The sequence below is a fragment of the Dietzia sp. JS16-p6b genome, assembly GCF_003052165.1.
Taxonomy (GTDB): Bacteria; Actinomycetota; Actinomycetes; order Mycobacteriales; family Mycobacteriaceae; genus Dietzia.
In genome coordinates this window covers 2,046,972-2,277,657 of record NZ_CP024869.1, presented here as the reverse complement: position 1 = coordinate 2,277,657, position 230,686 = coordinate 2,046,972, and the positions used below count along the sequence as shown (strand labels likewise).

The 230,686-nt window shown below is 70.3% G+C and carries 207 protein-coding genes, 3 tRNA genes and 6 pseudogenes (2 of these 216 only partly in view); 149 read left to right on the top strand and 67 right to left on the bottom strand.

Annotated features, from left to right (window positions below):
* A protein-coding gene (locus CT688_RS10410) for a hypothetical protein (protein WP_107756840.1) crosses the window boundary here: on the bottom strand, positions 1-26 show its start. It extends 343 nt beyond the left edge of the window; only the first 26 of its 369 coding nucleotides appear in the window; it begins with the start codon at positions 24-26; its stop codon lies off the left edge, out of view.
* A gap of 41 nt (positions 27-67) precedes the next feature.
* Positions 68-463 carry a nuclear transport factor 2 family protein gene (locus CT688_RS10405; protein ID WP_107756839.1) on the bottom strand — a complete coding sequence of 132 codons (396 nt, stop codon included), beginning with the start codon at positions 461-463 and terminating at the stop codon, positions 68-70.
* A 141-nt stretch (positions 464-604) separates the two neighbouring features.
* Here CT688_RS10405 and CT688_RS10400 point away from each other — a divergent pair, with 141 nt between their 5' ends.
* The 27 genes from CT688_RS10400 to CT688_RS10270 all read left to right on the top strand — a co-directional run bounded on the left by CT688_RS10400 (position 605) and on the right by CT688_RS10270 (position 31,085).
* A complete protein-coding gene (locus CT688_RS10400) occupies positions 605-1,744 on the top strand; it encodes an acyl-CoA dehydrogenase family protein (RefSeq protein ID WP_197431404.1) in 1,140 nt (379 codons plus the stop codon).
* Positions 1,745-1,752: 8 nt separating this feature from the next.
* Complete coding sequence (locus CT688_RS10395) at positions 1,753-2,430, top strand: nitroreductase family protein (RefSeq protein ID WP_107758146.1); 678 nt, start codon at positions 1,753-1,755, stop codon at positions 2,428-2,430.
* Positions 2,427-4,040, top strand: a complete 1,614-nt coding sequence (locus CT688_RS10390) for an MFS transporter (RefSeq protein ID WP_159078004.1) — start codon at positions 2,427-2,429, stop codon at positions 4,038-4,040. The genes CT688_RS10395 and CT688_RS10390 overlap by 4 nt, the downstream gene beginning before the upstream one ends.
* A 73-nt stretch (positions 4,041-4,113) precedes the next feature.
* On the top strand, positions 4,114-5,430 hold the full coding sequence (locus tag CT688_RS10385) for an FAD-dependent oxidoreductase (protein ID WP_107756836.1): 1,317 nt from the start codon (positions 4,114-4,116) through the stop codon (positions 5,428-5,430).
* A 44-nt stretch (positions 5,431-5,474) separates the two neighbouring features.
* Positions 5,475-7,415 (top strand): FAD-dependent oxidoreductase, encoded by a 1,941-nt coding sequence (locus tag CT688_RS10380; RefSeq protein ID WP_231750289.1) that lies wholly within the window; start codon positions 5,475-5,477, stop codon positions 7,413-7,415.
* A 59-nt stretch (positions 7,416-7,474) separates the two neighbouring features.
* Positions 7,475-8,443, top strand: coding sequence for a zinc-binding dehydrogenase (locus tag CT688_RS10375; RefSeq protein ID WP_159078003.1), 969 nt, complete (start codon positions 7,475-7,477; stop codon positions 8,441-8,443).
* Between the two features lie 61 nt (positions 8,444-8,504).
* Positions 8,505-9,299 carry an SDR family NAD(P)-dependent oxidoreductase gene (locus CT688_RS10370; protein ID WP_107756833.1) on the top strand — a complete coding sequence of 265 codons (795 nt, stop codon included), beginning with the start codon at positions 8,505-8,507 and terminating at the stop codon, positions 9,297-9,299.
* Positions 9,300-9,408: 109 nt separating this feature from the next.
* A complete protein-coding gene (locus CT688_RS10365; protein ID WP_107756832.1) occupies positions 9,409-10,794 on the top strand; it encodes a DUF1254 domain-containing protein in 1,386 nt (461 codons plus the stop codon).
* Positions 10,791-12,161, top strand: coding sequence for a DUF1254 domain-containing protein (locus tag CT688_RS10360; RefSeq protein ID WP_159078002.1), 1,371 nt, complete (start codon positions 10,791-10,793; stop codon positions 12,159-12,161). The genes CT688_RS10365 and CT688_RS10360 overlap by 4 nt, the downstream gene beginning before the upstream one ends.
* A 75-nt stretch (positions 12,162-12,236) precedes the next feature.
* Positions 12,237-13,289, top strand: a complete 1,053-nt coding sequence (locus CT688_RS10355) for an ABC transporter substrate-binding protein (RefSeq protein ID WP_107756830.1) — start codon at positions 12,237-12,239, stop codon at positions 13,287-13,289.
* 238 nt (positions 13,290-13,527) lie between these two features.
* Complete coding sequence (locus tag CT688_RS10350) at positions 13,528-14,580, top strand: ABC transporter substrate-binding protein (RefSeq protein ID WP_107756829.1); 1,053 nt, start codon at positions 13,528-13,530, stop codon at positions 14,578-14,580.
* Positions 14,581-14,712: 132 nt separating this feature from the next.
* Positions 14,713-15,765 carry an ABC transporter substrate-binding protein gene (locus CT688_RS10345; protein ID WP_107756828.1) on the top strand — a complete coding sequence of 351 codons (1,053 nt, stop codon included), beginning with the start codon at positions 14,713-14,715 and terminating at the stop codon, positions 15,763-15,765.
* 143 nt (positions 15,766-15,908) lie between these two features.
* Complete coding sequence (locus tag CT688_RS10340; RefSeq protein ID WP_107756827.1) at positions 15,909-17,540, top strand: iron ABC transporter permease; 1,632 nt, start codon at positions 15,909-15,911, stop codon at positions 17,538-17,540.
* An 82-nt stretch (positions 17,541-17,622) separates the two neighbouring features.
* Entirely contained in the window at positions 17,623-18,723 is a 1,101-nt protein-coding gene (locus CT688_RS10335) for an ABC transporter ATP-binding protein (RefSeq protein WP_107756826.1), read from the top strand.
* Between the two features lie 134 nt (positions 18,724-18,857).
* A complete protein-coding gene (locus tag CT688_RS10330; RefSeq protein WP_107756825.1) occupies positions 18,858-19,646 on the top strand; it encodes an enoyl-CoA hydratase/isomerase family protein in 789 nt (262 codons plus the stop codon).
* Between the two features lie 50 nt (positions 19,647-19,696).
* Positions 19,697-20,122, top strand: coding sequence for a Zn-ribbon domain-containing OB-fold protein (locus tag CT688_RS10325; protein ID WP_107756824.1), 426 nt, complete (start codon positions 19,697-19,699; stop codon positions 20,120-20,122).
* Positions 20,122-21,279: a thiolase family protein gene (locus CT688_RS10320; RefSeq protein ID WP_107756823.1), complete on the top strand. Its 1,158-nt coding sequence runs from the start codon at positions 20,122-20,124 to the stop codon at positions 21,277-21,279. The genes CT688_RS10325 and CT688_RS10320 overlap by 1 nt, the downstream gene beginning before the upstream one ends.
* The gene (locus tag CT688_RS10315) at positions 21,276-22,505 is read left to right on the top strand and encodes an acyl-CoA dehydrogenase family protein (protein WP_107756822.1); all 1,230 of its coding nucleotides are present in this window, start codon (positions 21,276-21,278) and stop codon (positions 22,503-22,505) included. The genes CT688_RS10320 and CT688_RS10315 overlap by 4 nt, the downstream gene beginning before the upstream one ends.
* Complete coding sequence (locus CT688_RS10310) at positions 22,502-23,509, top strand: phosphotransferase family protein (protein WP_107756821.1); 1,008 nt, start codon at positions 22,502-22,504, stop codon at positions 23,507-23,509. Before CT688_RS10315 ends, CT688_RS10310 begins: the two co-directional genes overlap by 4 nt.
* 31 nt (positions 23,510-23,540) lie before the next feature.
* Positions 23,541-24,767 carry an acyl-CoA dehydrogenase family protein gene (locus CT688_RS10305; RefSeq protein ID WP_107756820.1) on the top strand — a complete coding sequence of 409 codons (1,227 nt, stop codon included), beginning with the start codon at positions 23,541-23,543 and terminating at the stop codon, positions 24,765-24,767.
* Entirely contained in the window at positions 24,764-25,528 is a 765-nt protein-coding gene (locus CT688_RS10300; protein WP_107756819.1) for an SDR family NAD(P)-dependent oxidoreductase, read from the top strand. Before CT688_RS10305 ends, CT688_RS10300 begins: the two co-directional genes overlap by 4 nt.
* Complete coding sequence (locus CT688_RS10295; RefSeq protein WP_107756818.1) at positions 25,528-26,292, top strand: SDR family NAD(P)-dependent oxidoreductase; 765 nt, start codon at positions 25,528-25,530, stop codon at positions 26,290-26,292. Before CT688_RS10300 ends, CT688_RS10295 begins: the two co-directional genes overlap by 1 nt.
* A complete protein-coding gene (locus CT688_RS10290; protein ID WP_234414832.1) occupies positions 26,289-27,395 on the top strand; it encodes an alcohol dehydrogenase catalytic domain-containing protein in 1,107 nt (368 codons plus the stop codon). Before CT688_RS10295 ends, CT688_RS10290 begins: the two co-directional genes overlap by 4 nt.
* An 18-nt stretch (positions 27,396-27,413) precedes the next feature.
* Positions 27,414-28,907 carry a class I adenylate-forming enzyme family protein gene (locus tag CT688_RS10285; protein ID WP_107756817.1) on the top strand — a complete coding sequence of 498 codons (1,494 nt, stop codon included), beginning with the start codon at positions 27,414-27,416 and terminating at the stop codon, positions 28,905-28,907.
* 95 nt (positions 28,908-29,002) lie between these two features.
* Positions 29,003-29,629 carry a TetR/AcrR family transcriptional regulator gene (locus CT688_RS10280; RefSeq protein ID WP_228549465.1) on the top strand — a complete coding sequence of 209 codons (627 nt, stop codon included), beginning with the start codon at positions 29,003-29,005 and terminating at the stop codon, positions 29,627-29,629.
* 101 nt (positions 29,630-29,730) lie between these two features.
* Entirely contained in the window at positions 29,731-30,057 is a 327-nt protein-coding gene (locus CT688_RS10275) for an EthD domain-containing protein (RefSeq protein WP_107756815.1), read from the top strand.
* On the top strand, positions 30,054-31,085 hold the full coding sequence (locus CT688_RS10270; RefSeq protein ID WP_231750287.1) for an MBL fold metallo-hydrolase: 1,032 nt from the start codon (positions 30,054-30,056) through the stop codon (positions 31,083-31,085). The genes CT688_RS10275 and CT688_RS10270 overlap by 4 nt, the downstream gene beginning before the upstream one ends.
* A gap of 17 nt (positions 31,086-31,102) precedes the next feature.
* Here the strand turns inward: CT688_RS10270 and CT688_RS10265 are convergent, their stop codons facing one another.
* Together CT688_RS10265 and CT688_RS10260 are read right to left on the bottom strand one after the other, a co-directional pair.
* Positions 31,103-31,852 carry an SDR family NAD(P)-dependent oxidoreductase gene (locus CT688_RS10265; protein WP_107756813.1) on the bottom strand — a complete coding sequence of 250 codons (750 nt, stop codon included), beginning with the start codon at positions 31,850-31,852 and terminating at the stop codon, positions 31,103-31,105.
* 101 nt (positions 31,853-31,953) lie between these two features.
* Complete coding sequence (locus CT688_RS10260) at positions 31,954-32,421, bottom strand: MaoC family dehydratase (RefSeq protein ID WP_107756812.1); 468 nt, start codon at positions 32,419-32,421, stop codon at positions 31,954-31,956.
* A gap of 178 nt (positions 32,422-32,599) precedes the next feature.
* Here CT688_RS10260 and CT688_RS17745 point away from each other — a divergent pair, with 178 nt between their 5' ends.
* Both CT688_RS17745 and CT688_RS17740 read left to right on the top strand, forming a co-directional pair.
* Entirely contained in the window at positions 32,600-32,998 is a 399-nt protein-coding gene (locus tag CT688_RS17745; protein ID WP_234414831.1) for a hypothetical protein, read from the top strand.
* Positions 32,968-33,291 (top strand): hypothetical protein, encoded by a 324-nt coding sequence (locus tag CT688_RS17740; protein WP_370446302.1) that lies wholly within the window; start codon positions 32,968-32,970, stop codon positions 33,289-33,291. Before CT688_RS17745 ends, CT688_RS17740 begins: the two co-directional genes overlap by 31 nt.
* A 25-nt stretch (positions 33,292-33,316) precedes the next feature.
* Here the strand turns inward: CT688_RS17740 and CT688_RS10250 are convergent, their stop codons facing one another.
* Complete coding sequence (locus CT688_RS10250) at positions 33,317-33,928, bottom strand: TetR/AcrR family transcriptional regulator (protein ID WP_107756811.1); 612 nt, start codon at positions 33,926-33,928, stop codon at positions 33,317-33,319.
* Positions 33,929-34,034: 106 nt separating this feature from the next.
* Here CT688_RS10250 and CT688_RS10245 point away from each other — a divergent pair, with 106 nt between their 5' ends.
* The 6 genes from CT688_RS10245 (at position 34,035) to CT688_RS10220 (ending at position 41,516) form a co-directional block, all read left to right on the top strand.
* The gene (locus CT688_RS10245; RefSeq protein ID WP_107756810.1) at positions 34,035-35,663 is read left to right on the top strand and encodes a class I adenylate-forming enzyme family protein; all 1,629 of its coding nucleotides are present in this window, start codon (positions 34,035-34,037) and stop codon (positions 35,661-35,663) included.
* A 36-nt stretch (positions 35,664-35,699) separates the two neighbouring features.
* Positions 35,700-37,043 carry an MFS transporter gene (locus CT688_RS10240; RefSeq protein ID WP_107756809.1) on the top strand — a complete coding sequence of 448 codons (1,344 nt, stop codon included), beginning with the start codon at positions 35,700-35,702 and terminating at the stop codon, positions 37,041-37,043.
* 51 nt (positions 37,044-37,094) lie between these two features.
* Positions 37,095-38,168: a phosphotransferase family protein gene (locus tag CT688_RS10235; protein ID WP_107758145.1), complete on the top strand. Its 1,074-nt coding sequence runs from the start codon at positions 37,095-37,097 to the stop codon at positions 38,166-38,168.
* Complete coding sequence (locus tag CT688_RS10230) at positions 38,168-39,052, top strand: SDR family NAD(P)-dependent oxidoreductase (protein ID WP_231750285.1); 885 nt, start codon at positions 38,168-38,170, stop codon at positions 39,050-39,052. Before CT688_RS10235 ends, CT688_RS10230 begins: the two co-directional genes overlap by 1 nt.
* Before the next feature lie 63 nt (positions 39,053-39,115).
* Positions 39,116-40,321, top strand: a complete 1,206-nt coding sequence (locus CT688_RS10225; protein ID WP_107756808.1) for an acyl-CoA dehydrogenase family protein — start codon at positions 39,116-39,118, stop codon at positions 40,319-40,321.
* 52 nt (positions 40,322-40,373) lie between these two features.
* Positions 40,374-41,516, top strand: coding sequence for a thiolase family protein (locus CT688_RS10220; protein ID WP_107756807.1), 1,143 nt, complete (start codon positions 40,374-40,376; stop codon positions 41,514-41,516).
* 400 nt (positions 41,517-41,916) lie between these two features.
* Here CT688_RS10220 and CT688_RS10215 read toward each other — a convergent pair whose 3' ends face one another.
* Complete coding sequence (locus CT688_RS10215) at positions 41,917-43,020, bottom strand: zinc-binding dehydrogenase (protein WP_107756806.1); 1,104 nt, start codon at positions 43,018-43,020, stop codon at positions 41,917-41,919.
* A 30-nt stretch (positions 43,021-43,050) separates the two neighbouring features.
* Complete coding sequence (locus CT688_RS10210) at positions 43,051-44,235, bottom strand: CoA transferase (protein WP_107756805.1); 1,185 nt, start codon at positions 44,233-44,235, stop codon at positions 43,051-43,053.
* A gap of 116 nt (positions 44,236-44,351) precedes the next feature.
* On the opposite strand from CT688_RS10210, the gene CT688_RS10205 reads away from it, so the two are divergent.
* Genes CT688_RS10205 through fabG form a run of 3 tightly spaced genes read left to right on the top strand, consistent with a single transcriptional unit; the run spans position 44,352 to position 47,540 of the window.
* Positions 44,352-45,584: an acyl-CoA dehydrogenase family protein gene (locus CT688_RS10205; protein ID WP_231750284.1), complete on the top strand. Its 1,233-nt coding sequence runs from the start codon at positions 44,352-44,354 to the stop codon at positions 45,582-45,584.
* Entirely contained in the window at positions 45,581-46,819 is a 1,239-nt protein-coding gene (locus CT688_RS10200) for a CaiB/BaiF CoA-transferase family protein (RefSeq protein ID WP_231750283.1), read from the top strand. The genes CT688_RS10205 and CT688_RS10200 overlap by 4 nt, the downstream gene beginning before the upstream one ends.
* Positions 46,800-47,540: a 3-oxoacyl-ACP reductase FabG gene (gene fabG / locus CT688_RS10195; protein WP_107756804.1), complete on the top strand. Its 741-nt coding sequence runs from the start codon at positions 46,800-46,802 to the stop codon at positions 47,538-47,540. The genes CT688_RS10200 and fabG overlap by 20 nt, the downstream gene beginning before the upstream one ends.
* Positions 47,541-47,554: 14 nt before the next feature.
* Here fabG and CT688_RS10190 read toward each other — a convergent pair whose 3' ends face one another.
* Positions 47,555-48,313: a FadR/GntR family transcriptional regulator gene (locus CT688_RS10190; protein WP_231750282.1), complete on the bottom strand. Its 759-nt coding sequence runs from the start codon at positions 48,311-48,313 to the stop codon at positions 47,555-47,557.
* 26 nt (positions 48,314-48,339) lie between these two features.
* Complete coding sequence (locus CT688_RS10185; protein WP_107758142.1) at positions 48,340-49,341, bottom strand: MaoC family dehydratase; 1,002 nt, start codon at positions 49,339-49,341, stop codon at positions 48,340-48,342.
* Between the two features lie 120 nt (positions 49,342-49,461).
* Between CT688_RS10185 and CT688_RS10180 the strand changes: the two genes are divergently transcribed.
* From CT688_RS10180 to CT688_RS10170, 3 genes are all read left to right on the top strand, one after another.
* Complete coding sequence (locus CT688_RS10180) at positions 49,462-50,616, top strand: acyl-CoA dehydrogenase family protein (protein WP_107756802.1); 1,155 nt, start codon at positions 49,462-49,464, stop codon at positions 50,614-50,616.
* A complete protein-coding gene (locus CT688_RS10175; RefSeq protein WP_095719204.1) occupies positions 50,613-51,065 on the top strand; it encodes a MaoC family dehydratase in 453 nt (150 codons plus the stop codon). The genes CT688_RS10180 and CT688_RS10175 overlap by 4 nt, the downstream gene beginning before the upstream one ends.
* A 276-nt stretch (positions 51,066-51,341) precedes the next feature.
* Entirely contained in the window at positions 51,342-52,697 is a 1,356-nt protein-coding gene (locus CT688_RS10170; RefSeq protein WP_107756801.1) for a PhoH family protein, read from the top strand.
* 6 nt (positions 52,698-52,703) lie between these two features.
* Here the strand turns inward: CT688_RS10170 and CT688_RS10165 are convergent, their stop codons facing one another.
* Both CT688_RS10165 and glpX read right to left on the bottom strand, forming a co-directional pair.
* On the bottom strand, positions 52,704-54,107 hold the full coding sequence (locus CT688_RS10165) for a class II fumarate hydratase (RefSeq protein ID WP_107756800.1): 1,404 nt from the start codon (positions 54,105-54,107) through the stop codon (positions 52,704-52,706).
* A 93-nt stretch (positions 54,108-54,200) separates the two neighbouring features.
* On the bottom strand, positions 54,201-55,211 hold the full coding sequence (gene glpX, locus CT688_RS10160) for a class II fructose-bisphosphatase (protein WP_107756799.1): 1,011 nt from the start codon (positions 55,209-55,211) through the stop codon (positions 54,201-54,203).
* A 40-nt stretch (positions 55,212-55,251) separates the two neighbouring features.
* Here glpX and CT688_RS10155 point away from each other — a divergent pair, with 40 nt between their 5' ends.
* Positions 55,252-55,923, top strand: a complete 672-nt coding sequence (locus CT688_RS10155) for a DUF4245 domain-containing protein (protein ID WP_234414829.1) — start codon at positions 55,252-55,254, stop codon at positions 55,921-55,923.
* Between the two features lie 60 nt (positions 55,924-55,983).
* Here the strand turns inward: CT688_RS10155 and CT688_RS10150 are convergent, their stop codons facing one another.
* Genes CT688_RS10150 through CT688_RS10140 form a run of 3 tightly spaced genes read right to left on the bottom strand, consistent with a single transcriptional unit; the run spans position 55,984 to position 57,907 of the window.
* Positions 55,984-56,211, bottom strand: a complete 228-nt coding sequence (locus CT688_RS10150; RefSeq protein ID WP_107756798.1) for an exodeoxyribonuclease VII small subunit — start codon at positions 56,209-56,211, stop codon at positions 55,984-55,986.
* A complete protein-coding gene (xseA, locus tag CT688_RS10145) occupies positions 56,211-57,527 on the bottom strand; it encodes an exodeoxyribonuclease VII large subunit (RefSeq protein WP_107756797.1) in 1,317 nt (438 codons plus the stop codon). The genes CT688_RS10150 and xseA overlap by 1 nt, the downstream gene beginning before the upstream one ends.
* Complete coding sequence (locus tag CT688_RS10140) at positions 57,524-57,907, bottom strand: hypothetical protein (RefSeq protein WP_107756796.1); 384 nt, start codon at positions 57,905-57,907, stop codon at positions 57,524-57,526. Before CT688_RS10140 ends, xseA begins: the two co-directional genes overlap by 4 nt.
* Before the next feature lie 72 nt (positions 57,908-57,979).
* Between CT688_RS10140 and CT688_RS10135 the strand changes: the two genes are divergently transcribed.
* Positions 57,980-58,960, top strand: a complete 981-nt coding sequence (locus CT688_RS10135) for a 4-hydroxy-3-methylbut-2-enyl diphosphate reductase (RefSeq protein ID WP_107758140.1) — start codon at positions 57,980-57,982, stop codon at positions 58,958-58,960.
* 13 nt (positions 58,961-58,973) lie between these two features.
* Here the strand turns inward: CT688_RS10135 and CT688_RS10130 are convergent, their stop codons facing one another.
* Together CT688_RS10130 and CT688_RS10125 are read right to left on the bottom strand one after the other, a co-directional pair.
* Positions 58,974-59,465 carry a DUF6542 domain-containing protein gene (locus tag CT688_RS10130; RefSeq protein ID WP_107756795.1) on the bottom strand — a complete coding sequence of 164 codons (492 nt, stop codon included), beginning with the start codon at positions 59,463-59,465 and terminating at the stop codon, positions 58,974-58,976.
* A gap of 11 nt (positions 59,466-59,476) precedes the next feature.
* Positions 59,477-60,988, bottom strand: coding sequence for an AI-2E family transporter (locus CT688_RS10125; RefSeq protein ID WP_107756794.1), 1,512 nt, complete (start codon positions 60,986-60,988; stop codon positions 59,477-59,479).
* Positions 60,989-61,087: 99 nt separating this feature from the next.
* Between CT688_RS10125 and ychF the strand changes: the two genes are divergently transcribed.
* Complete coding sequence (ychF, locus tag CT688_RS10120) at positions 61,088-62,167, top strand: redox-regulated ATPase YchF (protein WP_107756793.1); 1,080 nt, start codon at positions 61,088-61,090, stop codon at positions 62,165-62,167.
* A gap of 58 nt (positions 62,168-62,225) precedes the next feature.
* On the opposite strand, the gene CT688_RS10115 is transcribed toward ychF, so the two are convergent.
* Positions 62,226-62,762, bottom strand: coding sequence for a TetR/AcrR family transcriptional regulator (locus tag CT688_RS10115; protein ID WP_107756792.1), 537 nt, complete (start codon positions 62,760-62,762; stop codon positions 62,226-62,228).
* Between the two features lie 84 nt (positions 62,763-62,846).
* Here CT688_RS10115 and CT688_RS10110 point away from each other — a divergent pair, with 84 nt between their 5' ends.
* Positions 62,847-63,767, top strand: coding sequence for an SDR family NAD(P)-dependent oxidoreductase (locus CT688_RS10110; RefSeq protein ID WP_107756791.1), 921 nt, complete (start codon positions 62,847-62,849; stop codon positions 63,765-63,767).
* Between the two features lie 142 nt (positions 63,768-63,909).
* Here CT688_RS10110 and CT688_RS10105 read toward each other — a convergent pair whose 3' ends face one another.
* Complete coding sequence (locus tag CT688_RS10105; protein WP_107756790.1) at positions 63,910-64,497, bottom strand: YdeI family protein; 588 nt, start codon at positions 64,495-64,497, stop codon at positions 63,910-63,912.
* A gap of 107 nt (positions 64,498-64,604) precedes the next feature.
* Between CT688_RS10105 and CT688_RS10100 the strand changes: the two genes are divergently transcribed.
* On the top strand, positions 64,605-65,273 hold the full coding sequence (locus CT688_RS10100) for a mismatch-specific DNA-glycosylase (protein ID WP_107756789.1): 669 nt from the start codon (positions 64,605-64,607) through the stop codon (positions 65,271-65,273).
* A 49-nt stretch (positions 65,274-65,322) separates the two neighbouring features.
* On the opposite strand, the pseudogene CT688_RS10095 reads toward CT688_RS10100, so the two are convergent.
* The 3 genes and pseudogenes from CT688_RS10095 to CT688_RS10085 all read right to left on the bottom strand — a co-directional run.
* Positions 65,323-65,817 (bottom strand): annotated as a pseudogene (locus CT688_RS10095) (nucleoside deaminase); the annotation flags it as partial.
* A gap of 84 nt (positions 65,818-65,901) precedes the next feature.
* Positions 65,902-66,108 (bottom strand): dodecin, encoded by a 207-nt coding sequence (locus CT688_RS10090; protein WP_095719345.1) that lies wholly within the window; start codon positions 66,106-66,108, stop codon positions 65,902-65,904.
* Between the two features lie 151 nt (positions 66,109-66,259).
* Positions 66,260-68,494, bottom strand: a complete 2,235-nt coding sequence (locus CT688_RS10085; RefSeq protein WP_107756788.1) for an NADP-dependent isocitrate dehydrogenase — start codon at positions 68,492-68,494, stop codon at positions 66,260-66,262.
* Between the two features lie 293 nt (positions 68,495-68,787).
* Here CT688_RS10085 and CT688_RS10080 point away from each other — a divergent pair, with 293 nt between their 5' ends.
* On the top strand, positions 68,788-69,564 hold the full coding sequence (locus CT688_RS10080) for an isocitrate lyase/phosphoenolpyruvate mutase family protein (RefSeq protein ID WP_107756787.1): 777 nt from the start codon (positions 68,788-68,790) through the stop codon (positions 69,562-69,564).
* A 25-nt stretch (positions 69,565-69,589) separates the two neighbouring features.
* On the opposite strand, the gene arfB is transcribed toward CT688_RS10080, so the two are convergent.
* Entirely contained in the window at positions 69,590-70,033 is a 444-nt protein-coding gene (gene arfB, locus CT688_RS10075; RefSeq protein ID WP_107756786.1) for an alternative ribosome rescue aminoacyl-tRNA hydrolase ArfB, read from the bottom strand.
* A gap of 32 nt (positions 70,034-70,065) precedes the next feature.
* Between arfB and CT688_RS10070 the strand changes: the two genes are divergently transcribed.
* From CT688_RS10070 to CT688_RS10045, 6 genes and pseudogenes are all read left to right on the top strand, one after another.
* Positions 70,066-71,922 carry a lipase family protein gene (locus CT688_RS10070; RefSeq protein ID WP_231750281.1) on the top strand — a complete coding sequence of 619 codons (1,857 nt, stop codon included), beginning with the start codon at positions 70,066-70,068 and terminating at the stop codon, positions 71,920-71,922.
* Between the two features lie 69 nt (positions 71,923-71,991).
* A complete protein-coding gene (locus CT688_RS10065) occupies positions 71,992-72,330 on the top strand; it encodes a helix-turn-helix transcriptional regulator (protein WP_107758138.1) in 339 nt (112 codons plus the stop codon).
* A 3-nt stretch (positions 72,331-72,333) separates the two neighbouring features.
* A pseudogene (locus tag CT688_RS10060) lies at positions 72,334-72,795 on the top strand (SRPBCC family protein); the annotation flags it as partial.
* Between the two features lie 57 nt (positions 72,796-72,852).
* Positions 72,853-73,530: a dihydrofolate reductase family protein gene (locus CT688_RS10055; RefSeq protein WP_107758137.1), complete on the top strand. Its 678-nt coding sequence runs from the start codon at positions 72,853-72,855 to the stop codon at positions 73,528-73,530.
* Between the two features lie 159 nt (positions 73,531-73,689).
* On the top strand, positions 73,690-74,568 hold the full coding sequence (locus tag CT688_RS10050) for an endonuclease/exonuclease/phosphatase family protein (protein ID WP_107756785.1): 879 nt from the start codon (positions 73,690-73,692) through the stop codon (positions 74,566-74,568).
* Complete coding sequence (locus tag CT688_RS10045) at positions 74,565-75,185, top strand: hypothetical protein (RefSeq protein ID WP_107756784.1); 621 nt, start codon at positions 74,565-74,567, stop codon at positions 75,183-75,185. The genes CT688_RS10050 and CT688_RS10045 overlap by 4 nt, the downstream gene beginning before the upstream one ends.
* Here CT688_RS10045 and CT688_RS10040 read toward each other — a convergent pair.
* Positions 75,182-76,432: a cation:proton antiporter gene (locus CT688_RS10040; RefSeq protein ID WP_107756783.1), complete on the bottom strand. Its 1,251-nt coding sequence runs from the start codon at positions 76,430-76,432 to the stop codon at positions 75,182-75,184. The two genes, CT688_RS10045 and CT688_RS10040, sit on opposite strands and share 4 nt — an antisense overlap.
* A gap of 99 nt (positions 76,433-76,531) precedes the next feature.
* Between CT688_RS10040 and CT688_RS10035 the strand changes: the two genes are divergently transcribed.
* The 5 genes from CT688_RS10035 to ilvD (CT688_RS10015) all read left to right on the top strand — a co-directional run bounded on the left by CT688_RS10035 (position 76,532) and on the right by ilvD (CT688_RS10015) (position 82,719).
* Positions 76,532-77,542, top strand: a complete 1,011-nt coding sequence (locus CT688_RS10035; protein ID WP_107756782.1) for an LLM class oxidoreductase — start codon at positions 76,532-76,534, stop codon at positions 77,540-77,542.
* 34 nt (positions 77,543-77,576) lie between these two features.
* Positions 77,577-78,278: an oxygenase MpaB family protein gene (locus CT688_RS10030; RefSeq protein WP_107756781.1), complete on the top strand. Its 702-nt coding sequence runs from the start codon at positions 77,577-77,579 to the stop codon at positions 78,276-78,278.
* 90 nt (positions 78,279-78,368) lie between these two features.
* Complete coding sequence (locus CT688_RS10025) at positions 78,369-79,739, top strand: deoxyribodipyrimidine photo-lyase (RefSeq protein ID WP_197431516.1); 1,371 nt, start codon at positions 78,369-78,371, stop codon at positions 79,737-79,739.
* 57 nt (positions 79,740-79,796) lie between these two features.
* Positions 79,797-80,918, top strand: coding sequence for a PQQ-dependent sugar dehydrogenase (locus CT688_RS10020; protein ID WP_107756779.1), 1,122 nt, complete (start codon positions 79,797-79,799; stop codon positions 80,916-80,918).
* A gap of 52 nt (positions 80,919-80,970) precedes the next feature.
* Complete coding sequence (gene ilvD, locus CT688_RS10015; RefSeq protein WP_194305701.1) at positions 80,971-82,719, top strand: dihydroxy-acid dehydratase; 1,749 nt, start codon at positions 80,971-80,973, stop codon at positions 82,717-82,719.
* An 86-nt stretch (positions 82,720-82,805) separates the two neighbouring features.
* Here ilvD (CT688_RS10015) and CT688_RS10010 read toward each other — a convergent pair whose 3' ends face one another.
* From CT688_RS10010 to CT688_RS09980, 7 genes are all read right to left on the bottom strand, one after another.
* On the bottom strand, positions 82,806-83,201 hold the full coding sequence (locus CT688_RS10010; RefSeq protein WP_107756778.1) for a VOC family protein: 396 nt from the start codon (positions 83,199-83,201) through the stop codon (positions 82,806-82,808).
* A gap of 32 nt (positions 83,202-83,233) precedes the next feature.
* Positions 83,234-83,920, bottom strand: coding sequence for a PhoU domain-containing protein (locus tag CT688_RS10005; protein ID WP_107756777.1), 687 nt, complete (start codon positions 83,918-83,920; stop codon positions 83,234-83,236).
* Positions 83,921-83,992: 72 nt separating this feature from the next.
* Positions 83,993-84,271 carry a Rho termination factor N-terminal domain-containing protein gene (locus CT688_RS10000; protein WP_107756776.1) on the bottom strand — a complete coding sequence of 93 codons (279 nt, stop codon included), beginning with the start codon at positions 84,269-84,271 and terminating at the stop codon, positions 83,993-83,995.
* 132 nt (positions 84,272-84,403) lie between these two features.
* A complete protein-coding gene (locus CT688_RS09995) occupies positions 84,404-84,880 on the bottom strand; it encodes an FABP family protein (RefSeq protein WP_197431402.1) in 477 nt (158 codons plus the stop codon).
* 43 nt (positions 84,881-84,923) lie between these two features.
* Positions 84,924-85,859, bottom strand: a complete 936-nt coding sequence (locus CT688_RS09990) for a DUF808 domain-containing protein (RefSeq protein ID WP_107758135.1) — start codon at positions 85,857-85,859, stop codon at positions 84,924-84,926.
* A gap of 90 nt (positions 85,860-85,949) precedes the next feature.
* The gene (locus CT688_RS09985; RefSeq protein WP_107756774.1) at positions 85,950-86,828 is read right to left on the bottom strand and encodes an oxygenase MpaB family protein; all 879 of its coding nucleotides are present in this window, start codon (positions 86,826-86,828) and stop codon (positions 85,950-85,952) included.
* Positions 86,829-86,894: 66 nt separating this feature from the next.
* On the bottom strand, positions 86,895-87,404 hold the full coding sequence (locus tag CT688_RS09980; protein WP_107756773.1) for an LGFP repeat-containing protein: 510 nt from the start codon (positions 87,402-87,404) through the stop codon (positions 86,895-86,897).
* A 137-nt stretch (positions 87,405-87,541) separates the two neighbouring features.
* On the opposite strand from CT688_RS09980, the gene CT688_RS09975 reads away from it, so the two are divergent.
* The gene (locus tag CT688_RS09975) at positions 87,542-88,021 is read left to right on the top strand and encodes a VOC family protein (protein WP_107756772.1); all 480 of its coding nucleotides are present in this window, start codon (positions 87,542-87,544) and stop codon (positions 88,019-88,021) included.
* A 34-nt stretch (positions 88,022-88,055) separates the two neighbouring features.
* Here CT688_RS09975 and CT688_RS09970 read toward each other — a convergent pair whose 3' ends face one another.
* Both CT688_RS09970 and CT688_RS09965 read right to left on the bottom strand, forming a co-directional pair.
* Positions 88,056-89,753, bottom strand: a complete 1,698-nt coding sequence (locus tag CT688_RS09970; RefSeq protein WP_107756771.1) for a fumarate hydratase — start codon at positions 89,751-89,753, stop codon at positions 88,056-88,058.
* Positions 89,754-89,779: 26 nt separating this feature from the next.
* Entirely contained in the window at positions 89,780-90,385 is a 606-nt protein-coding gene (locus CT688_RS09965; protein ID WP_107756770.1) for a protein-L-isoaspartate O-methyltransferase, read from the bottom strand.
* Between the two features lie 130 nt (positions 90,386-90,515).
* Here CT688_RS09965 and CT688_RS09960 point away from each other — a divergent pair, with 130 nt between their 5' ends.
* The 3 genes from CT688_RS09960 (at position 90,516) to CT688_RS09950 (ending at position 93,617) form a co-directional block, all read left to right on the top strand.
* Positions 90,516-91,502, top strand: a complete 987-nt coding sequence (locus CT688_RS09960) for an LLM class F420-dependent oxidoreductase (RefSeq protein ID WP_107756769.1) — start codon at positions 90,516-90,518, stop codon at positions 91,500-91,502.
* Between the two features lie 55 nt (positions 91,503-91,557).
* Positions 91,558-92,850, top strand: coding sequence for an acetyl-CoA hydrolase/transferase family protein (locus tag CT688_RS09955; RefSeq protein ID WP_107756768.1), 1,293 nt, complete (start codon positions 91,558-91,560; stop codon positions 92,848-92,850).
* A 104-nt stretch (positions 92,851-92,954) separates the two neighbouring features.
* On the top strand, positions 92,955-93,617 hold the full coding sequence (locus CT688_RS09950; RefSeq protein WP_107756767.1) for a hypothetical protein: 663 nt from the start codon (positions 92,955-92,957) through the stop codon (positions 93,615-93,617).
* Between the two features lie 85 nt (positions 93,618-93,702).
* Here CT688_RS09950 and aqpZ read toward each other — a convergent pair whose 3' ends face one another.
* The 3 genes from aqpZ to CT688_RS09935 all read right to left on the bottom strand — a co-directional run bounded on the left by aqpZ (position 93,703) and on the right by CT688_RS09935 (position 96,117).
* A complete protein-coding gene (aqpZ, locus tag CT688_RS09945) occupies positions 93,703-94,503 on the bottom strand; it encodes an aquaporin Z (RefSeq protein WP_370446299.1) in 801 nt (266 codons plus the stop codon).
* Positions 94,504-94,649: 146 nt separating this feature from the next.
* Positions 94,650-95,387 (bottom strand): NAD-dependent deacylase, encoded by a 738-nt coding sequence (locus CT688_RS09940; protein WP_107758133.1) that lies wholly within the window; start codon positions 95,385-95,387, stop codon positions 94,650-94,652.
* A gap of 37 nt (positions 95,388-95,424) precedes the next feature.
* A complete protein-coding gene (locus CT688_RS09935) occupies positions 95,425-96,117 on the bottom strand; it encodes a hypothetical protein (RefSeq protein ID WP_194305641.1) in 693 nt (230 codons plus the stop codon).
* Between the two features lie 340 nt (positions 96,118-96,457).
* On the opposite strand from CT688_RS09935, the gene typA reads away from it, so the two are divergent.
* The 4 genes from typA to CT688_RS09915 are packed head-to-tail and all read left to right on the top strand — an operon-like array spanning position 96,458 to position 101,527.
* Complete coding sequence (gene typA, locus CT688_RS09930) at positions 96,458-98,380, top strand: translational GTPase TypA (protein WP_107756765.1); 1,923 nt, start codon at positions 96,458-96,460, stop codon at positions 98,378-98,380.
* Positions 98,381-98,397: 17 nt separating this feature from the next.
* Complete coding sequence (locus CT688_RS09925) at positions 98,398-100,236, top strand: ABC transporter family substrate-binding protein (protein WP_231750596.1); 1,839 nt, start codon at positions 98,398-98,400, stop codon at positions 100,234-100,236.
* The gene (gene mshB / locus CT688_RS09920) at positions 100,233-101,129 is read left to right on the top strand and encodes an N-acetyl-1-D-myo-inositol-2-amino-2-deoxy-alpha-D-glucopyranoside deacetylase (RefSeq protein ID WP_107756763.1); all 897 of its coding nucleotides are present in this window, start codon (positions 100,233-100,235) and stop codon (positions 101,127-101,129) included. Before CT688_RS09925 ends, mshB begins: the two co-directional genes overlap by 4 nt.
* Entirely contained in the window at positions 101,126-101,527 is a 402-nt protein-coding gene (locus CT688_RS09915) for a hypothetical protein (protein WP_107756762.1), read from the top strand. The genes mshB and CT688_RS09915 overlap by 4 nt, the downstream gene beginning before the upstream one ends.
* On the opposite strand, the gene CT688_RS09910 is transcribed toward CT688_RS09915, so the two are convergent.
* Positions 101,498-103,201 carry a PH domain-containing protein gene (locus CT688_RS09910; protein WP_107756761.1) on the bottom strand — a complete coding sequence of 568 codons (1,704 nt, stop codon included), beginning with the start codon at positions 103,199-103,201 and terminating at the stop codon, positions 101,498-101,500. The genes CT688_RS09915 and CT688_RS09910 overlap by 30 nt on opposite strands.
* Positions 103,198-103,842, bottom strand: coding sequence for a PH domain-containing protein (locus tag CT688_RS09905; RefSeq protein WP_107756760.1), 645 nt, complete (start codon positions 103,840-103,842; stop codon positions 103,198-103,200). The genes CT688_RS09910 and CT688_RS09905 overlap by 4 nt, the downstream gene beginning before the upstream one ends.
* A 99-nt stretch (positions 103,843-103,941) precedes the next feature.
* Here CT688_RS09905 and CT688_RS09900 point away from each other — a divergent pair, with 99 nt between their 5' ends.
* The 3 genes from CT688_RS09900 (at position 103,942) to dapC (ending at position 108,060) form a co-directional block, all read left to right on the top strand.
* The gene (locus tag CT688_RS09900; protein WP_107756759.1) at positions 103,942-106,533 is read left to right on the top strand and encodes a bifunctional FO biosynthesis protein CofGH; all 2,592 of its coding nucleotides are present in this window, start codon (positions 103,942-103,944) and stop codon (positions 106,531-106,533) included.
* Between the two features lie 85 nt (positions 106,534-106,618).
* Positions 106,619-106,942 carry a ferredoxin gene (fdxA, locus tag CT688_RS09895; protein ID WP_107758132.1) on the top strand — a complete coding sequence of 108 codons (324 nt, stop codon included), beginning with the start codon at positions 106,619-106,621 and terminating at the stop codon, positions 106,940-106,942.
* A gap of 8 nt (positions 106,943-106,950) precedes the next feature.
* Complete coding sequence (gene dapC, locus CT688_RS09890) at positions 106,951-108,060, top strand: succinyldiaminopimelate transaminase (RefSeq protein ID WP_197431401.1); 1,110 nt, start codon at positions 106,951-106,953, stop codon at positions 108,058-108,060.
* A gap of 64 nt (positions 108,061-108,124) precedes the next feature.
* Here dapC and dapD read toward each other — a convergent pair whose 3' ends face one another.
* Positions 108,125-109,093, bottom strand: coding sequence for a 2,3,4,5-tetrahydropyridine-2,6-dicarboxylate N-succinyltransferase (gene dapD / locus CT688_RS09885; protein ID WP_107756757.1), 969 nt, complete (start codon positions 109,091-109,093; stop codon positions 108,125-108,127).
* 60 nt (positions 109,094-109,153) lie between these two features.
* On the opposite strand from dapD, the gene dapE reads away from it, so the two are divergent.
* The 8 genes from dapE (at position 109,154) to CT688_RS09845 (ending at position 115,827) form a co-directional block, all read left to right on the top strand.
* The gene (gene dapE / locus CT688_RS09880; protein WP_107756756.1) at positions 109,154-110,323 is read left to right on the top strand and encodes a succinyl-diaminopimelate desuccinylase; all 1,170 of its coding nucleotides are present in this window, start codon (positions 109,154-109,156) and stop codon (positions 110,321-110,323) included.
* Positions 110,324-110,422: 99 nt separating this feature from the next.
* Positions 110,423-111,223: a TIGR00730 family Rossman fold protein gene (locus tag CT688_RS09875; RefSeq protein WP_107758131.1), complete on the top strand. Its 801-nt coding sequence runs from the start codon at positions 110,423-110,425 to the stop codon at positions 111,221-111,223.
* Entirely contained in the window at positions 111,220-111,777 is a 558-nt protein-coding gene (locus CT688_RS09870; RefSeq protein WP_107756755.1) for a TIGR00730 family Rossman fold protein, read from the top strand. Before CT688_RS09875 ends, CT688_RS09870 begins: the two co-directional genes overlap by 4 nt.
* A complete protein-coding gene (folP, locus tag CT688_RS09865; RefSeq protein WP_107756754.1) occupies positions 111,774-112,673 on the top strand; it encodes a dihydropteroate synthase in 900 nt (299 codons plus the stop codon). Before CT688_RS09870 ends, folP begins: the two co-directional genes overlap by 4 nt.
* Positions 112,674-112,755: 82 nt before the next feature.
* Positions 112,756-113,106, top strand: coding sequence for a DivIVA domain-containing protein (locus CT688_RS09860; RefSeq protein ID WP_107756753.1), 351 nt, complete (start codon positions 112,756-112,758; stop codon positions 113,104-113,106).
* A gap of 90 nt (positions 113,107-113,196) precedes the next feature.
* Positions 113,197-113,364, top strand: coding sequence for a DUF3117 domain-containing protein (locus CT688_RS09855; protein ID WP_081615186.1), 168 nt, complete (start codon positions 113,197-113,199; stop codon positions 113,362-113,364).
* 79 nt (positions 113,365-113,443) lie between these two features.
* A complete protein-coding gene (locus CT688_RS09850) occupies positions 113,444-114,913 on the top strand; it encodes a M17 family metallopeptidase (protein ID WP_107756752.1) in 1,470 nt (489 codons plus the stop codon).
* Positions 114,910-115,827 carry a putative RNA methyltransferase gene (locus tag CT688_RS09845; RefSeq protein WP_231750280.1) on the top strand — a complete coding sequence of 306 codons (918 nt, stop codon included), beginning with the start codon at positions 114,910-114,912 and terminating at the stop codon, positions 115,825-115,827. The genes CT688_RS09850 and CT688_RS09845 overlap by 4 nt, the downstream gene beginning before the upstream one ends.
* Here CT688_RS09845 and glgA read toward each other — a convergent pair.
* A complete protein-coding gene (glgA, locus tag CT688_RS09840) occupies positions 115,816-116,982 on the bottom strand; it encodes a glycogen synthase (protein ID WP_107756751.1) in 1,167 nt (388 codons plus the stop codon). The two genes, CT688_RS09845 and glgA, sit on opposite strands and share 12 nt — an antisense overlap.
* 143 nt (positions 116,983-117,125) lie before the next feature.
* Here glgA and glgC point away from each other — a divergent pair, with 143 nt between their 5' ends.
* The gene (glgC, locus tag CT688_RS09835; protein WP_107756750.1) at positions 117,126-118,352 is read left to right on the top strand and encodes a glucose-1-phosphate adenylyltransferase; all 1,227 of its coding nucleotides are present in this window, start codon (positions 117,126-117,128) and stop codon (positions 118,350-118,352) included.
* Positions 118,353-118,398: 46 nt separating this feature from the next.
* On the opposite strand, the gene CT688_RS09830 is transcribed toward glgC, so the two are convergent.
* Complete coding sequence (locus CT688_RS09830; RefSeq protein ID WP_107756749.1) at positions 118,399-119,007, bottom strand: O-methyltransferase; 609 nt, start codon at positions 119,005-119,007, stop codon at positions 118,399-118,401.
* Positions 119,008-119,213: 206 nt separating this feature from the next.
* Here CT688_RS09830 and sigE point away from each other — a divergent pair, with 206 nt between their 5' ends.
* The 4 genes and pseudogenes from sigE to tatB form a co-directional block, all read left to right on the top strand.
* The gene (gene sigE, locus CT688_RS09825; protein ID WP_107756748.1) at positions 119,214-119,837 is read left to right on the top strand and encodes an RNA polymerase sigma factor SigE; all 624 of its coding nucleotides are present in this window, start codon (positions 119,214-119,216) and stop codon (positions 119,835-119,837) included.
* Positions 119,838-119,955: 118 nt separating this feature from the next.
* Positions 119,956-120,375: an anti-sigma factor gene (locus CT688_RS09820; protein WP_107756747.1), complete on the top strand. Its 420-nt coding sequence runs from the start codon at positions 119,956-119,958 to the stop codon at positions 120,373-120,375.
* Positions 120,376-120,385: 10 nt separating this feature from the next.
* Positions 120,386-121,924 (top strand): S1C family serine protease, encoded by a 1,539-nt coding sequence (locus tag CT688_RS09815; RefSeq protein WP_231750279.1) that lies wholly within the window; start codon positions 120,386-120,388, stop codon positions 121,922-121,924.
* A 60-nt stretch (positions 121,925-121,984) separates the two neighbouring features.
* Positions 121,985-122,376 (top strand): annotated as a pseudogene (gene tatB / locus CT688_RS18070) (Sec-independent protein translocase protein TatB); the annotation flags it as partial.
* A 154-nt stretch (positions 122,377-122,530) separates the two neighbouring features.
* Here the strand turns inward: tatB and CT688_RS09805 are convergent.
* From CT688_RS09805 to CT688_RS09790, 5 genes are all read right to left on the bottom strand, one after another.
* Positions 122,531-123,670, bottom strand: coding sequence for an Mrp/NBP35 family ATP-binding protein (locus tag CT688_RS09805; RefSeq protein WP_107756745.1), 1,140 nt, complete (start codon positions 123,668-123,670; stop codon positions 122,531-122,533).
* A gap of 40 nt (positions 123,671-123,710) precedes the next feature.
* Positions 123,711-124,487 carry a lytic transglycosylase domain-containing protein gene (locus CT688_RS09800; protein ID WP_234414827.1) on the bottom strand — a complete coding sequence of 259 codons (777 nt, stop codon included), beginning with the start codon at positions 124,485-124,487 and terminating at the stop codon, positions 123,711-123,713.
* 23 nt (positions 124,488-124,510) lie between these two features.
* Positions 124,511-124,837 (bottom strand): hypothetical protein, encoded by a 327-nt coding sequence (locus tag CT688_RS17730; RefSeq protein WP_234414826.1) that lies wholly within the window; start codon positions 124,835-124,837, stop codon positions 124,511-124,513.
* Between the two features lie 72 nt (positions 124,838-124,909).
* A complete protein-coding gene (locus CT688_RS09795) occupies positions 124,910-125,461 on the bottom strand; it encodes a DUF1003 domain-containing protein (protein ID WP_107756744.1) in 552 nt (183 codons plus the stop codon).
* A complete protein-coding gene (locus tag CT688_RS09790) occupies positions 125,458-126,792 on the bottom strand; it encodes a magnesium transporter MgtE N-terminal domain-containing protein (protein ID WP_107758129.1) in 1,335 nt (444 codons plus the stop codon). The genes CT688_RS09795 and CT688_RS09790 overlap by 4 nt, the downstream gene beginning before the upstream one ends.
* Before the next feature lie 70 nt (positions 126,793-126,862).
* Here CT688_RS09790 and CT688_RS09785 point away from each other — a divergent pair, with 70 nt between their 5' ends.
* From CT688_RS09785 to CT688_RS09775, 3 genes are read left to right on the top strand one after another with little or no spacing between them, the layout of a single operon-like run.
* Entirely contained in the window at positions 126,863-127,900 is a 1,038-nt protein-coding gene (locus CT688_RS09785) for a CoA ester lyase (protein WP_107756743.1), read from the top strand.
* On the top strand, positions 127,900-128,406 hold the full coding sequence (locus CT688_RS09780) for a general stress protein (RefSeq protein ID WP_107756742.1): 507 nt from the start codon (positions 127,900-127,902) through the stop codon (positions 128,404-128,406). The genes CT688_RS09785 and CT688_RS09780 overlap by 1 nt, the downstream gene beginning before the upstream one ends.
* Positions 128,403-129,011, top strand: coding sequence for a suppressor of fused domain protein (locus CT688_RS09775; protein WP_194861126.1), 609 nt, complete (start codon positions 128,403-128,405; stop codon positions 129,009-129,011). The genes CT688_RS09780 and CT688_RS09775 overlap by 4 nt, the downstream gene beginning before the upstream one ends.
* Here the strand turns inward: CT688_RS09775 and CT688_RS09770 are convergent, their stop codons facing one another.
* A complete protein-coding gene (locus CT688_RS09770; protein WP_234414825.1) occupies positions 129,012-130,079 on the bottom strand; it encodes a magnesium and cobalt transport protein CorA in 1,068 nt (355 codons plus the stop codon).
* A 177-nt stretch (positions 130,080-130,256) separates the two neighbouring features.
* On the opposite strand from CT688_RS09770, the gene CT688_RS09765 reads away from it, so the two are divergent.
* A complete protein-coding gene (locus CT688_RS09765; RefSeq protein ID WP_107756741.1) occupies positions 130,257-131,171 on the top strand; it encodes a glycine betaine ABC transporter substrate-binding protein in 915 nt (304 codons plus the stop codon).
* Positions 131,172-131,264: 93 nt separating this feature from the next.
* Here CT688_RS09765 and CT688_RS09760 read toward each other — a convergent pair whose 3' ends face one another.
* The 3 genes from CT688_RS09760 to CT688_RS09750 form a co-directional block, all read right to left on the bottom strand.
* Positions 131,265-135,140: a multifunctional oxoglutarate decarboxylase/oxoglutarate dehydrogenase thiamine pyrophosphate-binding subunit/dihydrolipoyllysine-residue succinyltransferase subunit gene (locus tag CT688_RS09760; RefSeq protein WP_231750278.1), complete on the bottom strand. Its 3,876-nt coding sequence runs from the start codon at positions 135,138-135,140 to the stop codon at positions 131,265-131,267.
* Positions 135,141-135,266: 126 nt separating this feature from the next.
* Positions 135,267-135,962 (bottom strand): hypothetical protein, encoded by a 696-nt coding sequence (locus CT688_RS09755; RefSeq protein ID WP_107756739.1) that lies wholly within the window; start codon positions 135,960-135,962, stop codon positions 135,267-135,269.
* 84 nt (positions 135,963-136,046) lie between these two features.
* The gene (locus CT688_RS09750) at positions 136,047-137,381 is read right to left on the bottom strand and encodes a D-arabinono-1,4-lactone oxidase (protein ID WP_107756738.1); all 1,335 of its coding nucleotides are present in this window, start codon (positions 137,379-137,381) and stop codon (positions 136,047-136,049) included.
* A 130-nt stretch (positions 137,382-137,511) separates the two neighbouring features.
* On the opposite strand from CT688_RS09750, the gene CT688_RS09745 reads away from it, so the two are divergent.
* From CT688_RS09745 to CT688_RS09725, 5 genes are read left to right on the top strand one after another with little or no spacing between them, the layout of a single operon-like run.
* On the top strand, positions 137,512-138,150 hold the full coding sequence (locus tag CT688_RS09745) for a TetR/AcrR family transcriptional regulator (protein ID WP_107756737.1): 639 nt from the start codon (positions 137,512-137,514) through the stop codon (positions 138,148-138,150).
* Between the two features lie 36 nt (positions 138,151-138,186).
* Positions 138,187-139,371, top strand: a complete 1,185-nt coding sequence (locus CT688_RS09740; protein WP_107758126.1) for an alanine racemase — start codon at positions 138,187-138,189, stop codon at positions 139,369-139,371.
* Positions 139,368-140,702 (top strand): M20/M25/M40 family metallo-hydrolase, encoded by a 1,335-nt coding sequence (locus CT688_RS09735; protein ID WP_107756736.1) that lies wholly within the window; start codon positions 139,368-139,370, stop codon positions 140,700-140,702. The genes CT688_RS09740 and CT688_RS09735 overlap by 4 nt, the downstream gene beginning before the upstream one ends.
* Positions 140,699-141,979 (top strand): MFS transporter, encoded by a 1,281-nt coding sequence (locus tag CT688_RS09730; RefSeq protein ID WP_231750277.1) that lies wholly within the window; start codon positions 140,699-140,701, stop codon positions 141,977-141,979. Before CT688_RS09735 ends, CT688_RS09730 begins: the two co-directional genes overlap by 4 nt.
* 13 nt (positions 141,980-141,992) lie before the next feature.
* Entirely contained in the window at positions 141,993-144,026 is a 2,034-nt protein-coding gene (locus tag CT688_RS09725) for a DEAD/DEAH box helicase (protein WP_197431400.1), read from the top strand.
* Between the two features lie 46 nt (positions 144,027-144,072).
* Here the strand turns inward: CT688_RS09725 and CT688_RS09720 are convergent, their stop codons facing one another.
* Positions 144,073-144,834, bottom strand: coding sequence for an HNH endonuclease family protein (locus CT688_RS09720; RefSeq protein ID WP_107756734.1), 762 nt, complete (start codon positions 144,832-144,834; stop codon positions 144,073-144,075).
* Between the two features lie 183 nt (positions 144,835-145,017).
* Between CT688_RS09720 and CT688_RS09715 the strand changes: the two genes are divergently transcribed.
* The 5 genes from CT688_RS09715 to CT688_RS09695 all read left to right on the top strand — a co-directional run bounded on the left by CT688_RS09715 (position 145,018) and on the right by CT688_RS09695 (position 153,164).
* Positions 145,018-147,948, top strand: a complete 2,931-nt coding sequence (locus CT688_RS09715) for a DEAD/DEAH box helicase (RefSeq protein ID WP_107756733.1) — start codon at positions 145,018-145,020, stop codon at positions 147,946-147,948.
* Positions 147,945-148,721 (top strand): hypothetical protein, encoded by a 777-nt coding sequence (locus tag CT688_RS09710; protein ID WP_231750276.1) that lies wholly within the window; start codon positions 147,945-147,947, stop codon positions 148,719-148,721. The genes CT688_RS09715 and CT688_RS09710 overlap by 4 nt, the downstream gene beginning before the upstream one ends.
* Positions 148,722-148,782: 61 nt before the next feature.
* Positions 148,783-149,970, top strand: coding sequence for a metallophosphoesterase (locus CT688_RS09705; RefSeq protein ID WP_107756732.1), 1,188 nt, complete (start codon positions 148,783-148,785; stop codon positions 149,968-149,970).
* Complete coding sequence (locus CT688_RS18010) at positions 149,967-152,609, top strand: ATP-binding protein (protein ID WP_107756731.1); 2,643 nt, start codon at positions 149,967-149,969, stop codon at positions 152,607-152,609. Before CT688_RS09705 ends, CT688_RS18010 begins: the two co-directional genes overlap by 4 nt.
* Positions 152,610-152,684: 75 nt before the next feature.
* The gene (locus tag CT688_RS09695; RefSeq protein WP_107756730.1) at positions 152,685-153,164 is read left to right on the top strand and encodes a MarR family winged helix-turn-helix transcriptional regulator; all 480 of its coding nucleotides are present in this window, start codon (positions 152,685-152,687) and stop codon (positions 153,162-153,164) included.
* A 94-nt stretch (positions 153,165-153,258) separates the two neighbouring features.
* Here the strand turns inward: CT688_RS09695 and CT688_RS09690 are convergent.
* Positions 153,259-153,334 (bottom strand) — tRNA-Arg (locus CT688_RS09690).
* Positions 153,335-153,535: 201 nt separating this feature from the next.
* Between CT688_RS09690 and argS the strand changes: the two genes are divergently transcribed.
* From argS to thrB, 5 genes are read left to right on the top strand one after another with little or no spacing between them, the layout of a single operon-like run.
* Positions 153,536-155,188, top strand: coding sequence for an arginine--tRNA ligase (gene argS / locus CT688_RS09685; protein WP_107756729.1), 1,653 nt, complete (start codon positions 153,536-153,538; stop codon positions 155,186-155,188).
* Positions 155,185-156,603, top strand: a complete 1,419-nt coding sequence (gene lysA / locus CT688_RS09680; protein ID WP_107756728.1) for a diaminopimelate decarboxylase — start codon at positions 155,185-155,187, stop codon at positions 156,601-156,603. The genes argS and lysA overlap by 4 nt, the downstream gene beginning before the upstream one ends.
* Positions 156,600-157,952 (top strand): homoserine dehydrogenase, encoded by a 1,353-nt coding sequence (locus tag CT688_RS09675; RefSeq protein WP_107756727.1) that lies wholly within the window; start codon positions 156,600-156,602, stop codon positions 157,950-157,952. Before lysA ends, CT688_RS09675 begins: the two co-directional genes overlap by 4 nt.
* Positions 157,949-159,031 carry a threonine synthase gene (gene thrC / locus CT688_RS09670; RefSeq protein ID WP_107756726.1) on the top strand — a complete coding sequence of 361 codons (1,083 nt, stop codon included), beginning with the start codon at positions 157,949-157,951 and terminating at the stop codon, positions 159,029-159,031. The genes CT688_RS09675 and thrC overlap by 4 nt, the downstream gene beginning before the upstream one ends.
* Positions 159,028-159,990 carry a homoserine kinase gene (thrB, locus tag CT688_RS09665; RefSeq protein ID WP_107756725.1) on the top strand — a complete coding sequence of 321 codons (963 nt, stop codon included), beginning with the start codon at positions 159,028-159,030 and terminating at the stop codon, positions 159,988-159,990. Before thrC ends, thrB begins: the two co-directional genes overlap by 4 nt.
* A gap of 17 nt (positions 159,991-160,007) precedes the next feature.
* Here thrB and CT688_RS09660 read toward each other — a convergent pair whose 3' ends face one another.
* The gene (locus tag CT688_RS09660) at positions 160,008-161,678 is read right to left on the bottom strand and encodes an AMP-binding protein (RefSeq protein WP_107756724.1); all 1,671 of its coding nucleotides are present in this window, start codon (positions 161,676-161,678) and stop codon (positions 160,008-160,010) included.
* Positions 161,679-162,151: 473 nt separating this feature from the next.
* Between CT688_RS09660 and rho the strand changes: the two genes are divergently transcribed.
* From rho to CT688_RS17715, 17 genes are all read left to right on the top strand, one after another.
* Positions 162,152-164,254: a transcription termination factor Rho gene (rho, locus tag CT688_RS09655; protein ID WP_107756723.1), complete on the top strand. Its 2,103-nt coding sequence runs from the start codon at positions 162,152-162,154 to the stop codon at positions 164,252-164,254.
* A complete protein-coding gene (gene prfA / locus CT688_RS09650; protein ID WP_107756722.1) occupies positions 164,251-165,336 on the top strand; it encodes a peptide chain release factor 1 in 1,086 nt (361 codons plus the stop codon). Before rho ends, prfA begins: the two co-directional genes overlap by 4 nt.
* A 3-nt stretch (positions 165,337-165,339) precedes the next feature.
* Positions 165,340-166,278: a peptide chain release factor N(5)-glutamine methyltransferase gene (gene prmC, locus CT688_RS09645; RefSeq protein ID WP_231750274.1), complete on the top strand. Its 939-nt coding sequence runs from the start codon at positions 165,340-165,342 to the stop codon at positions 166,276-166,278.
* Positions 166,275-166,928, top strand: a complete 654-nt coding sequence (locus tag CT688_RS09640) for an L-threonylcarbamoyladenylate synthase (RefSeq protein WP_107756721.1) — start codon at positions 166,275-166,277, stop codon at positions 166,926-166,928. The genes prmC and CT688_RS09640 overlap by 4 nt, the downstream gene beginning before the upstream one ends.
* Before the next feature lie 16 nt (positions 166,929-166,944).
* Positions 166,945-168,105 carry a glycosyltransferase family 4 protein gene (locus CT688_RS09635; protein ID WP_107756720.1) on the top strand — a complete coding sequence of 387 codons (1,161 nt, stop codon included), beginning with the start codon at positions 166,945-166,947 and terminating at the stop codon, positions 168,103-168,105.
* A 10-nt stretch (positions 168,106-168,115) separates the two neighbouring features.
* The gene (locus CT688_RS09630; RefSeq protein ID WP_107758122.1) at positions 168,116-168,562 is read left to right on the top strand and encodes a hypothetical protein; all 447 of its coding nucleotides are present in this window, start codon (positions 168,116-168,118) and stop codon (positions 168,560-168,562) included.
* A 268-nt stretch (positions 168,563-168,830) separates the two neighbouring features.
* Positions 168,831-169,556 (top strand): F0F1 ATP synthase subunit A, encoded by a 726-nt coding sequence (atpB, locus tag CT688_RS09625; protein WP_228549202.1) that lies wholly within the window; start codon positions 168,831-168,833, stop codon positions 169,554-169,556.
* Between the two features lie 101 nt (positions 169,557-169,657).
* Positions 169,658-169,897, top strand: a complete 240-nt coding sequence (locus CT688_RS09620; protein ID WP_107756718.1) for an ATP synthase F0 subunit C — start codon at positions 169,658-169,660, stop codon at positions 169,895-169,897.
* A gap of 31 nt (positions 169,898-169,928) precedes the next feature.
* On the top strand, positions 169,929-170,504 hold the full coding sequence (locus CT688_RS09615; protein ID WP_107756717.1) for a F0F1 ATP synthase subunit B: 576 nt from the start codon (positions 169,929-169,931) through the stop codon (positions 170,502-170,504).
* 14 nt (positions 170,505-170,518) lie between these two features.
* Positions 170,519-171,337 (top strand): F0F1 ATP synthase subunit delta, encoded by an 819-nt coding sequence (locus CT688_RS09610; RefSeq protein WP_107758121.1) that lies wholly within the window; start codon positions 170,519-170,521, stop codon positions 171,335-171,337.
* 105 nt (positions 171,338-171,442) lie between these two features.
* Positions 171,443-173,083, top strand: coding sequence for a F0F1 ATP synthase subunit alpha (atpA, locus tag CT688_RS09605; protein WP_107756716.1), 1,641 nt, complete (start codon positions 171,443-171,445; stop codon positions 173,081-173,083).
* 55 nt (positions 173,084-173,138) lie between these two features.
* The gene (locus CT688_RS09600; RefSeq protein WP_095718300.1) at positions 173,139-174,125 is read left to right on the top strand and encodes a F0F1 ATP synthase subunit gamma; all 987 of its coding nucleotides are present in this window, start codon (positions 173,139-173,141) and stop codon (positions 174,123-174,125) included.
* Positions 174,126-174,128: 3 nt separating this feature from the next.
* On the top strand, positions 174,129-175,577 hold the full coding sequence (gene atpD, locus CT688_RS09595) for a F0F1 ATP synthase subunit beta (protein ID WP_017837067.1): 1,449 nt from the start codon (positions 174,129-174,131) through the stop codon (positions 175,575-175,577).
* A gap of 9 nt (positions 175,578-175,586) precedes the next feature.
* Complete coding sequence (locus tag CT688_RS09590; RefSeq protein ID WP_095718299.1) at positions 175,587-175,958, top strand: F0F1 ATP synthase subunit epsilon; 372 nt, start codon at positions 175,587-175,589, stop codon at positions 175,956-175,958.
* A 59-nt stretch (positions 175,959-176,017) separates the two neighbouring features.
* Positions 176,018-176,467 (top strand): DUF2550 family protein, encoded by a 450-nt coding sequence (locus CT688_RS09585; protein ID WP_107756715.1) that lies wholly within the window; start codon positions 176,018-176,020, stop codon positions 176,465-176,467.
* A 73-nt stretch (positions 176,468-176,540) separates the two neighbouring features.
* Positions 176,541-177,221 carry an endonuclease NucS gene (gene nucS, locus CT688_RS09580; protein WP_107756714.1) on the top strand — a complete coding sequence of 227 codons (681 nt, stop codon included), beginning with the start codon at positions 176,541-176,543 and terminating at the stop codon, positions 177,219-177,221.
* Positions 177,222-177,235: 14 nt separating this feature from the next.
* The gene (locus tag CT688_RS17715) at positions 177,236-177,538 is read left to right on the top strand and encodes an ATP/GTP-binding protein (protein ID WP_370446298.1); all 303 of its coding nucleotides are present in this window, start codon (positions 177,236-177,238) and stop codon (positions 177,536-177,538) included.
* On the opposite strand, the gene CT688_RS09570 is transcribed toward CT688_RS17715, so the two are convergent.
* Positions 177,519-178,457 carry a hypothetical protein gene (locus tag CT688_RS09570; protein ID WP_107756713.1) on the bottom strand — a complete coding sequence of 313 codons (939 nt, stop codon included), beginning with the start codon at positions 178,455-178,457 and terminating at the stop codon, positions 177,519-177,521. The genes CT688_RS17715 and CT688_RS09570 overlap by 20 nt on opposite strands.
* A gap of 34 nt (positions 178,458-178,491) precedes the next feature.
* Positions 178,492-178,962, bottom strand: a complete 471-nt coding sequence (gene mce / locus CT688_RS09565; protein ID WP_107758119.1) for a methylmalonyl-CoA epimerase — start codon at positions 178,960-178,962, stop codon at positions 178,492-178,494.
* Between the two features lie 76 nt (positions 178,963-179,038).
* On the opposite strand from mce, the gene CT688_RS09560 reads away from it, so the two are divergent.
* Together CT688_RS09560 and CT688_RS09555 are read left to right on the top strand one after the other, a co-directional pair.
* Positions 179,039-180,238 carry an acetyl-CoA C-acetyltransferase gene (locus tag CT688_RS09560; protein ID WP_107756712.1) on the top strand — a complete coding sequence of 400 codons (1,200 nt, stop codon included), beginning with the start codon at positions 179,039-179,041 and terminating at the stop codon, positions 180,236-180,238.
* 35 nt (positions 180,239-180,273) lie between these two features.
* Positions 180,274-181,203, top strand: coding sequence for a tetratricopeptide repeat protein (locus CT688_RS09555; protein ID WP_107756711.1), 930 nt, complete (start codon positions 180,274-180,276; stop codon positions 181,201-181,203).
* Between the two features lie 16 nt (positions 181,204-181,219).
* Here the strand turns inward: CT688_RS09555 and glgB are convergent.
* A pseudogene (glgB, locus tag CT688_RS09550) lies at positions 181,220-183,573 on the bottom strand (1,4-alpha-glucan branching protein GlgB).
* Positions 183,574-183,584: 11 nt separating this feature from the next.
* Positions 183,585-185,603 carry a maltotransferase domain-containing protein gene (locus CT688_RS09545; RefSeq protein ID WP_107756710.1) on the bottom strand — a complete coding sequence of 673 codons (2,019 nt, stop codon included), beginning with the start codon at positions 185,601-185,603 and terminating at the stop codon, positions 183,585-183,587.
* A gap of 152 nt (positions 185,604-185,755) precedes the next feature.
* Here CT688_RS09545 and CT688_RS09540 point away from each other — a divergent pair, with 152 nt between their 5' ends.
* From CT688_RS09540 to CT688_RS09530, 3 genes are read left to right on the top strand one after another with little or no spacing between them, the layout of a single operon-like run.
* Positions 185,756-186,598 carry an ABC transporter ATP-binding protein gene (locus tag CT688_RS09540; protein ID WP_107756709.1) on the top strand — a complete coding sequence of 281 codons (843 nt, stop codon included), beginning with the start codon at positions 185,756-185,758 and terminating at the stop codon, positions 186,596-186,598.
* Between the two features lie 17 nt (positions 186,599-186,615).
* A complete protein-coding gene (locus CT688_RS09535; RefSeq protein WP_231750272.1) occupies positions 186,616-187,395 on the top strand; it encodes an NUDIX hydrolase in 780 nt (259 codons plus the stop codon).
* 11 nt (positions 187,396-187,406) lie between these two features.
* Complete coding sequence (locus CT688_RS09530) at positions 187,407-188,633, top strand: SAM-dependent methyltransferase (RefSeq protein WP_107756707.1); 1,227 nt, start codon at positions 187,407-187,409, stop codon at positions 188,631-188,633.
* On the opposite strand, the gene CT688_RS09525 is transcribed toward CT688_RS09530, so the two are convergent.
* Complete coding sequence (locus CT688_RS09525) at positions 188,624-189,994, bottom strand: PQQ-binding-like beta-propeller repeat protein (protein WP_107756706.1); 1,371 nt, start codon at positions 189,992-189,994, stop codon at positions 188,624-188,626. The two genes, CT688_RS09530 and CT688_RS09525, sit on opposite strands and share 10 nt — an antisense overlap.
* 169 nt (positions 189,995-190,163) lie before the next feature.
* Here CT688_RS09525 and CT688_RS09520 point away from each other — a divergent pair, with 169 nt between their 5' ends.
* The 6 genes and pseudogenes from CT688_RS09520 (at position 190,164) to CT688_RS09495 (ending at position 197,222) form a co-directional block, all read left to right on the top strand.
* On the top strand, positions 190,164-191,795 hold the full coding sequence (locus CT688_RS09520) for an AMP-binding protein (RefSeq protein ID WP_107756705.1): 1,632 nt from the start codon (positions 190,164-190,166) through the stop codon (positions 191,793-191,795).
* A 145-nt stretch (positions 191,796-191,940) separates the two neighbouring features.
* A pseudogene (locus tag CT688_RS09515) lies at positions 191,941-192,725 on the top strand (electron transfer flavoprotein subunit beta).
* A 51-nt stretch (positions 192,726-192,776) separates the two neighbouring features.
* The gene (locus tag CT688_RS09510) at positions 192,777-193,727 is read left to right on the top strand and encodes an electron transfer flavoprotein subunit alpha/FixB family protein (protein ID WP_107756704.1); all 951 of its coding nucleotides are present in this window, start codon (positions 192,777-192,779) and stop codon (positions 193,725-193,727) included.
* A 93-nt stretch (positions 193,728-193,820) separates the two neighbouring features.
* Positions 193,821-195,017: a cysteine desulfurase family protein gene (locus CT688_RS09505; RefSeq protein WP_107756703.1), complete on the top strand. Its 1,197-nt coding sequence runs from the start codon at positions 193,821-193,823 to the stop codon at positions 195,015-195,017.
* Positions 195,014-196,143 (top strand): annotated as a pseudogene (gene mnmA, locus CT688_RS09500) (tRNA 2-thiouridine(34) synthase MnmA). Before CT688_RS09505 ends, mnmA begins: the two are co-directional and overlap by 4 nt.
* The gene (locus tag CT688_RS09495) at positions 196,140-197,222 is read left to right on the top strand and encodes a cobalamin-independent methionine synthase (RefSeq protein WP_107756702.1); all 1,083 of its coding nucleotides are present in this window, start codon (positions 196,140-196,142) and stop codon (positions 197,220-197,222) included. Before mnmA ends, CT688_RS09495 begins: the two are co-directional and overlap by 4 nt.
* On the opposite strand, the gene CT688_RS09490 is transcribed toward CT688_RS09495, so the two are convergent.
* Entirely contained in the window at positions 197,155-197,949 is a 795-nt protein-coding gene (locus CT688_RS09490) for an exonuclease domain-containing protein (RefSeq protein ID WP_107756701.1), read from the bottom strand. The two genes, CT688_RS09495 and CT688_RS09490, sit on opposite strands and share 68 nt — an antisense overlap.
* Positions 197,950-198,008: 59 nt before the next feature.
* Here CT688_RS09490 and ligA point away from each other — a divergent pair, with 59 nt between their 5' ends.
* On the top strand, positions 198,009-200,168 hold the full coding sequence (ligA, locus tag CT688_RS09485) for an NAD-dependent DNA ligase LigA (protein WP_107758118.1): 2,160 nt from the start codon (positions 198,009-198,011) through the stop codon (positions 200,166-200,168).
* 119 nt (positions 200,169-200,287) lie between these two features.
* Here the strand turns inward: ligA and CT688_RS09480 are convergent, their stop codons facing one another.
* Positions 200,288-200,932, bottom strand: a complete 645-nt coding sequence (locus CT688_RS09480; protein WP_107758117.1) for an amino acid-binding protein — start codon at positions 200,930-200,932, stop codon at positions 200,288-200,290.
* Between the two features lie 78 nt (positions 200,933-201,010).
* Here CT688_RS09480 and gatC point away from each other — a divergent pair, with 78 nt between their 5' ends.
* Genes gatC through gatB form a run of 5 tightly spaced genes read left to right on the top strand, consistent with a single transcriptional unit; the run spans position 201,011 to position 206,716 of the window.
* The gene (gatC, locus tag CT688_RS09475; RefSeq protein ID WP_107756700.1) at positions 201,011-201,310 is read left to right on the top strand and encodes an Asp-tRNA(Asn)/Glu-tRNA(Gln) amidotransferase subunit GatC; all 300 of its coding nucleotides are present in this window, start codon (positions 201,011-201,013) and stop codon (positions 201,308-201,310) included.
* Complete coding sequence (gatA, locus tag CT688_RS09470; RefSeq protein WP_107756699.1) at positions 201,307-202,761, top strand: Asp-tRNA(Asn)/Glu-tRNA(Gln) amidotransferase subunit GatA; 1,455 nt, start codon at positions 201,307-201,309, stop codon at positions 202,759-202,761. The genes gatC and gatA overlap by 4 nt, the downstream gene beginning before the upstream one ends.
* Entirely contained in the window at positions 202,758-204,161 is a 1,404-nt protein-coding gene (locus CT688_RS09465; protein ID WP_107756698.1) for a DHA2 family efflux MFS transporter permease subunit, read from the top strand. Before gatA ends, CT688_RS09465 begins: the two co-directional genes overlap by 4 nt.
* Before the next feature lie 28 nt (positions 204,162-204,189).
* Positions 204,190-205,224, top strand: coding sequence for an ATP-dependent 6-phosphofructokinase (locus CT688_RS09460; protein WP_107756697.1), 1,035 nt, complete (start codon positions 204,190-204,192; stop codon positions 205,222-205,224).
* A gap of 10 nt (positions 205,225-205,234) precedes the next feature.
* Complete coding sequence (gatB, locus tag CT688_RS09455) at positions 205,235-206,716, top strand: Asp-tRNA(Asn)/Glu-tRNA(Gln) amidotransferase subunit GatB (protein ID WP_107758116.1); 1,482 nt, start codon at positions 205,235-205,237, stop codon at positions 206,714-206,716.
* Positions 206,717-206,737: 21 nt separating this feature from the next.
* Here gatB and CT688_RS09450 read toward each other — a convergent pair whose 3' ends face one another.
* A complete protein-coding gene (locus CT688_RS09450; RefSeq protein ID WP_107756696.1) occupies positions 206,738-207,766 on the bottom strand; it encodes an oxidoreductase in 1,029 nt (342 codons plus the stop codon).
* Between the two features lie 66 nt (positions 207,767-207,832).
* Here CT688_RS09450 and CT688_RS09445 point away from each other — a divergent pair, with 66 nt between their 5' ends.
* On the top strand, positions 207,833-208,642 hold the full coding sequence (locus CT688_RS09445) for a DoxX family protein (RefSeq protein ID WP_231750271.1): 810 nt from the start codon (positions 207,833-207,835) through the stop codon (positions 208,640-208,642).
* Between the two features lie 30 nt (positions 208,643-208,672).
* On the opposite strand, the gene ilvD (CT688_RS09440) is transcribed toward CT688_RS09445, so the two are convergent.
* Positions 208,673-210,511, bottom strand: coding sequence for a dihydroxy-acid dehydratase (ilvD, locus tag CT688_RS09440; RefSeq protein WP_107756694.1), 1,839 nt, complete (start codon positions 210,509-210,511; stop codon positions 208,673-208,675).
* A 218-nt stretch (positions 210,512-210,729) separates the two neighbouring features.
* On the opposite strand from ilvD (CT688_RS09440), the gene CT688_RS09435 reads away from it, so the two are divergent.
* A complete protein-coding gene (locus CT688_RS09435; protein WP_228549287.1) occupies positions 210,730-212,187 on the top strand; it encodes a DUF3533 domain-containing protein in 1,458 nt (485 codons plus the stop codon).
* Here CT688_RS09435 and CT688_RS09430 read toward each other — a convergent pair.
* Complete coding sequence (locus CT688_RS09430; protein WP_156607188.1) at positions 212,077-212,514, bottom strand: PH domain-containing protein; 438 nt, start codon at positions 212,512-212,514, stop codon at positions 212,077-212,079. The two genes, CT688_RS09435 and CT688_RS09430, sit on opposite strands and share 111 nt — an antisense overlap.
* Before the next feature lie 279 nt (positions 212,515-212,793).
* On the opposite strand from CT688_RS09430, the gene CT688_RS09425 reads away from it, so the two are divergent.
* Genes CT688_RS09425 through CT688_RS09410 form a run of 4 tightly spaced genes read left to right on the top strand, consistent with a single transcriptional unit; the run spans position 212,794 to position 217,928 of the window.
* A complete protein-coding gene (locus CT688_RS09425; RefSeq protein WP_107756691.1) occupies positions 212,794-214,689 on the top strand; it encodes an acetolactate synthase large subunit in 1,896 nt (631 codons plus the stop codon).
* Complete coding sequence (gene ilvN, locus CT688_RS09420) at positions 214,686-215,192, top strand: acetolactate synthase small subunit (RefSeq protein ID WP_017837033.1); 507 nt, start codon at positions 214,686-214,688, stop codon at positions 215,190-215,192. The genes CT688_RS09425 and ilvN overlap by 4 nt, the downstream gene beginning before the upstream one ends.
* Positions 215,193-215,246: 54 nt before the next feature.
* Positions 215,247-216,260 (top strand): ketol-acid reductoisomerase, encoded by a 1,014-nt coding sequence (ilvC, locus tag CT688_RS09415; protein WP_107756690.1) that lies wholly within the window; start codon positions 215,247-215,249, stop codon positions 216,258-216,260.
* 51 nt (positions 216,261-216,311) lie between these two features.
* Entirely contained in the window at positions 216,312-217,928 is a 1,617-nt protein-coding gene (locus CT688_RS09410; RefSeq protein WP_107756689.1) for a hypothetical protein, read from the top strand.
* Between the two features lie 49 nt (positions 217,929-217,977).
* Here CT688_RS09410 and CT688_RS09405 read toward each other — a convergent pair whose 3' ends face one another.
* Both CT688_RS09405 and CT688_RS09400 read right to left on the bottom strand, forming a co-directional pair.
* On the bottom strand, positions 217,978-219,450 hold the full coding sequence (locus tag CT688_RS09405; RefSeq protein ID WP_107756688.1) for an NAD(P)/FAD-dependent oxidoreductase: 1,473 nt from the start codon (positions 219,448-219,450) through the stop codon (positions 217,978-217,980).
* Positions 219,447-220,028, bottom strand: a complete 582-nt coding sequence (locus tag CT688_RS09400; RefSeq protein WP_107756687.1) for a hypothetical protein — start codon at positions 220,026-220,028, stop codon at positions 219,447-219,449. Before CT688_RS09400 ends, CT688_RS09405 begins: the two co-directional genes overlap by 4 nt.
* Before the next feature lie 166 nt (positions 220,029-220,194).
* Between CT688_RS09400 and serA the strand changes: the two genes are divergently transcribed.
* From serA to CT688_RS09375, 5 genes are all read left to right on the top strand, one after another.
* A complete protein-coding gene (serA, locus tag CT688_RS09395; RefSeq protein WP_107756686.1) occupies positions 220,195-221,787 on the top strand; it encodes a phosphoglycerate dehydrogenase in 1,593 nt (530 codons plus the stop codon).
* Between the two features lie 35 nt (positions 221,788-221,822).
* Positions 221,823-222,842, top strand: a complete 1,020-nt coding sequence (locus CT688_RS09390) for a 3-isopropylmalate dehydrogenase (protein ID WP_107756685.1) — start codon at positions 221,823-221,825, stop codon at positions 222,840-222,842.
* Positions 222,843-222,926: 84 nt separating this feature from the next.
* Entirely contained in the window at positions 222,927-224,789 is a 1,863-nt protein-coding gene (locus CT688_RS09385; protein ID WP_107756684.1) for a putative nucleotidyltransferase substrate binding domain-containing protein, read from the top strand.
* The gene (locus CT688_RS09380) at positions 224,789-225,502 is read left to right on the top strand and encodes an exonuclease domain-containing protein (RefSeq protein WP_107756683.1); all 714 of its coding nucleotides are present in this window, start codon (positions 224,789-224,791) and stop codon (positions 225,500-225,502) included. Before CT688_RS09385 ends, CT688_RS09380 begins: the two co-directional genes overlap by 1 nt.
* 10 nt (positions 225,503-225,512) lie before the next feature.
* Positions 225,513-226,307, top strand: coding sequence for a fumarylacetoacetate hydrolase family protein (locus CT688_RS09375; RefSeq protein ID WP_107756682.1), 795 nt, complete (start codon positions 225,513-225,515; stop codon positions 226,305-226,307).
* Positions 226,308-226,313: 6 nt separating this feature from the next.
* Here the strand turns inward: CT688_RS09375 and CT688_RS09370 are convergent, their stop codons facing one another.
* Positions 226,314-227,444 carry an isochorismate synthase MenF gene (locus CT688_RS09370; RefSeq protein ID WP_107756681.1) on the bottom strand — a complete coding sequence of 377 codons (1,131 nt, stop codon included), beginning with the start codon at positions 227,442-227,444 and terminating at the stop codon, positions 226,314-226,316.
* Positions 227,445-227,568: 124 nt separating this feature from the next.
* On the opposite strand from CT688_RS09370, the gene gltX reads away from it, so the two are divergent.
* From gltX to CT688_RS09355, 3 genes are all read left to right on the top strand, one after another.
* The gene (gltX, locus tag CT688_RS09365) at positions 227,569-229,053 is read left to right on the top strand and encodes a glutamate--tRNA ligase (RefSeq protein ID WP_107758115.1); all 1,485 of its coding nucleotides are present in this window, start codon (positions 227,569-227,571) and stop codon (positions 229,051-229,053) included.
* A 79-nt stretch (positions 229,054-229,132) separates the two neighbouring features.
* Positions 229,133-229,204: transfer RNA gene (locus CT688_RS09360), tRNA-Gln, on the top strand.
* Between the two features lie 54 nt (positions 229,205-229,258).
* Positions 229,259-229,331, top strand: a tRNA-Glu gene (locus CT688_RS09355).
* Between the two features lie 81 nt (positions 229,332-229,412).
* Here the strand turns inward: CT688_RS09355 and CT688_RS09350 are convergent.
* Positions 229,413-230,351, bottom strand: a complete 939-nt coding sequence (locus CT688_RS09350) for an acyl-CoA thioesterase (RefSeq protein WP_107756680.1) — start codon at positions 230,349-230,351, stop codon at positions 229,413-229,415.
* A gap of 129 nt (positions 230,352-230,480) precedes the next feature.
* Positions 230,481-230,686, bottom strand: partial view of an MDR family MFS transporter gene (locus tag CT688_RS09345; RefSeq protein WP_107756679.1) — the 3' portion only. It continues 1,372 nt past the right edge of the window; the window shows 206 of its 1,578 coding nt (coding positions 1,373-1,578); the start codon falls outside the window, past its right edge; its stop codon occupies positions 230,481-230,483.

Here is a 230,686-nt window from a genome sequence, read left to right as displayed (position 1 = left end):
TGCAGCAGGGGGGTGTCGGTGGACATGGTGGTTCTCCGTTCGGGGGGTCGGTGTGGGCGGGGTCGGATCAGGAGCGGTCGAGGGTGGGGGAGACGAGCCCGAGCTCCGGGTCGAAGGCCACCTGGTACCCGGAGATGAGCCCGTCCTCGTCGATTCGGGCGGATGCGAGGAAATGGCCGGTGATCGTGACGCCGTCCTCGACCACGGCGCCGTAGACGAACTCGAGCTCACCGGTGCGGGTGGCGTGGGTGGGGACGTGACGCCGGTCGATGGGACCGCGCCCCTCGAGGTACCGGCGGACGCCGTCGCGGTCCGTGCCGCGCACGGCAGTGCCCGGGAGGAGGATGGCGAAGGAGACGTCCGGCGACAGGAGGGCGAGACCGGACTCAAGGTCTCCCGAGTCCACGTGGGCGTAGTAGGTGACGAGGGTGGAATCGGGCAGGGCGGAATCGGGCGAGGTCATGAATCGAACTTAGTTTAGGATCGGGCCCGACCTCAAGAGCTTGCGTGATGCGCCTCACTATGTTGTCATGGGTTGAAGTGAACTCAACTCAATTACACGACGCGGGGCACCCCACCTCCACGGCGTAGGAGAGGACTTCCCGTGACACAAGTGACACGAACGGCGCGACCCGAGGCCGACCCGTCGATCATCCTTCCGACCCCGGAGCGTGACGAGTTGCGCGCGGTGGTGGCCCGGTTCGTGGCCCGGCACGGCACCCACGAGGCGGTCCGCGAGTCGATCGACTCCGACTCGGGCTACTCGGAATCCCGGTGGCGCAGACTCAACGATGAACTGCAGGTCGCCGCCCTCGCCGTGCCCGAGGAACTCGGTGGGCACGGTTTCGGTTTCGCGGACCTGGGCGTGGTCCTCGAGGAGACCGGAGCCGCGCTGCTCCCGGAGCCGCTCCTGGTCAGTGCCGTAATTGCCGGGCAGGCGCTGGTCCGAGCGGATGACCCGGCATCGCTGGACGATCTCCTCGGAGCGGTCATGGAGGGACGCCGCACGATCGGGGTGTCGCTCGACGGCGAGGTCACCCTCTCGGCGGGTGCCGGGGCGACGGGCGAGGCGGGTTCCGTCGTCAACGGGCTCGTCCCGGGCGTGCTCTGGGGGGAGGCGGTCGACTCGCTCGTGGTCGTGGCGTCCTCCGGAGCGGAGAAGGCGCTCGTGGTGGTGGACCTCACCGGAGCAGAACGTCGCCCGCGAGAGGTCGTCGACCTGACCAGGCGCCGCGCCGACGTGCAGTTGGTGGACGCGCCCACGAGGATCCTCGTCGGTGCCGCACGGTTCCTGGACGTGGTCCGTGAGTTGACGCTCATCACCGGTGCGGCGCTCGCCGCCGAACACGCGGGGATCGCCGCCCGGCTGTTGGATGACACGGTCGCCTACGTCCAACAGCGTCATCAGTTCGGACGTGCGATCGGGTCTTTCCAGGCCATCAAGCATCGCCTGGCCGATATGCTGGTCGACCGCGAGCGGGCCCGGTCCGCCGCGATGTACGCCCTCGCGGTTCTCGACGAGGACGACGCCCGCGACGCCGAGCTGGCCGTGGCGGTCGCATCGGCGGTGTGTGCGGATGCCGCCACGAGGAGCGCCTACGAGGCGATCCAATTGCACGGTGGGATCGGCTTCACGTGGGAGCACTCCGCCCACTTCTACCTTCGTCGCGCTCTCGGGGACGAGGGTGCCTTCGGGGGCGGCCGGAAAGCCCGCCGGTCGATCGCGGATCTCGTCGGGGTGTAGGGGTGACCATGACTGATCCCGCGGCCGTGACCCCGCCCGAGCCCCTCGGTGCGCACGATCTGATCACCACCACCCGCGCGGTGCGCCGGCGACTCGATCTGGGGCGCGAGGTGGACCCGCGAACGCTGGAGGAGTGCGTGGCCGACGCCCTCCAGGCGCCCCAGGGCTCCAATCTCATGCGCACCGAGTTCGTGATCGTCCGCGATCCCGCGCGCATCGACCGCCTCGGCCGGATCTACCGGGAGGAGTTCGACGGGTTCTATCGCGCGAGCGACGTGGGGCTGTTCCACCGTGTCGACGCCGACCCCACGCACGCGGCCCAGAGCAGACGCACCAGGGACTCGGCCGAGCACCTCGCGGCGGTGATGTCCCGGGTGCCGGTGATCGTCATCCCGTGTCTGACGCCCCGGCTGGCCGAGGGTGATGTGCTGGCGGCCAAACACAGGCTCGCGACGGTGTATCCGACCGTGTGGAACTTCATGCTCGCCGCGCGGCTTCGCGGACTGGGCACCTGTTGGACGGGGATGACCCTCGGCCGCGAGGACGAGGTCGCCGAGATCGTGGGGATCGATCCCGCCGAGGTGGAACAGGTCTGCATGATCCCGGTCGCCCACTACACCGGTACCACCTTCCGCCCCGCCTGGCGGCCACCGGCGGAGGAGTTCATCCACTGGGACCAGTGGTGAGCGACGGGGCGGGCGCCCACCGATCGACGGCGCGCCCGCTCCGGCACGAGCGCGCGTTCCGGGCCCTCGAGGCCGTCCAACTCACCAACGCGGTGGCCGTGTGGATCCACGTCGTCTCGGTGCAGTGGGTCCTCACCGAGCGAGGTGAGCCCGCGTCGGTGATCTCTCTCGCGCCGGCGGCCATGGCCGTGCCGTTCCTGGTGCTCGCGCTACCGGTCGGGGTGATCGCCGGGTATGCCTCGCGCAAGAAGATGATGGCGCTGGCCACCGTGGCGTCGGCGGGGTCCGCGGTGGCGGCGACCGTGCTCACGGTGACGGGGGCCGACACGGCACTCCCGATGATCTGCTCCGTTCTCCTCGTCGGCACCGCGCTAGTGGTGGTAGGGGTCTCCTGGCAATCGCTTCTTCCGGAGACCGTGGACCGCGGGATGATCCCCACCGCGGCACTGGTCGACGGAGCGGTGTTCAATCTCGCCCGCTCGCTCGGGCCGCTCCTGGCGGGCCTGGGACTGGGACTCGCCGGCGCGGAATGGGCGTTCGCGGTGGTCGCCGTCCTCTCCGTGGGCTGTGCGCTCGCGCTGTGGCGGATGGAGCGGCGGTCGCCCGACCGGACCGCTCCGCGTCGGGCGATCATGCCGGAGATCTCCGGCGCGGTCCGGTTCGTGGTCAACTCGGCGTGGACCACACGGCTATTGTGCCAGCTCTTCCTCTTCGGGATCCCGTCCAGCGCACTCTGGGCGCTCATCTCCCTCGCCGTCTACGACGGTCTCGGGATGGGCGCGGACGGATTCGGGGTGCTCATGGCGCTGATCGGCGCCGGCGCCGTCGTGGCGGTCATGGGGTTCGGTGGGCTGCGGAGGCGGTTGAGGGTCACGGTGTTCGCCGCGTGTGGCGCCCTCGTCTACGCCGCGGCCCTGGCGGTGCTGGCGGTCTCGACGTCGCCGGTCGTGGTCGGGATCGCCATGCTCTTCGCCGGCGCGGCCTGGGTGAGTGTGCAGAGTTCGTGGATGTCGATGGGGCACCAGTTCTTCCCGGACTGGATCCGGCCCAGGCTGATCGCGGTCATCCTGCTGATGGTCCAGGGGACGCAGGCGGCGGGATCGCTCCTGTGGGGGGTCGTGGCCGACGCCGCCGGACTGCAGGCCGCCCTCCTCGTGGCAGCCGGGTTGATGGTGATCAGCTGCGTGTCGCTCCTGCTCGTCGGGTTGGGCGCCGAGAAGGGGATCGAACCGGTCCTCGTCTCCGAACTCGGTGGGCCGGCGGGGCCGTCCGGTGAGGTCACCGACCCGGGCACGCCTCGGGGCGACCGATCGGGACCGGTGGTGGTCCGCTACGTGTACCGGGTGCCGGAGGGTCGCACGCGGGAATTCCTCACCGCGATGCGCGATCTGCGTCGCTCCCGGCTCCGGTTGGGGGGCCGGCGCTGGCGGCTCGAGCGCCCGACCGCGGAGCCCGGCCTGTTCGTCGAGACATACCGGGTGGGCAGCGCCGAGGAGTTCGTCGAACAGGAACACCGGCGCCTCACCGTCCCGGAGACCCGGCTGCGGCACCGGGTGGAGTCGCTGGTGGCCGGGGCGGTCGAGGGGCCGAAGGTGAGCGACCGGCCCTAATAGATGAACTGAGTTCAATTAAGATGCTAGGGTGGTCCACATCACAGCAGCACTACCTTTCCGGGAGACCCGAATGCAGAACGCCGTCGACCTACTCGTCATCGGTGCCGGCATGGCCGGCCTCACCGCCGCCGCCCGCGCCACCGAACGCGGGGCAACCGTCATGGTGGTGGAGAAGGCCGACGACGTCGGAGGCTCCGCGAGGTTCGCAGGATATGCCTGGACCGCACCCACGCGGCAGATCATGGCGGAGATCAACCCCCATGGGGATGAGGAGCTCCGCAACGCGGTCGTCGACGACTTCGCCGCCGGGCTCGACTGGATCCGAGGCCGGGGCGTCGACTGCGCCGAGGGAGTCCCCGTGCTGCGCTACGGTGTCGGTCACGCGTTCGACACCAACCAGTATCTCGACGCCTGCGCCCGCGAGATCAGGGCCGCCGGGAACGCGATCCACACTGCCGCCCACGTGCAGGGACTCATCACCGAGGGCGACGGCGTGGCAGGGGCGACGGTCCGGTTGGCCGACGGCGAGGTCCACGAGATCCGGGCGCGACGAGTTCTCCTGGCCACCGGGGGGTTCCAGGCCGACGCGGAGCTGGTGGAGCGCCACCTGCACCCGCTGGCCTCACGATTCCCGCTCCGGTCCAACCCGCACAGCGACGGCGGGGGACTGAGGCTGGCGGAATCGGTGGAGGCCGGCATCGGCTTCGACGACGCGGGCTTCTACGGCCACCTGATCCCCGCGGGTCTGCCCTTCCGGGACTCCGGCGACTTCGTGGGACTCTCCCTCTACTACTCCGAGCACGCGCTGCTGTTCAACCTCCACGGCGAGCGCTTCGTGGACGAGACCCAGGGGGATCACCTCACGGCGATGGCGCTCATGGAGCAACCCGAGGCCCGCGGCCTGGTGGTCGCGGACGAACGGGTCTACCGCGACTGGATCTGCGGTTCCTACGTCGAGGGTGCGGTCGCGATCGACAAGTACACCGAGGCCTCCAGGCGCGGCGGCCGGTGCGGTCTGGCGGAGACGCTCGAGGAGTTCGAGTACCTGCCCGAGGAGTGGGGTTACGACGGGGCGAGGATCGCCGAGGGGATCCGCCGGGTCAACGAGTCGGGCCAGAAGGTCGTGCCGCCGCGGGAGTACGACTTCGCCCCGCTCGACCGCGGGCCGTATTACATCGTCGAGACGACCCCGGCCGTGACGTTCCCGTTCGTGGGGATCAGGATCGGGGCCGACACGTCGGTCCTGCGCGCCGACGGCACGGTGATCCCGGGCCTGCTCGCCGCCGGGTCGGACACAGGCGGGGTGTACCGCCGCGCCTACGCGGGCGGCCTGGCCACCGCGCTGGTGTTCGGGCTGCGGGCCGGCGACGCGGCCACCGTGGTCTGACACCGCCCCGTCCCCGCCCGATGCCCGCCCCGGAAGGACCCCAGGTGATCACAGAGTTCCCCCACGCTTTCTCCCCGTTCACGCTCGGCGCACTCACCCTGCGGAACCGTCTGGTCGCCCTGCCGGCCGGAACGAGCATGGCCACCGACGGTGTGCCCACCCACGGCGACCAGGAGCACTTCGAGCGCCTGGCCGCCGGCGGTGTCGGGTTGATCATCGGGGGCGCGACCGTGGTGCACCCCTCGACTACCCTGCGGTCCCGCAAGCTGGTCGAGGCCTACAACGACGAGGTGCTCCCCGCCCTCACGGACAAGGCGGCGGCTGTTCACCGGCACGGCGCCAAGATCATCGGTCAGCTGGTCCACCTGGGGCGTGAGTTCATCGGGGGCGAATCGGACTCGCCGCCCTCCGCGCCCTCGGCCGTCAAGACGGCCCGCGACGCCTACCCTCCCCACGAGCTGACGGTCGAGGAGATCGCGGACATCGTCGAGGGGTGGCGGGTCTCCGCCGCGAATCTGGCCCGCGCGGGGTACGACGGCGCCGAGATCCACGCCGCCCACGGCTACCTGCCGGCCCAGTTCATGTCCGCGCTCACCAACAGGCGGACCGACGGGTACGGCGGTGACCTCGTCGGCCGCATGAGATTCCTCGACGAGGTGGTCGCCGCCATGCGGGAGGCGATGCCCGAGAAAATGGTCCTGGGCGTGCGGCTCAGTGGGGAGGAGGATATCCCCGGCGGGATGGGGATGGAGAACTGCGTGAGGATCGCGCGGCACCTCGCCGACTCGGGGGCGGTCGACTACTTCAGCATCACGCACGGCACCCGCGGCACGTACGTCAAGGACGCCACGCATCCCGACGCCGTCGCCGTCGACTCCGCCGCGCGCATCCGCGCCGAGACCGGGATCCCCGTCCTCGTGGGTCAACGCATCCGCGACGCCGCGACCGCCGACCACATCATCAAGACCGGCAAGGCCGACCTGGTGGGCATGGCCCGGGCACTGTTGGCCGACCCGGACCTGCCGGCCAAGTCCGCTCAGGGGCGACTGGGCGAGATCCGCGGCTGCCTGGGTATCAACCAGGACTGCCGCGCCTTCGACCCGCACCTGCACTGCGCGGTCAACGCCGAGATCGGTCGGGGCCGCCACCGGAATGTGGGCGTCCGTGCGGCGGAGACGAAGGACATCTACGTGATCGGCGCAGGTCCGGCCGGACTCGAGGCCGCGCGCGTCGCCGCCGGCCGCGGCCACCGCGTGACCGTGTTCGAGACCGCAACTGAGCTGGGGGGCGCCCTCCGCGTGGCCGCCCGGTCACCGCACCGGGCCACCCTCATCGACGTGATCGACTACCTCTCCGCGGAGATGCGCCGCCTGCGGGTGGACGTCAACCTCGGCGCGGAGATCTCGCAGGACGATCTCGCCGAGCTCGTGGAGGCGGCCGACCACGTCGTCGTCGCCACCGGCTCCCGGCCCGGACCCGTGCCGTCCACCGGTCGAGGCCCCGCCGTCGTCACGGTCGACGACGTCCTCGCCGGCCGGATCCCCGCCGCGGCGGGCCGGGCGGTCGTCTACGACGAGAGCGACGGCTTCTGGCCGGCCTACAGCGCCGCCGAGGCCCTCGTGGGGCGTGGGTGGGACACGCGCGTCGTCACGCCGCTCACGGCGCTGGCCTCGCGGGTACCTGCCGAGAGCGTGGGGCCGCTCCTCGGCCGACTGGGCTCCGGGGGCGCGCGGTTCCACGTGGCCACGGGGCTGGACCTGCCCGGGTCCGACGACGAGGTGGGCCGCCTCGTGCCCGTGTTCGGCGGCGGGGACCTGCCGCTCGACGCGGATCTCGTGGTGTGGCACCGGCCCCGCACCGCCGTCGACGGGATCGCCCGCGCCCTCGGCCGGCGCGACGACGTCAGCGTGATCGGGGACGCCCTGGCCCCGCGGCGGATCAGCCACGCGATCGCCGAGGGCTACCGGGTCGGCGCGGAGATCTGACACCCGCGGCGACGACCGTCGGCAAACCAGCACACGGTGGTCATATGAACGGAGGACACATGAACATCAACACCATCCCCGCCGAGATGCGGGCCTGGCAGTGGACCGGGACGGGCAACCCCCTGACCCTGGCGGTGGTCCCGGTCCCCGAGCCGGGCCCAGGGGAGGTCCTCATCCGGGTCCGTGCGGCCGGGATGTGCCACTCGGATGTGGGTGAGCTCGACGAGCCGTCCTGGGCGGAGAACATCCACCGGTGCCCGATCACCCTCGGGCACGAGATTGCCGGCGAGGTGGTGGCGCTCGGTGAGGGAGTGCACGACGTCGTCGTCGGCACCCGCTGCGGTGTCCACCCGCTCGGCGCCACCGTGCCCGGATACGGGCGAGACGGCGGTTACGCGGCGTACCACGTGGCGCCCGCGGCTGATCTGGTCCCACTGCCGGAGGGGCTCTCCTACGAACTCGGCGCCCTGGGAACAGACGCGGGCATGACCTCACACCAGGCTGTGGTCGGCGTCGCGGGGGTCGGTCCCGGAGACCGGGTCGGGATCATCGGTCTTGGTGGTCTCGGGCAGATCGGCGCGCGCATCGCGGTGCTCCTGGGTGCCGAGGTGCACGCCGCCGACCCCAGCGCCGACGCACGGCGGCTGGGAGAGCACCTGGGCGTCACCGCCGTGGTCGCCGACGCCGCCGAGCTGGCCGGGGCGGGTCTGGACTCCGTCATCGACTTCGCCGGCTTCGCCACGACCGCCCAGGCCGCGGTGCGGGCGATCCGCGTGGGCGGGACCATCGTGATGATCGGCATGGGGGCACACACCTCGGAACTCGTCACCGCGGACGTCATCCACCAGAAGGCCGTCATCCGGGGATCCTCGGGGGGCACCACATCCGACATCGAGTCCGTCTACCGCTACCTGCGCGCCGGCGACATCGCCCCGGTCGTCGAGCACCTGGACTTCGAGCAGGTGCCCGACGGGATCGACAGGCTCCGCGACGGCAGGGTCACCGGCCGTCTCGTGGTGACCATGTGACCCCCGCGCAACGCGGTGACCTGCTCCACCACACCACACCGACGAGAAGAGGACGGACATCATGACGGCGCCACAGAACACCCGGTTCGAGGGCAGGGTCGCACTGGTCACCGGGGCGGCCTCGGGGATCGGGGCGGCCGTGGCGAGGCAGCTCGCCGCGGAGGGCGCGCGCCGGATCCACCTGGTGGACCTGGCGCGGGAGTCAGCGCAGCGCGTCGCCTCGGAGATCGGCGGCGTCGCACACGGGGTGGACGTGGCCGACCCGGACGCGGTCCGCGCGCTCTTCGAGGAGATCTCGGCCGAAGACGGACGGGTGGACGTGGTCGTCCACGCGGCCGGCATCGATGACCCCGTGGCCAAAGCCCACATCTACGAGGCGGCCGAGACCGGCGAACCGGTCGACGTCCTGAGCCGGCTCGACGACTCGACGTGGCGCCGGATCCACGCCGTCAATCTGGACGGCACCTTCCACGTCCTGCGCGAATCCGTGCGGGCGATGCGCCCCGGCGGGGGAGGGGCGATCGTCACCGTGGGGTCCTCGGCGGCGTTCGACACCCTCGTGGGTTACCCGCACTACGCCTCCTCCAAGGCGGCCGTCCACGCACTGAGTCAGTCCGTGGCCAAAGAGGCCGTCCACTTCGGCATCCGGGTCAACACCGTCGCCCCCGGCCCGGTGGACACCGCCATGGCCGCGCGAACCCCCGAGTCGGTCCGCGCGCGGATGAACGAGGGCAGCGCCTTCGGCTACGCCACCGCGGAGCAGCTCTCCGAGAGCATCTGTTACCTGGCCTCCGATCAGGCGTCGAACGTCGTCGGCGCGGTGCTGCTGAGCAACGGGGGTCGCTTCACGGTCTGACGACCCGACAGCGCTCGCACCGCGCGCACGGCGCGACCCGGCAGCAGGGACCCGAGAACAACAGTAGGACCCGAGACCAGCAACAGGACCCGAGACCAGGAGGACAACTGTGGACCGCCGATCGTATGACTTCGCCGATGTCAGCCAATACCAGGAGTCGGCGTCGCCCGACCTGTTCCCGGACGACCGACACCAGGCGGAGAAGCTGGTGGAACACCTCGCTTTCGACGCCACGGTGTGGGGTCTGACCGCGGTCCTGCAGTACGCGCAGTTCAGCGACTTCGTGTGGAAGCGCCCGGCCGGGGACGACGAGCGACTCAACGTCTTCGACCACCGACGGGGCCTGGCCGGGCCCGATTTCGCGGAATTCCGCGTCCCCAATGTGGACACCCTGTACTCGAACGGGTGGATCTCGGTGGAGCAGGGACCGGTGGAGCTGGAGGTCCCGGCGGTCGGCGACAGCTACTACACCGTGAACCTGTTCGACGCTCACGGGAACGCGTCGAACATCAGCAACCGGACCCACGGGGGCGGCCCGGTGACGATGGTCCTGTGCACGTCCGAACAGGCCGCGGAGGCGAGGGGGACCGGCAAGGACGTGATGGTGGTGGCCACGCCTGTCGTCTGGGCGCTGCTGCGGGTGCAGGTGACCGCGACCGGTGGCACCGGCGAGGCCGACGCGATGAGAAAACGGTTCCGAATCCGCACCCCGCATCCGCAGGCCAGTCTCCAGCGGTACACCGAGGTGGACAGTTCTCTGGTGGAGAGCAGGTGGACGGAGTTCGCCACGGCCCTCACAGCGGTCATCGGGTTGTGTGGTGTCCCGGCCCGCGAAGAAGTGATGGTCGCGCGCTACCGGGCGATCGGGATCGGTGCCGGCCCGGGGGAGGTGTCCCCGTCGGGGTGCGACTGGGTGCCCGATGTCGCGCAGCGAGGGTTCGACTCCGCAATGGACATGATCCGCGCAAGCCGGTCCCAGCTCGGGGAACCGCTGGGCAGCGGCTGGACCCGGGTGCGGGACAAAGGTCGGCACGGGACCAACTTCCTCGCCAGGGCCGTGATGAACAACGTCGGCCTGGGCGCCAACGTGGTCGAGGAGAACACCTCGTTCAACACCTACGTGTCGTCGAACGGAGTCCCACTGGACGGCAGCAACGGTGCGTACTGCCTGGTCATGGACACGGCCCCGCCGGTCGACTACTTCTGGTCGGTCACCTTGTACCTGGCTGACAGCGGTCGCGTGTACGGCAACCCGTGGGATCGCTACTCCGTGGGCAGCGCCTCGGGCCTGACGCCGGACGGCTCCGGTCGGGTGCGGATCAGGATCGACCCGGGGGCCGCCGAGCGTGACCCTAACCCCGGTGTGTTGCCGGCACCCCGGTCCCCGTTCTTCCTCGTCCTGCGTACCTACGGGCCGACGGAGGAGCTGCTGGAGGGTCGATGGTCCCCGGGGCCGGTGGACACCCTCGAACACTGCGAGGAGACAGGCCGTTGAGTTCCGACTCGATCGACAGGTACGAGCAGCTGTATGTGTGGGGATATCCGCTCGTGCGGTCGCTCCAGTTGAGGGAGACGATGACGCGGTCGGAACCGGGCCGCGAGCGGGACTCCGGCCGGTCGGCAGCCGCGCCCCTCGGCGAGTTCGGGCACCAGAAGCTTCTGTCCGACCCCGGCTACCGGGTAGGTGTGGCTCCCAACGTGGACACCCTCTACAGCGTGGCCTGGGTTGACCTGCTCGAGGGAGACCTCCGGCTGGACCTGCCCGATTTCGGCGAACGGTACTACGCGTTCCAGTTCGGTTACGCCGACACCACCTGCCACACCGTCGGAAAGCGAACGCACGGCGGCGTCCTCGGGCCCGTGACGATCCGTTGGGCGCCATCGCTCGCGGAACCGGCCCTGACCTCCGGCCAGCTCGGGATGGAACTCGACTGCACCTGCAGGTTCCTCATGATCGCCGGGCGGATCATGGTCGACTCATCGAACCCGCGGGATCTCCACGAGGTGCATGCGCTCCAGGAGGAGATCCGCCTGAGCTCACCGGGGACGCACGCTCGGGTACCGGACGCCGAGCCCGATGCGTCCCAGTCCCCCGTCGCGAGCGAGTCAGGCCCGGGACGGCACTTCTTCGAGCAGCTGTCGCGGGTCATGGACGATCTGAGCGTCGAGGCGGTGGACCCCGACGTGAGAGACCTCCTCGCCGAGGTGGGCTGGCGGCCTGGCGAACGCCTCGGGGCCGAGATGCCCCGGTTCGCACTTGACGACGCGGTGGCGCGCGGGTTCGCGATGGTGAGACGAGGCGTCGCCGATGCGGGGCAGGTCCGCAACGGGTGGATGATCAATTACGCGGGAGTCGAGTTCGGCCGAGACTGGCTCCTCCGCGCTTCGGTCGCGATGGCGCAGATCTACATCAATCCCGCGGAAGAGGCCCTCTACCCGGTGCTCGAGGTGGACAGTGCCGGCCGCGGGCTGGTGGGCGACCACCGTTATCGACTGCGGTTCACCCCGGGCCAGCTGCCACCCGTGACGTACTTCTGGTCGTTGACCATGTATCACGCGGAAGGTCTCCTGGTTGCCAACCCCCTGTCGCGCTACTCGGTGGGGGACAGGAGTCCGCACCTGCGCTACGAGCCCGACGGGTCCCTCGAGCTGGTCGTCTCGCACGAACGGCCCGTGGAGGGCGAGGACAACTGGCTCCCCGCCCCGGAGGGTGGGTTCAGGCTGATGTTGCGGCTGTACGGCCCGAGCCCCGGCTGTCTGAGCGGGAAATGGAGCCCCCCGGCCCTCGTGCGCGACGGCGTTCATGACGGCGGCGCAGAGAAACCGGATCCGAATCAGACGAAAGCCGGGCTTGCAACGTGACCCATGCCATAGAGTGAGGTGAAGCTAGTTCACTTCGGGAGTATACCCCGGAGCCTGACCCCCAGGAGATCGCAGATGAGAACAGCAAGGATCAGGTCAATCGTGGCAGGTGGGATGGCGCTCGCCCTCGTGCTCGCGGGGTGCGGCACGGGAGGGGGCTCGGGCTCCGAACTCGCCGGATCGTGGGATGAGATCGTCGAGGCCGCCAATCAGGAGGGGGAAGTCACCCTCTACTCGAGCCACTCGCCGACGAACCTCGAAGCGCTCAAGGTGGCGTTCGAGGCGCAGTATCCCGACATCACGCTGGTGTACGTTCGCGGGACCGATGCGGACATCCTTCCCAAGATCGAGGTCGAGAATCAGACCGGGACGGGAGTCGCGGACGTCCACATGACCACGGACGCCGGGTGGATCCACCGCAGCCTCGACACGGACTACTCGACCGAGGTCGTGGCCCCCAATCTGGAGCAGCCCGGGTACCAGTCCGAGAACAGCGTGATCGAGGACAAGTTCTTCGTCACGAGCGCGACTGTCTTCGGGCTCGGCTGGAACACGGACAACGTCCCCGAAGGGCTGTCGGAGCCGGACGATGTCCTGGATCCGCGGCTCGACGGCAAGGTCGGTATCCAGAATCCGAACGGTATGCCCACCTATGTGGACATGTACCAGAAGATCGACGTCGACTACGGGGACGGTTTCGTCGACCGGCTCGCGACGGTCAACCCGCAGATCTACGCCAGCAACGTGGCCGTCACCCAGGCGTTGGCCTCCGGTGAGGTCTGGGCTGCCCCGATGGCGGGCAGCACCGTCCTCACGGAGAAGAAGAAGGGGGCGCCGGTCGACTTCGTCCTGCCGGAGAACCCGTTCGGCGTGCCCTGGTACTCCCACGTCCTGGCCTCCGCGCCCAGCCCCAACGCCGCACAGGTACTGGCCGACTTCCTCATCTCGCCCGAGGGGCAGGAGGCCATCTCCGCCGACTTCGTCGCCGCGCTTCCGGACATCCCCGGGACGGGTATCGAGGGATCATCGGTGATCGCCCAGGATATCGGTCTCGCGGACCACGAGGACCTCGATCCCGAGACTGTCACCGCCTACCAGGCCGAATGGGAGCGCAAGTTCGTCGGCTGAGTCGCCGCTGCCGTCTCCAGTCGGGGCCGGAAATGGATCGGCCCGTCGCGCCCGGTATCCCGGGCCGGCGGGCCGATCGCTGTGCCCGTCCCCCTGCTGCCGGATCCGCACTCGGGGCCGCCGTCGCAGGGATGGACGCCGGTCGTCCCGAACGGCTGACGCGGTGTGATCTCGACCCTATTCTGCAATGAAGTGAGTTCAACTCAATGAGCTCCTCGTCTCCGGAAAGGGGAAGCATATGAGGTTCACAGGCACCGTGGCCGCGATCGCGGTGCTCGTCACGACCGCCGCCGTCGCCTCGGCATGCGGATCGGACGACACCGGTTCGGAACTGGCCGGCTCGTGGGGCGAGATCGTCGCCGCCGCCACCGACGAGGGGAGCGTGACCATCTACTCCAACCACGCCCCGGCCAACCTGGAGTCGCTCAAGACCGCATTCGAGTCGGAGTATCCCGGGATCTCGTTGAACTACGTCCGCGGGACGGATTCCGATCTGATCCCCCGGGTCGAGGTCGAGAACCAGACGGGCAGCGGGGTCGCCGATGTCCACATGACCACCGACGCCGGGTGGATCCAGCGCAGCCTCGATTCGGGTGGCTACTCGGTGGAAGTGGTCGCGCCGGCGATCGACGACCCCGCGTACCGCGCGGAGGACGGGGTGCTGGACGACACCTTCTTCGTCACCAGTGCGACCTCGATCGGCCTGGCGTGGAACACGGAGAACGTGCCCGCTGGGCTCGCGTCCCCCGAGGACCTGCTCGACCCGCGGTTCGACGGCAAGGTCGGCGTCGTCAATCCCGCCGGCTTCCCTGCCGTCGTGCACATCTACCGCCGGATGGACATCGACTACGGGGAGGGGTTCGTCGACAGGCTCGCCGGCGTCAATCCCCGCATCTACGGCAGTGCGCCCGCGATCACCCAGGCGCTCGCGTCGGGTGAGATCTGGGCTGCCCCCGGGGCGTCCATGGACGTCCTGGCGGAACGGGACAAGGGCGCGCCCGTCGATTTCGCCCTGCCCGCGAACCCCATCGGTATCCCGTTCTACTCGCACGTCCTGGCGGCCGCGCCCCACCCGAACGCGGGACAGGTGCTCGCGGACTTCATGCTCACCCCGGCCGGGCAGGCCGCGCTCTCGGAGAACTACATCGCCGCACTGCCGGATGTCCCGGGCACGGGGGTCGAGGGCTCGGACGTCGTCGCGCAGGACATCGATCTCGCGGATCCGGAGACGCTCGAGGCGGCGGCGGTGGAGGAGTACGTCGCCGCCTGGGAGCGCAGGTTCCTCGGCTGACGGCCCGAGATCAGGATCCCGGCGAAGTTAACGGGCGCTTCCCCTTGCGCTCACGTGACCTGGGTCATACAGTTCACTGAAGTTAGTTCAATTCGGCTCCGGCTCCCGGTGGCCGTCACAGGAAGGGAAGCAATGCGCTTTTCCAGATTCAAGGCCGCTGTCGCCAGCGGGGCAGCGCTCGCGTTGGTGCTCGCGGGGTGCGGGTCGGACTCCGGATCGGGTTCGGAGCTCGCGGGATCATGGGACGAGATCGTCGCCGCCGCCCAGGAGGAGGGCAGCGTGACGATCTACTCCACCCACTCCCCGGACAACCTCGAGGCCCTCAAGCAGGCGTTCGAGGCGGAGTATCCCGGCATCACCCTCACCTACGTCCGCGGGACGGACGCGGACATCCTGCCGAAGATCGAGGTGGAGAACTCCACCGGGTCCGGCGTCGCGGACGTCCACATGACCACGGACGCCGGGTGGATCAACCGCAGCTTCGACACCGACTACTCGGCCGAGGTCGTGGCGCCCTCGCTGGACAACCCCGACTACGACCGCGCGGAGAGCGTGCTCGAGGACAAGTTCTTCCTCACCAGTGCGACGGTGTTCGGCCTCGGGTGGAACACCGCGCAGGTCCCCGAGGGGTTGGCGACGCCGGACGACGCACTCGACCCCCGGTTCGACGGCAAGGTCGGCATCCAGAACCCGAACGGCATCCCGACCTACGTCGACATGTACCGCAAGATCGACGTGGACTACGGCGAGAACTACCTCGAACGGCTCGCCGAGACGAACCCGCGGATCTACTCGAGCGCGGTCGCGATCACCCAGGCCCTGGCCTCCGGTGAGGTGTGGGTGGCGCCGATGGCGGCGAGCAACGTCCTGACCGAGAAGGACAAGGGCGCTCCGGTCGACTTCGCGCTCCCCGAGAACCCGTGGGGCGTGCCCTGGTACTCCCACGTCCTCGCCTCGGCGCCCAATCCGAACGCGGCGCAGCTGCTCGCGGACTTCCTCATCACGGACAAGGGTCAGGAAGCCATCTCGGCCGACTACCTCTCGGTGCTCCCGGACGTCCCGGGCACGGGCGTGCCGGGCTCGACGGTCACGGCTCAGGACGTCGAGCTGGGTGATCCGGACACCCTGGATCCCGAGACGGTCCAGGAGTACCAGGCTCAGTGGGAACAGCTCTTCCTGGGCTGAGCCCCGACCCGGCCCGCGGTGAGGTGTTCGCCCACCGCGGGCCGGATCCCCGCACGCCGCCGATCCCGCACCGCACTACCCCGAGCTGAGGACAGATCGAAGTGAAAAGTTCAGGTCCGCTGTCGATATGGCGACATCGGTTGATGTACGCGGCACTGATACTCGTGCTCGCGTACCTGGTGGTCTGGCCGCTGTTCAAACTCCAGTCGCTGGCGTTCGAGAACGGTGCGGCCGGCTACCGCTCGCAGTACGGACGCGCAGACATCGTCACCACCCTGCAGACCACGGCCGCGCTCGCGTTCTTCTCGCTGGTGATCGCCATGGTGTGCGGAACCGTCCTCGCCTTCGCGACCACCCGGTTGCCGCGCCGCATGGGTTTCCTGCGTCTGGTCCCGATCCTGCCGATCGTCATCCCGTCGGTCGCGAACGTCGTGGGATTCGCGTTCCTGCTCTCCCCGGGCCCCGGCTACATCAACATCCTGCTCCGGATGCTGCCCTGGTGGAGTGATCTGAACTCCGGCCCGGTCAACGTGTACAGCCCGACCTGGATCATCATCATCACCGGGTTCAGCCTCACCTCGTTCGTGTACCTCTTCGTCAGCGCCGGGATGCAGAACATCAGCGGCGAGCACCTCGAGGCCGCCCAGATCGCCGGTTCCACGACCATCGGGACGTTCTTCAAGGTGGTCCTCCCACTGCTGCGCCCGTCGCTCGTCTACGGCGCCGGTGTGGCCCTGCTGCTGGGCCTCGGCCAGTTCACCGCGCCCCTGCTGTTGGGTCAGAACGAGGGCGTCAAGGTCCTGGCCACCGAGATGTACCTCCGGGCCTCGGAGTCACCCATCAACTTCGCCGCCGCCGCGGCCGCGGGATCCCCCCTGGTCATCATGGGCATCCTCGTGGTGTTCGGCCAGCGGGCGCTCCTGGGCAACCAGACCCGGTTCGTCACCCATGGGGGCAAGTCCTTCTCCCCGGTCGGAGGGTCCTCGCACTGGGCCACGGCGATCGTCGCCGTCTACGGTCTGGTCGCGCTCATCCTCCCGCTGGCAGGGGTGATCATCGTGTCCCTGACCCCGTTCTGGTCGGGGACCCTGTCCTGGGACCTGTTCACCCTGAGCAACTACCGGGCGCTGGTCACCACCCCGGGCATAGTGGACTCGGTCGTCACGAGTGTCGTGACGTCGATCGTCGCCGTGCTGATCTGTGTGCCCATCGGGTTCGGTGTCGCGAACCTCATGGTCCGGAGGCAGGACCTGCGCATCCTGCGTACCGTCGCCGACCTCATCACGGCGCTGCCGATGGGTATCCCGGCCGTCATCTTCGGCGTCGGGTTCCTGCTCACCTACACCGAACCGCCGCTCATCCTCTACGGCACCAAGGCCGTCATCATCCTGGTCTACGTGGTCCTCATGATCCCGTTCGCGACCCGTATGCAGCTGACGGCGCTCATCTCGATGGGTGACAAGTACGAGGAGGCCTCGGCGGTCTCGGGAGCCGGCCCGGTGGCGACGATGGCGAGGATCACGCTGCCGATGCTCCGGCCGACCATCCTCAGCTCGATCGCGCTGATGTTCATCCTCCTGACCCACGAGTTCGCGGCCTCGCTGATGGTCCGCTCCGCGACGACGCAGGTGATGGGCACCCTGCTCTACGACCACTGGAGCAACGGTTCGTACACCCTCGTCGCCGCGATGGCGATTCTCATGTCCGCGGTCACGGGTGCCGGTGTCGCGGTCGCGATGCTGATCGGCGGACGCAACGTCCTGGAGAAGCTGTGATGTCGTCCCGCGGGTGCGCGCCCGCCCTGTTACCAGGTGACCGAGCCGAGCCTTTCCGCCGGCGTGAATGTGAGGAAGACCAATGACCGCGAAAATCGAGATCTCCGGTCTCACCAAGCAATACGGAAGCAACGTCGTCGTCGACGAGCTCGATCTGGAGATCGGAGCGGGCGAGTTCCTCGTCCTCCTCGGTCCGAGCGGGTGCGGCAAGACCACCACGCTGCGGTGTCTCGCCGGCCTCGAGACCCCCGAGGCGGGGTCGATCGCCTTCGACGGCGCACCGATGTTCGACGCGGCCAACCGCGTGAACGTGCCTCCCAACAAGCGGAGCATCGGGATGGTGTTCCAGTCCTATGCCCTGTGGCCCAACATGACGGTGCGGAAGAACATCGCGTACCCGTTGAAGGCGCGCAAGCTCAAGGACGCGCTCAACTCCGGGAGGGTCGAAGAGGCCGCGGAGATGGTCGACTGCGGCCACCTGCTCGACCGCTATCCCTCGCAGTTGAGCGGCGGTCAGCAGCAGCGGATCGCCGTCGCCCGGGGGATGGCGTCGAGGCCCGATCTCGTCCTCTTCGACGAACCGCTCAGCAACCTGGACGCGCTCCTGCGCGACCAGGTGCGCACGGAGATCCGCCGGCTGCACGACGAGCTGGGGTTCGGCGCGGTCTTCGTCACCCACGACCACTCCGAGGCGTTCGCGCTCGGGGATCGTCTCGCGATCATGAAGCAGGGGAAGATCGAGCAGCTCGCGACCCCGCAGGACGTGTTCGATCACCCCGTGAGCGAATACGTGGCCGACTTCATCGGCATGTCCAACCGGCTCGAGTTGCACCGCACCGGATTGGAATGGACCACGGCGGCGGGCACCGAACTACCGCTGCGCTGCGAGACGGGCGACAGTCGTGCCGTGTCCGCCCGTCTGTGGCCTGACGACATCACGCTGCACCGGCCGGAGGAGGACGTCTCGCACCGGGAGATCACCCTCGAGGCGACTCTGCTGTCCGCCGAGTTCGGTGGTCGCTACTACGACGTCCAGGTGGGTGCGGGGCCGGAGGAGTACCGACTCCGGGCCTCCGCCGCGGTCCATGGCGACTGGCTGCGGCGAGCGAAGAGGGGCGAGCCCGTCGTCATCAGTTTCCGCTCGGAGAGCCTCAAGATCTACCCGCTCTCTCCAGAGCTCTGACCAGGCCGGATCCGCCTCTCGGCGGGTCCGGCCGGGCCGAGGAAAACCTCACGACGACAGAGGTTGACGAGGCCTGCATCACAGTGTAGACATGAACTGAATCCAGTTCAGAATGACTTACGAAAGGAAAGACCATGGTTCAGACCGACCACGTTCTGTTGGAGAAGGACGGCGACGTCGCCCGCGTGTGGCTCAACCGCCCCCACAAGAAGAACGCCGTCACCGTGGAGCTGCTCCACCGCCTCGACGAGATCATCAAGGAGGTCGACGCGGATCCCGACCTCAAGGTGCTCGTGCTCCGTGGCGTGCAGAACCAGTTCTGCTCGGGCTTCGACCTCGACGAGCTGCTGGGTGACTTCGTCGGCACCACCAACGCCATGGACGTCGGCGTCCTCTCGGCCCAGGTGTGCGACCGCCTCTACTCGATGAACACGCCGTCGGTGGCCGTGCTCGAGGGCTACGTCACCGCCGGTGGCTTCGAGCTCATGATCTCGTGTGACTTCGCGATCGCTGCGGACGACGCCAAGATCGGCGACTTCCACATCCGTCGCGCCCTCTTCGGTGGCGCCGGCCCCATCTACCGCCTCCCGCGGATGATCGGCCTGCGCAAGACCAAGGAGCTCATGCTCACGGGCAAGCTGCTCTCGGGCCAGGAGGCCAAGGACTTCGACCTCATCAACGACTCGGCCCCCGCCGACAAGCTCGACCAGTGCGTCGAGGAGTTCATCGGGACCCTGACCGACAAGAGCCCGTTCATGATGAAGCTCACCAAGATGGCCGTGAACCAGGGCCTGGACGCCGACATCAAGTCGCTCATGATCATGGAGCACTTCGCGGTGGGTAACTCGCTCCAGTCGGAGGACGGCAAGGAGGGCATCCAGGCATTCCTCGAGAAGCGTGAGCCCAAGTGGGTCGGCCGCTGATCTGACCGATCACGGAGCGGGAAACGTCTACGGAACCAGGAGTGCACACGATGAACGAGAACCAGACCCTCCCACCGCTGTTGCGGGGGAGCCGGTGCGCGCACTGCACGACCGTGGCGTTTCCCGCCTCCGTGAGCTGTCAGCGCTGCGGTGGGTCCGAGACCGCCGAGACGGACCTGTCCACCACCGGCACGGTATGGACCGCGACCATCCAGCGGTTCGCCCCGAAGTCGCCGCCGTACGTGGCGCCGCCCGGGGGCTTCCGCCCCTACGCCGTCGGTTACGTCGAACTGCCCGAGGGCGTCAAGGTCGAGGCGCTGCTCGAGGGCACGTCGCCGATCGATCTGATCGGCCGCGAGGTCGTTCTGGTGGGGGCCGATCCGGTACCGAGGTTCGCCCTCGCCCTCGCCACCGCCCCCGCCGTCAACGCGGATGCCGCGCCCCCCGCCGAATCCACCAGTAAGAAGGAGGTCTGATGTCCGACGTGCACATCGTCGGCGCCGGTCTGTCGAAGTTCGGACGCCAGGACGGGGTCAGCGGACGTCAGATGGCCGTCACCGCCATCCGGGCCGCCCTGGCCGACGCCGGGCTGCAGTGGTCCGACGTCCAGATCGCGTTCGGTGGCAGCGACGGGTCCGGCCTCGCGGACACGCTCGTCACCGACCTGGGCCTGACCGGGATCCCCTTCACCAACGTCAAGAACGGGTGCGCGACCGGGGGCAGCGCCCTCGTCTCCGCGATCAACGCCATCCGCTCCGGAGCGGCCGAGGTGGCGCTGGCCGTCGGGTTCGACAAACACCCCCGGGGTGCATTCGACCCCAAGCCGGAGGAGTGGGGCCTGACCGAGGGGTACGGCACCCACGGCCTCATGGTCACCACACAGTTCTTCGCCATGAAGATCACGCGGTACATGGCCCGGCACGGGATCTCGGAGACCACGCTCGCCCGGGTGGCGGAGAAGGCCTACCGCAACGGCAGTATCAACCCGAACGCCTGGCGCCGCGATCCGAAGACCCTGGAGGAGATCGCCGCCTCGCCGATGGTCAACGACCCGCTCACCCAGTTCATGTTCTGCAACCCGGGGGAGGGTGGCGCCGCGATCCTCCTGGCGTCGGAGTCGGTCGCGGCCAGGATGGGTGGCCGCGCGGTGGCCGTCCGCGCGGTCTCCACCGGCACCCGGCCGTTCGGGTCCTTCGAGGTGTTCGCCCCGTCCGTCCAGGGCGAGGGCGAACCCAGCAGCGTGAGCACCGTCGTGGCGCGGCGCGCGTTCGAGACCGCAGGAGTGTCCCCGTCCGACATCGACGTGGCCCAACTCCAGGACACGGAGTCGGGCGCCGAGATCATGCATCTCGCCGAGTGCGGCTTCTGCGAGGACGGCGAGCAGGAAGGGATGCTCGAGCGCGGCGAGACCGAAATCGGCGGCTCGCTCCCCGTCAACACCGACGGCGGGTGTCTGGCCAACGGTGAGCCGATCGGCGCGTCCGGACTGCGCCAGGTTCACGAGGTCGTCACCCAGCTCCGGGGGGAGGCCGGCGAGCGGCAGGTCCCGGGCGCCCCGAGGCTCGGCTTCACCCACGTGTACGGCGCACCGGGAATCAGCGCGTGCACCGTTCTGGAAGGAGGCCGGCGATGAGCGGCACCACCACCGAGCAGCACGGCACCGACCAGGACGATGGACTCCGGGGATTCCTCGACTCCGCCCGTCGATGGCTGGAGTCGATCGCGAGCCCCCGGCAAGCGCGACCCTGGGGCGAGGGCCCGGACTCCGTCGTGGTGTTCGAGAACTGGTCCGCCGAGCAGGAACGCGAGGAGACCGACCGACGCCGCGGATACGAGCAGGCGAAGTTCGACGCCGGATACGGGGCCGTCACCTGGGGGCCCGAGTACGGCGGCCGGGATCTGCCGATCGCCTACGATCTGGCGTTCCGCCGGCTGGAGGCGGACTTCGACCTCCCCCAGCGCACCGAGATGTTCCCGGTGACCCAGCAGCTCATCGCCCCGACAGTCGCGCAGTGGGGGACCCAGGACCAGCGCGCGGAATACGTCCGCGCGATGCTCCGGACCGACCTCATCGCCTGTCAGCTCTTCTCCGAGACGGAGGCCGGTTCCGACCTGGCCGCCGTGCGTACCCGCGCCGTGGAGAAGGACGGACGGTGGGTGCTCAACGGTTCCAAGGTGTGGACCTCCGGCGCGAGGGTGGCGGACTACGGGGTCGCGGTGTGCCGCACGGACCCGGACGCGCCCAAGCACCGGGGCCTCACGATGTTCATCGTCCCCATGGACGCCCCCGGTATCACCGTCCGACCCATCCGCCAGATGACCGGTGGGACCTCCTTCAACGAGGTGCTGATCGACGACGTCGAGGTGGACGACCGCTACCGGCTGGGCCCGGTCGGCCAGGGCTGGAAGGTCGCCCTCACCGTCCTGGCGGCCGAACGGCTCGACTCGGGCAACCTCGGGCTCGACAACGCCGATCAGGCGGTCGAGCTGGCCCGCAACGCCGGTCGTGAACTGGACGCCCTGGAGCGGGACGCCGTCGCCGACCTGGTCACCCGCAGCTTCGTCCAGCGACTGGTGGGGATGCGGGTCGCCGCCGCGGTGGGCGCCGGTCGCGAGCCCGGCCCCGAGGCGTCGGTGGGCAAGCTGCTCGCCACCGACACGATGGCCCGTACGTCCGAGACCGTCCGGATGCTCCTCGGCCAGGAGCTGAGCCTCCGCAGCGAGAAGTGGGGGACCTGGGCGTGGACCGAGCACGTCCTCGGCGCTCCCGGCTACCGCATCGCCGGTGGCACCGACGAGATCCAACACAACATCCTCGCCGAGCGCGTGCTCGGTCTTCCCCGGGAGCCACGGCCATGACGACCTCCGACACCGCCGACGGCGCGACCACGAACGACGCGAGCACGACCGAGTCGCTGCTGCGTGACCGGGTGATCGCCGGGCTCGTCGAGAAGGGGGTCCGGGGCCCGTTCGGGCCGCTCGATCCCATGCTGGGAGGACATTCCGGGTTGACGTACCGGATCGCGGGCGCCACCGAGGAGTTCGTGATCAAGTCGGTGCCCCCGGGACAGAAGGCCGTCGGGCGGCACGACATGCTCCGCCAGGCGCGCATCATGTCCGCGCTCGCCGACACCGCCGTGCCGGTCCCCGGCATCCGGGCCACCGATGACCGGTCCCCGGCCTGGTTTGCCATGGACCTGGTGCGCGGGGAGTCCCTCGAGCCGGTCCTCGACGACCCGGCAGTCGAACCGGCGCTCGCGGCCGCCCGGATGCGGCGGGCCGCGCAGATCCTTCCCGCGCTGCACGCGGTGCCGCTGGACTCACTTCCCATCGACGGGCAGGTGCTCACCCCGGCGGACGAACTCGCCCGCTGGGTCCGCACGATGGGTGCGGTCCCGCCCGAGCTCGTCCCCGATGCCGACCGGTTCGAGGCACTGCTCACCGCATCGATCCCGGAGCCGGTGGCCCCGGTGCTGGTCCACGGCGACTACCGACTGGGCAACATCCTCTCCGACGGGGCCGAGCCCGCGGCGCTGATCGACTGGGAGATCTGGAGCCCGGGCGACCCGCGGGTCGAACTCGGGTGGTTCCTCGTCTTCGCCGACGGCACCAACTTCCCCGGCGTGGGCCGGGAAGTCGCCGGTCTGCCCGAACCCGGCGAGCTGATCGACCTCTACTGCGCCGCCGCCGGCGCGCTGTCGGACTTCTCCTGGTTCGATGCGCTCGGCAGGTTCAAGATGGCGGCCATCATGGGGCACAACCTGCGGCGGCACCGCGAGGGTCGGCACCACGACCCGGCGCAGGAGCTGCTACCCGAGACCATCCGCCGGCTCATCGTCACCGGTATCGACCGGCTGGCCTGACGCGGCACCACCCGAGAAACGAGAGAGCACGATGGATTTCGCCTATTCCGACCGTACGGCGGAGCTCGCCGAGAAGCTGTACGCGTTCATGGACGAGCACGTGTACCCCGCCGAGAAGGTGTACGACCAGCAGATCGCGGAGAACGACAACCCGCATGAGCAGCCACAGGTCATGCGGGACCTCCAGGCCATCGCCCGCGAACAGGGACTGTGGAACCTCTTCATGGCCCACGACGGGCTCGGCGCGGGTCTGACGAACCTCGAGTACGCCCCGCTGGCCGAGATCGTCGGACGGTCCCTCATCGGCAACGAGGCCATCAACTGCTCGGCCCCGGACACGGGCAACATGGAGATCCTCGCCATGTACGGCACCGAGGCGCAGAAGGAGAAGTGGCTGAGGCCCCTGCTCGACTGCGACATCCGCTCGGCGTTCGCGATGACCGAACCGGACGTCGCGAGCTCGGACGCCCGGAACATCGGTACGACCATCCTGCGCGACGGCGACGAGTACGTGATCAACGGTCACAAGTGGTACTCCTCGGGAGTGCTCGACCCCGACTGCGCGCTCCTGATCGTCATGGGCAAGTCCGACCCGGAGGGGCCCGCCTACCGGCAGCAGTCGATGATCCTCGTCCCGACCGACTCGCCGGGGATCGAGATCGTCCGCGATCTGCCGATGCTCGGGTACCACGACCGACTCGGCCACGGAGAGGTCACCTTCACCGACGTGCGGGTGCCGGCCGAGAACATGCTCGGTGAGGAGGGTGACGGTTTCGCCATCGCCCAGGGGCGCCTGGGGCCCGGCCGTATGCACTACGCAATGCGCGCTATCGGGATCGCCGAGCGGGCGCTCGAGCTGATGTGCCAGCGCGCGCAGGACCGCGTCGCGTTCGGCGAACCGCTCGCCAAGCGCGGGGTGGTCCGCGAATGGATCGCCCGCAGCCGGATCGAGATCGACCAGATCCGCCTGCTCACCTTCCAGGCGGCGTGGCTGATGGACACCCGGGGCAACGCCGCGGCTCGGATGCAGGTCGCCGCGATCAAGGTCTCCGCGATGGAGACCGCGCACAAGGTCGTGGACCGCGCGGTGCAGACCTTCGGCGCCGCCGGCGTGAGCGACGACAACGTGCTGGGCCGGTTCTACGCCCTGACCCGTGCACTGCAGATCGCGGACGGACCCACCGAGGTCCACCTGCGCACCATGGCGCGACTCGAACTCACGAAGTACACCCCCACCACCACGGAGGCCCGATCATGAGCGCCACGTCCACCCTCCTGGCCGGCAAGGTCGCGCTCGTCACCGGCGCGACCCGGGGCCTCGGCAAGGCCATGGCGCTCGCCCTGTCCGAGGCCGGCGCCACCGTGATCGTCTCGAGCCGCAAGGCCGACCAGTGCGAGGCGGTGGCCGCCGAGATCTCCGCCGCGACCGGCAATGCGGCGCACCCGTTGGCGCTGCACGTCGGCGACTGGGACGCCATCGAACCGGCCGTGGACCAGATCGTCCGCGACCACGGGTCGATCGACGTGGTGGTCAACAACGCCGGCATCGCACCGCTCGCGCCGTCGGCCCTGGAGGTCTCCGAGGCGCTGTTCACCAAGACCATCGACGTCAACCTCAAGGGCCCGTTCCGTCTGATGGCGGTGGCGGGGGACCGGATGGTCGCGGCCGGCGGCGGGTCGATCATCAACATCTCCAGCATCGGGGCCGAGCGCCCCAGCCCGCCCGAGGCCACGTACGCGGCCTCGAAGAACGGTCTCAACGCCCTGACTCGTGCCTTCGCCCAGGAATACGCGCCGACCGTGCGCGTCAACTGCATCATGCCCGGAGCCTTCGCCTCCGACATGGCGGCGGACTGGGACGACGAGTTCCTCGGCCTGGTGGTCAACCGGCTCCCGGCCGGCCGGCTGGGTGAGCCCGCGGAGCTCGCGGGTCTGGTCGTCCACCTGGCTTCTGACCAGGCCGGATACACCACGGGAGCGCTGATCCCCGTGGACGGCGGCCGGACGGCGGTCTACTGATGTCCACTCCGACCGAGCTCTTCGATCTCACGGGGCGGGTCGCCGTGGTGACGGGCGCGTCCTCGGGACTCGGGGAGGGCTTCGCGCGCACCCTGGCCGCCGCGGGCGCGACGGTGGTCGCCGCCGCCCGCCGCGCCGAGCGACTGGCCGGCCTGGCCGCCGAGGTGCCCGGGTTGGTGCCGGTCGAGTGTGACATCACGGATCCGCAGGACCGCGCCCGGCTCGTGGCCACGGCGTCGGAGGTGGGCGGCGGGGTCGACATCCTGGTCAACAACGCCGGTCGGCCCGGCCCGCCCGACGCCCTCTCCGAGAGCGCGGAGGAGTTCGACGACATCCTGCGCGTCAACCTCACCTCGGGATTCCACCTGTCCGCCGCGGCCGTCAACGCCCTGCCCGAGGGGAGGGGGTGTTCGATCATCAACATCTCGTCGGTGATCGGACTGGTCTCCACGGCGCCGATCGGGGGCGCGGGCTACGCGGCGTCCAAGTCCGCGGTCATCGGCGTCACCCGCGAGCTCGCCGGCCAGTGGGGCCGACGCGGCGTGCGGGTCAACGCGGTGGTGCCCGGGTGGTTCGACACCGAGATGACCGACGGGCTGTTCGCCAACGAGAAATCCGCGACCTGGGTGCGCCGCAACACCATGCTCAACCGCGGTGGCCGCGCGGGTGAGGTCGACGGCGCGGTGCTGTTCCTCGCCTCCGACGCCGCGAGCTACGTCACCGGACACGTCCTCACCGTCGACGGCGGGTGGACGGCGCGATGACACCTCCGACGTCGGGAGTCGCGCTGCCCGCGACCATGCGGGCGTGGCGTCTGCACGAGTGGGGGTCGGGCCCCAGGCTCGACCGCATCCCCGTGCCACGCCCCGGGCCCGGTGAACTGCTCCTCAAGGTGGACGCCGCCGGGTTGTGCCACTCCGATCTGCACATCATGGACTCGCCCGAGGGGCGATTGCCGTACACGCTCCCGTTCACCCTCGGCCACGAGGTCGTGGGCACGGTGGTCGCCGTCGGCGACCGCGCCGACGAGAACCGGGTCGGGTTGACCTACGCCGTGCACGGAGTGTGGTCGTGCGGTGAGTGCCGGAAGTGCCGGAGCGGGCGGGACAACTACTGCGTCCGCCTCGAGGGCGCGATCGGCGGCGGGATCGGGCGCGACGGGGGACTGGCCGACTACATGCTCGTCCCCGCGGCGCGACACCTCGTCTCCGTCGACCCCACCACGGGATCGGCCCTCGCCCCGTTGACCGACGCCGGACTCACCGCCTACCACGCGGTCCAGTCGCAGCCCGCCACCGTGAGGGGATCGGTGGTCGTGGTGATCGGGATCGGCGGGCTCGGCCACCTCGCACTGCAGGTGTTGAGGTCCCGCTCGCCCGAGGTGGTGGTGGCGGTCGACCCCCGCGAGAGCGCCCGGGCGCTGGCCACCGAGCTCGGTGCCGACCACGCTGTCGCCTCGGTCGGCGAGGCCGCCGAGGTGGTCGACCGGCTGGCCGCGGGCACGGGCGCCGACCTGGTCTTCGATTTCGTCGGCGCGCAGGAGACGGTGGCGCAGGGCGCCCGCATGCTGGGCACCGGAGGAGGACTCACCGTGGTCGGTTCCGCGGGCGGGGCCCTGACGGTGGACAAGCAGGGCGCGGTCCCTCGCGGGTGGCGGGTATCCGCACCCTTCTGGGGCCCGCACGCCGACCTCGCCGCCGTCCTCGCCCTCGCGGCCGAGGGGAGATCGTCTCGGTCGTCGAGGAGCGCACGATGGACGAGGTGCCCGCGGCCTACGAGGATCTGCGACACGGTCGGGCATCCGGTCGCCTCGTCGTCGTCCCCGGAACCGACCCGTCCGCGGCGTGACATGCCGTCGGACCACTGATCGCTTAGGAGAAGCCCAATGAAGCAGCTCGCCCAGGACGTCATCGACCGCGCGGCCCGCACGCCCGGTGACGTCGCCGTGGTGGACGGGGACGGTGCCCACGACCTCGGGGAGATCCTCGCCGGGGCGCGGGCGCTCGCCGGGGTGATCGAGGCCGCGGTGGACGGCCCGCCGACCGTCCTCATCCGTGCGGACAACTCGTGGCGGACGGTGTCGGCCGCAGTGGCCGTGGGACTGGCCGGCGGAATGCTCGCGGTGATGAGCGGACACGCGACGCGCTCGGAGTTCGATCTCGCCGCAGAGGATCTGCGGCCGGACGTCGTGGTGGCCGCCACCGACACCGCCGAGGTGTGGGGGCTGGCCGAGCACGGGTTCGTCGAGGTCGGCCGGGCACTGGACGGCTGGGTCGTCGCGGGGCCGGCGGACGGTCGTTCGAACGGGGTCGACCGCTGGAACGGGGGAGCGGTGGCGGCCATGACCTCCGGGTCGACCGGCCGCCCGAAGTGTGTGATCCAGACCGAGGACGCCCTGCGCTACGCATGCCGCTCGACGATCGAGGCCGTGGGCCTTCGGCCCGGTGACCCGGTGGGTGCGCTGGTGCCGCTGTCCTCCGCGGCCGCGATCTGCTTCGGGATGTACCTGCCGACCATGCTCGGCGGCGCGATGGTGGCCTTGGACAGGTGGAAGCCGGAGACGGCGGTCGCGCTCCTGCGCGAGCACCGCGTGGCCTGGACGATGCTGGTCCCCACCATGGCTCTGCAACTCACGTTGGTCGACGGTGCCGAGGGTGCGCTGTCGGCGATGCGGGCCATGACCGTCGGCGGCGGCCCGATGAACCAGAAGGCGCTGCACGACGCCGAGGTCACCCTGGGTACGACCCTGCTCCGGGTGTTCGGGATGTCCGAATGCCTGGGTCACACCACCCCGTCCCCCTCGGACGAGGTGGAGGTGCGCCTGGGACGGGATGGACGCCCGTTCCCCGGGACCGAGGTGCGGGTGGTGGACGCCGCCGGTGCCGTGCTCGAACCGGGTGAGCTCGGGTCCCTGCAGGTACGCGGGCCCTCGCTGTTCGTGGGGTACGCCCGCGAGGGCGCCCCGGTCGCGCCCGACGTCAATGCCGACGGCTTCCTGTCCACCGGCGACAGGGCGGTGATCCACGACGACGGCAGCGTGAGCATCCGAGGGCGCGAGAAGGACCTCATCATCCGCGGTGGACGCAACATCGACATCAACGAGGTGGAGAGCGCGCTCGCCGCCATCCCGGGGATCCACCAGGTGTGCGTGGTCCCGGTGCCCGACCCGGTACTCGGAGAGCGGACGGCGGCACTCGTCGTGTCGGAAGGTGAACCGCTCGGACTCGAGCAGATCCGTGGGCACCTGGAGGCGGCGGACTTCCCGAAGTTCAAGTGGCCCGAGTTCGTACGGTCGGTCTCCGTGCTCCCGCAGTCCAGGGTGGGCAAGTTGGACCGCAAGGGAGCGGCGACCCTCGCGGCGGAGATGTTCGCGGACTGATCGGTTCGGCGGGACGGCGAGGTCACCTGTGGTGTGGATCGATACCACTGTGACCTGAACTCACTTTCGCTTAACCTGGACGGATCATCACTCACATGGGGGTAAAGGCGATGGCGCCAACAAAGACCGAGGGCCCGAGATCCAAAAGGAACGTCATCCTCGAGGCGGCCGTGGCGAACTTCGGCAGCGTCGGTTACGAGCACACGAAGTGGGCGACCATCGCCGGCGAGGTGGGGATCGGGCAGACCGCGCTTTACCACTACTTCGAGTCCAAGGCGCACTGCCTGCTCACCATCATGAGCGCCGAACTCACCAGGTATCACGAGCGCTTCACGGTGGCGGTCGAGGGAGTGGGCGACGCCGAGACCGCGCTGCGGGCGGCGATCTCCAGTGCCTACGACATCACCGAGACCGAGGCGCTCCAGGCGCGGATCCTTCTCCACCACATCGACATGCTCGCCACCCCTCGCTCCTCCGAGCGGGAGGAGGAGGAGCGGGTCAGGGCACGTGAACTCGTCCGGGTGGTCGAGCGCGACTGGACCGGCCTCCTCGAGCGCGGGATGGACTCGGGGGAGTTCCCCCGGCGCGACCCGGTCGAACTCGGGAGGTTCGTCCTGGGCCTGATCAACTCCGTGTGGAACTGGTACCGCCCCGGCGGCAGTCGAACCCTCCCCGAGGTCTCGGACTCGGTCATGGGGGCGTGTTTCCGGCTGGTGCACTGAGGCGCTCCGGTCCGCGCGGGGGCCGCGCAATAGGGGTTTTCGGCATCCCGTGGTGGTACTGTGACACCAATTTCTGAAGTGAATTCAACTATGGAGGTATCGTGTACAACCTCATCGTCATGGCGTCGAAGCCCAGCGACTGGACTCACGAGGAGTTCATCACCTGGTGGCGCGGGGAGCACGCCGAGGTGACCTATCCGCTGCCCGGTCTGCGCCGGTGGTCGCACACCGCGGTCAAGGAGACCGGTCCCAACAGGCACTCCCTGGGATGGGACGGTGTGTCGGTTCTCAGCTTCGACTCGAAGGAGGCCTACGACGCCATGCTCGAGAGCCCGGAATGGGCGAAGGCCGCGGAGCACGTCGGCTCCATGGGAGGTCGCGCCATCATGGTGATGGGCGAGGAGCAGGTCATGGTCGGCGACTCGTGACCGCCTCGGGAGCGGACTGGGCCGAACTCGGGTGCCATCCGGTGGCCGAAGGTGTCCACCGGATCCCGCTCCCGATGCCGCAGGACGGCCTGCGTGCGATCAACGTCTACGTGGTCGAGGGCCCGCACGGGGTCTCGCTGATCGACGCCGGGTGGAACGTTTCGGGCAACCTCGAGATCCTGCGCGGCGGTCTGAACTCGGTCGACATCGGGCTCGACGAGGTGACCGACGTCCACGTGACGCACATTCACCGCGACCACTACACGATGGGGCCGGAGCTCCGCAGGCGCGTCGGGAGCCGCATCCACCTGGGGGGTGGTGAGCGCCCCGGACTGACCGAGCTCCTCGAACTGCGCACCAGCGTCCCCACGGACTCGCTCGATCAGCTCCGACGGGCGGGAGCCGCGGAGATCGCCGAGGCGTCCCGTGTCGAGGCGCTCGCCGAGCCCTGGGTGGCCGAGGACTGGGAGTTGCCGGACACGTGGACCGAGGACGGCCCGGTGTCGGTGGCGGGACGGCCGATGCAGGCGCGGCGGACCGCCGGCCACACCAAGGGGCACCTCGTGTTCGACGATGCCGCCCTCGGCGTGACGTTCACAGGCGACCACGTGCTTCCCAGGATCTCCCCGTCCATCGGCTTCGAACTCGGTGGGTGGGACAACCCACTGGGTGATTACCTCGCCTCACTTGAGGCGATGCTGGACCGTCCGGACACGCTCATGCTGCCGGCGCACGGGCCGGTCGGAGGCAGCGTCCACGGGCGGGTCCGCGAGCTGCTCTCCCATCACGATTCGAGGCTGGACGCCACGCGGGCGCAGGTGGCCGCCCGGCAGGGGGCGACCGGGCTCGAGGTGGCCGCGGGACTCCCCTGGACCCGCCGCGAGCGCGCGTTCTCCTCGCTCGATGTGTTCAACAAGATGATCGCGACGTGCGAGACCATGGCGCATCTCGACGTGTTGGTGGCGTGGGGAGACCTCGTCGTCGACGAGGTCTCGCCCGCCGGCGTACAGCGCTTCGTCACCGCCTGAGGCGGGGCGGTGCGGGCTCAGCGCGCGGTCCAGCCGCCGTCCGCGTAGAGCTCGGCGCCGGTCATGAACCCGGCGTCGTCGCTGGCCAGGAAGGCCACGCAGCCGGCGATCTCCGCGGGGGTGCCGAGCCGTCCCATCGGGGTACCGGCGAGCATCCCGCGATGGCGCTCGCTGCCCTCGAAGCGCTCCAGGAGCTGGGGGGTCTCGATGAACCCGGGATGGAGGGAGTTCACCCTGACGCCCCTGGTGGCCCAGTGCATCGCGGCGTTCTTGGACATCGTCCGTACCGCGCCCTTGGCGGCATGGTAGGCGAAGCTGTTGCCGAAGCCGCCCACGCTGCCGAGGATCGAACAGACGTTGACGATCGCCCCGCCGCCGGTGCGTTCGATGGCGGCGCCGGCGTGCTTCATGCCCAGCCACACGCCGGTCTGGTCGACGTCGATGACGCGCTGCCAGTGCTCGGGGGACTCGTCCTCCACCGTCTTGAGGCTGCCGATCCCCGCGTTGTTGACCAGCACGTCCAGCCGGCCGTGGGCTTCCATGACGCGGTTCACCGCGGCGCTCCACTGCTCCTCGGACGCCACGTCGAGCTCCACCCGGAGGTGGGGTCCGACCGGGAGGGAGGAGGCCACCTCGTCGAGGGGGGTACCGGGCAGATCGGCGGCGACGACGACGGCGCCCTCGGCCGCGAGCCGGCCGCAGATCTCCGTGCCGATTCCACCGGTCGCACCCGTGACGAGCACGACGTGATCCTGAAAACGCTCCATGTGTTCGGCCTTTCCGGTGCCGGGGGGTGTACCGCTCGACGATAGATGAAGTGAACTGAATTCAGTATACGCCTCGGGTGGCCTCCCGGATCGGGTGCCGCTCAGCCCTCGGCGGGGAACACCACCATGAGTGCCTCGGCGATGCATGCCGGCTTCTCGCTGCCCTCCACCTCTATCGCGTAGTGAACGCAGGCCAGGACGCCGCTGGCCTGCGCCTCCCGGGTCCACGCCACCCGGCCGGCAGCCCGGATCCTGTCGCCGGGTCGGACGAAGGAGGGGAACCGCACCTTGTCGAGCCCGTAGTTGATCGCGCGTCCGATGCCCTCGAACGTGAACAGTTCGGAGCTGAGGCGGGGGAGGAGTGACAGCGTGAGATACCCGTGGGCGACGGTCGACCCGATGTTCGACGCCGCCGCCCGTTCCCGGTCGACGTGGATCCACTGCCAGTCCTCGGTGACATCGGCGAAGGCGTTGATGCGGTCCTGGGAGACCGTGAACCAGTCACCGGCCCCGAGGTCGAGGCCGGCGGACGCTCGGAACTCGTCGACACCGTGGAATACGTGGGTCATGGATTCTCCTCAATCGAGTGGGCGGGCGGAGGGGCCGGCGTCTCGCACGGTATCGGGTACGAGCGGGGCGCGGCACCCGCTTCTCGAACTAGGTTCAGTAGAACAGCGGCTACCGTTGGGGGTGAACGAGGATAGCGGCCCGGACCGGCGGAGCCTGGCAGTCGGCTATGTCCCCGGTGTGCGACCCGACAAGTGGCTCACCCGGTGGCGCGAGCGCAACCCCGACGTGCCGATCACGGCGCGGCGGGTGGGTGACCCCCGGGCGGAGCTGGCGTCGACGCCGGGTTCGGGAGGTGTCGACGTGGTGTTCCTCCGTGAGGCCGACCACGCCCCCCGCTCCGCCCCGGCCGGACTGTTGCGTATTCCGCTGTACACCGAGACCATGGCCGTGCTCGCAGCGCGGGGCCACGAGATCGGCGTCTACGAGTCCCTGTCCCGGGCCGACCTGGAGGGGAGCCGTGGCTCGACCCCGTCGACGCGATCACCGCGTCACCCGACGAGGTCTCTGCCGCGGTGGACCTGGTCGCGGCCGGAGTCGGACTACTGGTGCTACCGCAGCCGTACGCCCGCGCGCTGAGTCGTCGGGACGTCATCGAGCGCCCGTTGGAGGGCGTTCCCGCCACCCGCATGGGCGTCGCCTGGTCGTCGGACCGCGAGGGCGACGTGATGATCGACGAGTTCGTCGGCATCGTCCGCGGGCGGACCGCCGCCACGTCCCGCAACGCCGGGGACGCACCGAAGGAGAAGCTGAACGCCCGGCAGAAGGCGGCGGCGAAGGCGCGGGCCCGGGGAGAGCGGGTACGGGACGAGCAGCGCCGGGGCCGGCAGCCCGCGTCGCGGGGGAAAGGCCGGTCGGCGCGGGGGCGGTGACGGGATACCGGACTCCACGAGCGCGTCAGCGACCCCTGCGTCTCGCACCCGCGCCGACCATCCCGCGGGCGAAGTGCAGTTGGCGCGCCACCACGTCGTCGGCGGTCAGGGGGCCGTCGGGGCGGTACCAGGATGAGATCGACACGCACAGCGACGAGCTCGCGCGGGCCGCGTCCTCGGGGTGCTCGCAGGCGAAATGGCCCGACTCGACGCCGGCCCGGATGCTGTCTTCGAGCATCGTCTGCTGCGAGTCGCGCTGGGCGATGTGGTGGTCACGGACGTCCGGGTCCATGCTCCGTATCTCCGTGGAGGCCACGAACGCCTGGTCCCTCCTGGCCATGTGGAACCGGGCCAGGGACTCGACGAGATTCTCGAACCGCGCGACCGGGTCGCTGCCGGCGTCCTCCACGGCCGCTCTGGTGTGCTGGAACATCTCGGCCATCGCGGCGTCCACCACGGCCGCGAGGATCGCCTGCTTCGAGCGATAGTGGTGGTAGAGGCCCGGAACCGACAGGCCCGCCTCCTCGGCGATCATCCTGATCGAGGCGCCGTGATACCCGTGTCGCGCGAAGACGGCCAGCGCGGCCCGCAACGGGGGCGACAGGGTGTCGGGCCCGAATTCTCGCCAGTCGCTCATCGGTGGACTCTCCTCGGTCATCGAAAAACCCTAGCTGTCGGTCACTTGACACGTGATGTGGTGTGGGTAACACTACATCGGACCGAGCGCGCGCCCGTGGCGGGACGTGTACCGCCCGGGCGTCGACGAGGGCCTCGCCGAGCAGCGATCAACGCTGGTCGCCGCCTGGCGCGACCGAGTCGCGACGAGTCCGGACCGGACCGCGGTCGCGTACTTCGACACCGTGCTGTCGGCTCGCGAGGTCGACCGCTTGTCCGACGCCCTCGGCGCGGCGCTGCAGGATCGAGGCGTGCAGGGCGGCGACCGCGTCGGGATCCACCTGCAGAACATCCCGCAGTACGCCATCTCCCTGCTCGCCCTGTGGAAGATCGGCGCCGCCGCCGTGGTCCTGAACCCCATGTACTTCGGCCGCGAGCTCCGGCTGCCCGTCGAGGACTCCGGCGCGGTGGGGATCATCGCGACCGACCGGGACGTCGCCGCGATCCGCGAGAGCGTGGAGGGCACCGACGTCGGGTGGATCCTCAGTACCAGTGAGCAGGACCTGCAGACCCGGAACGATCCCCGGGTGTTCGGAGGCACGGATTCGGGAGTGCCGTCGGAGGACGGCGATCTGGTGCAGCTCATCTCCGACTTCTCGGGTCGGACCCCGGCGCCCGTCGCGGTGTCCCCGGACGACCTCGCGCTGTTGACCTACACGTCGGGGACCACCGGCCCACCCAAGGGCGCGATGAACTCGCACGCGAACGTGGTGTCCGTGGCCCGGAGTTTCGCCGACTTCGTGGGTGTCGTGCCGGGGGACGTGGTCCTGGCGATCGCCCCGCTGTTCCACATCACCGGCGCGGTCATCAACGCGACCCTCGGTCTGCTGGGGGATACTGCGCTGGTCTTCGCCGGGCGCTTCCGGCCCGAGGTCGTCCTGGACGCCTTCCGTGAACACCGCGTCACCTACACGATCGGGTCCATCACGGCGTTCAACGCCCTCATGCGACTGGACGGGGCCGGCCCGGAGCATTTCGCCTCCGTCAAGACCCTCTACAGCGGGGGAGCGCCGATCCCGCCGTCGACGGTCGAGCGATTCAGAGAGCGGTTCGGGCACTACATCCACAATGCCTACGGCATGACAGAGACGACCTCGGGGGTCATCGCCGTCCCGCCCGGGCTCCGCGCCCCGGTCGACGAGTCCAGCGGCACCCTCTCCGTCGGGGTCCCGCTCCCCGGCGTCGACGCGAGCGTGGTGGGGGTCGACGACCGGCCCGTCGCGCCCGGCCAGCAGGGCGAGCTCGTCCTCAGCGGACCGCAGGTCGTCTCCGGCTACTGGCGCAACGACGCGGCCACCGCCGGGGCGATGCCCGGGGGCCGACTGCACACCGGTGATGTGGCCGTCATGGACTCCGCCGGCTGGGTCTACCTCGTCGACAGACTCAAGGACCAGATCAACGCCTCCGGGTACAAGGTCTGGCCCCGAGAAGTCGAGGACGTCCTGTACGAGCACGACGCGGTCTTCGAGGCCGCCGTCGTCGGCCTTCCTGACGAGTACCGCGGCGAGAAGGTGGTCGCGTTCGTCTCCCTCAAGGCGGGACGCACCGCCTCCGAGGCGGAGTTGATCTCGTTCGCCACATCGCGCCTGGCCGCGTACAAGCGGCCCTCCGAGGTCCACGTGGTGGGCGAACTCCCCAAGACCCAGACCGGCAAGATCCGTCGCCGCGAACTCCGCGACGAGCACACCCCCTCCTGATCCCCCAGACCCCTCACCCGACCCGAAGGAGATGACATGGCCGAGGCCAGCATCCGCCCCGACCTCCCCTCGGAGGTCACCCCGACCCAGTCCGCCGAGGGCAACAAGAACGCCAAGAGGTCGCTCGCCGCCAGCACCACCGGGCAGCTGTTCGAGTGGTACGAGTGGACCGCTTACGCGGTGTTCGCCCCGTTCATCGCGGCGGCGATGTTCAACAACGAGAACCCGGTCTCGGCCCTGCTGGCGACGTTCGCCGTCTTCGCGGTGGGCTTCCTGGTCCGGCCGCTCGGCGGGATCGTCTTCGGCCGGATCGCCGACATCAAGGGCCGCAAGTGGGTCCTCATCACCACCATGCTCATGATGGCGGGCGCGAGCCTGCTGATCGGCCTGCTGCCGAGCTACGAGACCCTGGGCGTCTTCGCGTCGGTGCTGCTCCTGCTCTGCCGGATCGTCCAGGGCTTTGCCCACGGTGGTGAGTCCGCGACCGCGTACAGCTACGTCGCAGAGATCGCACCGCCGCATCGCCGCGGCATGTGGGGGAGCCTGGTCTTCGTCGCCATCATGGGCGGCACCGTCGTCGCCTACGGAGTCGGCGGCACCATCACCGCCGTGCTGTCCGAGTCCGCCGTCGGCGAGTGGGGCTGGCGCATCCCGTTCCTGCTCGGCGCCGTGTTCGCCCTGTTCGTGTTGTACCTGCGGGCCGGCATGGAGGAGTCCGACGTCTTCGACAAGGCCGCCGAGGCGGCCGCGGCCGACCCGACCTCCCCGGTCGTCACCTTTTCCAAGGGCCGTCTCGCCCGGGCGATCGCGCTGGTCGTGACCATGGTCTCCGGCGTCACCGTCGCCCACTACACCTGGAGCTCCTACGCCTCCACGTTCGCCATCACGCAGCGCGACATGGATGCGGGCGCCGCCTTCTGGATGATCTTCGGCAGCCAGCTGGTCGCCCTGTGCACCCTTCCGTTGTGGGGCCTGCTGTCGGACAAGATCGGCCGTCGTCCGGTGATCTTCATCTTCGCGGTCGGCACCATCGTCACCACCCCCTTCCTGATGGGCATGATCGACGACCGGCCGTGGACCCTGTTCCTCACCTCGCTCATCGCCATGACGCTGGTCGCCGCCGCCGGATCCATCCTCTCGTCGTTCATGTCCGAAGCGTTCCCCACCAAGATGCGCACGGCGGGCATCGGCTTCGCCTACTCCCTGTCCGTCGCGGTCTTCGGCGGCAGCGCACCGTACCTCAACGCGCAGTTCATCGAGTGGGACGTGTACTGGATGATCAGTGCCTACATCATCGTGCTCTGCGTCTGCACCCTCATCGCCACGGCGATCATGAAGGAGACCCGCGGCAACGACCTGCACACGGTCGGCCACGACTAGTCCGTGCCCGTTCCGGCCATCCGACCGCCCATCAACCGCGAGGATCACCCCATGACCACTCCACCAGCATCGTCCGCCGGCCTGGCGGTCGACCGACTCCTCCGCCCCGACGTCGTGGGGCCCAGGATCGCCGAGGCCACGGGCGAGGCGGCCTGGACGGACTTCTCCGCCGAGCTGATCGCGGGGGGCAAGTCCAACCTGACGTTCACGCTCCGCTCGGACGCCGGCGAGCTCATCCTGCGTCGGCCGCCCACGGGTGAGCTCCTCCCGAGCGCCCACGACATGGGTCGCGAGGCGCGCATCCAGCTGGGGCTGGCGTCGACGGACGTCCCGGTGGCCGGGATCGTGCTCAACGAGACCACCGGTGAGGACCTTGGTGTCCCGTACTACGTGATGGAGAAGGTGGTCGGTCACGTGATCCGTGACGCACTGCCGCCGGGTTACGCCGAGACCGACGACGACAAGGCGGCCATGGCGGACGCGCAGATCGACGCGATGGTCGCTCTCCACGCGGTGGACCAGGATGCCGTCGGTCTGGGGGATCTGGGGCGGCCGGAGGGTTACCTGGAACGTCAGCTACGCCGGTGGCTGGGACAGTCCGAGAAGGCGAGCGAACGCGTCCGCGCGGACCGCCTGCCCGAGTTGGCCGCGCGACTCGGACAGGACCTGCCCACCTCGCCGTCGTCGCGGATCATCCACGGTGACTATCGCATGGACAACTGTGTGGTCGACGCCGATGATCCGGGGCGGATCAAGGCGATCCTCGACTGGGAACTGTCGACCCTCGGCGATCCGGTGGCCGACCTCGCCCAGACCGTTCTGTACTGGGGCGATCCCGATGGCCCCGAGGTCCCGCTCATCCCGAGCCTGACCACAGGTCCCGGATGGCCGGGCCCACAGCGGTTGCTGGACCGGTACTGCTCCGCGACCGGCACGGACCCCGCCCACATGCCCTGGTATCTGGCGTTCGCGACGTTCAAGTTCGCGGCGATCGCCCAGGGAGTGGCCACCCGTTCGGAGGCCGGTGACATGGCCGGACAGGACTTCGGCGACATCGGCCCGCAGATCCGCGAACTGGTGGAGTACGGCCACTCGATCCTCGACTCCCGGAAAGGCACCCGCTGATGGCTGATCCCGCGTCCACCTCACCCGCACCCGGCGCCAGCGCGTCCGACGACACCGCATCCGATGCCTCCGCCCGGGCCGTGCGCGGGCCGGTCGACCCCCGCACGGGCCCGACCGCGGCGCAGCCCGTGCTCGACCGCTTCCGCCTGGACGGGCGTGTAGCCGTGGTCACCGGCGCGTCGTCCGGCCTCGGGGCGGGATTCGCGCGCGCCCTGTCGTCGGCCGGCGCCACCGTCGTCCTGGCCGCCCGCCGGCGCGAGCGACTGGAGGCTCTCGCAGAGGAGCTCCGCGCGGCCGGTGGTGCGGCGTCGACGGTGGCGTGTGACGTCGCGGACCCCGAGTCGTGCGCCGCGATGGTCCGGTCTGCCGTGGAATCCCACGGGCGGATCGACATCCTGGTCAACAACGCCGGAGTCGGTACCGCGGTGCCCGCGCTCAAGGAGACACCCGAGCAGTTCCGGGGTGTGGTGGACGTGAACCTCCACGGCGCCTACTGGGCGGCCAAGGAGTGCGCGGCCGTCATGGAGCCGGGGTCGAGCATCGTCAACGTGGCCAGCGTCCTCGGACTGACCGCGGGATTCGCCCCGCAGGCCGCCTACTCCGCCTCGAAGGCCGCCGTCCTGGGGCTGACCCGGGACCTCGCGGCGCAGTGGGGGAGCCGGCGGGGGATCCGCGTCAACGCGCTCGCCCCCGGGTACTTCGCCTCGGAGATGACCGACGAGATCCCGGAGTCGATGCTCGCCGACATCACGGGGCGCACGATCTTCGGACGGTTGGGCCTGCAACCGGAGCTCGACTCCGCCCTTCTGTTCCTCGCCTCCGACGCCTCGTCGTTCGTCACCGGGTCGACTCTCACCGTCGACGGCGGCATGACCCTTCACTAGGAGGCGTGCCCTTTCACCAGGCGGCATGCCCCACAACACACCCCAGATCCAGGAGAGAGCACCATGGAATTCGCCCCCAGTCAGCGCAGCGTCGAGCTGCAGGAGAACATGTGGGAGTTCATGCGCGAGCATGTCTTCCCCGCCGAACCGGTATGGGCCGAGTACCTCCGCACCCACGGTGACCACGAGCACCCGCCCGTCATGGAGGACCTCAAGGCGGAGGCGCGCCGGCGGGGGCTGTGGAACCTCTTCCTGCCCGAGTGGTCCGGTATCTCCAATCTCGAGTTCGCCGCGGTATCGGAGATCTCGGGCTGGTCGCCGGTGATCGCCCCGGAGGCCATCAACTCGCAGGCCCCCGACACGGGGAACATGGAGACCTTCCACCTGTTCGGGACCGACGAGCAGAAGGCGGCCTACCTCGAGCCGCTCAAGGAGGGCACGATCCGCTCGGCCTACGCCATGACCGAGCCGGACGTCGCCTCCTCGGACGCGACGAACGTCCAGACCGTCATCCGCCGCGAGGGTGACGAGTACGTGATCAACGGCCGCAAGTGGTGGATCACGGGAGTGGCGGACGAGCGATGCGAGATCTTCATCGTCATGGGCAAGACGGACTCCTCCGCCGAGACGCACCGTCAGCAGTCCATGGTGCTGGTGCCGCGGGGTACCCCGGGGCTGACCATCGAGCGAAACCTGCCGCTGTTCGGCTACCAGGACCAGCACGGCCACTGCGAGCTGGTCTTCTCGGACGTCCGCGTGCCGACGTCGAACCTGCTCGGCGAGGAGGGGGCCGGGTTCGCGATCGCCCAGGCGCGCCTCGGCCCGGGCAGGATCCACCACGCCATGCGTGCCATCGGGATGGCAGAGCGGGCGTTGGCCCTCATGGTCGACCGCGCCAAGTCCCGCCACGCCTTCGGCGGGTACCTGTCGGAACAGGGCGTGGTGCAGGAGCACATCGCCAACTCCCGCATCGAGATCGACCAGGCCCGCCTCCAGGTCCAGCACTGTGCCTGGATGATCGACACCGTCGGGGCCAAGGAGGCCCGGTTCGAGATCTCCGCCATCAAGGTGATCGCGCCACAGGTCGCCTGCACCGTGATCGACCGGGCGATCGAGATCTTCGGCGGGGCGGGGGTGTCCGACGACACGCCACTGGCGTACTTCTACGCCTGGGCGCGGGCCCTGAGGATCGTGGACGGGCCGGACGCCGTGCACCGCCGCACCATCGCGCGCGGCGAACTCCGGCGTACGCCGCCGTTCATCGGGTAACACTAGGAGTTTCCACCAGTTCCAGGTGGACCGAGTTGGAGGAATGCGGGATATGGGAGCAGTAATCGTCGAGGCCGTGCGCAGCGCGGTCGGCAAACGCAACGGTGGTCTGGCCGGCGTGCATCCGGCCGATCTGTCGGGCACGGTCCTGAACGCTCTGGTCGAGCGCGCCGGAATCGACCCCGGGGTCGTGGAGGACGTGATCTGGGGGTGCGTGACCCAGGCCGGTGAGCAGACCGGGGACATCGCACGCACCGCGGTTCTCTCGGCCGGCTGGCCCGAGACCGTCACGGGTGTGACCGTCGACCGCCAGTGCGGGTCGTCTCAACAGGCGCTGAGCTTCGCCGTCGCGGTCGTCGAGTCCGGCTACCACGACGTGGTGGTGGCCGGCGGTGTCGAATCCATGACCCGTCAGCCGATGGGCAGCTCCATCACCGGCGAGGGGATCCCGTACGGGCAGGACTTCCTCGATCGCTATGACGGCACCATGCCCAACCAGGGTGTCGGCGCCGAGATGATCGCCGAGCGATGGGGCCTGTCCCGCACGCAGCTCGACGAGTTCGCCGTGGCCTCGCACGAGAAGGCCGCGGCCGCCCAGGACGCCGGGTTCTTCGCCGGACACATCGTCCCGGTGACCACCCCGGACGGGGTCTTCGACGCCGACCAGGGAATCCGCCGGGGGAGCACGGTCGAGGGGCTGGCGGGGCTCAAGACCCCGTTCAAGTCCGACGGTGTGATCCACGCCGGCAACGCCTCGCAGATCTCGGACGGCTCCGCAGCGATCCTCGTCATGAGCGAGGAGGCCGCCGCCAGGTACGGCTGCACCCCGATCGCCCGGGTCCACACAGCCACCCTGGCGGGGGACGATCCGGTCATCATGCTCACGGCACCGATCCCGGCCACCGCCAAGGCTCTCGAGCGTTCCGGCCTGACCGTCGACGACATCGGGGTGTTCGAGGTCAACGAGGCCTTCGCCTCGGTCCCGATGGCGTGGCTCGCCGAGACCGGCGCCGACCCGGCCAGGCTCAACCCCAACGGTGGCGCGATCGCCCTCGGCCACCCGCTCGGCGGCTCCGGGGCCCGGATCTTCGCCGACCTCGTCCATCACATGAAGAACGAGGGCATCAAGTACGGCCTGCAGACGATGTGCGAGGGCGGTGGACAGGCCAACGCCACGATCATCGAGCTACTCTGACGGTCCTCGCATCACCAGCCGGCCCAAGCGTCCCCAGTAGGCTCTCGCATCACGAGTCGGCGTGCATCCGCGGTCGGCGTGCATCCGCGGTCGGCGAGCATCCGCGCGAGCGGCTGACCGGGGACTCGCAGCCGCCGTCGGCGTGCATCCGCGCGAGCGGCTGCCCGGGGACTCGCAGCCGCCCCCCGCGATGAACTCCAGCCTGCGCATCTGCGCACGCCAGACGCCATCGTCGGGGGCGGCTGCGCTGTGGGCGTACTCTCGCGCGTGCGGATGCCCGGCGAGGGGGCGTCGCGGCGGGGCCTGTGTTGAGTGAGGGTCCGTCCCCGGCGGGTCAGTCCCCGGCTCAGGCCCCGGCGGGTCAGTCCTCGGCCCCGGCGAGTCAGTCCTCGGCCCCGGCTCAGGCGCCGGTGAGCACGACGGCGCGGCCGAGAACCTCCCCGCGGTCGAGCGCCTGGTAGGTCCCGGGCGCCTCCTCGAGCCCCACGCGCCGCGAGATCACACTGCTCAGATCGAGTCTCCCTGCGGCGAGCAGCCGGATGAGCGCGGGCAGGTCCTGCCGTGCGCGGGCGCCGTAGGAACCCTTGATCTGGATCTTGCGTCTCACGACCCGCGCGAGGTCGACATCGAGCACCGTTCCGGCCGGCGGGATGCCCACCACCACGACCCTGCCGCCCTCGCGCGCGATCTCGGTGGCCTGGCGGGTGGTGGCCGCTGATCCGAGGGCCTCGAAGGCGGTGTCGACGCCCCTGCCGCCGGTGATCTCCATGACCGCCTCGGTCGCATCGACCTGCCGCGAGTTGATCGTGTGGGTGGCGCCCATGCGGCGTGCGAGGGCGAGTTTCTCGTCGTCCACGTCGATGGCGATGACGGATTCGGCGCCGCTCACCGCCGCCAGCTGGACGATGTTCTGCCCGACCCCGCCCACCGCCACGACCGCGACCGACTCACCGGTCCGGACGTCCCCGACGTTCCGCACGGCACCGTAGGCGGTGAACAGCGAGCACCCCAGGATCGCCGAGTCCGCGAGGTCCAGTTCCTCCGGGAGGGCGAACACCGCGGTGGCGGGCGTGACGCTGTACTCGGCGAGGCCGCCCATGGAATACATGGAGAGCGGCTCACCGTTCGCGCGGTGGAGCCTGGTCTCGCCGTCGTACAGGGTCCCGCGCAGGCGGTTGTACTCGAAGAACGTCGAGCACAGGTCCTCCATTCCGCGGGCACAGTTCTCGCACCACCCGCACGGCATGATGAACGAGCCCACCACGCGGTCGCCCGGGCGGACCGCCGTCACGCCGCGGCCGACCTCGGCGACGACCCCGGAGACCTCGTGCCCCAGGACCCCGGGCAGGGGAAACCGCACCTCGCCCTTCATCACGTGCAGGTCGGTGTGGCACACCCCGCAGGCGGTGTTGCGGATCAGGACCTCGCCCTCCGCCGGTTGGGGGATCGGGATCTCCTCGATCACCAGGGGGGATTCCGTGTCGACACACACCGCAGCCTTCATGGTGGCGACTGTACGCAGTGGACGGGTGCCTCAGTGCCCTTCTGCGGTGAGGCGATCGGTGTCCGCCCCCAGAGTCGGTGCGGGGCCTGCGGTCATGTGCCGGCCGTCGAAGGTCGCGGGGTGCGCGGCCGCGAGGTAGGACCCCAGCCCGGGTTGCTCGAGGGGAGCGAAGAGCGGGTTGGCCTCGAGATCCCCCTCCGCGACCACCTGGTCGAAGGTGCGGTACCGCTCGTGCAGCACCGACGAGGCCGCCAGTGCCCGGGTGACCTCGTCGGTGGTGTGTGCGGCGAACCACCGGGCGAAGAGGGCGGACAGGACCTCGCGGTAGGAGTACCTGTCGGCCTCGGTGTCGAAATCGGCGCCGGTCGCCGACTCCAGGGCGTCGACGGCATCCCGGGTGCCGGTCACCCGCGCCAGGTCGTGGAAATGTCTGGTGGTCAGGGCGACGACCATCACCCGGCCGCCGTCGGCGGTGGGAAAATCCCTGCCGAAGGTGCCGTACACGTAGTTGCCCACCGCAGGCCGCGAGGAACCGTCGATCTGTGGTTCGGTGAGGTAGCCCAGCGTGCCGGCGGTGGCCAGGGCGACGTCGTCGAGGGGCAGGACGATCCGACGCCCCCGGCCGGTCCGCTCGCGGTCACGGACGGCGGCCACCACGGCCAGGGCGGCATGCAGGCCCGCCGCGACGTCCCAGGCGGGCAGGACGTGGTTGACCACCGGGCCGCCGTTCTGCTCACCACCCTGCCCGCCGGTCGGCCCGGTGATCGCGGGGAACCCGAGGCCGGCGTTGACGGTGTAGTCCACTGCGGGGCGGCCGTCGCGGCGCCCGAGCAGTTCGAGGGTGATGACGTCGGGCCGGGCCGCCGCCAGGCGATCATGGCTCATCCAGTCGCGGCCGCCGGAGTTGGTCACGAGGATGCCGCCGCCCTCCCCGGGAGCGGTGACGAGGTCTCGTAGCGCCTGCCGACCCCGGTCAGACCGCAGGTCGAGGGTCACCGAGGACTTCCCCCGGTTGAGCCCGGTCCAGTAGATCGAGGTCCCGTCCGGGGCGACCGGCCAGCGGTGCACGTCGGCCGCTCCACCCACCGGGTCGACCCGGATGACCTCGGCGCCGAGCTGGGAGAGCGTGAGCCCGCACAGGGGAGAGGCGACGAAGCTGGACAGTTCGATCACGCGCATCCCGCTGAGGGGTCGCGGCTCGCCGAGGTCGGTCATCGGTGGCTCCCGTCGCTCCGGTGGTGGCTGTTGCCCCGCCTTCCAATTGATGATAATGGTTTAGGCATCGCTGCACCGGATCCCGGTCCCGCGAGGTTCACGACGAAGGGCGCAACATGAGCGTGCAGGCGGACGCGGCGGGGTCTGATCCGGGAGCGGGGTCGCACGCCGCGGTGGGGTCCGGGGTCGACGCGGAGGACTTCGCCGCGATCCTCGCCGCGACCCGCGACTACATCCGGACGGTGGTGGTCCCGCGTGAGCGGGAGATCGCCGACGCCGACGCGGTCCCGGACGACATCCGGACCGGACTGGCCGAGATGGGGATGTTCGGATACGCGATCCCTCAGGAATGGGGCGGCCTCGGGGTGAACCTGTCCCAGGACGTCGAGCTGGCGATGGAGTTCGGGTACACCAGCCTGGCGATGCGGTCCCTGTTCGGCACCAACAACGGAATCGCCGGGCAGGTCCTCGTGGGCTTCGGTACCGACGAGCAGAAGGCCGAGTGGCTGGAGCGGATCGCCTCCGGCGAGGTCATCTCGTCCTTCGCCCTGACCGAGGACGGCGCGGGGTCCAACCCGGCGGGACTGACGACCAGGGCCGTCCGGGACGGCGGGGACTGGGTGATCGACGGCACCAAGCGGTTCATCACCAACGCCCCGGTGGCGGACCTTTTCGTGCTGTTCGCCCGGACGCGGCCCGCCGACGAGCGGGGGCCGGGCATCGCCGTGTTCCTCGTCCCCGCCGACGCGCCCGGGGTCACGGTGGGGCCGAAGGACCGGAAGATGGGGCAGGAGGGGTCCTCGACGTCCGAGGTGGTCTTCAGCGGCGTGCGGGTCCCGGCCTCGGCGCTCGTGGGTGGAGACGAGGACGCCGGGTACCGCGCGGCGATGACGTCCCTGGCCCGCGGCCGCGTGCACATCGCCGCCGTCGCCGTGGGGTCGGCGCAGCGGGCGCTCGACGAGTCGCTGTCCTACGCGTCCACCACCACGCAGGGGGGCACCCTCGTCGGGGACTTCCAGTTGGTGCAGGCGATGATCGCCGACCAGCAGGTGGGGGTGATGTCCGGTCGGGCCCTCGTGCGAGAGGTGGCGGCCAAGTACGTCTCGGGAGAGGACCGACGGATCGCCCCGTCCGTCGCCAAGCTGTACTGCACCGAGATGGCCGGGAAGGTCGCGGACCTGGCCGTGCAGATCCACGGTGGCACCGGGTACATGCGCGGTGTCGCGGTCGAGCGGATCTACCGGGACATCCGCCTGCTGCGCCTCTACGAGGGGACGAGTGAGATCCAGAAGCTCATCATCGGTGGCGGGCTCATGCGTGGTGCGACCCGCGAGGCCGACGGGCGATGAGCGGCGACGGACCGCTCCCTCTCGAGGGGATCACGGTCCTGGCGGTCGAACAGGCCGTCGCCGGCCCGCTGGCCACCCGGCATCTCGCCGACCTCGGCGCTCGTGTCATCAAGGTCGAGCGTCCTGGTGAGGGCGACTTCGCGCGGTCCTACGACGACGCCGTCCACGGCCAGGCCTCCCACTTCGTCTGGCTCAACAGGGGAAAGGAATCCATCGCGCTCGACCTGGCCTCCGACCACGGTCGCCGGGTCGCGCTCGACCTGGCCGATCGCGCGGACGTGGTCCTGAGCAACCTGGCCCCCGGGGCGATGGAGCGGCTGGGCCTCGGAGCCGCCGTCCTCCGGGAGCGTAAGGACGAGCTCGTCGTCGTCACCCTGTCCGGCTACGGCGACGGGGGGCCGTACTCCGGTCGCAAGGCCTACGACATGCTCATCCAGGCCGAGTCGGGTCTGTGCTCGATCACCGGCACCCCCGAGAGCGCCTCCAAGTCGGGCGTCCCGGTCTCCGACATCGCGACCGGGATGTACGCACTGTCGGCCGTCCAGTCGGCGTTGTTCCGGCGGGAACGGACCGGGCGGGGAGCCACTATCGAGGTGTCCATGTTCGAGGCGACGGCCGAGTGGATGGGCCACCCGATGTACGTCCGGATGTACGAGGGCCGGCAGCTCGGTCGTATGGGTCTCTCGCACGCCTCGATCTGTCCGTACGACGCCTTTCCGACCACGGACGGCCAGGTGCTCATCGGCGTACAGAACGACCGTGGTTGGGCGGCGTTGGTGCGCGAGGTTCTCGGACGACCGGACCTCGTCGACGACGAGCGATATGCCACCAACATCGCCCGGGTCTCCCGACGCGGGGAGGTGGATGCGCTGATCAGCGCCCTGACCGCGGAGTACGGGTCCCAGGAGCTGGCCGACCGGCTCGATGCTGCCGGCGTCCCGGCGGCCAGGCTCAACGATGTCGGGGGGCTGGTCGACCACCCGCAGCTCGACGCGCGGGACCGGTGGAGACAGGTCGACACCCCCGCAGGACCCGTACGCGGACTGCTGCCGCCCGTCGACTATGCAGACGTAGAGCTGCCGATGGGGTCGGTGCCCGCGCTCGGGCAACACACGGACGCGATCCTGGCCGAACTGGCCGCACACCCGGACGCCACGCACCCGGACATCACACATCAGGACACCACGCATCAGGTCACACGAGGAGAGGACACCCATGGCACTGCTCGAGGGTAGGACGGCGGTCGTCACCGGCGCCGCGCGCGGGATCGGGCTGGAGATCGCCCGGACCTTCGTCGACAACGGCGCGCGCGTCGTGGTGGGGGACATCGACGACGAGGCGGGTGCGGCCGCGGTCGACGAGCTGGGCGGTCAGGGCAGGGCGCGCTACGTCAACTGCGACGTCCGCGACGGCGCGGCGGTCGAGCACCTGATCGACGTGGCCGAGGATGCGTTCGGGCCGCTCGGGGTGTTCGTCAACAACGCCGGGGTCACCCGCGACGCCACCATGCGCACGATGACCGAGCAGCAGTTCGACGACATCATCGCGATCCACCTCAAGGGCACGTGGAACGGCACCCGCGCCGCCGCCGGACGGATGCGGGAGCACGGGGGAGGATCGATCGTCAACGTCTCCTCGATCTCCGGGAAGGTCGGTCTCAAGGGCCAGACCAACTACTCCGCCGCCAAGGCAGGGATCGTCGGGTTGACCAAGGCCGCCGCCAAGGAGGTCGCCTTCAAGAACGTGCGGATCAACGCGATCCAGCCCGGTCTCATCCGGACCGCGATGACGCTGGCGATGCCGCAACACGTGTGGGACGAGAAGATGGCCGAGATCCCGATGGGCCGGGCCGGCGAGCCCTCAGAGGTGGCGGAGGTGGTGCTCTTCCTGGCCAGCGACATGTCGAGCTACATGACCGGAACGGTTCTCGAGATCACCGGCGGCCGCCATATCTGAGCCGCGCGGCCGGGTCAGCCGTCGAGGTCCCACCGTATCGGCCGTGCGAGCGCCTTGTGGAACCGCTTCTCCAGGTAGGTGGTGTGCTCGTTGATGTGGGCCGACATCAGGTGGGACGCCGTGTCCCCGTCGCCGTCCGAGATGGCGGCGTAGATCTCCTCGTGGATGTCGCAGGTCAACTCGCGCTGTCGCCTCGGGTAGGTGATGCCCATCGAGGCGCCGGCGATCAACCCGCTCAGGGCGTCGAAGAGATAGCCGAAGAGCGCGTTCCCGGAGCTCCAGGCCACGAGTTCGTGGAAGCGCTCGGAATGCGCGGAGAAGGCGGCCTGATCGGTCAGCTCCTCCCGGGTCAGGCGGAGGTTCTCGGCGAGTCGGGCCAGGCCGGCATCGTCGATCCTCGCGGTGGCCAGACGGGCGATCGTGGGCTCCAGCGCCGCGCGGGCCTCCATGATCGTGGAGAACGGGGCGTTCTCGAACTGCAGGAGCAGGCTCAGGGTGGCGGCGAGCGTCCCCCCGTCCGGTTGCTGCACGATCGGCCCGCCACCCGGGCCCGGCTTGAGCATGAGGACGCCCTGCAACTCCAGGTAGCGCAGCGACTCCCGCAGAGTCCCGCGGCCGACCCCGTAGTGCTCGAGCATGAGGTGTTCCGGCGGCAACCGGTCGCCGACGGTGTTGCCGCGGCGGGAGATGTCCTCGACGATCTGCTGGGCCACCAGGAGGGCGGTCTTCTTGGGACGACCCATCCCCGGACGAGCGCCGCCTCCTGAACTCATGACAACCATTATCCCCGATTCGATCGTCAGGGCATGAGAACGGTGAACGACCAGTCCAGGACGGGAGCGTCGCCGTCGTCGCGGTGGGCGGTGACGAGTGACCGGAGGTCGAGCGCCGTCCCGCCGCCGGGGAGGTCGTCAGCGGCCCCCACCACGAGGTCGCTGCTTAGGGTGTCACCCTCGCGGACCGGGCCCAGGTGGTCGCACGAGTGCCAGCCGAGCACGGTGAGCATCGTCGGCAGTGCGCGGGTGGCCTGGGCCAGTGCGAGCCCGATGGTGTGGCCGCCGTAGACCAACCGGCCGGAGTCCGAGACACGGGCGTCGTGGTGCGCCCGGGCGATGTTGGTGGTGAGCCGGGCCAGCTCCGGGGCGCCGGAGACCACGTCGGCGCCCGCGCGCATCACGGTGCCCTCGGACGGGAGGGGGTCGCCGGCTCCGGGGACCACGGCGCGGTACGCGGCCACGTCCCAGCCCTCGGGCGCGGCCCACGGCCGGGCGGGGGCGGCCCCGATCGTCGACAGGTCGTCGGCGTGCGCGCACGACGCCGGGTCGACCCCCGGCGTGAGCGGCAGCATGGCGCACCGGTGGAAGTCCAGGACGGTCCGCCCGTCCTGGTCGGTGGTGGTCACCCTCAGGGCTGCCAGTCCGGTGGGGGCGCGACCCGGTGAGGGACTGGTGGTCCTCAACCCGACGACCTCGGTCCTGGTGGACAGGGTGTCCCCGATCGCGGGCGCGGTGTGCAGACGCAGACCGCGGTAGAAGAGGTTGGCCCTGACGCGCTGGGTGAGGACGGTGGACTGACCGATCGCCACGTCGATGACGAGCCCGGGGTGGGCCACCGTTCCACCGGTGACCGTGCGGGCGAGATGGCGGTCCAGGGGGAGCCGCAGGCGGTCGCCGAGGATGGCCTGGTGGGTCGCGGCGAGCCCGTCCGTGAGGGTCACCGCCGGGGCGTCGACGACGACCTGCCCCACCGCCAACTGATCGAAGTGGGGTCCGCCGACGGGGAGGTGGCCGCGACTGTCCATGGCCGTCATCCTAGGCAATCCATGAGCATGATTATTGACGGATGTGCGGCGGGTTGGGACGATGAGCCGACGTCCACCCGGGCGGACGACCGAGCGACGACGACGACGAGGTGCTGCGCGGTGCCGGACCTGAACGAGGACGAGGCCTATCTGGTGGCGACCGTGCGCCGCTTCATCGACCGTGAGGTCAGGCCGTCCGTCCGCGAGACGGAGCACGCGGACTCCTACCCCGAACGCTGGATCGAGCAGATGAAGCAGATCGGGATCTACGGTCTGGCCGTGCCCGAGGAGTACGGCGGGATGCCGGTCTCGATGCCCTGCTTCGTGCACGTGACCGAGGAGCTCGCCCGCGGGTGGATGTCGCTCGCCGGCGCTATGGGCGGGCACACCGTGGTGGCCACGCTGCTCACCAGGTTCGGCACCGAGGAGCAGAAGGCCGCCTACCTCCCGCGGCTGGCGACGGGTGAGGTGCGGGCGACCATGGCGCTCACCGAGCCGGGAGGGGGGTCGGACCTCCAGGCCATGGGGACCACCGCGCGTCCCGACGGCGACGACCTCGTGATCACCGGCACCAAGACGTGGATCTCCAACGCGCGCCGTTCCGGCCTCATCGCGCTGCTCTGCAAGACGGATCCCGCGGCCACTCCCGCGCACAGGGGGATCTCGATCGTGCTGGTCGAGCACGGGCCCGGCCTGACCGTCTCGCGCGACCTGTCCAAGCTGGGATACAAGGGCGTCGAGACGTGCGAGTTGGCGTTCGACGGCTATCGCACGCCCGTCACGCAGATCCTCGGCGGGGAGCCGGGGCGGGGGTTCGGCCAGATGATGACGGGCCTGGAGACCGGACGGATCCAGGTCGCGGGCCGCGCCCTCGGGGTGGCGGCGGCCGCCCTGGAGGACTCGCTCGCCTACGCGCAGCAGCGGGAGTCGTTCGGCCGACCGATCTGGGAGCACCAGGCGATCGGCCATCGACTGGCCGACATGGCCACCAGGCTCTCCGCCGCGCGCCAGCTCACGCTCCACGCGGCGGAGCGCGCCGATGCCGGCGAGCGCTGCGACATGGAGGCGGGGATGGCCAAGCTCTTCGCCTCCGAGGCCGCCATGGAGATCGCGCTCGACGCGGTCCGGATCCACGGCGGCTACGGGTACTCCACGGAGTACGACGTCGAGCGCTACTTCCGGGACGCCCCGCTCATGATCGTGGGCGAGGGGACCAACGAGATCCAACGCAACGTCATCGCATCGCAACTGGTGCAGCGAGGAGGACTGTCATGAGGGTGTTCGAGGGGCTGGAGCAGCTCGAGGCCGAACTCGGCCGACACGTGGGGTACAGCGACTGGATGGAGATCACGCAGGACCGGATCGACGCGTTCGCCGAGGCCACCGGGGATCACCAGTGGATCCACGTGGATCCCGTCCGCGCGGCGCAGGGGCCGTACGGCGCCACCATCGCCCACGGATACCTCACACTGTCCCTGCTGCCGGTGCTGGGGGCGGAGGTTCTGGACATCCGTGGATTCCGGATGATGATCAACTACGGCGTCGACAAGGTCCGGTTCCCGGCCCCGGTCCCGGTGGGCTCGCGGATCCGCGCGGGCGTCGAGCTCACCTCGCTCCAACGCAAGTCCGCCGGAGTCCAGCTCAACAGCCTGGTGACCGTCGAGGTCGAGGGCTCCGACCGTCCGGCGGTCGTGGCCGAGACCGTGCGGATGATGGTCGAGTGAGGCGGGGCCGAGGGTTCCGGGGCGGGAGAGCCGGGTCCCCGGCCGCAGGTGTCGACGAGTCTGACGAATTCACGATGAGTTAACTCACAGGTGTGTGATTCGGGCGTAGCGTGACTCTCAACGGTCGGTGGGGAAGCCGACCGTCGGGAGGTCCCAGCCGATGATCGACGCACTCGATCGGGAGGGGGCCGGCACCCGGCCCCGTCACCACCAGGTGACCTGAGCCGACCGGTCCACCCCCAGCTCGCCCGCGGTGCCGCGGGCCAGGAGTCCGCCGTGACCGACACCGTACGCACCTACGTCCTCGACACCTCGGTTCTGCTCTCTGACCCGTGGGCCGTCACCCGCTTCGCCGAGCACCACGTGGTGTTGCCCATCGCGGTGATCGGGGAGCTGGAGGGCAAGCGACACCACCCCGAGCTCGGCTACTTCGCCCGAGAGGCCCTCCGACTCCTCGAGGACCTGCGCCTGCGCCACGGACGGCTCGACGGCGACCTGCCCATCACCGACGAGGGCGGCACCCTGCGGGTGGAACTCAACCACACCGACCAGACGATCCTGCCGACCGGCTTTCGCAACACCGGCGAGGATTCTCGGATCCTCGCGTGCGCGCTCAACCTCCGCGCGGAGGGCCAGGACACCGTCCTCGTCTCCAAGGACGTGCCGCTGCGCGTCAAGGCCGGATCGGTGGGGCTGCCCGCAGACGAGTACCACGCCCAGGACGTGGTGCTGACCGGGTACAGCGGGGTGGCCGACCTGCCCGCCACCCAGGATCTCGTGGACACCCTGTTCTCCGACGGTGGGGCGTCGCCGCTCGCGGCCCGCGCGGCCGGGTTGGACGTGCAGACCCCGGTCCACTGCGGTATCCGGGTCCAGACCGAGTCGTCGTCGGCACTGGCCCGCGTCACCGACGGCGGCGGGTTGAAGCTGGTGCGCGGGGATGTCGAGGTGTTCGGCCTGCGGGGCCGCTCGGCCGAGCAGCGCATCGCCATCGACTGCCTGCTCGACGAGTCGATCGGGATCGTCTCGCTCGGGGGCCGGGCGGGAACGGGCAAGTCCGCGCTCGCCCTGTGCGCCGGGCTCGAGTCCGTCCTCGAGCGGCGCCGCCACCGCAAGATCGTCGTGTTCCGGCCCCTCTACGCCGTGGGTGGCCAGGAACTCGGCTACCTCCCGGGCAGCGAGACCGAGAAGATGTCGCCGTGGTCGCAGGCGGTCTTCGACACCCTCGAGGGCCTGGTCAGCGAGAACGTGATCGACGAGGTGATGGACCGGGACATCCTGGAGGTGCTCCCGCTCACCCACATCCGCGGCCGGAGCCTGCACGACTCGTTCGTGATCGTCGACGAGGCGCAGTCACTCGAGCGCAACGTGCTGCTCACCGTGCTCTCCAGGCTGGGCACCGGGTCGCGGGTCGTGCTCACCCACGATGTGGCCCAGCGTGACAACCTGCGCGTCGGTCGTCACGACGGCATCCAGGCGGTGGTGGAGAAGCTCAAGGGACATCCGTTGTTCGCGCACGTGACCCTCAACCGCTCGGAGCGGTCGGCGATCGCCGAGTTGGTCACCACGATGCTCGAGGAGTTCCACCCGGACGCCCTGCCCGGGGAGTTGCGCCGGATCCACGCCGCCTGACCGGCGTCAGCGCTCGCGGTCGAGCCCCGTCATCCCCAGCACGTCGAGGCGGCGGTCCAGCTCGTCCTCGCTCAGCGGATCGGGGACGAAGCCCAGGGCGATCACGGCCTCGCGGATCGTCATCCCCTCCGCCAACGCGTGCTTGGCCACCCGGGCGGCCTCCTCGTAGCCGATGGCCGAGTTCAGCGGGGTGACGATCGAGGGCGAGGACTCGGCGTAGCGGCGCATCCTGTCGACGTCGGGTTCGATCCCGTCGATGCAGCGCTCGGCGAACAGGGTGGTGGACGTGGTGAGGATCCGAGCCGATTCCAGGACGTTGCGGGCCATCACCGGGATCGCGGTGTTGAGCTCGAAGGCCCCGGTCGCGCCGGCCCAGGCCACGGCCGCGTCGTTGCCCACCACCTGGGCGGCGACCTGGGAGATGGTCTCGCACAGTACCGGATTGACCTTGCCGGGCATGATCGACGACCCGGGCTGCAGGTCCGGCAGGTGGACCTCGGACAAGCCCGTCATGGGACCGGACCCCATCCAGCGGACGTCGTTGGCGATCTTCGTCAGCGAGACTGCGATCGTGCGCATCGCCCCGGAGAGCTCCACCAGACCGTCGCGAGCGGACTGCGCCTCGAACGGGTCCGCGGCCAGGCGCAGCTCCTCGAGCCCGGTGAGGGCGCGCAGTTCCTCCACCACCGCGGAGCCGAAGCCGTCCGGTGCGTTGAGGCCGGTGCCCGCGGCCGTGCCGCCGATCGGGAGTTCGCCCACCCGGGGCAGGGTGGCGCAGACACGCTCGGCCCCGGCCCGGAGCTGGCGCGCGTACCCCCCGAACTCCTGGCCCAGGGTCACGGGGACCGCGTCCATGAGATGGGTGCGGCCGGACTTGACCACGTCCCGCCACTCGACGGACTTCCGCTCGAGCGACTCGGCCAGCCCGCTCAGTGCGGGGACGAGTTCGGTCAGCGCCACCTCCGTCGCGGCGACGTGGGTCGCGGTGGGGAAGGTGTCGTTGGAGGACTGCGACATGTTGACATCGTCGTTCGGGTGCACGGTGACACCCTCTGCCGCGCACAGCGACGCGATGACCTCGTTGGCGTTCATGTTGGAACTGGTGCCGGAGCCGGTCTGGAACACGTCCACGGGGAAGTGCTCGTCGACCTCCCCGTCGGCGATCCGGCCGGCCGCGGACACGATCGCGTCGACCTTGGTCTGCTCGAGGAGCCCGAGACGACCGTTGACCGTCGCGCACGCGGACTTGAGCAGGCCGAGCGCGCGGATCTGTGCGCGCTCGAGACCGCTGCCCGAGACCGGGAAGTTCTCCACCGCCCGCTGCGTCTGGGCCCGCCACAGCGCGTCGACCGGTACCCGGACCTCGCCCATGGTGTCGTGCTCGATACGGAATCCACTCTGGTCAGCCATACGGGCCAGAGTAGGCGTGGCCGCCGCCCCGTGCAGCCGCTCCGCGGGCCCGGCCTCGTGCGACCGCTCGGGGCGGCCCCGGGCCGGGGAGGGTCAGTCGTCGCGGGTCCCCTGGCCGTAGTCGACCGCCGAGAACTCGCGGAGCTTCTCCATGCGGTGGCGGGCCTCGACGTGCCGGACGGTCCCCGACTTGGACCGCATGACGAGGGACCTGGTGACGGCGCCGTTGGAGCGGTAGCTCACGCCGCGGACCATGTCGCCGTTGGTGATGCCGGTCGCCGCGAAGAAGCAGTTGTCGCCCTTGACCAGGTCGTCGGTGCCGAGGAACGCGTCGACGTCGAGTCCGGCGTCGACCGCTTTCTGGCGCTCGGCCTCGTCCTGGGGCCAGAGCTGCCCCTGGATCTCCCCGCCCATGCACTTCATGGCGCAGGCGGTGATGATCCCCTCCGGGGTGCCGCCGATCCCCATGAGCATGTCCACCGAGCTGTCGTCGGAGGCGGCCGCCACGCCACCGGCCACGTCCCCGTCCATGATCAACCGGACCTTGGCGCCGGCCGACCGGATCTCCGCGATGAGTTCCGCGTGCCGGGGGCGGTCGAGGACGCACACCGTCAGGTCCCCGACATCGATGTTCTTGGCCCTGGCCACGGAGATGATGTTCCACTCGGTGGACTTGGACAGGTCGATGTGGCCGACCGCATCCGGTCCCACGGCGATCTTGCGCATGTAGAACACCGCGGAGGGATCGAACATCGCGCCCCGCTCCGCGACGGCGATGACGGCGATGGAGTTGGGGCGGCCTTCGGCCATGAGGCGCGTCCCGTCGATCGGATCCACCGCCACGTCGACGGCGGGTCCGTGCCCGGTGCCGACCCTCTCGCCGTTGAACAGCATCGGCGCCTCGTCCTTCTCGCCCTCGCCGATCACCACGACGCCGTCCATGTCCACGGTGCCGATGAGCTCGCGCATGGCGTCCACGGCCGCGCCGTCACCCCCGAGCTTGTCTCCCCGGCCCACCCACCGGCCGGCCGCGAGCGCGGCGGCCTCGGTGACTCGGACGAGCTCCATGGCGAGGTTGCGGTCGGGACGTAGGGCGTCTGACATGTGGCGTCGGGCTCCTCGGATAGCTGCAGGCGGACGGGCAGTGGCGGCTCGCCGCGTGATGGGGTGTCGGCGCTCATTGTTGCACCTGTCGGCCCTCGCCGGGGGCCAGGCGCCCGACATGCCCCGGCCGGGTGGGATACTCGACGCCGTGGCCGAGCCGAAACCGAGAATCCTGCAGGGTAACCGCGACATGTTCTGGTCGGTGGTGGTTCTCATGGTGATCGTCGGACTTTTCGCCGGTGTGTCCGGGCAGTGCACGTTCAGCCCGTCGGGACCTCAGCAGGGAGCGATCCCGGAGTTCGACGCCGACGCCTCCCTGCGTCAGGACGCGCGGAGTCTGGACTTCCCGGTCCGTTCCCCGGATGTCCCGGAGGGGTGGACCTCCAACTCCGGGCGCGTCGAGAGCTTCGCCGACACCACCTCGAGCCACGTGGGGTGGGTGACGGGGGAGCGCAGTTTCGTCGAACTGGTCCAGTCCGATGCCCCGGAGGAGGCCTTCCGATCACTGAACGGCGGGCCGAGGCCGAACCGGACGATCGTGCCGGTGACCGGGCGGGAATGGACCGTGTTCACCGGTGACGACGTCCGCCCGGTGTGGGTCCTGGACCTGGGCGACGTCCGGGTGGCGGTGACCGGATCGGCCACCTCCTCGGACTTCGAGGCGCTGGCCGCGGCGGTCCAGGACGCCGAACCGCTGCCCAGCGGTCGATAGTCCGCCGGCCGGACGACCCCGGGCAGGTGCACGCCGACCCACCGCGCGCGCCGCGGCCTCCTAGGTGCGGTCGCCAGAGTCGTCGTCGCCCAGAACGGCGTCGATCCGGTCGCGTGCCCCGTCGAGGTGTTCGGTGCACCGCGCGGCGAGCTCCTCGCCGCGCTCCCAGAGCGCCAGGGAGGCGTCCAGGTCCTGCCCTCCGGCCTCGAGGATGCGGACCACCTCGATCAGCTCGTCGCGGGCCTCCTCGTAGCCGAGCTGGGAGACGGGGGTCTGCTCGTCGGGCATCAGGACTGCTCCTCGGGTGTGGCGGGTTCGGGTGTGGCGGGTTCGGGTGTCGCGGCGGCGGAGTGTCCCGCGGCGGGGGTGGAGCCCAGAACGGCGGCGGACAGGGCCCCGTCCGAGACCCGGATACGCAGCTGTGACCCGGGCGGCGCGTGGGCGATCGAGGAGACCACGCGGCCGTCGTGGTCCCCGGCGACGGACTGGACCACCGCGTACCCGCGGGCCAGGGTGGCTGCGGGTCCGAGCGTGGTGAGCCGCGCCGCGAGGTGGCCGAGCGACGTGGACTCGGTCTGGACGATCCGGGTGATGTCCCGGCGGGCCGCCCGGAGTGCCTCCGCCACCACCTCGGCCCGGGACTCCACGATCCCGTACGGGTTCGCCATGACGGGGCGGGAGCGGACCGCGGCGAGCTGACCGCGCTCGCGCTCCACCCATCCCCGCAGTGCGCGCGCGGTCCTGGCACGGGCGTCGGCGATCCTGCGACGTTCCTCGGTGACGTCCGGGACCACCCGTTTGGCGGCGTCGGTGGGGGTGGCCGCGCGCAGGTCGGCGACCAGATCGGACAGGGGTGAGTCCGGTTCGTGACCGATCGCGCTGACCACGGGCGTGCGACATCGCGAGATCGCCCGGACCAGGGCCTCGTCCGAGAACGGGAGCAGGTCCTCGACCGAACCGCCGCCGCGGGCGAGGATGATCACGTCGACGACGGGGTCGGCGTCGAGCTCGGCCAGCGCCTCCAGGATCTGGGGGACGGCCGACGGCCCCTGGACCGCGGTGTTGCGGACGGCGAACCTCACGTCGGCCCACCGTCCGAGGGACACTTCGACCACGTCCCGCTCGGCCGCGCTCGCGCGGCCGGTGACCAGTCCCACACAGGTGGGGAGGAACGGCAGCGGGCGCTTGAGCCGCGGATCGAACAGACCCTCGGCCGCGAGGGCCTGCTTGAGCCTCTCGATGCGGGCGAGGAGCTCGCCTATGCCCACCGGACGGATCTCGGAGACCTGGAGCGAGAACGAGCCACGACCGGTGTAGAAGCGGGGGGTTCCGCGGATCACGACCCGGCTGCCCTCGGTCACCGGCACCGGGGCCTCGGAGATGAGCCGGGGCGGGCAGGTCAGGGTGAGGGAATTGTCCACCGAGGGGTCGCGCAGGGTGAGGAACGCCGTCCGGGTGCCGGGGCGCAGGCTCAACTGGGTGATCTGGCCCTCGACCCAGACGGCACCGAGCCGGTGGATCCAGGCGGCGATCTGGTCCGAGACCACCCGGACCGGCCACGGCTGTTCGGGGGTGCTGGGGGACCTCGACGATCCGGCGGTCACGTGGCGCGTGGGGTGACGCGGCCGGTCGGGACATCGGGGTCGTCGCCGTCGGCCCCCGCGTCCCCGTCCGGGCCCGCCGCGGTGCCGTACCGGGCGCCGTCCCCGGGCGTGTCGAGATCCTCGTCGAACGTCGCCCATTCCGGGTGGTCCGACCGGGCGGGGAACACCGTCGCGAGCACCCGGTCTCCCTTGACCGCGAGCCCCGCGACGGTCTGGCCGGCGTGGAGATACGTCTGCACCAGGCTGCCGGCGACCTTCACCGGGACCGTCGGGAGGGAGACCGCCGCCTGGACCGCACGCCCCGGGAGCTCCGCGGCGTACTCGACCGCGGAGGCGGCGACACCGATGGAGACGCGGGTGAGGAAGAAGGGTCGGAGCATGGGAACCTCTCTGCCGGGGGGCGTCCGGGAGGCGTGATGGTCGGAATCCAGTATGAACCGTACCCTGGTGCCATGACCGAGCAGACCGACATGATCGCCGAACCGGCAACCAAGCGAGTGCTTCTCGCGGAACCGCGTGGCTATTGCGCCGGCGTCGACCGGGCCGTCGAAACGGTCGAGAAGGCCCTGGCCAAGCACGGTGCACCGCTGTACGTGCGCAAGGAGATCGTGCACAACAAGCACGTGGTGGAGTCGTTCACCGACCAGGGCGTGATCTTCGTCGACGAGACGGACGAGGTCCCGCACGGCTCGAACCTGGTGTTCTCGGCCCACGGGGTCTCCCCGGCCGTCCGCGAGAGCGCCCTGCAACTGGAGTTGAACACGTTCGACGCGACCTGCCCGCTCGTCACCAAGGTCCACACCGAGGTCAAGCGCTTCGCCCGGGAGGGGTACCTGATCCTGCTGGTCGGCCACGAGGGCCACGAGGAGGTCGAGGGAACCGCGGGCGAAGCGCCCGACGTGGTGACCCTCGTCGACGGCCCCGAGTCCGTCGACGCCCTGGACATCCCCGTCGACACCGAGAAGTTGATCTGGCTCTCGCAGACCACCCTCAGCGTCGACGAGACCATGGAGACGGTCCGCCGTCTCAAGGAGAAGTACCCGACGCTGATCGATCCGCCGTCGGACGACATCTGCTACGCGACGCAGAACCGGCAGGTCGCGGTCAAGACCATGGCACCGCAGTGCGACCTGGTGATCGTGGTGGGGTCGAGGAACTCGTCCAACTCGGTCCGGCTCGTCGAGGTTGCCCTGCAGGCCGGTGCGCGCGACGCCCACCTGGTGGACTACGCCAAGGAGATCGACACCTCCTGGCTCGAGGGCGTCACCACGGTCGGGGTGACCTCTGGCGCCTCCGTGCCCGAACTGCTGGTGCGCGGGGTGGTGGACCTGCTGGCCGACCACGGCTACAACGATGTGTCCTCGGTGCGGACCGCGCAGGAGACCATCACGTTCTCCCTGCCCCGCGAGCTCCGGGTCCCCAAGAAGGTCTAGAGCGGCAGGGGAGTCACCGGCGCGCGTGCGCCGGAGCCGCCCGCCGCCGATGGGCCGGTGCCGGGCGGGTGCGCCGGGGTTCCAGGACGAACGCCCGGATCAGCGCGATCGCGACCACCACGAGTGTGGTGGTGAGCATCAGCGGGAACCTGGTCGCCAGCGGCAGGACCATCGAGATCATCTGCGACCGCGAGAAGGCCGCCGCGCTCAGGCCCGCCCCCGCGATCACCGAGGCCAGCGGGACCAGTACGGACATGATGATCGGCGGCTGAATTGCGGCGACGAACAGTGCGCGACGCGAGACCACCAGCACCGCGACCAGGCAGCCGAGGAAGTACCCCACGGTGAAGCCGGTCCCCAGGGCCCCGGAGAGCGAATCGATCGCCACCCCGGTGAGCGTGACGGCGACCGCGAGCAGGACCGCCGACCAGGCGGGGAGCCCACGTACGGTCGAGACGACGGACCTCTCGTCCGCGGGGACCCGTCCGCTCCTGCGTGTGTTCACGGGATGAGACTCTAACCGTCGAGTCGGCGAGCGAGGAATCTGCCGAAGCGCCGCAGCACGTTGGGCTTGCTCTCCGAAGGCGAGGGTCGGTTGCCGTACACGGCGTGGGGATCGACCGGACCCGTGGGAGGATTCGCGTGGTCGGTCGACGGGTCCTCGGCGTTCGGGTCGGGCGGGACCACCTCGTCGTCGATCGGCAGGGTCCCCACCACCGACCCACTCTCACCGGTCGCCTCGACCGACCCGCTGTCGGGTGCCCCGTGGGGATGTCCCGGCCGGGTGTCCTTGATCCCCGCCATGATGGCGCTGCTGCTCTTGCGCAGTGGCGCGAACCTCGAACTGGACATCTCGCCGAGCCAGGCCGTCAGACGCCCCTCGTCGGTGGCGGACGCGAGGTCGGATGCCGTCACGTCCCCGGTCCGCAAGTCGATCTGCTCACCGAGGTACCGGAGCATCACGGCGGCCACCGCCAGTATCGGCACCGCGAGGAACGCCCCGATGATGCCGAAGAGGGTGCCACCGGCGGCCACGCCGAGCAGGATCACGACGGGGTGCAGGTTCATCGCCCGCGACTGGAGGATCGGCTGGAGGATGTTGCTCTCGAGCTGCTGCACCGCGATGATCACGACCAGCACGATGATCGCGGTGGTCAGGCCGTTGGCCACCAGCGCGATGAGCACAGCCAGCGCGCCGGCCGTGAAGGCACCGACGATCGGGATGAATCCGGCCAGGAAGGTGATGACCGCCAGCGCCCACGCCAGCGGTACGCCCAGGATGACCAGTGCCAGGCCGATGAAGAAGGCGTCGACGAACGAGACGATCGCCTGCGCGCGGATGTACCCGCCGAGGGTGTTCCAGCTGCGGGTGAGGACCTCGGTGAGGTGGCGACCGGCGTTGCGGCCGGCGATCCGGCGCACGAACGGCAGGAACCGGGGGCCGTCCTTGATGAAGAAGAACGTGAGCACCAGGACCAGCACGAAGGTGATGAGGAGCGAGCCCACCGCGGTGACGCCGGTGAACACACCGTTGGCGATCTGGTCGCCCCGGTCCTGCAGCGTCGAGCTGAGCTGGCCCAGCACGCTGTCGAGCTGCTCGTCCCGGATGTTCAGGGGCGGGCCCCGGAGCCAGTCCTGGACCTCGCCGATCGCCTCGGAGGCCTGGTCCGCCAACTGGACGCTCTGATCGATGATCGACGGGGCGATCAGGGCGAGGATGCCCGCGACGGCCCCGAGTGAGCCGAGGAGGGAGATGAGCGCGGCAAGCGCTTTGGGGACGCCGTGGCGGGTCATCCACCCCGTCGGGGGCCAGAGGACCGTCGCCACGATGAGCGCGAGCAGGATCGGTAGGATGCCCACCCACAGCGCGCCACCGATCTGGCTGAGCAGCCATCCCGCGATGAGGAGGATGGCCAGGCGCAGCGCCCAGTCGGTGACCCAGCGCCCGCCCAGGCCGATGAGGACGGACCGGTCGACGTACTCCTCGTCTGTCCCGACCGGGGGAGGCGGTTTCGGCTCGTCGCTCATGGCACACATCCTGTCAGAGGTCTCGCCGACGCGCTCCCTGTGACCGCCAGGGGTGGCGGGCAGCGGGGACGCGGGGCCCGGGCCGTAGACTCAGGCCTCGTGAGTCTCACCCTCGGAATCGTCGGACTGCCCAATGTCGGTAAGTCGACCCTGTTCAACGCCCTGACGAACAACGACGCGCTGGCCGCGAACTACCCGTTCGCCACGATCGAGCCGAACATCGGGGTCGTGGACCTGCCGGACCCCCGACTGGCCCGGTTGGCCGAGATCTTCGGCTCCGAGCGGATCCTGCCCGCGGTGGTGTCATTCGTGGACATCGCCGGGATCGTCAAGGGTGCCAGCACCGGTGAGGGGATGGGCAACAAGTTCCTCGCCAACATCCGCGAGGCCGAGGCCATCTGTCAGGTCGTGCGCGTGTTCGACGACCCGGATGTGATCCACGTCGACGGCCGCGTCGACCCGATGGCCGACATCGAGGTGATCGCCACCGAGCTGATCCTCGCGGACATGGAGACCCTCGAGAAGGCCGTACCGCGCCTGGAGAAGGAGTCCCGCAAGGACAAGTCCCTGGTGCCGCAGCTCGAGGAAATCCGCAAGGCCCAGGCCGTGCTCGAGGACGGCCGGACCCTGTTCCAGGCGCAGGACGAGGTGGACCGCACACTGCTGCGGGACCTGCACCTGATGACGGCCAAGCCCTTCCTCTACGTCTTCAACGCCGACGAGGCCGTGCTCACCGACGCCGGGCGTCAGGCCGAGCTGCGCGCCGCGGTGGCTCCCGCCGACTGTGTGTTCCTCGACGCCAAGGTCGAGTCCGAGCTCCGCGAGCTCGACGAGGCCGACGCCATGGAGCTGCTCGAGTCGATCGGCCAGGAGGAACCGGGCCTGAACGCGCTCGCCCGCGCCGGCTTCCACACCCTGGGCCTGCAGACCTACCTGACAGCCGGGCCCAAGGAGTCGCGCGCCTGGACTATCCGCAAGGGCGACACCGCTCCCAAGGCCGCCGGCGTGATCCACACCGACTTCGAGAAGGGCTTCATCAAGGCCGAGATCGTGTCGTTTGACGACCTCGACGCCGCCGGGTCCATGGCCGCCGCGAAGGCCGCCGGCAAGGTGCGCATGGAGGGCAAGGACTACGTCATGGCCGACGGCGACGTGGTGGAGTTCAGGTTCAACGTCTAGACGGCCATCCATGACGGAGTCGGACGACCTTGTCGCTGTTCCGTGCCCGTCTGGCGACTCAGGTCGGGCTCAACCCCGCCAGAACCACCTCGAGTAACTGATCCCGGTCGCTGCCGTCCCCGAGCCGCACAGCGTGTTCGACTCCGCAGACGAGGCGCTGAACCTGGTCGAGCGAGATGTCCGGCCGCACAGCTCCCGCGGCAATCGCGTTGGTGAGTGTCGTCTGCGCGAGTTCGAAGAGTTCGTCGCGGAGATCGCGCACCGCGGTGGAAGTGTCGTCCGAGAGCAGCATGAGTTGTAGTCCCTCGTGCTGGAGTTGTCCGGTGGCCGTCTCCCGCACGAGCTGCGTGAAGGCACGGGTTGGGTCGGGCTCCTCGGCGGCGGCCCGGGCCTTGTCGACGAGTTGTTGCAAGGCCTCCAGGGTGAGTGCCTCGACCAGTGCGGTCACCGTCGGGAAGTGGCGGTAGACGGTGGCCACGCCCACGTCCGCCTGACGGGCGAGGTCGTTGAGGCGGAGCTCGGAGATCGGCTGCCTGCGCGCGGCCTCGAGGATCTTGGCGCGGGACCGCGCGGCGTCTGATCTGAGAGTGGGCACAGGCACACCCTACCAAAGTGGACTTCCTATCCGTTTCGACGCTATCCTCTAAGTGGATAGACAATCCACTTAGAGGAGTTCATCATGACCTGGGATCCCACCCGCCTGCCAGACCTCGCCGGGCGCGTCTATGCCGTGACCGGTGCGACCGGGGGTATCGGTTACTTCGCTGCTGAGCAGCTCGCCGCCGCTGGCGCGCAGGTGATTCTCGCGTCGCGGTCAGCTCGGAAGATCGAGGTGGCCGCGGCGGCGATCCGGGGTCAGGTGCCTGACGCCATCACCGGGTCCGTCCCCTTCGATCTCACGTCACTGGACTCTGTTCGCGAGGGCGCTGAACGGCTAGCGGTTCTGCCACGGTTGGACGGCATTTTCCTGAACGGGGGTCCCATGGAGTTCTCCGCCCGGGCGAGGACGCAGGATGGACTGCCCCTCATGGTCGGGGCCCACACGGTGTCCAATGTCGCTCTGGTCGCGAGGCTTCTCGACGCGTACTCGTCTCAGAATCGCGATCATCCCCTCAGGATCGTCCATGCCTCCACCGGGTTCGTTCAGCGGTTCCGCATGGAGGTGACGGACGTCCGCGCCAGGCCTCGCACCGGTATCGGCGCCTACATCCTGGCGAAGACGCTCACCGAACTGTATGCCTATGAGCTGGACCGGCGAGTGCGTGCCGCCGGCCTCCCGATCGCGTCCATCGTCACGCGACCGGGCGTGGGTGTTGACGCCAAGACGCCGCAGCGTCCGGGGATCCGGGACTCCACCGTTGCCTACCGGCGGAACCCGTATACGCCGTGGGCGCAGGGAAAGGATGCGGCGGCGTGGTCGGGTGCGCGCGCGCTGGCGAGCCCTGATGCCGTCGGTGGCGAGTTCTACGGCCCGAGGAAGCTTGCCGGGCCCCCACTCCGTCTGTCCCCCTCACTCCACACGAGCGCTCCGGACCCGGGCATCGCAGAACGGCTCTGGGCCGGACTCCACGACCTCGCCGGCACGCAGGTGCGCTTCTAGCGTGCGGACCAGTCAGCGCGTGACCATCGGAGTGGCTGAGGACCAGGACGGCCACGCCTGCGCTCAGCAGGGCGTCGAGGCCGTTTCACCGTGGCGACGGCAGCCCTCGTCGTCGTCACATCATGTCGCGTGGGGGACCTGATCACGGTGACGTGAGCCGCGCGATCAGCCGTTCGACCCGCCGCTCCAGCGTGGCGCCGTCCGGGGACACGAGCAGCGGGTGGATCGCGCTGTAGCGCTCGGCGCGGCTGAGCCGATCGAAGGCGGCTCTCGCCGCCGGAGTCGCCTCGAGCGCGGCCGCGAGGGCCCCGGGCAGCTCCGCGGTCGCGGCGCCGGCGTAGGCGCGGTCCCACCGGCCGTCGGACTGCGCCCGCTCGATCTCGGCGATCCCCCGAGGACGGAGTCGCCGGTCCGCGGCGAGGCGGGCGACGATCTCGACGTTCCGCAGCGACCAGATGGAGCGCGCGCGGCGGGGGGTGAACCGTTGCACGAACGTCGTGTCGTCGTAGGTCCTTCGTTGCCCGTCGATCCATCCGCTACAGAGTGCTTCCTCGAGCGCCTCGTGGTAGGAGAGCGAGGTGGGGCGAGTGACGCCCTTCTTCGCGAGCATCAGCCAGGTCCCGTCGCAGGTGTCGTCGTGTGTCGTGAGCCACTCCCGCCACTGATCGACGTGCTCCACGATCAGGGGTGAGTCGGGGCTTTGCGTCGCGCGGTTGTCCGTCGTGCTCATGGCTCGAGCCTGACAGGCCGATAGGTCAGATGGCGTCCTCATTCCGGGATCGCGCGCTCACTGGACCGTGCGGCGCGCACGCGTCGCGCCGCGCTAGCCTCGCAGGCATGGCTCAGTTGGTCGTGACCGGCATTCCACGGCGCCCCTCACCGATGGGCGGGCGCCGCCCGAAGCGCGACGAGCTGGCCCGGTTCGCCACCGCGGACCCACACGCGGTCGACGACGTCCTGCCCGCCGACGCCGAGCAGCTGCGACTTCTCATCGTCGGGGTCAATCCGGGCTTGTGGACCGCGGCCGTCAACGCGCCCTTCGCGAGGCCGGGAAACCGGTTCTGGCCGTCACTGCACCGGGCGGGGCTGACCGATCACGTCGTGGATGCCGCGGAGGGACTGTCGGCCCCGGACGAGCAACAGCTCCTCTCGCGGGGGCTCGGGATGACGAATCTCGTGGGCCGGGCGACCGCGAGGGCGGACGAACTCACCCGGGAGGAACTGCGCGCGGGCGCGGAGCGCGTGACGACGCTGGCCGGGGAACTGAAGCCCCGAGTCGTGGCCGTCGCGGGGATCACGGCCTTCCGGACCGCGTTCGCACTGCCGAAGGCTGGTTACGGGAAGCAGAACACCTCGGAGGTCGCTGGGTGGCCCGGCGAGGTCACGCTGTGGGTGCTCCCGCAGCCCAGCGGGTTGAACGCGCACGAGACTCTCGACTCCCTGGCCGAACACTGGCGGGAGGTCTGGAACGCGGTCGAGGAGAGTCGGCACTCCGCCGCGGGCTGACGCGCCACCGACCCGTAGGCCCTCGGGTGACGTTCTCTCCGCGACCGGAGCGGACGGACTTCTCGACCAGAACCCGGATCTCCTCCGCCAGGGCGGGGACCGGGCCTGACACGGGGATTCCCGGGGCCACGTCGCTGATGCCGAGCGGAGAGAGCGGCCCGGGCTCCATGCCGAGATCGGCTTTCCAGCCCGCATACTGAGCACCGCTGGAGGCGAAGACGATGCGCCCAAGCCCCACGAAGGCGTGGGCGGCGCTGCACATCGCGCAGTGTTCGCCGGAGGTGTATACGACGCTGGCCGCGCGTTCCTCCGGCTGCATGTTCTCCGCCGCCCATTTCGCGATCGCGAACTCCGGATGGCTGGTGGCGTCCCCGCTCGATTCGCGGTTGCGGTCCTCGAAGCGCACCGTCCCGGCCTCGTCCACCAACACCGACCCGAACGGCTTGTCCCCCGCCTCCAGCGCCCGCCTCGCCAGGTCGACACAGCTGCGCAGGTGGACGAGGTCGTCGGCTCCCACAGGGCGGGAATCGACCGTGGTGTTCACCGGGTCTCCTTGCAGGGTGGCTCCGCGCGACGGCAGCCGGGCGCGACGGTAGTAGGTGATATGGGGAGTCAGGTCCGACGACGCTCAGGATTCGTGTCGGAACCCGACCTTGATGGTCACCTGCCAGTGGGCCACCCGGTCGCCGTCCAGCTTTCCGCGGACGGACTGCACCTCGAACCACTCGAGGTTGCGCAGAGTCTTGGATGCCTCGGCGATGGCATTGGCGACGGCGGCGTCGGTTCCCTCGGGGGAGGATCCGACGATCTCGGTGACGCTGTAGACATGGTTCATGGTGCCCTCCGGATAGTGTGACCGGGCTCACCCTATCGCGATCCGCGACCTCGCTGCGTCGGATGCGATCGCCCCCGTACGACACCGCCCCCGTCGGCGCGCGGCCGGCGGGGGCGATCAGGTCGTACAGTCGATCAGCCGAGCTGTCGAGTCATCCGCCGAGGCTCTCGAGGGCGGCGTTGAAGGTCGCGCTGGGCCGCATGACCTCGCGCAGCTTGTCGACGGAGGGCTGGAAGTACCCTCCCAGGTCGACCTCTTTGCCCTGGACCTCGAGCAGTTCGCCGAGGATCGTATCCTTGTCGGCCGTGAGCTTCTCGGCCAACGGGGCGAAGTGTGCGGCCAGGTCCGAATCGTCGGTCTGCTCGGCGAGCTCCTGGGCCCAGTACAGCGCGAGCCAGAACTGGCTACCCCGGTTGTCGAGCTCGCCGGTGACGCGGGACGGCGACTTCCGGTTCTCCAACAGCTTGCCGGTGGCGGTGTCGAGCGTCTTGGCCAGGATCGTGGCCTTGGGGTTGTCGTCCTTCCGGCCGAGGTCGTCCAGGCTCGCCCCGAGAGCGAGGAACTCACCGAGCGAATCCCACCGCAGGTGGTTCTCTTCCACCAGCTGCTGGACGTGCTTCGGCGCCGACCCTCCCGCGCCGGTCTCGTAGAGCCCGCCGCCCGCCATGAGTGGGACGATCGACAGCATCTTGGCGCTGGTGCCCAGCTCGAGGATCGGGAAGAGGTCGGTGAGGTAGTCGCGCAGGATGTTGCCGGTCACCGAGATGGTGTCCAGGCCACGCCACGCGCGCTCGAGGGTGTACCGCATGGCACGCACCTGCGACATGATCTGGATGTCCAGGCCCTCGGTGTCGTGGTCCTCGAGGTACTTCTTGACCAGCGTGATGAGGTTGTTCTCGTGCGGCCGGTACGGGTCCAGCCAGAAGACCGCGGGCATCTCGGACGCGCGGGCGCGGTCCACGGCGAGTTTGACCCAGTCGCGGATCGGTGCGTCCTTGACGGTGCACATGCGCCAGATGTCGCCGGCCTCGACGTTCTGGGACAACAAGACCTCGCCGGTGGCGGCGTCGACGATGTTCGCGACCCCGTCGTACTGCACCTCGAAGGTCTTGTCGTGGCTGCCGTACTCCTCGGCCTTCTGGGCCATGAGGCCGACGTTCGGGACGGTGCCCATCGTGGTGGGGTCGAACGCCCCGTTGGTCTTGCAGAAGTTGATGATCTCCTGGTAGATCCGTGCGAACGTGGACTCAGGGATCACCGCCTTGGTGTCCTTCTTACGGCCGTCGGCACCGTACATCTTCCCGCCGATGCGGATCATCGCGGGCATGGACGCGTCGACGATGATGTCCGAGGGGGAGTGGAAGTTGGTGATGCCGCGCGCCGAGTCGACCATCGCGAGCTCCGGCCGGTACTCGTGGCACCGGTGCAGATCCTCGATGATCTCCTCCTTCTTGGAGGAGGGAAGCGAATCGATCTTGTTGTAGAGGTCGACCATGCCGTTGTTGACATTGATGCCCAGCTCCTCGAACAGATCGTGGTGCTTGGCGAAGGCCTCCTTGTAGAAGACCCTCACGGCGTGACCGAACACGATGGGGTGGCTGACCTTCATCATGGTGGCCTTGACGTGGAGCGAGAACATGACGCCCGTCTCCTTGGCGTCGTTGAGTTGCTCCTCGTAGAACTCGAGCAACGCCTTCTTGCTCATGAACATCGAGTCGACGACCTCGCCCTTCTCGAGGGGGACCGTCTTGAGGACGTGGGTCTCGCCGTCCGGGGTCACGACCTCCATTCGTGCGTCGCAGGCCCGGTCGAGGATGATCGACTTCTCGCCGGCGTAGAAGTCGCCGTGCGTCATGTGCGCGACGTGGGTCTGCGACGCCATCGACCACTTGCCCATCGAGTGTGGGTTTGCCCGGGCGTACTCCTTGACAGCCTTCGGGGCGCGGCGGTCGGAGTTGCCCTGGCGGAGCACCGGGTTCACGGCACTGCCCAGGCATGCCGAGAGCCGCTCGGCGGCCTCGACCTCCTCCGGGGTCTTGGGATCGTACGGGTACTTGGGGATGTCGTAACCCTTGGCCTGGAGCTCCGCGATCGCGGTGTTCAGCTGGGGCACCGAGGCGCTGATATTGGGGAGCTTGATGATGTTGGTGCCGGGCTTCTGGGTCAGCTCACCCAGCTCGGCCAGGTTGTCGGGCACCTTCTGCTCGTCGGTCAACCGGTCGGGGAACGCGGCCAGGATGCGGGCGGCGACCGAGATGTCGCTCGTCGTGACGTCTATGTCGGCGGCGTCCGCGAACGTGCGGACGACCGGGAGGAAGGCCTCCGTGGCCAGTCGTGGTGCCTCATCGGTGAGGGTGTAGATGATCTTCTGTCTGCCTTGGGTCATGTCGGCTCTCTTCGTTTCAGGCTGATCGTGTTCTTGTGGAACGGCATCAGCACGCCTGCACCATCATCACCCGAGCCGGGTCGGCGTCGCCATAACCCCCGGTGTGGTCGATCGGTGCACATGCGCGTTCGGTGATCGTCTCGGCGTCACCCTGCACTGTGACCGACAGCGCACGCCTTCGCGGCGTTTTCCGGAGTTGGGGACCCCGACCGGGGCGTGCCCTCCGGTCCCGAACGCGGCGTGCCGAACAGGCCTAGGCTCGTGGGACAGCTACAGCCGAGGAGGCGTCGACGATGACCGATGTGGATCGACGAGCACGGGAACTGGCAGCTCTGCACGAGTCGGGCGACCTGATAGTCCTCCCCACCGTCTGGGACACCTGGAGTGCCCGGATCGCCGCGGCCGTGGGGTTCGAGGGACTCACCGTGGGGAGCCACCCGGTCGCCGACGCGATCGGGAGCGCCGACGGCGAACAGATGGATTTCGGCGAGTACCTCGAGGTGGTGGGCAGGATAGCCAGTTCGGTCGACCTCCCGGTGAGCGCGGACGTGGAATCCGGCTACGGACTCGCCCCGGACGAGCTGATCGCCCGCCTGCTCGAGGCCGGCGCGGTCGGCGCCAACATCGAGGACGTGGTCCACGGTGAGGGCGACCGGGTCCGCGACAAGCACGAGCACGCCGACTACATCGCCGCCGCCCGCCGGGCGGCCGACGACGCCGGGGTGCCCTTCGTGATCAACGGCCGCACCGACGCGGTCAAGTTGGGCGGCGAGGTCTTCTCCGACCCTCTCGCCGAGGCGGCCGAGCGCATCGTGCTGATGGAACAGGCGGGTGCGCGCTCGGTCTACCCGGTGGGCCTCACCTCCGCGGATCAGGTGACCAGGCTCGTGCGGGCGGTCTCGATCCCGGTCAACGTCACCGCTCATCCCGTGAAGGGCCACGGCGCCGGTGACCTCGCCGTCCTCAGGAACCTTGGGGTGCGAAGGGTGTCGTTCGGCCCGCTGTGGCAGATGTGGCTCACGAAGGTCTCCACCGAACAGCTCTCCTACTGGGCCGGCCCCGACCAGTAGCGGGTTCAGACCGTAGGGGGTGGCGTCAGTCCGATGCGCCCGGGCGTCTCCGGGCCGCTTTGGCCTGTGAGCGTCGACTCTTCGCCTCCAGTCGACGTAGGCGCGATCCGTAGGTCGGCCGTGTCGGCCGCCGGACCGCGTCGGGGGCGAGCGCCTCCCGGAGCAGGGCCGCGAGTCGGTCCCGCGCGGCCCGCCGATTCTGCCGCTGGGACCGGTGTTCCGACGCGGCGACGGTGAGGACGCTGCCCGCGAGCGACGGTGCGAGCCGGTCGAGAGCGCGGTCGCGTTGGGCGTCGTTCAGCGCCGTGGTCGTGGCGAGGTCCAGGCTCAACTGCACACGGGAGTCCGTGGTGTTGACACCCTGACCGCCGGGTCCCGAGGACCGCGAGAACTGCTCGACGAGCTCTCCTGCGGGCACGCGGAGACCGTGGGAGAGGCCCGGGCCGGGCATCACTCGCAGATCGTCCATGACGTCCAGTGTGCGCCGCCGACATCCCCGGCATGACCATGACGCACGCTGGTAAGGGATATCTTCACATCTGGGCGTTCCGTGCCGTCGGCATGAGGATCCGAGCCCGGTGCGAGGGGATGACGATGAGCGAGAAGGTCGACGAACGGGTCGGGAGGAACAGGCGGGCCGCGGGGATCATCCTGGCGATCGCGTCGATCGCCCTGGGAGCCCTGGTGATCCTGGCCCACCTCGACCTCCCGGAGATCGTCAGGCTTGCGGGGATCGGTCTCGTCGTCGTCGGACTCGCGACGGTGATCGGCGTCGACGGCGCCGGACACTCCCGGCGGTGGACGCGGATGCTCACCGGTGTTGCCATGGTGGTGGCGGGAATCGTGGTGCTGGTGTGGCAGTCCGCGAGTATTCGCAGCCTGCTCTGGGTCATGGTCACCGCGCTGATCGTGCACGGGGTCCACACGATCGTGGCGGCGGTCCGGAGCGAGACCGACCGCCGGGTGGCGGGACTGTTCAGCGGCACCGCCGCCGTCCTGTTGGGGCTGTTGTGCCTGGTCTGGCCGGTTCTCGCGATCGAGCTGATCAGGTACGCGGTGGGCGCGTGGTTGGTGTTCGTGGGGCTGCGCGGGCTTGTGGATCCATGGTTCCACCGCCGACGGTCACGAGCGACCGACAGGGCGGAGTCGGGACTCCTCCGCCGATGGGGACGGACGATCCTCGCGGTGACGGTCTTCCTGGTGGTGGTCGCGCTCGCGATCGGCAGCGCCGTGCTGCTGCGCGGGGACGACCGCCCGGCACCCGACGGTTTCTACACCTCTTCGGAGCCACTACCCGCCGAAGCCGGAATGCTGCTCAAGGCCGAGACCCTCACCGTCGGCGTCCCCCCCGGGGCCGACGCCTGGCGCATCCTCTACACCAGTACAGCGCCGGACGACTCCGTCGTGGCCGTGAGCGGCACCGTCATCGCCCCGGGTGACCGCACCGCGGACCCCCTCCCGCTGCTCAGCGTCGCGCACGGGACCACCGGCATCGTCCCGCGATGCGCGCCGTCGCTGAGTCCCACCCCGTTCGCCGATGGTGCGGGAGAGGCGCTCACGCAGATGGTGATCCAGCACGGCTGGGCGGGGGTGATCTCGGACTACTCGGGTCTGGGCACGCCGGGAATGCACCCGTACCTGGTCGGAGAGGTGGAGGCGCGCAACGTCCTCGACGCCTCCCGCGCCGCGCAGCAGCTCGACGGCCTGAACCTCAGCAGCGAGACCGTGGTCTGGGGGCACTCCCAGGGCGGGCACGGTGCGTTGTGGACCGGCCAGATCGCCGAGGACTACGCCCCCGAGCTCACGGTGCTCGGCATAGCCGGTATGGCCCCCGCCACCGACCTCTACACCCTCGCCGAGATGAGCAAGGGCGAGGTGGGCGGTAAGACGGTCTCCGCCTACATCGCCCACTCGTGGAACGAGGTCTTCCCCGAGCTGGATCTGGCCGGGCGGCTCAACCCGGGCACCGCGCACGGCGTGGAGAAGATCGGCGAGTTGTGCTTCAACGAGCAGGACGCGATCGCCGCGCTGGTCCGGGGGACCCAGATCCCGGAGCAGGTGTTCCCCGATTCGGTGCTCGACGGCGATCTGGGGGAGAAGCTGCGGGAGAACTCGCCGACCGGCCCGTGGCCGGCGCCCGTGCTGATCGCCCAGGGGCTGGCCGACCCGCTGGTCAAACCGGCGATGCAGCAGGACTGGGTGGACGCCAGATGCGCGGACGGTGAACCGCTCGACTATCGGACCTTCCCCGGCCGGGACCACAACGGAGTGGTCGCCGCGGACTCCCCGCTGACCCCGCAACTCGTCTCCTGGACCCTCGACCGCTGGAACCGGGTGGCCCCCACGCCCACCTGCTGAGCAGGTGCCGCACAACGTCGAGGCGACGAGAGTCTTGATAATTTCCTATATAGGAATATGATCCCTGTCATGGCACGCGCATCCACCACCTCGGACGTGTTCAACGCGATCGCCGAACCACAGCGCAGGGAGATCCTGGTGCTCCTGCGGGAGGGTGAGCGGCCGGCGACCGAGGTGGCTGTGGAGCTGGGGATCACCCAGCCCGGAGCCTCCAAGCACCTGCGCGTGCTCCGCGAGGTCGGCCTGGTGCGCGACCGACGCGAGGGCAAGCAGCGCATCTACCACCTCGATCCCGGCGGGCTCCGACCCGTCCACGAGTGGGTCGGCGGGTTCGAGCGGTTCTGGAACGAGAGCTTCGACAGGCTGGACGACTACGTCCGCGAGATCGCGCGGGCCGAGGAGGAATAGACCATGGGGGAGAACAGGCGGGGCGACCCGGCCGGGCGGGAGACCGAGGACCGCGAGATCGTCATCACGAGATACATCGACGCGCCGCGCGAGTTGGTGTTCCGCGCGTTCACCGAGGTGCAGCACCTGGCCCGGTGGTGGGGACCGGAGGGGTTCACCACCACCACCCGGTCCTTCGAGTTCCGCGAGAACGGTGTGTGGGACTTCGTGATGCACGGCCCGGACGGAACCGACTACCAGGAGTGGATCACCTGGCGCGAGATCGTCCCGTCGGAGCGGATCGCGCTGCGTCACGGCGAGTCCGCGGAGGATCCGGAGGCGTTCGAGTCCGTCCTGGACTTCGAGTCCGAGGGCGGGGGGACCCGTGTCGAGTTCCGCACGATCTTCCCCACGAGGGAGCTCCGCGATCGCGCGGCGCAGGAGTACCACGCCGTCGAGGGCGGCGAGCAGACCCTGGCCAACCTCGCGGCCCACGTCGCCGAGCTCGCCGCCGGACAGGGGGAGCCGGGGGTCCGGAGGCAACTGGTCCGGGTCCACAACTTCTCCGTCTCGCTGGACGGGTTCGGAACGGGGGAGGGGCAGTGCCTCGAGGCGCCCTTCGGTCACGCCGGGCACCGGTTGTTGGAGTGGGCGCTACCGACACGAACCTTTCAGGACATGGGATTCCACGGGGACCGAGAGGCCTCGGTCGGGGTCGACGAGACGTTCGCGAGCCGATGGAACACGGGTGTCGGCGTGGAGATCATGGGCCGTAACAAGTTCTCCCCCACCCGGGGTCCATGGGGGGACGACCCGTGGCGTGGCTGGTGGGGAGACACCCCGCCCTTCCACACGCCGGTGATCGTCCTGACCCATCACCCCAGGCCGACGCTGGAGCTGGACGGCGGCACCACGTTCCACTTCATGGACGCCGACCCCGCCACGGCGCTCGACGCCGCGCGCGAACTGGCAGGCGGCCTGGACGTCCGCATCGGCGGGGGAGCGAGCACGATCCGTCAGTTCCTCCGGGCGGACCTGATCGACCAGATGCACATCGTCGTGGTGCCCGTCATCCTGGGTCGGGGTGAACGATTGTGGGACGGGGTGGAGGGGCTCGAGGAGCGGTTCCACATCGAGTCGACACCCTCCCCCAGCGGGGTCATCCACCTGAGCTTCTGGCGTCGTCGCACGCCGGGGCCGCGGACGACCTCAGGCGTGTGAGGAATCGCCGGGGCTCACCAGAGACCGCCTGGGACGCGGAGCCGGAGTAGAGCGCACTCGCGCAGGTCCTGCACGGCCGGCGGCAGCGGCATCGGCACGACGTCGGCCTCACCAATAGACTGGGCATCCACCACCCGCTCCGGATTCGAGGACCGCACGATGGCACCGCACGACCCCGGCGTCGCCCAGGCCGCGCCGCCCGAGCCGTCGTCACTCATCGGCTGCGTGCGCGAACCGTGCCTCCACGTGATGAGCTGGAACATCCGCCGGCCGGTGCCGGCCGTCATGACGCGGTCGGCGGACAGGTGGGATCGACGCGCGCCGGCGATCCGGTCGCTCCTGTCCGCCGAGCGCCCGACGCTCCTCGGCGCCCAGGAGGTGCTGCCCGACCAGGCCGCGGTGATGTCGGGCGCCCTCGGCCCCGGATACCGGGTCATCGGTCGCGGGCGTGGGGCGGGCGGGCGCGGCGAGGCCTCCCCGATCTTCTACGACTCGGCGAGGCTCGAGGTGCTCGAGTGGGACCAGCTCGCGTTGTCCGACCACCCCGTTCGCGCGGGCTCGCTGTCCTGGGGGAACCTCATCCCCCGGGTGATGGTGACGGCGACCTTCCGTGATCGCCGGACCGGCCGCGAGTTCCGGATGATCAACACCCACCTCGACCCGTTCTCCGCGCGGTCGCGTCTCCGCTCGGCGCGGGCCGTTCTCGAGCTGGTGTCCGCCGCGGGGGCGCCGACCGTGGTGACCGGCGACCTCAACACGGGCCCGGGGGGCGCGGCGGTGCGCGAGTTGGTCAGGGACGGCGGCCTCGTCGACACGTGGCTCAGCGCGCGGGCCCGCGTGAGCGAGGAGTGGGGGACGTACACCGGCTACCGCGCGCCCCGGAGGAACGGCACGCGCATCGACTGGATCTTCGCCTCGCCGGCGGTGAGGGTGATCCGCGCCGCGGTCAACCCGGCGCGGCCCGGCGGGGTCTGGGCGTCCGACCATCTGCCCGTCCACGCCGTGGTGCGTCTCGACGAAGGCGGCGTCGAGGAGTGATCGACAACTTCCTGCGACCCGCGGAGAGTCGCGCGCGGATGGGGGCCGACGCCCTCCGGATCCTCGGGACCCTCAGCGTCCTGGTGGCGCTGCTCCTTCACGGGCTGACCGACGCGGCCATCGTGGCGTTCGCGTTACCGGGCCTGATGCTCCCGCGCTTCGTGGGGATGAGGCCGTGGGCGGACATCACTGTGTCGGTCACGCTGCTGGTGGCGGCGTGGAGCAACGTCTTCGACCTGTACACGCGAATCTGGTGGTGGGACATCGTGGTCCACTTCGTGTGCGCCGGTGCACTGGCGGTGGTGGCGTACCTCTTCCTCGCCCACCGCGGGATCGTGCCGGTGACCGCCGACGGCGGCGTCCCGGCCGTGGCGGCGGTGGTGCTCACCACGGCGTTCGGCCTGGCCCTCGGCGCGTTGTGGGAGATGGTGGAGTGGTTCGGTTACACCTACCTGACCGACCAGATCTACGTCACCCTCGACGACACGATCGGGGACATGGCCGCGGGTGGCCTCGGCGCGCTGGCGGCCGGTCTGCTCCTGGCACACGGGCCGCGACTGTGGGAGCCGGCCACCCTGCCCGCCCACCGGTCCCCGGATGCGGCCTCCCGTCGTTAGCGACGGGAGGACGGCGCGCCGGCCCGCACCGCCTCCGCCAGGAGGGGGAAGAGCAGGACGGTGACCGCCCCCGCCGCCACCAACACGGAGGAGATCTCGCCCGTCATCAGGCCGTTGTTCACGGCGACCTCGGTCACCGCCACGATGATCGGCAGGCCGGTCGCCGCGTACAGACCCACCCGCGCCCGCTCCCGCGGGCCCTCGAGGCCGGGGCTCACGCGGGCGACGGTCTCGCTCACCCACACCCCGCCGCCACGGAGGACGAGCATGCTCACCACGGCGGCCACCAGCACCCACGGCGAGGCCGCCACCGCCCTGAGGTCGATGCTCATCCCCGACACCACGAAGAAGGCCGGGATGAACACGGTGTAGCCGACGGTCTCCAGCTGGCGGAGCAGGACCGTGGCCAGCCCCCGATCCGGGGACTGTCCTGCCTCGCGCAGATGTGCCCCGAGGGAGTCGACCAGCCGGCGCAAGATCATCCCGGCGGCGAAGGCGCCGAGCACCACGTCGAGACCGAACACCGTGGCCACCACCATCATGGTGGCCAGGAGCAGGATCACCGTGCGCATGGCCAGCTGGCCGGTGGAGGTGGTGCCTCTCAGCAGCGCCCGGCCGAGTGCGGGGACGTGGAGCAGTCGGGCCGGCGCCGCCAGGATGACGAGCGCGGCCAGGAGGAACAATCCGACCGCCGCGATCGAGGACTCGATGCTGCGGGTACCGAGCAGCACCGCCATCACCAGGATCGGTCCCAGTTCCCCGACCGCTCCGTGGGTGAGGACGGCTCTGCCCACGGGAGTGCTGTCGTGACCCGACCCCTTGAGGATGGGCAGGAGCGTACCGATGGCGGTGGAGGTGAGCAGGAGGCCTATCGCCACGGCCGTCTCCCAGCGTCCCGAGACCAGCCACCCCACCCCGGCCGCCAGGACGAGGCTGACGGCCCAGGTCCCGGCCGCCCGGCGTCCGCTGCGCCCGGTCAGGGTGGAGACCTCGAGCTCGAACCCGGCCAGGAGGAACAGCATCCCCAGACCGAGCTCGGAGAGGAGCGCGACACCGCCGGATTCCACCGCGAGGCCCAGACCGTGGGGGCCGATCACCATCCTGCCCGCCAAGAGCAGCACCACGCCGGGGATGAACGAGCGGGTGACACCGGACAGCACCGGAGCCGCCCAGACGGCCAGAACGATCCAGAACAACGAGACGAGTTCGGTGGGGGACGCCTCGGAGGCCAGGATGGTGGTGGTCACGTCCGGCCTCTCGCTCGATCGATGAAGGAGAGCTTAGACGAGCGGCGCGCACGCGAGGCCGTCGACCGGCGTCGACCGGCTCGTGCGAGGGTGGGGCACATGACCACCTCGCCGCTCGAGACGTCCGACGGTGACCCCCGGCGGCTCCCGGGGTTCCGTCGCACGTTCGGCGCGGGGCGACTGACCCTCGGGCTGGGCTTCCCGCTGCGGACGCGCGCCGACCGGGTCGACGGCCCGGACATCAGCGCACAGATCGAGGTCGCCCGGGCCGCGGAGAACGGAGGGTTCGCCGCCCTCCACGCCCGGGACATCCCGCTTCGCGTCCCTTCGTTCGGCGACGTGGGCCAGATCTACGATCCGTGGGTGTTCCTCGCGTACGTGGCCGCGCACACCAGCCGGATCACCCTCGGGACGGCGGCCGTCGTGCTGCCCGTCCGCCATCCACTGCACGTGGCCAAGTCCGCGGCCAGCCTGGACCGTCTGTCCGGCGGCCGGTTCCTCCTGGGGGTGGCCTCCGGCGACCGGCCGGAGGAGTTCCGTGCGTTCGGGCTGGAGCAGGGGCGGCGGGGGGAGAGGTTCCGGGAGAACCTCACGGTGATGACCCACGCCCTCACCACCGAGATGCGCGGGATCCGCTGGTCCGGGGGGTGGATGCACAGCGCGGACGTGGTCCCCAAGCCCACCGCCTCGTCGGTGCCGCTGATCATGACCGGCTCGTGTCAGCAGAGCATCTCCTACCTGGCGGCACACGGGCACGGATGGCTGACCTACCCACGCGAATTCGACGCGCAGCGCCGGACCGCCGCGAGGTGGCGCGAGGTGGTGGCGGAGAGTCGGGAGGGAGGATCCGACGACGACGACGAGGTGTTCAGTCCCTTCGCGCAATCGCTCCAGATCGACCTGGCCGAGGATCCGGACGAGGCGGCCTCGCCGATCGGCTTCGGGTTCCGGATCGGTCACCGGCGTCTGGTCGAGCACCTGGCGGACCTGCGGGGGATCGGGGTCAACCACGTCCTGCTGGGGGTCGGGGCGTCCCGCCGGCCGATCCGGGAGGTCGTCCACGAGCTGGCCGAGAACGTCGTGCCCCACTTCCCCGCTCTCGCCCACTAACCTCACCGGCGGAACGAAAGAGACGGGACCACCCATGACAGGCGCGGCCACCCCGGAACCCGGACTGTTCGAGCACCTCCGGTCCCGGCAGTTCCTGTTCATGCTGCCCCGCGCGGTGTCACTGCAGCTGATGCACCCCGCGATCAGTGCGGCGACGCTCGAGCACTCGCCCTCCCCGGGCTTCGTCTGGCTGCACAAGCGGCGGTCGGTTCCCCCGACGATCGACATGGCGTTCGACCCGCATCCGGAGTCCTGGATACCGGGGCGCATCGTGGTCACGCACGACACCATCCGGGGAACCGACGCCGACGGCCGTCGTTACCACTCGCTGGACCCGCAGGTCTTCCACTTCCAACACGCCACGTACGTGGACTCGCTGTTCGAGACCATCACGAGATTCCGCGGTCCACTGGACGCAGGGGAACGCCGGTCGCTCTACGCCTCGTGCTGCAGGTGGTACCGCGCCTACGGCATCTCCGACACACCGCTGCCCCCGACGGTCGAGGACTTCGACGCCTACTTCCGCGACCGGACCGGGGCGCTGTCCGTCACCCCGGCGCTCACGCACTACCGCGGGCAGCTGCTCCGTCCGCGCCAGTGGTGGCCGGCCGCGGTCCCCTCCGGCGCCATCCGGACGTTCCTGCACCCCGTGGCGGCGCGGGCGCTCCGGGTCCGGCCGTCCGCGTTCGACCGCGCGGTGTCAGCGGTCTTCACCTCGGCGTCCTCGCTGGAGTAGCCACTTCTGCCAGAATCGAGCCACGGCGGCGGGCCCGGGCGGACTCCGGGGCACGCCCACAGCCAGACCGTACCCGGAGGCGACGTGAGCATCTCGATCCTGTGGTTCCGACGCGATCTGCGGCTCAGCGATCATCCCGCTCTCCTCGCGGCCGTCGACTCCGCGGACGAGGTCCTGCCGGTGTTCGTGCGTGACCCGGTGCTGCTGGGACGTGGCGGCGCCCGAACCGACCGGCTGGAGGCCTCCCTGACCGCCCTGTCCGCCGACACCGGTGGGGCATTGGTCGTCCGGACGGGCGATCCCGCCGAGGTGATCGCGGAGCTCGCGGAGGCCGTGGACGCCGCGCAGGTGCACGTGAGTCGCGAGTCCACCCCCTACGGCCGGCGACGGGACGACAGGGCACGTGAGCTGCTCGGCGGGGCGGGTCGGGAACTGCTCGAGACCGGGTCGCCCTACGCGGTCGGACCGGGACGGGTCCTCAACAAGTCCGGCGAACCGTACCGGGTCTTCACCCCCTTCTCCAAGGCCTGGCACGACCACGGGTGGCCGGAGCCCGGCGCCCGCCCCGAGGACATCGCGTGGGCCGCGGACCCCGACACCGGCGGCTCGCACGACATCACGGGGGCACGCGATTCGGGGTCCGCGGAGGAGGTGGGTGAGCAGGCGGCCCTGGACCGGTGGAGGGAGTTCCTCGCCGAGGACCTGACCTCGTACGGCGACCAGCGCGACCGACCGGACCTGGACACGACGAGCCGGTTGTCGGTGCACCTGAAGTACGGAGAGATCCATCCGCGGACGATCCTGGCCGAACTCGCCGCCCATCCCGCCGCCGACACCGATGGCGCACGCCGGTTCGTCTCCGAGTTGGCGTGGCGCGAGTTCTACGCGGACGTCCTGTGGCACTGGCCCCGCTCGGCGTGGCGCGACCTGCGCGACACGCTGTCGGGGATGGACTACGACGAGGGGCCGGAGACCGACGAACTCGTCGAGGCGTGGCGGCAGGGGCTGACCGGTTACCCCTTCGTGGACGCGGGGATGCGACAACTGCGGTCCGAGGGATGGATGCACAACCGGGTGCGGATGGTCACCGCGAGCTTCCTCGTCAAGGATCTGCACGTGTGGTGGCCGACCGGCGCCCGGCACTTCCTGGACCACCTCAGGGACGGGGACCTCGCCTCCAACAACCACGGGTGGCAGTGGGTGGCCGGCACCGGGACCGACGCCTCGCCGTACTTCCGGGTGTTCAACCCGGTCACGCAGGGAGTGAAGTTCGACCCCGACGGCGACTACGTCCGTCGGTGGATACCCGAACTCGCGCACCTGACCGGCGCCGACGCGCACGAGCCGTGGCGGGCGGCGGACGGATACGACCACGGGTACCCCGAGCGCATCGTGGACCACGCCGAGGAGCGACGGGAGACCCTCCGACGCTACGAGCGCGCCAGGGGCGACGACGACTGAGGCAGCGGGCCACCAGAGGAATCGATACCGTGGAGTATGCGACCTTTTCTCGTCCCGGTGGCGGCAGTGACGCTCTTCCTGACCGGGTGTACGGGCGGGCCCACCTCCGTCACCTCCGACGACAGGGCGGGACAGGCGCCGTCCACCGCCACCACCGCCGAGGACTTCCGGGTGACGGAACACGGTGAGTTCGACCAGGGGTGGGCGATGAGCTTCCTGCCCGGGTCCGACCACCTGCTCATCACCCAACGCGGGGGCGAGCTCCTGCTCCGCGACCAGACCACCGGTCAGGTCACGGAGGTCGCGGGGGTCCCGCCGGTGAACGACGGCGGGCAGGGGGGCCTGCACGATGTGGCACCGGGCGCCACCCACGCCGAGGACGGCACCGTCTACCTCAGCTGGGTGCGGGACCATCCCGCCGGCTCCCAGGGGGTGGTGGGCCGCGGGACCCTCGACGTGGACCGTTCCGAGCTGAGGGATCTCGAGGTGATCTGGGAGCAGGACCCCGCGGCCGGCACCGGGCACTACGCCCTGCGCCTGCTCGTCCACGACGACCATCTCTATGTGACCTCGGGAGACCGCCAGGAGCAGACCCCCGCCCAGGACACCGCCGACAACCTGGGCGGCGTGGTGCGCCTGACCCCGGACGGGGATCCCGCGCCGGGGAACCCGTGGGCCGATGCGGGCGGCTCCGCCGCGGAACTGTGGACCATCGGCCACCGCAACCCCCTGGGCATCGCCGAGGACCCGCAGGGCCGGATCTGGGTGTCCGAGATGGGGCCCCGCGACGGGGACGAGCTCAACCTGCTCGACGAGGGTGGGAACTACGGGTGGCCGGAGGCCTCGATGGGCAGGCACTACGACGGCGGCGACATCCCGGACCACGGCGACGACGACGGGTTCGTACCTCCCGCCGCCTACTGGGTGCCCGCGATCTCCCCGGCCAGCCTTCTGATCTACCGCGGGGACCGCTTCGACGGGTGGAGAGGCAGCGCACTCGTCGGCGGACTGTCCGGACAGGTAATGGTCCGCGCGGAGCTGCACGACCAGACCGCGACGGTCGTCCGCGAATGGGACATGGGCGAGCGGATCCGTGCCCTCGCCGAGGCCCCCGACGGAGCGATCTGGGTCCTCGAGGACGGACCGGGCGGTCGCCTTCTGGAGCTCACGCCGGCGTGACGAGTCGAGACTCTACTGCGATTCGCCGCCCTCCACCGCCTAGGGTGGCGGTATGACGCAGCAGACGGACAAGGCGCACGCGCGCGACGGCGACAAGGCGCACGCGCGCGACGGTGTGGACATCAAGCCCCGCAGCCGGGACGTCACGGACGGCCTGGAGAAGACGGCGGCCCGCGGAATGCTCCGTGCGGTGGGGATGGGCGACGACGACTGGGTCAAGCCCCAGATCGGGGTGGCCTCCTCGTGGAACGAGATCACCCCGTGCAACCTCTCCCTCGACCGCCTGGCCAAGGCGGTCAAGGAGGGCGTGCACTCGGGCGGGGGGTACCCGCTCGAGTTCGGCACCATCTCGGTGTCCGACGGCATCTCGATGGGCCACGAGGGCATGCACTTCTCGCTCGTGTCCCGCGAGGTGATCGCCGACAGCGTGGAGACGGTGATGAGCGCGGAGCGGCTCGACGGATCGGTGCTGCTCGCCGGCTGCGACAAGTCGTTGCCGGGGATGCTCATGGCGGCCGCGCGACTCGACCTGGCCGGCGTCTTCCTCTACGCGGGGTCCACGTTGCCGGGTTTCGCGACCCTCTCCGACGGTACGGAGAAGCAGGTCACCATCATCGACGCGTTCGAGGCGGTCGGGGCGTGCTCGCGCGGTCTGATGAGCCGCGAGGACGTCGACACCATCGAACGCGCCATCTGCCCCGGGGAGGGTGCGTGCGGCGGCATGTACACCGCCAACACCATGGCGAGCGCGGCCGAGGCCCTGGGCATGTCCCTCCCGGGCAGCGCGTCACCGCCTGCCCCGGATCGCCGTCGCGACGACTACGCCAGGGCGAGCGGAGAGGCGGTCGTCGAACTCCTGCGTCGGGGGATCACCGCCCGCGACATCATGACCAAGGAGGCGTTCGAGAACGCCATCGCCGTCGTCATGGCCTTCGGCGGTTCGACCAACGCCGTGCTGCACCTGCTCGCGATCGCCAGTGAGGCGGAGGTCGATCTGACCCTCGACGACTTCGCCCGCATCGGCGCGACGGTGCCGCATCTCGCGGACGTCAAGCCGTTCGGCGCCCACGTGATGACCGATGTCGACCGGATCGGCGGGGTGCCGGTGGTCATGAGGGCCCTGTTCGACGCGGGACTCCTGCACGGCGACTGCCTCACCGTCACCGGACGCACCGTCGCCGAGAACCTCGCGGACATCGCCCCGCCGGACCCGGACGGGCTGGTGCTGCGCGCGATGACCGAGCCGATCCACCCGACCGGCGGCATCACGATCCTGCACGGGTCGCTCGCCCCGGAGGGCGCCGTGGTCAAGTCCGCCGGCTTCGACTCCGATGTCTTCGAGGGCACGGCCCGCGTGTTCGAGCGCGAGCGCTCCGCTATGGACGCGCTGGAGGACGGCACGATCACCGCCGGGGACGTCGTGGTGATCCGCTACGAGGGGCCCAAGGGCGGCCCGGGCATGCGCGAGATGCTCGCGATCACCGGCGCCATCAAGGGCGCCGGACTCGGCAAGGACGTCCTGTTGATGACGGACGGGCGGTTCTCCGGTGGGACCACCGGCCTGTGTGTCGGCCACATCGCTCCCGAGGCGGTGGACGGTGGTCCGATCGCGTTCGTGCGAGACGGTGACCGAATCCGCCTCGACGTCTCCCGTGGGACGCTCGATCTGCTGGTCGACGAGGCCGAGCTGGCGCATCGGCGCGCCGGGTGGGAGCCGCTACCTCCCCGGTACACCCGAGGCGTGCTGGCCAAGTACTCCAAGCTCGTGCAGTCGGCCTCGACGGGCGCGATCTGCCGGTGAGACCCCGCGGCAGCAGGTGACCCGCGACGGTGGGTGCGCCCACCGTGGCAAGGCCCGGGCGCTCACACCCGGGTCATGCGGTCGCCCTACTTCGCATCGGGGTCCGGCTGGTGGATGCCGAACACGTTCCCTTCGGTGTCGAGGAAGTAGCCCTGCCACGCCATACCCGGCAGGGCGTGCTTGTCCATGGCCACCGTCCCACCGGCGTCGAGGATCGTGCGGGCGGTGGCGTCGAAGTCCGCGCACCCCATCGTGAGCACGGCGCCGGTGACGGGCGACCCCGTCGCGGGGGCGTCGCCGCGGCGCTGCATGATCGCGCCGTTGATGCCCGGTTGGTCCTCGGGGCCGGAGGTCACGCCGAAGTACGGTGACCCGGCGAAGTCGCTCCAGTCCTGGTAGGTCCATCCGAAGACGGCCGCGTAGAACGCGCACGCCCGGGCAGGATCGTAGGCGTGGATCTCGAAGTGGATGGGACGGGACACGGCGGGCTCCTCACATCGGAGATCTGGTCGGGTCAGTCGAGGACGGTGCCGTCGTCGAGGTGGGACAGCGAGCCGCCCCCGGGTCGCTCACCGGTGGCGAGGTAGACCACGCGGTTGGCGATGCTGACCGTGTGATCGGCGAACCGCTCGTAGTAGCGCGCGAGCAGGGCCAGGTCCACCGCCGCGACCGAGCCATGGGGCCAGTCCTCCGCGGAGATCTGCCTCATGAGCTCGGCGTGGAGTGAGTCGACTGCGTCGTCCTCGGTGTCGAGCGATCGAGCGAGGCGGACGTCCTTGGTGGGCAGGAGCCGCCCGAGGTTCCGGGCCATGGCCGAGTCGCGCTCGGCGAACTCACGGATCGTCGGGACGACGGGATCGGGTACGACGGGCTTGGGGTGACGGCGGCGGGCGACGCGTGCGATGTGGCCGGTGAGGGCGGCCATGCGGGTGAAGTGCTCGACGATGTAGATGCCCGAGACCACCTGACGCAGGTCGCGGGCCACGGGCGCTTCGAGCAACAGCAGGTCGAAGGCGTGCTGCTCGCTGTCCTCCCGGAGGTCCTCCACCTCGGCCGCGCCGTCGATCACCTCGGTGGCCGCAACCTCGTCCCCCTCGAGAAGCGCCACGCTGGCGAGGTCCAGGAGTCGATTGTTCATCTCGCAGAACCGGACCAGCTGGTCGGAGAAGTCATCGAGCTTGGTGTGAAGGACGGTACGCATCCCATGACTGTAGTGGCGGGGCGCGATCACCGCGATCCCGTCACCAGACGGTCGACCGTCCGGCCGCCCGGGTCAGTGGTCGCGAAGAGCCTCGATCAACTCGTCCTTCTTCATGGACGAGCGTCCCTCGATCCCGATCTCTCCGGCCCTGTCGCGGAGCTCGTCGACGGTCCAGTCCTCGTACGAACCCGCCTTGCCGCCCTTGTGCCCGACCTCGGACCGGGAGCTCTTGGCCGAGGCGTTGGCGATCCGGGCCGCCTTCTCCTTGCTCGCCCCGTCGTCGCGCAGCGCCTGGTAGACCTTCTCGTCTTTGATGTTCGACGATTGCTGGTCGTTCTTCTTCTCGGCCACGATCCCTCCCCGGTCGTCAGCGGAACTGTGTGTGCACCCCCATGGTCACCTCTGACCGCACCCGGGGGCCACCGCTCGGACTGTATCGCGGCGTCCGGGCCCGGCGCAGGCCCTCAGACCCGTCGCAGGCGCTCAGACCCGGCGCAGGTCCGACGAGAGGTGGTGGGTCATGGGCACGCCGACCGCGGCCATGGCGAATGTCGTGACCAGCCTGTCCCCGATGAGTTCGTACCGGCGGGTGGTGGCGTCCACCCGCTTGGCGGTGGCGGTGTTGGACACCCTGGCCGTCAGTTCCAGGACGAGCCTGTCCGCCTCGGCGACAACCGTCCCCTCTGCGAGCTCGGTCTGACCCATGGGCTGCGCCAAGATCATCTCCGCGGTTCCGACGACGGGGATGCGCAGGTAACCCGTCTCGGTGTGCATGGGGGCGCCGTCGGGGCTCCACGACCGCTGGAGGTAGTGCAGGAACGGCTTGCCGACATCCGTGAAGACGACCTCGTCGGTGTAGGCGAAATCCTCGATGGTGGGATACTCACCCGCGCCGTCCCCCCTCCATGTGCCGAGTAGTGAGGCGACGGGGGCGAGGGAGGGGGCCAGTTCCATGCCCACGAGACTAGGTGACGCCGGCGACCCGCACCGGCGGTGCGCAGACTCAGTGCGCCGAACCGCTCCGCCGTCGGGGGACCACGTGGGCGGCGGCCACCACCACTGCGCCGACGACCAGCCCGAACACCAGCGAGCAAAGGGTGTTGACCAGCCATCCGAGAACGCCCCCGACAGCCGCGACCGCGGCGGCGGGCTCCTCCAGGAGGTGGACCAGATGGTACGGGCCAGTCGCCCCGAGCTCGTCCAAGCCCACCAGCAAGATGTGTCCACCGACCCACAGCATCGCGAGCATTCCGACGAACGAGATCACCTCGAGAACCGTCGGCATCGCCTTGACCAGTCCGTTTCCGAACCGCTGGGTGCCGGGGGACCGTCTCCCGGCGAGGTGCAGACCGACGTCGTCCATCTTGACGATCACCGCGACCACCCCGTAGACGAGCGCGGTGATGAGTACGCCCACCACGACCAGGATCGCCGCGCGGATCCAGAACGGCTCGTCGGCGACCTCGTTGAGCGCGATCATCATGATCTCGGCGCTGAGGATGAAGTCGGTGGTCACCGCCCCACGGACCATCCGCTTCTCCGCGTCCGGACCCTTCTCCACGACCGGCGTGGCCTCCTCGTGGTGCCCTGAGATCCGTTCCCACACCTTCTCGGCGCCCTCGTAGCAGAGGTAGGCACCGCCCAGCATGAGCAACGGGGTGAGGACCCACGGTACGAACTGGCTGAGGACGAGGGCGAAGACGATGATGATCGCCTTGTTGCCCAACGAGCCCGTGGCGATCCGACGGATGATGGGCAGTTCCCGCGACGGCTCCACGTCGCGGACGTACTGCGGCGTCACCGCGGTGTCATCGACCACCACTCCGGCGGCCTTGATGCTGGCTCGTCCGGATGCGGCCGCGATGTCGTCGGTGCTGGCCGCGGCCATCCGGGCCAGGACGGCGACGTCGTCGAGCAGGGCGGCGAGACCACCGGCCATGATCACCTCACTGGGGCGGGCGGGAGAGGTCCCCGCCGACGGGACTAACCCGACCCCGTGCGGGTCGGATCGTCACAGGGTAGCCCCGAATCAGCCCTCCACGGCGTCCAGGACCCACCTGAGTGCCGACACGCCGGCCCTCCCGAGGAGTAGCGCCGCATCCCGGGAGCCGAAAGGGCCGTCGGACAGGCCGAGCGACCCGCGTGCCCAGGGGGGTAGCGCCGCGACAGCGCCCTCACGGAGCATCGCGTAGGCGGGCCCAGCGGTCCATCCCACGGGCGGTTCATCCAACAGGAAGTGCCGGGCGTCGAGCGCGGCCGGAGACGCCTCGAGCTCGGGCCGGTATTCCTCGAGCGCCGCGGCGAGTTCCCCGACGGTCGTCGGGACGCCTCTCGCCCCCAGCATGATCCCGGTACGTGACGCCTGCCGCACGTACTCGTCCTGCCGCCCCGGCGACATCGGGGCGCGACCATAGAGACGGTGGCACTCGAGGAAGCTCCAGATCTCGGCCACGTGCACCCACCGCAGCAGGAGCGGGTCGCGGGCGTCGTAGGGGCGGCCACGATAGTCGACGCCGACAACGGACCGGTGCATGCCGTTGATAGCCCGGATGAGGTCGGTCGCGTCGGAGATCGTCCCGAACGTCGTCGTGGCGATGAACTGGGAGGTGCGGTGGAGCCTGCCCCAGGGGTCCCCGCGGTAGTCGCTGTGGTCCGCCACCCCTGCCATGGCCAGCGGGTGCAGCGACTGCAGCAGCAGAGCCGTCAGCCCACCGGCGAACATGGAGGCGTCGCCGTGCACCGCGTAGATCGCGTCCCCGGAAGAGTTCCACCGATCGCCCTCGGAGTGCCAGATCCGCTGCCGCTGCTCCGCGGCGTCATCTCCGGCGATCCGGGAGCGCACCATCAGCCCGGCCCGGCGGCGGGCACCGGTCAGCAGTCGGGACGCCGTGGTCGTCATCACCGGCATGTCGGGCACCACCTCGGGGGTCGGGCGTGACCGCCACCCTACGCCCGGTGCGGCCGAGGCCGACCGCTAGTCGACCTGCACCTCAGCGACCCCGTCGATGTAGGTGATGACCCCGCCCTCGAAGGTGGAGATCCATCCGCCATCGGTGGTGGCCTCGTCCGCGGTGGGGAACCCCAGTTCGCCGCCGGGACCGCCTTCCTCGAGGTAGGCGGTGAGAATCTCACCCTGCACCACGAAGGCGCGTCCCGCCGGGGAGAGGACGATCGCCCCGCGTTCGAAGTCGGTGATCGAACCGCCCTCGACATCTGAGGCGGGGCCGGTCGCCCGGCCCAGTTCGCCGGTCTCGCCGCCGAGGTCGCGCCAGCGCTCCGCCACCGGCGCGGGGATGTCGATCATGGACTCGGCCGGCCCGGGAACAGGGGCGGAGGGCGTCGTGGTCACCACCGCGGACGCGGTCGGCGACGCCCCCGCCGGCCCGGTCTGGTCCTGCTGATCGTCCGACCCGCACGCGGAGAGCCCGGCGGTGGCGGCGCCGGCGACAACGATTGTGGCGAGGGCGCGCGTGATCCTGTTCATGCACGCAGATCTTAGTCGCGGCCGGGGCCAGCCGGTTTTCGTTGCCGGATCGCGACGCGCCATGGTGTTCCGTGAGGCCCGCGGGGGGTGGACACTGGACCCGGGACACGCCCGCACGGGCTGGAGGAAGGGTCGAGATGACGACATTCGTCACGTGCCTGTGGTTGGACGGGCAGGCGGAGGAGGCCGCGGAGTTCTACTGTTCGGTCTTCCCGAACTCGCGCGTCATCGCCGTCGACGAGACGCCCGTCGACACCCCGGGACCGAAGGCCGGCGAGGTCCTGACCGTGGAGTTCGAACTCGACGGACGGACCTTCCTCGCGCTCAACGGCGGACCGGGGGTCGAGTACACCGACGCGATCTCGCTGGAGATCCGGTGTTCCGACCAGGCCGAGATCGACCACTACTGGGACGGCCTCCTCGCCGGGGGCGGACGAGAGATGCAGTGCGGGTGGCTAATCGATCGTTACGGCGTGCGATGGCAGGTCGCACCCCACTCGCTGTACGACCTGTGGCGGTCGGGGGACCGGGCCGCCGCCGCACGGGCCTTCACGGTGATGATGGACATGGTCAGACTCGACGTGGCGGCTCTGGAGAGAGCGGCCCGGGGAGCCTGACGAGGTCGCCGCGGCGCAGGCCCGCATACGCGGCTCAGAGCCCGGGGCGTTTACCGATCGTCAGTGTGACCTCGCCGGTGTGGGCGAAGAAGTCCTCGCCCTTGTCGTCGACCACGATGAACGCCGGGAAGTCCTCCACGTCGATCTTCCACACCGCCTCCATGCCGAGCTCCTCGTACTCGATCACCTCGACGTGCTTGATGCAGTCCTGCGCAAGGCGGGCGGCGGGGCCGCCGATCGATCCCAGGTAGAACCCACCGTGGGTCGCGCAGGCCTCGGTGACCTGCTTCGACCGGTTCCCCTTGGCGAGCATGACCATGGATCCGCCCGCCGCCTGGAACTGCTCGACGTAGGAGTCCATGCGGCCGGCCGTGGTGGGACCGAACGACCCCGACGGCATGCCCTCCGGGGTCTTGGCAGGGCCTGCGTAGTAGACCGGGTGGTCCTTGAGGTACTGGGGCATCTCCTCGCCGGCGTCGAGCCGCTCCTTGATCTTGGAGTGGGCGATATCGCGGGCGACGACCAGGGGACCGGTCAGCGACAACCGGGTCTTGACGGGGTGCTTGCTGAGCTCGGCGAGGATCTCTGGCATGGGCTTGTTGAGGTCGATCTTCACCGCGGCGCCCTTGCCGGTACCGGACACGCCGTGTGTCGCGGCGTCCAGCTCCGCATCGGTGGTCGCGGGCAGGAACCGGCCGGGGTCGAACTCGAGCTTCTCGAGGAACACGCCTTCTGGCGTGATCTTGGCCTTGGCCTGGCGATCGGCGCTGCAGGAGACGGCGATCGCCACCGGGAGCGAGGCCCCGTGGCGCGGGAGCCGCACCACGCGCACGTCGTGGCAGAAGTACTTGCCACCGAACTGCGCTCCGATCCCGATCTGCTGGGTCAGTTCGAAGACCTTCTCCTCCAGCTCCACGTCGCGGAACCCCCGGCCCGACATGGCCCCTTCCCTGGGGAGTTCGTCCAGGTAGTGGGCCGAGGCGAGCTTGGCGGTCTTGACCGCGAACTCGGCCGAGGTCCCGCCCACCACGATGGCGAGGTGGTAGGGCGGGCAGGCCGCGGTGCCGATGGAGCGGATCTTCTCCTCGATGAACTGCATCATCCGCTCGGGATTGAGGATCGCCTTGGTCTCCTGGTACAGGAAGGACTTGTTGGCCGAGCCGCCGCCCTTGGCCATGAACAGGAACTTGTAGCTGTTCTCGTGGCCGGGAGTGGTGTCCGCGCCGATCTCGATCTGGGCCGGGAGGTTGCTCCCGGTGTTCTTCTCGTCCCACATGGTGAGGGGGGCGTTCTGCGAGTAGCGCAGGTTGAGACGGGTGAACGCGTCGTAGACGCCGCGAGCGACCGCCTGTTCATCCGGGCCCGGGGTCAACACGTGCTGACCGCGCTCGCCCTTGACGATCGCGGTGCCGGTGTCCTGGCACATCGGCAGTACCCCGCCGGCGGCGATGTTGGCGTTCTTGAGCAGATCCAGAGCGACGAACTTGTCGTTGTCACTGGCCTCGGGGTCGTCGAGGATCTTGGCGACCTGGGCGAGGTGATCGGGGCGCAGGTAGTGCGAGATGTCGTGCATGGCCGTCTCGGTGAGCAACCGGATCGCCTCGGGCTCCACGCGCAGGAACGTCGTGCCGTCCGGACCCTCGACCGTGGATACGCCCTCGGTGGTCAGGAGGCGGTACTCGGTGGTGTCCGCACCGACCGGGAGGAGGTCCTCATAGACGAACTCGGGCATTGACGCTCCTGATTCCTGAGACGCGGCTAACACTCGGGTCCAGGGTAATCGCCCGATCGCGCAGGTAAGAATCGGGTGTCCCGCAGGGGGACGAAGCGGTATCCGCCGTGGTCGGTGACCTCGAGGTCCCCTTGATTGCGTCGTACCCGGTGCATGACGTCCCCCCAGGGTGCGACCATCACGCCGCCGTCGGCGAGCTGATCCACCAGTTCCTGCGGGAGGGCGTCGCCCATGGCGGAGACGAGGATCCGGTCGAACGGGCCGTGCTCCGGCAATCCCAGGACGCCGGGCCGCGCCTGGTGAACCGACACCCAGGGCTGGGGGATCGCCGCCCGCGAGCGCTCGACCAGCTCAGGAACCAGCTCGACCGCGAACACGGCAGACCCCGGGCCCCCGAGTTCTCCGAGTATCGCCGAGGTCCAACCGCTGCCGGAACCGACGTCGAGGGCCCTCATCCCGGGGAAGGGTTCGAGAAGGGCCAGCATGGTCGCCACGGTGGAGGGCTGAGAGTTGGTCTGCCCGAAGCCGATGGGCAGCGGCGCGTCGCGGTGGTGGTCGCCCGCGACCTCCGGTGGGAGGAACCGGCGCCGGTCCTGGGCGCGCATCGCCAGGCGGATCTCCGAGGTGGGCATGGCGGCCTCCCTTCACCGGGGGTGTGGGTTCGAGGGTAGACCTCTGCCGGGTCGTGACGACGACGACACCGAGGCCCCGGGCGTGGGTGAACGGCTCTCCGCGCCCTGAAGGCGGCACTAGTGTCGTGGCATGCGCTTCGGACTCTTCCTGCCCCAGGGCTGGCGACTCGACCTGGTCGACGTGCCTCCCGCCCGGCACTGGCCGGTCATCACCGACCTCGCCTCCCGGGCGGACGCGGGCCCGTGGGAGTCGGTGTGGGTGTACGACCACATGCACACCGCGCCGCTCACCACCGGTGAGGCCACCCATGAGGCCTGGACCCTGATGTCCGCGCTGGGCGCGGCGACCACCCGGGTCCGGCTCGGTCAGATGTGCACCTGTCTGGGGTACCGCAACCCCGCGCTGCTGGCCAAGATGGCCTCGACCGTCGACCACATATCCGGCGGTCGGGTCGAGATGGGGATCGGCGCCGGGTGGTACGAGCACGAGTGGCGGGCATACGGCTACGGCTTCCCCTCCGCGGGCGAGCGAATCGCGATGCTCGACGAGGGAGTGCGCATCATGCGCGACGCCTGGGCCGACGGCATCGTCTCGCTCGAGGGAGACCATTTCCGGATCGACGGTGCCATCGTGCAACCCCGGCCACTGCAGGAGGGCGGCATCCCGATGTGGATCGCCGGCGGCGGCGAGCGCAAGACGCTCCGGATCGCCGCCCGCCACGCCGACTACACCAACTTCGACGGCAGCCCCGAGGGGTTCGCCCACAAATCACAGGTCCTGGCGCGGCACTGCGCCGACCTGGGGCGGGACCCGTCCGAGATCACGCGCACCGCGAACTACAACGTCGCGGTGGGGGAGACGGAGAGGGACGTCGCCGACAGACTCGCGTTCCTCCGCGACCGGATGGCCCGCCACGTCGGGCAGGACGAGGCGGAGCGGCAGCTCGGCGCGTACCGCGGTCTGCCCGCGGTGGGCACGCCCGAGCAGATCGTGGACAAGCTGCGCGGACTCGAAGGTCTGGGGATGACCTACGGCGTCTTCTACTTCCCCGAGATCGCCACCGACACCTCTGGCCTCGCGCTGTTCGAACGAGAGGTCATCCCCGCCCTGGCGTGACCCGCCGCCCGGGCGGACGCCCACACCATCCCCGATGACCGGAGTGTGACCCGCGATGAAGGACATCCACTACGAGGAACTGCCGCCCGAGGCGGTCCTCGAGCACGTCACGCCGGGGATGCACATCATCTCGCCGATCCAGAACGCGGCGCCCCCGGCCCTGCTGCGCGCCCTCGACGCGGGTGCGGAGAGACTCGAGAACGTCACCGTCCACCACATGGATCCCTGGGAGTCACTTCCGTTCATGGAGGGTGCGTACCCCGGCAGGCTCCGGCATGTGGACTACTTCCTCGGCCCGGGGTCACGGAAGAACTTCCACGAGGGCACGTGTGACCTCGTCCCGGTCGACTTCGCCCAGGTCCCCGCGACCTTGCGTGAGTTCAGCCCGCCCGGGCTCGCGATCACCACGGTGTCCGAGATCGACGAACACGGGTTCTTCTCCATGGGCACCAACGCCGACTACGTGGCGTCCTTCATCGGCCAGGTGCCGTTCTTCGTGGAGGTCAACGCCAGGATGCCGCGGACATTCGGCCGGAATCACATCCACATCTCCCAGGTCGTGGGGGTGACCCGGAACGACGCGCCGATGATCACCGTCGACCCGCCGGTGCCCGGTGAGATCGAGCACGCGATCGCCGACGTCATCGCCGAGCGGGTCCCCGACGGGGCCTGCCTGCAGCTCGGCGTCGGCAAGCTCCCCAACGCCGTGCTGTCCCGTCTCACGGGGCACGAGAACCTGGGCATCCACACCGAGGCTCTGTCGGACGGGGTGATGGACCTCGTGGACGCCGGCGTCATCGACGGTTCGCGGAAGACCGGTAGGCCGTTCAAACACGTCACCACCTTCGCGGTGGGGTCGCAGAAGCTCATGGACTGGCTGCACAACAACCCCTCGGTCGCCATGCTGCCGGTGGACATCGTCAACGACCCGCGTGTGATCGGCCTGGAGCACAACCTCCACTCGATCAACGCCACGAGCGAGGTCGACCTCTACGGACAGGCGGCGTCGGAGACCATCGGGGGTCGGTACTGGTCCGGCGCCGGTGGGCAGGCGGACTTCGCCAGGGGCTGCAGGTTCTCGCCCGGTGGCCACGGGTTCATCGTCACCCCGTCCCAGACGTCCCGGGGGATCAGCCGCATCACCCTCTCGCTTACCCCCGGCAGTCCGGTGACGACCCACAAGAACATCATCGACAGCGTGGTCACCGAGTACGGGATCGCCACGCTGAGGGGCCGGTCGGTGTCCGCCCGGGCGGCCGCGTTGATCGCGATCGCCCACCCGGATCACCGCGACCGTCTGAGTCGGGAGGCCCGAGAGGTCGGCTTGGTGCCGCGGACTCTGCACTGACCGGGGCCCCGCAACTCCGGCGCCCCGCGCGCCCACCGGTGGCAGGCGTTCGGGAGGGGGGTTACGTTCCCGGTGGAATGTGACCCCTGGAATCGGAGGCTGTTATGGACCCCATCATCTGGATCGTCATCGGGGTGGTCGCGTTGGTCGTGGTCATCGCGCTCATCGCGGTGGCCACGAAGAACAGCAGTCGCAAGAAGCTGGGTGAGGCTGCAGAACTGCGGAAGGACGCGCGCGAGCGGGAGCAGCAGCTCGAACGCCAACACTCCGTCGCCCGTGAACAGGAGCATCGCGCGGGCGCGGCGGAGCAGGAGGCCCAGGCCAAGGCCGCGGAGGCGGACCGGTTTCGCGCGGAGGCCGAGCAGCATCGTTCCGTGCTCGACGAGCAGCGTCAGGACGTGCGGCGCATGGAGGAGCACGCTGACAAGCTCGACCCCAAGCACCGCGCCGACGCGCCGGGCCGTGACGCCGGCCCGGACCGGGCCGTCGACCGCGACCCCGTCGGGCAGCACGACAGTCGGACCGGTGCGCGGACAGATGCCCGAACCGTGGGCCGGACCGACGGCCTCGGGGTCGCCACGCCGACCGGGGCCGCCGACTCCGACACCCCTGGTAGGCACTCCCGGGCCGAGGACCTCCACGGCCTCGACGAGGGCCCGGCCGGGCGTCACCCGCAGGACGTGGATCCGGCCGCCCACCCGGAGAACGAGCCGGGGATCGTGGACAAGATGACCGGGCGGACCGGTCGAGACGACCGGGGGCGCTGACGTCTCACGGTCTTGAGCGGAGACCGGGCCCGCGGGACGCCGTCCCGCGGGCCCGTGGCGTCCCGGTGTCGAGGTATCGATAGGGTCAGACCCGGGCCGCCGGGCCCGAGGCGTTCCTGATCCTCTCGCCGAACAGCGGGCCGTACAGGGCGCCGGCGATGAGCGCGCCCAGGATCGGGGCCACCCAGAAGAGCCACAGCTGGCCGACGGCTCCGTCGCCGTTGAAGAACGCCACGGCGGTGGAGCGGGCCGGGTTGACCGAGGTGTTGGTGATCGAGATCGAGACGAGGTGGATGAGCGTCAGCGTCAGACCGATCGCCAGCGGCGCGAATCCGGCAGGTGCACGGCGATCCGTGGCGCCCAGGATCACCCAGATGAAGATCGCGGTCAGCACGACCTCGATGATGAGGGCCGACAGCAGACCGTATCCGTCCGGGGAGTTCTCCCCGTAGCCGTTCGCGGCCATGTGCCCCGTCGCCTCGAAGCCCGCCTTGCCCGAGGCCACGACCAGGATCAGTGCGCCCGCGACGAGGCCCCCGAGGACCTGGCTGACGATATAGACGGGCGCCTTGGACCAGGGCAGGCGCCCCGCGATCGCCGCGCCGATGGTGACGGCGGGGTTGAAGTGGCCTCCCGAGAGGTGGCCGAGCGCGTACACGCCGGTCAGGACGGTCAGGCCGAAGGCCAGGGAGACTCCGAGATAACCGACGCCCACGGGAACATCCCCGGTGTCGGCGGTGGCCACCTGGACGGCCGCGAACACCGCGGTGCCGCACCCTCCCAGCACCAGCCAGAAGGTGCCTATCATCTCGGCCGCGATCACGGCCGTCCCGGACGGCGTGGCGGTGGAAGTGTCGGTTGGCGTACTCGGGGACGTGTCGGACATGAGCTGACCTCCGGTGGTGAACTCCCGGGGACGGGAGGCGGGAACGCGATGTTGACGATCCTCGCAGGGAGAAAGCTAGCGCGGCGGCGAGGATCCCGCGCCGATTTCGCGACCCGTCGCATCGCCCACGCGATGTGACGCCGCGGTCAGGGTGCCAGGAGAGACGGCAGCGCCTGCGCGGCGGTGGCGCGTAGGTGCACGCTCGCCTCGTGCGGGAAACCCGGAGGACCGGGGTTCACCTCGACCAGCGGCACGCCGCGGTCCGCGGCGAGGCCGGGGAGCGACGCGGCGGGGTGGACGAGGCCGGAGGTGCCGACGACGAGGACCGCGGATGCGGCGGAGATCGCGGAGACGGCGGCGTCCCAGGGCCGCCGGGGGAGCATCTCCCCGAACCAGACCACGCCCGGTCGCGCCCGCCCCCCACACCTGGAGCACGACGGCGGGGCGAGCCGGTCGACGGGGACGGTCGGCGCGGGCCCCACCTCGATCGCCGTCTCACACGTGTCGCACCGGTGCGCGAAGAGGCTGCCATGGAGATGGTGGACGTCGGAGGACCCCGCCCGTTCGTGCAGGTCGTCGACGTTCTGTGTCACCACGGTCACGCGGCGGCCCCCGGCGGCCCGCGCGATCGCCAGATGGCCGGCATTGGGCTCGGCGGAACCGACGAGGTGCTCGCGCCAGCGGTACCAGGCCCACACCGCGTCCCGGTCGCGGTCCCAGGCCTCAGGTGTGGCGAGCGCGGCGGGGTCGTGGCGTGCCCACAATCCGGTCTGCGCGTCCCGGAAGGTGGGTACCCCGCTCTCCGCGCTCATTCCGGCACCCGTGAGAACGACGAGAGGCCCGTCGCCGGCGAGGGCGAGACGGGCCTTGCTCGTGTCGTTCATGACGGGGTGGGGACGGTCGGGCCCCACGCCGCGGGGGTCACGGGACGTACGCGGAACCCACCAGCGGCAGGGAGACACAGTTGGAGGTCCCTCCACCGGCGAGGGTGGTTGTGACTCCCCCCTGCAGGAGCATCAGCACCTGGCCCGGGCCGGTGTCGGCGACGCCGTTGAGGGTCGCCGGCCCGCCCTCGTTGATCCCGTTGTAGCTGAGCACCGTGGTGCCCCGTCGACCGTTGGTGATGTTGAACCAGTCCACCGTCATGGGCTGGACCTGCTGCGGTGCGACACCCTCGGTGCCGAGGGCGGTGAAGACGAAGCCGAGCTGACCGCCCGGGATACCGGGCAGGGGAAGACCGGCGGGGCCCGGCACGGCGGTGGCGGCCCCGACCGCGGTCTGCTCCCCGTCGATGCAGTTCTGCATGATCGTCGGATAGGCGAACTGGGCGATCACCGGACCGTTCGTGGGGATCGGGGTGCCCGGCTCGCCGGACCCGCGGAAGAATCCGACCAACCGGGCGATGGTGCCCCGGGTCTCCTCCGGGATCCACTGCTGCTCGGAGAGGTTCTCGATGGCCTGCAGGACCGGCTCGGTCGGCCGCCCCAGCTCGTCCAGTGACTGGGCGCTCGCGGAGGCCGGGACGGCGAGCGACACCGCCATGGCGGCGGCGGCACCGAGACCGAGGGTCCTGAACGAGTTCCTGAGCGAGTGGCGGATCACTGGCGAGTCCATTCTTCGGATGAGGCGGACGGACCGGTCGGCGGGCCGACCAATCGACGGCTCGATGCTCTCACAACGGTGACAGCTGTGGATACCGGAGGCCCTGCTGCTGGGGCTTCTGAGGCCAGTGTGGCAGAAGATACTTGTGATGTAAATAACAGGAGCCTCGTGCGTGCGGCCCCCGCGCGCTCGGGATGACGGCTCGGAGGCCGATACGGGTAATGTGGACGCGCACGCGCGCTCCGACGGACGCGCCTGTGAATCACGCGGACGTCCCGCAGATTCCCACCACGCGCCCGGCGACCGCACAGTCACCCGTGGCGCCGAAAGCCTCTGAGGGAGAACCCACCGTATGGCCCTGACCGAGTTCCGCAACGTCGCCATCGTCGCGCACGTCGACCATGGCAAGACGACACTCGTCGACGCGATGCTGCGCCAGTCCGGAGCGTTCGACGAACGCGCGGAGCTCGTGGACAGGGTCATGGACTCGGGGGATCTCGAGCGCGAGAAGGGGATCACGATCCTCGCGAAGAACACCGCCGTACGGCGGCCGGGCGCGGGGGCGGGCGGCGCGGACCTGGTCCTCAACATCATCGACACCCCCGGTCACGCGGACTTCGGCGGGGAGGTGGAGCGTGGCCTGAACATGGTCGACGGCGTGGTCCTGCTCATCGACTCCTCCGAGGGGCCGCTCCCACAGACCCGTTTCGTGTTGCGCAAGGCGCTCGCCGCGTCCCTGCCCGTCATCATCGTCGTCAACAAGACCGACCGGCCGGACGCCCGCATCGACGAGGTGGTCGAGGAGGCCCAGGACCTGCTGATCGACCTGGCCTCGGATCTGGAGGACCCCGCCGCCCAGGCCGCCGCGGAGCACGCACTCGAACTCCCCGTGGTCTTCGCCTCGGGTCGCGCGGGTAAGGCGTCCACCACCCAGCCCGCGAACGGCCAGGAGCCGGACGCGGAGAACCTCGACGACTTCTTCAAGCTCCTCTACGAGGTGATCCCCGCCCCCCGCGGCGACGCCGACGCGCCGCTCCAGGCCCACGTCACCAACCTGGACGCCTCCAACTTCCTCGGCCGGATCGGCCTGGTGCGCATCCACAACGGGCGTCTGCGCAAGGGCCAGCAGGTCGCGTGGATCCACCACCTCGCCGACGGCGAGACGGAGACGAAGTCCGTCCGCATCTCGGAGCTGCTGGCGACCAAAGGCGTCGAGCGCGTTCCCACCGAGGAGGCCGTGGCCGGAGACATCGTGGCGGTGGCCGGGATCAGCGACATCATGATCGGCGACACCCTCGCCGATCCGGAGAACCCGGTAGCGCTCCCCAAGATCACGGTCGACGAACCGGCTATCTCGATGACCATCGGCGTCAACACCTCGCCGCTCGCCGGACGGAACGGCGGCACGAAACTCACGGCGCGGATGGTCAAGGCGCGGCTCGACCAGGAACTGGTGGGCAACGTCTCGCTCAAGGTCATCGACACCGAGCGTCCCGACGACTGGGAGGTGCAGGGCCGCGGTGAGATGGCGCTGTCCATCCTCGTCGAGACCATGCGCCGCGAGGGCTTCGAGCTCACCGTCGGCAAGCCCCAGGTGGTCACCCGCCGGATCGACGGCAAGGTCCACGAGCCGATGGAGCACATGACCATCGACGTGCCGGAGGAGTACCTCGGTGCGGTCACCCAGCTCATGGCCGCCCGCAAGGGTCGCATGGAGCAGATGAGCAACCACGGCACCGGATGGGTCCGGATGGAGTTCACCGTCCCGGCCAGGGGTCTCATCGGCTTCCGCACGACCTTCATGACCGAGACGCGGGGAGCCGGCATCGCCAACTCCGTGTCGGCCGGGTACGAGCCCTGGGTCGGGGAGATCCGCTCGCGGCACACCGGCTCCCTCGTGGCGGACCGCGCCGGCAAGGCCACCGCGTTCGCCCTGCTGGGTCTGGCCGATCGCGGCGACTTCTTCATCGAACCCGGTTCCGAGGTCTACGAAGGGGTCGTCGTGGGCGAGAACCCGCGCTCCGAGGACATGGACGTCAACATCACCAAGGAGAAGAAGCTCACCAACATGCGTGCGGCGTCCTCCGACGCGACCGAGACGTTGTCCAAGCACCGCAACCTCTCGCTGGAGGAGGCCATGGAGTTCTGCGCCGGCGACGAGTGTGTGGAGGTCGGACCGGACGCCGTCCGCGTGCGCAAGGTGCTGCTCACCGCCAACGAGCGGGCCAAGGCCCGTAGCAGGTCCAAGTCCCGCGAGCAGCAGTCGGTCAGCTGACGAGGGCCCCGGTGGCGATGAAGGGGGCGTCGGGCCGTCGGCGCGGTACCGCCGTGCTGGCCAGCGTGCTCTCCATCGTCGTCCTCGCGGGGTGCGTGGCGGACCCGCCCCCTCCCACCGTGGTGGGGGAGGACGGTGTCGACGGGGAGACCGTCAGCCTGTCGAGTGGCGGAGTCCTGCTGGCTCTCGACCGCGTCGACCCGGGATTCAACCCACATCTGCTGGCCGACCAGGGGGTCGACACGGATCTGGTGGCCTCCTTACTGCTGCCCAGCGCCTTCGTCCCCGGTCCGGATGGGCACCCGGTGCTCAACCGCGACCTCCTGGTGTCCGCGGAGCCCCGGCCGGCAGATCCGCGGACCATCCGGTACACCATCGATCCCCAGGCCCAGTGGACCGATGGTGTGCCGGTCGCGGCGGAGGACTTCGAATACCTCTGGCGACAGATGACCACCCAGCCCGGGGTCGTCGATCCCGCCGGCTATGAGCAGATCGTGGAGGTCCGGTCGGGTGCCGGAGGCAAGGTCGTGGACGTGGTCTTCGACTCCCCGCCGGAGGACTGGCAGACCCTGTTCGCCGACCTGTTGCCCGGGCACATCCTCAAGGACGCCCCGGACGGATTCCAGGGCGCGATGGCCCGACTTCCCGCGATGAGCGCGGGGCCGTACATGATCCGTGTCGCCGACATCGGCCGCGGCGAGATCGAGTTCGTCCGCAACGACCGGTACTGGGCTCGGGCACCGGAGCTCGATCAGATCCTCGTCCGGCGGGCGACCGGGGCCGGCCAACTCGGTGCGGCGTTGCGCGGTGGGCCGGGATCGCTCGCGATGGTCGCGGCCACCCCGTTGGCCTCAGACGTCTCGGCCACCGTCCCCGGGATCCGCTCTGTGACCGTGGACGCCTCGGCCCAGCTCGAGTTGGGCTTCAACACCGTCGCCCCGGCGGTACGCGACCCGGCGGTCCGGCGCGGCCTCGCGGCGGCGGTCGACCCCGAAGTGGTCGGTCGGGTCGTCACCGGGCAGTCCGACCCGGGCGTCACGTCGTACCCGTTCCCGCCGGGGGCCGCCGCCACCGCGACCGCCGACACCGGTGGCGTGGAGCGTGCGCTCGGTGACGCCGGGTTCACCCGTACGGGACCCCGATGGGAGCGTGACGGGGAACCGCTGAGCGTGACGCTCGGGGTCGAGGCGGAGGACGACAGGGCGCTCACCGCCGCGTTCACGCTCGCGGATCAGCTCCGCGGGGCAGGTATCGGGGCCCGCGTCTGGGAGCTCGACGCGGTCGCACTGTACGGGGACGCGCTCCCGCACGGTCTGGTGGACGCCGTCGTCGGGTGGCAACGGGTCGACGGACGTCCCGAGGTCGCGGCGCTGTCCCGGTTCGCCTGCGCTCCCACCGCGCCCGCGAACCCCGCCACCACCGGCCGCACCGCCCCGAGCAGATCACTCACCACGGTCACCAGCCTCGTCCCGCCGGAACCCGACACCGGCACCACCGCGACATCCCGTCTCGACCCGACCGCGACCACCGGGGCGCCCGCCCCCACCACCACCAGTGCCCCGTCACGCACCATCGGCACCTCCGCCCCGGCGAGGGCGAGCGGGGTCTCCGGGGTGTGCGTCCCCGAGCTCGACCGAGCTCTCGGGCTCGGGGACGCGCCGGGCGGCCCCGACCTGGAGACGGCGGGCGACCTGGTCGCCGAGCAGGCCCTCCGGATCCCGTTGGTCAGACCGGTTCTGCTGCTCTCCGACGACGGCGTCGAGGTGACCGGCGTGGGTCCAGCCGGTGCCGACGCCGCGCCACCGATGGTCTCCGACGTCTTCGACTCAGCACCCACCTGGAGGAGGACCGGATGACACCTCTCGCCGTGCCGCAGCCGGGCACCGCACCCCGGGCCCTGTTCGTCCACGCCCACCCGGACGATGAAGCCATCACCACCGGAGGCTCGATCGCCGCCCTCGTCGCGGCCGGTGTGGAGGTGCGGGTGGTGACGTGCACCCTCGGGGAGGAGGGTGAGGTCCTCGGTGAGGACCTCTCCGGGCTGCTGGCCGACCGCGCCGATCAACTCGGCGGGTTCCGGATCGGGGAGCTGGGGGTCTCGCTCCGCGCGCTCGGTGTCGACCGGCCCCGTTTTCTCGGGGGCGCCGGCCGGTGGCGGGATTCCGGGATGGCCGGGACGCCGTCCGCGCGGCATCCGCGCGCCTTCGTGGGCTCTGGGCGCGAGGCGGTCGACGAGATGGTGGCACTCGTCGACGACTGGCGTCCCGACCTGGTGGTGACCTATGACCCGCGCGGAGGTTACGGCCACCCCGACCACATCCGCGCCCACGAGGTCGTCCACAGTGCGATCGACCAGGCGGCCCACCGGCCCTGGCGGGTGGCGTGGACCGTCACCGCCAGGTCCTACGTCTCGCGACGACACCCGGCGCCGCCGGCCCACCTGCGTCACGCGGACGAAGCCGAGCTGCCATCCGTACCGGACTCACGGCTGACCCACCGTGTGCCGCTCGACGACGCCACCTATGCGGCCAAGCTGGAGGCCCTGACCGGACACGCGACCCAACTCGAACTGGTCCCGGGGCCGGATTCAGAACCGTGGTTCTTCGCCCTGACCAACGGGATCCTCCAGCCCGTCTCGGATGTCGAGTGGTATATCGCCCACGACCTCGCCGACCCCGGGGGCCCCTACGTCAAGTGCCCGCCCGGTACCGCTCACCTGCTGGACGGACTCGTGGGGGAGACCCGGTGACCGGCCGGGCCGCCCTCGTCCGGTCGACCAGGGTGATCGAACTCGGTGTAGCGCTGGTGATGCTCGCCGTCGGCGCCGCCACCAGCTGCGTGCTGGCCGTGGCCTGGCTCGCGACGTACGTCGGCCCGGTCCCGTTCCCGTTCACCATCCTGGTGGCCGGTGTGTGGTCGCTGTTCCTGGTGCGGGTCGCCTCGGCCTGGTCCGACCGGGCGATCGTGGCCGTGTTCCCGGCCCTGATCTGGATCCTCACGTTGGTGACGCTCAACCTGGGCCCCGGAGGCAACATGCCCGTCCCGATCGGGTTACGGGGCCTGGCTCTCCTGGTGGTGGGCGGTCTCATCCCACTGTGGGTCGCGACGCTGGGACGCTCACCGCGGGCGGAGACCCATCGACGGTGAGGAGCGCACGTCGGGGTCCCCGTCGTGGTGCCACACGTCCGTGATGCCGGGGGTCAGCGCCTCGGCCAGAGCCCAGGCCTCGTCGGCGTCCATGTCGACGACGGAGTAGACACCGTTGCCCGCGGGGGTGGCCGCCGAGACGGTCGCGACCCCCGCGGAACGCTGGAACACCGACTGGGTGACCGTCCACCCGATGATGCCCTCCGCCTCGAGCACGGTCCGCTTGGCGGTCCACGACCCACTCGAGCTCACCAGGACGTCGGGCAGCAGAGCGTGGCCGAGCATCCTGATCCGGTCGACGGACAACGCGAGGAAGAACACCAGGGCCGCCGGGATCCCCCACTGCACCCAGATGTCGGCCGATGGGCCGGAGTCGATCCGCACCAGGACGATCAGGCCGGCCACCACCCAGAACGGGAGGAGTCCACGGGTGATCCGCCGGCGCGCGGCCTTCCACGGGTGGCGCCGGAGCCTCACGGTGACCGGTGTCGGGTCGCCGAGGATGCGCGCGGCCACCCGCCGGACGTCCTTGATGGGGGCCTGCGGCAGCAGCGTCGACGCGGCGGCACCCTTCTTGGTCCCCGTCATGATGGGCTCGAGCCGGCCACCGCCCAGGAGCCGGAGATAGACCGGCAGACGGATCTCGACCCCTCGGAGCCTGGCCTTGTCCAGCGCCTGATGCTTCCGTCGGAGGATGCCGTTCTGGACGTAGAGCAACTGTCCACGGTCGGTGAGCGCGTACTTCCCGTAACGGATCGCGTACGTGATGATCGCCAGGACCCCGGCCACCATCCAGACCGCGATCACCTCGCCGACCAGAGTCCACGGCTGTCCCAGGGAGTCGAGCCACGAGACGGTCGCCTCGACCACCGCGAGGTCCATGACCCGGTCGTGCATGTCCCCCATCTGCCAGGTGAGGAGCCACAGGGACAGGAGAACGCCGAACCCGAGGAAGGAGAACGGCGCGAACCGCGCCCACGTGACGCGCCACCGGGAGATGTCCTCGCCGTACTTCGACCCCCACTGCTCCTCGTCCTCCTCGCTCAGCGTCGGGTCCAGGGCGCGCCGATGTTTGAGCAGTTCGTCGCGCAGCGGCTCGACCTGGGCAGTGTCGATGGCGTTGAGCCGGAACCGCTCGGCGTCCGACTTCCCGGAGTCCGCGCGGCCGGTGCCGACCTCGACGATCGATACGCGCATCACCCGGTGGAACAGGTCCGACTCGGTGTCCACGCTGCGGATCCGCTGGCGCGACACCGTGACCACGTTGCGGCTGAAGAAGCCCTTCTTCAGGACGATGTGGGTCCGGCCGACCTGGTAGCTCGTGGACAGCCACCTCAGTAGACTGCCCAGGACGATCAACGAGATGACGCCGATCTCGAACCAGTAGTTGTTGCGATTCGACCCCAACCACAGGGAGATGAGGAACAGCGGGAGCAACCGGGTCAGCATCCCCAGCGGGTCCACCAGCAGCATCCGCCAGGACAACCGGTGCCACGGGGCCTCCGGGTCGACCGCGCCGGCGTCGTCAGTCCGATCGGTCGGCGCCGTCTCCTCGGCCGCCTCCTGGTCCGGTGCCGATTCGGTCCCAGGGGCCCGCGCGGTGTCGACGGAGGAGCCGGCCTCGTCGTCGTCCGGACCGGCCGTCACCCCGGACACGGTCCCCGGTCCGCTCACGTCCCGTCCTCCGAGTCGAGGTTGGCGATGGCGATGAGGTGCTGCGCCAACGCCTCCGCGTCGGCGAGCACCAGGCCCCTGATCTCCACCGTGCCCTGCGCCGACGCGGTGGAGGCGTGGACGGTGGCCAGACCGAACCACCGTTCGAACAGGTTGCGGGTGGTGTAGACGGTCTGCAGGCGCGCCAGCGGGGCGATGCGGAACTGGGTGGTCCACCAGCCCTTGCGCGAGCACACGGCGGTGTCCGAGACGTCCCACCGGGCCACGACGTAGCGCCACCACGGCGCCACCACGATGGACATGAACGCGAACGGGACGGTCGCTGCCAGCGCGACCCAGTTCCAGAACCCCATCACGTTGTCGCCCCAGAAGTACCACCCGACCTGCAGGGCGGCGAGGATCGCCCACGACCAGATCCCCTCGATCACCCACAGCACCGGCGTGCGGGGGGAGATCCGGTGACGCGGAGCCGTGACCAGCACCCGGTTGGACGTCAGCAGACCCTCGCCGGAGTCGGGGACGTCCTCGGTAGCGGTCGCCGGAGCCGGCTCGCGCAGGGCGTGGGCGCCACCGGCGCCACGGGGAGGTGCGGACACCAGGGGATCACCGTTGCTGCGCAGGGGACGGGCGGGATCGGGCATGCCGCCCAGACTAGTGCGCGGTCCCGTTCCGTACGGCCGTGACCTCCCACGCAGCACCGGCCCTCCACCTCGCGGCCTCGGTGGGGCATCATCACGGACATGGATCTCGCCCTGACGCCCGTCGATCCCGAGCCCACGCCCTCGGCCATGCGCCGCGCGCTGCGCCGGGCCTCCGACGGGCTCACCCTCGACGTGACCGAGGCGGCGGTGTTGCTGGCCGCGCGTGGTGACGATCTCGTCCGGCTGACCGGGCTGGCGGCCGCGCGCCGCGACGCACGGCTCGTCGACGAGGGACGCCCGGGGGTGGTGACCTACTCCCGCAAGGTGTTCGTCCCGCTCACCCGCCTGTGCCGCGACCGCTGCCACTACTGCACGTTCGTGACCGTTCCGGGCAAGCTCCGGGCCGCTGGCGAGGGGCTGTTCCTCGACCCCGACGAGGTGGTGGACCTGTGCCGACGCGGCGCGGAAGCCGGGTGCAAGGAGGCGCTCTTCACGTTGGGCGACCGACCGGAGGACCGCTGGCCCGAGGCGAGGGAGTGGCTCGAGTCGCGCGGCTTCTCCTCGACCCTGGACTACGTCAGGGCCATGGCCATCCGGGTGTTGGAGGAGACGGGGCTGCTGCCGCATCTCAACCCCGGGGTGATGAGCTGGTCGGAGATGTCCATGCTCAAGCCGGTCGCACCGTCGATGGGGATGATGCTCGAGACCACCGCCACGAGGCTGTTCACCACCCCGGGTGCGTGCCACCACGGCAGCCCGGACAAGGACCCCGCGGTGAGGCTACGGACCCTGACCGACGCCGGGCGTCTCGCGGTGCCGTTCACCTCGGGGATCCTGGTCGGTATCGGGGAGAACCGGACCGAACGGGCCGAGAGTCTGCTCGCGTTGGCCGGACTGGCCAGGGAGTTCGGACACCTCCAGGAGGTGATCGTCCAGAATTTCCGGGCCAAGCCCGACACCGCCATGCGCGACTCGGCCGACGCGGACACCGGCGAGTTCCTCGCCGCGATCGCCGTCGCGCGCCTGGTGCTCGACCCGCGGGTCGCCGTCCAGGCCCCGCCGAATCTGGTGGACCGGGGGGAGGTGCTGGCTCTCATCGGCGCGGGGGTGGACGACCTGGGCGGCATCTCCCCGCTGACACCCGATCACGTCAACCCCGAGCGGCCGTGGCCGCATCTCGAGGGGCTGACCGCCGACCTGGCGGCGGCGGGGTGGGCACTGACCGAGCGTCTCACCGCCCACCCGCGCTACGTCGGTGCGGGCGACGCCTGGATCGACCCCAGGGTGTCGGGGCACGTCCACGCGCTCGCCGACCCGGGCACGGGCCTGGCCGCGGTCGGTGACGGTGGTGGGGGCGACGACGAGGTGGTCCGCCCCTCGGGGCGGCCGTGGCAGGAGCCCGACGACGACTGGGACTCGAGCGGACGGACGGACCTGCACACCGCGATCGACACCGAGGGCCGCAACACCGACACCCGTTCGGACATCGGCGAGGCGTTCGGCAACTGGGACGTCATCCGGGCCCGCGCCGCCGAACTCGGTGCGGCCGCGCTGGTCCCCGAGCGCGCGGACTCCGAGGTCGTCGCGGCGCTGCGGGCCGCGGAATCGGACCCGGCCGGCCTCACCGACGACCAGTACCTCGCCCTGGCCACGGCCACGGGGGACGGGCTGGCCGCCGTGGCCGGACTCGCCGACCGGATCCGCGCGGACGTGGTGGGGGAGACGGTGACCTACGTCGTCAACCGGAACATCAACTTCTCCAACATCTGCTACACGGGGTGCCGGTTCTGTGCGTTCGCCCAGCGCAAGGGGGACGCGGACGCGTTCTCGCTCTCGGCCGCCGAGGTGGCCGACCGCGCGTACGAGGCGTACGTCTCCGGGGCGTCCGAGGTCTGCATGCAGGGCGGGATCGACCCGGACCTGCCGGTCACCGGGTACGCCGACCTCGTCCGCGCGGTCAAGGAGCGGGTGCCGTCCATGCACGTCCACGCGTTCAGCCCGATGGAGATCTCGAACGGGGCGGCCCGGTCCGGGGTGGGGGTCAGGGAGTGGCTCACCGAGTTGCGGGCGGCCGGTCTGGACACCATCCCGGGGACGGCGGCGGAGATCCTCGATGACGAGGTCCGCTGGGTGCTGACGAAGGGCAAACTCCCGGCCTCCGAATGGATCGACATCGTCACCACCGCACACGAGGTGGGACTGCGATCGAGCTCCACCATGATGTACGGCCACGTGGACACGCCGCGGCACTGGGTGGCGCACCTGCGCACGCTGAGGGGGATCCAGGACCGGACCGGCGGGTTCACCGAGTTCGTCCCCCTGCCTTTCGTGCACCGCAGCGCCCCGCTCTACCTGGCGGGCGCGTCCCGGCCGGGTCCGACTCGCCAGGAGAACGTCGCGGTCCACGCGCTGGCCCGGATCATGTTGCACGGTGCCGTCGACAACGTCCAGACCAGCTGGGTCAAGCTCGGGGTCGCGGGCACTCGCACCATGTTGCGCGCGGGCGCCAACGACCTCGGCGGCACCCTCATGGAGGAGACGATCTCCCGGATGGCCGGGGCGGAGAACGGGTCGGCCAAGACCCCGGAGGAGATCGCGGAGATCGCCACCGGTATCGGACGGCCCGTGCGGCGCAGGGACACCGTCTACGGCCCGGCTCCCACCCAGATCCCCGTGACCGTCGTCACATAGCGCGACCGGCTTCGGGGCGGCGTGGTCGCGCGCACGGGGTGTGACATACGATGCAGGCCATACCGCTATGAGGAAGGTGGCCGACGTGACCTACACGATCGCAGAGCCGTGCGTCGACGTGATGGACAAGTCCTGCGTCGAGGAGTGTCCGGTCGACTGCATCTACGAGGGTGGACGGATGCTGTACATCCATCCCGACGAGTGTGTCGACTGCGGCGCGTGTGAACCCGTGTGCCCGGTGGAGGCCATTTTCTACGAGGACGACACCCCGGAGGAGTGGTCCGAGTACAACACCGCGAACGTCGACTTCTTCGTGGAGCTGGGATCGCCGGGTGGCGCGGCCAAGGTGGGCAAGATCGACTACGACCACCCGTTCATCAAGGCGCTGCCCCCCATGAACCAGGAGTGACCTCGGTCGTGTCGCGCCCGGAGCGCCGTCCTCCCGCGCGCGCACTCCCCGTGTTCCCGTGGGACACCCTCGCCGAGGCGAGGACCCTCGCCTCGGCGCACCCCGACGGCCTGGTCGACCTCACCGTGGGAACCCCGGTCGATCCGGTCGCCCCGGTGATCCGCGAGGCGCTCGATGCCGGATCCGACGAACCGGGGTACCCGGCCACCGTCGGGACACCGGAGTTGCAGACGGCTGCCGCCGACGCCCTCGCCAGGCGCTACGGTGTCACCGGGCTGGACGCCGGCTCGGTACTGCCCGCCATCGGCACCAAGGAACTCATCGCGGGGCTGCCCACACAACTCGGACTCGGTCCGGGGCACACGGTCGTCGTACCGGAGGTGGCCTATCCGACGTATGAGGTCGGCGCCCTGCTCGCGGGGGCGGCGGTCGTGCGTGCCGACTCGCTGACCCAGCTCGGCCCGTCGTCGCCCACCCTGCTCTACCTCAACTCGCCGGCGAACCCCAGCGGCCGGGTGCTCGGCGTGGACCACCTGCGCAAGGTGGTCGAGTGGGCCCGCGAACGCGGGGTGATCGTGGCCTCGGACGAGTGTTACCTCGGGTTGGTGTGGGAGGGGGAGGCGCCGTCGATCCTGGACCCGCGTGTCTGCGACGGCGATCACTCCGGCCTGCTGGCCCTGCACTCGCTGTCCAAGACCTCGAATCTCGCCTCGTATCGCGCGGGCTTCGTGGCGGGGGATCCGTCGCTCGTGGCGGAGCTGCTGGCGGTCCGCAAACATGCCGGCCTGATGATGCCCCTGCCCGTCCAGAACGCCATGACCGCGGCGCTTCGGGATGACGCGCACGAGGCCGAGCAGCGCGAGCGCTACCGGGCCCGGCGCGAGCTCCTGCTCCCGGCCGTGGAGGCCGCCGGATTCCGGGTGGATCACTCGCAGGCCGGGCTGTACCTCTGGGCGACGCGGGACGAGCCCTGTCGCGAGACGGTGGACTGGTTCGCCCGGCGCGGCCTGCTCGTGGCGCCCGGTGAATTCTACGGCTCCGCGGGTGCCCGGCACGTCCGCATCGCCCTCACGGCCACCGACGCCACGGTGGCCGAGGCGGTACGCCGGCTGGCCTGAGGTCACCGAGACCCGGCCGGCGCCCGCCGATGTGGGATACCGGACGCGGATGTCCGCCCGCGAGTCAGTCGTTGGCGTGGAGCGCGTCGTTGAGTTCCACGCCCTCCTTCTTCCACGGCACGGCCTCGACCGCGCCGGAGACGGAGTTGCGACGGAAGAGCAGGTTGTCCATCCCGGAGAGCCGACCGGCCTTGACGGGCTCGCGGTCGGCCCAGGCGCCCGCCCGGACGTCCACCTTCGTGCCGGCGGTGACGTAGAGCCCGGCCTCGACCACGCAGTCGTCACCGAGGGAGATCCCTATCCCGGAGTTGGCTCCCAGCAGGCACCGTTCGCCTATCGAGATGGTCTCCTTGCCGCCGCCGGAGAGCGTCCCCATGATCGACGCGCCACCGCCGACGTCGGAGTCGGCGCCGACCACGACCCCGGCCGAGATGCGGCCCTCGACCATCGACGGCCCGAGGGTGCCGGCGTTGAAGTTGACGAAGCCCTCGTGCATGACGGTCGTCCCCTCCGCCAGGTGGGCTCCCAGCCGGACGCGGTCGGCGTCGGCGATCCGCACCCCGGACGGGACCACGTAGTCCACCATGCGCGGGAACTTGTCGATGCCGAACACCGTGACCGGTCCGCGGGCGCGGAGCTTGGCGCGGACGAGCTCGAAGCCCGGGACCGCACAGGGGCCGAAGTTGGTCCACACCACGTTGCTCAGGGTCCCGAAGAGGCCGTCCATGTTCGCGTAGTGGGGCTTGATGAGGCGATGGCTGATCAGGTGGAGCCGGAGGTACGCGTCGTACGCGTCGGTCGGGGCCTGCGTGAGGTCGCCGATCTCCACGCGGACCGCGACCCGCTCGACACCTCGGTCGGCATCGGGTCCTGTCAGGGGGGCGAGCTCGGCGGGGACCTCGTCGCCCGAGAGGATCCGGTGGCCCCCCTCGGAGGCCGCACCGAGCTCCGGTGCGGGATACCACACGTCGAGAACGGTGTGATCGGACGTCAGGGTGGCGATTCCGGTGGCTACGGCTCCGTGTGCACTCATACCCCGATGCTAGCGGTCGGCCCCGGCGCACAACGGTGACGGGCATCTAAGGTGGACGCCGTGACCGCCGCCCTCGATCTGACCGCAGACCCGGTCGACCTCGCCCGTGCGCTCGTCGACATCCCCAGCCCCTCCCGGGCGGAAGCGGTGATCGCCGGCGCCGTCCACACCGCGCTCGAGAAGGTGGTCGCCGGGTTCACCGGACCGGCCGCCGGGCGGACCGAACTGATCCGTGACGGCGACCGCATCCTGGCCCGGACCACCAGGGGCCTGCCCACGCGCGTGGTGCTCGCGGGTCATCTCGACACCGTCCCGGTGGCGGACAACGTGCCGTCCACGATCACCGGAGAGGGCGACGATCTGGTCCTGCACGGGTGCGGGGCGGTCGACATGAAGTCCGGGGACGCGGTGTTCCTCCACCTGTTCGCGACCCTCGCGGACTCCGCCGCGCTCGCGCACGATCTCACCCTCGTCCTCTACGACTGCGAGGAGATCGAGGCCACCGCCAACGGCCTGGGGTTCCTCGAACGGAGCCACCTGGACTGGCTCCGTGGGGACGTGGCGATTCTCGGTGAGCCCACCGGTGGCCAGATCGAGGCGGGCTGTCAGGGGACCTGCCGTCTCCGGATCCACACCCGCGGCACCCGGGCCCACTCGGCGCGGAGCTGGTTGGGCGACAACGCCGTGCACCGACTAGCCCCACTGTTGGCGGCGCTCGAGTCGTACGAGCCGCGCTCGGTGGACATCGACGGATGCGTGTACAGGGAGGGGCTGCAGGCCGTGCGGATGTCCGCAGGCGTGGCCGGCAACACCGTTCCGGACGAGGCATGGCTCGACGTCAACTTCCGGTTCGCCCCGGACCGGGACCCCGATGCGGCGCTCACGCACGCTCTCGAGGCGCTCGGGCTGACCCGGTCCGGGCGCATCCCGACGGGCGAGGATCCGCCGAGCGAGCCCGGTGAGTACTGGGAACTGACCGACATGTCCCCCGGGGCCCTGCCGGGTCTCGCGGCCCCGGCGGCGGCCGACCTCGTGCGTGCGGCGGGTGGGCGGGTGCGGGCGAAGTACGGGTGGACCGACGTGTCACGGTTCGCTGCTCTGGGCATTCCCGCGGTCAACCTCGGTCCGGGCGATCCCGGGTTGGCACACACCCGGGAGGAACACTGCCCGGCCACCCAGATCACCGCGGTGACCGGGATGCTCCGCGCCTACCTCACCGCATCGGACTGAACCCCGGAGCCGACTGAACCCCGGAGCCGACACGAGCCCGGAGCCGACACGATCCGGGCCTCCGAACCCGGGCCGACCACTGTAGGAGATGTGACCCTGATGGCACAGAACGATCCGGTACACCTGCGCGGCCCGCTCCTCCTGCGACGGGACAGGGGCGGCGATCGCACGACCACGGACCAGCGGCTGCTGGACAAGAATCAGGACACCGACTGGTTGCACACCGACCCGTGGCGGGTCCTGCGCATCCAGAGCGAGTTCGTCAACGGGTTCGGCGCACTCGCGGAGCTCTCCGACGCGGTGAGTGTCTTCGGTTCGGCACGGACGCGCCCGGGCGATCCCGCCTACGAGCAGGCGGTGGAACTGGGTCGTGCCCTCGCCGAGGCGGGGTATGCCGTCGTGACCGGTGGTGGACCCGGTCAGATGGAGGCGGCGAACAAGGGCGCCTGGGAGGCGAACGGCGAGTCCGTGGGTCTGGGGATCGAGCTGCCCATGGAGCAGGGAATCAACCGCTGGGTCGACCTCGGCCTGCACTTTCGCTACTTCTTCGTCCGCAAGACGATGTTCGTCAAGTACACGCAGGCCTTCGTGTGCACCCCGGGCGGTTTCGGCACCCTCGACGAGTTCTTCGAAGCGATCACCCTGGTCCAGACGGACAAGATCACCCGGTTCCCGATCGTGCTGCTGGGCGTCGACTTCTGGGCACCTCTGGTGGAATGGATCCGGGGCACCCTCGTCGAGCAGGGCATGGTCTCGGCGTCCGATCTCGATCTGTTCCTGGTCACGGATTCCGTCGACGAGGCCGTCCAGTACATCCGCCGGGCGCACCATCAGGCCGCGCTGACCGCAGAGCAGCGGGAAGACCTCTTCGGCGAGGAGCACCGGGGAGTCGAACGATGAGGGCCCCTGTGCCCGGGCGCAGGGTCTGCGTCTACTGCGCCTCCTCGTCGTACGACCCCGAGCTGCTGGGGATCGCCACCGAAGTGGGTGCGGCTATCGCCCGCCGCGGGTGGTCCCTGGTCTCCGGTGGAGGTCACGTGTCGATGATGGGTGCGGTCGCGGAGGCGGCGCGGGACGGCGGAGCCAGAACCGTCGGTGTCATCCCTGAAGGGCTGCGAGTGCGGGAGGTGGCCGACACCGCCGCGGACGAGTTGGTGGTGGTGACCACCATGCGGGAGCGCAAGCGCGAGATGGAGGAGCGCTCCGACGCGTTCCTCACCCTGCCCGGGGGGATCGGGACGATGGAGGAGATGTTCGAGATGTGGACGTCCGCGTCGCTCGGTTTCCACCACAAGCCGGTGGTGCTGTACGACCCGATCGGCTTCTACCGGCCGTTGCTGGACTGGGTCGGGGGCCTCGTCGAGTCGGGACTGGTCTCGCCTCAGGCGTTCGACCACCTCGTGGTCCGCGATGAGGTGGAGGCAGCCCTCGACGCCTGCGGAGGGCGTCGATGACCGCACCGACCTCGGCCCCCTCACCCTCGAACTGGAAGCCCACGCTCTGCGGGCACCCGGTACCCGTCGACCGGCCCCTGGTGATGGCGATCGTCAATCGCACCCCCGACTCCTTCTACGACCGTGGAGCGAACTTCACCGACGCGGCGGCGATGGAGCGGGTCGATCGGTGCGTGGCGGACGGCGCGGACATCCTCGACATCGGTGGGGTCAAGGCGGGGCCAGGTGAGCTCGTCGACGCCCGTGAGGAGGTGCGTCGGGTCGTCCCCTTCGTCGAGACGGTGCGGGACAGGTACCCCGACGCCGTGCTCTCCGTCGACACCTGGCGTGGGTCGGTCGCCAGGAAGGCCCTCGCCGCCGGCGCCGATCTGGTCAACGACACGTGGGCCGGACACGATCCCGAGGTCCTGGTCGCAGCCGGTGAGGTGGGGGCTGGGTTCGTGTGTTCCCATACCGGCGGCGCGATCCCGCGGACCCGTCCCTTCCGGGTCGGTTATCGCGATGTGGTCCTCGACGTGGTCTCGGAACTGGCGGCCGCCACCGAGCGGGCGATCGCCGCGGGCGTCCCGGCCGACGGGATCCTGATCGACCCCACCCACGATTTCGGGAAGAACACCTTCCACGGGTTGGAACTGCTGCGGCGACTGGACGAGATCGTCGCCCTGGGCCACCCCGTCCTCATGGCTCTGAGCAACAAGGATTTCATCGGCGAGACCCTGGACGCGGGTATCGACGACAGGGCCGAGGGCACTCTGGCCGCGACCGCCGTCGCGGCGATGATGGGTGCCCGCGTGTTCCGCACCCACGACGTGCTCGCGACCCGTAGGGCGGTGGAGATGGTGGCCTCCATCTCGGGGACCCGCCCACCTGCGCGAACGGTCCGGGGGCTCGCCTGACCCGGCCTGGTCACCGCCGCCGACGCCGCGGCGGTTGTGCGAGACTGGGGGACCGGCCCGGACCAGAGGGGGATTCGCCCGCATGCTCACCGTCGTCGTCTACGTGGTGCTCACCCTGATCGTCGCCGCAGCGCTCTTCGCCCTGTCGGTCGTGGTCTTCGGCCGCTCCGAGCCACTGCCGGCCGTGGCGCGGGGCCACACGGTCACCTCGCTGCCGGAGGGCCCGCTCCGTGGAGACGATCTGCGATCGGTTCGGTTCGGGATGTCCGCACGCGGGTACACGATGTCGGAGGTCGACTGGGCACTGGAGGAGGCGGCCGCGGAGATCGACCGCCTCCGCGCGCGCCTCGACGGCGCGGGAAACGGCCCACAGCACTCGGACGCCGCGGGCCCAGAACGCGCTCCCGCGTCCGGGCCCGGTGTGACGCGCTAGAATCGCAGCATCCATTCAGCAACACCGCACGTGGGCGTGGTCGTCCTCACCGGACGCGGCCCACTGCCAAGGACGAAGGGAATCGACCTGATGGCGGCTATGAAGCCCAGGACCGGTGACGGACCGATGGAAGCGGCCAAGGAGGGCCGCGGGATCGTCATGCGCGTCCCTCTCGAGGGTGGCGGACGCCTCGTCGTGGAGTTGACCCCCGACGAGGCGAGGTCGCTCGGCGAGGAGCTGACCCAGGCCATCTCCTGATCGTCCTCTGCTCTGTCGACTCGACGCACCCGACCCACGTGGCGGGTGCGTCGAGTCGGTTCTACGGAAGGTGAACCCGATGCCCGAGATCCCCTCACGTCCACTGCCCACCGTCCTGGTGGTCGGCGGATCCGAGGCCGTCGATGGATGGCCCCTGGCCACCCGACCCGCGACGACGGACGGATCCCTCCGTGGTCGCCCGGCTGAGGCGCGGACGAGCGTGGTCGACGGCCGTCCGGTGGTGGAGGTGGAGATCGACGCGTCGTCCCCCCGCCCCGGCTGGGCGGGGACGGTGGATGTCGGGATCGGCTACCGCCGCGCGGGGGCGGCCGTGGCGAGGCACCTGCGCGACACGGGCAGGATCGAGCAGGTCACGGTCGCCGTCCCCGGGGTCGTACCCGTCGACCGGCTGGGGGATCTGGTGTTGGGATATCTCTTGGGCGCCCGTGGGCAGGATGTCTTCGCCGCCGATCCGACGCCGGTGCCACCAGCCCTGGTGGTGCGGGTGTCGAGGGGGACGGAGGACGACGACGAGGAGGCCGTCCGCGCCGCTGTGGCGGCCGCCGAGGACGCCGCACGGGCGACCGCCCTGGCCCGCGATCTCGCGGGCGCTCCCGCCGACCTCAAGACCCCTGCATGGCTCGTGGCGCGGATGGCCGACGTGCTGTCCGGGGCAGGGATGCGTACCCGGGTGCTCGAGGGTGACCAGCTCGTCGAGGGCGGATTCGGGGGTGTCCTCGCGGTCGGCGGCGGGTCCGCCGCGTCGCCCCGGGTCCTGGTGGCGCGCCGACCCGGCCCCGGTACGCGCGTGCTGCTGGTGGGAAAGGGCATCACGTTCGACACCGGTGGGATCTCGGTCAAGCCGGCGGACGGGATGCATCTCATGCGCACGGACATGGCGGGCTCGGCCGCGGTCGTGGCGGCGGCGGCCTCCTACTGCGCCGACGCGAGTGACGGGTACGCCGATCTCGACGTGACCGTCGTGGTGCCCTCGGCCGAGAACATGATCTCCGGTGCCGCGTATCGCCCCGGGGACGTGGTCACCCACGTGGGGGGTACGACGTCGGAGGTCACCAACACGGACGCGGAGGGCCGGATGGTGCTGGCCGATGCGTTGGTGCACGGGATCGCGGAATGCGATCCGGACCTGGTCGTGGACGTGGCCACCCTGACCGGGGCGATGAAGGTGGCGCTCGGGATGCGGACGGGTGCGGTGATGGCGAACGACGACGATCTCGCGGACCGCGTGTCGGTGGCGGGTGCGGGGGCGGGGGAGCGGTGGTGGCGGCTCCCGCTTCCCGACGACCTGCGCCGGGCGGTCGATTCCGGCATCGCGGATCGGCGGCAGGCCCCCGCGGGCCCGGGGGCCATCACCGCGGCCCTCTTCCTGGAGGGGTTCGTCGACGGTCGGCCGTGGGCCCACCTCGACATCGCCGGCCCGGCGCGGTCGCCGGAGGAGATCGACGAGGTCGGACCGGTGGCGACCGGTTTCGCCACCCGCACACTGGTGGGGCTGCTCCGGGATCTCGTGGACCGGCCTCGGCGATGACCCCGGCCCCGGCCGCGCTGGCGAGGGCGGTGCCGCTGTTGCGCTGTCCGCTGTGCCGGGCCGGCCTGGAGTCGACAGGGGCCGGAGTGCGGTGTGGCGGCGGGCATGCGTTCGACCGCGCTCGCGGTGGTCATCTGACGCTCCTCGGCGCGCGGGGTCGACGATTCCCCGGCGACTCGGCGGAGCAGGTCGCCGCCCGCGAACGGGTCCTCGGCCACGGGGTGTTCGACGGTGTGGCCGAGGCGCTGGTGGAGGCGGCGGTGGAGGCGGTGGCCGGTGCGGTCGGCTCAGACGATCGCCCCGTGATCCTGGACGCCGGTGCCGGCACCGGGTTCTATCTCGACCGGGTCATCGACGCGCTACTCCGGAGTGGTGCGGGGAGCGATGAGGCCGCGGACGCGGCGGGAGGCCCTCTCGGGATCGGCACGGAACTCTCCGTCGCCGCCGCCCGTCGGTTGGCCCGCGTCAATCCTCTCGTCGCGGCTCTCGTCGTCGACACGTGGGACGGGCTGCCCCTGGAGGACGGGTGCGTCGACGTGGTCCAGGTGGTCTTCGCCCCCAGGAACCCCGCCGAGTTCGCGCGGGTCCTGCGTCCGGGCGGGACACTGGTCGTCGCGGTGCCGGGCCCGGGCCACCTCGAGCCCCTGAGGTCCCGTGCCGGGATGCTCGCGCCCGCGGCGGACAAGGCGCAGCGTCTCGACACCCGACTGGCCGCGGGCTTCGATCCCGGCCCGGTCCGGGTGGTCGATGTCACCACGGAGGTTCCCGCGCGGATCGCCGCGGACCTCGCGCTCATGGGGCCCAGTGGCGTGCACCTGAACCGCGCCGGCGTAGAAGCCGCGGTAGGGGTGGGCGACGCTCCTCTCCGCGTCCACGTCGAGGTGCGGTCCTTCCGCAGGTCTCTACAGGAGTGAGGCGTACATCGCGTGGGTCTGCTCGGCGATCGCCTCCCACGCGAACCGGGTCCGGGCCCGCTCCTGACCGGCACGGCCGTAGGCGGCGGCCTTGGCGGGGTCGGCCACCAGCTCGTTGACCGCGGCGGCGAGGCCGGCCTCGAAGGCGTCCGGGTCCGACTCGTCGTAATGGACGAGGATGCCGGTCTCACCGTCGACGACGACCTCCGGGATCCCCCCGACATCGGAGGCCACGACCGCGGTGTCGCACGCCATCGCCTCCAGGTTGACGATCCCGAGGGGTTCGTACACGGACGGGCACGCGAACACCGTGGCGGCGGAGAGGATCTCGATGACCTCGTCGCGCGGCAACATGTCGCGGAGCCAGAACACGCCGTCACGGGTGGACTGCAGATCGCCGACCAGGGACTCCATCTCGGCCCCGATCTCCGGGGTGTCCGGCGCACCGGCGCACAGCACGAGCTGGGCGTCCGGGTGGAAGTCGCGGGCGGCACGGACCAGGTGGGGCACACCCTTCTGACGGGTGATGCGTCCGACGAACGCGACGATCGGGCGGTCCGGGTCGACACCGTGGCGGCGGAGGACGGAGTCCTCGCCGGTGAAGGTCTCGCCCGGCGACCACACGGAGGTGTCGATACCGTTGAGGATCACATGGATCTTCTCCGGGTCGACCTCGGGGTAGACGCGGAGGATCTCGTCCTTCATCCGCGCACTCACGGCGACCACCGCGTCCGCGTGGGCGAAGGCGTTGCGCTCGGACCACGACGAGACGCGGTAACCCCCGCCGAGCTGTTCCGCCTTCCAGGGGCGGCTGGGTTCCAGCGAGTGGGCGGACACCACGTGCGGGATCCCGTAGAGCTCCCCGGCGAGGTGGCCTGCGAGGCCCGTGTACCAGGTGTGGGAGTGGACGATGTCCGCCCCTTCCGCGGCCACACACATGCGCAGGCCCGCCGAGAGGGTGCGGATCGCGGGGTTGGCGTCCTCGCCCAGCTCCGGATCAGGGCGAAACGCCCGGGCGGAGTCCCGGTCGGCGCCCATGCACAGGACGTCCACCTCACACAGCGGCCTCAGGGTGGCCACCAGTTCGGTCACGTGGACGCCCGCCCCGCCGTAGACCTCCGGCGGATACTCCCTCGTCATCATCGCTACTCGCACACCGGCCAACCTAGCCGTCCGCGGCGTCCCCTGGAGCGTTGCGGGTGAACCCCGCCCGACCACGGGGTGTCCTGCCGGGGCAGAGCGGGGGCAAGTCCCGCGATGGCCCGCGTCGGCGGCCCGGAAATCGTTACGGTGGGGGTGTGAGGAACCAGCCGCACGTCCTAGCAATAGTCCTCGCCGGTGGCGAGGGCAAGCGACTCTTTCCGCACACGGCGGACCGCGCCAAACCAGCGGTCCCGTTCGGCGGGTCCTACAGGTTGATCGACTTCGTCCTGAGCAACCTCGTCAACGCCGGCTTCATGCGGATCTGCGTCCTCACCCAGTACAAGTCGCACTCCCTCGACCGGCACATCTCGCAGGTGTGGCACATGAGCGGGATGGGTGGTGAGTACATCACCCCCGTCCCCGCGCAGCAGCGGCTCGGACCCCGGTGGTACACCGGTTCGGCGGACGCCATCCTCCAGTCGTTGAACCTGGTCTACGACGAGAGGCCCGACCACATCGTCGTCTTCGGGGCGGACCACGTGTACCGCATGGATCCCCGTCAGATGCTGGAGCACCACATCGAGACGGGAGCCGCGGTCACGGTCGCCGGGATCCGGGTCCCGCGACGTGAGGCCTTCGCCTTCGGTTGCATCGACGCGGGGGAGGACGACCTGATCCGTGACTGGGTCGAGAAGCCCTCCGATCCACCGGGCACCCCGGACGACCCGGACGCGACCTTCGCCTCGATGGGCAACTACATCTTCACCGCGGATGCGCTCGTCGACGCCCTCAAGGCCGACGCGGAGAAGCCGGATTCCACCCACGACATGGGCGGGGACATCATCCCCGCGCTGGTGGAACAGCAGCGCGCGTACGTGTACGACTTCGCGCGGAACCGGGTCCCCGGCGAGACGGAGCGCGACAGGGGGTACTGGCGCGACGTCGGGACCATCGACGCCTTCTACGACGCCCACGTGGATCTGGTCTCGGTGCACCCGGTCTTCAACCTCTACAACAAGCTGTGGCCCATCCGCACGCAACAGGACAACCTGCCGCCCGCCAAGTTCGTCAACGGCGGGATGTCCCAGGAGTCGATGGTGGGGGCGGGCACGATCATCTCCGCGGCCACCGTGCGCAACTCCGTGGTCTCCAACAACGTGGTCGTGGAGGACGGCGCCGTGGTGGAGGGCAGCGTGCTCATGCCCGGAGTCCGGATCGGCCGCGGCGCCGTGGTGCGCAAGGCGATCGTGGACAAGAACTGCCAGATCGGCGCGGGTGATGTGATCGGGGTCGACCACGAACGCGACCGCCTGCGGTTCCCCGTCAGTGCCGGCGGCGTGGTGAGCGTGTCCAAGAATTCGGTCACGTCGCTGCCGGGCTGAGACGGGGCCCCGGGCGCCGGCCGGCCGCCGCCCGGTGCGGTGTGGATCAGAGCGTGACGACGGTCAGCCCGCCGCCGACGGGCAGGACGGTGGCGTGAGCGTGCTCGGGTAGATCCGCTCCCTCCGGCAGCGGGGCGTGCTCACCGATCAGCACCAGCGCGCCGCCGGAGCGCAACAGGTGGTGGGCCCTGGCCAGCACCCGGGAGACCGAGTGTTCCGGCACGTCGGCGACGAGCAGATCGTAGGCGCCGTCAGCGAGCCTGTCCGCCACCTCCAGGGGCCGTGCGGCGATGTAGCGGGCGGCGGACGCGGGGTGGCCGGCGTCCCGCACCGCGGCCCGCGCCGCCTCGAGGTGATGAGGATCGTCGGTGATGCAGGTGACCACGGTGCCCGAGCCCTGCCCGGTCGCGGCCAGGATCGCCAGGGCGGGGACGCCGGGAGCGGGGGAGATGCACACCGCGGCCCGGGCTCCGGTCAGTCTCGCGACCAACCGGATCACCTCGGCGGTCAACGCGTCCGGGGAGGCGGCACCCAGTTCGGCCGCCTCCGCGCGTGCGGGGGCGTAGAGGGAGTCGTCGACCAGATCGGCACTGCGGCGCGCGAGATCGGTGAGCCGGGAACGGTCGGTGGCGGGGACGTCAGTCGAATCGGACACCTGGTCAGCGTATCGCCGCGTGCGCGTACGACGTGTCCAACGCGCGGTGATCGGATCGGTATGAGACTCTCAGGGGGATCTCAGTACGGGTATACCGTGAGAACAGCCCGATGAGGGAGGGTGGGACCACGTCGCTCCACGAGGGTGCGGCGGAAGACCGCGCGGGCGACTTGCGAGGATCCCGCGCCGGAAGGCGGCGGCAGCGCATGTACTCGCAGACCGTGCACGAGACGTCGATCGTCCCCGGCGGGGACCACGATGAGGCGGTGGGGACCGCACGCTTCGACGCGAGCGGTGACGCCGCGGACATGCCGTCCTGGTCCCAACTCGTCGCCCAGCACGGGGACAGGGTCTACCGTCTGGCCTTCCGGCTCTGCGGAAACGCCCACGACGCGGAGGACATCACCCAGGAGGCGTTCATCCGGGTGTTCAGGTCCCTGGACAAGTACAAGCCGGGCACCTTCGAGGGGTGGATGCACCGCATCGTCACCAACCTCTTCCTCGACATGGCGCGGCGCCGAGGCCGCATCCGCTTCGAGGCTCTCCCCGACGACGCCGAGCGGGTGCCGGGCCGGGAACGCAGTCCGGAGCAGGTCCTCTCGGAGGAGACCTTCGATCCGGTGCTCCAGACCGCCCTGGCCAACCTCTCGCCCGAGTTCCGCGCGGCGGTGGTGCTGTGCGACATCGAGGATCTCAGTTACGAGGAGGTCGGACGGATCCTCGGCGTGAAGATGGGGACGGTCCGAAGCCGGATCCATCGGGGACGGTCCGCCCTGCGGGCCGAGCTCGAGGCGGCCGGCGTGACCGGGGTGCACCAGGGCATCGACTGATCTCTCCGGGTCTGCGGGGAACCAGCGGCGCCCCCGGCGCGTTGAGCCCCTCGGACGGTGGGAGCGCCGGGTGCCGGCCGGATCAGATACAGAGGAAGACGGACGAGAAGGGGCGAGGGTGGACCGATACCAGGCGGGACGCGGTCCCGCCCCCGAGTACCGGTTGTCCCGGGATTCGGTCCGTGAAGTGGCGGAGAGCACTCCGCCTCCCCGTGGGGGACACCACTTCCTCTCCACCGACCACCTCTCCACCGAGGCGGCGGCGGCGTACGTCGACGGGTGCCTCCCCTCCGCCGGAAAGGTCCGCGCGGACGCCCATCTCGCACTGTGCCCGCAGTGCCGCCGCGAGGTGACCGAACAGCAGGACGCACGTCGGGCTCTTCGCGGGTCCGGCCCCATCCACATGCCCGGGGATCTGCGGGAGCGACTCCGACGTCTCGGGGAGGGCGCGTCCGAGGACGTCCCCCTCGTCACGGAGCCCTCGTCGGGCAGCCGGTGGTCGAGACTCCTGCGCCGCCTGCGCCCGTCCGGCCGTTAGGCTGGGTCGCGTGGAGGATGAGAATGGAGTGCCCGGTCCGGTGGGGCGGGGCGCGGACCCCGATCGACCACTCCGCGAGCCGGCCCCGGTCCACAAGCCGGAGGTGGACGAGGCCTCCGCCGGACTCTTCTCCCGACCGGCCGGGGTGACCGGGGGATTCGATCCCCGGCGCCCGGCGTCTCCGGACGACCCCTCCTCACCGGATCACGCGTCCGGGCCGGCGCGCCGAAACGATTCCGACCCCGCGCTGGCCGCCGCGTTCGGTCCGTCCGGTGACACCGAGGGGGGGATCGAGCGACACCCGTCGTGGCAGGACCAGACCGAGGAGCCGCCACCCGCATCACCCGACCCCTGGCGCGATCCCCACGCGCCCGTGGGGTTCGGCGCACCCGCCGTGGAGGCGGTCGGGGAGCCCGGACCCGAGGATCTGTCCGGTTCCTCCGTGCCCCCGCCCCCGAGGCTGTCGCTCTCCGAGGCACTGTTCGAACGGCGGCTGAGTCGGCAGGCACTCGGGGCAGCCGCCGCCGCCGTCGCCGTCATCGCCCTGGTGGGTGGCGGGATCGGAGCGATCGTCGCCGATTCGGCGCGAGTGCTCACCACGTCGACCGTCCGCATCGCCGACGCGCCGACGAACGTCCTGCGGCCCGACAACCCGGTCGGTGAGGTCGCCCAGCGGGTCCAGCCGGCGGTGGTCAACATCCAGGTCTCGACCCCCTCGGCGCGGGGTGAGGGCTCAGGCATCGTCATCGACCCGCAGGGGTACATCGTCACCAACAACCACGTCGTCACGATGGACGGTGCCGCGGACAGGGCGGACATCGACGTCGTCTTCCCGGACGGGACCAGGGCGTCGGCCGAACTGGTCGGCCGCGACCCGGCGACCGACCTCGCGGTGCTCAAGGTCGACGGGGTCCAGAACCTCACCGTGGCGACGCTCGGGGATTCCGAGCGGGTCGAGGTGGGCGAGCAGGTGGTGGCCATCGGTTCGCCCCTGGGCCTGGCCAGGACGGTCACCGAGGGCATCGTGTCGGCCACCGAGCGGCCGATCGCGCTGGGGGAGTCGACGTCCGACGGGGACGTCGTGATCGACGCCATCCAGACGGACGCGGCGATCAACCCCGGCAACTCGGGCGGTCCGCTCATCGACGCCAGTGGGGCGGTGATCGGCATCAACACCTCGATCTTCACCCGGACAGGCGGATCGATCGGCCTCGGGTTCGCGATCCCCGTCAACGACGTGCGCGCCATCGCGACCTCGCTCATGACCGAGGGGTCCGTGCGTCATGCCACGATCGGTGTGAACGCGCGCAAGGCGGACAACGGCGACGTCGAGGGCGCCGAGCTCGTCAACGTCCGCGAGGGCTCGCCCGCGCTCGAGGCCGGTCTGCGGGAAGGCGACGTGGTGACGATGATCGGTGAACGTCGGGTGCGTTCGTCCGACGAACTCATCGTGGCCGTCCGTCGCGCCGGCGCGGACGTGGACGTCCCGGTGGAGGTCATCCGAGACGGCTCACGGATCGAGGTGACCGTCCGCCCCGTCCTCGCCTGACCCCGGCGTGGTCCGAGGTCGTGGTGACCAGGGGTGCCGGACGACGTATCCTCAGAGGCGATGTTCTCTAACGTGGGTTGGTCCGAGCTCCTGGTACTGGGCGTGATAGCGCTCGTCGTCCTGGGGCCCGAGCGCCTTCCCGAAGCCGCCCGGTGGCTCGCGTCCGCGATCCGCAAGGTCAAGGAGTTCGCCGGGACCGCCCAGCAGCAGCTGCGCGATGACTACGGGGCCGACTTCGAGGAATTCCGCGAACCGCTCAAGCAGCTCAGCGATCTGCGGGGCATGAGCCCCGCGCGATGGTGACCAAGCACCTCCTCGACGGGGATGACTCTCTGTTCACGGGCGATTTCGGCGCAGCGGCGCCGGCAGGAGGCCCGCCAACCACCAGCCCCCGGTCGACCGGGCCGCAGTCCACCGGCCCGCAGTCGACAGGTTCCCCGTCGGCCGGCCCCCAGAGAACCGGACCCCGCCCGGCCGTCCCCCGATCGACCGGGCCGACCCCCCCGTCCTCGTCCACGTCTCCGGGCGCCGCGCCGACCTGGGACCCGGACGCCACCTGAGCCACCCGCATCCGCCCTCGGGCGGGTCGTGACCGCGGTCCGACGGTCAGAGGTGGCGGGTGGTGTCGATACCGAGGTTCATCCCCGCCAGGCCGCGTGGCCGGACCGCGAGGCCGTCCGCGATCTCCCTGTAGGCCCGGCCGGACGGCGAGTCCGGTTCCGCCAGGACGATCGGGGTGCCCTCGTCGCCGTGCTCGCGGACGGCCTGCTCGAGCGGCACCTGGCCGAGCAACCGCACCGGCGCCCCGACCGATCGCGAGAGGTTCGCGGCCACCTCGGCGCCACCGCCGGTGCCGAAGACGTCCATGCGGGTCCCGTCGGGCAGTTCGAGCCACGACATGTTCTCGATCACGCCCGCGATGCGCTGACGCGTCTGGAGGGCGATCGACCCCGCACGCTCGGCCACCTCGGCCGCCGCCTGCTGTGGTGTCGTGACCACGAGTATCTCCGCCGAGGGGATGAGTTGCGCGATCGAGATGGCGACGTCACCCGTGCCGGGCGGCAGGTCCATCAGCAGGACGTCGAGGTCCCCCCAGTAGACGTCGGCGAGGAACTGCTGGAGCGCGCGGTGCAACATCGGGCCACGCCAGACCACCGGGGTGTTGCCCTTGGTGAACTGTGCGATCGAGATGACCTTCACGTCGTGTGAGACCGGCGGCAGGATCATCTGCTCGACCTGGGTGGGTCGCGCGTCGGTTCCGAGCATCCGGGGGATGGAGTGCCCGTAGATGTCCGCGTCGAGTACCCCCACGGACAGCCCACGGGACGCCAGCGCGGTCGCGAGGTTGACGGTGGCGGTGGACTTACCCACGCCGCCCTTGCCCGAGGCGACCGCGTACACCCTCGTCAGATTGCCGGGTTGGGCGAACGGGATGACGGGCTCGGTCGCGTCGCCCCTCAGGTGTTTGCGGAGTTCCGTGCGCTGCTCGTCGTCCATCACGTCGAGCTCGACCACGACCTCGCCCACGCCGGCGACGTCCGCGACCGCGGTGCGGACCCGATCCGTGATGGTGTCCCTCATCGGGCACGTGGCCACCGTCAGGTAGATGCCTATGTCGACCCGGCCGGAACCCTCGTCGATGCTGACGCCCTTGACCATGCCGAGCTCGGTGAGCGGCTTTCGGATCTCCGGGTCGTCGACCTTGGCCAGGGCGGCGCGGATCGATTCTTCGCTGGGTGCACTCATGATGCCCCCGAGTCTAGGCGTCGGGGTGGGGGCGGGCGATTCAGGCGGGTGGCGGTACGCAGAACGGTGCGATACAGGGCAGGTCGAAGACCGGCAACCCGGGCGGGGCCGGGGCGACCTGCGCCGGCGGTGCCGGCGGCCGGGGAGCCGGAACGCTCTCCGGGGACGGGGACGGTGCCGGCGGTGCGGGCTCCGCAGGCGGAGCGGGCGTCGGGGGCACCTCGGTGCACCCTGGGACCGGGGCGCCGGGCTCTCCGGGCCGGGGAGGCGCCGGTGGGGCGGTGGGTCGTCCCTCCCAGCCGTCCGGGCAGTGGTCGGGGGTCGCCGGGGGTTCCACGATCGGCTCGGGCTTGTGGATATCCGGCAGGTCCGCGGGCAACGGGTAGGCGTTGACGGCGTAGCCGTGCGCCCACGCGTTGACGTTGGCGACGTAGGCGAGCGAGTTGTTGTAGGCGAGGATGGCCCGGGTGCGGGCCGCGGGGTCGCCCATCGAGCCGCCCTGCCCGCACAGCAGGGTCGCGGCCGCGAGAGCGCCGTCGTAGATGTTGTTGGGGTCGGCCACGCCGTCACCGTTGCCGTCCCTGCCCAGCACGGCCCAGGTGGACGGGATGAACTGCACGGGCCCGACCGCCCGGTCGTACTCGGTGTCGCCGTCGAACCTCCCGCCGTCGGTGTCGGTGATGACGGCGGTACCGGGCAGGGACCCGTCCAGACGGGGACCGAGTATCCGACCGATGGTGTTGCCCTGCGCGTCGAAGCGGCCTCGTCCCTGGTTGGACTCGACCTGACCGATACCCGCGAGGATGGTCCAGTCCATCTCGCACGCGGGCTTCTCGATGTTCAGGCGGTCGGCGGCGCGGTGGTAGGCGTCGAGGGCGATCCCGGGGATGCCCAGGGGCCGTCGGGGATCGTCGCCGGCTCGATGTGCGCGGCCCCGGGGTCGTCCGCCTCGCTCGGCGGCGGGGTCTCGGAGGTCGGGGAGGCGGTACCGGGTGCGGTCGTCGGGTCCTGGGCGGCGGTCTCGGCCGCCTGGACGATGCCGGACGCACCGGTGGGTCGACTGTGGTCCATCGTCAGGCTCACGGCCGTGAGTACGCCGATCACTCCCGCGGCGACCGCGGCGCTGGCCAGTACCCGTCGATCAGTATCGCGCGCGATCTTGCGCAAAGCTCCCCCTACAACGTCCGGACGGTGTCGCGAGCGGGGTGCGTCGTGACATCGCTGCCGTGCGGGTCGACGCTACCTCCGGCCCCTGGTGTCTGAATCGTTTTTGCCCCGTTCGGTGTTACTGCCATCACAATCGCGGGTCGCGAGCAGGGCTTCGATCCGCTCGACCGAGCTCTTCAGGTCGTCGAGCTCGCGGCGCAGGTAGTCGCGGGTCACCGTCTCGCCCACGGAGAGCCGGACGGAGGCCAGCTCCCGTGCCAGGAACTCGGTGTCCGCCTTGGTCTGGGTCGCACGCAACCTGTCCACCGCGATGGACTCCTTGTCCCGGTCCTCCTGCCGGTTCTGTGCCAACAGGATCAACGGCGCCGCGTAGGCCGCCTGGGTCGAGAAGGCGAGATTGAGAAGGATGAACGGGTAGGGGTCGAAACGCAGCGCCACCACCGTGACGTTGATGAGGATCCAGACGATGACGACGATCGTCTGGATCAGCAGATACTGGCCGGTTCCGAAGAAGCGCGCGATGGCCTCGCTGTATCGGCCCACGGCGTCGGGATCGACTGTGATGCGGGGCCGCCGTGAGGTGACGGGAGTCGAGAGCGCCGAGCGTGTGCCGGGTTCGGTCACCGACGTACCTCTCTGGTGTCATGCAGGTCCAGGTCACGCCAGTCCTCGGGGAGGAGGTGGTCGAGGAGATCGTCGACCGCCACCGCACCCAGCAGGTGCCCCTCGTCGTCGACGACCGGTCCGCACACGAGGTTGTACGTCGCGAAGAACCTGGTCACCGAGTCGACGGAGTCCGTGGGGCGCAGGGTGGACAGGCTGGTGTCCACGGTCTCGGCGACCATCGTCGACGGCAATTCCCTGAGCAGTGCCTGGATGTGGACGCAGCCGAGGTATTTCCCCGTCGGGGTGGCCGTGGGGGACCGGACCACGAAGACGAGACTCGCCAGCGCCGGGCTCAGGTCGGGATTACGGCAGTGGGCCAGTGCCTCCGCGACGGTCGTCTGCGGCGACAGGATGATGGGCTCCGGGGTCATGAGCCCCCCGGCGGTGTCGGCGTCGAACGTCAGCAGCCGCCGGACCGGCGCGGACCCGTCCGGGTGCATGAGTTCGAGAAACGACTCCGCGTCTTTCTCCGGCAGTTCCCCCAACAGGTCCGCGGCGTCGTCGGGGTCCATCGCCTCGAGGACGTCCGCCGCCCGTTCGAGTTCGAGCCGGGTCACGATCTCGGTCTGCTCGTCGTGGGGGAGCTCCTGGAGGATGTCCGCGAGCCGCTCGTCGTCGAGGGTGCGGGCCACCTCGAGCCGACGGACCTCGGGCAGTTCCCGCAGCGCGTGCGCGACGTCCGCCGGGCGCAGATCGGCGTAGCGTTCCACCAGGCTCTCGGCCCCGTGTTCGGGAGTGCCGATGGCGTCGTCGTCCAGCCCGTCGATCCGAGCCCACGGCTGGATCGACACCGGCCCCCGGCGACCGAGTGGTCCGCGCCCGCGCCGAACCCGGACGGCCAGACGGGAGACGAGCCAGTCGCGGGTGCGCTGCTGCTCGATCTCCACGTCGACGACCTGGTAGCGCGCCGTCGCCGCCGACCGGGTCGTGCCGGTCGCGCCGGGGGGCGCGGCGCCGGTCGTGCCGCGCTCCGGATCGACCCCGACGATCGAGTCCACCAGCGCCCCGAGCACGAGGTTCTCCCCGGGCCTGGACTGGAACCGGTGGAGATTGATGGTTCCGGAGACGAGCGCGACCGAACGGGGCTCGACCGCCGCGACCCTCAACATCGGGACGAAGATCCGCCGACGGGTCGGCAGCTCCACCACCAGTCCGAGCACCCGGGGCTGCTTGTGCCGGGCACGCATCGTCACCACGACGTCACGGATCCGCCCGATGTCGTCCCCGTCAGGGCCGATCACCGGCAGTCCGGCTAGCCTGGCGACGAACGCCTTGTTGAGGTTCGCCATGCGGACCAGGTTAGTCCCCGGGTGGTGGATCGCACCCCGCCCGCACCGCACCGGAAGGGAGTGCCCGCAGATGACCCCCGCCCAGTACTCGGATCCCGCACCGTCGGATTCCGCCGCGGCGACGATCGCCGATCTCCGCGCCCGCCCACGGCGCACGGTCCTCGCCGTCCCCGGCAGCAGCGTCAAGATGATCGACAAGGCGCGCGGCCTGCCGGTGGACGAGGTGTTCCTCGACCTAGAGGACGCCGTGGCGGGGCCGGCAAAGGAGCAGGCCAGGGAGAACGTCGTCGAGGCGCTCACCACGGAGGGCTTCGCCGCGCCGACGGTCGTCGTGCGGGTCAACGCGTGGGACACCGAGTACACGGTCCGCGACGTGACGGAGGTGGTCGGCCGGGCCGGCGCCCACGTCGACGCACTGCTGCTGCCCAAGGCGCGGTCCGCCGCGGAGGTCCGGGCCCTCGACCTGGTCCTGACCCAGGTCGAGAAGTCAGCGGGACTGCCGGTCGGGCACATCGGGATCGAGCCCCAGATCGAGGACGCGCTCGGGCTCACCCACATCGATGAGATCGCCGCCGCCAGCCCCCGGGTCCTGACACTGGTGTTCGGACCCGCGGACTTCATGGCCTCGATCGGCATGCGCACGCTCACCGTGGGGGAGCAGCCCGAGGGCTACGCGCCGGGAGACGCGTACCACCACGTGCTGTTGAGCATCCTCGTCTCGGCCCGCGCGCACGGACTGCAGGCGATCGACGGGCCGTTTCTCAAGGTGAGGGACGTGGAGGGTTTCCGACGGGCGGCGGCGCGCACCGCGGCGCTGGGATTCGACGGCAAGTGGGTCCTGCATCCCGCCCAGGTCGACGCGGGCAACGAGGTGTTCAGCCCACGCCAGGACGAGTTCGACAAGGCGGAGGGGATCCTCGCCGCCTACGCCCACTCGACATCGGCCGAGGGAGGGGCTCGCGGCGCGGTGATGTTCGGGGACGAGATGCTCGACGAGGCCAGCCGCAAGATGGCCCTGGTGGTCTCCGCACGGGGTCGGGCGGCAGGGATGACGACGGGTACACACGAGACCGGTCCCCACGGGTCGGCGACGGAAGGATCGAACTGATGACCACTCCCATCTCCCCGACCTCCGGCAGGACCGGTCGCGGTCAGACGCCCGGGCTCCCCACCCCTCCCACCGGATGGGTCGTGGGTTCCTACCCGACCTACGCCCAGGCGCAGGCCGCCGTGGATCACCTCGCCGACGAGGACTTCCCGGTCCACGAGGTGACCATCGTGGGCGTGGACCTCATGCAGGTGGAACGTGTGACCGGCCGCCTGACCTGGCCCAAGGTCCTGCTCGGCGGACTGGCGACCGGGGCGTGGCTGGGGCTCTTCGTGGGTCTGCTCGTCGGGATATTCACCCAACCGATGTGGGGGGTCGTCCTCACCGGACTCGTGGGCGGTTCGGTCTTCGGTGTGGTCTCGGCGTCGCTGTCGTACGCCGCGACGCGGGGGAAGCGCGATTTCGCGTCGACCTCGCAGCTGGTCGCCGGGCGCTACGACATCCTGTGCGAGCCCGCGAACGCCGAGAAGGTCCGCGACGAGCTCGCGCGCCTCGGCCTCTCGTGAGTCTCCCGGGAGCCGGATCCGACCCGCCGGCCGTCCTGGCAGCGGTCCGGGAGCACCTGGTCACTCATCTGGGCCCGGAACCGCAGGAGGCGTCGGTCACCTTCCTGGGGGCCGCTCCGATCCGGGTCCTGCGCTTCGTGGACCTCGAGTCGGGGCTGGTCCGCTACGTCTCGCTCGGATGTTCGGCCGATCCCATGGGTGACCCGTCCGCCCTCGTCCCCGACCCGGCGGCGCCACGGGCCGAGCTCTGCCTGGTGCTCCGGGGCGGGGTCGACGGGGTCGTGCGCGCGCTGGCCGTCCTCGCGGCCGCGCCGGCGGTCGAGGGTCTGGTGCTCTCGGAGGGCGCGCTCGTCGACCTGGGTGAGCCGCTGTGGCCGGGCGCGGCGTTCACCGCCGTCGTCCTGCGCGCGCCCGAGGTCCCGGACGTCGAGCTGCGCGGGGAGGCCGCGCCCGTGAGGATCTTCCGGGCGGTCCCGGTGACCCACACCGAGGCGGCCTGGGTGCGGCTCAAGGGAGCCGGGGAACTCGAGGACGCGTGGACCGAGGCCGGGATCGACGTGACCGACCCCGCGCGCCGAGCGGTGAACCCGGGCCTGGCGCGCTGACTACAGCCAGCGGTTTCTCCGGAAGAGCAGGAACAACGCCGTGCACGCGGCGGCCATGACGCCGAGCACGACGTAGTAGCCGTACTCGGTCCGGAGTTCGGGCATGTTGGTGAAGTTCATGCCGTAGATCCCCGCGATCATCGTGGGCACCACGGCGATCGCCACCCACGCGGAGATCCGCCGCATGTCGGTGTTCTGCTGGACGCCGATCATCGCCATGGCGGCGTGGACCAGAGAGGTGATCTGCTCGTCGAGGGTCGTGACCTCGGCGGCGACCCGGGTGTGGTGGTCCTGGACGTCGCGGAAGTAGTGCCGCACCTCGGAGGGGATCAGGTCGACGTGCTCGACCGACAGGTGCCGCAGAGGGAGGGCCAGCGGGGCGATGTCGTGCTTGAGTTCGAGCAGTTCGCGCTTGAGGACGTAGATCTGCTCGATGCCGACCGGGGTGCGCGGGGCGAACACCGCGATCTCGAGATCGTCGATCTCCCGGCTCATCCTCTCGGCGACCTCGAGGTAACCGTCCACCACACGGTCGGCCACGGCGTGCATCACGACCGCGGGCCCTCGGGACAACCTCTCGGGTGCGCCCTCGAGTTCCGCGCGGAGGCCGGACAGGGCCGGGATGTCGCCGTGACGGACGGTGATGACGAAATCACGGCCGAGGATCACCATGATCTCACCGGTGGAGACGATGTCCGTGGTGTCGAAGATGCCGGTGACTTCGCCGCCATCGGTGGCGTCCGCCACCGACCGGTGCTCGAGATACTCGACAGTCGACATGGTCAGGACCACGGTGTCGTCGTAGGCCTCCAGCTTCGGTCGCTGCCGCCCGCTGGTCGCGTCCTCGGCGATCAGCTCGTGCAGACCGAACGCCGACGCGACTGTGTCCATCTGATGCCGGTCCGGGTCGTGGAGGCCGATCCACACGAAACCCCGCCCGGTCTCCCGGACCCGTTCGATCGCGGTCCGATGGGTGACATGCCCCTGTTCGCGGACACCGTCGACGTAGACACCGCAGCCGACCACCGCGCGTTCGGCGGGAACGGCCGGACCCGAGGGGGTGGGCACGGGAAGGGTCGTCGTGTTCCGCAGTCTCCGGACACTGGGCACCTGGGCTCCCCTCGATCGTTGCCCCGACCCTATCGGGCGTCGGACCTCCAGACGAGACCGTTAGGGTGCTGCTGGGACACTGGTGGACAGTGTCGCACCGTCTGGTGCGGACGTGACGAGGAAGGACGTGGTCGTGTGCGGCGGACGGGGGACGGGGCCGGGGTACGGGCACTGGCGATCGCCGGGGCCGCCGTGGTGGGGTTGAGCGGATGCCAGGCGCAGTCCTCGATAATCCCCGCCCACCAGCCCGATCCGGTGGTGGTGATCGAGACCGCCTCGTTCGGTGAGGCCGAGATCGTCGGCCACATCTACGGCAACGCGCTGTTGCGCTCCGGCTCCCGGGCCACCATCCGGTCGCAGTCCGGGAGCCAGGCCGAGGTTCTCGAGTCGGTGACGACCGGGGACGCCACCTTCACCATCGGGTACACCGGGGAACTGCTGCGCTCCTTCGATCCCCAGTCGACGGCGGTCGACGCGGACGAGGTGTACAGAGCGATGATGGCGGCCCTGCCCGAGGGTGTGACCGCGGCCGACCCGGCTCCCGCCGAGGACGCCCCCGTGTACGTGGTGACCCGGCACACCTCGCAGACCCGCGGTCTACGGACCATGTCCGACCTCGAGAGCCGGTGCGGCGAGTTCACGCTGGGCGCACGCCAGGAGGCGCTCGCGGACAGAGAGCTGGCCACCGCCGTGGGCGGGACGTACGACTGCGGGTTCGGGCGGCGGGTGGCGCTCGGGCCGAACCCTCGCGCCGTCCTCGAGGCGCTGCGGGCGGGCGAGATCGGGGTGGGGTTGGTCCAGTCGACCGACCCGGTGCTGTATCCCGACGACATGGTGGTGCTGGACGACGACGAGGACGCCATCCTGGCCCAACACCTCGTCCCGGTGTTCCGCAAGGGCTCGCTCTCGGAGGACCAGTTGGCCCTGGTCAACCGGATCAGCGGAGAGCTGACCACCGACGACGTCCGGGAACTGCTGCTCGGGGTGGAGTTCGGGACGTCCACCCCGACCGCTCTCGCCGACTTCTGGCTCGACTCCCACGACTACTGACCTGCTCCGGGCCGCCGCCCGTCTCCGGGCGGCGGACCCAGTGCCCCGGTGGGGGGCGACTGATCGTCGCCGGGGTTCACCCCCCGGCGACGATCAGGCGAACGCCTCGTCCACGAGCGCCTTCTGCTCGACCGCGTGGACCTTGCTCAGCCCGGTCGACGTGGCGGCCATGGCCCGCCGCGACACCCGCTTGATCGCGGGGAACTCCGGGATGACCTCCGGCAGGTTGAGTGCGAGGAAGCTCCACGCGCCCTGGTTGGCCGGTTCCTCCTGCACCCACCGCACCTCGGAGAGGTTCGGGTAGTGCCCGAGCGCTTCGCGCAGTCGGCGGAACGGGATCGGGTGGATCTGTTCGAGCCGCACGATGGCGATGTGCTCGTGGCCTTCCTTCTCCTGGCGGGCCGCCAGCTCGTAGTAGAGCTTGCCGGAGACCAGGAGCATGGTCGTGACCTTCTCCGGGTCCTTACCACCGTCGACGAAGGTGGGATCGTCGAGAACCGAGCGGAACTTGCCCGTCGTGAAGTCCTCGAGGGCGCTGACGGCCTTCTTGTTGCGCAGCATCGACTTGGGGGTGAAGACGATCTGCGGACGCTTGATCCCGTCCGTGGCGTGACGACGCATGAGATGGAAGTAGTTCGCCGGTGTCGACGGCTGCGCGACCGTCATCGACCCCTCCGCACACAGCTGCAGGAAACGCTCCATGCGACCCGACGTGTGGTCCGGTCCCATGCCCTCGTGTCCGTGGGGGAGGAGGAGGGTGACCGAGGACTTCTGGCCCCACTTGGCCTCGCCGGAGGAGATGTACTCGTCGATGATGGTCTGGGCACCGTTGACGAAGTCGCCGAACTGGGCCTCCCACAACACCAGCGCCTCCGGGTCCCCGACCGAGTATCCGTACTCGAACCCGACGCCGGCGAACTCGGTCAGCGCCGAGTTCCACACCTCGAAGCGGCCCTCGGCGTCCTCGAGGTTCTGCAGGGGCGAGTACGGCTCCGACGTGGTCTTGTCGACCACCACGGCGTGGCGCTGCGTGAAGGTCCCGCGCTGCGAATCCTGCCCGGCCAGACGCACGGTCCGGCCCTCCTGCACCAGCGAGCCGATCGCCAGCAGTTCGGCGAACGCCCAGTCGATGTTGCCGTTGTAGGCCATCTTCTGGCGCGCCTCGTAGACCGGCTTGACCCGCGAGTGGATGTGGAAATCCTCCGGCAGGTTGCCGAAGGCGTCGCCGATGGCGTGGATGACCGACTCGTCCACCGCCGTCACCAGGCGTTTGGGCAGCGGCTGGTTGGGCAGGATCGACTCGGAGGCCTTGACCGGGTGCTTCTCGAGCTCACGGACCTCGTTGAAGACCCGCTCGAGCTGCCCCTGGAAGTCGCGGAGGGCGTTCTCCGCCTCCTTCTCGGTGATGTCGCCGCGGCCGACCAGATCGTCGGTGTAGGACTGCCGGACGCTCTTCTTGGCGTCGATGACCTCGTACATCCGCGGTTGCGTCATCGACGGGTCGTCGGCCTCGTTGTGCCCGCGGCGGCGGTAGCAGACGAGGTCGATCACGACGTCCTTCTTGAACTGCTGGCGGAAGTCCATGGCCAACCGGGCCACCCGCACACAGGCCTCGGGATCGTCGCCGTTGACGTGGAAGATCGGCGAGCCGATCATCTTGGCCACGTCCGTGGCGTACTGGCTCGACCGGCCGGCCTCCGGCGCGGTGGTGAAGCCGATCTGGTTGTTGACGACGATGTGGATCGTGCCGCCCGTGCGGTAGCCGTCGATCTGGGAGAGGTTCAGGGTCTCCGCGACCACGCCCTGTCCGGCGAACGCGGCGTCACCGTGCAGCATGAGCGGCACGACCGGGTACTCCGCGCGCCGTTCCGGGTCCTCGATGAGGTCCTGCTTGGCGCGCACGATCCCCTCCAGGACGGGGTCGACGGCCTCGAGATGCGACGGATTGGCGGTGAGCGAGACCTTGATCTCGTTCTCCCCGAACATCTGGTACTGGATCCCCTCGGCGCCGAGGTGGTACTTGACGTCCCCGGAGCCGTGAGCGGCCGAGGGGTCCATGTTCCCCTCGAACTCGGTGAAGATCTGGCGATAGGGCTTGCCCACGATGTTGGCCAGCACGTTGAGACGCCCGCGGTGCGGCATCCCGATCACGACCTCGTCGAGGGCGAACTCGGCGGCCTCGTCGATGACGGCGTCCATCATCGGGATGACCGACTCCGCACCCTCCAACGAGAAGCGCTTCTGACCGACGTACTTGGTCTGCAGGAAGGTCTCGAACGCCTCGGCGGCGTTGACCTTCGACAGGATGTACTTCTGCTCGGCGACCGTCGGCTTGTCGTCGACGCCCTCGAGCCGGTCCTGGATCCACTGACGCTGGTCGTTCTCGAGGATGTGGGTGTACTCGATGCCGATCTTGCGGCAATACGCCGCGCGGAGCGCCGAGAGGACGTCGCGCAGACGCATCTTGTCCTTGCCGACGAACCCGCCCACGGAGAACTTCCGGTCCAGGTCCCAGAGGGTCAGCTCGTGCGAGTTGACGTCGAGATCCGGATGGAAGGTCCGCCGACGCTGGGCGTGCCGACCGTCCAGCGGATCGATGTCCGCCATGAGGTGACCGCGGTCGCGGTAGGCCGCGATGAGCTCGAGGACGCGGGCGTCCTTGTCCACACGCGGGTCGGTGATGTCCTGGCGCCACCGGACCGGCTCGTAGGGGATGCCCAGGACGTCGAAGATCTCGTCGTAGAACTCGTCGGCGAGCAGGAGGCGGTGGATCTCGCGCAGGAACTCGCCGGACTCCGCCCCCTGGATGATCCGGTGGTCGTAGGTCGAGGTGAGCGTGGTGATCTTGCCGATGGCGTTGTTGGCCAGCTGTTCGTCGCTCGCACCCTGGAACTCCGCCGGGTACTCCATCGCGCCGACGCCGAGGATCGCGCCCTGCCCCGGGGTGAGACGCGGGACCGAGTGGACCGTGCCGATACCACCGGGGTTGGTCAGGGAGATGCTGACGCCCGAGAAGTCCTCCATCGTCAGCTTGCCGACGCGGGCGCGGGAGACGATGTCCTCGTAGGCGTCGAGGAAGCCGCGGAAGTCGAGCCTCTCGCAGTTCCGGATGGCGGCCACGACGAGGGTGCGCCCCGCCTTGGTCTTCATGTCGATCGCCAGGCCCAGGTTGATCCCGTTCGGGGTGACGACGTTGGGCTTGCCGTCGATCTCCTCGAAGTAGTTGTTCATGTTCGGGTAGGCCTTGACGGCCTGCACCATGGCGTACCCGATGAGGTGGGTGAACGAGATCTTCCCGCCGTGCGTGCGCTTGAGGTGGTTGTTGATGACGATCCGGTTGTCGATCATCAGCTTCGCCGGGACCGCACGGACCGAGGTGGCCGTGGGCAACGACAGCGACGCGTTCATGTTCTTGACGATGGCGTTCGCCGGGCCGCGGAGAACCTTGTTCTCGGGCTCCTCCGGCGGTGCGTACTCGGGTCTGGTGGTCCGTTTCGCGGCCGGGGCGTCGTCCTTCTTGCGCTTCTCGGTCGACCGGACCGGGGCGGGCACGCCCTGACCGCGGGCCTTGCGCGCGGGGGTGCTGTCGTCGGCGGGCTTGGCGGCCACGTCCTTCGCCGAGGACTCCGGGGACACGTCGGCCACGGTCAGTTCGGAGGTCTTCTGGGTGTTGGCGTCGGGGGTGGCGTTGTCGCCCCCGGATGCGTCGGCGGAGACCTTCTTGCCCTTCTTCCCGCCACCGCTACCGTCGCCGTTGTTCTTCCCACCGGTGCGTGTGTCACCCCCGTCCGACGCCGGCCCGGCTCCGGACGAGCCCTTCGACGCATCGCGGCCGGTGGCTGCCCCGGGGTTCGCGTCGAAGAACTCGTGCCAGGACTCGTCCACTGAGGAGGGGTCCTTGGAGAACCGCTCGTACATCTCGTCGACGAGCCACTGGTTCTGTCCGAACTGTGAGACGGTTTTGCTCACGATGTTGTGGTGCCTTCCTGATTTGTGGTGGGTTTCACACGCGATGGACCCAGGCTAGACCTTCCGCGCGTTCGGGGCCTTCCGATCTCACCTGACAGGGGGATGCGGCGTCCGGATGGACGGCGCTCAGCTCGTGGGCCAGCTGTCGGGCGGGGTGCCGAAGGTGGCCGCCGCCGCGTTGACGACGGTCCGGCCCAGCCGCCGGTTACCCCAGCCGCCCACGGCGGCGCCGATACCGGCGGGGGCCAGTTTGCCCATGGCGAGGGTGGCTCTCTTGACGGCGAACTTCCGGGCGAACCGGGACACCATGCGCCGGTTGACCTCCTTGAGGCCGGGGAGACCGAGCGACCTTCCGGCGAGTGATCCGCCTGCGGAGGCACCGCCGTTCGTGCTCACCGCGTTGGCCAGGATCGCGGTGCCCGATGCGCCGAGCATCACGGTCATGACGAGCAGCTCCTCGTGCTCGCCGAGCTTGACGTCGATTCCGTGCACCTCCGCGACGGCCAGGGTGTAGAACGCCGCGGCTTCGATGAACACCAGCGACTCGGCGCCGATCGCGCCGAACGCGAGCACGGTGCCCACCCCCGGCACGGCCGCCGTCGCCCCCACGGCGGCGCCGGACGCGGTGACGGCGGTGAGGAAGCGGGAGTCGAGCCGCTCGCGGATCCGTGCCGGACTCTCGTCGGGGTGGCTCCGGCGGAGCGTGCGGACATAACCCTTCGCGGCCCCGGCCTGGCTCCGAATCGCCTTGCGCAGGGCCCCGGTGGCGATTCCTGCGAGCGGACCGGAGACGTCGGTTTCGGCGGGGACGCGTTCTGGCACGGGAACTCCTCGAGGGTGGTCGCGACAGGAACGGCTGACCCTGTCCGTCACCCCACGGTACGGAGATTCAGGTGGTCCCGCCTCCTACGGCAGGACCTGTTCGGTGTACTGGTTCGCGAACATTCTGTCCGGGTCGAGTCGGTCGCGTACCGAGACGAAGTCGTCGAAGTGAGGGACGGTGGCCGAGAGGTCGGCGGCGGTCCTAGTGTGCATCTTGCCCCAGTGGGGCCGACCGTCCGCCGCGAGGAAGATCTCCTCGGCCGACCGGAAGAGTTCGGTGTGGTCCATCTGGTGGAACTGGTGGACCGCGACGTAGCAGACATCCCGCCGGTAGGCGGTCGACAACCACACGTCATCCGCCGCGGCGAACCGCACCTCGACGGGGAACGGCGTGACGACGCCGGTGCGGTCGATCATGTCGCGCAGGTCACCGAGCACGCCGGTGGCCGCGGCCACCGGCACCGCGTACTCCATCTCGCGGAAGCGCACCCGCCGCGGGGAGGCGAAGACCCGGTAACTGCGATCGGTGTACGCGCGGGCCGACATCGCGCGTGCGGCGACGCGGTTGAGTCGGGGGGTCAGCGTCGGCCGGCGTGCGGCCGTCCGGCACAGCGCACCGAAGGCCTCGTTGGACAGGAACTCGTCGGCGACCAGCTCGCGGATGCGGCCGAGCGGACGCAGGTCCGCGTCACCCGGCAACCTGGTGTTGCGTCTGACGGTGACGGCATCGGTGTGCGGGAACCAGAAGAACTCCGCGTGGTCGGCGGAGCTCGCGAAGCCCTCGAGATCGGCGAGTGCGGCCGTGAGGGTCCAGGGGTGTTCCTCGGCGCTCAGTGCGAACGCCGGCACGCAGTGAATGGTCAACTTGGTGATGATCCCGATCGCTCCGATCCCGAGGCGGGCCGCCTCGAACACGTCGGGATCCGCCTCGCGCGAACAGTCCAGGACGGAGCCGTCCGCCGTGACGATCTGCAGTCCGACCACGGTGGCCGGCAGGCCGACGGCGGTGCGGCCCGTGCCGTGGGTGCCCGTGGACACCGCGCCCGCCAGCGATTGCTCGGCGAAGTCGCCGAGGTTCGGCTGGGCGAGCCCGAGGTCCCAGAGCAGAGGGCCGAGCCGGTGGAGTCGGGTACCCGCCCAGACGGTCACGTCCGCCCCGTCGACGTTCCCCTCGGGATCGCGGGTCGGGACGATCGACTCGATCCCCGTCAGGTCGTCGAGCGAGATCAGCACCCCGTCGGTCGCCGCGGCGGGGGTGAAGGAGTGTCCGGCACCCACGCACTTGACCCTGGAGCCGCGCTCGGCGGCCGCGGTCACGACCCCGGTGACCTCGGCGACCGTCGTGGGGTCGGACCGGCCCGACGGCGAGGCGAGAACGTTTCCGGCCCAGTTGTGCCACCGCGTGGTCGAGGTCGTCATGGGTGCAGAGGCTACCTCCCGGGGCGGGTCCCGGGGCCGATCTGGACAAGAGACCAGATGCAGGTTCGGTCGCAGGTCGGGCGTGAGGTGTAGTGCGCCCGTCGCCTCGTCGTCGTCGTACCATGGACGAGTGACCAGACGCCTGCCATCCGATCAGCGCCGAGCGCAGCTCCTCCGGGCCGCCCTCGAGATCGCCGAACACTACGGGCTCGGAGCGGTGACCGTCCGCGGTGTCGCGGAGCGCGCCGGCGTCTCCCTGGGAGTGGTGCACTACTGCTACACCGACAAGGAGGAACTCCTCCGCGAGGTGATCGGTGCGGTCAACTCGGAGGTCCACCAGGCGGCCAGGGCGTTCATCAACGTCGACTTCGACTCGGGCGCCCTCGGCAGGGAGGGGCTGCGCCGGAGGCTCTACGAGGCCATCGACCTGATCTGGGCCGTCATCTCCGCCTCTCCGGACCGTCAGCTCCTCACCTACGAGATCGTCTCCTACTCGCTGCGCACACACGGGTCACCGGAGATCGGTCTGGCCCGTCATCAGCAGGAGTCTAACGAGGAGATCATCCGGTCCGTCCTCGAGCGGACCGCACAGTCCGCGGGTATGCGCTGGGGCATGGGACTCGACGAGATGGTCGGTGTCGTCGAGGCCACGGTCGCGGGGATCGGGTTGCGCTGGCAGATCTGCCGGGATGACGACGAGGCGATCGCTCTCCTCCACCGGGCGGTCGACCTCGTGGTCGCGGACGCGCACCCGATCGACGGCGACTAGGTCGACCCGGTGAGGGTAGAGGGGGTGACCGGGACCATGTCCGGACGCGCGAGCGACGCCGTGGAGGCGGTCGACGTCGCCACCACCGGGCTCGACGCACCGCTCGCGGCGCTCCACCTGCCCACCCTGCGGACGAACCTCGCCGATCTCCGGCGCCGGGCGGGCGGGACACGGATCCGCATCGCCAGCAAGTCCGTGAGGTCGCGCGGTGTGCTCGAGGAGGTCCTGGGCCCGGGGCTCCGCGGCGACGAGTCGGTGCGCGGGATCATGGCCTACTCGCTCGCGGAGGCCCTGTGGCTCGTCGAGGCGGGCTGTCGAGACGTCCTGCTCGGGTACCCCTCGGTCGACCGTGGCGCGCTCGGTCGGCTGGGCGCGGATCCGGCCGCGCTCGGGGCGGTGACGCTGATGGTCGACGACGAACGCCATCTGGAGATCGCCCGGGAGTCGGGTGCGGGCGGCGCGAGGGTGTGTGTCGACGTGGACGCCTCGCTCCGGTTGGGGCCGCTCCACCTGGGTGTGAGGCGGTCCCCGCTGCGGAGTCCGGTCGACGTGGAGCCTCTCGTCCGTCGCGCCGTCGACATGGGCTTCAGGGTGGTCGGCGCGATGTTCTACGAGGCGCAGGTCGCCGGCGTCCCCGACGACGTCCGGGGCGTGGGACTGGTCAAGCGCCTGTCCATGCGCCGTCTCCTGGGAGTGCGTCACGCGGTCGCCGACGTGATCGCCGGGCTCACCGGCGAGCGGCCGGAGATCGTTAACTCGGGCGGATCCGGTTCGATCGCCGAGAGCGCAGCGGACCCGGCGGTCACCGAGGTGACCGCCGGATCCGGTCTCTTCGTCCCCGGGCTGTTCGACCACTATCGGTCGTTCACCCCTCGCCCCTCGCTGTTCTACGCCCTGCCCGCCGTCCGCACCCCGGCGCGCGGCCTGACGACGTTCCTCTACGGCGGGTACGTGGCCTCCGGGGCGCCGGGGCCGGACCGGCTGCCGGTCCCCGCCCTCCCCACGGGGTTGCGCTACCTCGGCAGGGAGGGCGCCGGCGAGGTGCAGACCCCGGTTCGGGGGGACGTGGCGATCGGGGACCGCGCCTGGTGGCGTCACGCGAAGGCAGGCGAGGTCTGCGAGCGGTTCGACACGCTCCACGTGGTGGACGACACTGCACAGGGGTCCGCGGTGGTGGACCGCTGGCCCACCTACCGTGGGGAAGGGAAGTGCTTCGGATGACGGACACCATGCCGATGACCGACGAGATGCGGGCCCTCCTGCACTCCGAGGCCGTCTCGATCACCGCCGACCTCGTCTCCATCGACTCGACCAACACCGGCGACCCCGCCTCGATCGGTGACGGCGAGACCCGCGTGTGCCGACGGATCGCCGAGTACCTGGACGAGGTGGGCATCCCGAGTGAACTGGTGGAGTCCGTGCCCGGCCGCGGCAGTCTGTTCGCCCGGGTGGACGGGTCCGATGCCGCCGCCGGAGGCCTCGTGGTGCACGGCCACGTCGACGTCGTGCCCGCCGTCGCCGAGGACTGGTCGGTCCCGCCGTTCGCGGGGGAGATCCGTGACGGCTGGCTCTACGGCCGGGGAACCGTCGACATGAAGAACATGATCGGCATGATCCTGGCCGTCGTGCGCCACTACCGCCGGGAGGGGATCGTGCCGCGCAGACCCCTGTTACTCGCCTTCTTCGCCGACGAAGAGGCCGCGGGGACGATGGGGGCACAGTGGGTGGTACGCGAACGCCCCGAGATCTTCGACGGAATGACCCACGCGCTCAGCGAGGTCGGCGGGTGGTCCGTCCCGGTGTCCGGACGTCGGCTCTACCCGATCGCGGTCGCCGAGAAGGGCGTCGCCTGGGCTCGGGTGAGCGCGAAGGGCGCCGCCGCCCACGCGTCCCGTCCGACCCTCGACAACGCCGTCGCCGCGATCGCCGGTGCCGTACACCGGGTCGCGAGCCGCCACTTCCCCGTCGCACCGACGGAGGCCAACACCGCCCTCGCCTCCGCGGTCGGTGAGCTCGCCGGGACGAGTGGCGACGTCGCGGACCTGCCCGCGCACCTCGGCGTGCTCGGGCATTTCGGCCCGTTGGTGGAGGCGTCGCTCTCGCACACCGCGTCGCCGACCATCCTGTCCGCCGGGTACAAGACCAACGTCATCCCCTCCGAGGCGTTCGCTGAGATCGACTGTCGCGTACTGCCCGGGGGAGAGGAGACCTTCCGCGCTGAGATCGAGGCCGAGCTCGGGCCCGACGTCGCGGTCGACTGGATCTGGCAACCGCCGATCGCCGCGCCCGCGGACGATCCGCTGGTCTCCGTCATCCGTGAGGCGGTCCTGGCGTCCGACCCCGGAGCCCTTGTCGTCCCGTACCTCCTGCCGGCCAGCACGGACAACAAGCACCTCGCTCCTCTGGGGATCCACGGGTACGGTTTCGTCCCGCTGAGGGTCCCGGACGAGTTCGACGTCTTCGGCCATTTCCACGCCGTCGACGAGAGGGTCCCCGTCGACGCCCTGCACTTCGGCGCGGACGTCCTCGCCCGGGTGCTCCGGTCGGCGTGAGAGGACCGTTCTCCGGAAGGCGTCGGACCGCGCAACCGCGGACCCCGTTACCCGCGGATGTGTGGGTGCTGGTCGCCGCCGCGTTCGCCGTGGCGGTCGGCTACGGTCTCGTCGCCCCCGTGCTCCCGCAATACGCGCGGAGCTTCGACGTCTCGGTGACCGCCGCGTCGGTGGTCGTGAGCGCCTTCGCCTTCTTCCGTCTGGTGTTCGCCCCCGCCGGTGGGTTCCTCGTGGACCGCCTGGGCGAACGCTGGGTCTACATGTCGGGCCTGCTCATCGTCGTCGTGTCGACTCTGGCCACCGGTATGGCCCAGTCCTACTGGCAGTTGCTGGTGTTCCGGGGGCTCGGGGGGCTCGGGTCGACGATGTTCACCATCTCGGCCATGGCGCTGCTCACCCGCCTCTCACCCCCCGGCGCCAGGGGACGTATCGCCGGTCTGTACGCCACCGCGTTCCTGATCGGCAACATCGGCGGGCCGGTTCTCGGCGGGTTGCTCGCCGGGTTCGGCATGCGGGTGCCGTTCTTCGTCTACTCCGTCACCCTGCTCGTCGCGACCGGGGTGGTGGCGGTGTTCCTGCGAGGAGGGCGCCGGCCCTCGGCGGACGACGGGATGCCCGAGCAGGAGGCGCTCCCGGTGCGGGAGGCTCTACGCGACAGCGGATACCGCGCCGCGCTCGTGTCCAGCTTCGCCAACGGGTGGAGTTCCTTCGGCGTGCGCGTGGCGATCGTCCCACTCTTCGCCGCCGCGAACTTCGACGCCGGCGCCGGTGTCGCCGGCACCGCGCTGGCCTCCTTCGCCGTGGGCACCGCGGCCGTCGTCTCGGTGGCGGGGTGGTTGTCGGACAGGTACGGACGACGACCACTGGTGATCGGTGGACTGGTGGTCTCCGGGGTGTCAACGCTGGCGCTGGGCTGGTGCGATACGGTTCCCCTCCTCGTGGCGGCCTCGGTCGTGGCGGGAATGGGCGCGGGGGTGCTCAATCCCGCGCAGCAGGCCTCCGTCGCGGACGTGATCGGTGCGGATCGCGCAGGGGGTAAGGTTCTCGCGACCTTCCAGATGGCGAGTGATTCCGGAGCGATCCTCGGTCCGGTGCTGGTGGGCCTCGTCGTGGACGGGTTCGGCTACACCGCCGGATTCGTGCTCTCCGGGGCGCTGCTCCTCGCCGCGGTGGTGCCGTGGGTGTTCGCCAGAGAGACGCATGAGCGCCTCGGCCGGGACGGCGACGGGGGAGTGACCAGCGCCGCGGTGTCGCGGACGGGGTCGTCGACGCCGTAGCATGAGTCTTCTCATGAGCAACGACAACGAGGACCGTACCGCCACTGCCGGCGACGAGGTCGAGACCGCCGCCAGCGCCCCAGACACCACCGAGCCCGCAGCAGAGCCCGTGGCCGAGCCCGCCGCAGAGCCCGCGGCCGAGCCCGCCGCCGAGCCCGTGGCCGAGCCCGCCGGCGAGCCCGCGTCGAGCGGAGGCGCCTCGGGGAAGCGCGCCCCGGCCGCGGAGACCGCCGCGGAGAACGCGGGCGACGACGCCGTCACGTTCGCCGACATGGGGCTCGACCCGGCCGTCGCCAAGGCGGTCAAGGACGTCGGGTACGAGGTCCCCTCGGGCATCCAGGCGGCCATCATCCCGCTGGTGATGGAGGGCCGCGACGTCGTGGGGTTGGCGCAGACCGGAACCGGCAAGACCGCGGCCTTCGCGCTGCCGATCCTCTCCCTCATCGACCCGTCGGTCAAGAGCCCGCAGGCGCTCGTGCTGGCCCCCACCCGCGAGCTCGCGCTGCAGGTCGCCGAGGCGTGCATCACCTATTCCGCCAACATGCCTCAGGTCAGCGTCCTGCCGATCTACGGTGGGCAGGCCTACGGGATCCAGCTCTCCGGTCTGCGGCGGGGGGCACAGATCATCGTGGGGACGCCCGGTCGGGTGATCGATCACCTGAAGAAGGGCACGCTCGACCTGTCGGGCCTGCGTCATCTCGTCCTCGACGAGGCCGACGAGATGCTCGCGATGGGCTTCCAGGAGGATGTCGAACGGATCCTCTCGGACACCCCGCAGTCCACCCAGGTCGCGCTGTTCTCGGCCACGATGCCGGCTGCCATCCGCCGGATCTCCCAGAAGTACCTCACCGACGCGGCCGAGGTGAAGGTCGCCTCGAAGACGGCCACGGCGCCGACCATCCAGCAGCGTTATGTGCTGGTGAACCACCGCGACAAACTCGACGCGCTGACGCGGATCTTCGAGGTCGAGGACTTCGACGCGATGATCCTGTTCGTCCGCACCAAATCGGCCACGGAGGAGCTGGCGGAACGTCTGCGGGCCCGTGGGTTCTCCGCGGCACCGATCAACGGCGACATCCCCCAGAACCTTCGCGAGCGGACCATCGAGGCGCTCAAGGACGGTCGGACCGACATCCTGGTGGCCACGGACGTCGCAGCGCGTGGTCTGGACGTGCCCCGGATCAGCCACGTGGTCAACTACGACATCCCGCATGACACGGAGTCGTACGTCCACCGGATCGGCCGCACGGGCCGCGCGGGTCGCAGTGGCCAGGCGCTGCTGTTCGTCACCCCGCGGGAACGCCGGTTGCTCTCGCAGATCGAGCGGGCCACCAGGCAGCCGCTGACGGAGATCCAGCTGCCGAGCGTGGACGACGTCAACGAGATGCGCATGGCCAAGTTCGCCCAGTCGATCACGGAGAGCCTGAACGACCCGAACCTGGCGATGTTCCGCCGCCTCGTGGAGGAGTACGCCGCCGAACACTCGGTCTCGATGGCCGACATCGCCGCCGCCCTCGCCACCCAGTCCAGGAACTCCGCCGACTTCCTCATGCGGGAGCCCGAGCGGCCGGCCCGGCGTGATCGGCAGGACGATCGCCGCGACCCCCGGCGGGACGACCGGCGCGAGCGCCCCGGGCGCGGCTTCTCGGACGGGCCCCGCCCCTCGCGGTCCGGCAAGGACATGGCGCAGTACCGGATCGCCGTGGGCAAGCGGAACAACGTCAAGCCCGGATCGATCATGGGCGCGCTGGCCAACGAAGCCGGACTCAGCGGGGGCGATATCGGGCGCATCTCGATCCGTTTCGACCACTCGATCGTCGAACTCCCCGCGGGTCTGTCCCGTGACCAGATCGACTCGATGCGCGGAATCCGGGTCTCCGGTACGGAGATCGACATCCGTCCGGACTCCGGCCCGCCCGCCGGTCGCCCGTCCGCCACGAGGGACGACCGCGGGGGCCGCCCCCGCGGTGGGGATCGCGGTGGCCGCGACGACCGCCGCGGAGGCGGGTTCCGTGGCCGCTCGGGCGGCGGATCGGACAGGTACTGACCGCACCCGATCCGACCCGGGAGGGCCTGCCGTCGACCTCCCGCCGTCACCCGCCGCGGGGGCAGCGGCGCACCGCCGCTGCCAACGCCTCCCGGTCCCCTGCGGTCACCGGCAGGCCGTAGGCGACCGCCGCCGTGAGGTAGCGGGCCGCGTAGAAGCAGTGCCTGCCGGGGTCGGGTGGAAGCCAGTCCTCCGGTGTCCAGTCGCTCTTGCGGCTGTTGACGGATCCGGTGACGGCGAGGAGGTTGCGCTCGACATCGTTGGCGAACGCCGCCCGCCGTCCGGGAGACCAGTCCCAGGCCCCCAGGTCCCACGCAGCGGAGAGAGGGAACACGTGGTCCACGTGGATCCCCCGGAGACCGGATGCGCTCACGTCCATCACCCGGCCGGTGTAGGGATCCACCAGTGTCCCCCCGTCGACCGAGCACCCCGAGGCGGGGTCCGCCGTGGTGCCCCCCAGGTCACGGGCCAACACGTCGTGACGCGTCGAGCAGCCGTTCCCCGAGTACGGCGCTCCCGTCGAGTCGCTCCAGGCCGGCCCGAACACGCACGCGGACGCGCCGGAGCAGTCGCGCTCATAGCCGGGCACCGTGATCCGTTCGGGAACCACGTCGACGTGGGTGAGAAGGGCCTCGAGGGCCTGTCTGCCCGGACTCCCGGGCGCCGAGTGCCTGGGTTCCGCCCACCACAGGACCACGCAGAGCGACGCCGCGACCGCCATTGTGAGACCGAGCGCTCTCACGCCGAGCGGTGGGATGATCCGCCCGTGGCCCCCGGGGCGGCGTCGGATGGGGTGATGGTCGGTCACGGGGTGAGTATGTGTGCCCGCCCGGCCCCGGGGGTCGCCCGTCGGTGGCCGGCACCCCGGGCCTGTGGAGGCCGCGACCGGGTGTGGAATGGCGGCGTTGCCAGAAGTGGCCGGACGCCCGGTCCCGTGCGGGACCGTCCCCGCGCCCGGGGGAATGTCGGACGAACGTGCTTACATGGCGACGTGACCCCGACCGCCGATCCCCGTCTCCACGCCGTCTGGCACTCCGGGGTCGTGGGGTTGTGGTGCGACACGGGCCTGCGGCGGCCGCACTCGGTGGCGCCGGCCGCCGCCGTCACGGCCGTCGCCCGGGCCGGCGCCCCGAATGAGGTGGTGGAGTTCCTCGGGAGGTATCGGCTGTCCCACCGCATCGGGGTCCGTGCGATCGTGGACGGGAAGGCCAGATCGGCGACGGTGCCCGGGGTCCGGGTGTCCGTCGGCGACGCTGTCGACCTCTGCCGCCTCCTCAGATCGGAGGACCGGTGGGTGGGGGCCGGACTGCAGGCACTGGCCGCTCTGTCCTCGGGCGTCGCGTCCCTCGTGGCCGCGGGCCACGCTGTCCCCCGTCTCACCCGCCTCGACGGAGCGTGGGACGCCACCTGGGATCTCGTCGCATCGCCGGTCATCGGGGCCTGGACCACCGAGAGCCTGCACCGGAGTCACGGGTTGGTCGCCACCCGGGAGGAACTGGTCCGGCTCCTGTCGGAGTTGACGGATCATCACGCCCGCGCGGCACTGGCTCCCCTCGCGGCCGACCGGCGCAGCGAACTCGGCGAGGCGTTGGTCGGGGGTGGTCAGGTGGCCTCGGCCGGGCAGGCACTGGCCGATGCGGTCCGCGAGTTCGGTCGCGCGGCTGCGGCGAAGGACGTGGACGTGGTCTTCCGCGTGGTCGAACCGTCCGACGACGACACGGCGGGCGGGGGCACTGTGGACGGGGACACGGTGGACGGGGACACGGTGGACGGCGCCACCGTCGGGGGTCGCGCGGAGGAGTCCTCGGACGTCGGCGTCGTCTGGCGGTTCCAGGTGCTCGTCCGGACGGGCGCGGATTCGCTCCGTCCGTTCTCCGATCTCGCCGACACCTCCTCGGTGGACGGGCCCGTACGTGATGTGGTGGCGCGGGCGGTCCGCTCGTGGCCGCCGCTGTCCCGCGCCACCCAGGCGGCCGGCGCTCCCGATCTGCTGCTCCCGACCGACCTCGTGGTCGACCTGGTCGACGAGGGCGTCGAGGCGCTCCGTGGCCGTGGGATCGAGGTCCTCCTCCCGAGATCCTGGACGAGGGTCAGAACCGCGGTGAGGGCGACCGTCACGGAGCCCGGGACCGAGTCGGTGGACTCGGGGCACCGACTCGGGCTCGAACAGCTGGCGGATGTGGACTGGGAGCTGGTGGTCGACGACAGCCCGCTGGACGCCACCGAGGCCCGGATGCTGCTCGACGCCGCCTCGGATCTGGTCAAGCTCCGTGGACAGTGGGTCCGCGCCGATCCCGGCGCGCTCCGACGGGCGGCTCGCTTCCTCGCGGCCAGGCGAGGTCAGAGGACGACAGCCCCGGCTCTCGTCGCGGCACTGATGTCCGACGAGGCGGAGGGCGTCGAGGTCGAGGCGCCCACCACCCTCGACTGGATCCCCTCGTCGTCGTCGCCGATCGCGCTGCCGGAGTGGTTCCGGGCCTCCCTGCGGCCGTATCAACTGGACGGCGTCAGGTGGCTCGCGGCCCTCTCGCGGGCCGGCACCGGCGCGGTCCTGGCCGACGACATGGGGCTCGGCAAGACGATGCAGGTCCTCGCGCTCACGGCGACCGAACACGCGACCGGGGGGTCCGGTCCCACCCTGGTGGTCGCGCCCCTGACCCTGGTGTCCACGTGGGAGCGTGAGGCCTCGAGGTTCGCCCCGGAGCTCCGGGTCCACGTCCACCATGGTCAGGGACGCGGCCGGGGGGAGGGCGCCGCCGCGCGGATGACGGACTCGGATCTCGTCCTGACCTCCTATGGAACGGCCACCCGGGACGTCGACCTGCTGTCCGGGGTGGAGTGGCGACGCGTGGTCGCCGACGAGGCCCAGACCGTCAAGAACCCGGCGACCGCGGTGTCCCGCGCGATCCGCTCCATCCCCGCCCGGCACCGGATCGCGCTCACCGGGACCCCGGTGGAGAACAGGTTGGACGAACTGCGGGCGGTGTTCGACTTCGCCAACCCCGGGTTGCTCGGGTCGGCCAGCACCTTCCGCGCCCGGTTCGCGGTCCCCATCGAATCGCACAGAGACGAGGCCGCGGCCACCCGGTTGCGCGCCCTGGCGGCCCCGTTCGTCCTGCGTCGGCTCAAGTCGGACCCGGCCGTGGCCGCGGATCTCCCGGCCAAGCAACACATCAGGGTCGACGCCCCCCTGACCCGTGAGCAGGCGACGCTGTACCAGGCGGTCGTCGAGGACATGATGGAGCAGGTCAGGGAGTCTGAGGGAGCGTCCCGCAAGGGTGCGATCCTGTCCGGTCTCACCGCGCTCAAGCAGGTCTGCAACCATCCTTCGCACTATCTCGGGGACGGGTCCTCGCTGCTGCGGGGTGGGCGACACCGGTCCGGCAAACTGGCGGCACTGGACGAGGTCCTCACCGAGATCCTCGACGCGGGGGAGAAGGTCCTGTTGTTCACCCAGTACCGGGCTTTCGGGGACCTCATCCTCCCGCTGCTCGAGCGTCGCGCGGCGACAGGGGTGCCCTTCCTCCACGGGGGCGTCACCGCAGGCGGTCGGGCGTCGATGGTCGAGGTGTTCCAGAGCCCGCAGGGGCCGCCGCTGATGCTCGCGTCACTCCGGGCGGGCGGGACCGGGCTCACGCTGACGGAGGCCAACCACGTGGTGCATCTGGACCGGTGGTGGAACCCCGCCGTGGAGAACCAGGCGACCGACCGGGTGCACCGGATCGGTCAGACCCGTCCGGTACAGATCCGGACCCTCGTGGCCCCGGGGACGGTCGAGGACCGCATCGACGAGCTGCTCGAATCCAAACGCGAGCTGGCGGATCTGACACTGGGGCCCCTCGCGGGCGTGCTCACCGACCTCACCGATGCGGACCTCGCCTCTCTCGTCGCGCTGACAGGCGAGGGGAGGGACGACGAGTGAGCCGGCGGGGTGCGGGCGGGGGGGTGGGCATCCCCACCAGGTCGAGGGCCGGCGCGTTCGGGACGCACATGTGGAGTCGCCGGTGGTCCTCGGACATCGAGTCCGGTGCGACCCGCGGCGAGGTGTCCCTCGGCCGCAGGGATGCGCGCGAGGGACGGGTGCTCTCGCTCGAGCACTCGGGCCGGATCGTGCGATGCGACGTCGACGGAAGCCAAGCGGACCCGTTCACGGTGGAGTTCGAGTTCTCCCCGCTCGACACCACGGACACCGAGGCTCTGCGGGTGGCGCTCCGGGGCGAGGACGGGGGAGTTCTGCGCGCGCTCGCCGGTGAGTTCTCCGACACCGTCGGGTTCCTGCTGCTCCCGGCGGTCCACGGTGCCACCCGGTTCACGTGCCGCTGTCCGGTACAACCCGGCCCCTGCCGGCATGTCCTGTCCGCCGCTTACGTCCTGGTGGAGTGGTGGGACGCCACACCCGAGGTGATGTTCGCGCTCCGGGGACTGAGCGCCGAGGCGGTCGGCGCGGTGCTGGGAGGGCACGCCGAGGGGGACACCGGCGCGATCGCGTTCGATGTGGAGGACGGCCTGTGGGGGCGTGATCCGCTGCTCCCCGCGCTTCCCACACCGGCCCCGGCAGGTCTCGAGGACCTGCTCGACGCGCCGGTCACCAGGAGACTCGCCGCCGCGGCGACCGGGGACCCGCTCGAGCAGTTGCGTGTGGTGGCCGACCTCGAGGACTTCCTCGATGCCTTCACCCGGTACCGGTACCCGTGATCGGCGCACCCGGGGTGCATCCCGAGGAGACCGTGTCGGAGCGTCGACCTACGATGCGGCCATGGACAGGCGACGGGGCGGCGGCATGATCCGATTCCTTCATTCGGCGGACTGGCAGTTGGGGATGACCCGGCGATTTCTCGGTACGGAGTCGCAGGCGGTGTACACCGCGGACCGTCTCGCCGCGGTGGCGTCGCTGGGGGATCTGGCCGTCGAGCACGGCGCCGAGTTCGTCGTCGTCGCCGGTGACGCGTTCGAGGACAACGCGGTCCCCCGCTCGATCGTGCTCCGTGCCGCGGAGGTTCTCGCCGCCTTCCCCGTGCCGGTGCTGATCCTTCCCGGAAACCACGACCCGCTCGACGTCTCCTCGGTCCTGCGGTGTCGGGACTTCTCATCGGCGGTGGAGGGCGGGGCCGTCACCGTCCTCTGCGACTCCGACCCCGTCGAGGTGCGTCCCGGAATCGAGGTGGTGGGGGTCCCGTGGACCTCGAAACGCCCGGATCCCGCCCGGCTTCCCGCTCTTCTCGGCGACCTCGAACCGACGGACAACCTGAGAGTGCTCGTCGCACACGGCGGTACCGATGAGGTCTACGGCGGAGACTCACCGTCCGTCGAGGCCATCCGCGTCGCGGACCTCGAGGCCGCCGTCGGGTCGGGTCTGGTCGACTACGTGGCGCTCGGCGACAGGCATTCCGTCACCCGTGTAGGGGCAGGCGACCGGATCTGGTACCCGGGCAGCCCGGAGACCACGGCCTTCGATGATGTGGAGAAGGCGTCCGGTCATGCACTCCTCGTCGAGCTCGGGGCGGAGGGGTCGACCGGTGGCACGGGCAGTTGCCTGGTCACACCGGTGCGGACCGGGCGATGGTCGTTTCTCGCGATCACCGCGGAAATCGAGACCGACTCGGACCTCGACGCGCTCGCCGAGGGCATCGATGCCGTACGGGACAAACCCAGGACGGTCCTCAAACTGGGTCTCACCGGGACCGTGGACGTGGCCCTGCGCGCCAGGATCGACGATCTCCTAGAGACGTGGGCGGAATTGTTCGCGGCGGCCTACTTGCGGGAGCGGCTCACGCATCTCGTGGTCCGCGCCGGCGACTCGGACTTCGCCGGGATGGTCGACGGTTACGCCGAGCGTGCCGTGCAGGACCTCGTGGGGTTGGCGGCTTCGGACGGATCGGACTCCGAGGACGCGGGCAACGCTCTCAGTCTGCTTCACCGGCTCGTGGACGGAGGCAACCGATGATCCTGCACCGACTCCGTGTCGAGGACTTCCGTGGGGTGGCCCGGGAGGAGGTGCAGGTGCCCCCTCGCGGTGTGTTCGTGATCGAGGGCCCCAACGAGTCCGGGAAGACGAGCCTCATGGACGCGCTGGAGATGCTCCTCGAACACAAGGCGTCCTCCGGGCGGGCGGAGATCAAGGCGGCCAGCCCGGTGGGCCGTGACGTTCCGGTGGTGGTGGAGGCGGAATTCACCGTGGACCGCGAGCGGATGCGGTACCGCAAGGAGTTCGTCCGCGGAAAGCGCACCACGCTCGAGTTCCCCGAGTCGGCGAAGGTGGCACTGACGGGCGACGACGCCCACGACTACGTGCGGGACGTCCTCGACCGCAGGGTCGACAGGTCTCTGTGGAGGGCTCTCCGCATCGCCCAGGACGAACCCATCGGCCAGGTGGAGGCGGGCAAGGGGATGGAGTCGCTGAGGCGAGCCCTGGACGCCGCAGCCGGTGGCGCCGATCCCACCGGCGACGACACCCTGCTCACGCGGGTCGCCGAGGAGCGTCACCGCTATCTCACGGCGCGACGGGGAGAACCGACCGGTGACCTCGCGCGGTCCGAGACCAGGCTCACCGACGCACGGTCCGCCCTGGCCGAGGCCAGGGCGAGACTGGCCGAGCTCGATGCCGCGGTGACCGAACACGCCCACCACTCTGCCGTCCACGCCAGCCGTCGTTCCTCCCTCGAGGCCGTCGAGCTGGAGGTGGCGCGATTGGAGGAGTCGGGACGGTCGGTGGACCGGTTGCGGGAGGCACTGAGAGCTGCGGAGGCCGAGGTCGACCGCGCCGCGGCCGCGTACGATGCGGCGACCCGGCTCCAGCGGGAGCGCGCGAGCCTCATCGCGCTCCGCGGGGAGGCGGTGATCCGGGAAACCGAGCTGCGCGATGCCACCGAGGATGCGGCGCGGCGACTGGAGCCGGCCGAGAGCAGGGCGAGCGAGGCGCGAGCAGCCCTGGAGGCGGCCGAGGAACGGGTCACCAGAGCTCGCAGACTGGCCGACGCGGATCGGGACGCTCGCGAGCAGGCTCGGCGTCGCGCGGACCTGTCGGGCCTCGATTCTCTTCTCGAGACCCTCGGTTCTGTCGGGCGGGAGCTCGCCGCTACCGAGGCAGAGCTCGCGGCCATCGACCTCCCCGGCGGCACCGTCGACCGGATCCGCGCCGCGGAGGCATCCTTACGCGAAGCCGTGGTCCGGAGCGCGGCCAGCGCCCCGACGGTGACAGTTGCCGGCGAGGGGACGGCCCGCATCGGCGAGGAGACGATCGATGCGTCCGTGGGCTGGGAGCGCGAGATCGTCGAGGACACCGTGTTCCGGGTGGGAACGGTGTCGCTGACCGTCGTCCCCGCCGGGGACACCGACGCCGTCCGCCGCGCGGAGTCGACGGCCAGGGCCCGCCTCGACGAGCTACTGCGCGACTGCGGCTGCGCTTCGCTCGCCGAGGCGGAGACGCGCGAACGACGGGCCGAGGGATTCCGGGCCGACCTCGCGGCGCACCGGCGACGCAGGGCCGACCTGCTCAACGGGGACACCCCCGAAGACCTGGCCCGACGTCGGGAGGCCCTCGCCGCGGCGGTGGCGTCTCATGAGGATGCGCCCGCGGACTCGACCGACGGCCCCACAGGCGCCGGCGAACCGGGCGACGGTGGTTCACCGGATCCGGTCGCGGAGGCGGCAACGGCGGAGGAGGAACTGAGCAGGTGTCGCGCGGAGGACCGGTCCGCGGCTGCTGAGGCCCAGACCCTGAGGACCGACCTCGCCACCCGGGGTGCGTTGGCCGCGGAGGCCGCGGAGCGGCGCCGGGATTCCGAGGAGGCACTCGCCGCCGCGCGGGCCGTCACGCCCGACGACGAGCTCGAAGCCGACACGGACAGGACCGGACGGGAGGCGGATGCCCGACGCGAGGCCGCGCGGGAGGCGCGAGCGCGGTTGGACGAGGCTCTCGCCGAGGCACCCCCGGAACTCCTCGACAACGCACGGGCCTCGCTGGCCGCGCTCGTCGCTGAGGAACGGGAGAGTGCGTCGGCGGTGGCCACCGCGCTCGGTCGGGTCAACGCCATCAGTGACCAGGGGCGGCTCGGAGACGTCGCGGTGGCCGAGCGTGAGGTCGACGCCGCGGAGAGGGAGAACGCCGCGTTGTGGCGCAGGGCGCGCGCGGCCGACCTCCTCCACCGAACCCTCGAACGGCGTCGGTCCGAGGCGCTCCGGGCATACCAGGAGCCGTTCCACCGCGCGGTGGTCGAGCTCGGTCGACTTGTCTACGGGCCCGATTTCGACGTTCGGCTGGGGGAGGACCTCACCATTCTCAGTCGGAGGATCGGGGACGTCTCCGTGGATTACGCCTCCCTGTCAGGTGGGGCCAGGGAGCAGCTGGCGGTGATCGTGCGGATCGCCTGCGCCCGGCTCGTCGGAGACAACGGAGTCCCGGTGTTTCTCGATGACACCATGGGTTACACGGATCCGTCCCGGCGCCTCACGATGGGAGCGGTCATCGCCGCGGCGGCGTCGACCTCTCAGGTCATCGTCCTCACCTGCGACCGCTCACGATTCGCGGGTGTCGGTGGCGCGCGTACCCACGTGATGCGGGGGGCGGGATCGGCCACCGAGTGAGAGCGGTGAACTTCGGCCGACGCTGGACCGGTGGCTGCAGGTCCGGGCGGTGGGTGGTCGTGCTGTAATAGCCCCATGAGCGAGACACGCTGGTTGACCGACGAAGAGCAGTGCATGTGGCGCCGGTACAGGGAAGTCAATCAGTTGCTCGACCTCGCGATCGAACGCCAGCTCCAGCGCGACGCGTCGATGTCCCAGTCCGACTACGCGGTGTTGGTCAGTCTCAGCGAGGCGGACGGGCGGGGTCTGCGCGCCCGGGACCTGGGAGCTGCTCTGGGGTGGGATCGCAGCCGCGTGTCACATCAGGTCCGGCGGATGGAAGCCCGGGGACTGGTCGCCAAGGGCGAATGCGCCGAGGACGGCCGGGGCACGATCGTCACCCTGACCGCCGCCGGAGCGGAGGCGATCGCCCGGGTGGCCCCGATGCACGTGGAGAAGGTCCGGGAGCTTCTCATCGACGTTCTCACGAAGGACGAGATCGGCACACTGACCGGAATCTTCGAGCGGGTGGTCGCACGCATCGGTGAGGTCGACGGGATCACCCTGCCCCGCTGAGCAGGCTACGCCGACCCCGCCGATCGGGTAGCCGGTGGACGCCGGTTCGAACAGAGAGCGGGGCCCGGGCTGATATGCCCGGGCCCCGCTGTCGTGGTGCCCCCGAGAGGAATCGAACCTCTGACCTTTGGTACCGGAAACCAACGCTCTATCCCCTGAGCTACGAGGGCGGGATACCGGCCCCACGGGGCCGGAGGCTGACCACCGGGCGACTCCATCGAACCGCCCTGCTGAACAGCGAGACCGATCGTAGCACCGGGGTGCTCCCTGGCCCGCATCGGCCCCGTATCGGTACCGCGAGTGTCGGCCGCCCGGGCACCAGCCGGTGTCCGATTCCACTGCCGACGTGCTGACACCTAGGATAGGAAGACGTGACTCCTGCCGACCTCGCCGCCGTCATCCGTGCCGCGCTACTGACCGTTCTCTCCGAGCGCGGAGCCGACATCTCGGTGGTGCCGGACACGGTGACCGTCGAACGTCCGCGCAATCCGGACCACGGTGACTACGCGACCAACGTCGCACTGCAGTTGGCGAAGAAGGTCGGCGCCGCGCCGCGGGAGCTGGCCCAGGAGATCGCCACCGCGCTCGCCGCGGATCCCGGCGTGGCGTCGGCGGAGATCGCCGGTCCCGGATTCCTCAACATCCGCCTCGACTCCGGAGCCCAGGGGGCGCTCGTGGCCTCGGTCATCGAGCAGGGTGAGTCGTACGGCACCGGCGAGGCGATGGCCGGCCGCCGGGTGAACCTCGAGTTCGTCTCGGCGAACCCGACCGGCCCCATCCACCTGGGCGGCACGCGGTGGGCGGCGGTCGGTGACGCCCTCGGGCGCGTCCTCGAGGCGTCCGGCGCGCAGGTGACGCGCGAGTACTACTTCAACGATCACGGTGCCCAGATCGACCGGTTCAGCCGGTCACTGCTCGCCGCCGCCCGCGGCGACGCGACGCCGGAGGACGGGTACGCGGGTGCGTACATCGAGGACATCGCCGCGCGCGTGGTCGCCGACCACCCGGACGTGCTCCAGCAGCCGGAGGACGAGGCCCTGGAGACCTTCCGGGCTACCGGTGTCGACCTGATGTTCACGCACATCAAGGCCTCGCTCGCCGAGTTCGGCACGGTCTTCGACGTCTACACCCACGAGAACTCCATGTTCACCTCCGGTGCCGTGGACCGGGCGATCGAGGTGCTCAAGGGCAACGGCAACCTGTACGAGTCCGAGGGCGCCTGGTGGCTCCGCTCCACGGACTTCGGTGACGACAAGGACCGCGTGGTCCTCAAGTCCGACGGCAACGCGGCCTACATCGCCGGCGATATCGCGTACTTCCTCGACAAGCGGGACCGCGGGTTCGACCTGTGCATCTACATGCTCGGCGCCGACCACCACGGGTACATCGCACGGCTCAAGGCAGCGGCGGCGGCGCTCGGCGACGATCCCGCGGCGATCGAGGTCCTCATCGGTCAGATGGTCAGCCTCGTACGGGACGGTGTCCCGGTCAAGATGAGCAAGCGCGCGGGGACGGTGATCACGCTCGACGACCTGGTGGAGGCGATCGGCGTCGACGCCGCGCGGTACGCGCTCATCCGCTCCTCGGTGGACCAGACCATGGACATCGATCTGCAACTGTGGGCGTCGGCGACCAACGACAACCCGGTCTTCTACGTCCAATACGCGCACGCCCGCCTGTGCTCCCTGGCCCGGAACGCGGCCGACCTGGGGGTCACGACCGACGCGGCCGACCTCGCGCTCCTGGTCGAGGACCGCGAGGGTGCCCTCATCAGGACCATCGGTGAGTTCCCCAGGGTCGTGGCGAGTGCCGCCGAACTGCGGGAGCCGCACAGGGTCGCCAGGTATCTGGAGGAGCTCGCGGGTGCCTACCACCGCTTCTACGACACGTGTCGTGTCCTGCCGATGGGTGACGAGGAGCCCGGCCCGCTCCACGCCGCCCGGCTCGCGCTCAGCACGGCCACCCGGCAGACCCTGGCCAACGGCCTGCGGCTGATCGGCGTCACCGCCCCGGAGAAGATGTGAGCGCGCACCCGGCCGGGTCCCGACACGAGTTCCCGCACGCGCCCGGTATCGGGGAGCGTCCCACCGACGCGGGGCGGGTCATGGCCCTGGACCCGGCGGTCTGGCCGCGCGGCGCGGGTCGACGCGACGACGGTGTGGTGGAGTTCGCCGGGGTGGCCGCGGATGACCTGGCGGCCGAGTACGGGACCCCGTTGTTCGTGATCGACGAGGACGATTTCCGCTCCCGGTGCCGCGAGATGGCGGAGGCCTTCGGTGGCGCGGACCGGGTCCATTACGCGTCCAAGGCGTTCCTCTGTACCGAGGTGGCGCGCTGGGTGGCGGAGGAGGGACTGAGCCTCGACGTCGCCTCGGGTGGCGAGCTCGCGGTGGCCCTGCGCGCCGACTTCCCGCCCGCCCGGATCACGGTGCACGGCAACAACAAGTCCGCCGACGAACTGCGGCTCGCCGTCCGCAGCGGGGTCGGGCACGTCGTCCTCGACTCGATGTCCGAGATCGCGCTCCTGGATCGCATCGCCGCCGAGGAGGGGGTGGTCCAGGACGTCTTCATCCGGGTGACGGTGGGCGTCGAGGCGCATACCCACGAGTTCATCGCCACCGCGCACGAGGACCAGAAGTTCGGGTTCTCGCTCGCGGGCGGCGCGGCCATGGCCGCCGTCCGCGGGGTGTTCGACGCACCGCACATCCGGCTCACCGGACTCCACAGCCACATCGGCTCCCAGATCTTCGACGTCGACGGCTTCGAACTCGCCGCGCGTCGCGTGATCGGGCTCCTGCGCGACATCGTCGACGAGTTCGGGGCCGAACGCACGGCCCAGCTCGATCATCTCGACCTGGGTGGCGGCCTGGGCATCAGCTACGTCCCGACCGACGACCCGCCCCCGGTGGCGCACCTGGCCACCGCACTGAGGGAGATCGTCGACGGGTTCTCGGCGGACGTCGGGCTCGCGCCCCCCACGTTGGTCGTCGAACCCGGCCGCGCGATCGCCGGACCCGGCACGGTCACCCTGTACGAGGTCGGCGTGGTCAAGGACGTCGACCTCGCCGGCGGGGAGAGACGTCGCTACATCAGCGTCGACGGCGGGATGAGCGACAACATCCGGACCGCGCTCTACGACGCCGAGTACGACGCCCGCCTGGTGGGCCGCGCGTCGACCGCCGCCCCCGTCGTGGCCAGACTCGTGGGCAAACACTGCGAGAGCGGTGACGTGGTGGTCCGCGACCTGTGGATGCCAGAGGACACCGGGGCAGGGGATCTGGTGGCCGTCGCGGCGACCGGCGCCTACTGCTATTCGATGTCCAGTCGGTACAACCTGATCGGCCGGCCCGCTGTGGTCGCGGTCCGTGACGGACGGGCACGCCTGGTGCTCCGGCGTGAAACCCTGGACGATCTGACGAGCCTGGAGGTGGGACAGTGAGCGACGCAACGGCGTCAGGCGTGCGACCCGTGGGGGTGGCTGTGCTCGGAATGGGCACCGTCGGTACCGAGGTCATCCGCTACATGACGGAGAACGCGGAGGCGCTCGCCTCCCGGATCGGGGCTCCGCTCGTCCTGCGGGGTGTCGCGGTGCGCGACCTGTCCCGCGACCGCGGGATCGACCCCGAGCTGCTGACGGCGGATCCGTCCTCGCTCGTCTCGCGGGACGACGTCGACGTCGTCGTGGAACTGATGGGCGGTATCGACGTACCGCGTCCCCTGCTGCTGGAGGCGCTCGGGAACGGCAAGGCCGTGGTCACCGCCAACAAGGCCCTGCTCGCCGAGTACACCGACGAACTGGCGGAGGCGGCGGACTCGACCCGCTCCGACCTGTACTTCGAGGCGGCCGTGGCCGGCGCGATCCCGGTGATCGGGCCTCTGCGGCGTTCCATGGCGGGTGACCAGGTCCAGCGGGTCCTCGGGATCGTCAACGGGACGACCAACTACATCCTCTCCGCGATGGGGTCCACGGGCGCCGACTACGCCGAGACCCTCGCCGAGGCCTCCCGGCTCGGATACGCGGAGGCCGACCCCACGGCGGACGTCGAGGGATACGACGCGGCGGCCAAGGCCGCGATCCTGGCCTCGATCGCGTTCCACAGCCGCGTCACGGCGGGCGACGTCTACCGGGAGGGCATCTCCCGGATCACGCCCGACGATTTCGCGTCGGCCCGCGACATGGACTGCACGATCAAACTCCTGGCGATCTGCGAGAAGCTGCAGCGGGAGGACGGCAGCGAGGCCGTCTCGGCGCGCGTCTACCCGGCGCTGCTGCCCGACAGCCATCCGCTCGCCACCGTCAACGGCGCCTTCAACGCAGTCGTGGTCGAGGCGGAGGCGGCAGGTCGGCTCATGTTCTACGGGCAGGGTGCCGGTGGATCCCCGACCGCGTCCGCCGTCCTCGGGGACATGGTCGCCGCGGCCCGGAACAAGGTCGACGCGGGCCGGGCGCCGGGGGAGTCGACGTACGCGGCGCTGCCGGTGGCGTCGATGGACGAGGTCTCCACCCGCTATCACGTACGGATGCGTGTGGCCGACAAGCCCGGCGTCCTGGCTCTGGTCGCCGCCGAGTTCTCGCGCCACGGGGTGTCCATCGCCCAGGTCCGGCAGACCGAGGTCGAGTTCCCCGAGTCCGAGCTGGACGATGCCGAGCCCACCGCGGAGCTCACCGTCCTGACCCACCGAGCCTCGGAGCGCGCGCTCGCGGACACGGTGGCAGCGCTCTCAGACCAGGACGCGGTCTCGGTCATCACCAGCGTCATCCGACTCGAGGGAGTGGACACAGAATGAGCAGCACCCATCAGCCAGTTCACCACCGCTGGCCCGGTCTCATCGAGGCCTACCGCGACCGGCTCCCGATCGGAGACACCTGGGAGACGGTGACGCTCTTCGAGGGCGGGACCCCGCTCCTGCCGGCCCCCTACCTCTCCGGGGTGACCGGGTGCGAGGTGTACCTCAAGGTGGAGGGCCTCAACCCGACGGGCTCGTTCAAGGACCGCGGGATGACGATGGCCGTCACCGACGCCAGGGCGCGCGGTCAGAAGGCGGTGCTGTGCGCCTCGACCGGCAACACGTCCGCCTCGGCCGCCGCCTATGCGACCAGAGCCGGGATGAGCTGCGCGGTGCTCATCCCGCAGGGCAAGATCGCGGCCGGGAAGCTGGCGCAGGCCGTCATGCACGGGGCCACGATCATCCAGGTCGACGGCAACTTCGACGACTGCCTGGAACTGGCCCGCAAGACCACCGCGACCTACGCGGAGATCGGCCTGGTCAACTCGGTCAACCCCGTGCGGATCGAGGGCCAGAAGACCGCCGCGTTCGAGATCGTCGACGTGCTCGGGCGGGCCCCCGACCTGCACTTCCTGCCTGTCGGTAACGCGGGCAACATCACCGCGTACTGGAAGGGATACAGCGAGTACCACGCGGACGGCATCATCTCGACCCGCCCCCGGATGATGGGGGTGCAGGCTGCCGGTGCGGCGCCGCTGGTGGACGGCGCGCCGGTCAAGAACCCCGAGACCATCGCCACCGCCATCCGCATCGGCGCGCCGGCGTCCTGGGACGGCGCCGTCGCCGCCCGCGACCAGTCCGGCGGCACGTTCCGTAAGCGCACCGACGAGCAGATCCTCGAGGCCTACCGCACCGTCGCGGGTAAGGACGGCGTGTACGTGGAGCCCGCCTCCGCGGCGTCGGTCGCGGGTCTGCTCGACGCCCACGCCAACGGGGAGCTCGAGCCCGGGCAGACGATCGTCTGCACCGTCACCGGCAACGGGCTCAAGGATCCGGACACCGCCCTGTTGGGTATGCCGGACGTGGAGGCCATCCCGGTGGATCCCTCCGCCGTCGCCGGCGCCCTCGGACTGGAATGAGCGCCGTGAGCGGCGCCGGCCCGGAGGTCTTCGGCAGCTCCGGGGGACGCATCCTGCCGGTCGGCTGCTCGGTCACCGTCGAGGTGCCCGCCTCCAGCGCCAACCTCGGGCCGGGATTCGACGCCCTCGGTGTGGCGCTGGGCCTGTACGACACCATCACGGTGACGACGATCGCCTCGGGCCTGGAACTCGAGGTCTCGGGGGAGGGGGCGGGGCAGGTCCCTGCAGACGCCTCACACCTCGTCGCCAAGGCGGTGGAAGCCGGTCTGCGTGCCGGTGGCACGGGCGCGCCCGGGGTCAGGATCTCCTGTACCAACGCGATCCCGCACTCCCGGGGTCTCGGTTCCTCCGCGTCGGCGGCGGTGGGGGGATTGGTCGCGGCGAACGGGCTGATGGGTCAGGTGTTGACCGACGAGCACCTGGTGCAGCTGGCGAGCGAGTTCGAGGGACATCCCGACAACGCCGCGGCCAGCGTACTCGGTGGGGTGGTGGTCTCGTGGACCGAGAGGTCGGCGACCGCGGTGACCTACCGGGCGGTCCGTATGGAGGTGGACCCGACGATCGTCGCCACCGTGCTGGTGCCGTCCGAGACCTCGTCGACGGCTCAGACGCGCGGTCTGCTCCCGGAGAAGGTGCCCCACGAGGATGCGGCCTTCAACGCCAGTAGAGCCGCCCTGATGTCGGTGGCGCTGGCCTCGCATCCGGAGTTCCTGCTCGCCGCGACCGAGGACCGACTGCACCAGTCCTACCGGGCCCCGGCGCTCGTCGGCACGACGGAGTGGATCGCCCGGCTCAGGGACCGGGGTCTGGCCGCCACGGTCTCCGGAGCAGGACCCACCGTGCTGGTGCTGGGGACCAGCCCGCTGCCGACCGACCTGCGCGCTGACGCCGAGGCGCGGGGGTGGCAGGTTCTGGACCTCGAGATCGCCGAGGGCGCCCGGGTACTCGCCGCGCAGTGAGCACAGCCCACGCCTGATCAGGTGGCGGAGCCGGGCGAGATGGTGGTGACCCGATAGGCCCCCTCGGCGTGCAGCGAACGGATGGCCCGCTTGTCGTACTTTCCCACCGACGTGCGCGGGATGTCGTCGACGAAGGCCCAGTGATCCGGTCGTTTCCACAGGTCGACGTGGCCCTCGAGTGAGTCCCAGAGGGCCCGGGCGGTGGCCGACGCGCCGGGTTTGAGGTGGACCAGGACCATAGGGCGGTTGCCCCAGCGTTCGTCCGGCACCCCGATCACCGCTGCATCGGCCACCCGATCGTCCCGGAGGACGGCGTGCTCGAGTTCCACCGAGGAGATCAGCTCGCCTCCCGAGGCGATGATGTCGTCCACCCGGTCGACCACGTCGAGGTAGCCCCGCGGGGAGATGGTGGCCATGTCCCCGGTGCGCAGCCACCCGTCGACGAACCGGTCGGTGGCGTCGTCGCCCAGATAGCGAGCGGTGACCCACGGGCCCCTGATCTGGAGTTCGCCGACGGACCACCCGTCGTTCGGAAGGACTCGTCCGGACTCGACGATCCGGGCGTCGACCCCGGCGGGAAACCGGCCCTGTCCGAGGATCTGGGCCCGGCGATGGGTCGCCGAGGAGTGGGGATCGGCGCGGGCGAAGGTGGCGATCGGGCTGGACTCCGTGAGGCCGTAGGCCTGCATGATGGTGACCCCGTGCCGGGTGACGAAGGCGTCGAACAGCGCCTCCGGCACCGGAGAGCCGCCGACCAGGACCTCGCTCAGGTGGCCCAGTGGCTGCGGGTGGTTCTCCAGGTGTCGCAGGAGGCGTTGGAGCGAGGCCGGCGTCGTCGCGACCTTGTTGGGCCTGAACGTGGCCAGTAGCTCCGCCAGCTCGCGTCCGGAGTGCATGGCCTGACCCGGCCGCGGCCGGGCGGTGATGATGCTGGCCCCGGTCATGAAGGCCGCGTACGGCAGTCCCCAGGACAGCACGTGGTGCATCGGCACGGTCGTCAGGACGCTGTCCCCACTACGGAGCGCGGCACTCTCGGCCATGCACATCTGCATGGAGTGAAGCCAGATCGACCGGTGCGTGAACGCCACCGCTTTCGACAGGCCCGTCGTGCCGGAGGTGTATGCGAGCGCGGCGGCGGTGCGTTCGTCGAGCTCAGGCCACGGGAAGGTGGTCGGTCGCCCGTCGAGGAGTGTCTCGAGGGCGTGGAGCTGCCCGCCGTGTCGGTCCCCGGACGGCGCTGTGGTGTCCCCGTGAACCTCGTCATCGAACACGACGAGGTGGGGTGCGTGCTCCAGATCGTCGATCACATCGAGTGCGCGGGGCAGCAACTCCGGATCGACCAGCAGCACCGAGACGTCGTTGTCGCGCAGCGCGGCGAGCAGGAACGACCGGGATCGGAAGACGTTGAGCGAGAGAACCGCCGCGCCCATCGACGGGATCGCGAACATCGACTCGATGACCTCGGGGCGGCTGCCGGACAGGACGGCCACCACGTCGCCGCCACCCACACCGAGATCTGTCAGGGCGTGCGCAGTGGCCGCGGCCCGGGCCGCGATCACGTCGAACCGGGAGGTCCTCGGCACCATGTCGCCGACGAAACCGGTGACAGTGGAGCTCGAGTGTCGCTCCGCGGCGTGGTCGAGGATCCGCGACACGAGCAACGGGGTCTCGAGCATCGTTCCGAACATCGGACCTCCTTCCACTCGGCCGCAGTGGGCTGTTAGGTTACCGCCCGCCGGTGGGGATGAGGACACGCCAGGCGGGACTCGCGAGGGGGACGCGTGTGGGGCGGACAGCGGGTAGTATGCTTTTCTGAAGCCACGGACGCCCGGTCGTCCCTGAATCCCGAGACATCTCCCGTACGCTTACCCCGCCAGCGGTGAGCAGTCCGCGAGGCGGTCCCGGGGGGAGCGGCCGAACGGCGCGTGGCCAATCGGGATTGTCGTGCCCGTGAGTGGGTCTCGTCCGACGTCGACGGTCAACATGAAGCCGACCCGGCAGGAATCACCTCGTGCACATCCCCCTCAGACGACTCCGTGTCCGGCCAGTTCGCCGCCACGGAAGGCCTCAGCGGCCACCCGGGACGCGTGTCTGCGTCCCGGACAGTTGCCCGGCGCGGAGCGGTTGACACCGACTCGGTCCGGGCCCAGAAAGGACACCCGTGACCTCGACGGAAACCCACTCCACACCTCCGCAGGGGGCTGCACTGGCAGCCATGCGTCTGGCGGACCTCAAGTCTCTCGCCCAGCAGATGGGCCTCAAGGGGCTGTCAGGTAAGCGCAAGAGCGATCTGGTGGCGATGATCGACGCCGCCCGCGGTGGACGGTCCCAGGCTGCCGCCCAGTCCTCGCCCGCCCAGTCCTCGCCCGCCCGGACTCCCGCCGAGTCCACGCCGGCCGCGGCTGCGGACACCGCCCCCGGGCAGGACGGCCAGGAGGCCGCGGAGGGGCAGAAGGCCGCTACCGGACGGAGGGCCGGGGGTGGTCAGAGGACCGGGGGACAGGCGAAGAACGTGGATCAGGATGCCCGCCGCGACGAAGGTCAGAGCCGCGGCGACGGGCAGGACCCGGGCGATCGTGACCGTCGGGACGAGGCTGCCCGCGGCGGCGGTCAGGCGCAGAACCAGCAGCAGGGCCAGAACCCGCAGGAGTCCCAGAACCAGGGCACCCGACAGCGACGGGGCGGGCAGCACCGCGACGAGCAGCAGTCGGGCCGCCAGGACCAGGGCCAGTCGGGCCGCGACAACCAGGGCCGCGAGAACCAGGGCCGCGACAACCAGGGTCGCGACAACCAGGGCCGCGACAACCAGGGACGTGATCAGCAGGGCGGCCGCGGTCGCGGTCGCGACCAGCAGGGCGGCGATTCCGGTAACCCCCGCAACCAGGGCAACCAGGGCAACCAGGGCGGAGACAGCGGCCCGCGGGGCGACGGTCAGAACCGTGACGACGACGACGGGAGCGGCCGCGGTCGGCGGAGCCGCCGGCGGCGCGAGCGCAACCGCGGTGGTGGCGGTGGCCGTCCGCAGGAGGGCGAGACCGAGGTGCGGGACGACGACGTCCTCCAACCGGTCGCGGGCATCCTCGACGTCCTGGACAACTACGCGTTCGTCCGTACCTCGGGCTACCTCGCGGGGTCGAACGACGTCTACGTCTCGATGAACATGATCCGCAAGTACGGTCTGCGTCGCGGCGATGCGATCACGGGCGCGGTCAAGATGCCGCGGGACGGTCAGGGTGACGCCCAGAACGACGGGTCCGGCGGCGGCCAGGGCGGGGGTCGCGGCGGCGGTCAGGGTGGGAAGAACAGGGCGAAGTTCAACCCGCTGGCCAGGATCGACTCGGTCAACGGGGGTCCCCCGGAAGACGCGCGCAATCGCCCGGAGTTCGGCAAGCTCACGCCGCTTTACCCCAACCAGCGTCTGCGTCTCGAGACCGAGAAGAACGTCCTCTCGACCCGGGTGATCGATCTGATCATGCCCATCGGCAAGGGCCAGCGGGCGCTCATCGTCTCCCCGCCCAAGGCGGGCAAGACCACGATCCTGCAGAACATCGCCAACTCGATCGCCATCAACAACCCCGAGTGTCATCTCATGGTCGTGCTCGTCGACGAGCGACCCGAGGAGGTGACCGATATGCAGCGTTCGGTCAACGGCGAGGTCATCGCCTCGACCTTCGACCGCCCGCCGTCGGATCACACCCAGGTCGCGGAGCTCGCGATAGAACGCGCCAAGCGACTTGTGGAGATGGGCCAGGACGTCGTGGTCCTCCTCGATTCCATCACCCGGTTGGGTCGCGCCTACAACAACTCCTCTCCCGCCTCGGGTCGCATCCTGTCCGGCGGTGTCGACTCCACCGCGCTCTACCCGCCCAAGCGGTTCCTGGGAGCGGCACGCAACATCGAGAACGGTGGCTCCCTCACCATCATCTCCACCGCGATGGTCGAGACGGGGTCCGCCGGTGACACGGTGATCTTCGAGGAGTTCAAGGGCACCGGTAACGCGGAACTCAAGCTGGACCGGCGCATCGCTGAGCGGCGCGTCTTCCCCGCGGTCGACGTGGGGCCCTCGGGCACCCGCAAGGAGGAGCTCTTGATGACGCCGGAGGAGGCCGGTGTCATGCACAAGCTGCGGAGGGTGCTGTCGGGCCTCGACTCGCATCAGGCGATCGACCTGCTGATGTCGCAGCTGCGCAAGACCAACACCAACTACGAATTCCTCCTGCAGGTGGCAAAGACGACTCCGACCCTGCCGCAGGACGAGGAGTGACGCAGGCCCCGGGGCGTTCGCCGTCCTCCATCGACGATGTCCTCTCGGAGTACGGGGGTCTCGAGGCGCAGCTGTCCGACCCCGCGCTCCACGAGGACCCGGTGGCCGCGCGCAGGGTGGGCAAACGATTCGCCGAGCTGACTCCCGTGGTGCAGTGCCACCGGGCTCTGGAGTCCACCCGGGGCGACCTGGCCGCCGCGCGTGAGCTGGCCGGCGAAGACTCGTCGTTCGCCGAGGAGGCCGATCGGTTGGCGGCGGAGGTGACGAGACTGGAGTCGCGGTTGGCCGACCTGTTGGCACCGCGAGACCCCCACGACGGGGATGACGTGCTCATGGAGATCAAGTCCGGTGAGGGCGGGGAGGAGTCGGCGCTGTTCGCGGCGGACCTCGCCCGTATGTACACGCGTTACGCGGAGAAGCACGGCTGGGTGGTCGAGGTGCTCGGGGTGACCGAGTCCGATCTGGGCGGGTACAAGGACGCCTCGTTCTCGATCAGGTCTCGTCAACCCTCGAGGGACGGTGTGTGGTCCCGCCTGAAGTTCGAGGGCGGCGTGCACCGCGTCCAACGGGTGCCGGTCACCGAGTCGCAGGGCCGGGTCCACACGTCGGCCGCAGGGGTGCTCGTCTTCCCCGAGCCCGAGGACGTGGGGCCGGTCGAGATCGACGAGTCGGACCTGAGGATCGACGTGTACCGCTCGTCGGGCAAGGGCGGCCAGGGGGTCAACACCACCGATTCGGCGGTACGGGTCACGCACCTGCCCACCGGGACGGTCGTCACGTGTCAGAACGAACGTAGTCAACTGCAGAACAAGCAGCGCGCACTGGAGGTGCTCGCCGCCCGGCTCCAGGCCGCCGCCGAGGAGGCCGCGAGCGCTGAGGCCTCGGAGGGGCGGTCCACCCAGATCCGCACCGTCGACCGGTCGGAACGCATCCGCACCTACAACTTCCCCGAGAACCGGATCGCCGATCACCGGGTCGGGTTCAAGGCGCACAATCTCGACGCCGTGCTCGACGGTGACCTCGACGCGGTCCTCGACGCACTGGCGGTCGAGGACCGCCGCAGACGCATGGAAGACGCCTAGGCGGTGCAGTCGCGCCCCGTGCCGGCGACCGCGGTCGTGAGGTCGGCCGCGCATGACCTGCGGGCCGCCGGTGTCGACTCCGCCGTCGTGGAGGCGCAGCTGATCTGCGCGCATGTCCTCGGGATAGACCGCTCCGCGCTTCCACTGGCCGCCGCGGTGGACGCCTCCCGGCTCGCGGAGATCAACCGGATGATCGCTGCCCGCATCGCCGATCGCACCCCGATCCAGTACCTCCTCGGGCGGGCCGTGTCGGGCCGTCTGGATCTCGCGGTCGGGCCCGGAGTCTTCATCCCCAGGCCCGAGACCGAGCTGCTCGTGGAGGACACGCTGGCCGCGCTCCCCGCATCGGGCGACGGACCGGGCCCGATCGTCGTGGACCTCTGTGCCGGTAGCGGAACGCTCGCCCTCGAGATCGCCCATGCCCGACCCGATGCCCGGGTCCACGCCGTGGAACTGCACGAGCCGGCGCTGGCGTGGCTGCGGCGCAACGCCGTCGAGCGGGAAGCCGCGGGGGACACTCCACTCGTGGTGCACTCCGGGGACGCGACGGACCCCGGCATCCTGGCGGAACTGCGGGGTCGGGTCGACGCGGTGGTGTCCAACCCGCCGTACATCCCGCGGACCGACGAACTCCCTGCGGAGGTCCTCGGGCACGAACCGGCGACCGCGCTGTTCGGCGGAGTCGACGGTCTCGCCGTCATCTCGCCGCTCGTCGGTGTCGCGGCCGCGCTCCTGGCACCGGGGGGTCACCTCGCGGTGGAGCACGACGAGGAGACCGGCGCCGCCGTCGCGGCGGTGGTCGAGGCGCAGGGACGCTTCGGTACCGTGGAACAGCACACCGACCTCGCCGGACGTCCGCGGTTCGTCACCGCGACCAGACTCGGCGATCGTGACGACGACGACGAGCTCGATCCGACAGTCCGGAAGGGGACCACCCGGTGACCATCACCTATGACTGCACCGAGGACACCGGTCGAGAGGTCGGCCTCAGTTCCGCGGCCGCTGCACTGCGTGCCGGTCGGCTCGTCGTGACGCCCACGGACACCCTCTACGGCATCGCGGCCGACGCCTTCGATCCCGATGCGGTCACCCTTCTGCTCTCCGCCAAGCGGCGCGGACCGGACATGCCCGTGCCCGTCCTGGTGGGCTCCTGGGAGACCATCGACGGCCTGGTCGTGAGCACGCCGGCGACGGCACGGGACCTCATCCGGGCGTTCTGGCCCGGCGGACTGAGCCTGATCGTGCACCAGGCACCGTCCCTCAACTGGAACCTGGGACACACCCAGGGCACCGTGATGCTCCGGATGCCGCTGCATCCCGTCGCGATCGAGTTGCTCCGCGAGGTCGGGCCGCTCGCCGTCTCCAGCGCCAACGTCTCCGGGCAGCCCCCGGCGACCACGGTCGCGGAGGCTCGCGACCAGCTGGGCGACTCGGTCGCCGTCTATCTGGATGGCGGTCCGTGCTCGGTCGGCCAGCCCTCGACGATCGTCGACCTCACGGGACCGTCGCCCCGGATCGTCCGGGAGGGGGCCGTGAGCGCAGAGCGCGTCGGGGAGGTCCTGAACACCGACGCCGCGTCTCTGCGCGGCTGACCGGGGTGATCTGAGCGTGGGCATAGGGGTTCCGTTCCGCGAGCTCCTGCTCATCGCGGTCACGGCGGGCCTGGTCACGTTCGCCGTCACAGGTCTGGTCAGAGGAGTCGCACCAGCGATCGGGGGACTGGCCTACCCCCGCGACAGGGACGTGCACGTGGTGCCGACGCCCCGCCTCGGCGGGGTCGGCATCTTCACCGGAATGCTGGTCGCCGTCTACCTGTCCGCGCAGCTCCCCGCTCTCAACCGGGCGTTCCCGCCGTTCGCCCCGGACGTCGAGGCGACGATCATCGCGGGCGGGGTGATCGTGCTGGTGGGCATCGTCGACGACATCCTCGGCCTCGGTGCTGTCACGAAACTCGCAGGTCAAGCGGCGGCGGCGGGCGTCCTGGTGGCCATGGGCGTGTCCTGGAACCTGGTGTACATCCCGTTCGGGGACGGCAACATCCTGGTCCTGGATCAGCTCCAGGCGGGGCTGCTCACCGTGGTCTTCACGCTGGCCATCGTCAACGCGATGAACTTCGTCGACGGTCTGGACGGCCTCGCCGCCGGGCTCGGTGCCATCGCGGCCACCGCGATCTGCGTGTTCTCCGTCGGGATCATGCTCGACCAGGGAGGCACGGTCGGGGCGTACCCCCCGGCCCTCGTCACGGCGGTCCTCGCCGGGGCGTTGCTGGGCTTCCTGCCGCACAACTTCCAACCGGCGCGGATCTTCATGGGTGATTCGGGGTCGATGCTGATCGGCCTGGTCCTCGCCGCGGCCTCCACCAGCGCGTCAGGGAAGATCTCCCAGAGCCTGTACGGGCCACAGGAGATGATCGTCCTGCTCTCGCCGATGATCGTCGTCGCGGCGGCGATGTTCGTCCCGATGCTCGACCTCGTGATGGCGGTGGTCCGTCGGGTGGGCGCCGGCCGCAGCCCCTTCGCCCCGGACAAGATGCATCTCCATCACCGTCTGCTGGATCTGGGTCACTCCCATCGGCGGGTCGCGCTCGTGATCTACGCGTGGGTCTCGCTCATCGCGTTCGGTGCCGTCGGCGCGACCATGCTCCCGACCGAGGTGATCGTCCCGCTCGCCGCCGCCGGGCTCATCTCGGTCCTGGCCGCCACCCTGGTCCCGAGGTTGAGGAGTGCGCGGGGCGAACGCGGAACCGTCGAACCAGGGGGCTCGGGTTAGGCTGCTGGTCATGACGGACACTCCCGCGACACCCGCGCAGCCCGCCGACAGTCCCCACACCGCAGGTCTCCGCAAGGCGGTCCGATTCGGCGCCCTGGCGCTGGCCGTCCTCGCCGTGGTCGGTGCCGCGGTGTGGACCGCGATCGACGGGACCCCTGGGCTGTGGGGCGCGCTGATGGGAGCCGCCGTGGGCGGTGCGTTCGTGCTCACCACGGCGATCGTGGTCATCGCCACGGCGCACTCGGCTCCGCAGACGACCGCGGCCGTCGTCCTGGGGACCTGGCTGGTCAAACTCCTCGCGGCGATGGGTATCGTCGCCGCGCTCTCGCGGTTCGATTTCTACTCGCGCCCCGCCTTCGCGGTCACGGTCATCGCCGCGCTCATCGTGGTGCTGGCGGTGGAAACGGGGGCCATCCTCAAGACCCGTGCGCCCTACGTGGAGCCCGCCGCCACCTGACGGGTCCCCCTGTGTCCCCGTGCCGAGACCAGGATGTTATTCTCATCGACGGTGAGACGAGCACGTCACCGGGCTGCTTCGCGGCCCGAGGCGTTCGCGCTGAATCCCAATACGGCCGCGATCATCGGGCCACTCGTACCGAACGCGCTCGGGCGCACGTCGCCCAACACGACCAGGGGAGAACACACTGAGTACCACGCTTCTGGCCTTCAAGGGCGAGTTTCATCCCCCGAACATCGACTATGAGTTCTTCCCCTCCCAGCAGTGGTTGACCGGTTTCGCCGGTGACGCGTTCGTCCTGGACCGGCTCATGATCATCCGGCTGCTCATGACGGTGGTCCTGCTGGGCTTCTTCATGATCGCCATGCGGAACCCCAAGCTGGTCCCGCGCGGGGTCCAGAACTTCGCCGAGATCTGCCTGGACTTCGTCCGGGTCCACATCGCGGAGGAGATCCTGGGCAAGGAGCAGGGGCGCCGTTTCCTGCCGGTCATCGCGACCATCTTCTTCGCGGTCTTCGCGATGAACCTCCCGACGATCATCCCGGGCCTCAACATCTCGCCCAACGCCAGGATCGGCTTCCCGCTGATGCTCGCCGTCCTGGGCTACGTGACCTTCATCTACGCGGGGTCCAAGAGGTACGGCTTCGCCAAGTTCATCAAGGCGAGTGTGGTGATCCCGGGGCTTCCCCCGGCGCTGCACATCCTGGTGGTGCCGATCGAGTTGGTGTCGACGTTCATCCTCCGCCCGGCCACGCTGACCATTCGTCTCATGGCCAACATGCTGGCGGGGCACCTGATCATCGTCCTGCTGTTCAGTGCCACGAACTTCTTCTTCTGGCAGTTGAACGGCTGGTCGCTGCTGGCGGTGGGCACCTCGGTGCTCTCGGTCGCCTTCACGCTGTTCAAGCTGCTGGTCCTCTTCCTCCAGGCCTACATCTTCGCGCTGCTGGTCTCGGTGTACATCGATCTCGCACTCCACGCGGAGAGCCACTAGACCCCGGGCCCCCGGGCCCGGCACGACCATCCCGTCTACCCGACACATCACGTCCGACCGGTGCGGAGAAGCCCGCACCGGCCATCTGAAAGGGAACTCCCATGGACATCGTCACTCTCGCCCAGGCCACCGAGCAGACCGTCAGCGGCTACGGTGCGATCGGCTACGGCCTCGCCGCCATCGGCCCCGGCATCGGCATCGGCATCCTCGTCGGCAAGACCGTCGAGGGCATGGCCCGCCAGCCCGAGATGGCCGGCACCCTCCGTACCACGATGTTCCTCGGCATCGCCTTCACCGAGGCGCTCGCCCTGATCGGTATCGTCGCCGGCTTCCTGTTCTGATCGACGACCACCGACCTCGTAGGGACGCACCATGAACAACGTCATCGCCATCTTGGCGGCCGAGGGTGGAGAATCACTCCCCTTGGAGGACAGCCCCAACCCGCTGCTTCCTCCGCTGTATGACATCGTCTGGTCGCTCATCCCGCTCGCCGTCATCCTGTGGCTCTTCTGGAAGTTCATCCTCCCGAAGTTCCAGCAGGTCCTCGACGAGCGCTCCGAGCGCATCGAAGGCGGTCTGCGTCGTGCCGAGCAGACCCAGGCCGAGGCGAAGGAAGAGCTGGCCAAATACAAGGCCCAACTCGCCGAGGCGCGCAGCGAAGCGGCCAAGATCCGCGACGACGCGCGCGCGCAGGGTCAGCAGATCCTCGCGGACATGAAGTCGGAGGCGCAGGCGGAGAGCGACCGCATCATCGCCTCCGGTGAGCAGCAGCTCGCCGCTCAGCGGCAGCAGATCATCGCCGAGCTCCGCAGCGACCTGGGTCGTCAGTCCGTGGACCTCGCCGAGCGGCTGATGGGTGAGCAGCTGTCGGATCCGGTCCGGCGCTCGGGCACCATCGATCGCTTTCTGGCGGACCTCGACCGGATCCCCGGCGCGGGCAGGAACTAAGGGAAGTGGAGCCGATGCACGCAGCGAGTCGCGAAGCGCTCGACCAGACCCGGAGCACACTGGAGCAGACCCTGGCGGCGAACCCGTCCGGGGGAGCGACCGGAGCGAAGGTGGGCCAGGAACTCTTCGAGGTCGTGGGCGTCCTCGAGGACAACCGTGCCCTCCGGGTGTCCGTCGCCGACACCGCGGCCCCGGTGGAGGCCCGACAGGACCTGGTCCGTGGGGTGTTCGGGTGGAAGGTCGACCAGGCGACCCTGGACCTTCTCCTCGCTGCGGTGTCCCAGGACTGGTCCACCCCTCGCGAGCTGCGGGAGGGTCTGGTCCTCCTCGGCCGGGAGGCGCTCCTGCGCTCGGCCGACCAGCAGGGCCAGCTCCAGACCGTCGAGGACGAGCTGTTCAGGCTCGGGCGGATCGTCGCCGGGGATCCCCAGTTCGAGCAGCTCCTGGCCGATCGGACCGCCGACGTGGGAGCCAGGCGCGGCCTGCTCGCCGAGGTGCTGTACGGCAAGGTCACGGCGGTGACCGAGGCTCTGGCCTCCCAGGCGGTGGCTCGGCCGTCGGGTATGCCCGCGGACGACATCATGGCGGTCTCGGTGCAGGCCGCGGAGTTGCGCGGCCGGTCCGTCGCCGTGGTGACCAGCGCGGAGCCGCTGACCGGACAGCAGTCGGATGATCTCCGGGCCCGACTGGCGTCGTTGTACGGGCGGGAGATCGCCATCCACAACGATGTCGACCAGTCCCTTCTGGGCGGCGTCGTCGTCCGGGTCGGAGACGAGATCATCGACGGTAGCGTGGCAGGACGGCTCGACGCCATGCGTCGGTCCCTCCGCTGACCTGCCGGGCCGGCACAAGACGAGCTGCGACTCGGCCGTGTTCCAGCGGTAGTGGCTCACGTAAACACCCATAAAGCACATCCCGACTTTGAGAGCAGGAATGACATGGCGGAGTTGACGATCTCCTCCGAAGAGATCCGCAGCGCGATTGCGAACTACACCTCGACCGTTTCGACCGACGCGACGAAGGAGGAGGTCGGCGTCGTCGTCGACACCGGTGACGGCATCGCGCACATCAGCGGCCTCCCCTCGGCGATGGCCAACGAGCTGCTGGAGTTCCCCGGCGGGATCCTCGGTGTCGCACTGAACCTCGAGGACCGGGAGATCGGCGCGGTCATCCTCGGCAACTTCGACGAGATCGCCCAGGGCCAGGAGGTGCGCCGCACCGGGGACGTCCTCTCCGTCCCCGTCGGCGACGGCTTCCTCGGCCGTGTGGTCAACCCGCTCGGCAAGCCCATCGACGGCCGCGGCGAGATCGAGTCCGCGGGAACCCGCGCACTCGAGCTCCAGGCGCCGTCGGTCCTGGAGCGTCAGCCCGTCGAGGAGCCGATGCAGACCGGCATCAAGGCCATCGACGCCATGACCCCCATCGGCCGCGGACAGCGTCAGCTGATCATCGGCGACCGCAAGACCGGCAAGACCGCGGTCTGCATCGACGCGATCCTCAACCAGAAGGCCAACTGGGAGTCGGGCGACAAGACCAAGCAGCTGCGCTGCATCTACGTCGCGATCGGCCAGAAGGGCTCGACCATCGCGGGCGTCAAGGCGACGCTCGAGGAGCACGGCGCGATGGAGTACACCACCATCGTCGCGGCCCCCGCCTCCGACTCCGCCGGCTTCAAGTGGCTCGCCCCCTTCACCGGGTCGGCCATCGGCCAGCACTGGATGTACGAGGGCGCGCACGTCCTGGTCGTGTTCGACGACCTGTCCAAGCAGGCCGACGCCTACCGCGCGATCTCGTTGCTGCTGCGCCGCCCGCCGGGCCGCGAGGCCTACCCGGGTGACGTCTTCTACCTGCACTCGCGGCTGCTCGAGCGCTGCGCCAAGCTCTCCGACGACATGGGCGGGGGCTCGCTGACCGGCCTGCCGATCATCGAGACCAAGGCCAACGACGTCTCCGCGTTCATCCCGACCAACGTCATCTCCATCACCGACGGCCAGGTCTTCCTCGAGTCGGATCTGTTCAACCGCGGTGTGCGCCCCGCCGTCAACGTCGGTATCTCCGTCTCCCGCGTCGGCGGCGCCGCCCAGACCAAGGGCATGAAGAAGGTCTCCGGGTCCCTGCGTCTCGACCTGGCCGCGTACCGCGACCTCGAGTCGTTCGCGACCTTCGCCTCCGACCTCGACGCCGCGTCCAAGGCGCAGCTCGAGCGCGGTCAGCGTCTGGTCGAGATCCTCAAGCAGGACCAGAACTCCCCGGTGGCGGTCGAGGACCAGATCGTCTCGATCTACCTCGCCGGCGAGGGCTTCTACGACACGGTCCCCGTCGAGGACGTCCGTCGGTTCGAGGGCGAGCTGCTCGAGAGCCTGCGGCACTCCGCGGCCGACGTCTACAGCCAGATCGACGGCGGCGCCGCTCTCTCCGACGAGTCAAAGGCGACACTCGAGGCCAAGACCAACGAGTTCAAGGAGGGCTTCGTCGCCTCCGACGGTTCCCGCGTGGTCAACGAGCCCGAGGCCGAGGCGCTCTCGGAGGACGAGATCGATCGTGAGACCCTCACGGTCACCAAGAAGAAGAAGGCCTGAGGCCTCGAGATGACAGCCATCCGATTCAAGGCCGAGAGGAGAGTGATCTGAAGTAATGGCGAACATGCGTGAACTGCGCGACCGGATCAAGTCCGTCAACTCGACCAAGAAGATCACCAAGGCCCAGGAGCTGATCGCCACCTCGCAGATCTCCAAGGCCCAGGCGAGGGTCGAGGCCGCTCAGCCCTTCGCCGATCAGATCACCGCCATCCTGACCGATCTCGCCAGCGCGTCGTCGGTCCAGCACAGGATGCTCAACGAGCCGGAGGACGCTACGCGCTCGGCCGTGCTGGTGGTGACGTCGGACCGCGGGATGTGTGGTGGGTACAACCACAACGTCCTCAAGGAGGCCGCCGAACTCATCGCGTTCCTCGAGGAGTCCGGCCGCGAGGTCGACATCTACGTGCTGGGCAACAAGGGCATCGTGTACTACACGTTCCGCGAGATCGAACTGGCGGGATCGTGGCACGGGCACTCCCAGAAGCCCGACTACCAGGAGGCCCGTCCGGCCTTCCAGCTCCTGTCCGCCGCGTTCGCGGCCGGGGGAGAGGCGACGTTCGACGCGACGGAGTTCCTCGGCAGCGACTACACCGGCGACACCACCCGCAAGGGCGTCGACGAGGTCCACATCGTCTACACCCAGTTCAAGTCCATGCTCACGCAGACGCCGCGTGCGAGGCGTCTGGCCCCGATCGAGACCCGTGTCGAGGTCGAGGAGCTGGATCTGGGCGAGGACATGCTCGACACGTCCAAGACGGACTTCAAGCCCGAAGTCACGTTCGAGCCCGACGCGGATACCCTCCTCGACAACCTCCTCCCGAGGTACATGTCGACGCGGGCGTTCGCATCGCTGCTCGAGTCGGCGGCATCGGAATCGGCCGCGCGACGCACGGCCATGAAGTCCGCGACGGACAACGCGACCGAACTGGTGGAAGGCCTGAGCCGCGAGGCCAACCAGGCCCGCCAGGCACAGATCACCCAGGAAATCAGCGAGATTGTCGGTGGCGCTGGTGCGCTCGCCGCTAGCGCAGGAAGTGACTAAGCAATGACCACAGCTGTTACCGATCAGAGCACGACGGGCACGGCCGGTCTCACCGGTCGGGTCGCCCGCGTCCTGGGCGCGGTCGTCGACGTGGAGTTCCCGCGCGGCGCCCTCCCGGCCCTCTTCAACGCCCTGACCACCGAGATCACCCTGGAGGCCGTGGCCAAGACGGTGACCTTCGAGGTCGCCCAGCATCTCGGCGACAACATGGTCCGCTGCATCTCCATGCAGTCGACCGACGGACTCGTCCGTGGCGCGGAGGTCGTCGACTCGGGTAAGCCGATCTCGGTCCCCGTGGGCGACGTCGTCAAGGGCCACGTCTTCAACGCCCTCGGCGACTGCCTCGACGCGCCCGGCACCGGCCGTGACGGTGAGCAGTGGGGTATCCACCGCGAGCCGCCCGCCTTCGACCAGCTCGAGGGCAAGACCGAGATCCTCGAGACCGGCGTGAAGGTCATCGACCTCCTCACCCCGTACGTCAAGGGTGGCAAGATCGGCCTGTTCGGTGGTGCCGGCGTCGGCAAGACCGTGCTGATCCAGGAGATGATCACCCGTATCGCCCGCGAGTTCTCCGGCACCTCCGTGTTCGCCGGCGTCGGTGAGCGCACCCGTGAGGGCACCGACCTCTTCCTCGAGATGGAGGAGATGGGCGTCCTGCAGGACACCGCGTTGGTGTTCGGCCAGATGGACGAGCCGCCGGGGACGCGTATGCGCGTCGCACTCTCGGCGCTGACCATGGCCGAGTACTTCCGCGACGTCCAGGGGCAGGACGTCTTGTTGTTCGTGGACAACATCTTCCGCTTCACGCAGGCCGGTTCCGAGGTCTCGACCCTGCTCGGTCGCATGCCGTCCGCCGTCGGTTACCAGCCGACCCTCGCGGACGAGATGGGCATGCTGCAGGAGCGGATCACCTCGACGCGTGGCCGTTCGATCACCTCGCTGCAGGCGATCTACGTCCCCGCCGACGACTACACCGACCCCGCTCCGGCGACCACGTTCGCCCACCTCGACGCGACCACCGAGCTCTCCCGCTCGATCGCCTCGAAGGGCATCTACCCGGCCGTCGACCCGCTCACCTCGACCTCCCGCATCCTGGAGCCGGGCATCGTGGGGGAGGAGCACTACCGGGTGGCTCAGAACGTCATCCAGATCCTGCAGAAGTACAAGGAGCTCCAGGACATCATCGCCATCCTCGGCATGGACGAGCTCTCCGAGGAGGACAAGGTCACCGTTCAGCGGGCCCGTCGCCTCGAGCGCTTCCTCGGCCAGAACTTCCTGGTCGCGGAGAAGTTCACCGGGCAGGTCGGTTCGGTCGTCCCGCTGTCGGACACCATCGAGGCGTTCGACAAGCTGTGCAAGGGCGAGCTGGACCATCTCCCGGAGCAGGCGTTCAACGGTATCGGCGGTCTGGACGACGTTGAGGCGGCCGCCAAGAAGCTCTCGGGGAAGTGACCGCTGACCATGGCTGACATCGAGGTCGAGTTCGTCACGGTCGAGCAACGCTTCTGGTCCGGCACCGCCACCATGGTGGTCGCCAAGACCACCGAGGGCGAGATCGGTATCCAGTCCGGGCACGAGCCGCTGCTCGGCGAGCTGGATGCCGGCGGCACCGTGACGGTCTACACGGACGAGGGCAAGAAGGTCGCCGCGGTGCAGGGCGGGTTCCTCTCCGTGACGGCGAACAAGGTCAGCATCCTCGGCGAGACCGCGGAGTGGGCGGAGTCCATCGACCGGGCCGAGGCCGAGCGCGCACTGTCCGAGGCCGGGGATGACCAGCAGGCCGCCGCCGCCGCGCGCGGTCGTCTCCGGGCGGTCGAGAAGGCCGGCAGCTAGCTGTACGATTCGGTCCTCCCGTGACCTGACGGCCGCGGCCACCGGAAGGGGTTGGGTAGATGGCGATTCCCGGGATCATTCTCGGTGTCGTCGTCCTGCTCGTCCTCGCCCCGGTGGCCGCGGCCGTGGTGTATCGCCTGGTGGTCGTCCGCAGGAATGCCACCTCGGTCCTCGTCAGGAGGGCCGGTGAGGAGTCCTGGCGCCACGGCGCCGTGAGGTATTCCGATACCGATCTGGCCTTCTACCGGTTGGTCAGCGTGAGGTTCGGCGCGGACGTGCGGCTGGACCGGCGGAGCCTCGAGTTGGGCCCCCGGCGACAACCGACCGGCCACGAACTCGATATCGCGGAGTCGGGTGAGGTGATCGTGTCCTTCTCCGGTCACGACCGCAGGCGCGGGATCAGAGAAGGCGAACTCTGTGTGGGTCCGGCCGAGCTGACCGCGTTGTTGGCGTGGGTGGAGGCCTGCTCCACCGACCAGATCCGCTCCCCGGACCGCCGACGGCGGTGACGGTCCCGAGGACCGCGCTCGGCGACGACCGTCCGGGGGGTCGTCCCGCACAATCCCGATCTGAGGAGGATCCGTGCGTCTCGTCGTCGCCACATGTCAGGTCGACTACGTCGGCCGTCTGACGGCTCATCTCCCCATGGCGCCCAGGCTGCTGTTGCTCAAGGCGGACGGGTCCGTCAGCGTGCACGCCGACGACCGCGCGTACAAACCCCTCAACTGGATGACGCCACCCTGCTGGCTCGTCGAGCAGGAGCATCCGGAGGATCCTGCGCACCTGCTCTGGGTGGTGGAGAACAAGGCCGGTGAACAGCTGCGGATCACGCTCTCCGAGGTCCACCACGACTCCCGTCACGAGCTGGGTATGGATCCCGGACTGGTCAAGGACGGGGTCGAGGCCCATCTCCAGGAACTGCTGGCCGAGCACCTGGAGACTCTCGGCCCCGGATACACCCTGGTCCGCCGCGAGTACATGACGGCGATCGGGCCGGTCGACATCCTCGGACGGGACGCCGATGGCGTGACCGTGGCGGTCGAGATCAAACGCCGCGGTGAGATCGACGGCGTCGAACAGCTCACGCGCTATCTGGAACTGCTCAACCGGGACCCGTTGTTGTCCCCGGTGAGAGGGGTGTTCGCGGCGCAGGTGATCAAGCCGCAGGCCAGGACCCTGGCCGAGGACCGGGGTATCCGCTGCGTGACGCTCGACTACGACTCGCTCCGAGGCATCGAGTCGACGGACCTCCGGCTGTTCTGAGGTGAGGGGGCCAGGTGTCGAGACGTCACAGACGCGCGGGGACTGATCGTCCGGCGCCCCGGAGGGACGGCCTCGGGGGCGCCGCACTGGAATCCGGCCCGTCGGGGGATCCGGACGACTACCACGTCCGGCGTGTGCCCGGCTCGCGAGCCGGGAAGCACTATCGCTGTCCGGGATGTGATCAGGTCATCACCGCGGGTTCCCCGCATGTGGTCGCGTGGCCCGACAGACCGGGCGGCGAGGACGACCGGCGCCACTGGCACAGCGGATGCTGGTCCGGGAGGGCGAGCCGCGGCCTCACCCGTCGGTGGAGCTGAACCGACGATCGTCACGCCGCGACTCGTCGAGAAGGGGATCGGCGGGCAGGGGCGGAATGTCCTCGAGGCGGCCGGGGATGGGTTCCAGCCGGGCTCGGATCGTCGCGAGATCGGCGACGATCTGCTCGCGAAGCGACGTCAGCTGCTCGACGTGGGCACGCGCCTTCGAGACGAGAGCCGCCGCCTCGGAGGCGGCCCGGTCGATCGTCCCGCGAGCCTGCTTCTCGGCCTCCCGCCGGACGGCCTCTGCGGCGGCCTCCGACGCCTCCCGTCGGTTCCGGTCCTCGAGCAGGGACCGCGTCCTCCTCGCGTCGGAGGCGATCCGGTGATCCTCGTCGATCAGATCGCGACGGCGGGCGGCCTCGAGGTCGAGCCTGCCGGCCTCGCGCTCGGCGGCGAGGACGATCGCCTCCGCCCTCGAGCGCGCCGCCTCGAGGATCCCGGCCTGTTCCGAGCGCACCGCGGCGGCGCGATCTCGCGCAGCGGTGAGCTCCGCGGCGGCGGCACCGCGGTCGGCCTCGGCGTCTCGTCGGGCCGATTCGCGGAGGTTCCACGCGTCGTCCTCGGCGTCGGCCCGGATGCGGTCGGCGTCGGCGAGGGCGGCGTCGCGCATCGACTCGGCCTCGGCGGAAGCGAGGGACAGCATGGTGGAGAGCCGGTCGGACATCTGCTCGTTGGTGACCGGGGTCCGGCCGAGTTCCGCGACCCGGGCCTCGAGGGACGCGGCCCGGGACCGTTCCCGGGCCGCCTCGGCCGCCGCCCGTTCAGCCCTCTCGACGGCGGCGTCGCGGTCGGCGCGGAGGAGGCCCACCTCGGCCTCGAGGCGCTTGAGCGCTGAGGTCACCTGCTCGCGGTCGAAGCCCCTGCGGACCACCGCGAACGGGTCGGCGCCCGTGGTGGGCATCTGTGTGCTCGACATGACCCCACCCTAGCGGGGCCGCCAGCCCGGGGTACTAGTGCGATCCGGTGGCCGGCTCGACCAGTTCGAGCAGGACGCCGCCCGCGTCCTTGGGGTGGATGAAGTTGATCCGCGAACCAGCTGTCCCGTTCTTCGGCGCGGGGTACAGCACCCGCACCCCCCGCCCGGTGAGGTGGGACGTGATCGCGTCGATGTCGGTCACCCGGACCGCCATCTGCTGGATTCCCGGTCCGTTGCGGTCGAGGTACTTGGCGATGGTCGAGGTGTCGTCCAGAGGTGCGAGCACCTGCAGCAGCGCACCGCCCTCCGGTCGTTCCGGCGATCCGAGCATGGCCTCGCGCACGCCCTGCTCTTCGTTGACCTCCTCGTGGAGGTTCTCCAACCCGAGATTGTCGCGGTACCAGGTGACGGCGGCATCGAAGTCGGGGACGGCCACCCCGACGTGATCGATCGCCACGACGAGCTCGGAGGGCAGTAGGGGCTGGTCGGCTGGGGTAGAGGTCATGGGGACCACGGTAGTCGGTGAGTGGAGACGGTAGTTTGGCGTGTACACGTTCAGCCCCTCGAATGGAAGGTCCGCAATGCCCGCCGACTCCACCCGCACCGTCATCGTCTCCGGGGCCCGCACCCCGTTCGGCCGCCTCCAGGGCGGGCTGTCCTCGCTCTCGGCCCCGGAGCTCGGTGGCATCGCGATCAGCGCCGCCCTCGAGCGGGGCGGTGTCTCCCCGGACGCCGTCGACCAGGTGATCATGGGACAGGTGCTCTCCGCAGGAAACGGTCAGATGCCCGCTCGTCAGGCCTCGCTCGCCGCGGGCATCCCCAAGCGGGTCGACGCGCTGAGCATCAACAAGATGTGTCTGTCCGGACTGACCGCGATCGCGCTCGCCGATCAGGCGATCCGCTCCGGGTACTCCGAGGTGGTCGTGGCCGGGGGCCAGGAGTCGATGTCGCAGGCACCGCATCTGCTGCCCAAGAGCCGCGCCGGCTACAAGTACGGGTCGATCGAGGTCCTCGACCACATGGCCTACGACGGCCTGCACGACGTTCCGACCGACCAGCCGATGGGCGCCCTCACCGAGGCGCGCAACGTCGAGCTAGAGATCACCCGCGAGCACCAGGACGAGTTCGCCGCGACCTCCCATCAGCGTGCCGCCGCCGCCGCGGAGGCCGGCCGCTTCGCGGACGAGATCGTGCCGGTGACGGTCAAGGGCCGTAAGGGCGACACCGTCGTGGAGACCGACGAAGGGGTCCGTCCGGAGTCGACCGCGGAGTCGATGGGCAAGCTCCGCCCGGCGTTCTCGAAGGACGGGACCATCACCGCGGGATCCTCGTCGCAGATCTCCGACGGCGCCTCGGCGGTCATCGTGACCACGGCCGCGCGCGCGGAGGCCGAGGGGTGGCCGGTCCTCGCCGAGATCGTCGGGTACGGCACCGTCGCGGGCCCGGACTCGACCCTGCAGCACCAGCCGGCGGACGCGGTACTGGACGCGTGCAGGCGGGCGGACGTCGACGTGAAGGACATCGACCTGTTCGAGTTCAACGAGGCCTTCGCCTCGGTCGGACTGCACTCGACCCGCATGCTCGACCTGAGCCCCGACCAGGTGAACGTGAACGGTGGTGCCATCTCGATCGGTCACCCGATCGGCGTGTCGGGCAACCGCGTCGTCCTGACCCTCGCGCTCGAGCTCGCCCGCCGTGGTGGTGGCCTCGGGGCGGCCGCGCTGTGCGGTGGTGGTGGGCAGGGTGACGCTCTGTTGATCCGCGTGCCCGCGACCAGCTGACCCCCGATCGGACCGGCCGTGGCAGGATCGAAGGCGTGACGAGACCAGGTAACCGACCCCCGTCCGCGTCCGAGCAGAAGCTCGCGGCCTCCCTCGCCGGCGCCGTCGACCTGTCGGGGCTGAAGAAGCGGGCGGAGGCGAAGCGCGACCCCGTCGCCGCCGCCCGCACGTCCGGTGGGGGCACGGGGCCGGTGACCCTGGTCGAGGTCGACGAGGCGACCTTCGAGCAGGAGGTGTTGGTCCGGTCGACCCAGGTCCCCGTGATCGTCGAACTCATGTCCCGCCGGGCACCCACGGTACTGACCAGCCTGCTGTCCTCGCTGGCCGAGGAGGGGGGCGGTCAGTGGGTGCACGCGGTCGTCGACGTGGACTCCTCCCCGGGGATCGCCCAGGCGTTCCAGGCGCGGGCGGTCCCGACCGTCGTCGCCGTCGCGGCGGGGCGGCCGCTGGCGGATTTCGAGGGGGAGCAGCCCGAGGACGCCCTGCGTCAGTGGATCGCGGCAGTCCTCCAGGCCACGGAGGGAAAGCTCAGCGGAGTGCCCGGGTCCGCGGACACCGGGGAGCCGGACGATCCGGCCGACCCCGAACGCGACGCCGCCGAGGACGCACTCGCGGGCGGCGAGCTGGACACCGCGGAGGAGCGCTTCGCCGCGCTGGTGGACTCCCGCCCGCGGGACCACTCGCTCCTCGAGGCGCTGAGGTACGTGCAGGCCGCTCGTCGTGCGGCCGAGGAGGCCGATGCCGGCGAGGGCACGGTTCCCGCGGCCCTTCGGGCGGCCGACAGGGCCCTGGTGGGAGGAGAGTACGAGTCGGCGTTCGCGGTCCTCGTCGACGCGATCCGGGTGAGCGGGGGCGACGACCGGGCGGTGCTCCGGTCCCGGCTGGTCGATCTCCTCGAGTCGCTCCCGACGGACGACCCGCGGGTCCTGGACGCCCGCCGCAACCTCGCCAACGCGCTGTACTGAGGCGTCTCGCCCGCCGTCAGCGGGTGTGGCGCAACCAGATCGTGGCGCGGGGACCGACGGTGATGCCCGCCGAGTGCGTGCGGCCGTGGTGTGGCCGATCCTCGGCGTCGACACCGCCGAGGTTGCCGACACCGGATCCCTCGTAGGCCGCGGCGTCGGTGTTGAGGATCTCCTCCCAGAACCCGGCCTCGGGGAGACCGATCCGGTAGTCGTGCAGGGCGCTGCCCGAGAAGTTCACCACACAGGCGATGATGCTGCCGGAGTGATCCGTACGCAGGAACGACAGGGCGTTGTGGTCGGCGTCGTTGGCATCGATCCACGAGAATCCCGACGGGTCGTCGTCGAGCGACCAGAGGCCGGGGTTCTCCGCGTAGCGGGCGTTCATGTCGCGGACCGAGGCGAGGATGCCACGGTGGTACTCGCCCTCCCAGCCCTCGAGGTCCCCCAGGTGACGCCCTGTTCGTCGTTCCACTCGCCGACCTGGCCGAACTCCAGTCCCTGGAAGAGGAGCTTCTTGCCCGGGTGTGCCCACATGTAGGCGTAGAGCCCCCGCAACCCGGCCGCCCGGTCCCACGAGGAACCCGGCATGCGCTGCCACATCGATCCCTTGCCGTGCACCACCTCGTCGTGGCTGAGCGGGAGCACGAAGCGCTCACTCCAGGCGTACATCAGCGAGAACGTGATCTCGCCGTGGTGGTGGCCCCGGTAGACCGGGTCGAGTCCGACGTACCGCAGGGTGTCGTTCATCCACCCCATGTTCCACTTCATGGAGAACCCGAGCCCGCCGGTCTCGGTCGGGGCGGTGACGCCGCCCCAGGAGGTCGATTCCTCCGCGATCATGAGGAATCCCGGGTGCTCCCGCTGCACGGTCGCGTTGACCTCCTGCAGGAACGAGATCGCCTCGAGGTTCTCCCGCCCGCCGTAGCGGTTGGGGGTCCACTCGCCCTCGTTGCGCGAGTAGTCCAGGTAGAGCATCGAGGCCACGGCGTCCACGCGCAGACCGTCCACGTGGAACTCCTCGGCCCAGTACAACGCGTTGGCGACCAGGAAGTTCCGGACCTCGTGACGGCCGAAGTCGAAGACGTAGGTGCCCCAGTCGGGCTGTTCACCGCGGCGGGGGTCCGCGTGTTCGTAGAGCGGGGTGCCGTCGAAGCGGCCGAGGGACCACTCGTCCTTGGGGAAGTGTGCGGGGACCCAGTCCATGAGCACGCCGATGCCGCGCGAGTGCAGGTGGTCGACCACATAGCGCAGGTCGTCCGGTGATCCGAAGCGACTGGTGGGGGCGTAGTAGGAGGAGACCTGATAGCCCCAGGAACCGCCGAAGGGGTGCTCGGCGACGGGCATGAGTTCGACGTGGGTGAAGCCGGTCTCGGCCACGTGGTCGGCCAACTGGTGGGCGAACTCCCGGTAGCCCAGCCCCGGCCGCCAGGAGCCCACGTGGACCTCGAGTACCGTCATCGGGGACCGGGAGTGGTCACGGGTCGCGCGGGTGGACACCCACTCGTCGTCGTTCCACGCGTACCCGGACGTGAAGACCCTGGACCCTGTCGCGGGCGGCACCTCGGTGGCCACGGCCAGCGGATCGGCGTGGTCGACGGTCCGGCCGTCGGCGCCGCGGACGCAGTACTTGTAGACCGCGCCGTCGGCGACGTCGGGGACGAACACCTCCCACACCCCGGAGGCGCCGATCGCGCGCAGGGGCAGGGCGACGGGGTTCCACCCGCAGAAGTCGCCCACCACGCTGACTCCCCGGGCGTTCGGGGCCCAGACGGCGAACGACGTGCCGGTGACAGGACCGCCGGGGGTGTCGTACGTGCGGACGTGCGCCCCGAGGACGGTCCACAATCGCTCGTGACGCCCCTCGTTGATCAGGTGGAGGTCCATCTCGCCCAGGGTGGGCAGGAACCTGTACCCGTCCGCGACGGTCCGGGTGTGTCCGTCCGGGTAGGTGACGTGGAACCGGTAGTCCGGGACATCCGGCTCGTCCATCATCGCCCCGAACACGCCGTCGCCGAGCGGTTCCATCGGGACGGTGCGGGAGCCGAGCACGATCTCCACCGAGGTGGCGCCGGGCTGCATGGTCCGCACGACGGAACCGCCGCCGGCCCGGTGGGCACCGTAGACCGAATGCGGGTCGCGGTGGGTCCCCGAGCGGAGCGCGTCGAACTCGTCGCGGGGGATCTCGCCCGCCGGACCCACCGGTGCGGTCGGAGCCGAGGTCCGGCCCGACGTATCCCGGGCGAGGTCCTCCGGCGTCCGCCAGGTGGCCGCCGTGTCGACGGGTGGAGGAACCCGGTCGGGCGTGGTGGTGGGCCTGCCGGTGGCGGGTCTGCCGGAGGCGGGTCGACCCGCGCCGTGGTGCTTTGCCATGCCGTTGTCCCTCAATCCACGATGTGCGTGCGGTAGGTCAGTTCGACCCTACGTGCTTCGTCGCAGGGTGGGACCACGACGATGTGCGCGACCGCCGTCCACGGCTCGAGTCGCACGTAGTTGCTCGAGCCCCAGTGGAACTCGCTGCCGGAGACCTCGTCGTGGACGCTGAACCGGGCGTCGTCGTCGTATCCGAGGGCGGCCATGTCGAGCCTGAGGGTGCCCTCCTGCACCCCGTGTGAGTCGAGGGAGACGACCGTCAGGACGCAGTCACCGGTGGCGGGGTCGATCTTGGAGTAGGCGATGATCTGATCGTTGTCCACGTCGTGGAAACGCAGTGTGCGCAGCTGGTGGAGGGCGGGGTGCTCCCGACGGATCCGGTTCAGGGTCCGCAGCCACGGGGCGAGCGACTGGCCCGCCGCCTCGGCGCCGGCGAAGTCGCGGGGCCGGAGTTCGTATTTCTCCGAATCCAGGTACTCCTCGCTGCCGTCGGCGACGGGTTGCCATTCGAACAGCTCGAAGCCCGAGTACACACCCCACGCCGGGCTGAGCGTGGCCGCGAGCGCCGACCGGATCGCGAACATCGCAGGACCTCCGCGCTGCAGCGACTCGTGCAGGATGTCCGGGGTGTTGGTGAACATGTTCGGCCGGGCTTCATCGACGTGCGCCAGCAACTGCTCGCAGAACTCGATGAGGTCGGACTTCGTGGTCTTCCATGTGAAGTACGTGTAGGACTGCGAGAAACCCCGCTTCGCGAGCCCGAACAGACGGGCCGGGCGGGTGAAGGCCTCGGCGAGGAAAAGCACGTCCGGCTCGGTGCGCTTGACCTCCGCGATCAGGCGGCTCCAGAAATCCGCGGGTTTGGTGTGCGGGTTGTCCACCCGGAAGATCCGTACGCCCAGGGAGGTCCACAGGCGCACCACCCGGAGCACCTCGGCGTAGATCCCCTCGGGGTCGAGGTCGAAGTTGACGGGGTAGATGTCCTGGTACTTCTTGGGTGGGTTCTCGGCGTACGCGATGTGGCCGTCGGGGAGCACCGTGAACCACTCCGGGTGGGCCTGCGCCCACGGGTGGTCCGGAGCGCACTGCAACGCCAGGTCCAGGGCGATCTCAACGCCGCGAGAGGTGGAGTACTCGACCAGTTCGCGGAAATCCTCGATCGTGCCGAGGTCCGGGTGCACGGCATCGTGGCCACCGTCCGCCGAGCCGATGGCCCACGGCGACCCGACGTCCCCCTCCTCCGGGGTGAGGGAGTTGTTCCGGCCCTTGCGGTTGATCACCCCGATCGGGTGGATCGGAGGCAGGTAGACGACGTCGAAGCCCATGTCGGCCGCGTGGTCGATGTAGCCGCGCGAGGTCGCGAAGGTGCCGTGGACCGGCCGACCCCGCTCGTCCCACCCGCCCGTGGAGCGGGGGAAGAACTCGTACCAGGAGCTGAACTGGGCCTCACGGCGGTCGACCCACACGCGGTGGGTCTGACCGGGCGTCACGAGCTCGCGGACGGGCCCCGCGGCCATCGCGGCCGCGACCTCGCCGGACAGCGCCAGCGACGTCCGTGTCCCGGCGTCCCCGGTGCCGCGGAGCGCGGTGGCCGCCTCCGTCAGGAGCGCGGCACGGTCGGTGTCGCCCGACGCCGCCGCCTGCGCGGCACCGGCGTCCAGGACCCGCGCGCCCACCTCGAACTCGTTACCCAGGACGTCGGCGCCCTGGCCGGCGTCCATCTTCTTGACGATGCCGCTGTTCCACGTGGCGAACGGGTCGGACCACGCCTCGACGCGGAACGACCACATCCCGGGGGCGTCGGTGGTCAGGAGCGCGTGGACGGTGTCCGCCTCCTTCCCGGGGACCATCGTCGTGCGGGAGGAGGCGCCACCGGGTCGGCGGACCACCAGGCTCGCCGACAGCGCGTCGTGGCCCTCCCGCCACACGGTCGCCGAGATCGGCAGCACCTCACCCACGACCGACTTGGCGGGGAACCTCCCACAGGAGACCAGGGGGCGGACCTCGTCGATGGCCAGACGGTCGTTCACGTCGGTGCTCCTCTCGGCTGCGGGCTCCGGGGTGTGGACGCCTCTACGACACGACGCTATCGAAGCGGGCGCCGATCCGGCAGGGGCGTGGCGTGGGTGTTCACGCGCTCGTGCCGTGTTCCTCGGCACCCGGCCACCGGGGAGGGGGTTAGATGGGGGTCGTGAGAACGCCTATCGAGACCGACCCCGACCTCGTCCTGGATCTGACCGACGTCTCGCTCCGGAGGGACGGGCGGACGCTCGTGGGACCCGTCACCTGGCAGGTGGAGCTGGACGAGAGATGGGTCGTCCTGGGGCCCAACGGTGCGGGCAAGACCTCGCTGCTGCGCATCGCCTCGGCGCTCGAGTACCCGAGCACCGGCTCGGCGGTGATCCTCGGTGAGCAACTGGGTCGCACCGAGGTCACCGAACTCCGGAGCCGGGTGGGGTTGTCGTCCGCCGCGGTGGCCGGCCGGATCCCGGGCGACGAGGTGGTCGAGGACCTGGTGGTCTCCGCCGGGTACGCCGTGTTGGGGAGGTGGCGGGAGGCCTACGACCGGGCCGACTTCGACCGCGCGGCGGACACCCTGGAGATGATCGGGGGCGAGCACCTGGCCGACCGCACCTGGGGGACCCTGTCGGAGGGCGAACGCAAGAGGGTGCTGATCGCCCGCGCGATGATGACCGATCCGGAACTTCTCCTGCTGGACGAACCCGGAGCGGGCCTCGATCTGGGTGGCCGGGAGGATCTGGTCGCCCGTCTGGCGGACATGGCTCTCGACCCCGACGCCCCGGCCACGGTGCTGGTGACCCACCACGTGGAGGAGATCCCCCCGGGTTTCACCCACGCGATGCTGCTCTCGGAGGGCGGGGTGACGGCCACCGGGTTGATCGACGACGTGATCACCTCCGAGAACCTCAGCCGCGCCTTCGCACAGTCGATCGTCGTCGACGCCATCGACGGACGGTTCTTCGCCCGTCGGGCGCGTCGGTCCGGCCGGCACCGGCGTCCATGAGCCGCGTCTGCGACCCCGTGACGACCTCACCCGCGGACGTCCCGGTCCGCGAGGCCGCCACGGTGGCCCTGGTGCGTGACGCCCGAGTGGGCGGGGGAGTCGAGGTGTTCCTGCAGCACCGCGTGGCCACCATGCAGTTCGCGGCCGGTATGTCCGTCTTCCCCGGAGGCGGCGTGGAACCGCGTGACTACCGGGGCTCGAGGCCCTGGCGGGGCCCGGATCCGGGCTGGTGGGCCGAGGCGTTCGGGATCGACGACGCCCGCGCGGCCGCGGCCGTCCGGGGCGTGGTGCGGGAGCTCTTCGAGGAGACCGGTGTGCTGCTGGCCGAGCCCGACCAGACGGTGACCGACCAGACCGTGACCGGCCGGAGTGCGTCCGACCCGGCGGCGACCGGGCGGCCCCGTCCCGGTGGCGCACCCGGTCCCGGACCCGAGGAGCGCTGCGCGCTGGCAGCGGGGGAGGGCGATCTGGACTCGCTTCTCGGGGAACACCGGCTGATCCTGTCCGCTCACCTGTTGCGTCCGTGGGACCGCTGGACCACCCCGCCGGGACCCCCCCGCCGGTACGACACGCTGTTCTTCGTCGCCGCGGTGCCGGCGGGTGTGGAACCGGACGCCGGCACGAGCGAGGCGCGCGCGGCGGGATGGATGCGCGCCGACGACGCCGCGACAGCGGGCACCCTCGGACGGTTGGGCATGCTGCGGCCGACCCTCGACGTCCTGGCCGGTCTCGCGGCGGCGGCCGACGTCTCCGAACTCCTCGCCACGACCCGGTCCATCGCGCCGGGCGGCAGGTAGGTGGTGGGCCGGTGACCCCGGAGGACCTCGACTTCCTGCTCACCACCGCCGGCCGGGACCTGATCGAGCTGACCGCCGGGTTGGACTGGTCCCGTGACCGCCTCGTCGCCTCGACGGCCGCCGTCAGGAGGGCCGACGCCGGCCACGCCGCCGCGGCGATCGACCTCGTCACCGCGCGCCGCCGCGCGGACGGTCGCATCCGGGGGGCGGACCGGATGCTCCTGACGGAGGACGCGGTGCAGCAGGCCACCGCCTGGCCCGTCGCCGCACTGCGGGCCGCGCGGTTGGCGGGTCGGGACGTCCACGACGTCACGTGCTCGGTGGGGGCCGAACTGGGCGAGCTGGTGCGGACCGCCGACCGCGTCGTCGGTTCCGATCTCGACCGGGTCAGGGCCCGGATGGCCGCGCACAACGTGCCGGACGCGCTGGTGTGCGTGGCGGACGCCCTCGCCCCGCCCAGCCGCGACGCCGTGCTGCTCGCCGACCCCGCCCGACGGTCCGGCGGCCGCCGGATCCACGACCCCGGCCGGCTCAGCCCACCGCTGCCGGACCTCCTGGCCGTGGCGCGCGGCGCGGACTACGCGATCAAGTGTGCGCCCGGTCTGGACACCTCCGGTCTCGACCACCCGGGGGAGGTCGAACTCGTCTCACTGGACGGGTCGGTGCGCGAGGCGTGTCTGTGGTCGACGGGCCTGTCCGGCCGGGCGCGGCGCCGCGCGACCGTGGTGCGCACCACCGGGGCCGGCGCGCCCGCACCGTGGGGGGCACCGCGGCTGGTCGCGGACGGCCTCGCGGTCCATGCGGAGGTGGTGACGGACGAGGACGACGACGAGGTCGACGCCCACGGGGAGGCGGACCGGTTCATCGTCGATCCCGACGGGGCGGTCGTCCGGGCCGGCCTGGTGCGGCACTGGGCCCGCCGTCACGGGCTCCGTCAGCTCGACCCCCGGATCGCCCACCTGACCGGGCCCCACATCCCGGCCGGTTACACGGGGTTCGAGGTGCTGGAGCGGTGCCGGCTCGACCGCAAGGAACTCCGGAAGGTCCTCAGGCGCCGGGACTGCGGGTCACTGGAGATCCTGGTCCGCGGGGTGGACACGGACCCGGACGTGCTGCGGCGGTCCCTGGCCCCGGGCGGCTCCCGCCCGCTCGCGCTGGTGGTGACGAGGATCGGCAGGTCCGCCGTGGTGTTCGTGTGCGGGCCGCGGACCGATCAGCCCGCCGGCGTTCACTCGTAGAGATAGACCGCACCGACCGCGGTCGTGAGCGCGATGCGGCCGTCGTCGTCCACACTCAGTCCGGAGACCGGACCCGTGGCGGCCGGGACCTCGATCTCGTGCAGGGTGCTGCCGTCGTCACCATCGATCAGGAGCAGGGCGATCCCCGGCTCGTCGTCGCTCCCGCCCGACCTCACCGCCACCAGCACCCGTCCGTCGGCGGTGGCGGCGGGGTTGGTGAGCTGGCGCAGGTCGTCGCGCCGCCACACCTCACCCCCCTGCCCGTCCTCCCCGCGGACGGCCACCACGGGCGCGGGGCCCGCGTCGGCGGCGTGGTCGTCGTCCTGACCCCTCCACACGGTCGAGGTGCGACCACCGGTCACCAGCGTGCCGTCCGGCAGCAGGGCGGGGGGCGTGTCGGGTCGGTATCCGATCGGGGAGGACCACACGGGTGACCCGTCGGCGGTCGAGTAGGCGGACAGGGCGCCGTCCTCGGAGTGCAGGTAGACCTCGTCCCGGTCGTCCGACAGGACCACCGGGACCCCGAGCCGCCCCTCGGGGAGCCCGGTGCGCCACAGCACTTCCAGCCGCCCCGCGTCCCCCGCGGTGAACTTCACGGCGACCAGGTCGGGGGCCGGGGCCCCTGGTGCCCACGCGGTGAGATAGGCGGTCCCGGTCGCCGTGTCGACCGCGGCCGGGCCGGGCACGGGACAACCGCGTTCGCCGATGCCGCACCACGGCGACCCGAACCCCGGATCGGACGGTGCGATCTCACCGGCGACCGGCAGCTCGGACGAGGCGTCCAGCCCGGTCTGTGTGTTGATCACCCGGACGATCCCCAGGTGGGAGATCGTCAGGAGGTTGCGGTTGTCGAGCAGCGTGATGGTGGTGGGGATGCCCCTGGTCCGGGCGAACCACCGGTTCTCACCCTCCGCCGACACCGCACCCACCCCGCCGTAGAGGGGAACGAAGAGGGACCCTCGGCCGTCGACGGTCGCGGTGATGCGCGGTCCGTGCGTCGGTAGGCGCAGGCACCACCGCTTGCGTCCGTCGTCGGCGGTGAGTGCGAAGAGGTTGCAGCCCTGCTCGGAGACGGTCGCCTGGAAGAAGGAGCCGATACCGTCCGAACCGGCGACCCCGGTCGCGGGCGCCCCCAACGGTCGTGACCAGACCAGCGTCGGAGAATCGGAGACCGATGCATGCGCGCGTCCGGAGTTCGGGGGGCCGCCGGCGACGGACGACCAGCTCTCGGCCTGCTCCAGGCGGGCGCCACCGCTCTCGGTGTGGGACGCGCACCCCGCGGCGAGCCCGACCGCGACAGCACCCACCAGCAGAGCCCGTACGGTCGGTGCGGCCCGCCGCGGAATCGATGCCGGTGCCACCTGGAGGTCCCCTTCACGTCAGATCGTCACGGGAGAGCGTAGTCCGAGGGGCGGCGCCGGGGGGACCGGGGCGCAATCCGCCGGTGCGCGAGACCGGCCGCGGTTACCGTGACCGTGATCACCCGAGACCGGGTCACCGGACGACCCCACGAGAGGCGGACCCCGCGCGATGGCAGCCAGTTCTGGACTCGACACCGCTCTCACACCCCTCGGCTTCCTGGAGAAGGCCGCGAGCGTGTCCCCTGACGCGACCGCTGTGGTGGACGGGCCCCGCCGGCAGAGCTACGCCGAGTTCGCCGACCGGACCACACGCCTGGCCTCCCTACTGCGGATGCGCGGGGTCGCCAGGGGAGAGCGCGTCGGGGTCCTCGCCCCCAACTCCGCCGAGGCGCTCCTGGCGCAGTTCGCGGTCCCGCTCGCCGGCGGAGCGGTCGTGGCGCTCAACACCCGTCTCGCGCCGCCGGAGGTCTCCTACATCGTCGAGCACGCGGGGATCTCGGTGCTCATCGCCGACGCCGGACTCCTGGACGGGCTGGGGAACGAGATACCGGAGTCGATCAGCCTGATCCTGGTGACCCCCGACGCCGACGGCACCCAACCGGACCCCGCCCGCTTCGGCCCCCGCGCCGAGGCACTGGAGGAGAGCCTCGCGCTGGCCTCCCCGCAGCCGGTGTCGTGGACGGTGGAGGACGAGGACTCCGTCATCGCCGTCAACTACACCTCGGGGACCACGGGACGCCCGAAGGGCGTGATGTACACCCACCGTGGCGCCTACCTCAACGCGCTCGGAGAGATCATCACCCAGGGGCTCGACGCGGACTCCCGCTATCTGTGGACGCTCCCGATGTTCCACTGCAACGGCTGGTGCACCACGTGGGCCCTGACCGGCGCGATGGGCACCCATGTGTGCCTGCGCGCCGTCCGGGGCGAGGAGATCTGGAGACTGTTCGACGAGGAGGGGATCAACCGCCTCGCCGGCGCCCCGGCGGTGTTGAGCACGATCGCCGACGATCCGGCGGCCCGGCCGGTGGAGGGGATCCGCATGGTCACGGCCGGTGCGCCGCCCTCGCCCACGATCCTGCGACGGTTCGAGGACCTGGGCATCGACGTGACGCAGGTCTACGGACTGACGGAGACCTACGGGCCGTTCACGGTGTGCACGCCCCAGCCCGGGTGGACGGAGCTGGACCCGGACGAGCGGGCCAGCCTGAAGTCCAGGCAGGGCGTGGCGATGATCCACGCCGAGACTGTCCGGGTGGTCGAGCGGACCAGCCCCGGGGAGAAGCACCTCGTGGACGTCCCCGCGGACGGTGTGACGATGGGGGAGGTCGTCATGACCGGCAACGGGGTGATGAAGGGGTACTTCGCCGACCCCGAGGCCACCGCCGCCGCGTTCGCCGGCGGGTGGTTCCACTCGGGCGATCTCGGGGTGATGCACCCGGACGGGTACGTCCAGCTGCTCGACCGGGCCAAGGACGTGGTGGTCTCCGGAGGCGAGAACATCTCGACGATCGAGGTCGAGCAGGCGATCGTGGCGCACCCCGACGTGGTCGACTGCGCCGTCGTCTCGATGCCCGACGAGAAGTGGGGAGAGCGCCCCAAGGCCTACGTCGTGGTCAGGCCCGGGTCCGGACTCGACGAGGACGGTGTGATCGACCACTGCCGGACGAGGATCGCCCGGTACAAGGTGCCGGGGGCGGTGGAGATCACCGAGGCCCTGCCACGGACCTCCACCGGCAAGGTCCGCAAGAACGAACTGCGCGACGCGGCGTGGGCGGGGTGGGACACGCGCATCAACTGAGACGCCCGCCCCTGCGCTACTGACGGCCCCGCTCCTGCGGTGAGGGCCCGGGTGGCGTTATTGTTGTCCCCAGGACCACAATCCGGTGCGCCCGGTCAGTTCGGAACGCACCCAGCCCCGACTCGCAGGAGGTCGACGCAGGCCCATGACGAACATCGTCGTACTGATCAAGCAGGTTCCGGACACCTACTCGGAGCGCAAGCTCTCGGATGGGGACTTCACCCTGGACCGCGAGGCCGCGGACGCGGTCCTCGACGAGATCAACGAGAAGGCCGTTGAGCAGGCACTCCAGATCAAGGAGGCCGAGGGGGCGAGGTGACCGTCCTGACCGCCGGTCCCGACCGCGCCACCGAGGCGATCCGCAAGGCCCTGTCGATGGGCGCGGACAAGGCCGTCCACCTCAACGACGAGGCGCTCCACGGCTCGGACGTGGTCCAGACCGCGTGGGCCATCGCCAACGTGCTGGGCACCATCGAGGGCACCGAACTGGTCATCTGTGGCAACGAGGCCACCGACGGCCGCATGGGCAGTGTCCCGGCCATCATCGCCGAGTACCTGGGCCTGCCGCAGGTCACGCACATGCGCACCCTCGAGGTCTCCGGCGGGACGATCAAGGGCGAGCGCGAGACCGACGAGGGCGTCTTCGAGATCGAGGCGTCGCTGCCGTGCGTCGTGTCGGTCGGCGAGAAGATCAACGAGCCGCGGTTCCCCTCCTTCAAGGGCATCATGGCCGCCAAGAAGAAGCCGGTCGAGGTCCTGACGCTCGCCGACACCAACGTCGAGCCCGGCCAGGTGGGCAAGGACAACGCCGCGTCCACCGTGATCTCCTCCGTCCCCAAGCCGCCGCGCAGCGCCGGTGAGAAGTTCAACGACGAGGGCGAGGGCGGCAACGAGGTCGCCAAGTACCTCGTGGCGCAGAAGCTCATCTGATCGCGCTCACCCCGAACGACTCCCACCACAGTTTTCCAAGGAGAATCCACCATGGCTGAAGTCCTCGTCGCGGTCGAGCACGTCGACGGCGAACTCAAGAAGGTCACCCTCGAGCTGCTCACCGCCGCACGTGCGCTCGGCGAGCCGTCCGCCGTCGTGTTCGGTGAGACCGGCACCGCCGCGGCGCTCACCGACGCCCTGAAGGAGGCCGGCGCGGAGAAGATCTACGTGGCCGAGGGCGACGCGGTGCAGAACTACCTCGTCACCCCGAAGGTCGACGTCCTCGCCGGGCTCGCGGAGCAGGGCGCGGCGGCGATCGTCCTGGCCGCCACGTTCGAGGGCAAGGAGGTGGCGGGTCGGCTCGCCGCCCGCACCGGCTCCGGCACCCTCTGCGACGTCGTCGAGATCAAGTCCGACGGCTCCGCCGTCCACTCGATCTTCGGCGGCGCGTTCACGGTCGAGGCGACCGTCGCCGGCGACACGCCCATCTACACGCTGCGTCCGGGTGCCGTCGAGGCCGTGCCCAGCGCCGGTGCGGGTGAGGTCGTCGAGATCGACGTCCCCGAGCCCGAGAACGCCGCCAGGGTGATCTCCCGCAACCCGATCGTCGGCGGCGACCGTCCGGAACTCACCGAGGCCACCGTCGTCGTCGCGGGTGGCCGTGGCGTGGGGTCGGCCGAGAAGTTCGAAGAGGTCGTGGAGCCGTTGGCGGACTCGCTCAAGGGCGCGGTCGGTGCGTCGCGTGCCGCCGTCGACTCGGGGTACTACCCGGGTCAGTTCCAGGTCGGTCAGACGGGTAAGACCGTCTCGCCGCAGCTGTACATCGCCCTCGGCATCTCGGGCGCCATCCAGCACCGTGCCGGAATGCAGACGTCCAAGACGATCGTCGCCGTCAACAAGGACGAGGAGGCCCCGATCTTCGAGATCGCGGACTACGGCATCGTCGGCGACCTGTTCGCTGTCGCCCCGCAGCTCACCGAGGCCATCAACGCCCGTAAGTGAGGGCGGCGTCACGGCGTCGAACGGCATCCACCGGACCCCGGCACCCCTGCGGTGCCGGGGTCCGGTGCGTTCGGGCGTATTCTTGCCGACGTCATGCTCACGATCCGCACAGCGCACTATCTCGACCACGCCGCGACCACCCCGATGCGTCAGTCGGCTCTGGCCGCCTATGTCGAGGCCGCCGCGAGCGTCGGTAACGCCTCCTCTCTGCACGGAGCCGGCCGGCACGCGCGGCGTCGGCTCGAGGAGGCCCGCGAATCACTGGCCGCCCACCTCGGCTGCAGGCCCTCCGAGGTCGTGTTCACCTCCGGGGGGACCGAGTCCGACAACCTCGCGGTACTGGGTCAGGCTGCCGCCTCGAGCGGCGACGTCGTGGCCGTCGGGGCGACCGAACACCACTCGGTTCTCGACTCCGCCGCGCACCTGGCCACCTCACGCGGCGGGGGTATGGACGTCCGTGTGCTGCCGGTGGATCGGTGCGGGGCCGTCGCGCCCGACTCGGTCCGCGGTGTGCTGGACGAGGTGGGGGAGCGCCTGGCCCTCGTCGCCGTCATGCTCGGCAACAACGAGATCGGCACCCTCAGCGACGTCGCCGGGGTGGCGGCCGTCGCCACCGCCGCCGGCGCGGCGGTCCACACCGATGCGGTACAGGCCGTCGGACACATCCCGGTCGACTTCGGCGCCCTCGGTGTGACGTCCCTGAGTCTGTCCGCCCACAAGTTCGGTGGCCCCCTCGGGGTCGGAGCGCTCATCATCGACCGCGGCGCCGCGTGTCTCCCGGTGGGCTTCGGCGGAGGCCAGGAGCGGGATCTCAGGTCCGGGTCGGTGGACGTCCCGGGGGTCGTCGCGATGGCCGCTGCCCTCGACGAGGCCGTCCGGGACATGGAGGCCGAGGCGATCCGCCTGGAACGCCTGCGGGACCGGTTGGTCGCGGGCGTCCTCGCCACGGTCCCGGACGCCGTGGCCAACGGAGGTGGGCAGAGGCTGCCGGGGATCGCCAATCTCACCTTCCCGGGCTGCTCCGGGGAATCCCTGATCCTGCTGCTCGATGCCGCGGGGATCGAGTGCTCCACCGGCTCGGCGTGTACGGCGGGGGTGGCCGAGCCCAGCCACGTGTTGCTCGCCCTGGGCGCGGGGGACGCGGCCGCGAGGAGCAGTCTCCGACTGAGTCTCGGCCACACCACGACCGAGGAGGACGTGGAGGCGGCGATCGCCGCCCTGGCCCCTGCGGCCGAGAGGGCCCGCGTCGCGGGCCTCGGGTTGATCGGCACCGGGGTGACGACGTCGTGAGGGTCCTCGCCGCCATGAGCGGGGGAGTCGATTCCGCCGTCGCCGCCGCACGAGCCGTGGCCGCCGGTCACGAGGTGGTGGGTGTGCACCTCGCCCTGAGTGCGGACCCGGCGACGCTGCGGACCGGTTCCCGCGGCTGCTGTTCGCGTGAGGACGCGGGTGACGCACGCCGGGTGGCTGATCTGCTGGGCATCCCGTTCTACGTGTGGGACTTCGCGGAGCGGTTCAGGGCGGACGTGATCGACGACTTCGTCGAGTCGTACTCCCGGGGCGAGACCCCCAATCCGTGCCTGCGGTGCAACGAGCGGATCAAGTTCGAGGCCCTCCTCGACCGGGGGATGGCGCTCGGGTTCGACGCGGTGGCCACCGGACACTATGCCCGCCTGTCCGTCGAGGCGACGGACTCGGGCGAGTCGCGCCCGGTCCTGCGCCGCGCGGTCGATCCCGGCAAGGACCAGTCCTATGTCCTGGGTGTGCTGACCCCTCGACAACTCGCGCACTCGATGTTCCCGCTGGGGGACTCCTTCAAGTCCGAGGTCCGGGCCGAGGCCGAGTCGTCCGGCCTGCCCGTGGCGTCCAAGCCCGACAGTCACGACATCTGCTTCATCCCCTCCGGTGACACCCGTGCCTTCCTCGGCGCGAGGATCGGGCTGCGTCCCGGCGCGGTGGTCGACGCCGACAGTGGCGACGAACTGGGCAGGCACGACGGTGTGTACGGGTTCACGATCGGGCAGCGCAAGGGACTCGGGTTGCCGGGGCCGGCGCCCGACGGCCGACCCAGATACGTGACGTCCATCGACGCGGACTCCGGGACGGTGACCGTCGGGGGTCGGAGCACCTGCTGTCCCGGGCGATGACCGCGTCCTCGCCGTACTGGTTGGTGGACGAGAGTATCCGGGAGACCGCGTGCCACGTGCAGATCCGTGCGCACGGAGAGGCTACTCCGGGATACGTCAGACGGGTGGGGGACGGTCCGGACGCCCGGTTGGAGATCTCGCTCGACGAGTCCGTGCGCGGGGTCGCCGCCGGCCAGGCCGCCGTGCTCTACCGACCCGAGCCGGACGGCGACCGCGTTCTGGGAAGCGGCACGATCACCGCCTCCGTCCCGGTCGCGACCACTCCGTGACCACCATCGTGCCGGGATTCACCGGCCCGGGCCCCATGCGGGGAACGGATCCCCGGGAGGCCGCGAGGGTGGTGCTCGGTGAATGCCACCGGATGCCGTTCCTCCCGGAACTCGCCGACCGGGGGCTCGGAGCCGATCAGGTGGGCAGGACCCTGGCCATGCTCGCCGATCTCCCGGTCGACATCTCCACCCGGGGCTGGCGCCTCGCGGGCTCACCGGGGCGACCCGCCCGGACGGCGTCCGACCTGCTCGACCGTGACCTCGACGCGCTGGAGGAGGCAGACGAATCGGTGAGGGATCCCGAGGTCGACCGCGCCTCGGAGGACCGTCGCCTCGTGGTGCGGGTGCTGGGCCCCTGGTCGCTCGCCGCGCGGGTGGAACTGCCCGCCGGGTCCCCGGTCCTCACCGATCGCGGGGCCCGGAGGGATCTCGCCGAGGCACTAGCCGAAGGGGTGGCGGCGCGCGTCACCCGGCTGGCTGCACGCCTGGGCGCCGGTGCGAGGATCGTGCTCGACGAGCCGATGCTCTGGCACGTGGCGGCCGGCTCCGTCGCGGGACCGAGCCGATTCGACCCGATCCCGGCGGTGGCCGAGGACCGGCTGTCGCTGTCCCTCTGCCGGTTCGCCGACGTCCTCCGGCGCAACGGGGTGGCGGAGGTGATGCTCCGCGTCCAATCGGGTGGTGGGGACGAGGCGCCCGCCAGATGGGCCGCCATCACCCGTACCCCCGAGGGTGAGACCCCCCTCGACGGGCTCTGCGTGGCGGCCGACACACTCCACTCGGGTGGCTCCCATGCCGCTCTCGATGCCGCGGGGACGGTCCTCGACGGCGGGCGGATCCTCCAGCTCGAGGGACTGCCCGGGTCGACGAGGCCCCCGTCGTCCGGGCCGGAGGTGGAACATCGTGTCGCCGCGATCCTGGAGCTTCTCGAGCGTCTGAGCGCACCCCGGTACGCGGTTCTGCGACAGGTGGTCCTCACCCCGACCGTCGACGACATGGTCTCGCCACACCTCACCCCAGGGGAGGTACTGGGGTCTGTGCGTCGGGTGGCCGAGGCCGCGCCGCGCCTGGCCGAGTAGTCGGTCCCGGGTCGGCTGGTCCCGGGTCGGGCCGGTCGAGGGCGACCGGCCACTGCGTGGTGACATCCGAGGCGTCCTTGCCCGACTTCTCGAGGTAGGCGGCGAAATCCCGCTGTCGCGCCTCGTGCCACAGCGCCTGCTGTGCGTTGACCGCACGCCAGTCCGCACCGGCCAGGTCGGGGAGCGAGCCGAGAAGCTTCCACGCCAGGCGGGCCGCCGCGAGCGCGTCGGCACCGGCCTCATGTGCACCGTCCACCCTCACGCCGTGGTGCGCGCACAGGGCCCCGAGGGTGCGCTTGCCCCGCCGGTACGGGTCTACCGCGCGGTCGATGACGAACGGGTCGACCACCGGCCCGAGCACCTCGAACGACGGGTCCCACCTCTTGAGGATGGTGAGGTCGTACGCCGCGTTGAACACCACCAGGGTCCGTCCCTCCCGCCACCCCGTCCGGACGCCCGCGATGGTCTCGGCCACCACCTCCGCATGCGGACGTCCGTGGGTGCGGGCCCGGGCGGTCGTGATGCCGTGGACCGCCGTCGCGCCCTCCGGGATGTCGATCCCGGGATCGGCCAGCCAGGTGCGTTCCACCTTGCGGGGTCCGTCGATCGCGAGGAGGGCCGAGGTGACGACGTGCGCGGTCCGGGGATCCGGCCCGGTGGTCTCGAGGTCGAAGGCCAACAGCCGGTTCCGATCGGGTGGGGCGGCGGTCGTGATCTCCGGGTTCATGCGGTCACCGTAGGCCGTCGCCCCGACATCGCGGGCCCGCGTCGGATTACCCTGTGCTGGTGAGCCACGCCAGTCGAAGCACCGCGCCCCTCGGCACCGGGGACATCCCTCCTGAGGTTCGTCAGCAGTGGACCGAGCTCGCGGAGACGGTGAGGGACCACCAGTTCCGCTACTACGTCAGGGATGCCCCCATCGTCTCCGACGCCGAGTTTGACGCTCTGTTCCGCGAGTTGGAGGCGCTCGAGGAGCGTCACCCCGCCCTGCGGACCGCGGACTCGCCGACACAGCTCGTGGGCGGCGGGTTCTCCACCGACTTCGCGCCGGTGGAGCACCTGCAGCGGATGACGAGCCTGGACAACGTGTTCTCCGAAGAGGAGTTGCGCGCGTGGGTGGCGTCAGCCGTCGAACAGTCGCACCTCGCGGCGGACGACCTGCGTTTCCTGTGCGAGGTCAAGATCGACGGGGTGGCGCTCGACCTGGTCTACCGCGACGGCAGGCTGGTCAGTGCGGCCACCCGGGGCGACGGCCGGACCGGAGAGGACGTGACCCTCAACGCCCGGACGATCGACGACATCCCGGTCACGCTCACCCCGACTCAGGACCGCCCCGTCCCCGCCGTGCTCGAGGTGAGGGGCGAGGTGTTCTTCCGGCTCGAGGACTTCGCCGAACTCAACGCGCGGCTCGTTGCCGAGGGAAAGCCGCCGTTCGCCAATCCGCGCAACAGCGCCGCCGGGTCACTGCGCCAGAAGAACCCGGCGATCACCGCCCAGCGACGGCTCGGCATGTACTGCCACGGTCTCGGGGTGGTCGAGGGCGCGACCTTCGACAGCCTCCACGACGTCTATCTCGCGCTCGCGGACTGGGGCCTGCCCGTCTCGCCCTACACCGCCCCGGCGACCGGGATCGACGAGGTCCTCGAGCGGATGCGGTACTGGGGAGAGCACCGCGGCGACCCGGAGCACGAGATCGACGGCCTCGTCGTCAAGATCGACGACCGGGCGGTCCAGCGACGACTCGGTCAGACGTCACGGGCCCCGCGGTGGGCGATCGCCTACAAGTACCCACCAGAGGAGGTGATGACCGACCTGCTCGACATCCGCGTCTCCGTGGGCAGGACAGGGCGGGTCACCCCGTTCGCCCACATGAAGCCTGTGCTGGTCGCCGGCTCCACGGTGTCACTCGCGACCCTGCACAACCAGACCGAGGTCAGGCGGAAAGGTGTGCTGATCGGCGACACCGTCGTGATCCGCAAGGCCGGCGACGTCATCCCCGAGGTGCTCGGACCGGTGGTGGAGCGCCGGGACGGCACCGAGCGGGAGTTCGTCTTCCCCGAGCGCTGCCCGGAGTGCGACACCGTCCTGGCACCGGCGAAGGAAGGCGACGCCGACTGGCGCTGCCCGAACCAGCGTTCCTGTCCGGCACAACTCCGTGAGCGACTGTTCTACCTGTCCTCGCGCAACGCCCTGGACATCGAGGCGCTCGGCTACGAGGGGGCCTCCGATCTGCTCACGAGCGGGGTGTTGGTCAACGAGGCGGGTCTGTTCGACCTCACCGAGGCCGACCTCCTCCGCACCTCCCTCTACACCCGCGTGGAGAAGGCGACCCGCAAGCAGGTCGAGGACGGCGTCGACCCCGAGCGCACCGTGCTCAACGAGAACGGCCGCAAATTGCTGGCCAATCTGGAGACGGCGAGGGACAGACCCCTGTGGCGGGTGCTGGTGGCACTGTCCATCCGCCATGTCGGGCCCACGGCCGCACGGGCGTTGGCCACACGGTTCGGTTCGATGGAGGCACTACGCGCCGCCACCGAGGAGGAGTTGGCGGAGACGGACGGCGTCGGGTCGACGATCGCTGCGTCGGTGGTCGAATGGTTCGACGTGGACTGGCACCGCGAGATCGTCGACCGGTGGGCTGCCTCCGGTGTGTCGATGGCCGATGAGCGGGACGAGTCGATCCCGCGCACCCTCGAGGGTCTGACCATCGTGGCCACGGGGTCCCTCGAGGGGTTCACCCGTGACGGGATCAAGGAGGCGATCATCGCCAGGGGCGGTAAGGCGTCCGGATCTGTGTCGAAGAAGACGGACTACGTCGTGGTGGGGGACAACCCGGGGTCCAAGGCGACCAAGGCCGAGGAGCTGGGGCTGACCATCCTCGACGAGGCCGGATTCGTGGAGCTGTTGGAGAACGGCCCGGCGCCGGCGGGCGACGGTGCGGGGTGACCATTCGGGTGCGCTGCGTGTCGGGACCTGACCGGCCGCGCAACCCTCGGGGCGTGGGCGAAGTGGCCGCGCAACCCTCGGGGACGCGGCGGGTGAACGAGGGCGGATGACGCCGGGGGTCACCCCGCGTTGAGAGACCGCAGGATCCCCGTGAGGTACCCGAGCCGGGCGATCTCGGACGGCCGGAACGACGGCCCGCCCGGTCGTCCGACGACGAGGACGTGACCGGAGGCCAGCGGCGCCGCGGCGACAGCGGTGTCCATCGCCGTCCACTCCTCCGGCAGGTCGTCCTCCAGTGCGGTCGCCCTCTCGAGGTGGCACACCGCCCCGACCCGGCCACCGTCCCACAACGGCGCGGCGGGGCCCCGCGCGATCAGTCGGCACCCGTCGGCCGTCTCCTCCACCACGAGCGCCCACCCGAGGCGCAGCGCGGCAGGCAACTCGTCCGCGAGCATCTGGTCCGCACCGGCACCCGCGCCCGCCACCGCGTCGATGAGCTCGAGCTCGCGGTGCGCGTCGAGGATCCCGCCGAACGGCCGCAGCGAGTCCACCATGACGCCGTCGAGCTGCTCGGCGGCGGTGATCAGGGTGTCGGGGAAGGTGCCGTTGGGGACGTTCACCACGATGTCGTCCACGGCCACACCGTCGAACCTGTCCACCACGTCGAGGCTGATGATGTCCGCGCCGGCGGTTCCCAGTGCGACCGCGAGGGAGCCGAGGCTCCCCGGACGATCGGGTAGCAGGACGCGGAGCAGATAAGACATGGCGCCCATTGTGCCGCACTCCGAGGGCCTGACTAGGCTGGGCCGGTACCGACACGCCACGCCGAAGGGACTACACACGTGACCTCGATCTCACGCGGGGACGTCGCGCATCTGGCCAGGCTCTCCCGCCTGGAACTGAGCGACGCCGAGCTGGAGTCGTTCGCGCGACAGCTCACCGACATCCTCGACCACGTGCAGGCGGTCTCCGAGGTTGCGGCGGACGACGTCCCGGCGATGAGCCACCCCACCGCGATCTCCAACGTGTACCGCGCCGACGTGGTCACGCCGGGGCTGACCCCGGACCAGGCGCTCGACCAGGCGCCGGCCGCGGACCAGCAGCGCTTCGAGGTCCCGCAGATCCTGGGGGAGGAGGCATGACGTCGCTCACCACCGCCACCGCCGCGGAACTGGCCCGCCGGATCGCGGCGGGGGAGATCTCCTCCGAGGAGGTCACCCGGGCACACCTCGAGCGGATCTCGGAGGTCGACGGGGAGATCAACGCCTTCCTCCACGTCGGAGCAGACGAGGCCCTCGACGCCGCGCGCGCCGTGGACGCCCGACGCGCGGCGGGCGAGGAACTCGGACCGCTGGCCGGGGTCCCGGTGGCCCTCAAAGACGTGTTCACCACCACCGACGCGCCCACCACGTGTGGCTCACGGATGCTCGAGGGATACCGCTCGCCGTACGACGCCACGGTCACCACCAGGCTGCGGAGCGCGGGGCTCCCGATCCTCGGCAAGACCAACATGGACGAGTTCGCCATGGGGTCCTCGACCGAGAACTCGGCATACGGCCCGACGCGCAACCCGTGGGACACCAGCCGGACCCCTGGTGGCTCCGGTGGTGGCTCCGCCGCGGCCCTGGCGTCACACCAGGCACCGATCGCCATCGGTACCGACACCGGGGGCTCCATCCGTCAGCCCGCCGCGCTCACCGCCACGGTGGGGGTCAAGCCCACGTACGGCACCGTGTCCAGGTACGGCCTCGTGGCCTGCGCGTCGTCGCTCGACCAGGGCGGGCCATGCGGCCGCACCGTCGAGGACACGGCGCTTCTGCACCAGGTCATCGCCGGTCACGACCCGCGAGATTCGACCAGCGTCGACGTGGCGATCCCCGACATGGTCCGCGCGGCGCGAGAGGGTGCGCGGGGAGACCTGTCGGGTGTGCGCGTGGGCGTCGTCTCCGAATTCGCCGGGGAGGGGTACCAGCCGGGGATCGAGGCGTCGTTCCGCGACTCGGTCGACACCCTGCGGGGCCTGGGTGCCGAGGTGGTCGAGGTCTCGTGCCCGAACTTCCGGTACGCGCTCCCGGCCTACTACCTGATCCTGCCCTCCGAGGTGTCGAGCAACCTCGCCCGGTTCGACGCCATGCGGTACGGCCTGCGGGTCGGCGAGGGATCGGCGGACCAGGTCATGGCGGCGAGCCGGGAAGCCGGGTTCGGCCCGGAGGTCAAACGCCGCATCATGCTCGGCACCTACGCCCTCTCCGCCGGGTACTACGACGCCTTCTACGGCCAGGCGCAGAAGGTCCGCACGCTCATCGCCCGGGATTTCGACGCCGCCTACGAGAAGGTGGACGTCCTGATCTCGCCCACCACGCCCACCACCGCGTTCCCGCTGGGGGCCAAGGTCGAGGACCCGGTGGCCATGTACCAGTTCGACCTCTGCACCCTTCCGCTCAACCTCGCCGGGCACTGCGGGATGTCCGTCCCGTCCGGGCTCGTCGACGGGCTCCCGGCGGGTCTCCAGATCATGGCCCCCGCACTGGCCGACGACCGGTTGTACCGGGTGGGCGCCGCCTTCGAGGCGGCGAGAGGTCCGATCGCGTGACCACAGTCCCCGAGAGGGACGCATGGAAGGCTCTGACGGCGCTCGTCATCGGGTTCTTCATGATCCTGGTGGACCAGACGATCGTCGCGGTCGCCACCGATGCCTTCGTCTCGCAGCTCGGCGCGTCGACCAACCAGGTCATCTGGGTGACGAGCGCCTACCTGCTGGCCTACGTCGTGCCACTGTTGTTCACGGGACGACTGGGCGACCAGATCGGCCCGCGCACGGTGTCGATCGCGGGACTCGTGCTGTTCACGAGTGCCTCCCTGTGGTGTGGACTGGCGGGCAGCATCGAGACACTCATCGTGGCGAGGGTCTTCCAGGGCCTCGGCGCCGCGCTACTCACCCCCCAATCGCTCAGCGTGATCACCAGGATCTTCGCCCCGGCGCGCCGCGGGGCGGCGATGGGCGCCTGGGGGGCGGTCGCGGGTATCGCCTCGGTCGTCGGTCCCGTGTTGGGTGGGGTCCTCATCGACGCGTTCGACTGGCGGGCCATCTTCTTCATCAACATCCCCTTCGGGGTCCTCGCGGTGATCCTGGTGTGGCGGTGGGTCCCGAGGCTCGAGACCCGCTCGCACTCCTACGACGTCCCGGGTATCGCCCTGTCAGCCGTGGGGATGTTCCTGCTGGTCTTCGGGATCCAGCAGGGCGAGTCCCACGGATGGGCGGGGACCACCCTCGTGTTGATCCTGGCCGGCGCGGCGGGCCTGGCGGCGTTCCTCTGGTGGCAGTCACGGGTGCGTACCGAGCCGCTGGTCCCTCTACGTCTGTTCCGGGACCGGAACTTCTCGATCGGGACCTTCGGGGTCTCCACGATCGGCTTCGTCACCGCGGGGACCATGGTCCCCCTGATGTTCTACCTCCAGGGGGTCAAAGACCTCAGTGCCACGCGCGCGGGCCTGATGCTGTTACCCATGGCACTGATCGCCGGCGTCCTCGCACCGGTCGTCGGACGCTGGGCGGACAGGATCGACGCGCGGCTGTTCACGGGGATCGGGTACTTCTCCTACGCGATCTCCTTGTTCTGGTTGGCGCTGGTCATGGACTCGCAGAGCTCCATCCCAGTGTTGCTCGGACCCATCGCGTTGATGGGGGTGGCCAACGGGTGTGTCTGGGCGCCCACGTCATCGACCGCGATGCGGCGACTCGAGCTCGCCTCCGCGGGGGCGGGCTCGGGGGTGTACAACACCACCCGCCAGGTGGGCGCCGTCCTGGGTTCCGCGGCGATCGGTGCGTTGATGCAAGCACGGCTGGTCGTCCACGGCGACGTGGGGCAGGCGGTCGCGGACGCCATGTTCCTCCCCGCCGTGGTGGTCCTGCTCGGTGGCCTCGCCACGATGGCGTTTCGTACCGGTGAACAGTCACCGGGCGCTCGCGCGGTGAGCAGGCCCCGGCCCTAGACTGCTGGAGAACCGAGAGGAGTCCGTCGTGCGTATAGGCGTGCTGACCGCAGGTGGGGACTGTCCCGGGCTCAACGCGGTCATCCGGGCGTTGGTGCGGACCGCCAACTCCGAGTACGACTCGCCGGTCCTGGGGTTCCAGGACGGGTGGGCGGGGTTGGTCCACGACCGCGCGGTGCCACTGTTCGACGACGAGGGGATCGACCGCATCCTGCTCCGCGGGGGCACCATCCTCGGAACGGGACGGCTCAACCCGGACATCCTCACCGCGAGCCTGCCGCAGATCCGCCGGACCCTCGCGCGTCATTCCCTCGACGCACTGGTGGCGATCGGTGGCGACGGCACGCTGAGGGCCGCCAGATGGCTCACGGAGAACGGCATCCCGGTCGTCGGGGTGCCGAAGACCATCGACAACGATGTCGCCGGGACCGACTACACGTTCGGCTTCGACACCGCGGTGTCGATCGCGTCCGACGCGATCGACCGGCTGCACACCACGGCGGAGTCCCACGAGCGGGTGATGCTGGTGGAGGTGATGGGGCGGCATGCCGGGTGGATCGCCCTGCACTCCGGGCTCGCGTCCGGGGCGCACATGATCGTCATCCCGGAGGTGCCGTTCGACATCGACTACGTGTGCAAGGTGATGAAGCGTCGGTTCCAGATGGGGGAGGCGTACGGGATCTGCGTGGTCGCGGAGGGAGCCACTCCCGCCGAGGGCTCGGGGATGACCTTGCGGAGTGGCGGCACCGACCAGTTCGGGCACCGGGTGTTCACCGGTGTCGCCGACCAGATGGCGTCGGCGATCGCCGAGCGGATGAACCGCGACGTCCGCACCACCGTCCTGGGGCACATCCAGCGCGGGGGGACCCCGACCGCGTACGACCGCGTCCTGGCGACCCGATATGGCGTCCACGCGGCACACGCCGCCCACCGTGGGGACTTCGGCCAGGTGGTGGCGCTGCGAGGGGAGTCCATCGAGATGGTGCCGGTCGCCGAGGCCGTCGCCGTGCTCAAGACCGTGCCCGAGGACCGCTACCGCGAGGCCGCCTGCCTCTTCGGCTAGATTGTTCCGCATGGAGTTCACCGAGGTCGTGTCACGTTTCGATCCCGTCATGGGTATGGAGGTGCACGTCGAGTTGCACACCGCCACCAAGATGTTCTGCGGGTGCCCGACGGCGTTCGGAGCGGACCCCAACACGCAGGTGTGCCCGGTGTGCATCGGATTGCCGGGGGCGCTGCCGGTGGTCAACGGCCAGGCCGTGGAATGGGCCATCAAGATCGGCTTGGCCCTGGGGTGTTCGATCGCGCCGTACAGCCGGTTCGCACGCAAGAACTACTTCTACCCGGACCAGCCGAAGAACTACCAGATCTCGCAGTACGACGAACCGATCGCCCACGACGGGTTCCTCGACGTCCAGCTCGACGACGGCACCACCTGGCGCGTCGAGATAGAGCGGGCGCACATGGAGGAGGACACCGGCAAGTCCACCCATGTCGGCTCGGCCACCGGCCGGATCCACGGCGCCACCCATTCGCTGCTCGACTTCAACCGCGCCGGCGTTCCGCTGATCGAGATCGTCTCCAAACCGATCGTCGGGGCGGGGGAGCGTGCACCGGAGATCGCCCGCGCCTACGTCTCCGCGTTGCGTGACCTGCTCCGCAGTCTCGACGTCTCCGATGTCCGCATGGACCAGGGATCGATGCGGTGTGACGCCAACGTCTCGCTGATGCCCAAGGGGGCCACCGAGTTCGGGACCCGCACGGAGACGAAGAACGTCAATTCCCTGCGGAGCGTCGAGATCGCCGTCCGGCACGAGATGTGCCGACAGGCGGACGTCCTGACCTCCGGCGGTCAGGTGGTGCTGGAGACGCGGCACTTCCACGAATCCGATGGCACCACCACGGCGGGCAGGCCCAAAGAGTCCGCCGAGGACTACCGGTACTTCCCCGAGCCCGACCTCGCGCCTGTCGAACCGCTCGACGAGCTCGTCGAGAAGATCCGAGCCGGGTTGCCCGAGCTGCCGTGGCTGCGCCGCGCGCGGGTGCAGGCGGAGTGGGGCGTCTCGGATGAGGAGATGCGCGACCTGGTCAACGCCGGGGCCCTGGACCTGATCCTCGCCACCGTCGACGCCGGCGCGGCGCCCACAGAGGCCCGCTCGTGGTGGGTGTCCTACCTGTCCCAGCAGGCCAACAAGCGTGGCGTGGGCCTGCAGGGGTTGGAGATCACCCCGGCCCAGGTCGCACGCGTAATCGAGCTGGTGGCGGAGGGCAGGCTCACCAACAAGCTCGCCCGTCAGGTCGTGGACGCGGTCCTGGACGGCGAGGGCGAGCCCGACCGCGTCGTGGCGGACAGGGGCCTCGAGGTGGTCCGTGACGACTCCGCCCTGCAGAAGGCCGTCGACGACGCCCTCGCCGCGCAGCCGGATATCGCGGACAAGATCCGCTCCGGGAAGGTCCAGGCGGCCGGGGCGATCGTGGGTGCGGTCATGAAGGCCACCCGTGGTCAGGCGGATCCGGCGAGGGTCAAGGAACTGGTCATCGCCGCCTGCGGCTAGGTGGGCCGCCAGGCCCCGGTTTCAGGTCCGGGCGTCGCCGCCGCCGCCAGCGGCCTGAGGCAGGATGACGGCGCGGTCATCGGTGGGGACCGGCGAGCCACCGCTCTTGTTGGTGGTCCCGCCCAGCAGCACCCCGTCACCGACCGCCGCCAGCCCGGTGATACGGCCGTAGCGGCCCTCGGCCAGCGGCTCGGGTTGGCCGCGCGCCGCCCCACCGGTCAGGGCGAGGGTGTCGGCGCGTTCGCCGTCCGGCAACGCCAGGGCGAGTGAGTCCTGAGCCGCGGCGCACCCTCCGGCCGAACGCTGGTCGGGCCAGGTCCAGATGACGCGATCGGCGCTCCGTATCACCGCACCGCGGTCGGTGACGGCGGCGAGGTAGAGCTCGGACCCATGGGTGCACAGTCCGGTGATCCGACCCACGTCACGGGCGACGACCTCAGGGTTCTGCGCGGTACCGATGCCCCTGAACCCGGGGAATCTCACGACGTCGGAGCCCACGCCCACCGTCAGGACCGCGTCGACGAACGCGAGGCCCCCGGTCTCGGCGGGGGCGAGTTCGGCGACCGTCCTGGGCGCATCCCCGCGCGCGAGTCGTTCGACCCTGGAGGGGCCGTCGCCGACGACGAGGAGATACAGCAGCCTGTCCTGGGCGAAGTCCGGGGAGGGCGCCACGGCCGCCACGCGACCGCCACGCGGGTCGACCCGGCCGAAGTCCTCGGGAGGACCGTCCACCGAGACGATCTTGACGGCCCCCGTCGACTCCGCCACCAGCGCCCGCTCTCCGAGGCCGGCGACCGCGACGGCCGGGTCGAGGCATGTCGCGATGACGGCCGGATCCGGGTCCACACACGGACCGGTCGCCGGCGGTGTGTCCTGCTCGTCCGGGCGCGGAGACGAGGTCGGCGGGGGGATCCCCGGCGGGGTGGACGGTGGGCCCGCATCCATCCCCGGGCCCGGTGCGGGGGTGAAGGGGGCCTCGAGACGATCGTCGAACCTCGCGCACCCGGCCGTCACCATGACCAGGACCACCAGCAGCGAGAGCGATCTCATGACGACAAGACTACGGTGCGCCGTGTCCTGGGTGCGGGTGCCCGGGAAGCGGCCTATGGTCGCAGGGTGACTTCCTCAACGCCCGGAGACGACGCCCGAACCGAGATGATCCACGACGTCGACTACCCGCTCGACGTCCCCGAGGCCACGAGGACCGGTCCCAGCCCGGGATCCGCGGACTCGGCGACCACGGCATTCCCGGCGGCGACCCGGACGGATTACTCCCACTACCCGGACTCCGGTGCCTACGACACGTCGACGCCGCTGCCGTTCGGTGACCAGCCCACCACCATCGCCCCCGAGACCCGGGACGAGATCCCGCGGCGCGGCACGGCGGACTTCGGGTTGTTCCTCCTGCGTCTCGCGGTGGGCGTCCTGCTGGCGATGCGGGGTCTGCAGAAGCTCTTCGGTCTGTTCGGGGGCCCGGGTCTCGACGGGTTCACGCAGACCCTCACCGAGTCGGGCTTCGAACAGGCCCGGCTCCTCGCGATCACCGGCGGCGTCGTCGAGCTGGTCGCGGGGACTCTGCTCGTCGTGGGCCTGGCCACTCCGGTCGCGGCGGCGGGGTTGCTCGGCATCGTCGGTCTGGGCCTCGCCGTCCGGCTCACCGGCGGCGACCCCATTCCTCTACTCGGTGAGACGACCCGTGGGCTGGAGACGTCGGTGCTGTACATCGCGGCGCTGCTCGCCCTGCTGTTCGCGGGTCCCGGACGGTGGTCTGTCGACCGTAAGTGGCGATGGTCGCACCGCCCCCGGTTCAGCGGCGCGATCTGGCTGCTGCTGGCCGCCATCGCGGCGGGAGTGATCTGGTACCTGCTCAACGGCACCAATCCGCTGACGTCCACCACCGACAGCCCCGCGGTCACCGCCGGCTGAGGGCCGGGACCGCGGGGGCCCGAACGAGGATCAGTCGGGCAGGATCCGGACCGCACCCTTGTCCGCGGACGACGCCATGGAGGCGTAGGCCCGCAGCGCGGAGGAGACCTTACGGTCGCGGGAGTCCGGGCGCCAGGGGGTGGGCCCCTTGGCCGCCCGGCGGCGGTTCAACTCGTCGTCGTCGACGTCCACCGAGATGGATCGGGTGGCCACGTCGATCGTCACCACGTCCCCGTCCCGGATCAACCCGATCGGGCCACCGGCCGCGGCCTCGGGCGCGATGTGCCCGATGGACAGGCCCGACGAGCCCCCGGAGAACCGTCCGTCGGTGATGAGTGCGCATTTGGTCCCCAGGCCGGCGCCCTTGATGAACGCGGTGGGGTGGAGCATCTCCTGCATCCCCGGCCCGCCGGCGGGACCCTCGTACAGCACCACCAGCACCTCACCGGGCCGCAGGGTCTTGTTCAGGATCACCGAGACCGCCTGCTCCTGGGACTCCACGACCCGGGCGGGGCCGCTGAAGTGGAAGTTCTCCTCGGAGACGCCGGCCGTCTTGAAGACCGATCCGTCCGGGGCGATGTTCCCGCGCAGCACGGCCAGCCCGCCCTCGGCGGTGGCCGGGTGCTCGACGGAATGGATGCACCCGCGCACGGCGTCCGTGTCGAGTGACTCCCAGCGGTTGTCCGTGGAGAACGGTTCGATCGTCCGGACCCCGCCCGGGGCGGCGTGGAACAACTCGACGGCCTTCTCGGTGGCCGAGCCACCACGGATGTCCCAGTCCGCGATGTACTGCTCGAGCGAGGGGGAGTGGACGGAATGGACGTCGGTCTCCAGCAGCCCACCGCGGAACAACTCGCCGAGGATCGCCGGGATGCCGCCGGCCCGGTGGACGTGTTCCATGTAGTAGTCGGAGTTGGGTGCGACCTTGGCCAGGCAGGGGATCCGGCGGGAGATCCGCTCGATGTCGGACAGGTCGAAGTCCACCTCGCCCTCCTGCGCGGCGGCCAGGATGTGCAGCACGGTGTTGGTGGAGCCGCCCATCGCGACGTCCAGCGCCATGGCGTTGGTGAAGGCCTCCCTGGTGGCCACCGCGCGGGGGAGGACGGACTCGTCGTCGTCGCGGTAGTACCGCGTGCACAGCTCCACGATGAGCCGGCCCGCCTCGGCGAAGAGCTCCCGCCGTGCGCTGTGGGTGGCGAGGGTCGAGCCGTTGCCCGGGAGGGACAGCCCCAGGGCTTCGGTGAGGCAGTTCATCGAATTGGCGGTGAACATGCCCGAGCAGGACCCGCACGTGGGGCACGCCGAGCGTTCGATCGTGTCGAGGTCCTCCTGCCCGACCGCCGTGTTGGCCGAGGCGGAGATCGCGGTGATGAGGTCGGAGCCGGCCTTGACCACGCCGTCGACGACCACCGAGAACCCGGACTCCATGGGTCCACCGGAGACGAACACCGTGGGGATGTTCAGTCGCATCGCCGCGTTGAGCATGCCCGGGGTGATCTTGTCGCAGTTGGAGATACACACCAGTGCATCGGCCGTGTGGGCGTTCACCATGTACTCGACGGAGTCGGCGATGATCTCGCGGCTCGGCAGCGAGTACAACATGCCCGCGTGGCCCATGGCGATGCCGTCGTCCACGGCGATGGTGTGGAACTCCCGCGCGACGCCGCCCGCCGCGGTGATCTGCTCGGCGACGATCTCGCCTACGTTCTTCAGGTGCACATGCCCCGGGACGAACTGGGTGTACGAGTTGGCCACCGCGATGATCGGCTTGCCGAAGTCGGCGTCGGTCATGCCGGTGGCGCGCCACAGGGCGCGCGCCCCCGCCGCGTTGCGTCCGGCTGTGCTGGTACGTGACCTCAGGGCGGGCATGGGACCTCGATCGGTTCTCAGGACTACGGGACGTGCGCCCCGTCTGAGCAGCACCGCGACAGGACCGGGGAACCGCCAGGGGGTCGGTCCTGCGACCGGGCCCGTGACGTGCGGCGGAGCGCTCGAGGGGACGGGTACACAGTACCCCCGGAGGCAGGAGTAGCTTCGTTCCGGTCGGGCGAGAGACCGACCGGCGTTCCACACGAATGAGGTTCACCATGACCGACTCGACCGACGTGACCGACTCGGGCCACACCGGAGGCGTCCGCGAGTTCGTCTCGCACTCCGCGGGCGCCGTCGTCCTGGTCTGCGGATTGTTCTTCCTCCTGTCGTTCATGTACCTCGGAGGCACCGCGGACCCCCAGGCCCATGCCCGCCACATCCCCGTGGCGGTGGTGGACTCCGACGCCGGCGCGTCGTTGGACACCCCGGTCGGGGTGCGGGAGCTCGACGTGGGATCACAGATCACCGCCGGCCTGCTGCAGAACAACGACTGGGAGAGGATCCGGCTGCACGTCGTGGATCCCGATACGGCGGAGGAAGGTCTGCGCAACGGGACGTACTTCGGCGCCGTGACGATCCCCGCGGATCTGAGTGAGCGGGTGGTCGGCCTGGTCGAGGCGGCCGCCACCGAGGCGGGGGACGCCGCCGAGCCCCCCGCGCCCGCGCACATCACCCTCGAGTACTCCCCCCGGGTCTCGATCGTGTCGAGTCAGGTCATGAACACCATGGCGGACGCGATGCAGGAGTCGTTGCGCGATCGGATGGGATCCAGGATCCTCCAGGACTCGCAGCTGCTCGCCGAGGCGGAGGGCAGGACGATCGGGGCCGCGGCGACTCTCGCGCTCCAGGATCCGGTGGGGATCGACGTGGTGGCGTGGAACCCGCTGCCGGAGGGGGTGTCGAACGCCTCGCTGCCGATGTTCTACGCGCTGATCGTCGTGCTCGCGGGGTTCACCGGGGCGATGATCATCTCCGCCGTGCTCGACGCCCGTCTGGGGTTCATCCCGCTGGAGATCGGACCGCTGGCGCTGCACGTCCACGTGGCCCCGTTCGGTCGGCTCCAGACCCTCGCCCGCAAATGGGTGGTGACGCTGGTGACGGCCCCGCTCGTGTCCGGACTGACCCTTCTCGTCGCACACATCATCGGGGTCACGGGGTACGACCCGTGGCACCTGTTCTGGTTCTCGAACCTGGTCATCGTCGCGGTCGGGATCTGTGCCCACACCATCATCGCGGCGATCGGCAACGCCGGCCTGCTGGTCAACCTCGTGGTCTTCGTGGTGCTGGGCATCCCCACGTCGGGAGGCGCCACCCCGACCCAGATGCTTCCGCAGGTGTTCGTGGCGATCGGGAACCTCCAACCGATGCACCAGGCCTACCTGGGGATCCGCTCCGTCATGTTCTTCGACTCGAGCTGGGACGCGGGTCTGGGACACGCGGTCTGGGTGCTCGGTGGCTGGGCCGTGGCGGGACTACTCGCAGGGGTGGTGATCACCCTGCTGTACGAACGGATGGGGATGCGGCGTCAGGCCGTGGCGGAGCGGGTGCCGGCGGGCCGTCGCTCAGCCGACGTCGTCGGTCCGCGAGGCGGAGTAGGGGTCGCGGATGCGCCCCCGACTGGCGACCGAGAGCCGGGGGAGATCGTGGAACGAGACCCCGCCCATCGGGAATGAGTGGTCGGTGGTGGTGACCAGGCGGGCGAAGCCGTTCTTGGGGAACAGCACCCCCTTGACCTCGTCCCACGGCACGAACCTGCGCGCCCGCCAGGACGACAGGTGGACACCGTCCTCGTCGAGTCTGGTGTTGGTCCGCGCGATCCACCACCCGAACGCGATCGGGAGCAGCACGAGCCATCCGAGAGCGACGGGGTAGGTGCTGACGGGCCAGAGGATCGCCAGGACGACGACGGCGATGACGGCGTAGGACATGGGGTTGACCCGGAACAGTGCGCGGTCGCTCGGCGTGGATTCCGGGTGGGGTGCTCTGAATGGGGCGCTCATGATGCCCTCCACTGTCTCACGGTCCACGATGTGGGATCGGGTATCCACGAGTTGACGACCGTGACGGCCGGGGCCTAACCTGAGCGCGTGAACACCTGGAACGGTCTAGTACTCGGCCGGCGCGTCGGCGCCTGAGCCGCTACCTGGCTTTCCGTCGACGCGCACCCTCGCCGGCCCCCGTGGCCGTCGGGGGTTTTTTGTTGCCGGGTTCCCCTGGTCCCACCGGACCGGGTGCGGCGACGAACGTCAGCTCCACGACCACCATGAAGGACAGTTGAAGTGAGCGCACCAACGGCACAGCCCGGACCCCGTCCGGGTGCAGAGCACAGGGCCCGGTCCGCGGCCCCCGAGCGGATGACGGGCGCCCAGGCGGTGGTCCGGTCCCTCGAGGAGATCGGCACCGAGGTCGTCTTCGGGATCCCCGGCGGCGCGATCCTGCCCGTCTACGATCCCCTCTACGACTCGGTCAAGGTCCGACACGTGCTGGTCCGGCACGAGCAGGGCGCAGGTCATGCGGCCACCGGGTACGCGCAGGCCACCGGCCGGGTCGGCGTCTGCATGGCCACCTCGGGCCCGGGGGCCACCAACCTCGTCACGCCGCTCGCGGACGCGCAGATGGACTCGGTTCCGATCGTCGCCATCACCGGGCAGGTGGGCACCGCGCTCATCGGCACGGACGGCTTCCAGGAGGCCGACATCTCCGGCATCACCATGCCGATCACGAAGCACAACTTCCTCGTCTCGCACGGCGAGGACATCCCGCGGATGATCGCGGAGGCCTTCCACATCGCGCAGACCGGCCGACCGGGCGCGGTGTTGGTGGACATCCCCAAGGACGTCCTGCAGGCCGAGATGACCTTCTCCTGGCCCCCGGAGATGAAGCTGCCCGGGTACCGGCCGGTGACCAAGCCCCACGGCAAACAGATCCGGGAGGCGGCACGGCTCATCGCCAAGGCCGAGCGACCGGTCCTCTACGTCGGCGGGGGCGTGATCAAGGCGGACGCCTCGGCGGAGCTGTTGGCCCTGGCGGAGCTCACGGGGATCCCTCTGGTCACGACGCTGATGGCGAGGGGCGCGTTTCCCGATTCACACCGGCTCCACTACGGCATGCCCGGCATGCACGGCACCGTGGCCGCGGTCGCCGCGCTCCAGAAGTCGGATCTACTCGTCACGCTGGGCGCCCGTTTCGACGACCGGGTGACCGGCCAGCTCGACACCTTCGCGCCCGGGGCGAAGGTCATCCACGCCGATATCGATCCGGCGGAGATCGGCAAGAACCGCGCCGTCGACGTCCCGATCGTCGGCGACATCAAGGAGGTGCTGGTCGAGCTCGTCCAGACGCTGCGCGGAGAACGCGATGCCGGCGCGCTGCACGAGCCCACCGGGTGGGTGGGCGAGTTGGACGAGATCCGGTCCGAGTACCCGCTGGGTTACGGGCCGCAGTCCGACGGTTCGCTCTCCCCGGAGTTCGTGATCGAGCGGCTCAGCGCGGCCGCCGGGCCGGACGCGATCTACTGCGCGGGGGTCGGCCAGCATCAGATGTGGGCCGCGCAGTTCGTGCAGTACGAGAAGCCGCGCACGTGGCTCAACTCGGGCGGCCTCGGGACCATGGGGTACTCGGTGCCCGCCGCGATGGGCGCCAAGTTCGGTCGGCCGGAGGCCGAGGTGTGGGCGATCGACGGTGACGGCTGCTTCCAGATGACCAACCAGGAACTCGCCACCTGTGCGATCGAGGGCGCGCCCATCAAGGTGGCCCTGATCAACAACGGCAACCTCGGCATGGTCCGTCAGTGGCAGACGCTGTTCTACGACCAGCGCTACTCGCAGACGGACCTGTCGACCCAGTCCATGCTCATCCCCGATTTCGTGAAGCTCGGCGAGGCCCTGGGGTGCGTCGCGCTCCGATGTGACCGCGCGGAGGACGTCGATGAGGTGATCTCCCGGGCCCGGGAGATCAACGACCGACCGGTGCTCATCGACTTCATCGTGGGCAAGGACGCCCAGGTGTGGCCGATGGTCGCCGCGGGCACGTCCAATGACGAGATCATGGCGGCGCGGGACATCCGGCCGCTGTTCGACGACACCGATTCCGTGGCCGACGACGCCGCGGATGTCCACGATGTGACCGAGCGGATCGACGCCGCCGTGCTCGCCGCCCAGGAGGAGGACCAGTGACCGCCCGCTCCCACACCCTGAGCGTGCTGGTGGAGGACAAGCCCGGCGTGCTCGCGCGCGTGGCGTCGCTGTTCTCCCGGCGCGGGTTCAACATCGAGTCCCTCGCGGTGGGTCCCACGGAGACCGACGGTCTCTCGCGGATGACGATCGTCGTGGCCGTCGAGGACTTCCCCCTCGAACAGGTGACCAAGCAGCTCAACAAGCTGGTCAACGTGATCAAGATCGTGGAGCAGGACCCGGCCGGTTCGGTCGCCCGGGAACTCACACTGGTCAAGGTCCGCGCCGACACCACCAATCGTGGCCAGATCGTCGAGATCGCCAGTCTCTTCCGCGCCCACGTCGTGGACGTCTCCCCGGAATCGCTCACGCTCGAGGCCACCGGTACCCCCGACAAGCTCGACGCGCTGCTGCGCATGCTCGACGGCTACGGGATCCGCGAGATCGTGCAATCCGGCATGGTCGCGCTGGGACGCGGCCCCAAGTCCATCACCACCACTCGATAGTCTCGACTCCTACACAAGTCTCGGCTTCACGAACCAACACGAAGGGAATCCACCATGGCAGTGGAGATGTTCTACGACGACTCGGCGGATCTGTCGCTGATCCAGGGCCGCAAGGTCGCCGTCATCGGTTACGGCTCACAGGGCCACGCGCACTCGCTGAGCCTGCGCGACTCCGGTGTCGAGGTCGCGATCGGTCTGCGTGAGGGGTCCAAGTCCCGCGCGAAGGCCGAGGAGGCCGGCCTCACGGTGATGACCGCCGCCGAGGCCAGCAAGTGGGCCGACGTCATCATGCTGCTCGCCCCCGACACCTCGCAGGCCCAGATCTTCACCGAGGACATCGAGCCCAACCTCAGCGACGGCGACGCGCTGTTCTTCGGCCACGGCCTCAACATCCACTTCGGCCTGATCACGCCCGCCGAGGGCGTCACCGTCGCGATGGTCGCCCCGAAGGGTCCCGGCCACCTGGTGCGCCGTCAGTTCGTCGACGGCAAGGGCGTCCCGGCGCTCATCGCCGTGGAGCAGGACCCGAAGGGCGAGGGCGAGGCGCTCGCGCTGTCCTACGCCAAGGCGATCGGCGGCACCCGCGCGGGCGTCATCAAGACCACCTTCAAGGACGAGACCGAGACCGATCTGTTCGGTGAGCAGGCCGTGCTCTGCGGCGGTACAGAGGAGCTCGTCAAGACGGGTTTCGAGGTCATGGTCGAGGCGGGGTACGCCCCCGAGCTCGCCTACTTCGAGGTGCTGCACGAGCTCAAGCTCATCGTCGACCTCATGTACGAGGGAGGCATCGCGCGCATGAACTACTCGGTGTCCGACACCGCTGAGTTCGGTGGCTACCTCTCGGGCCCGCGCGTCATCGACGCCGGTACCAAGGAGCGCATGAAGGAGATCCTGGCCGACATCCAGAACGGCACCTTCACCAAGCGTCTCGTGGCCAACGTCGAGGGTGGCAACAAGGAGCTCGAGCAGCTCCGCAAGGAGAACGCGGAGCATCCGATCGAGGTCACCGGCCAGAAGCTGCGTGATCTGATGAGCTGGGTCGACCGGCCGATCACCGAGACCGCCTGAGGCCCATGTAGGGTCCAGCGGGATCGATTCCCGACTGTCAGGAGGACCGCCGTGCGCCACTTCAACCGAGGAGTGGGGGCGGCGGTTCTCTCGTTCTGTCTGGTCGCGGCCACTGCCGCGTGCACCTCCGGGCCCGCCGACGCGTCGCCGGGTATCACCGCCGCGCAGGTCGAGGGTGCGAGGGTCGCCGTGGACGCCGACGAGTCCGGTGTCGAGGCGACCCGCCTGCTGGTGGAGGCCGCCCCGGTGGTCGTGGTGGCGGCGCCGGACGAGGCCGCCCAGGCCCGCGCCGCGTCGGTGGCCGTGGGGCTGCGCGCGCCGATGCTCACCGCGGTGGCCGGGGGCGATGACGCACTCGCGGGCGAGCTCGATCGGATGGGCACGGAGCGGGTGCTGCGGGTCGGCGAGGTGACGTTCACCCCCGACGACGGCGAGGTCGTCGACTCCCCTGGAGACCGCGCCGATCTGGAGGAACTGACCGGGATCACGTTCCACTCGGAGCAGGAGATCCCGGGCGACCGCGTGGACGACGTCACCGTCCACCAGTCACCGGGTTCACCGTCCCTGATGGTGGTCGGGCGGTTCACCGCCGGCGGTGAGACCGCGTCGGATGCCGAGCAGTTCGCCGTCGGCGAGCCGGCCTGGTCCGCAGACGACGCCCCCCGCGTCCTCGTCCATGACGCGACCCCGGTGGCCGCGGTCGCGACCGCCGTCGCGGGCGGGGCGGCGGTCTCCCACCTCCGGGCACCGGACCCGCGCGTCGACGGGGGTTCGGTCGAGGCGGTGACCGACGCCGACACCGTGATCGCCCTCGGGCCCGGGTGGGGCACCGAGGAGGAGTTGGCTCAGCGGATCGAGGAGGCCCGGACCGTTCCCGAGCTCCCCGGCGGGGGGCAACTGCTCTTCCCCGGCCGACGGTTCGTGGCGGCGTACGGCTCGCCCATCACCCCGGCCCTGGGCGTTCTCGGCGAGCAGGGACCCGAGGAGAGCGCGGAACGGGTGCGCCGCTTGGTCGAGGAGTACCAGCCGTACTCACCCGAGCCGGTCGTCCCCGCGTTCGAGATCATCGCCACGGTCGCGGCGACCGAGCCCGGGCCCGACGGCAACTACACCAACGAGTGGCCTCCGGAGGAGTTCGAGCCGCTCGTCGACGCGATCACCGAGGCCGGTGGCTACGCCGTGATCGACCTGCAACCCGGGATGGCGGACCTGCTCGACCAGGCCCGATTGTTCGAGGATCTGCTCCGGCGGCCCAACGTGGGACTGGCCCTGGACCCCGAGTGGAAGCTCGAGCCCGGACAGCGCCCGGGGGCACAGATCGGCAGCGCGAGCGCCGAGGAGATCAACCGGGTCACCCACTGGCTCGCCGATCTCACCCGCGACTCCGGCGGGCCACAGAAGCTGCTCATCCTGCACCAGTTCAGCCTGGCGATGATCACCGACCGCGAGGACATCGACACCTCGCGGCCCGAGGTGGCGATCTCCCTCCACGCCGACGGACACGGCACGCCGGAGATGAAATTCGAGACGTGGGAGGTGCTGCAACAGGGGCTGTCCCCCGACATCTGGATGGCGTGGAAGAACTTCTACGACGAGGACACGCCGACCTTCACACCGGAGCAGACGATGGCGGTCGAGCCCCGGCCGTGGTTCGTGTCCTACCAGTAGGCGGCCCGACCGCCCGGTAGGCGACGGGTCGGGCGGTCGAGCCGACCCGTCAGCCGCGGAGGATCCGCTCGGCGACGTACTGGCCCGCGAGCCCGTGGACACCGGGCCCGGGGGGCGTCGATCCGGAGGCGTGCCATATGCCGGGGACCCCGGTCGCGTAGGGGTCGACACGGGGGACCGGCCGGGCGACGAGGCCGCGCAGGTCCACGCGGCCCGCGGCGATGTCCCCCCCGGCGTAGTTCGCATTGTGGCGATCCATCCGGGACGCGGGCGTGCACCGGGTCGCCACCACCACGTCGCGGATCCCTGGTGCGACCGCCTCGAGCGCGGCGAGCACCTGCTCGGTCTGGTCCTGCCGCGAGTAGGCGGGCACGTGAGCGTAGGTCCACAGCGGCCGTCGCCCGTCGGGTGCGATGCGGCCCGGATCCGTGACCCACGGCTGGGAGACCAGCACCATCGGACGGTCCGCGTGCCGGCCGTCCGCCACCGCGCGCTCGGCCGCGTCGATGTGGGCGGAGTCCCCACCCAGGTGAAGCGTGCCCGCATCGCTCAGGCGTCGGTCGCTCCACGGCACCGGACCCGACAGGACGATGTCGACCTTCGCCGCGGCACCTCCCACGGGCGCTCGGGTGAGCCGTCGGGCCCGTCGCTCCACGGCCGGTGACGGCGAGGACGACAGCAGGATCTCGCCGAGGATCCGCGAGGAGGTGTTGAAGACGATGTCCCGCGCGTCAATCTGCGCCATCGACCCGACGCGGATCCCCGTGCGGATCTCCCCGCCGGCCCGGCGCAGCGCCTCTGCCAGGGCGGCGGTGATCGCACCGCTCCCCCCGACAGGAAGGGCCCACCCGAGCGGGGAGTGCAGGAGGGAACCGAGGATCAGGCCGACCCCGGTCGCCGCCGGCGAGGAGAGGGGCGAGATCGCGTGGGAGGCGATCCCCGAGAACAGGGTCCGGCCATCCGGTCCGAATCGGTCGCCCGTGATCCCCAGGGGATGTGCCCGGGCGAAGGCCCTCGCCAGCGCTGCCACCACCGTGACCGGCGGGATCGATCGCTGATCGGACAGCGCCGTGGCCACCACCTCGAGTGGCCGCTCGGCCAGCGGTTCCATGACCTGCCACCAGGCCCGGGCCTCCGCCTCGGACCCCATCCCCTCGGCCAGGCTCGCGGGGGAGGGGTCGGAGGGGACCACGATCGCGTCGCGACCGGGGAGCGCGTGGCCCAACTGGACCGGCGGCGTCCTCAACTCGACGCCGTGCGCGGCCAGGTCGAACTGCCGGAAGAACGGTGCGGCGCCGGCCATCGGGTGGACAGCCGAACACGGGTCGACCAGCAGTCCCTCGCCGAGATCGCCCGGCATGCCGTCCATGGGCAGGGTGCGACACCCGCCCCCGATGGTGTCCTCGGCCTCGAGCACCACGACCCGTCGGCCGGCGCGGGCGCACAGGAGCGCGGCGGCGAGTCCGTTCGGACCCGACCCCACCACCACGACGTCGGCGCGGACCGGGTCGGACCGGGTCATTCGAAGACTGCCAGACCGTAGGTACGTCGCAGTTCCTCGAGCAGGACCGCCTGCGCCGCGGCCTGCTCGGCCAGGTCCATCAGGACGCGTCGGGTCCCGGGGCCGCCCACCGTCGCACCCTCACCACCGGAGGGCGCGTCCGCCACCCAGGACTCCGCGAGCAGGTCCCACATCGAGCGTTTGGCCACGACGAGGGTGCGTAGCGCCTCCAGCACCCCCAGCCGTGCGAGCGGGTCGCTGAGCACCGGTCCCACGGGCAGGACGCCCAGGGCGATCCCGGAGGATCGGCGCACCAGCCCCCGACCCGGCGTTCCGATGGGGGACAACCGGGACAACACCTCGGAGGCGACGGCGATCTCCTGCTCGAACTGATCCCGAAGTGGCTCGAGTCGGGCCCGGTCGGGATCGTCGACCGCACGGATGCAGCGGTCGAGCAGGCTGCGTCCCACAGCAGCTCCGTACAGGTGGGCCCTCAGGTAGGTGGCCACCGCGGTCGAGCCGCGAGCGGGCGCGAGGACGGGCAGCCAGGGACTGGGCAGGCCGGCCGGGAATCCGGTCGATCGGGGAGTGCGCGGCATGGGTGTTCCGTTCGTCGGGCGGAGGTCGGGTGCTGCAGTGACACGGTCGGGTGCTGCGGTGACATCAGCCACGGTAGGCCCCCGTCGCCACCCCGGCCACTGGTCGTGGGCGGGGTGCGGTGACCTAGACTGTCGGTGCCCGAATTGACACCGAGGAGATCCCACTGTGACAGCATCCGGACGTCCCGTCGTCCTCATCGCCGACAAGCTCGCCCAGTCGACCGTCGACGCACTCGGCGACGCCGTCGAGGTCCGCTGGGTCGACGGCCCGGATCGCCCCAGGCTCCTCGACGCGGTGAAGGACGCGGACGCGCTCCTCGTCCGTTCGGCGACGACGGTCGACGCCGAGGTCCTCGCCGCGGCACCCAAGCTGAAGATCATCGGTCGCGCGGGCGTGGGACTGGACAACGTGGAGATCCCCGCCGCCACCGAACGCGGTGTCATGGTGGTCAACGCGCCCACCTCCAACATCCACTCGGCCGCAGAGCACGCGGTGGCGCTGCTCATGTCCGCGTGCCGCCAGATTCCCGCCGCCGACCGCACGCTGCGCGAGCACACCTGGAAGCGGAGTTCGTTCAACGGCGTCGAACTGCTCGGCAAGACCATCGGAGTGGTGGGCCTGGGTCGGATCGGCCAGTTGGTGGCACAGCGCCTGGCGGCGTTCGAGACCACCCTCATCGCCTACGACCCCTACCTGCCCGCCGCCCGAGCGGCGCAGCTGGGCATCGAGCTGGTCGACATCGACGAGCTGGTCTCCCGGGCCGACATCATCACGATGCACCTGCCCAAGACCAAGGAGACGGCCGGTCTGCTGGACGCCGAGCGGCTGGCCCGCGCCAAGGACGGCGTCGTGATCGTCAACGCCGCCCGCGGTGGGCTGATCGTCGAGGACGCCCTGGTCGACGCACTCAAGTCCGGCAAGGTCCGGTCTGCCGCCCTCGACGTGTTCGACACCGAGCCCTGCACCGATTCGCCGCTGTTCGAGCTGGAGAACACCGTCGTCACCCCCCACCTGGGCGCCTCCACCAGCGAAGCCCAGGACCGCGCCGGCACCGACGTCGCCCGCAGCGTGCTGTTGGCGCTGCGCGGCGAGTTCGTCCCGGACGCAGTGAACGTCTCCGGCGGTCCGGTCGGCGACGAGGTCGCCCCGTGGATCGACCTGGTCCGCAAGGTCGGCCTGATCGCCGGCCACCTCTGCCCGGGGGTGCCGACCACGGTCAACGTCGACGTCGCCGGTGAGCTCGCCGCCGAGCAGGTAGACGTGCTCGGGCTGGCAGCCCTGCGTGGCCTGTTCTCCGCGATCACCGACGAGCCGGCCACGTTCGTCAACGTCGCATCGATGGCCGAGCAGCGCGGCGTCACCCACTCGGTGGAGACCCGCAGCGAGTCCAAGTCCTACCGCAGCACCGTCACAGTCACCGCCGTGGCCGCGGACGGCGCCACCGGCAAGGTCACCGGAACCCTCTCGGGCCTCGAGAAGGTCCAGAAGATCGTCCGGATCAACGAGCGCGGTTTCGACCTGCGCGCCCAGGGCCAGAACCTCTTCGTGCACTACTCCGATCGACCGGGTGTGCTCGGGAAGGTCGGTTCCATCCTCGGCGGGGAGGGCATCGACATCCAGGCCGCCGCCCTGAGCCAGGACGCCACGGGTGAGGGCGCGTCGCTGATCCTCCGGGTCGACCGCGCGGTCGCCGATCCGACGGTCGACCGGATCGTCTCCGAGCTCGGGGCCACGGCCACCCAGATCAACCTGGACTGAGGGAGACGGGACCGGTGGAGAGGAACACGCAGACGATGAAGCTCGCCGTCATCCCCGGTGACGGGATCGGTGTCGAGGTGACGGCCGAGGCGATCCGGGTACTGGATGCGCTCGTCCCGGGGGTCGAGAAGACGGAGTACGACCTCGGGGCGCGACGCTATCTGCGCACCGGGGAGACGCTCACCGACGCGGATGTCGAGAGCCTGAAGAGCCACGACGCGATCCTGCTCGGCGCCATCGGGGACCCGCGCTCCGTGCCCGCCGGCGTGCTCGAACGCGGGATGCTGCTGCCCCTGCGGTTCGCGCTCGACCACCACGTCAACCTCCGCCCGTCGCGTCTGTACCCGGGCTCGGCGACCCCGCTCAAGAACCCGGGGGAGATCGACTTCGTGGTCGTCCGCGAGGGGACCGAAGGGCTCTACACCGGCAACGGTGGTGCGATCCGGGTCGGGACGCCCCAGGAGATCGGTACCGAGACCTCGGTCAACACCCGGTTCGGCGTGGAGCGGGTGGTACGCGACGCCTTCGGCCGCGCGCGGTCCCGCCGCGGGAAGCTCACACTGGTCCACAAGACCAATGTTCTGGTCAACGCAGGCGGTCTCTGGCAGCGCACGGTCGACGAGGTGGCCCCGGAGTTCGCGGACGTCGAGGTGGACTACTGCCATATCGACGCCGCGACGATCTACATGGTGACGGAGCCCTCGCGCTTCGACGTCATCGTCACGGACAACCTCTTCGGCGACATCATCACCGATCTCGCCGCGGCCGTCACCGGGGGGATCGGCACCGCGGCGTCGGGGAACATCGATGCCTCCGGGACCAACCCGTCCATGTTCGAACCGGTGCACGGTTCCGCACCGGACATCGCAGGCCAGGGCAAGGCCGACCCCACCGCGGCCATCCTGTCCGTCGCTCTGATGTTGCGGCATCTCGGGAAGGTCGGAGAAGCCGACCGTGTGGAAGCCGCGGTCGAGGCGGACCTGGGGTCCTGTGGGGACCGGCCGGTGGCGACATCAGAGGTCGGGGACCGGATCGTGGCCGCGGTCAGCGGTTAGAGCGGAGTACGAGTACCGCGGTCCGCGGGTGTGAATCGCACGAAGCGCATCACACCGCGGGCCGTCGGCGTTCACAGTGGAGCCATGGACGTCGAACTCGTCGAGGTGAGAGATTTCCTCGCCCGGTGCGCCCCCTTCGACGAGCTGACCGTCGACCAACTCGACCGGATCCCCGCGCAGCTCTCGCAGCGGTACCACCGCCGGGGAACGATAATCCTCGACGCGGGTGCCCGGAACGACACCCTGCACCTCATCCGCTCGGGCGCCGTGGAGGTGTGTGATCCGGACGGGGCTCTGCTCGACGCGCGAGGAGAGGGGGATTGCTTCGGTTACTCCTCCCTCGCCAGTGGCGGACCATCGCGCTACCGGATGGTGGCGGTCGCCGACACCCTGCTGCTCGAGATGCCCCGCGAGGTCCTGGACTCGCTGCTCACCGAACACCCGCAGCTGAGTCGGTTCTTCGGCGAACGCAGCGAACGGATCCGTCAGGATCTCGCCTCGGCTCGACTCGAGGCCGCGGGAGGGGACGCGCTCGGTACGCCGGTCGGGGAGTTGCTCGCCCGCGACGCGGTGACCACCGGACCCGACACCACCATCCGGGACGCCGCGAGGCTGATGACCGAACGCCGTGTGTCCGCGCTGCTGGTCGTCGAGGCGGGTCGCGTGGTGGGCATCTTCACCGACCGGGACCTGCGCTCCAAGGTCGTCGCGGTGGGCGGCGACACCGGGGCCCCGGTATCCGCCATCATGACCCCGGATCCAGTCACCGTGGACACGGGGACCCGCGCGTTCGACGCCACGCTCCTCCAGATCGACCGTGGGGTCCATCACCTGCCGGTCTGCCAGGACGGTGAGCCGGTGGGGATGGTGACCAGCGGGGACCTGCTCCGCCTGGCGCAGACCGACCCCGTCTACCTCGCGGCCCGCATCGCCCGCGCGCCCGACGCCGACGGGGTCGCACACCTGGCGGCGAGGCTGCCCGCGCTGGTCGGTGAGTTCGTCCGCCGCGGCACAGCCCCCCAGGACATCGGCAGGGTCGTCACGGCCACCGCGGACGCGGCGACCCGCCGACTGATCTCCCTTGCCGAGCTTGAGCTCGGACCGCCGCCCGTGGCGTACTGCTGGGTCGGACTCGGTTCCCAGGCACGAGGGGAACTGGGTGTGGCGAGCGACCAGGACAACGCGCTCATCCTGGACGACCCGGCGGGGACGACACCCGACGCGGACCGGTACTTCGCACAGCTGGCCGAGCAGGTGTGCGCAGGTCTCGACCGGTCCGGGTTCCCGCTGTGTCCGGGTGAGGTCATGGCCTCCACCCCGGCGTGGCGTCGCACGTGCACGTCCTGGGAACGCCAGGTGGGGGACTGGGTCCGGGCGCCGGGAGCGGACGCCGTCCTGCACTCCCAGGTCTTCCTGGACATCCGCCCCGTCCACGGGGACACCTCGCTGTTCATGAGAGTCCGGGACGAGATGCTCGCGCGCGCCGAGGGCAGCCTGCGGTTCCAGGCCCACCTGGCGCGGATCGCCTGTGAGTGGCGTCCGCCGTTGGGGTTCTTCCGCGGTCTGGTGGTGGAACGACGAGGCGAGTACCGCAACACCCTCGACCTCAAGGCCGGGGGGATCGCGCCGGTGGTGCAGATCGCCCGCGTGTACGCCCTCTCCGCAGGGCTCGACGAGGTGTCCACGCTCGGTCGACTCGACGCCGCGGCCGGGGCGGGTGTGATCGCGCGGGCGGATGCGGAGGACCTCTCCGAGGCATTCCGGTTCCTCCGCGGCCTGACCTACAGTCATCACGCACGCCAGATCGCGGACGACGACCCGCAGGACAACCACCTCGACCCCGGAACGCTGAGCTCCGCCGACCGCCACCGTCTCCGCGCCGCGTTCCGGATCATCGCCGGCGTGCAGGGCTCGCTCGCCTTGAAGTACCGGGTCGGACAGATGTGATGCGCGACTGGTTCACCCGGTCCGGGCGCCGGCAGCGCGCTGCGCGGCGCCTTCCGGACGGCCCGCTCCGTCGCTACCTCGAGACCCCGCCGCCGGCGCCGTCGACCCCGCTGGCCGATCTGCGTCTCCTCGCGGTGGACGTGGAGACGACGGGACTCGACCCCCGGCGCCACCGTGTCCTGTCCGTGGGGCTGGTGCCCGTGGACGGCGACCGGATCGACCTCGGCGGTGCGCGGTCCATGATCCTCCGGGACGACCACGCCGACGAGGTCGAGGGCGTGGGTCAGAGCGCCACCCTGCACGGCATCACCGACGACGCGGTGGCGAACGGCGTCGGGGTCGACGTCGTCCTGGACCAGGTGTTCTCCGCGTTGACCGGGCGGGTGCTCGTCGCCCACTACAGTCATATAGAGACAGAGTTCCTCGACTCGCTGTGCTCGTCCGCCCACGACGTGCGGCCGCCGTTGGTGTCGGTCGACACCCTCGACCTGCACCGGAGGGTGCTCGGTGGGGGAGTCGACATGGGTTTCGCACCGCAGTCCTCCCCGGACGAACTGCGACTGTGGAATGCGCGGCAGCGGTACGGGCTCCCGCGCTACCGGGCGCATGACGCACTGATCGATGCTCTCGCCTGCGCGGAGCTGTACCTGGCCCAGACGGCCGAGCTGCGCGACCGCGGGGTCACGACGCTCCGGGATCTGCGAACGGCATAGGATCGCGGGTATGCGTCTCGCCCGTATCGCCCACCCGCAGGGATTCGCCTTCGTCGAGGTCCGAGGGGACGTCACCGACCCCGCCACCCTCACCTGCGCGGAGATCTCGGAACACCCCTTCGGCACGCCCGAGTTCACCGGTCGCGAATGGCCGCTGGCCGACGTCCGCCTTCTCGCCCCGATCCTCGCCTCCAAGGTGGTGTGTGTGGGCAAGAACTACGCGGAGCACGCGCAGGAGATGGGCTCCGAGGCGCCCACCGAGCCGCTGATCTTCCTCAAGCCCAACACCTCTGTGATCGGCCCCGAAGCGGCGATCGCCTACCCTCCCAGCTCCGAACGGGTGGACCACGAGGGCGAACTCGCCGTGGTGATCGGCCAGCCCTGTCGCGACGTCGCGGCCGCCCGGGCCCACGAGGTGATCCTCGGCTACACCTGCGCCAACGACGTGACCGCCCGTGACCAGCAGCTCGCGGACGGTCAGTGGACGCGGGGCAAGGGGTACGACACCTTCTGCCCGCTGGGCCCCTGGATAGTCACCGACCTCGACCCGAACGGCCTCGACGTCCGCACCACCGTGCACCACCCGGACGGGTCGTCGGAGGTACGCCAGGAAGGCAACACCTCCCAGTTCATGCACACCGTGGGGGAGATCATCGAGTACGTCAGCAGGATCATGACGTTGCTCCCGGGCGACGTGGTGTTGACGGGCACGCCCGCCGGGGTGGGGCCGATGCTCCCCGGCGACCGGGTCACCGTGGAGATCGAGGGCATCGGATCGCTGAGCAACCCCGTCGTCGACAGGTAGAGCGGGTCACACCGCGCCCAGCGCGGTGAGGACCGTGCGGAGTTTGGCGGCGGTCTCGGCGACCTCGTCGTCGGGGTCGGAGTCGGCGACGAGCCCCCCGCCCGCCCAGGCGAGCGCCCCTGAGCGATCGGCGTCGATCTCGGCGCAGCGGATGGTGACCATCCAGTCCCCGTCGCCGCCGGCGTCCGCCCAGCCGACAGCCCCCGAGTAGAAGCCGCGTTCGCCCTCGAGGCCCGCGATCACGCGCCTCGCCTCGTCGGTGGGGGTCCCGCACACCGCGGGCGTCGGATGGACGGCCAATGCGAGGTCGAGTGCCGTGGTCCGTGGGTCCGCGATCCGTCCGCGGATCCGGGTCCCCAGATGCCACATCTCGCGGGTCGAGGTGAGCGAGGGGCGCTCGGGGATCTGTAGCTCCCGGCAGAAGGGGGCGAGAGCCGACGCGAGGGAGTCCACGACGAACGCGTGTTCCTCGGCGTCCTTGCCCGAGGCCCGCAGGGCGCGCCCCGCGGCCTGGTCCTCGGAGGTGTCGCGGGAACGGGGAGCGGAGCCGGCGAGGGGGTGGCATTCCACCGCGTCGCCCCGGCGGCGCACCAGCAGCTCCGGGCTCGACCCCACCAGTACCCGGCCGGCGTGCCGCCCGCCGGCGGGGGTCAGGTCGACCAGGAACCCGTCGGCCGACGGGCTCGAATCGATGAGCGCCGCGCACACCGCGTGGGGGTCTATCGGGTCCTGCGCGACCAACCGGACCGCGCGGGCGAGCACCACCTTGGACAGGCCGCCGGCGCGGATCCCGGCGATCGCGGTGGCCACGCGGTGCCGGTGGACCTCCGTGGAGGGGATCTCCACGGCGACGCGGGCCCGGGTGCGGATCGATCGGAAGTAGGCGGGGGGCTCGAGGGGGCCGTCGGTCCGGACCACGATGTCGGGTTCCACCAACGCCGCCCGCGCATCGGGTTCGAACCCCATGGCGCCCACCACCAGGCCGCAGTCCCCGGATCTCAGGGCCAGCGCCGCGTCTGCCGGATCAGTGAAGGAACGGAGGGATCCCTGGGTGCGCAGTGAGCCCGTGGGGCGGGACAGGAGGAAGTCCGGAGCGGTGACAGGCCTCGCGGCGTCGGGGTGGAGCCCTGACGCCACGGCTCGCCTCCTCGACTCCGACCGGGTGTGGATCGCGCGTGAAGGGCGCACCACGGGTACCCGGCCGATCCTAGGCCGGTCCTGCGCGGGGGTGCGAGCCGGGACCGTCTCTAGGATGGTGACCATGACAGCACAAGACGTCCGTGTCCGCTTCTGCCCGTCGCCCACCGGCACACCCCACGTGGGACTGGTCAGGACGGCGCTGTTCAACTGGGCCCACGCCCGGCACACGGGCGGCACCTTCGTCTTCCGCATCGAGGACACCGATGCCGCACGCGACTCGGAGGAGTCGTACCGGGCGTTGCTCGACGCGCTCCGGTGGCTCGGACTGGACTGGGACGAGGGGCCGGAGGTGGGCGGACCGTACGCCCCCTACCGCCAGTCCGAGCGACGCGACCAGCACCTCGAGGTGGTGCGCAGGCTCGTCGACGCCGGAGAGGCCTACGAGTCCTTCTCGACGGCCGAGGAGGTCGAGGCCCGCCACCGCGCGGCCGGGCGTGATCCCAAGCTCGGGTACGACGGGTACGACCGCGATCTGACGGAGGAGCAGAAGCAGGCCTACCGGGATGAGGGGCGTGGCGCGGTGATCCGGCTCCGGATGCCGGACGAGGACCTGGGGTGGGACGATCTCGTCCGCGGTGAGACCGTCTTCAAGGCCGGCTCCGTTCCGGACTTCGCGCTGACCCGCGCAAACGGGGTCCCCCTCTACACCCTGGTGAACCCGGTGGACGACGCGCTCATGCAGATCACCCACGTGCTCCGGGGCGAGGACCTGCTCAGCTCCACCCCCCGGCAGATCGCGCTCTACCGCGCGCTGACGCGGATCGGGGTGGCCGAGCGTGTCCCCGAGTTCGGGCACCTGCCGTTCGTCATGGGCGAGGGGAACAAGAAGCTGTCCAAGCGGGATCCGCAGTCGGACCTGTTCCTGCACCGTGACAGAGGGATGTTGCCCGAGGGGCTGCTCAACTACCTGGCGCTCCTGGGGTGGGGACTGTCGGACGACCGCGATGTGTTCTCCCTCCAGGAGATGGTGGAGGCCTTCGACGTACGTCAGGTCAACGCCAACCCCGCCCGCTTCGACCAGAAGAAAGCGGACGCGATCAACGCCGAGCACATCCGACGGCTTCCCCCGGAGGTGTTCGCGCAACGGCTGCGGGACTTCCTCGAGGCGCACCCGTCCGAGGACGGCCTGACGCTGCCGCCCGAGCTGGACGGAGACCGGTGGGCGGTCGTGGCCGACCTGCTCCAGACCCGCATCGTCGTCCTGTCCGACGCGTGGGACCTGATCCGCTTCCTCGTGGTGGACGAGGCGGAGTTCGTCGTCGATCCCGGATCCGCCGCCAAGAACCTCAAGGCCGACTCCCGCGAGGTCGTGGACGCGGCCGTGCGCGCGCTGGACGCGCTACCGGAGTGGACCACCCCCGCGATCGAGGCGGCGCTCTCCGGTGCACTGGTGGACGGCCTCGGGATCAAGCCACGCAAGGCCTATGGCCCGATCCGGGTCGCGGTGACCGGCTCGCACATCTCGCCGCCCCTGTTCGAATCGTTGGAGCTGCTGGGTCGGGAGCTGACCCTGGCCCGGCTCCGGGCCGCGCCGATCGCCGACTGACCAGGCGATTTGCTATTCACCCTCGGTGCTTTGATAGTCTCTTCGAGGTCGCCCCGCACGGGCGGACAAGTGAATACAGTGGCCTATGGTGTAATTGGCAACACAGCGGTTTCTGGTACCGTCGTTCTAGGTTCGAGTCCTGGTAGGCCAGCTGAGCGCTCACAGCGCTCACTGCAGTGGTTCCCTCAGCGGAACCGCGTCCTGAGCCCCCGTCGTCTAGCGGCCTAGGACGCCGCCCTCTCACGGCGGTAGCGTGGGTTCGAATCCCATCGGGGGTACACACGAGAACACCCGGAGCGTCATGCTCCGGGTGTTCTCCTCGTCGGGGCCTCTCGCGCGTCGTCTGCGGTGGCCCTCGCTCACGCGACCCCGACGACCCGGCCCCGTCCCCGCAGCCGGATGAGGTGTCGCGCGTGCGCGTCGAGAGCGTGGTCCTCCGCGCTCTTCGGGGTCCAGTGCGGCACCGGGGTGGGTGTGAGATCCGGACCCAGCGCCGCGCACACCGCCAGACAGTGGGTCGTCAGGACCCGGTCCGGCGATGTGGGCTCACCGGACCGGACGTGAACGGACACGTGCATGGTCTCGTGACCGGTGTGCAGGAGCCGGGCCTCGACCTCGACGACGTGACCGATGCTCACCGGGTGGTAGAACCGCACGCCGCCCGCGTACACGGAGGTGCACGGGGTGCCCGACCAGTGGGTCGCGCAGAGGTTCGCGGCGTCGTCGATCCACGACATGATCCGCCCACCGTGGACGTTGCCACCCCAGTTCACGTCAGCGGGTGCCGCGAGGAACCGCAGGGTCGACCGGGGTGCGGTCCCCTCGGCGGTGTAGTCCTGCTGCGCCATGGCGTCCTCGATGTCCTTGCGCAGCGCGATACGCATCACCGCTTCTTCCGACTCGTGCACCTCCAACCGGGAGGCGGGTCGCCAGGACGGCACGGGGGTGGGTCTGCCCTCACGCATGGCGATGAAGACGACGAGACACTCGGCGCAGTGGCGGTACTCGAGCGCGACGGGATCGCAGGCCCGGACATCACACTGGATGTGCATCGAACTCGACCCGGTGTGGACGAGGCGCGCTGACACCTCGACGAGCTGCCCGGCCTCGATCGGCCGCGAGAAGCGGACGTTGCCCACGTAGGCGGTGACGGCATAGCCACCCGACCAGACCGCGGCCTGGGCGTACGCGGCCTTGTCGATCCACTCGAGGATGCGGCCTGTGTGAACCTGGTTCCCGGTGCCCACGTCGGTCGGGGCGGCGAGGAATCGCAGGACGGTCTCTCGGGGAGTCTGCACGCCGGGAAAACTATCGCCGTCGTGTAACGGCGTGGTTGCGGCGGATGTGGATCGCGTGTCGGTGTTCTCACCCCGGACCACCGTCACCGTGAGGGCTGAGCGGGTGGTCCTGGTCGTGCCTGGGCGAGGCTAGTCGACGGTCTCCTTGAGCGGGTCCTCGCGGATGAACAGCAGCAATCCGGTGGCGACCACCAGCAGGGGGACCACGATGAGGAAGATCGGCACCAGGGCGTCGTTGTAGGAACCCACGATCGCGTCGTGGAGCGGCCCGGGCAGTCCGGCGAGGATCTCGGGACTCATCGAGTTGGCCGCTCCGGAGCCGTTCGAGAACGACG

Coding starts and splice junctions, on each gene's coding strand:
- CT688_RS09620 (WP_107756718.1), top strand. CDS start 169,658: ATGGACATCGTCACTCTCGCCCAGGCCACCGAGCAGACCGTCAGCGGC.
- CT688_RS10340 (WP_107756827.1), top strand. CDS start 15,909: ATGTACGCGGCACTGATACTCGTGCTCGCGTACCTGGTGGTCTGGCCG.
- CT688_RS09520 (WP_107756705.1), top strand. CDS start 190,164: ATGGCAGCCAGTTCTGGACTCGACACCGCTCTCACACCCCTCGGCTTC.
- CT688_RS10315 (WP_107756822.1), top strand. CDS start 21,276: ATGAGCGGCACCACCACCGAGCAGCACGGCACCGACCAGGACGATGGA.
- CT688_RS09560 (WP_107756712.1), top strand. CDS start 179,039: ATGCCCGCCGACTCCACCCGCACCGTCATCGTCTCCGGGGCCCGCACC.
- CT688_RS10335 (WP_107756826.1), top strand. CDS start 17,623: ATGACCGCGAAAATCGAGATCTCCGGTCTCACCAAGCAATACGGAAGC.
- CT688_RS09590 (WP_095718299.1), top strand. CDS start 175,587: ATGGCTGACATCGAGGTCGAGTTCGTCACGGTCGAGCAACGCTTCTGG.
- CT688_RS09955 (WP_107756768.1), top strand. CDS start 91,558: ATGAAGGACATCCACTACGAGGAACTGCCGCCCGAGGCGGTCCTCGAG.
- CT688_RS10260 (WP_107756812.1), bottom strand. CDS start 32,421: ATGACCCACGTATTCCACGGTGTCGACGAGTTCCGAGCGTCCGCCGGC.
- CT688_RS10065 (WP_107758138.1), top strand. CDS start 71,992: ATGGCACGCGCATCCACCACCTCGGACGTGTTCAACGCGATCGCCGAA.
- CT688_RS10375 (WP_159078003.1), top strand. CDS start 7,475: ATGAACATCAACACCATCCCCGCCGAGATGCGGGCCTGGCAGTGGACC.
- CT688_RS09740 (WP_107758126.1), top strand. CDS start 138,187: ATGTCCGGACGCGCGAGCGACGCCGTGGAGGCGGTCGACGTCGCCACC.
- CT688_RS09750 (WP_107756738.1), bottom strand. CDS start 137,381: ATGACGACCTCGACCACGCGGTGGCACAACTGGGCCGGAAACGTTCTC.
- CT688_RS09850 (WP_107756752.1), top strand. CDS start 113,444: ATGCCCGAGATCCCCTCACGTCCACTGCCCACCGTCCTGGTGGTCGGC.
- CT688_RS10035 (WP_107756782.1), top strand. CDS start 76,532: ATGACCACCTCGCCGCTCGAGACGTCCGACGGTGACCCCCGGCGGCTC.
- CT688_RS10150 (WP_107756798.1), bottom strand. CDS start 56,211: ATGCCCGACGAGCAGACCCCCGTCTCCCAGCTCGGCTACGAGGAGGCC.
- CT688_RS09845 (WP_231750280.1), top strand. CDS start 114,910: ATGACCCCGGCCCCGGCCGCGCTGGCGAGGGCGGTGCCGCTGTTGCGC.
- atpA (WP_107756716.1), top strand. CDS start 171,443: ATGGCGGAGTTGACGATCTCCTCCGAAGAGATCCGCAGCGCGATTGCG.
- CT688_RS10205 (WP_231750284.1), top strand. CDS start 44,352: ATGAGCGTGCAGGCGGACGCGGCGGGGTCTGATCCGGGAGCGGGGTCG.
- CT688_RS10140 (WP_107756796.1), bottom strand. CDS start 57,907: ATGCTCCGACCCTTCTTCCTCACCCGCGTCTCCATCGGTGTCGCCGCC.
- ilvD (WP_107756694.1), bottom strand. CDS start 210,511: ATGCCCGCCCTGAGGTCACGTACCAGCACAGCCGGACGCAACGCGGCG.
- CT688_RS10395 (WP_107758146.1), top strand. CDS start 1,753: ATGACTGATCCCGCGGCCGTGACCCCGCCCGAGCCCCTCGGTGCGCAC.
- CT688_RS10100 (WP_107756789.1), top strand. CDS start 64,605: ATGGCTCAGTTGGTCGTGACCGGCATTCCACGGCGCCCCTCACCGATG.
- CT688_RS10295 (WP_107756818.1), top strand. CDS start 25,528: ATGTCCACTCCGACCGAGCTCTTCGATCTCACGGGGCGGGTCGCCGTG.
- CT688_RS10070 (WP_231750281.1), top strand. CDS start 70,066: ATGACCATGACGCACGCTGGTAAGGGATATCTTCACATCTGGGCGTTC.
- CT688_RS10320 (WP_107756823.1), top strand. CDS start 20,122: ATGTCCGACGTGCACATCGTCGGCGCCGGTCTGTCGAAGTTCGGACGC.
- thrB (WP_107756725.1), top strand. CDS start 159,028: ATGAGCGCCGTGAGCGGCGCCGGCCCGGAGGTCTTCGGCAGCTCCGGG.
- CT688_RS10405 (WP_107756839.1), bottom strand. CDS start 463: ATGACCTCGCCCGATTCCGCCCTGCCCGATTCCACCCTCGTCACCTAC.
- mshB (WP_107756763.1), top strand. CDS start 100,233: ATGACACCTCTCGCCGTGCCGCAGCCGGGCACCGCACCCCGGGCCCTG.
- CT688_RS09900 (WP_107756759.1), top strand. CDS start 103,942: ATGGATCTCGCCCTGACGCCCGTCGATCCCGAGCCCACGCCCTCGGCC.
- CT688_RS09735 (WP_107756736.1), top strand. CDS start 139,368: ATGACGGACACCATGCCGATGACCGACGAGATGCGGGCCCTCCTGCAC.
- CT688_RS09390 (WP_107756685.1), top strand. CDS start 221,823: ATGAAGCTCGCCGTCATCCCCGGTGACGGGATCGGTGTCGAGGTGACG.
- CT688_RS10310 (WP_107756821.1), top strand. CDS start 22,502: ATGACGACCTCCGACACCGCCGACGGCGCGACCACGAACGACGCGAGC.
- CT688_RS09450 (WP_107756696.1), bottom strand. CDS start 207,766: ATGAGATCGCTCTCGCTGCTGGTGGTCCTGGTCATGGTGACGGCCGGG.
- CT688_RS10080 (WP_107756787.1), top strand. CDS start 68,788: ATGACCGATGTGGATCGACGAGCACGGGAACTGGCAGCTCTGCACGAG.
- CT688_RS10135 (WP_107758140.1), top strand. CDS start 57,980: ATGACCGAGCAGACCGACATGATCGCCGAACCGGCAACCAAGCGAGTG.
- CT688_RS10215 (WP_107756806.1), bottom strand. CDS start 43,020: ATGAAGGCTGCGGTGTGTGTCGACACGGAATCCCCCCTGGTGATCGAG.
- CT688_RS10190 (WP_231750282.1), bottom strand. CDS start 48,313: ATGAGTTCAGGAGGCGGCGCTCGTCCGGGGATGGGTCGTCCCAAGAAG.
- CT688_RS10350 (WP_107756829.1), top strand. CDS start 13,528: ATGAGGTTCACAGGCACCGTGGCCGCGATCGCGGTGCTCGTCACGACC.
- atpD (WP_017837067.1), top strand. CDS start 174,129: ATGACCACAGCTGTTACCGATCAGAGCACGACGGGCACGGCCGGTCTC.
- CT688_RS09785 (WP_107756743.1), top strand. CDS start 126,863: ATGACCCCCGCCCAGTACTCGGATCCCGCACCGTCGGATTCCGCCGCG.
- CT688_RS09660 (WP_107756724.1), bottom strand. CDS start 161,678: ATGTTCGGAACGATGCTCGAGACCCCGTTGCTCGTGTCGCGGATCCTC.
- CT688_RS09480 (WP_107758117.1), bottom strand. CDS start 200,932: ATGTCTTATCTGCTCCGCGTCCTGCTACCCGATCGTCCGGGGAGCCTC.
- CT688_RS10050 (WP_107756785.1), top strand. CDS start 73,690: ATGGCACCGCACGACCCCGGCGTCGCCCAGGCCGCGCCGCCCGAGCCG.
- aqpZ (WP_370446299.1), bottom strand. CDS start 94,503: ATGTCCGACACGTCCCCGAGTACGCCAACCGACACTTCCACCGCCACG.
- CT688_RS10385 (WP_107756836.1), top strand. CDS start 4,114: ATGCAGAACGCCGTCGACCTACTCGTCATCGGTGCCGGCATGGCCGGC.
- arfB (WP_107756786.1), bottom strand. CDS start 70,033: ATGGACGATCTGCGAGTGATGCCCGGCCCGGGCCTCTCCCACGGTCTC.
- CT688_RS10030 (WP_107756781.1), top strand. CDS start 77,577: ATGACAGGCGCGGCCACCCCGGAACCCGGACTGTTCGAGCACCTCCGG.
- fabG (WP_107756804.1), top strand. CDS start 46,800: ATGGCACTGCTCGAGGGTAGGACGGCGGTCGTCACCGGCGCCGCGCGC.
- CT688_RS09610 (WP_107758121.1), top strand. CDS start 170,519: ATGCACGCAGCGAGTCGCGAAGCGCTCGACCAGACCCGGAGCACACTG.
- CT688_RS10090 (WP_095719345.1), bottom strand. CDS start 66,108: ATGAACCATGTCTACAGCGTCACCGAGATCGTCGGATCCTCCCCCGAG.
- CT688_RS10165 (WP_107756800.1), bottom strand. CDS start 54,107: ATGGCTGACCAGAGTGGATTCCGTATCGAGCACGACACCATGGGCGAG.
- CT688_RS09375 (WP_107756682.1), top strand. CDS start 225,513: ATGCGTCTCGCCCGTATCGCCCACCCGCAGGGATTCGCCTTCGTCGAG.
- CT688_RS09615 (WP_107756717.1), top strand. CDS start 169,929: ATGAACAACGTCATCGCCATCTTGGCGGCCGAGGGTGGAGAATCACTC.
- gatA (WP_107756699.1), top strand. CDS start 201,307: ATGACGTCGCTCACCACCGCCACCGCCGCGGAACTGGCCCGCCGGATC.
- CT688_RS09855 (WP_081615186.1), top strand. CDS start 113,197: ATGGCGGCTATGAAGCCCAGGACCGGTGACGGACCGATGGAAGCGGCC.
- CT688_RS10230 (WP_231750285.1), top strand. CDS start 38,168: ATGGCTGATCCCGCGTCCACCTCACCCGCACCCGGCGCCAGCGCGTCC.
- CT688_RS10105 (WP_107756790.1), bottom strand. CDS start 64,497: ATGAGCACGACGGACAACCGCGCGACGCAAAGCCCCGACTCACCCCTG.
- CT688_RS09925 (WP_231750596.1), top strand. CDS start 98,398: ATGAAGGGGGCGTCGGGCCGTCGGCGCGGTACCGCCGTGCTGGCCAGC.
- sigE (WP_107756748.1), top strand. CDS start 119,214: ATGTACTCGCAGACCGTGCACGAGACGTCGATCGTCCCCGGCGGGGAC.
- gltX (WP_107758115.1), top strand. CDS start 227,569: ATGACAGCACAAGACGTCCGTGTCCGCTTCTGCCCGTCGCCCACCGGC.
- CT688_RS09780 (WP_107756742.1), top strand. CDS start 127,900: ATGACCACTCCCATCTCCCCGACCTCCGGCAGGACCGGTCGCGGTCAG.
- CT688_RS09990 (WP_107758135.1), bottom strand. CDS start 85,859: ATGGCCGGTGGTCTCGCCGCCCTGCTCGACGACGTCGCCGTCCTGGCC.
- CT688_RS09980 (WP_107756773.1), bottom strand. CDS start 87,404: ATGAACAGGATCACGCGCGCCCTCGCCACAATCGTTGTCGCCGGCGCC.
- CT688_RS10185 (WP_107758142.1), bottom strand. CDS start 49,341: ATGGACAGTCGCGGCCACCTCCCCGTCGGCGGACCCCACTTCGATCAG.
- CT688_RS09405 (WP_107756688.1), bottom strand. CDS start 219,450: ATGACCCGGTCCGACCCGGTCCGCGCCGACGTCGTGGTGGTGGGGTCG.
- CT688_RS10110 (WP_107756791.1), top strand. CDS start 62,847: ATGACCTGGGATCCCACCCGCCTGCCAGACCTCGCCGGGCGCGTCTAT.
- CT688_RS10330 (WP_107756825.1), top strand. CDS start 18,858: ATGGTTCAGACCGACCACGTTCTGTTGGAGAAGGACGGCGACGTCGCC.
- glpX (WP_107756799.1), bottom strand. CDS start 55,211: ATGTCAGACGCCCTACGTCCCGACCGCAACCTCGCCATGGAGCTCGTC.
- CT688_RS10280 (WP_228549465.1), top strand. CDS start 29,003: ATGGGGGTAAAGGCGATGGCGCCAACAAAGACCGAGGGCCCGAGATCC.
- CT688_RS10345 (WP_107756828.1), top strand. CDS start 14,713: ATGCGCTTTTCCAGATTCAAGGCCGCTGTCGCCAGCGGGGCAGCGCTC.
- CT688_RS09380 (WP_107756683.1), top strand. CDS start 224,789: ATGCGCGACTGGTTCACCCGGTCCGGGCGCCGGCAGCGCGCTGCGCGG.
- CT688_RS09985 (WP_107756774.1), bottom strand. CDS start 86,828: ATGCCGGTGATGACGACCACGGCGTCCCGACTGCTGACCGGTGCCCGC.
- CT688_RS09430 (WP_156607188.1), bottom strand. CDS start 212,514: ATGAGCGCCCCATTCAGAGCACCCCACCCGGAATCCACGCCGAGCGAC.
- gatB (WP_107758116.1), top strand. CDS start 205,235: ATGGAGTTCACCGAGGTCGTGTCACGTTTCGATCCCGTCATGGGTATG.
- folP (WP_107756754.1), top strand. CDS start 111,774: ATGACCGCACCGACCTCGGCCCCCTCACCCTCGAACTGGAAGCCCACG.
- CT688_RS09950 (WP_107756767.1), top strand. CDS start 92,955: ATGGACCCCATCATCTGGATCGTCATCGGGGTGGTCGCGTTGGTCGTG.
- CT688_RS09975 (WP_107756772.1), top strand. CDS start 87,542: ATGACGACATTCGTCACGTGCCTGTGGTTGGACGGGCAGGCGGAGGAG.
- CT688_RS09570 (WP_107756713.1), bottom strand. CDS start 178,457: ATGTCGAGCACACAGATGCCCACCACGGGCGCCGACCCGTTCGCGGTG.
- CT688_RS10305 (WP_107756820.1), top strand. CDS start 23,541: ATGGATTTCGCCTATTCCGACCGTACGGCGGAGCTCGCCGAGAAGCTG.
- CT688_RS09435 (WP_228549287.1), top strand. CDS start 210,730: ATGACCGACTCGACCGACGTGACCGACTCGGGCCACACCGGAGGCGTC.
- CT688_RS10005 (WP_107756777.1), bottom strand. CDS start 83,920: ATGCGTACCGTCCTTCACACCAAGCTCGATGACTTCTCCGACCAGCTG.
- CT688_RS09805 (WP_107756745.1), bottom strand. CDS start 123,670: ATGAGTGCACCCAGCGAAGAATCGATCCGCGCCGCCCTGGCCAAGGTC.
- ilvD (WP_194305701.1), top strand. CDS start 80,971: ATGACGCAGCAGACGGACAAGGCGCACGCGCGCGACGGCGACAAGGCG.
- CT688_RS09490 (WP_107756701.1), bottom strand. CDS start 197,949: ATGAACCCGGAGATCACGACCGCCGCCCCACCCGATCGGAACCGGCTG.
- CT688_RS09940 (WP_107758133.1), bottom strand. CDS start 95,387: ATGAACGACACGAGCAAGGCCCGTCTCGCCCTCGCCGGCGACGGGCCT.
- CT688_RS10370 (WP_107756833.1), top strand. CDS start 8,505: ATGACGGCGCCACAGAACACCCGGTTCGAGGGCAGGGTCGCACTGGTC.
- CT688_RS09875 (WP_107758131.1), top strand. CDS start 110,423: ATGGCACAGAACGATCCGGTACACCTGCGCGGCCCGCTCCTCCTGCGA.
- CT688_RS09725 (WP_197431400.1), top strand. CDS start 141,993: ATGAGCAACGACAACGAGGACCGTACCGCCACTGCCGGCGACGAGGTC.
- CT688_RS09905 (WP_107756760.1), bottom strand. CDS start 103,842: ATGCCCGATCCCGCCCGTCCCCTGCGCAGCAACGGTGATCCCCTGGTG.
- CT688_RS10125 (WP_107756794.1), bottom strand. CDS start 60,988: ATGAGCGACGAGCCGAAACCGCCTCCCCCGGTCGGGACAGACGAGGAG.
- ilvC (WP_107756690.1), top strand. CDS start 215,247: ATGGCAGTGGAGATGTTCTACGACGACTCGGCGGATCTGTCGCTGATC.
- CT688_RS09695 (WP_107756730.1), top strand. CDS start 152,685: ATGAGCGAGACACGCTGGTTGACCGACGAAGAGCAGTGCATGTGGCGC.
- CT688_RS09600 (WP_095718300.1), top strand. CDS start 173,139: ATGGCGAACATGCGTGAACTGCGCGACCGGATCAAGTCCGTCAACTCG.
- CT688_RS09585 (WP_107756715.1), top strand. CDS start 176,018: ATGGCGATTCCCGGGATCATTCTCGGTGTCGTCGTCCTGCTCGTCCTC.
- CT688_RS09965 (WP_107756770.1), bottom strand. CDS start 90,385: ATGCCCACCTCGGAGATCCGCCTGGCGATGCGCGCCCAGGACCGGCGC.
- CT688_RS09860 (WP_107756753.1), top strand. CDS start 112,756: ATGCTCACCGTCGTCGTCTACGTGGTGCTCACCCTGATCGTCGCCGCA.
- CT688_RS10240 (WP_107756809.1), top strand. CDS start 35,700: ATGGCCGAGGCCAGCATCCGCCCCGACCTCCCCTCGGAGGTCACCCCG.
- CT688_RS09870 (WP_107756755.1), top strand. CDS start 111,220: ATGAGGGCCCCTGTGCCCGGGCGCAGGGTCTGCGTCTACTGCGCCTCC.
- CT688_RS10175 (WP_095719204.1), top strand. CDS start 50,613: ATGAGGGTGTTCGAGGGGCTGGAGCAGCTCGAGGCCGAACTCGGCCGA.
- CT688_RS09705 (WP_107756732.1), top strand. CDS start 148,783: ATGGACAGGCGACGGGGCGGCGGCATGATCCGATTCCTTCATTCGGCG.
- CT688_RS10250 (WP_107756811.1), bottom strand. CDS start 33,928: ATGAGCGACTGGCGAGAATTCGGGCCCGACACCCTGTCGCCCCCGTTG.
- CT688_RS09385 (WP_107756684.1), top strand. CDS start 222,927: ATGGACGTCGAACTCGTCGAGGTGAGAGATTTCCTCGCCCGGTGCGCC.
- CT688_RS09800 (WP_234414827.1), bottom strand. CDS start 124,487: ATGGACTGGACCATCCTCGCGGGTATCGGTCAGGTCGAGTCCAACCAG.
- CT688_RS18010 (WP_107756731.1), top strand. CDS start 149,967: ATGATCCTGCACCGACTCCGTGTCGAGGACTTCCGTGGGGTGGCCCGG.
- mce (WP_107758119.1), bottom strand. CDS start 178,962: ATGACCTCTACCCCAGCCGACCAGCCCCTACTGCCCTCCGAGCTCGTC.
- CT688_RS09505 (WP_107756703.1), top strand. CDS start 193,821: ATGCTCACGATCCGCACAGCGCACTATCTCGACCACGCCGCGACCACC.
- CT688_RS09630 (WP_107758122.1), top strand. CDS start 168,116: ATGACGGACACTCCCGCGACACCCGCGCAGCCCGCCGACAGTCCCCAC.
- dapD (WP_107756757.1), bottom strand. CDS start 109,093: ATGAGTGCACACGGAGCCGTAGCCACCGGAATCGCCACCCTGACGTCC.
- typA (WP_107756765.1), top strand. CDS start 96,458: ATGGCCCTGACCGAGTTCCGCAACGTCGCCATCGTCGCGCACGTCGAC.
- CT688_RS09540 (WP_107756709.1), top strand. CDS start 185,756: ATGGGGGTCGTGAGAACGCCTATCGAGACCGACCCCGACCTCGTCCTG.
- CT688_RS09790 (WP_107758129.1), bottom strand. CDS start 126,792: ATGGCGAACCTCAACAAGGCGTTCGTCGCCAGGCTAGCCGGACTGCCG.
- CT688_RS09400 (WP_107756687.1), bottom strand. CDS start 220,028: ATGCCGCGCACTCCCCGATCGACCGGATTCCCGGCCGGCCTGCCCAGT.
- CT688_RS10285 (WP_107756817.1), top strand. CDS start 27,414: ATGAAGCAGCTCGCCCAGGACGTCATCGACCGCGCGGCCCGCACGCCC.
- CT688_RS10265 (WP_107756813.1), bottom strand. CDS start 31,852: ATGGAGCGTTTTCAGGATCACGTCGTGCTCGTCACGGGTGCGACCGGT.
- CT688_RS10290 (WP_234414832.1), top strand. CDS start 26,289: ATGACACCTCCGACGTCGGGAGTCGCGCTGCCCGCGACCATGCGGGCG.
- CT688_RS10300 (WP_107756819.1), top strand. CDS start 24,764: ATGAGCGCCACGTCCACCCTCCTGGCCGGCAAGGTCGCGCTCGTCACC.
- CT688_RS10235 (WP_107758145.1), top strand. CDS start 37,095: ATGACCACTCCACCAGCATCGTCCGCCGGCCTGGCGGTCGACCGACTC.
- CT688_RS09960 (WP_107756769.1), top strand. CDS start 90,516: ATGCGCTTCGGACTCTTCCTGCCCCAGGGCTGGCGACTCGACCTGGTC.
- CT688_RS10085 (WP_107756788.1), bottom strand. CDS start 68,494: ATGACCCAAGGCAGACAGAAGATCATCTACACCCTCACCGATGAGGCA.
- CT688_RS10210 (WP_107756805.1), bottom strand. CDS start 44,235: ATGACCGACCTCGGCGAGCCGCGACCCCTCAGCGGGATGCGCGTGATC.
- CT688_RS09510 (WP_107756704.1), top strand. CDS start 192,777: ATGGCTGAAGTCCTCGTCGCGGTCGAGCACGTCGACGGCGAACTCAAG.
- CT688_RS10220 (WP_107756807.1), top strand. CDS start 40,374: ATGGGAGCAGTAATCGTCGAGGCCGTGCGCAGCGCGGTCGGCAAACGC.
- CT688_RS10325 (WP_107756824.1), top strand. CDS start 19,697: ATGAACGAGAACCAGACCCTCCCACCGCTGTTGCGGGGGAGCCGGTGC.
- thrC (WP_107756726.1), top strand. CDS start 157,949: ATGAGCAGCACCCATCAGCCAGTTCACCACCGCTGGCCCGGTCTCATC.
- CT688_RS09970 (WP_107756771.1), bottom strand. CDS start 89,753: ATGCCCGAGTTCGTCTATGAGGACCTCCTCCCGGTCGGTGCGGACACC.
- CT688_RS09935 (WP_194305641.1), bottom strand. CDS start 96,117: ATGGACTCGCCAGTGATCCGCCACTCGCTCAGGAACTCGTTCAGGACC.
- CT688_RS10200 (WP_231750283.1), top strand. CDS start 45,581: ATGAGCGGCGACGGACCGCTCCCTCTCGAGGGGATCACGGTCCTGGCG.
- CT688_RS10355 (WP_107756830.1), top strand. CDS start 12,237: ATGAGAACAGCAAGGATCAGGTCAATCGTGGCAGGTGGGATGGCGCTC.
- CT688_RS10225 (WP_107756808.1), top strand. CDS start 39,116: ATGGAATTCGCCCCCAGTCAGCGCAGCGTCGAGCTGCAGGAGAACATG.